Origin of the sequence: Saccharothrix xinjiangensis, assembly GCF_039527585.1 — a bacterium.
Lineage (GTDB): Bacteria > Actinomycetota > Actinomycetes > Mycobacteriales > Pseudonocardiaceae > Actinosynnema > Actinosynnema xinjiangensis.
On the sequence record NZ_BAAAKE010000004.1, the window covers coordinates 56,345 to 287,030 of the forward strand.

General features: G+C 72.8%; 206 protein-coding genes, 2 tRNA genes and 2 pseudogenes (1 of these 210 only partly in view). 72 read left to right on the forward strand and 138 right to left on the reverse strand.

The features are described from left to right. The 5 genes from ABD223_RS10880 to ABD223_RS10900 form a co-directional block, all read left to right on the forward strand. Positions 1–635 carry the 3' portion of a DUF1707 SHOCT-like domain-containing protein gene (locus tag ABD223_RS10880; RefSeq protein WP_344035945.1) on the forward strand. Its footprint begins 16 nt before the window's first position, so 635 of the gene's 651 nt are visible here — the last part of the coding sequence; its start codon lies off the left edge, out of view; it ends in the stop codon at positions 633–635. A gap of 56 nt (positions 636–691) precedes the next feature. Continuing rightward, positions 692–1,657 (forward strand): deoxyribose-phosphate aldolase, encoded by a 966-nt coding sequence (gene deoC, locus ABD223_RS10885; RefSeq protein WP_344035946.1) that lies wholly within the window; start codon positions 692–694, stop codon positions 1,655–1,657. Continuing rightward, entirely contained in the window at positions 1,654–3,087 is a 1,434-nt protein-coding gene (locus ABD223_RS10890) for an aldehyde dehydrogenase family protein (RefSeq protein ID WP_344036380.1), read from the forward strand. Before deoC ends, ABD223_RS10890 begins: the two co-directional genes overlap by 4 nt. Beyond that, on the forward strand, positions 3,080–3,943 hold the full coding sequence (locus ABD223_RS10895; RefSeq protein ID WP_344035947.1) for an aldehyde dehydrogenase family protein: 864 nt from the start codon (positions 3,080–3,082) through the stop codon (positions 3,941–3,943). Before ABD223_RS10890 ends, ABD223_RS10895 begins: the two co-directional genes overlap by 8 nt. A 262-nt stretch (positions 3,944–4,205) precedes the next feature. Beyond that, the gene (locus tag ABD223_RS10900; protein WP_344035948.1) at positions 4,206–5,072 is read left to right on the forward strand and encodes a hypothetical protein; all 867 of its coding nucleotides are present in this window, start codon (positions 4,206–4,208) and stop codon (positions 5,070–5,072) included. Between the two features lie 149 nt (positions 5,073–5,221). Here the strand turns inward: ABD223_RS10900 and ABD223_RS10905 are convergent, their stop codons facing one another. The 8 genes from ABD223_RS10905 to ABD223_RS10940 form a co-directional block, all read right to left on the reverse strand. Next, on the reverse strand, positions 5,222–5,647 hold the full coding sequence (locus ABD223_RS10905) for a transposase (protein ID WP_344035949.1): 426 nt from the start codon (positions 5,645–5,647) through the stop codon (positions 5,222–5,224). A 346-nt stretch (positions 5,648–5,993) separates the two neighbouring features. Further along, on the reverse strand, positions 5,994–6,560 hold the full coding sequence (locus tag ABD223_RS10910; RefSeq protein ID WP_344035950.1) for a hypothetical protein: 567 nt from the start codon (positions 6,558–6,560) through the stop codon (positions 5,994–5,996). After that, positions 6,557–7,891: a hypothetical protein gene (locus ABD223_RS10915; RefSeq protein WP_344035952.1), complete on the reverse strand. Its 1,335-nt coding sequence runs from the start codon at positions 7,889–7,891 to the stop codon at positions 6,557–6,559. The genes ABD223_RS10910 and ABD223_RS10915 overlap by 4 nt, the downstream gene beginning before the upstream one ends. Continuing rightward, positions 7,888–8,673 (reverse strand): ABC transporter ATP-binding protein, encoded by a 786-nt coding sequence (locus tag ABD223_RS10920; RefSeq protein ID WP_344036381.1) that lies wholly within the window; start codon positions 8,671–8,673, stop codon positions 7,888–7,890. The genes ABD223_RS10915 and ABD223_RS10920 overlap by 4 nt, the downstream gene beginning before the upstream one ends. A 14-nt stretch (positions 8,674–8,687) precedes the next feature. Then, a complete protein-coding gene (locus ABD223_RS10925) occupies positions 8,688–9,458 on the reverse strand; it encodes a zf-HC2 domain-containing protein (protein ID WP_344035953.1) in 771 nt (256 codons plus the stop codon). After that, a complete protein-coding gene (locus ABD223_RS10930) occupies positions 9,455–9,976 on the reverse strand; it encodes an RNA polymerase sigma factor (protein WP_344035954.1) in 522 nt (173 codons plus the stop codon). Before ABD223_RS10930 ends, ABD223_RS10925 begins: the two co-directional genes overlap by 4 nt. Positions 9,977–10,035: 59 nt before the next feature. Then, positions 10,036–10,380, reverse strand: a complete 345-nt coding sequence (locus ABD223_RS10935; protein WP_344035955.1) for an SRPBCC family protein — start codon at positions 10,378–10,380, stop codon at positions 10,036–10,038. A 117-nt stretch (positions 10,381–10,497) separates the two neighbouring features. Then, positions 10,498–11,064, reverse strand: coding sequence for an SMI1/KNR4 family protein (locus ABD223_RS10940; protein ID WP_344035956.1), 567 nt, complete (start codon positions 11,062–11,064; stop codon positions 10,498–10,500). A gap of 130 nt (positions 11,065–11,194) precedes the next feature. Between ABD223_RS10940 and ABD223_RS10945 the strand changes: the two genes are divergently transcribed. From ABD223_RS10945 to ABD223_RS10965, 5 genes are all read left to right on the forward strand, one after another. Continuing rightward, positions 11,195–11,518, forward strand: a complete 324-nt coding sequence (locus ABD223_RS10945) for a type VII secretion target (RefSeq protein WP_344035957.1) — start codon at positions 11,195–11,197, stop codon at positions 11,516–11,518. Between the two features lies 1 nt (position 11,519). Continuing rightward, on the forward strand, positions 11,520–12,680 hold the full coding sequence (locus tag ABD223_RS10950) for a C40 family peptidase (RefSeq protein ID WP_344035958.1): 1,161 nt from the start codon (positions 11,520–11,522) through the stop codon (positions 12,678–12,680). Between the two features lie 4 nt (positions 12,681–12,684). Next, complete coding sequence (locus ABD223_RS10955; RefSeq protein ID WP_344035959.1) at positions 12,685–13,059, forward strand: YbaB/EbfC family nucleoid-associated protein; 375 nt, start codon at positions 12,685–12,687, stop codon at positions 13,057–13,059. Beyond that, a complete protein-coding gene (locus ABD223_RS10960) occupies positions 13,056–13,535 on the forward strand; it encodes a hypothetical protein (protein ID WP_344035960.1) in 480 nt (159 codons plus the stop codon). The genes ABD223_RS10955 and ABD223_RS10960 overlap by 4 nt, the downstream gene beginning before the upstream one ends. A gap of 65 nt (positions 13,536–13,600) precedes the next feature. After that, positions 13,601–14,812, forward strand: a complete 1,212-nt coding sequence (locus ABD223_RS10965) for a primosomal protein (RefSeq protein ID WP_344035961.1) — start codon at positions 13,601–13,603, stop codon at positions 14,810–14,812. Positions 14,813–14,851: 39 nt separating this feature from the next. On the opposite strand, the gene ABD223_RS10970 is transcribed toward ABD223_RS10965, so the two are convergent. Next, positions 14,852–15,916, reverse strand: coding sequence for an adenosine deaminase (locus ABD223_RS10970; protein ID WP_344035962.1), 1,065 nt, complete (start codon positions 15,914–15,916; stop codon positions 14,852–14,854). 402 nt (positions 15,917–16,318) lie between these two features. Here ABD223_RS10970 and ABD223_RS10975 point away from each other — a divergent pair, with 402 nt between their 5' ends. Continuing rightward, positions 16,319–17,509 carry a hypothetical protein gene (locus ABD223_RS10975; RefSeq protein ID WP_344036382.1) on the forward strand — a complete coding sequence of 397 codons (1,191 nt, stop codon included), beginning with the start codon at positions 16,319–16,321 and terminating at the stop codon, positions 17,507–17,509. 457 nt (positions 17,510–17,966) lie between these two features. Here ABD223_RS10975 and ABD223_RS10980 read toward each other — a convergent pair whose 3' ends face one another. From ABD223_RS10980 to ABD223_RS11005, 6 genes are all read right to left on the reverse strand, one after another. Further along, on the reverse strand, positions 17,967–19,259 hold the full coding sequence (locus ABD223_RS10980; protein ID WP_344035963.1) for a thymidine phosphorylase: 1,293 nt from the start codon (positions 19,257–19,259) through the stop codon (positions 17,967–17,969). A 19-nt stretch (positions 19,260–19,278) separates the two neighbouring features. Beyond that, positions 19,279–19,695 carry a cytidine deaminase gene (locus ABD223_RS10985; protein ID WP_344035964.1) on the reverse strand — a complete coding sequence of 139 codons (417 nt, stop codon included), beginning with the start codon at positions 19,693–19,695 and terminating at the stop codon, positions 19,279–19,281. Then, positions 19,688–20,953: an ABC transporter permease gene (locus tag ABD223_RS10990; RefSeq protein ID WP_380647766.1), complete on the reverse strand. Its 1,266-nt coding sequence runs from the start codon at positions 20,951–20,953 to the stop codon at positions 19,688–19,690. Before ABD223_RS10990 ends, ABD223_RS10985 begins: the two co-directional genes overlap by 8 nt. After that, a complete protein-coding gene (locus ABD223_RS10995; protein WP_344035965.1) occupies positions 20,950–22,020 on the reverse strand; it encodes an ABC transporter permease in 1,071 nt (356 codons plus the stop codon). The genes ABD223_RS10990 and ABD223_RS10995 overlap by 4 nt, the downstream gene beginning before the upstream one ends. Further along, on the reverse strand, positions 22,020–23,597 hold the full coding sequence (locus ABD223_RS11000) for an ABC transporter ATP-binding protein (protein ID WP_344035967.1): 1,578 nt from the start codon (positions 23,595–23,597) through the stop codon (positions 22,020–22,022). The genes ABD223_RS10995 and ABD223_RS11000 overlap by 1 nt, the downstream gene beginning before the upstream one ends. A 101-nt stretch (positions 23,598–23,698) precedes the next feature. Further along, positions 23,699–24,832 carry a BMP family lipoprotein gene (locus ABD223_RS11005; RefSeq protein ID WP_344035969.1) on the reverse strand — a complete coding sequence of 378 codons (1,134 nt, stop codon included), beginning with the start codon at positions 24,830–24,832 and terminating at the stop codon, positions 23,699–23,701. A 416-nt stretch (positions 24,833–25,248) separates the two neighbouring features. Between ABD223_RS11005 and ABD223_RS11010 the strand changes: the two genes are divergently transcribed. Together ABD223_RS11010 and ABD223_RS11015 are read left to right on the forward strand one after the other, a co-directional pair. Next, the gene (locus tag ABD223_RS11010; RefSeq protein ID WP_344035970.1) at positions 25,249–25,752 is read left to right on the forward strand and encodes a YbaB/EbfC family nucleoid-associated protein; all 504 of its coding nucleotides are present in this window, start codon (positions 25,249–25,251) and stop codon (positions 25,750–25,752) included. Positions 25,753–25,770: 18 nt separating this feature from the next. After that, a complete protein-coding gene (locus tag ABD223_RS11015) occupies positions 25,771–27,432 on the forward strand; it encodes a hypothetical protein (protein ID WP_344035971.1) in 1,662 nt (553 codons plus the stop codon). On the opposite strand, the gene ABD223_RS11020 is transcribed toward ABD223_RS11015, so the two are convergent. Together ABD223_RS11020 and ABD223_RS11025 are read right to left on the reverse strand one after the other, a co-directional pair. Then, on the reverse strand, positions 27,422–27,934 hold the full coding sequence (locus ABD223_RS11020) for a hypothetical protein (RefSeq protein WP_344035972.1): 513 nt from the start codon (positions 27,932–27,934) through the stop codon (positions 27,422–27,424). The two genes, ABD223_RS11015 and ABD223_RS11020, sit on opposite strands and share 11 nt — an antisense overlap. Before the next feature lie 303 nt (positions 27,935–28,237). After that, positions 28,238–30,292, reverse strand: a complete 2,055-nt coding sequence (locus tag ABD223_RS11025; RefSeq protein ID WP_344035973.1) for a hypothetical protein — start codon at positions 30,290–30,292, stop codon at positions 28,238–28,240. Here ABD223_RS11025 and ABD223_RS11030 point away from each other — a divergent pair. From ABD223_RS11030 to ABD223_RS11050, 5 genes are all read left to right on the forward strand, one after another. After that, positions 30,240–42,254 (forward strand): glycosyltransferase, encoded by a 12,015-nt coding sequence (locus tag ABD223_RS11030; RefSeq protein ID WP_344035974.1) that lies wholly within the window; start codon positions 30,240–30,242, stop codon positions 42,252–42,254. The two genes, ABD223_RS11025 and ABD223_RS11030, sit on opposite strands and share 53 nt — an antisense overlap. Positions 42,255–42,485: 231 nt before the next feature. After that, positions 42,486–42,914 carry a succinate dehydrogenase, cytochrome b556 subunit gene (gene sdhC / locus ABD223_RS11035; protein WP_344035975.1) on the forward strand — a complete coding sequence of 143 codons (429 nt, stop codon included), beginning with the start codon at positions 42,486–42,488 and terminating at the stop codon, positions 42,912–42,914. 2 nt (positions 42,915–42,916) lie between these two features. Further along, complete coding sequence (locus ABD223_RS11040) at positions 42,917–43,327, forward strand: succinate dehydrogenase hydrophobic membrane anchor subunit (RefSeq protein ID WP_344035976.1); 411 nt, start codon at positions 42,917–42,919, stop codon at positions 43,325–43,327. 17 nt (positions 43,328–43,344) lie between these two features. Beyond that, positions 43,345–45,096: a succinate dehydrogenase flavoprotein subunit gene (gene sdhA / locus ABD223_RS11045; protein ID WP_344035977.1), complete on the forward strand. Its 1,752-nt coding sequence runs from the start codon at positions 43,345–43,347 to the stop codon at positions 45,094–45,096. Further along, complete coding sequence (locus tag ABD223_RS11050) at positions 45,096–45,878, forward strand: succinate dehydrogenase iron-sulfur subunit (protein WP_344035978.1); 783 nt, start codon at positions 45,096–45,098, stop codon at positions 45,876–45,878. The genes sdhA and ABD223_RS11050 overlap by 1 nt, the downstream gene beginning before the upstream one ends. 429 nt (positions 45,879–46,307) lie before the next feature. Here the strand turns inward: ABD223_RS11050 and ABD223_RS11055 are convergent, their stop codons facing one another. After that, positions 46,308–47,459: a D-alanyl-D-alanine carboxypeptidase family protein gene (locus ABD223_RS11055; RefSeq protein ID WP_344035980.1), complete on the reverse strand. Its 1,152-nt coding sequence runs from the start codon at positions 47,457–47,459 to the stop codon at positions 46,308–46,310. 327 nt (positions 47,460–47,786) lie between these two features. On the opposite strand from ABD223_RS11055, the gene ABD223_RS11060 reads away from it, so the two are divergent. Both ABD223_RS11060 and ABD223_RS11065 read left to right on the forward strand, forming a co-directional pair. Next, entirely contained in the window at positions 47,787–48,011 is a 225-nt protein-coding gene (locus ABD223_RS11060; protein WP_344035981.1) for an SCO4848 family membrane protein, read from the forward strand. 26 nt (positions 48,012–48,037) lie between these two features. Continuing rightward, on the forward strand, positions 48,038–48,385 hold the full coding sequence (locus tag ABD223_RS11065; protein WP_344035982.1) for a hypothetical protein: 348 nt from the start codon (positions 48,038–48,040) through the stop codon (positions 48,383–48,385). A 58-nt stretch (positions 48,386–48,443) separates the two neighbouring features. Here ABD223_RS11065 and yhjD read toward each other — a convergent pair whose 3' ends face one another. The 11 genes and pseudogenes from yhjD to ABD223_RS11120 all read right to left on the reverse strand — a co-directional run bounded on the left by yhjD (position 48,444) and on the right by ABD223_RS11120 (position 59,323). Beyond that, positions 48,444–49,454 (reverse strand): inner membrane protein YhjD, encoded by a 1,011-nt coding sequence (yhjD, locus tag ABD223_RS11070; protein ID WP_344035983.1) that lies wholly within the window; start codon positions 49,452–49,454, stop codon positions 48,444–48,446. 122 nt (positions 49,455–49,576) lie between these two features. Next, a complete protein-coding gene (gene trpS, locus ABD223_RS11075; protein WP_344035984.1) occupies positions 49,577–50,623 on the reverse strand; it encodes a tryptophan--tRNA ligase in 1,047 nt (348 codons plus the stop codon). Positions 50,624–50,731: 108 nt separating this feature from the next. Beyond that, positions 50,732–50,977, reverse strand: coding sequence for a hypothetical protein (locus ABD223_RS11080; protein ID WP_344035985.1), 246 nt, complete (start codon positions 50,975–50,977; stop codon positions 50,732–50,734). 328 nt (positions 50,978–51,305) lie between these two features. Next, on the reverse strand, positions 51,306–53,822 hold the full coding sequence (locus ABD223_RS11085) for a bifunctional FO biosynthesis protein CofGH (RefSeq protein ID WP_380647921.1): 2,517 nt from the start codon (positions 53,820–53,822) through the stop codon (positions 51,306–51,308). A 160-nt stretch (positions 53,823–53,982) separates the two neighbouring features. Continuing rightward, positions 53,983–55,680: a TIGR03767 family metallophosphoesterase gene (locus ABD223_RS11090; RefSeq protein WP_344035987.1), complete on the reverse strand. Its 1,698-nt coding sequence runs from the start codon at positions 55,678–55,680 to the stop codon at positions 53,983–53,985. A gap of 156 nt (positions 55,681–55,836) precedes the next feature. Further along, positions 55,837–55,962 (reverse strand): annotated as a pseudogene (locus ABD223_RS11095) (exodeoxyribonuclease III); the annotation flags it as partial. 26 nt (positions 55,963–55,988) lie between these two features. Next, on the reverse strand, positions 55,989–56,336 hold the full coding sequence (locus tag ABD223_RS11100; RefSeq protein WP_344035988.1) for a HepT-like ribonuclease domain-containing protein: 348 nt from the start codon (positions 56,334–56,336) through the stop codon (positions 55,989–55,991). Beyond that, entirely contained in the window at positions 56,326–56,634 is a 309-nt protein-coding gene (locus ABD223_RS11105) for a nucleotidyltransferase family protein (RefSeq protein WP_344035989.1), read from the reverse strand. Before ABD223_RS11105 ends, ABD223_RS11100 begins: the two co-directional genes overlap by 11 nt. A gap of 16 nt (positions 56,635–56,650) precedes the next feature. Continuing rightward, the gene (locus tag ABD223_RS11110) at positions 56,651–57,475 is read right to left on the reverse strand and encodes an exodeoxyribonuclease III (RefSeq protein WP_344035991.1); all 825 of its coding nucleotides are present in this window, start codon (positions 57,473–57,475) and stop codon (positions 56,651–56,653) included. 95 nt (positions 57,476–57,570) lie between these two features. Further along, complete coding sequence (locus ABD223_RS11115; RefSeq protein WP_344035992.1) at positions 57,571–57,885, reverse strand: SH3 domain-containing protein; 315 nt, start codon at positions 57,883–57,885, stop codon at positions 57,571–57,573. Between the two features lie 217 nt (positions 57,886–58,102). Further along, complete coding sequence (locus ABD223_RS11120; RefSeq protein WP_344035993.1) at positions 58,103–59,323, reverse strand: NADP-dependent isocitrate dehydrogenase; 1,221 nt, start codon at positions 59,321–59,323, stop codon at positions 58,103–58,105. A gap of 261 nt (positions 59,324–59,584) precedes the next feature. On the opposite strand from ABD223_RS11120, the gene ABD223_RS11125 reads away from it, so the two are divergent. Together ABD223_RS11125 and ABD223_RS11130 are read left to right on the forward strand one after the other, a co-directional pair. Beyond that, complete coding sequence (locus tag ABD223_RS11125; RefSeq protein ID WP_344035994.1) at positions 59,585–60,391, forward strand: metal-dependent hydrolase; 807 nt, start codon at positions 59,585–59,587, stop codon at positions 60,389–60,391. A gap of 201 nt (positions 60,392–60,592) precedes the next feature. Continuing rightward, positions 60,593–61,072: a hypothetical protein gene (locus tag ABD223_RS11130; RefSeq protein ID WP_344035995.1), complete on the forward strand. Its 480-nt coding sequence runs from the start codon at positions 60,593–60,595 to the stop codon at positions 61,070–61,072. Between the two features lie 54 nt (positions 61,073–61,126). Here ABD223_RS11130 and ABD223_RS11135 read toward each other — a convergent pair whose 3' ends face one another. The 3 genes from ABD223_RS11135 to ABD223_RS11145 form a co-directional block, all read right to left on the reverse strand. After that, positions 61,127–61,384 carry a Prokaryotic metallothionein gene (locus ABD223_RS11135; protein ID WP_344035996.1) on the reverse strand — a complete coding sequence of 86 codons (258 nt, stop codon included), beginning with the start codon at positions 61,382–61,384 and terminating at the stop codon, positions 61,127–61,129. A gap of 47 nt (positions 61,385–61,431) precedes the next feature. Next, positions 61,432–61,505: transfer RNA gene (locus tag ABD223_RS11140), tRNA-Pro, on the reverse strand. Then, positions 61,506–61,579 (reverse strand) — tRNA-Arg (locus ABD223_RS11145). Positions 61,580–61,638: 59 nt separating this feature from the next. Between ABD223_RS11145 and ABD223_RS11150 the strand changes: the two genes are divergently transcribed. Then, positions 61,639–62,748, forward strand: a complete 1,110-nt coding sequence (locus tag ABD223_RS11150; protein ID WP_344035997.1) for a J domain-containing protein — start codon at positions 61,639–61,641, stop codon at positions 62,746–62,748. On the opposite strand, the gene ABD223_RS11155 is transcribed toward ABD223_RS11150, so the two are convergent. Beyond that, positions 62,745–64,094, reverse strand: coding sequence for a glycosyl hydrolase (locus ABD223_RS11155; RefSeq protein ID WP_344035998.1), 1,350 nt, complete (start codon positions 64,092–64,094; stop codon positions 62,745–62,747). The two genes, ABD223_RS11150 and ABD223_RS11155, sit on opposite strands and share 4 nt — an antisense overlap. 1,027 nt (positions 64,095–65,121) lie before the next feature. Here ABD223_RS11155 and ABD223_RS11160 point away from each other — a divergent pair. Continuing rightward, on the forward strand, positions 65,122–66,003 hold the full coding sequence (locus ABD223_RS11160; RefSeq protein ID WP_344035999.1) for a hypothetical protein: 882 nt from the start codon (positions 65,122–65,124) through the stop codon (positions 66,001–66,003). Between the two features lie 422 nt (positions 66,004–66,425). Beyond that, on the forward strand, positions 66,426–67,895 hold the full coding sequence (locus ABD223_RS11165) for a serine/threonine-protein kinase (protein WP_344036000.1): 1,470 nt from the start codon (positions 66,426–66,428) through the stop codon (positions 67,893–67,895). Here the strand turns inward: ABD223_RS11165 and ABD223_RS43505 are convergent. After that, positions 67,865–68,749, reverse strand: coding sequence for an MFS transporter (locus tag ABD223_RS43505; protein ID WP_425563949.1), 885 nt, complete (start codon positions 68,747–68,749; stop codon positions 67,865–67,867). The genes ABD223_RS11165 and ABD223_RS43505 overlap by 31 nt on opposite strands. 296 nt (positions 68,750–69,045) lie before the next feature. Between ABD223_RS43505 and ABD223_RS11180 the strand changes: the two genes are divergently transcribed. The 6 genes from ABD223_RS11180 to ABD223_RS11205 all read left to right on the forward strand — a co-directional run bounded on the left by ABD223_RS11180 (position 69,046) and on the right by ABD223_RS11205 (position 72,704). Further along, positions 69,046–69,354 (forward strand): ArsR/SmtB family transcription factor, encoded by a 309-nt coding sequence (locus ABD223_RS11180; RefSeq protein WP_344036001.1) that lies wholly within the window; start codon positions 69,046–69,048, stop codon positions 69,352–69,354. Between the two features lie 118 nt (positions 69,355–69,472). Further along, positions 69,473–70,174, forward strand: coding sequence for an ABC transporter permease (locus tag ABD223_RS11185; protein ID WP_344036002.1), 702 nt, complete (start codon positions 69,473–69,475; stop codon positions 70,172–70,174). Next, a complete protein-coding gene (locus ABD223_RS11190; RefSeq protein ID WP_344036003.1) occupies positions 70,167–70,964 on the forward strand; it encodes an ABC transporter permease in 798 nt (265 codons plus the stop codon). Before ABD223_RS11185 ends, ABD223_RS11190 begins: the two co-directional genes overlap by 8 nt. Then, positions 70,961–71,917: an ABC transporter ATP-binding protein gene (locus tag ABD223_RS11195; protein ID WP_344036004.1), complete on the forward strand. Its 957-nt coding sequence runs from the start codon at positions 70,961–70,963 to the stop codon at positions 71,915–71,917. The genes ABD223_RS11190 and ABD223_RS11195 overlap by 4 nt, the downstream gene beginning before the upstream one ends. Positions 71,918–71,999: 82 nt before the next feature. After that, on the forward strand, positions 72,000–72,395 hold the full coding sequence (locus tag ABD223_RS11200; RefSeq protein ID WP_344036005.1) for a bacteriophage spanin2 family protein: 396 nt from the start codon (positions 72,000–72,002) through the stop codon (positions 72,393–72,395). Between the two features lie 84 nt (positions 72,396–72,479). Next, a complete protein-coding gene (locus ABD223_RS11205) occupies positions 72,480–72,704 on the forward strand; it encodes a DUF1918 domain-containing protein (RefSeq protein WP_344036006.1) in 225 nt (74 codons plus the stop codon). Here the strand turns inward: ABD223_RS11205 and ABD223_RS11210 are convergent. Beyond that, positions 72,626–73,321, reverse strand: a complete 696-nt coding sequence (locus tag ABD223_RS11210; protein WP_344036007.1) for a TetR/AcrR family transcriptional regulator — start codon at positions 73,319–73,321, stop codon at positions 72,626–72,628. The genes ABD223_RS11205 and ABD223_RS11210 overlap by 79 nt on opposite strands. Before the next feature lie 94 nt (positions 73,322–73,415). Here ABD223_RS11210 and ABD223_RS11215 point away from each other — a divergent pair, with 94 nt between their 5' ends. Beyond that, positions 73,416–74,324: an NAD-dependent epimerase/dehydratase family protein gene (locus ABD223_RS11215; protein ID WP_344036008.1), complete on the forward strand. Its 909-nt coding sequence runs from the start codon at positions 73,416–73,418 to the stop codon at positions 74,322–74,324. Between the two features lie 42 nt (positions 74,325–74,366). Here the strand turns inward: ABD223_RS11215 and ABD223_RS11220 are convergent, their stop codons facing one another. Both ABD223_RS11220 and ABD223_RS11225 read right to left on the reverse strand, forming a co-directional pair. After that, on the reverse strand, positions 74,367–75,176 hold the full coding sequence (locus ABD223_RS11220; protein WP_344036009.1) for an inositol monophosphatase family protein: 810 nt from the start codon (positions 75,174–75,176) through the stop codon (positions 74,367–74,369). A 59-nt stretch (positions 75,177–75,235) separates the two neighbouring features. After that, positions 75,236–76,225, reverse strand: a complete 990-nt coding sequence (locus ABD223_RS11225) for a malate dehydrogenase (protein WP_344036010.1) — start codon at positions 76,223–76,225, stop codon at positions 75,236–75,238. A 156-nt stretch (positions 76,226–76,381) separates the two neighbouring features. On the opposite strand from ABD223_RS11225, the gene ABD223_RS11230 reads away from it, so the two are divergent. Beyond that, positions 76,382–76,969, forward strand: a complete 588-nt coding sequence (locus ABD223_RS11230) for a pentapeptide repeat-containing protein (protein ID WP_344036011.1) — start codon at positions 76,382–76,384, stop codon at positions 76,967–76,969. 261 nt (positions 76,970–77,230) lie between these two features. Here the strand turns inward: ABD223_RS11230 and ABD223_RS11235 are convergent, their stop codons facing one another. The 7 genes and pseudogenes from ABD223_RS11235 to ABD223_RS11265 form a co-directional block, all read right to left on the reverse strand. Continuing rightward, positions 77,231–80,251: a glycohydrolase toxin TNT-related protein gene (locus tag ABD223_RS11235; RefSeq protein WP_344036013.1), complete on the reverse strand. Its 3,021-nt coding sequence runs from the start codon at positions 80,249–80,251 to the stop codon at positions 77,231–77,233. A gap of 72 nt (positions 80,252–80,323) precedes the next feature. Then, positions 80,324–81,859, reverse strand: coding sequence for a TNT domain-containing protein (locus tag ABD223_RS11240; protein ID WP_344036014.1), 1,536 nt, complete (start codon positions 81,857–81,859; stop codon positions 80,324–80,326). Continuing rightward, on the reverse strand, positions 81,856–82,326 hold the full coding sequence (locus ABD223_RS11245) for a hypothetical protein (protein ID WP_344036016.1): 471 nt from the start codon (positions 82,324–82,326) through the stop codon (positions 81,856–81,858). The genes ABD223_RS11240 and ABD223_RS11245 overlap by 4 nt, the downstream gene beginning before the upstream one ends. After that, positions 82,289–86,296 carry a glycohydrolase toxin TNT-related protein gene (locus ABD223_RS11250; protein ID WP_344036017.1) on the reverse strand — a complete coding sequence of 1,336 codons (4,008 nt, stop codon included), beginning with the start codon at positions 86,294–86,296 and terminating at the stop codon, positions 82,289–82,291. Before ABD223_RS11250 ends, ABD223_RS11245 begins: the two co-directional genes overlap by 38 nt. A 1,725-nt stretch (positions 86,297–88,021) precedes the next feature. Next, a pseudogene (locus ABD223_RS43840) lies at positions 88,022–88,411 on the reverse strand (WXG100 family type VII secretion target); the annotation flags it as partial. Positions 88,412–88,421: 10 nt separating this feature from the next. Beyond that, entirely contained in the window at positions 88,422–88,733 is a 312-nt protein-coding gene (locus tag ABD223_RS11260) for a WXG100 family type VII secretion target (protein WP_344036019.1), read from the reverse strand. Further along, positions 88,730–89,233, reverse strand: coding sequence for a YbaB/EbfC family nucleoid-associated protein (locus tag ABD223_RS11265; RefSeq protein WP_344036020.1), 504 nt, complete (start codon positions 89,231–89,233; stop codon positions 88,730–88,732). The genes ABD223_RS11260 and ABD223_RS11265 overlap by 4 nt, the downstream gene beginning before the upstream one ends. A 109-nt stretch (positions 89,234–89,342) precedes the next feature. Here ABD223_RS11265 and ABD223_RS11270 point away from each other — a divergent pair, with 109 nt between their 5' ends. The 4 genes from ABD223_RS11270 to ABD223_RS11285 are packed head-to-tail and all read left to right on the forward strand — an operon-like array spanning position 89,343 to position 92,663. After that, the gene (locus ABD223_RS11270) at positions 89,343–90,551 is read left to right on the forward strand and encodes an MFS transporter (protein WP_344036021.1); all 1,209 of its coding nucleotides are present in this window, start codon (positions 89,343–89,345) and stop codon (positions 90,549–90,551) included. Continuing rightward, positions 90,544–91,473 (forward strand): DMT family transporter, encoded by a 930-nt coding sequence (locus tag ABD223_RS11275; RefSeq protein ID WP_344036022.1) that lies wholly within the window; start codon positions 90,544–90,546, stop codon positions 91,471–91,473. The genes ABD223_RS11270 and ABD223_RS11275 overlap by 8 nt, the downstream gene beginning before the upstream one ends. A gap of 16 nt (positions 91,474–91,489) precedes the next feature. Continuing rightward, on the forward strand, positions 91,490–92,347 hold the full coding sequence (locus ABD223_RS11280) for a bifunctional methylenetetrahydrofolate dehydrogenase/methenyltetrahydrofolate cyclohydrolase (RefSeq protein WP_344036023.1): 858 nt from the start codon (positions 91,490–91,492) through the stop codon (positions 92,345–92,347). Between the two features lie 22 nt (positions 92,348–92,369). Beyond that, entirely contained in the window at positions 92,370–92,663 is a 294-nt protein-coding gene (locus ABD223_RS11285; RefSeq protein ID WP_344036385.1) for a DUF3017 domain-containing protein, read from the forward strand. A gap of 333 nt (positions 92,664–92,996) precedes the next feature. Here the strand turns inward: ABD223_RS11285 and ABD223_RS11290 are convergent, their stop codons facing one another. Next, positions 92,997–93,566: a TetR/AcrR family transcriptional regulator gene (locus ABD223_RS11290; protein ID WP_344036024.1), complete on the reverse strand. Its 570-nt coding sequence runs from the start codon at positions 93,564–93,566 to the stop codon at positions 92,997–92,999. Positions 93,567–93,657: 91 nt separating this feature from the next. Between ABD223_RS11290 and ABD223_RS11295 the strand changes: the two genes are divergently transcribed. Continuing rightward, complete coding sequence (locus ABD223_RS11295; RefSeq protein ID WP_344036025.1) at positions 93,658–94,224, forward strand: dihydrofolate reductase family protein; 567 nt, start codon at positions 93,658–93,660, stop codon at positions 94,222–94,224. A gap of 329 nt (positions 94,225–94,553) precedes the next feature. On the opposite strand, the gene ABD223_RS11300 is transcribed toward ABD223_RS11295, so the two are convergent. The 10 genes from ABD223_RS11300 to ABD223_RS11345 all read right to left on the reverse strand — a co-directional run bounded on the left by ABD223_RS11300 (position 94,554) and on the right by ABD223_RS11345 (position 110,194). Beyond that, positions 94,554–97,850, reverse strand: a complete 3,297-nt coding sequence (locus tag ABD223_RS11300) for an error-prone DNA polymerase (RefSeq protein WP_344036026.1) — start codon at positions 97,848–97,850, stop codon at positions 94,554–94,556. Next, positions 97,850–98,068 (reverse strand): hypothetical protein, encoded by a 219-nt coding sequence (locus ABD223_RS11305; protein WP_344036027.1) that lies wholly within the window; start codon positions 98,066–98,068, stop codon positions 97,850–97,852. Before ABD223_RS11305 ends, ABD223_RS11300 begins: the two co-directional genes overlap by 1 nt. Continuing rightward, on the reverse strand, positions 98,068–99,633 hold the full coding sequence (locus ABD223_RS11310) for a DNA polymerase Y family protein (protein ID WP_344036386.1): 1,566 nt from the start codon (positions 99,631–99,633) through the stop codon (positions 98,068–98,070). The genes ABD223_RS11305 and ABD223_RS11310 overlap by 1 nt, the downstream gene beginning before the upstream one ends. A gap of 1,641 nt (positions 99,634–101,274) precedes the next feature. Continuing rightward, positions 101,275–102,858 (reverse strand): bifunctional phosphoribosylaminoimidazolecarboxamide formyltransferase/IMP cyclohydrolase, encoded by a 1,584-nt coding sequence (gene purH, locus ABD223_RS11315; protein ID WP_344036028.1) that lies wholly within the window; start codon positions 102,856–102,858, stop codon positions 101,275–101,277. Then, the gene (purN, locus tag ABD223_RS11320) at positions 102,855–103,490 is read right to left on the reverse strand and encodes a phosphoribosylglycinamide formyltransferase (RefSeq protein WP_380647924.1); all 636 of its coding nucleotides are present in this window, start codon (positions 103,488–103,490) and stop codon (positions 102,855–102,857) included. The genes purH and purN overlap by 4 nt, the downstream gene beginning before the upstream one ends. A 55-nt stretch (positions 103,491–103,545) precedes the next feature. Then, the gene (locus ABD223_RS11325) at positions 103,546–105,174 is read right to left on the reverse strand and encodes a cell division protein PerM (protein ID WP_344036031.1); all 1,629 of its coding nucleotides are present in this window, start codon (positions 105,172–105,174) and stop codon (positions 103,546–103,548) included. A gap of 101 nt (positions 105,175–105,275) precedes the next feature. After that, positions 105,276–105,938: a DUF5336 domain-containing protein gene (locus tag ABD223_RS11330; RefSeq protein ID WP_344036032.1), complete on the reverse strand. Its 663-nt coding sequence runs from the start codon at positions 105,936–105,938 to the stop codon at positions 105,276–105,278. Positions 105,939–106,114: 176 nt separating this feature from the next. Continuing rightward, complete coding sequence (sucD, locus tag ABD223_RS11335) at positions 106,115–107,005, reverse strand: succinate--CoA ligase subunit alpha (RefSeq protein ID WP_344036033.1); 891 nt, start codon at positions 107,003–107,005, stop codon at positions 106,115–106,117. Between the two features lie 2 nt (positions 107,006–107,007). Then, on the reverse strand, positions 107,008–108,177 hold the full coding sequence (sucC, locus tag ABD223_RS11340) for an ADP-forming succinate--CoA ligase subunit beta (protein WP_344036034.1): 1,170 nt from the start codon (positions 108,175–108,177) through the stop codon (positions 107,008–107,010). 376 nt (positions 108,178–108,553) lie between these two features. Further along, positions 108,554–110,194, reverse strand: coding sequence for a hypothetical protein (locus ABD223_RS11345; protein WP_344036035.1), 1,641 nt, complete (start codon positions 110,192–110,194; stop codon positions 108,554–108,556). Between the two features lie 1,347 nt (positions 110,195–111,541). Between ABD223_RS11345 and ABD223_RS11350 the strand changes: the two genes are divergently transcribed. Beyond that, positions 111,542–112,111 carry a M23 family metallopeptidase gene (locus tag ABD223_RS11350; RefSeq protein WP_344036037.1) on the forward strand — a complete coding sequence of 190 codons (570 nt, stop codon included), beginning with the start codon at positions 111,542–111,544 and terminating at the stop codon, positions 112,109–112,111. Here the strand turns inward: ABD223_RS11350 and ABD223_RS11355 are convergent. Then, complete coding sequence (locus ABD223_RS11355; protein WP_344036039.1) at positions 112,101–112,430, reverse strand: hypothetical protein; 330 nt, start codon at positions 112,428–112,430, stop codon at positions 112,101–112,103. The genes ABD223_RS11350 and ABD223_RS11355 overlap by 11 nt on opposite strands. A gap of 576 nt (positions 112,431–113,006) precedes the next feature. Then, positions 113,007–115,319 carry a DNA helicase PcrA gene (gene pcrA, locus ABD223_RS11360; protein ID WP_344036040.1) on the reverse strand — a complete coding sequence of 771 codons (2,313 nt, stop codon included), beginning with the start codon at positions 115,317–115,319 and terminating at the stop codon, positions 113,007–113,009. 218 nt (positions 115,320–115,537) lie between these two features. On the opposite strand from pcrA, the gene ABD223_RS11365 reads away from it, so the two are divergent. Then, positions 115,538–115,798: a chorismate mutase gene (locus ABD223_RS11365; RefSeq protein ID WP_344036041.1), complete on the forward strand. Its 261-nt coding sequence runs from the start codon at positions 115,538–115,540 to the stop codon at positions 115,796–115,798. Here ABD223_RS11365 and ABD223_RS11370 read toward each other — a convergent pair. Then, positions 115,767–116,855, reverse strand: a complete 1,089-nt coding sequence (locus ABD223_RS11370; RefSeq protein ID WP_344036042.1) for an arginase family protein — start codon at positions 116,853–116,855, stop codon at positions 115,767–115,769. The genes ABD223_RS11365 and ABD223_RS11370 overlap by 32 nt on opposite strands. 64 nt (positions 116,856–116,919) lie before the next feature. On the opposite strand from ABD223_RS11370, the gene ABD223_RS11375 reads away from it, so the two are divergent. The 6 genes from ABD223_RS11375 (at position 116,920) to ABD223_RS11400 (ending at position 124,204) form a co-directional block, all read left to right on the forward strand. Continuing rightward, complete coding sequence (locus ABD223_RS11375) at positions 116,920–117,234, forward strand: hypothetical protein (RefSeq protein ID WP_344036043.1); 315 nt, start codon at positions 116,920–116,922, stop codon at positions 117,232–117,234. Between the two features lie 649 nt (positions 117,235–117,883). Beyond that, entirely contained in the window at positions 117,884–118,774 is an 891-nt protein-coding gene (locus ABD223_RS11380; RefSeq protein WP_344036044.1) for a hypothetical protein, read from the forward strand. Positions 118,775–118,903: 129 nt separating this feature from the next. Further along, the gene (locus ABD223_RS11385; protein ID WP_344036045.1) at positions 118,904–119,707 is read left to right on the forward strand and encodes a hypothetical protein; all 804 of its coding nucleotides are present in this window, start codon (positions 118,904–118,906) and stop codon (positions 119,705–119,707) included. 158 nt (positions 119,708–119,865) lie between these two features. Next, entirely contained in the window at positions 119,866–120,705 is an 840-nt protein-coding gene (locus ABD223_RS11390) for a hypothetical protein (RefSeq protein WP_344036046.1), read from the forward strand. 388 nt (positions 120,706–121,093) lie between these two features. Further along, complete coding sequence (locus tag ABD223_RS11395) at positions 121,094–122,476, forward strand: serine/threonine-protein kinase (protein WP_344036047.1); 1,383 nt, start codon at positions 121,094–121,096, stop codon at positions 122,474–122,476. Positions 122,477–122,584: 108 nt separating this feature from the next. After that, positions 122,585–124,204, forward strand: coding sequence for a serine/threonine-protein kinase (locus ABD223_RS11400; RefSeq protein WP_344036048.1), 1,620 nt, complete (start codon positions 122,585–122,587; stop codon positions 124,202–124,204). A gap of 4 nt (positions 124,205–124,208) precedes the next feature. Here ABD223_RS11400 and ABD223_RS11405 read toward each other — a convergent pair whose 3' ends face one another. Continuing rightward, entirely contained in the window at positions 124,209–125,105 is an 897-nt protein-coding gene (locus ABD223_RS11405) for a LysR family transcriptional regulator (protein WP_344036049.1), read from the reverse strand. A 75-nt stretch (positions 125,106–125,180) separates the two neighbouring features. Here ABD223_RS11405 and ABD223_RS11410 point away from each other — a divergent pair, with 75 nt between their 5' ends. The 3 genes from ABD223_RS11410 (at position 125,181) to ABD223_RS11420 (ending at position 128,106) form a co-directional block, all read left to right on the forward strand. Then, positions 125,181–126,104 carry a DMT family transporter gene (locus tag ABD223_RS11410; RefSeq protein WP_344036050.1) on the forward strand — a complete coding sequence of 308 codons (924 nt, stop codon included), beginning with the start codon at positions 125,181–125,183 and terminating at the stop codon, positions 126,102–126,104. 184 nt (positions 126,105–126,288) lie between these two features. Beyond that, on the forward strand, positions 126,289–126,699 hold the full coding sequence (locus ABD223_RS11415) for an SsgA family sporulation/cell division regulator (protein ID WP_344036051.1): 411 nt from the start codon (positions 126,289–126,291) through the stop codon (positions 126,697–126,699). Positions 126,700–126,738: 39 nt separating this feature from the next. Beyond that, on the forward strand, positions 126,739–128,106 hold the full coding sequence (locus ABD223_RS11420) for a serine/threonine-protein kinase (protein WP_344036053.1): 1,368 nt from the start codon (positions 126,739–126,741) through the stop codon (positions 128,104–128,106). Positions 128,107–128,108: 2 nt separating this feature from the next. On the opposite strand, the gene ABD223_RS11425 is transcribed toward ABD223_RS11420, so the two are convergent. Next, positions 128,109–128,759, reverse strand: coding sequence for a response regulator (locus tag ABD223_RS11425; protein ID WP_344036054.1), 651 nt, complete (start codon positions 128,757–128,759; stop codon positions 128,109–128,111). Positions 128,760–128,776: 17 nt separating this feature from the next. Further along, entirely contained in the window at positions 128,777–130,018 is a 1,242-nt protein-coding gene (locus tag ABD223_RS11430; RefSeq protein WP_344036387.1) for an ATP-binding protein, read from the reverse strand. A gap of 117 nt (positions 130,019–130,135) precedes the next feature. Between ABD223_RS11430 and ABD223_RS11435 the strand changes: the two genes are divergently transcribed. Continuing rightward, positions 130,136–131,407, forward strand: a complete 1,272-nt coding sequence (locus tag ABD223_RS11435) for a PspC domain-containing protein (protein ID WP_344036055.1) — start codon at positions 130,136–130,138, stop codon at positions 131,405–131,407. Continuing rightward, entirely contained in the window at positions 131,400–131,609 is a 210-nt protein-coding gene (locus tag ABD223_RS11440) for a hypothetical protein (RefSeq protein WP_344036056.1), read from the forward strand. Before ABD223_RS11435 ends, ABD223_RS11440 begins: the two co-directional genes overlap by 8 nt. A gap of 63 nt (positions 131,610–131,672) precedes the next feature. On the opposite strand, the gene guaA is transcribed toward ABD223_RS11440, so the two are convergent. Continuing rightward, positions 131,673–133,232 carry a glutamine-hydrolyzing GMP synthase gene (guaA, locus tag ABD223_RS11445; RefSeq protein WP_344036057.1) on the reverse strand — a complete coding sequence of 520 codons (1,560 nt, stop codon included), beginning with the start codon at positions 133,230–133,232 and terminating at the stop codon, positions 131,673–131,675. Positions 133,233–133,283: 51 nt separating this feature from the next. On the opposite strand from guaA, the gene ABD223_RS11450 reads away from it, so the two are divergent. After that, positions 133,284–133,994, forward strand: coding sequence for an aminoglycoside phosphotransferase family protein (locus tag ABD223_RS11450; protein WP_344036058.1), 711 nt, complete (start codon positions 133,284–133,286; stop codon positions 133,992–133,994). Positions 133,995–134,029: 35 nt separating this feature from the next. Then, positions 134,030–135,475 (forward strand): aldehyde dehydrogenase family protein, encoded by a 1,446-nt coding sequence (locus ABD223_RS11455; protein WP_344036059.1) that lies wholly within the window; start codon positions 134,030–134,032, stop codon positions 135,473–135,475. Here the strand turns inward: ABD223_RS11455 and ABD223_RS11460 are convergent. Further along, on the reverse strand, positions 135,472–137,199 hold the full coding sequence (locus tag ABD223_RS11460) for an FAD-dependent oxidoreductase (protein ID WP_344036061.1): 1,728 nt from the start codon (positions 137,197–137,199) through the stop codon (positions 135,472–135,474). The two genes, ABD223_RS11455 and ABD223_RS11460, sit on opposite strands and share 4 nt — an antisense overlap. Positions 137,200–137,466: 267 nt before the next feature. Between ABD223_RS11460 and ABD223_RS11465 the strand changes: the two genes are divergently transcribed. Then, positions 137,467–139,221: a hypothetical protein gene (locus tag ABD223_RS11465; RefSeq protein ID WP_344036063.1), complete on the forward strand. Its 1,755-nt coding sequence runs from the start codon at positions 137,467–137,469 to the stop codon at positions 139,219–139,221. A 69-nt stretch (positions 139,222–139,290) separates the two neighbouring features. Here ABD223_RS11465 and ABD223_RS11470 read toward each other — a convergent pair whose 3' ends face one another. Both ABD223_RS11470 and guaB read right to left on the reverse strand, forming a co-directional pair. After that, the gene (locus ABD223_RS11470; protein ID WP_344036064.1) at positions 139,291–140,424 is read right to left on the reverse strand and encodes a GuaB3 family IMP dehydrogenase-related protein; all 1,134 of its coding nucleotides are present in this window, start codon (positions 140,422–140,424) and stop codon (positions 139,291–139,293) included. A 47-nt stretch (positions 140,425–140,471) separates the two neighbouring features. Further along, entirely contained in the window at positions 140,472–141,986 is a 1,515-nt protein-coding gene (gene guaB, locus ABD223_RS11475) for an IMP dehydrogenase (RefSeq protein WP_344036065.1), read from the reverse strand. Positions 141,987–142,050: 64 nt separating this feature from the next. Here guaB and ABD223_RS11480 point away from each other — a divergent pair, with 64 nt between their 5' ends. Beyond that, positions 142,051–142,497, forward strand: a complete 447-nt coding sequence (locus ABD223_RS11480; protein ID WP_344036067.1) for a DUF5319 domain-containing protein — start codon at positions 142,051–142,053, stop codon at positions 142,495–142,497. Between the two features lie 54 nt (positions 142,498–142,551). On the opposite strand, the gene ABD223_RS11485 is transcribed toward ABD223_RS11480, so the two are convergent. From ABD223_RS11485 to ABD223_RS11505, 5 genes are all read right to left on the reverse strand, one after another. Further along, entirely contained in the window at positions 142,552–143,475 is a 924-nt protein-coding gene (locus tag ABD223_RS11485) for an anti-sigma-D factor RsdA (RefSeq protein ID WP_344036068.1), read from the reverse strand. After that, positions 143,476–144,048, reverse strand: coding sequence for a sigma-70 family RNA polymerase sigma factor (locus ABD223_RS11490; protein WP_344036069.1), 573 nt, complete (start codon positions 144,046–144,048; stop codon positions 143,476–143,478). A 257-nt stretch (positions 144,049–144,305) separates the two neighbouring features. Further along, positions 144,306–144,902, reverse strand: a complete 597-nt coding sequence (locus tag ABD223_RS11495; RefSeq protein WP_015805222.1) for a response regulator transcription factor — start codon at positions 144,900–144,902, stop codon at positions 144,306–144,308. 80 nt (positions 144,903–144,982) lie between these two features. Continuing rightward, a complete protein-coding gene (locus tag ABD223_RS11500; RefSeq protein ID WP_344036070.1) occupies positions 144,983–145,810 on the reverse strand; it encodes a hypothetical protein in 828 nt (275 codons plus the stop codon). 222 nt (positions 145,811–146,032) lie between these two features. Next, complete coding sequence (locus tag ABD223_RS11505; protein ID WP_344036071.1) at positions 146,033–146,941, reverse strand: MerR family transcriptional regulator; 909 nt, start codon at positions 146,939–146,941, stop codon at positions 146,033–146,035. Between the two features lie 274 nt (positions 146,942–147,215). Here ABD223_RS11505 and ABD223_RS11510 point away from each other — a divergent pair, with 274 nt between their 5' ends. After that, positions 147,216–147,512, forward strand: a complete 297-nt coding sequence (locus ABD223_RS11510) for a WhiB family transcriptional regulator (protein ID WP_344036072.1) — start codon at positions 147,216–147,218, stop codon at positions 147,510–147,512. Between the two features lie 75 nt (positions 147,513–147,587). On the opposite strand, the gene groL is transcribed toward ABD223_RS11510, so the two are convergent. Together groL and groES are read right to left on the reverse strand one after the other, a co-directional pair. Further along, positions 147,588–149,210, reverse strand: a complete 1,623-nt coding sequence (gene groL, locus ABD223_RS11515; RefSeq protein ID WP_344036073.1) for a chaperonin GroEL — start codon at positions 149,208–149,210, stop codon at positions 147,588–147,590. Positions 149,211–149,296: 86 nt separating this feature from the next. After that, the gene (gene groES, locus ABD223_RS11520; RefSeq protein WP_015105192.1) at positions 149,297–149,590 is read right to left on the reverse strand and encodes a co-chaperone GroES; all 294 of its coding nucleotides are present in this window, start codon (positions 149,588–149,590) and stop codon (positions 149,297–149,299) included. Positions 149,591–149,817: 227 nt separating this feature from the next. Between groES and ABD223_RS11525 the strand changes: the two genes are divergently transcribed. Then, positions 149,818–151,344, forward strand: coding sequence for an alkaline phosphatase D family protein (locus tag ABD223_RS11525; RefSeq protein WP_344036074.1), 1,527 nt, complete (start codon positions 149,818–149,820; stop codon positions 151,342–151,344). 54 nt (positions 151,345–151,398) lie between these two features. Here ABD223_RS11525 and ABD223_RS11530 read toward each other — a convergent pair whose 3' ends face one another. Further along, positions 151,399–152,262 (reverse strand): NAD(P)-dependent oxidoreductase, encoded by an 864-nt coding sequence (locus tag ABD223_RS11530; protein ID WP_344036075.1) that lies wholly within the window; start codon positions 152,260–152,262, stop codon positions 151,399–151,401. Between ABD223_RS11530 and ABD223_RS11535 the strand changes: the two genes are divergently transcribed. Next, positions 152,263–155,499 (forward strand): AfsR/SARP family transcriptional regulator, encoded by a 3,237-nt coding sequence (locus tag ABD223_RS11535; RefSeq protein WP_344036076.1) that lies wholly within the window; start codon positions 152,263–152,265, stop codon positions 155,497–155,499. It begins immediately after the preceding gene. 8 nt (positions 155,500–155,507) lie between these two features. On the opposite strand, the gene tsaD is transcribed toward ABD223_RS11535, so the two are convergent. The 3 genes from tsaD to tsaB are packed head-to-tail and all read right to left on the reverse strand — an operon-like array spanning position 155,508 to position 157,697. Then, positions 155,508–156,560, reverse strand: coding sequence for a tRNA (adenosine(37)-N6)-threonylcarbamoyltransferase complex transferase subunit TsaD (gene tsaD / locus ABD223_RS11540; RefSeq protein WP_344036077.1), 1,053 nt, complete (start codon positions 156,558–156,560; stop codon positions 155,508–155,510). After that, on the reverse strand, positions 156,553–157,011 hold the full coding sequence (gene rimI / locus ABD223_RS11545) for a ribosomal protein S18-alanine N-acetyltransferase (protein ID WP_344036078.1): 459 nt from the start codon (positions 157,009–157,011) through the stop codon (positions 156,553–156,555). The genes tsaD and rimI overlap by 8 nt, the downstream gene beginning before the upstream one ends. Further along, positions 157,008–157,697: a tRNA (adenosine(37)-N6)-threonylcarbamoyltransferase complex dimerization subunit type 1 TsaB gene (tsaB, locus tag ABD223_RS11550; protein ID WP_344036079.1), complete on the reverse strand. Its 690-nt coding sequence runs from the start codon at positions 157,695–157,697 to the stop codon at positions 157,008–157,010. The genes rimI and tsaB overlap by 4 nt, the downstream gene beginning before the upstream one ends. A 295-nt stretch (positions 157,698–157,992) precedes the next feature. Here tsaB and ABD223_RS11555 point away from each other — a divergent pair, with 295 nt between their 5' ends. Genes ABD223_RS11555 through ABD223_RS11565 form a run of 3 tightly spaced genes read left to right on the forward strand, consistent with a single transcriptional unit; the run spans position 157,993 to position 160,023 of the window. Then, a complete protein-coding gene (locus tag ABD223_RS11555) occupies positions 157,993–158,364 on the forward strand; it encodes a MerR family transcriptional regulator (protein ID WP_344036080.1) in 372 nt (123 codons plus the stop codon). Beyond that, complete coding sequence (locus ABD223_RS11560; protein ID WP_344036081.1) at positions 158,352–158,657, forward strand: thioredoxin family protein; 306 nt, start codon at positions 158,352–158,354, stop codon at positions 158,655–158,657. Before ABD223_RS11555 ends, ABD223_RS11560 begins: the two co-directional genes overlap by 13 nt. A gap of 34 nt (positions 158,658–158,691) precedes the next feature. Continuing rightward, on the forward strand, positions 158,692–160,023 hold the full coding sequence (locus ABD223_RS11565; protein WP_344036082.1) for an acyl-CoA synthetase: 1,332 nt from the start codon (positions 158,692–158,694) through the stop codon (positions 160,021–160,023). A 186-nt stretch (positions 160,024–160,209) separates the two neighbouring features. Here the strand turns inward: ABD223_RS11565 and tsaE are convergent, their stop codons facing one another. The 5 genes from tsaE to glmS are packed head-to-tail and all read right to left on the reverse strand — an operon-like array spanning position 160,210 to position 166,157. Next, the gene (tsaE, locus tag ABD223_RS11570; protein WP_344036083.1) at positions 160,210–160,662 is read right to left on the reverse strand and encodes a tRNA (adenosine(37)-N6)-threonylcarbamoyltransferase complex ATPase subunit type 1 TsaE; all 453 of its coding nucleotides are present in this window, start codon (positions 160,660–160,662) and stop codon (positions 160,210–160,212) included. After that, positions 160,659–161,762, reverse strand: a complete 1,104-nt coding sequence (locus ABD223_RS11575; protein WP_344036084.1) for an alpha/beta fold hydrolase — start codon at positions 161,760–161,762, stop codon at positions 160,659–160,661. Before ABD223_RS11575 ends, tsaE begins: the two co-directional genes overlap by 4 nt. Beyond that, positions 161,759–162,868, reverse strand: a complete 1,110-nt coding sequence (gene alr / locus ABD223_RS11580; protein ID WP_344036085.1) for an alanine racemase — start codon at positions 162,866–162,868, stop codon at positions 161,759–161,761. Before alr ends, ABD223_RS11575 begins: the two co-directional genes overlap by 4 nt. Before the next feature lie 16 nt (positions 162,869–162,884). Beyond that, positions 162,885–164,279: an NAD(P)H-hydrate dehydratase gene (locus ABD223_RS11585; protein WP_344036086.1), complete on the reverse strand. Its 1,395-nt coding sequence runs from the start codon at positions 164,277–164,279 to the stop codon at positions 162,885–162,887. A 15-nt stretch (positions 164,280–164,294) separates the two neighbouring features. Further along, a complete protein-coding gene (glmS, locus tag ABD223_RS11590; protein WP_344036087.1) occupies positions 164,295–166,157 on the reverse strand; it encodes a glutamine--fructose-6-phosphate transaminase (isomerizing) in 1,863 nt (620 codons plus the stop codon). Positions 166,158–166,281: 124 nt separating this feature from the next. Between glmS and ABD223_RS11595 the strand changes: the two genes are divergently transcribed. Next, positions 166,282–167,097 carry a dienelactone hydrolase family protein gene (locus ABD223_RS11595; protein ID WP_344036088.1) on the forward strand — a complete coding sequence of 272 codons (816 nt, stop codon included), beginning with the start codon at positions 166,282–166,284 and terminating at the stop codon, positions 167,095–167,097. Between the two features lie 411 nt (positions 167,098–167,508). Here ABD223_RS11595 and ABD223_RS11600 read toward each other — a convergent pair whose 3' ends face one another. The 15 genes from ABD223_RS11600 to eccCa all read right to left on the reverse strand — a co-directional run bounded on the left by ABD223_RS11600 (position 167,509) and on the right by eccCa (position 191,458). Beyond that, the gene (locus ABD223_RS11600) at positions 167,509–167,949 is read right to left on the reverse strand and encodes a hypothetical protein (RefSeq protein WP_344036089.1); all 441 of its coding nucleotides are present in this window, start codon (positions 167,947–167,949) and stop codon (positions 167,509–167,511) included. Between the two features lie 2 nt (positions 167,950–167,951). Beyond that, positions 167,952–170,783 (reverse strand): hypothetical protein, encoded by a 2,832-nt coding sequence (locus tag ABD223_RS11605; RefSeq protein WP_344036090.1) that lies wholly within the window; start codon positions 170,781–170,783, stop codon positions 167,952–167,954. A gap of 5 nt (positions 170,784–170,788) precedes the next feature. Further along, a complete protein-coding gene (locus ABD223_RS11610; RefSeq protein WP_344036091.1) occupies positions 170,789–171,082 on the reverse strand; it encodes a WXG100 family type VII secretion target in 294 nt (97 codons plus the stop codon). Between the two features lie 172 nt (positions 171,083–171,254). Further along, positions 171,255–172,589 (reverse strand): phosphoglucosamine mutase, encoded by a 1,335-nt coding sequence (gene glmM / locus ABD223_RS11615; RefSeq protein WP_344036388.1) that lies wholly within the window; start codon positions 172,587–172,589, stop codon positions 171,255–171,257. Positions 172,590–172,702: 113 nt separating this feature from the next. Further along, entirely contained in the window at positions 172,703–173,332 is a 630-nt protein-coding gene (gene rpsI / locus ABD223_RS11620; protein WP_344036093.1) for a 30S ribosomal protein S9, read from the reverse strand. Further along, positions 173,329–173,772, reverse strand: a complete 444-nt coding sequence (rplM, locus tag ABD223_RS11625) for a 50S ribosomal protein L13 (protein WP_344036094.1) — start codon at positions 173,770–173,772, stop codon at positions 173,329–173,331. Before rplM ends, rpsI begins: the two co-directional genes overlap by 4 nt. Before the next feature lie 631 nt (positions 173,773–174,403). After that, the gene (locus ABD223_RS11630) at positions 174,404–174,703 is read right to left on the reverse strand and encodes a WXG100 family type VII secretion target (protein ID WP_344036095.1); all 300 of its coding nucleotides are present in this window, start codon (positions 174,701–174,703) and stop codon (positions 174,404–174,406) included. Between the two features lie 76 nt (positions 174,704–174,779). Further along, a complete protein-coding gene (locus tag ABD223_RS11635) occupies positions 174,780–175,091 on the reverse strand; it encodes a WXG100 family type VII secretion target (protein ID WP_344036097.1) in 312 nt (103 codons plus the stop codon). A gap of 145 nt (positions 175,092–175,236) precedes the next feature. After that, positions 175,237–175,665, reverse strand: a complete 429-nt coding sequence (locus tag ABD223_RS11640) for a hypothetical protein (protein WP_344036098.1) — start codon at positions 175,663–175,665, stop codon at positions 175,237–175,239. A gap of 15 nt (positions 175,666–175,680) precedes the next feature. Further along, positions 175,681–177,459: a type VII secretion-associated protein gene (locus tag ABD223_RS11645; RefSeq protein WP_344036099.1), complete on the reverse strand. Its 1,779-nt coding sequence runs from the start codon at positions 177,457–177,459 to the stop codon at positions 175,681–175,683. A gap of 147 nt (positions 177,460–177,606) precedes the next feature. After that, positions 177,607–180,558 (reverse strand): AfsR/SARP family transcriptional regulator, encoded by a 2,952-nt coding sequence (locus ABD223_RS11650; RefSeq protein ID WP_344036100.1) that lies wholly within the window; start codon positions 180,556–180,558, stop codon positions 177,607–177,609. Between the two features lie 109 nt (positions 180,559–180,667). Beyond that, positions 180,668–181,060: a hypothetical protein gene (locus tag ABD223_RS11655; protein ID WP_344036101.1), complete on the reverse strand. Its 393-nt coding sequence runs from the start codon at positions 181,058–181,060 to the stop codon at positions 180,668–180,670. Between the two features lie 26 nt (positions 181,061–181,086). Then, a complete protein-coding gene (locus ABD223_RS11660) occupies positions 181,087–183,822 on the reverse strand; it encodes an AfsR/SARP family transcriptional regulator (protein ID WP_344036103.1) in 2,736 nt (911 codons plus the stop codon). Between the two features lie 220 nt (positions 183,823–184,042). After that, entirely contained in the window at positions 184,043–186,796 is a 2,754-nt protein-coding gene (locus tag ABD223_RS11665; protein ID WP_344036104.1) for an AfsR/SARP family transcriptional regulator, read from the reverse strand. Between the two features lie 657 nt (positions 186,797–187,453). Next, entirely contained in the window at positions 187,454–191,458 is a 4,005-nt protein-coding gene (eccCa, locus tag ABD223_RS11670; RefSeq protein WP_344036105.1) for a type VII secretion protein EccCa, read from the reverse strand. A gap of 271 nt (positions 191,459–191,729) precedes the next feature. Between eccCa and eccD the strand changes: the two genes are divergently transcribed. Further along, positions 191,730–193,124, forward strand: coding sequence for a type VII secretion integral membrane protein EccD (gene eccD, locus ABD223_RS11675; protein ID WP_344036106.1), 1,395 nt, complete (start codon positions 191,730–191,732; stop codon positions 193,122–193,124). A gap of 7 nt (positions 193,125–193,131) precedes the next feature. Further along, positions 193,132–194,562, forward strand: coding sequence for a type VII secretion-associated serine protease mycosin (gene mycP, locus ABD223_RS11680; protein WP_344036107.1), 1,431 nt, complete (start codon positions 193,132–193,134; stop codon positions 194,560–194,562). Positions 194,563–194,632: 70 nt separating this feature from the next. Here the strand turns inward: mycP and ABD223_RS11685 are convergent, their stop codons facing one another. The 3 genes from ABD223_RS11685 to eccB form a co-directional block, all read right to left on the reverse strand. Continuing rightward, positions 194,633–195,745 (reverse strand): WXG100 family type VII secretion target, encoded by a 1,113-nt coding sequence (locus tag ABD223_RS11685; RefSeq protein ID WP_344036108.1) that lies wholly within the window; start codon positions 195,743–195,745, stop codon positions 194,633–194,635. Further along, a complete protein-coding gene (locus ABD223_RS11690) occupies positions 195,745–196,104 on the reverse strand; it encodes a hypothetical protein (protein WP_344036109.1) in 360 nt (119 codons plus the stop codon). The genes ABD223_RS11685 and ABD223_RS11690 overlap by 1 nt, the downstream gene beginning before the upstream one ends. A gap of 103 nt (positions 196,105–196,207) precedes the next feature. After that, positions 196,208–197,845: a type VII secretion protein EccB gene (gene eccB, locus ABD223_RS11695; protein WP_344036110.1), complete on the reverse strand. Its 1,638-nt coding sequence runs from the start codon at positions 197,843–197,845 to the stop codon at positions 196,208–196,210. Between the two features lie 130 nt (positions 197,846–197,975). Between eccB and eccE the strand changes: the two genes are divergently transcribed. From eccE to ABD223_RS11720, 5 genes are all read left to right on the forward strand, one after another. After that, on the forward strand, positions 197,976–199,337 hold the full coding sequence (eccE, locus tag ABD223_RS11700; protein ID WP_344036111.1) for a type VII secretion protein EccE: 1,362 nt from the start codon (positions 197,976–197,978) through the stop codon (positions 199,335–199,337). After that, a complete protein-coding gene (locus tag ABD223_RS11705) occupies positions 199,334–200,056 on the forward strand; it encodes a hypothetical protein (protein ID WP_344036112.1) in 723 nt (240 codons plus the stop codon). The genes eccE and ABD223_RS11705 overlap by 4 nt, the downstream gene beginning before the upstream one ends. A gap of 246 nt (positions 200,057–200,302) precedes the next feature. Next, positions 200,303–201,862 carry a S8 family peptidase gene (locus tag ABD223_RS11710; RefSeq protein ID WP_344036113.1) on the forward strand — a complete coding sequence of 520 codons (1,560 nt, stop codon included), beginning with the start codon at positions 200,303–200,305 and terminating at the stop codon, positions 201,860–201,862. 127 nt (positions 201,863–201,989) lie between these two features. Then, the gene (locus ABD223_RS11715) at positions 201,990–202,583 is read left to right on the forward strand and encodes a Uma2 family endonuclease (protein WP_344036114.1); all 594 of its coding nucleotides are present in this window, start codon (positions 201,990–201,992) and stop codon (positions 202,581–202,583) included. A 139-nt stretch (positions 202,584–202,722) separates the two neighbouring features. Next, positions 202,723–203,085: a hypothetical protein gene (locus ABD223_RS11720; RefSeq protein WP_344036115.1), complete on the forward strand. Its 363-nt coding sequence runs from the start codon at positions 202,723–202,725 to the stop codon at positions 203,083–203,085. Positions 203,086–203,088: 3 nt separating this feature from the next. Here ABD223_RS11720 and truA read toward each other — a convergent pair whose 3' ends face one another. The 38 genes from truA to rpsL form a co-directional block, all read right to left on the reverse strand. Then, positions 203,089–203,877: a tRNA pseudouridine(38-40) synthase TruA gene (truA, locus tag ABD223_RS11725; protein WP_344036116.1), complete on the reverse strand. Its 789-nt coding sequence runs from the start codon at positions 203,875–203,877 to the stop codon at positions 203,089–203,091. Between the two features lie 59 nt (positions 203,878–203,936). Continuing rightward, positions 203,937–204,515 (reverse strand): 50S ribosomal protein L17, encoded by a 579-nt coding sequence (gene rplQ, locus ABD223_RS11730; protein WP_344036117.1) that lies wholly within the window; start codon positions 204,513–204,515, stop codon positions 203,937–203,939. 58 nt (positions 204,516–204,573) lie between these two features. Beyond that, positions 204,574–205,632, reverse strand: a complete 1,059-nt coding sequence (locus ABD223_RS11735; protein ID WP_344036118.1) for a DNA-directed RNA polymerase subunit alpha — start codon at positions 205,630–205,632, stop codon at positions 204,574–204,576. Positions 205,633–205,777: 145 nt separating this feature from the next. Next, on the reverse strand, positions 205,778–206,383 hold the full coding sequence (rpsD, locus tag ABD223_RS11740; RefSeq protein WP_344036119.1) for a 30S ribosomal protein S4: 606 nt from the start codon (positions 206,381–206,383) through the stop codon (positions 205,778–205,780). Positions 206,384–206,406: 23 nt separating this feature from the next. Then, positions 206,407–206,814: a 30S ribosomal protein S11 gene (gene rpsK, locus ABD223_RS11745; protein ID WP_015105236.1), complete on the reverse strand. Its 408-nt coding sequence runs from the start codon at positions 206,812–206,814 to the stop codon at positions 206,407–206,409. 34 nt (positions 206,815–206,848) lie between these two features. Then, positions 206,849–207,229 carry a 30S ribosomal protein S13 gene (rpsM, locus tag ABD223_RS11750; protein WP_344036120.1) on the reverse strand — a complete coding sequence of 127 codons (381 nt, stop codon included), beginning with the start codon at positions 207,227–207,229 and terminating at the stop codon, positions 206,849–206,851. A gap of 216 nt (positions 207,230–207,445) precedes the next feature. Beyond that, positions 207,446–207,559 carry a 50S ribosomal protein L36 gene (gene rpmJ / locus ABD223_RS11755; protein ID WP_010148647.1) on the reverse strand — a complete coding sequence of 38 codons (114 nt, stop codon included), beginning with the start codon at positions 207,557–207,559 and terminating at the stop codon, positions 207,446–207,448. Positions 207,560–207,609: 50 nt separating this feature from the next. Further along, complete coding sequence (infA, locus tag ABD223_RS11760) at positions 207,610–207,831, reverse strand: translation initiation factor IF-1 (protein WP_005166804.1); 222 nt, start codon at positions 207,829–207,831, stop codon at positions 207,610–207,612. Between the two features lie 166 nt (positions 207,832–207,997). Next, entirely contained in the window at positions 207,998–208,921 is a 924-nt protein-coding gene (locus ABD223_RS11765) for a DUF1707 domain-containing protein (protein ID WP_344036121.1), read from the reverse strand. 183 nt (positions 208,922–209,104) lie between these two features. Further along, positions 209,105–209,878 (reverse strand): type I methionyl aminopeptidase, encoded by a 774-nt coding sequence (map, locus tag ABD223_RS11770; RefSeq protein WP_344036122.1) that lies wholly within the window; start codon positions 209,876–209,878, stop codon positions 209,105–209,107. Positions 209,879–209,925: 47 nt separating this feature from the next. Continuing rightward, positions 209,926–210,477: an adenylate kinase gene (locus ABD223_RS11775; protein WP_344036123.1), complete on the reverse strand. Its 552-nt coding sequence runs from the start codon at positions 210,475–210,477 to the stop codon at positions 209,926–209,928. Next, positions 210,477–211,787, reverse strand: a complete 1,311-nt coding sequence (gene secY, locus ABD223_RS11780) for a preprotein translocase subunit SecY (protein WP_344036125.1) — start codon at positions 211,785–211,787, stop codon at positions 210,477–210,479. Before secY ends, ABD223_RS11775 begins: the two co-directional genes overlap by 1 nt. Positions 211,788–212,094: 307 nt before the next feature. After that, a complete protein-coding gene (locus tag ABD223_RS11785) occupies positions 212,095–212,691 on the reverse strand; it encodes a LysE family translocator (protein WP_344036126.1) in 597 nt (198 codons plus the stop codon). A 313-nt stretch (positions 212,692–213,004) separates the two neighbouring features. After that, positions 213,005–213,448, reverse strand: a complete 444-nt coding sequence (rplO, locus tag ABD223_RS11790; RefSeq protein ID WP_344036127.1) for a 50S ribosomal protein L15 — start codon at positions 213,446–213,448, stop codon at positions 213,005–213,007. Next, positions 213,445–213,630, reverse strand: coding sequence for a 50S ribosomal protein L30 (rpmD, locus tag ABD223_RS11795; protein WP_033428588.1), 186 nt, complete (start codon positions 213,628–213,630; stop codon positions 213,445–213,447). Before rpmD ends, rplO begins: the two co-directional genes overlap by 4 nt. 1 nt (position 213,631) lies before the next feature. Further along, a complete protein-coding gene (rpsE, locus tag ABD223_RS11800) occupies positions 213,632–214,240 on the reverse strand; it encodes a 30S ribosomal protein S5 (protein ID WP_037330379.1) in 609 nt (202 codons plus the stop codon). 34 nt (positions 214,241–214,274) lie between these two features. Then, positions 214,275–214,673, reverse strand: a complete 399-nt coding sequence (rplR, locus tag ABD223_RS11805; RefSeq protein ID WP_344036129.1) for a 50S ribosomal protein L18 — start codon at positions 214,671–214,673, stop codon at positions 214,275–214,277. A 1-nt stretch (position 214,674) separates the two neighbouring features. Beyond that, positions 214,675–215,214 (reverse strand): 50S ribosomal protein L6, encoded by a 540-nt coding sequence (gene rplF, locus ABD223_RS11810; RefSeq protein WP_344036130.1) that lies wholly within the window; start codon positions 215,212–215,214, stop codon positions 214,675–214,677. A 16-nt stretch (positions 215,215–215,230) separates the two neighbouring features. After that, a complete protein-coding gene (rpsH, locus tag ABD223_RS11815) occupies positions 215,231–215,629 on the reverse strand; it encodes a 30S ribosomal protein S8 (protein ID WP_344036131.1) in 399 nt (132 codons plus the stop codon). Positions 215,630–215,765: 136 nt separating this feature from the next. Further along, a complete protein-coding gene (locus tag ABD223_RS11820; RefSeq protein ID WP_053715226.1) occupies positions 215,766–215,951 on the reverse strand; it encodes a type Z 30S ribosomal protein S14 in 186 nt (61 codons plus the stop codon). Position 215,952: 1 nt separating this feature from the next. Beyond that, entirely contained in the window at positions 215,953–216,516 is a 564-nt protein-coding gene (gene rplE / locus ABD223_RS11825; protein WP_344036134.1) for a 50S ribosomal protein L5, read from the reverse strand. Continuing rightward, a complete protein-coding gene (gene rplX / locus ABD223_RS11830; RefSeq protein ID WP_344036135.1) occupies positions 216,516–216,830 on the reverse strand; it encodes a 50S ribosomal protein L24 in 315 nt (104 codons plus the stop codon). Before rplX ends, rplE begins: the two co-directional genes overlap by 1 nt. A 2-nt stretch (positions 216,831–216,832) precedes the next feature. Next, complete coding sequence (gene rplN / locus ABD223_RS11835) at positions 216,833–217,201, reverse strand: 50S ribosomal protein L14 (RefSeq protein ID WP_015805282.1); 369 nt, start codon at positions 217,199–217,201, stop codon at positions 216,833–216,835. Between the two features lie 63 nt (positions 217,202–217,264). Further along, positions 217,265–217,555 (reverse strand): 30S ribosomal protein S17, encoded by a 291-nt coding sequence (rpsQ, locus tag ABD223_RS11840; RefSeq protein ID WP_344036137.1) that lies wholly within the window; start codon positions 217,553–217,555, stop codon positions 217,265–217,267. Continuing rightward, a complete protein-coding gene (rpmC, locus tag ABD223_RS11845) occupies positions 217,552–217,800 on the reverse strand; it encodes a 50S ribosomal protein L29 (RefSeq protein ID WP_344036138.1) in 249 nt (82 codons plus the stop codon). The genes rpsQ and rpmC overlap by 4 nt, the downstream gene beginning before the upstream one ends. After that, positions 217,800–218,219 (reverse strand): 50S ribosomal protein L16, encoded by a 420-nt coding sequence (gene rplP / locus ABD223_RS11850; RefSeq protein ID WP_033436719.1) that lies wholly within the window; start codon positions 218,217–218,219, stop codon positions 217,800–217,802. The genes rpmC and rplP overlap by 1 nt, the downstream gene beginning before the upstream one ends. Before the next feature lie 3 nt (positions 218,220–218,222). After that, entirely contained in the window at positions 218,223–219,065 is an 843-nt protein-coding gene (gene rpsC / locus ABD223_RS11855; protein ID WP_344036139.1) for a 30S ribosomal protein S3, read from the reverse strand. Next, entirely contained in the window at positions 219,065–219,463 is a 399-nt protein-coding gene (gene rplV, locus ABD223_RS11860) for a 50S ribosomal protein L22 (protein WP_344036140.1), read from the reverse strand. Before rplV ends, rpsC begins: the two co-directional genes overlap by 1 nt. A 36-nt stretch (positions 219,464–219,499) precedes the next feature. After that, positions 219,500–219,781 carry a 30S ribosomal protein S19 gene (gene rpsS, locus ABD223_RS11865; RefSeq protein WP_015105260.1) on the reverse strand — a complete coding sequence of 94 codons (282 nt, stop codon included), beginning with the start codon at positions 219,779–219,781 and terminating at the stop codon, positions 219,500–219,502. Between the two features lie 18 nt (positions 219,782–219,799). After that, positions 219,800–220,636 (reverse strand): 50S ribosomal protein L2, encoded by an 837-nt coding sequence (gene rplB, locus ABD223_RS11870; protein ID WP_344036141.1) that lies wholly within the window; start codon positions 220,634–220,636, stop codon positions 219,800–219,802. Between the two features lie 22 nt (positions 220,637–220,658). After that, positions 220,659–220,958, reverse strand: a complete 300-nt coding sequence (gene rplW / locus ABD223_RS11875; protein WP_073885918.1) for a 50S ribosomal protein L23 — start codon at positions 220,956–220,958, stop codon at positions 220,659–220,661. Further along, positions 220,955–221,647, reverse strand: a complete 693-nt coding sequence (rplD, locus tag ABD223_RS11880; protein WP_344036142.1) for a 50S ribosomal protein L4 — start codon at positions 221,645–221,647, stop codon at positions 220,955–220,957. The genes rplW and rplD overlap by 4 nt, the downstream gene beginning before the upstream one ends. 2 nt (positions 221,648–221,649) lie before the next feature. Next, positions 221,650–222,300 (reverse strand): 50S ribosomal protein L3, encoded by a 651-nt coding sequence (gene rplC / locus ABD223_RS11885; RefSeq protein ID WP_344036143.1) that lies wholly within the window; start codon positions 222,298–222,300, stop codon positions 221,650–221,652. Between the two features lie 52 nt (positions 222,301–222,352). Further along, entirely contained in the window at positions 222,353–222,658 is a 306-nt protein-coding gene (gene rpsJ, locus ABD223_RS11890) for a 30S ribosomal protein S10 (protein ID WP_003938093.1), read from the reverse strand. Positions 222,659–222,987: 329 nt separating this feature from the next. Then, complete coding sequence (tuf, locus tag ABD223_RS11895) at positions 222,988–224,181, reverse strand: elongation factor Tu (RefSeq protein ID WP_123745270.1); 1,194 nt, start codon at positions 224,179–224,181, stop codon at positions 222,988–222,990. 144 nt (positions 224,182–224,325) lie between these two features. Continuing rightward, positions 224,326–226,428 carry an elongation factor G gene (fusA, locus tag ABD223_RS11900; protein ID WP_344036145.1) on the reverse strand — a complete coding sequence of 701 codons (2,103 nt, stop codon included), beginning with the start codon at positions 226,426–226,428 and terminating at the stop codon, positions 224,326–224,328. Between the two features lie 98 nt (positions 226,429–226,526). After that, on the reverse strand, positions 226,527–226,997 hold the full coding sequence (rpsG, locus tag ABD223_RS11905) for a 30S ribosomal protein S7 (RefSeq protein WP_344036147.1): 471 nt from the start codon (positions 226,995–226,997) through the stop codon (positions 226,527–226,529). Further along, positions 226,997–227,371, reverse strand: a complete 375-nt coding sequence (rpsL, locus tag ABD223_RS11910; protein ID WP_030473471.1) for a 30S ribosomal protein S12 — start codon at positions 227,369–227,371, stop codon at positions 226,997–226,999. Before rpsL ends, rpsG begins: the two co-directional genes overlap by 1 nt. A gap of 438 nt (positions 227,372–227,809) precedes the next feature. Between rpsL and ABD223_RS11915 the strand changes: the two genes are divergently transcribed. The 3 genes from ABD223_RS11915 (at position 227,810) to ABD223_RS11925 (ending at position 229,664) form a co-directional block, all read left to right on the forward strand. Continuing rightward, positions 227,810–228,703: a phosphotransferase gene (locus tag ABD223_RS11915; protein ID WP_344036148.1), complete on the forward strand. Its 894-nt coding sequence runs from the start codon at positions 227,810–227,812 to the stop codon at positions 228,701–228,703. A 38-nt stretch (positions 228,704–228,741) separates the two neighbouring features. Further along, positions 228,742–229,032, forward strand: coding sequence for a TFIIB-type zinc ribbon-containing protein (locus ABD223_RS11920; RefSeq protein WP_344036149.1), 291 nt, complete (start codon positions 228,742–228,744; stop codon positions 229,030–229,032). 98 nt (positions 229,033–229,130) lie between these two features. Beyond that, a complete protein-coding gene (locus ABD223_RS11925; protein WP_344036150.1) occupies positions 229,131–229,664 on the forward strand; it encodes a hypothetical protein in 534 nt (177 codons plus the stop codon). On the opposite strand, the gene ABD223_RS11930 is transcribed toward ABD223_RS11925, so the two are convergent. After that, positions 229,661–230,587, reverse strand: coding sequence for an NmrA/HSCARG family protein (locus ABD223_RS11930; RefSeq protein ID WP_344036151.1), 927 nt, complete (start codon positions 230,585–230,587; stop codon positions 229,661–229,663). The two genes, ABD223_RS11925 and ABD223_RS11930, sit on opposite strands and share 4 nt — an antisense overlap. Between the last annotated feature and the right edge of the window lie 99 nt (positions 230,588–230,686).

A 230,686-nucleotide genomic window follows, 5' to 3' on the forward strand; every position in this document is an offset into this window, starting at 1 on the left:
TGCCGGACCCCCGTCAGATGCGCGCCTCGGACGCCGACCGGGAGACGGTCGCGCAGGTGCTCCAGCAGGCCCACGGGGAGGGCCGCCTCGACCTCCACGAGCTGGACGAGCGCCTGGCCGCCACCTACGCCGCCAGGACCTACGGCGAGCTGGTGCCGCTGACCGCCGACCTCGGCATGCCCTCGCCCGCGCTGACGCCGATGGCGCTGCCGGCGGACGGCAGGCGGAACCTGCCCGCGTCCCGGGTCGGCGGCACGCCGGGCTCGGCGGTGTCGATCGCGTTCTGGTCCGGGGTCGAGCGGCGGGGCGAGTGGGTCGTGCCGGCCACCCACAACGCGGCCGCGATCATGGGCGGCGTGGTGATCGACCTGACCAGGGCGCGGTTCGCGCAGCAGGAGACGACCATCAACGCCTACGCGATCATGGGCGGCATCGAGGTGATCGTGCCGCCGGAGGTGACCGTGCGGGTCGACGGCGTCGGGCTCATGGGCGCGTTCGAGGACACCACCCACAAGGGCGACCCGCCCATCCCCGGCGGCCCGTCCGTGCGGATCACCGGGCTCGCGCTGATGGGCGCGGTCGAGGTGAAGCGGCCGAAGAAGAAAAAGCAGAAGAACCGCGAGATCACGGACTGACCTGCGGGAACGTCGTCGCTTAGGACGCCCGTCCCACTCCGCCTAGACTCGGCGGCATGGCTGCTCCATCCACTTCGCCGTCGCTGTCGCCGGCGTTCGCGGACGCCGTCCGCGACGACGCGTCACTGCGCCGGTTCCTCCACGGGCTGCCCGGCGTGGACCAGGTCGGCGTGGAACAGCGCGCGGCCGGGTTGGGCACGCGCAGCATCAAGAAGGCCTCGAAGCTGTGGGCCATCGACACCGCGATCGGCATGGTCGACCTGACCACGCTGGAGGGCGCGGACACCCCCGGCAAGGTGCGGTCGCTGGCCGCGAAGGCGCGCCGGCCCGACCCGGACAACCCGGACGTGCCGAAGGTCGCCGCGGTCTGCGTGTACCCCGACATGGTCGCCACGGCGGCCGGTGAGCTGCGCGGTACCGGGATCGACGTCGCCAGCGTGGCCACCGCCTTCCCCTCCGGCCGCTCCAGCCTCAAGGTGAAGCTGGAGGACACCGCCTTCGCCGTGGACGCGGGCGCGACCGAGATCGACATGGTGATCGACCGGGGCGCGTTCCTCTCCGGCCGCTACGGGCAGGTGTTCGACGAGATCGTGCAGGTCAAGCACGCCTGCGGCGACGCGCACCTCAAGGTCATCCTGGAGACCGGCGAGCTGGCCACCTACGACAACGTGCGCCGCGCGTCGTGGCTCGCGCTGCTCGCGGGCGGCGACTTCATCAAGACCTCCACCGGCAAGGTGTCGCCCGCGGCGACGCTGCCGGTGACCCACGTGATGCTCCAGGCCGTGCGCGACTGGCACACCCGGACCGGGCAGCTGCGCGGCGTGAAGCCCGCCGGCGGCATCCGCACCACGAAGGACGCGATCAAGTACCTGGTGGCCGTGCACGAGGTGGCGGGTCCGGAGTGGCTGACCGCCGACCTGTTCCGGTTCGGCGCCTCCACGCTGCTCAACGACCTGCTGATGCAGCGGCGCACCCAGTTGGCGGGCCACTACAGCGGCCCCGATTACGTGACGGTGGACTGACCATGTGGGAATACGCGCCCGCGCCCGAGTCGCGGGACATCGCGAACCTCAAGCCGACCTACCGGATGTTCGTGGACGGGCAGTTCGTCGAGGGCGGCGGCGAGCCGCTGAAGACGATCAACCCGGCTACCGAGGAGGTGCTGGCCGAGGTCTCCACGGCCACCTCCGACGACGTGGACAGGGCCGTGCAGGCCGCGCGCCGCGCCTACGACCGCGTGTGGGGCCGGATGCCGGGCTCCGAGCGGGCCAAGTACATCTTCCGCATCGCCCGGCTGGTGCAGGAACGCGCGCGCGAGCTGGCCGTGCTGGAGTCGCTGGACAACGGCAAGCCGATCAAGGAGTCGCGGGACGTGGACGTGCCCACGGCCGCCGCGCACTTCTTCTACCACGCGGGCTGGGCGGACAAGCTGGCCTACGCGGGCCACGGCCCGGACCCGCGCCCGCTGGGCGTGGCCGGCCAGGTGATCCCGTGGAACTTCCCGCTGCTGATGGCGGCGTGGAAGATCGCGCCCGCGCTGGCCTGCGGCAACACCGTGGTGCTCAAGCCCGCCGAGACCACGCCGCTGACCGCGCTGGTGCTCGCGGAGATCATCCAGCAGGCCGACCTGCCACCCGGTGTGGTGAACATCCTCCCCGGAGCGGGTGACGTCGGCGCCGCGGTGGTCTCCCACGCGGACGTGGACAAGGTCGCGTTCACCGGTTCGACGGACGTCGGCAAGCTCATCCAGCGGCAACTGGCGGGCACCGGCCGCAAGCTCACCCTGGAGCTGGGCGGCAAGGCCGCGAACATCGTGTTCGACGACGCGCCGCTGGACCAGGCCGTCGAGGGCATCGTCAACGGCATCTTCTTCAACCAGGGCCACGTGTGCTGCGCGGGCTCGCGGCTGCTGGTGCAGGAGTCGGTGGCCGACGAGCTGCTGGAGAAGCTGCACGCCCGGGTGTCCACGCTGCGCGTCGGCGACCCGCTGGACAAGAACACCGACGTCGGCGCGATCAACTCGCGCGAGCAGCTGACCAGGATCCAGGAGCTGGCGTCGTCGGGCGAGGCCGAGGGCGCCGAGCGCTGGACGTCGTCGTGCCCGCTGCCGGACAAGGGGTTCTTCTTCGCGCCGACCGTGTTCTCCAACGTGTCGCAGGCGATGCGCATCGCGCGCGAGGAGATCTTCGGCCCGGTGCTGTCGGTGCTGACGTTCCGCACGCCCGACGAGGCGGTGGCCAAGGCGAACAACACGCCGTACGGGCTGTCCGCGGGCATCTGGACGGAGAAGGGCTCGCGCATCCTGTGGGCCGCGCAGAAGATGCGCGCCGGCGTGGTGTGGGCCAACACGTTCAACCGCTTCGACCCGACCGCCCCGTTCGGCGGCTACCAGGAGTCGGGCTTCGGCCGCGAGGGCGGTCGCACGGGGCTGGAGGCGTACCTCGATGTCTGATCGGATCGCGGTGGCGAAGACGTACAAGCTCTACATCGGCGGCGCGTTCCCGCGTTCCGAGTCGGGCCGGTCCTACCCGGTGGCCGACGCCAAGGGCGCGTTCCTCGCCAACGCCGCGCAGGGCTCGCGCAAGGACGCCCGGGACGCGGTGACGGCGGCGCGCAAGGCGTTCCCCGGCTGGTCCGGCGCGACCGCGTACAACCGCGGGCAGGTGCTGTACCGGGTGGCCGAGGTGCTGGAGGGCCGCCGGGAGCAGTTCACGGCCGAGGTGGCCGCCGCCGAGGGCGTGGCGGCGAAGAAGGCGCAGGCGCTGGTCGACGCGGCGATCGACCGCTGGGTCTGGTACGCGGGGTGGACCGACAAGGTGGCCACCGTGCTGGGCGCGGCGAACCCGGTGGCCGGGCCGTACTTCTCGTTCTCGGTGCCGGAGCCGACGGGCGTGGTGGCGGTGCTCGCGCCGCAGGAGTCGTCGCTGCTGGGGCTGGTCAGCGTGGTGGCGCCGGTGATCGCGACCGGCAACGCGGCGGTGGTGGTGTCCTCGCAGGACCGGCCGCTGCCCGCGGTCACGCTGGCGGAGGTGCTGGCGACCTCCGACCTGCCGGGCGGGGTGGTGAACGTGCTGACCGGCCGGACCGCGGAGATCGCGCCGTGGCTGGCGTCGCACGCGGACGTGAACGCGGTGGACCTGACCGGCGCGCCGGGGCCGGCCAGGGCGGACCTGGAGCGGGCGGCGGCGGGCACGGTGAAGCGGGTGCTCCGGGTCCGGGCGGACGAGGACTTCGGCCGCGAGCCGGACCTGTCCCGGCTGCGGTCGTTCCTGGAGGTGAAGACGGTCTGGCACCCGACCGGGGTGTAGGACGTCCGCGAAGGCCCCGCGCCACCGGTCCGGCCGGTGTGGGCGGGGCCTTCGCCGTTCCGGGCGGAGGGCGGCGGGGGCCCGCGGCGGGAGCGGGTTCAGGGGGTCCACGCCGGTCGGTCGGCCTTCGTCGGCATTCGGACGTGCATGGATTTCATGCGGTGCTCGGATGGACCCCCTCGTCGCCCCTCGGGCACGATCGCCTTGGCCACGCGTGCGGCCCGGCGACCCCGTGAGCGACGCGGCGGCGGGGGAGGAACTGATGCGCGGTTTCGTCTCGTCCTTCGAACGACAGGTGCTCAGGCTGGGCTTGGCGGGCCTGTTCGACGCCGGTCTCTCGATCCTGTCGCTCGGCGCGGTGCTCAGCGCCGTGCTGGGTGGCCCGGCGGTCAGGTCGGCCGCGGTCGTGGTCGCCGTGCTCGCCGTCCTGGCGACCTTCGCGACGCTGATCTCGCGGCGCAACCACGGGGAGGCCGAGCGGGAGCTCCACCGCAGGCTCATCGCCCGCTACTGCGGGGTCATCCAGGACATGACGGGTGGGCCGCTGCACATCGTGAAGTGGGACGACGTCACGGTGATCGACGGCGCCGGCGGAGCGCGGGAGACCGTGCGGGTGCGGGCACGGGTGGAGTCCACGCCCGCGCACTTCTTCCGCTTCCGCATCGGCCCGGGGTGGGCGCAGCCGGGGAAGCAGCGGGCCGCGGTGGCCTGCGACGTCCGGACCGAGCTGGTCAACGGCGACCCCGGACCGCGGTGCGACGTGACCAAGTCCTGGCGATCCGACGGCAGGTTGGAGCTCCTGGTGCACCTGCCCTCGCCCGCCCGGCTGGGCGCGGAGGCCCGGTTCAGGATCGACATCCGCTGGCCGGGCATGTGCGAGCCGCTGGTGGTCAGGAGGCAGCCGGACGACTACGTGCTCCACTTCGCCCGGGTCGCGGACGAGGTCCACTACGAGATCGTCCTGCCGGAGGGCGAGGAGGCGTACCTGGAGCCGATCGGCTTCGACGAGGGCGACGACGGCTACCGGGTGGAGGTGGTCGCGGAGCGGGCCGGCCGGGTCCACGTGGTGCTGACCGCGCACTCGGTGCCCGCCAAGCACCGCTTCGGCGTGCGGCTCGACCTGAAGTGAGCGACGCCCTCATCCAGGGGGTTCGGGCGCCGCTCCGCGGTGTTCAGTCGTCGTCGGTCTTGTCCCCGCCCGGCACGGCGCCTCCCTCGGTTCTCCGGTGTCACACGTCGAGCGCCGGTCCGGGACGGACCCGCGCGCCTGGGATTCGATCACCTTCGGCGGCTGTCTCCCGTGGTGTCGCGCGGACGACTCGTGATCGTCTTCATGCCGGGCCGATCGCGCCCGGCCGCGTCGGCGCGGAGGGCCGCCGCGTGGAGGATCGTGCGGAACCACTCGAACTCGCGCTCCCCGCCCAGGTCCGCGGCGGCGACGTCGGTGAACGACTTCCACAGGCCGACAGACGTCCAGTGCGTGAACCGGCGGTGGGCCGTCGCTTTCGAGACGCCGAAGACCGGGGGCAGACGCCTCCACGCACATCCCGTGACCAGGACGAACACCACGGCGGCGAGAGAGGCGCGGTCGTCGCGCGGGCTCGTGCCGCCGCCCTGCTCCCGCGCCTTCCACCTCGGGATCCTCGGCTCGACCACCCTCCACAGAGGAGGCGGGACCAACCGCTCGACGAGATCGTCTTCCACGGCCGGGCATTCTGCTGCACGCGACGTGAGACAGCTCACGGCGACCCCGACCGCCGTGCTGTCGGTGAACGGCGGGCTGTCGGCGTCGAGCGGTAGCGCCGGTTCGCCCGGACCTATGGGCGCCCGCACGTCCACGGTGGACACCCGTCGAGGGCGACCCCGGACCGCGGCAGCACCCGACGTCGGTGGAGCCGGCCTCGGCGAGGGCCCGCTCCAGGGTCCCCCGGCTCCGGTGGCGGGCCGTGATCACCTGGTCGTGCGGGCCGAACGCCGACTGCGACGCGACCTCCGAGCCGGCCGCGGGGACGCGGGTGCCGGCGACCGGCCGGGAACGACGCCGGGCGGTCTAGCGGCGGCAGCCGAACGCGCCGTAGGCCGCCAGGCCGGCGCAGCCGAGGACGACCGCGATCACCGTGGCCGAGGGCGTGCCCGCGGGCTGCGCCGGCCAGGCGAGCAGGCGCTCCTGCCACTCGTCGCCGGGCGGCACGACGAGCGTGACGCCCGCCCAGCCGACGGGCAGCGACCAGGCGGCGAGCGAGCCGAACAGGCACGCGCCGAGCGCCGCCAGCCCGCCCAGCCCGACCACGGCGCGGAGCACGACCGCGTCCGGCGCCACGGGGTCGGCCACCCGGCCGACGGCCAGCAGCAGGAGGGCGACCACCGCCGCGCCGAGCAGCAGGTGCCCGGCCCGGCGCGGCGGCCAGCCGAACGCGGCGGTGCGGTCGAGGTCGCGGTCGTGCCCGCCGAAGCCGACCGCGACGGCGGCCACCCCGATGGCGGCGGCGAGCACGGCGAGCCTCGGGTTGCCGCCCGGCTGGGCGAGCAGGCCGATCAGCCCCACCCCGGCGACCGCGGTGGCCAGCGAGGCGGGCGCCTGGCGCGAGCGGGCGTGGAGGACGAGCCAGCGGGTCATGCCGGCGTCCCCGTCAGCGCGGTCAGCGGGTCACCGGAGCACGCCGCCTGCACCTCGCGGGCCGCCTGCACGCGCGCCGCCTGCTCGGCCTCCGGCAGGGCCCGCAGGACCTCCCAGGCCGTGGCCGCCACGGCGTCGGTCTCCCTCCCGATCCACATCCGGTACACCGGCAGCGGCCGCAGCTCGCCGGTCACCCAGGCCGCGGCGACGGTGCGGAACGCGACCTCCCGCGTGATGTCCTCCGTCACGTACTCGCCGACGCAGGACCGCGTCCCGGCGCCCGCGACCAGCCACTCGACCACCTTCTCGGGCGCCACCTCACCGGAGGCCCGGAAGTACGTGAACTCGTCCAGGCGCACCCACACCGCCTCCGGCGCGTCGGGTCCGCGCTCGTCGGCGAGCACCGCGCCCGCCGCCTCGCGCACCTCCACCGGCGGCGACGGCAGCTTCGCCAGCTGCCGCAGCGCCTCGCGCGCCGGGCCCGCCAGCGCCGCCCGCTCGCCCTCGTGCGCCCGCGTCAGGCACAGCCCGTCCGCGCACACCAGCTCGGCGGCCACCGGGTCGGGCGACAGCGCGCCCGCCGGCGTCGCGGGCATCAGCGGCACCGCCACCGCGCCCGCCACCAGCGCCGGCAGCGCCGCGGGCCACCACCGCCGCAGCGCGACCAGCAGGAACCCGGTCAGCGCCAGCCCGGCGAACCACACCGCCTGCCCGGTCGTGACCACGCCCGCGACGTGCTCGAACACGCTGTCCGGCGACCGCACGACCGGCGTCAGCAGCGCGAACCGGTACCCACCGCCCTCGGCCGACTGCGCGAGCGCCATCAGCGCGAAGGTGGCCACCGCCGCCACCGGCGGGGTGAGCGGCCACGGCGCCAGCCGCCCCAGGCCGACCCCCACCCAGGACGCCGCCACCAGGGAGAGGACGCCGACCAGCACGACCGGCAGCCAGCCCCAGTGGAAGTAGTCGGACCGCATCCGCACCGCGCCGACGACGACCACCACGGCGTACGCGGCGACCAGCGCAGCGGCCGACGCGCCCAGCGTCCGCAGCACCCGCTGCGCGCGCGGCCTGGGCGTGGACGCGAACAGCTCCTCCACGCCGGACCGCCGGTCCCGCATCCCCAGCAGCGCGCCGCCGCCGATCACCAGCGGCCACGCCAAGAGCAGCATGAACCGGCTCCACTCGGCCAGCGACGACCACTGGCCGGTCCACGCGGTGCTGTTCTTCGCCGCCGGCCCCCAGTCGAGCATGAACAGCAGGACCGCGACCGTGACCAGGCCCATGACCGGCGCCGAGGTGCGGCGCAGCTCGATGCCCAGGATCCTCACCAGGCACCGCCCAGCAGCGCCGAGTACCCGCGCTCGATCGGGCTGTCGCCGACGTGGTCCGGTCCGCCCGCGGCGGCCAGCTCGGCGGGCGTGCCCTGGAACACGAGCTTGCCCCCGGCCACCAGCACGACGTCCGAGCAGGCCGCCGCCACGTCCTCCACCAGGTGCGTCGACACGACCACGCACGAGTCCGCGCCCAGTTCCTGCACCAGCTCCCGGAACCGCACCCGCTGGCCGGGGTCCAGCCCGGCCGTCGGCTCGTCGAGCAGCAGCAGCTCCGGGTCGTTGACGATCGCCTGCGCGATGCCCGCCCGCCGGACCATGCCGCCGGACAGCGACTTGAGCCGGTCGTCGGCCCGGTCGGCGAGGCCGACGCGCTCGACGGCCCGCTGCACCGCGCCGGGCACGTCCCGCGCGGGCACCTCCTTGAGCCACGCCACGTACTCGACGAACTCGCGGACGGTGAACCGCTTGTAGTAGCCGAAGTCCTGCGGCAGGTAGCCCAGGGAACGCCGCAGCGCCCGCAGGTCCACCTGCCCGGACACCGGTCGGCCGAACACCTCCAGCGTCCCCGACGCGGGCCGCAGCACCGTCGCCAGCGCCCTGATCAGCGTGGTCTTGCCCGCGCCGTTCGGCCCGAGCAGCCCGTGGACGCCGCGACCCAACCGCAGGTCGAGCCCGTCCACGGCGACCCGGCGGCCCGCGCGCACGCGCAAGCCCTCCGCCCGGACCTGCCAGGCGTACCCCGTTGGCGCGACCTCCGCCGCACCCACCGCACGCACCATCTTCCCCTCCATCACAACCGCGCGTAGGACGCGGACCTGAAGACCACGGCGGCGGCGCCCCCGACCAGCACCGCCGCCCAGACCGGCGCCGCGCCGGGCGCGAGCGCCCCGGGCACGTCGCCGAGCGACACCGCCGGGCCGACCACCAGCACCGCCCACGCGGCGGTGGTGGCGACCGCGGCCCGGCGCACCCCGAGGACGCTGCCGAGCGCGAGCGTCACCGAGGTGACGGCCAGGCTCGGCAGCAGCCAGTACGCGGGCGACGCGCCGGTCAGCCACCCGCCGACGAGCAGCGGGGGCAGCACCGCGAGGAGCACGGCCAGCGTCCGCCGCAGCACCAGCTCCAACCCGGCCCGCGCGGTCGACGCCACCAGCTCGTGGGCGGGGTCGACCGCCCGCGTCCACGCGCCCGCGACGCCCAGCACCGGCAGGACCGGCGCGATGAGCAGCAGCGCGGACGGCACCTCGCCGGGGGGCGCGATGAAGTCGACGAACAGGACGGCGAACACCACGAACGCGGTCATCGCGAGCCACGGCAGCAGCGACGGGGCCGCCCACGGCGCCCGGTTCCGGCGCACGGGCGCGGGCGTCCCGGCGGGTTCCAGCCCCGCCCACACCGCCGCGGTCAGCGCCGTGACCGGCGGCGGGGCCACGTCGGCCAGCCGCAGCCGGCACAGCTCGCACCCCTCCAGGTGCGCCTCGACCGCCCACACCTGGTCGACGGGCAGGTCCTCGCCCGCCGCGTAGCGGGTGATCAGCTCGACGGACGCGTGCTCGTTCACGACAGCGCCTCCCGCATGGCGATCCGCGCCCGCCTGGCGCGGGTCTTGACGGTGCCCTCGGGGACCCCGAGCAGCACGGCGGTCTCGCGGACGGTCAGCCCGTCGAGCACCATCGCCTGGAGCACCTGCCGCAGCTCGGGCGCGAGGTCGCGCAGCGCGCCGCCGACGTGGTCGCTCAACGCGCCGGCCAGCGCCTCCTCCTCGGCGGCGGGCGCGGGTTCCGGCTCGGGCAGCGCCCGGGTGTGGTGCGCGCGGCGGCGGAAGGCGTCGACCAGCCTGCGGGCGGCGATCGTCCACAGCCAGCCGACCGCGGTGCCGTCGACCGCGGCGCCCGCGAACGACCCGGCCGCCCGCCACACCGCGAGGTAGGTCTCCTGCATCACCTCGGCGACGACCTGCTCGTCGGCGCACCGGCGGCGCAGGCGCACGGCGAGCCACGGCGACGTGCGGCGGTAGAGCTCCTCGAAGGCCGCGCGGTCGCCGCGGGCGACCGCGCGGACCAACTGCTCCTCGTTCACACCCGGCAAGACGCCCGCTCGCCCGGAACGGTTCTCAGGAGAGGGTGACGCGCGTCACATCAGTACCAGTTGTTCTCGTCGGCCGTGGAACTCGACTCGGCCTCGCCGGTGGCCCGGTGGGTCAGCGCGGCCACCGCCTCCTCCAGCTCGCGCCGGACGTCGCCCTCCCGGTCGGTCTTCACCGCGATCGCGACCTGGCAGCGCCCGGGGCCGTCGTCGATCACGACCACCTCGCCCCGGTAGCCGTCCTCCTCCCAGGAGATCCGGCGGCCCCCGCTGTCCACGCCCGGCGTCGTGTCCGCCAGGCCGGGCAGGTGCTGGGGCAGGCTCTCCGGGCGCGCCATGAACTGGAACAGCTCGTCGGCGGCCATGTCCACCGTCGCCCGGTACTCGTAGCTGGTCATGGCCGCCGGGTACCCCCGATCCGCCGGAACGCACGGCCGCGCCGCCGGGACCTCGCGGGCAACGCCTCGTCCCCGGCACGTCGAGGTCACCCCGCCGGGTGAACCAGGCCGGGTGAGCTAGTCGGTGCGCCACCCCAGCCGGCCGTCCGAGCCGACCAGCGGCTCGCAGTGGCCGAGGCGGCAGCGGTGCTCCAGGGCCGTGGCGATCCGGTCCAGCATCTCGCCCAGCCCGGTCCACTCGGGCTTGACCATGCCGCCCGCCTCGCGGTCCCACTCGACCACGCACCCCGACAGCACGCCCGGCCGCAGGTCGAGCGCGAGCGCGTCACCGCACCCGTCGAACGCGATCGGCAGCCACCGCGGGTGGAAGCCGACGGTCGGGGCGCCGGCCTCGCTGGCCGGGTCGGCGGGCCAGAAGCGCTCCTTCAGCCGCCACGAGCGCAGCGCGTCGGACGGGCCCAGCGGCGTGTAGAAGGGCGGCAGCACCTCGGCGAACGCCAGGTCGGCCGTGCCGCCGCAGACCGACCACCACGCGCGCAGGTCGTCGGGCGGGGTCAGCCCGGTCGCGGCCTCCAGCGCCTCGACGGCGGACTCGTCCTCCGGTGGCACGAAGGCTCGCGCGGTCGAGGGGGCGTGCTCGTCGAGCCACGCCACTATCCGCTCCCAATGGCGCAGGACACCCACGTGCCCATGATCACCTGGTACGGGCGTGCCAGGTACCGCCCATCGGGGCACTATCTGCCGGAACGCCGCACGCGGCCCCAACGGATGGGGCAGGATCCGGCGCGAGGAGAGCGCAACGAGGGGGCAGGGGTTGGAACGGGGTTTCGACGTCGACACCGCCGCGCTGTCGGCGTACGGCGGCACGGCGGCCGGGTTGTCGGACGAGGTGGCCGCGGTCGGCACGTCGACCTTGGCGGGCACGACCTCGCTGCCGGCGGGCAGCTTCGGCAGGATCGGCGACCAGGTCGGGCTCGGCGCGGCGTTCCAGCGCGCGGCCCAGGCCCAGGTGGACGGGGTGGCGGCCGCCGCGGCGGCGCTGTCCGGCCTCGCCGGGGCGGCCCGGGGCGCGAGCCTCGCCTACGCCGAGCAGGAGTCGCGGAACGCCACCGACCTCAACCGCGCGTACCGGGCCTGACGTGGACGTCGGCGGATTCCTGGCGGCGCTGGTCAAGCCGATGAAGGACCACCTGGCCGAGCTGGAGGGCGACACCGGCGGCGCCACGCGCGCCGCGGACGCGTTCGGGCGGGCCTCGACGACCCTGACCGAGCTCGACGGCAGGCACACCGGCGCCGCGAACTCGGCCCTGGCGACCTGGTACGGCGACCGGGCGAACGCGTTCCAGCAGCGGGTGAGCGCGTTCTCCGGCGGTGTGGGCGCGTTGGCGCGCAACGCCACGACCGCCCAGCAGGCGGCCACCGACGCGGTGGCCGCGGTGGACTCCGGCAAGGCCGCGATCCAGGGCCTCGTCGACGAGTTCACCGGCTGGGCGTGGCCCCGGCTGGCGGCGGCCGTGGCCGCGTCGCTGTTCGGCGGCGCGGGCGCGGTGCTCGCGGTCGCGGCGGAGGTGACCGCCAAGGCCCGCGAGTACGAGGGCAGGACCGGGCGGGAGCTGGACCGGGTCCGCTCCGAGCTGACCGACGCGGTCACCCGGCTCCAGGGCCTCGCCCGGCCCTCGTTCGACGGGCTGGGCGACCCGCTGGGCGCGGAACCGGGCGGCGGCACGACGTCGACCTCGTCCGCGAACGGCAACTCCAACGGCTCGGGCGGCGCCTCCGGAGGCGGCTCAGGCGGCGGAGGCGGCAGCAGCGGCGGGGGCGGCAGCAGCGGGGGAAGCGGCGGAGGCGGCGGCGGCGATCCGGTCGGCCCGCGCCTCCCGGTGGCCGTCCCACCGCAGCCGGGCACCGGCGTGGGCGTGAACCTGCCGGACGGCAGCAGCGCCGAGGCGCCCAACGAGACCGCCGCGCGGGCCGTGCGCAACGCGCTGTCCGCGCTCGGCACCCCGTACGTGTGGGGCGGCGCGAACCCTCCCCGAGGCACGGATTGCAGCGGCCTGACCCAGTGGGCGTACGGGGGCGCGGGGTTCGACATCCCGAGGCCCGCGTCGTCGCAGGCCATGGGCGCCTCCGTGCCGCCGGGCCAGCTGCTGCCCGGCGACCTGGTGGTGTGGGACGGGCACGTGGCGATGGTGATCGGCAACGGGCAGATGGTGGAGGCGGGCGACCCGGTCCAGGTGAACCCGATCCGCACCGACAACACCGGCATGGCCTTCATGGGCTTCTACCGACCGACGGGCTGAGGACGTGGACGAGGTGGAACGGGCGGCCCGGCGGGTCGCGGACACCGGGCGGCGGGTCGGCGAGCACCTGGCGCGCACCGGGCCGGTGCGCGGGCGGGCGTCGTCACCGGACGGCGCGGTCACGGTCGTGGCGGCGCCCGGCGGCGCGCCCCAGGACGTCAGGGTGTCGCCGGCGGCGCTCGCCATGGGCCCGCGGGCGCTGGCGGACGAGATCGTGCGCGTGGCCGCGGCGGCGTCCCGCGACGCGGCCGCCCGGGCGCACCGCTCGCTGGAGCGCGTCGTCGACCCGGCGACGCTGCGGGCGCTGACCGAGATCGGGTTCGAGCGCGGACCGGACGACGACGACTTCGGCAGCACGTACCCGCTGGGCCCGCGGTGAGCCGCGAGGAGCGGCTCACCGCCGCCGAGGAGCTGACCGACGTGCTGGCCCGCGTGGTCGGCGCGGCCGAGCACCCCACCGGCCTGGCCCGCGCCACCGCGACCGCCACCGGTGAGCTGACGTCGCTCGACCTGCACCCCGACGCGCTGGCGCGGGGACCGGACGCGATCGGCCGGCTGGCCGTGGAGACCGCCCGGCTCGCGGCCGGGGTGGCGGTGCAGCGCGGCTACAACGAGCTGGCCAAGGCGCTGGGCGACGGCATGGCCATGGCGGTCGAGGCGTTCGCCGGCCCACCACCGCTGCGCGTCCCGCACGAGGCCCCGCCACCTGCTCCCACCACCCCGCCACCGCCGCCCGGCACCCCGCCGTGGGCGTCCCGGCAGCCCGCGCGACGCCCCGCGCAGCGCCCCGCGCCGACCGATTTCGACGATGACGACGACTACTTCGCCGACCCGTTCCGTGGTCAACGGCGGTAGCCCGTGATCGACCCCGTACTCTTGCCCCCGCATCGCAAAGGGGCATGGCGTGACCGGGAGGTCGGATGGCACAGGACATCGTCCCGATCGAGCTGGGGCTCACCCAGGGGGATGTCGTCACCCTGTGGGCACCGCGCTGGCGGGAAGAGGGCGAGGAGTGGGAGGCATTCCTCGGTCACGAGGAGGACCTGTACGCCTTCCCCGACGCCGCGCACCTCGCGGCGTTCGTGCGCAAGGCCGAGGAGCACGACCTGACCGACCACCCGGCGTGGCACGTGGTGCCCGCGCTGGCGGTCGGTGAGCTGTCGCCCGACGACAACCACCAGTTCGACCTGGTCGGCGTGCCGGAGCTGGTCGCCGAGGAGCCCGACACCTGGGTGATCGGCGAGCTGGCCGACGTGGTCTCGATCGTGCGGTCGCTGGCGGACGTGTGCGACCTGGAGAAGGTGCACGAGGTCCTGGACTCGGCGGAGGGCTTCGCCCTGCTGCCGCAGGGCACGCTGCCGTTCACCGGGCGCGAGGGCCAGGCGCTGTGGACCGAGCTGGCGCGGGTCGTGGCGGAGAAGTGGGACGAGGTGCTGGACGCGATCGACGAGGTCGTGACCGCGCCCGAGGTCGACGAGGCCGCGCTGGCGGCGGCGCAGGAGGAGCTGGCCGCGTTCGAGGAGGCCAACGCCGCCGCGGTGAGCGCCGCCGACGACGACGAGGAGGCCGACGGCGAGGAGCCGATCGGGTTCTGGGGCGAGATCGGCATCGACCCGATCAAGATCATCACCGGTGCGGGCGAGTACTACACGCTCCGCTGCTACCTGGACGACCAGCCGGTGTTCCTCGGCCGCAAGGGCAAGATCGACGTGTTCGGCTCGCCGCGCGCGCTGGCCCGGTTCATCGTCGAGGCCGACGAGAACGACCTCGTCGAGGTGTCGACGTGGGGCGAGCTGGTCACCAAGGCCACCGGCGGCGACCTGGAGGTCGAGGTCGACCCGGACAACGTCTACGTGTTCGCGGGCCTGGACGAGGACATCTCCGAGGGGCCGGACGCCGTGGACCCGACGCAGCTCGACCTCGCGGTGGAGCTGCTGGAGGACGCGGGCGAGTGGTCCGGTGACGACGAGGTGAAGGTGCGGCTCAACGGCTCCGAGCGGCTCGGGTGGCTGGTGAACTACGTGCTCAAGCCGGACCCGACGCGGCTGGCGCCGAGCGCGCCGTTCGACGACGAGGTCGTCGCCTGGCGCACCCTCGTGGCGCAGTTCGAGGACCGGCTCAGGATCCACTGACCCGGGAAGGGGGCGGTCCGGTCGGGCCGCCCCCTTCTTTCACTTCTCCAGGGCCGCGTACGCGGGCTCGACCACGTCCTGGATCAGGGCGCGGCGCTCGTCGTGCGTCAGGAACGCGGCCTTCGCGGCGTTGGCGGTGAACGTGCGCAGGTCGCCCCAGTCGAAGCCGAAGTGCTCGACGGCGGTGGCGAACTCGCTGGTCATCGAGACGCCGCTCATCAGCCGGTTGTCGGTGTTGAGGGTGACCCGGAAGCCCAGCTCGTGCATCCGCTTGACCGGGTGCTCGGCCAGCGAGGCGACCGCGCCGGTCTGCACGTTCGACGTGGGGCACATCTCCAGCGCGATCCGGCGGTCCCGCACGTACGCGGCCAGCGGGCCCACCCGGTCGCCGTCGATGTCCTCGGCCAGCCGCACGCCGTGACCGAGGCGTTCCGCGCCCGCCAGCTGCACGGCCTCCCACGCCGACTCGACGCCCGCCGCCTCGGCCGCGTGGATGGTGAAGTGGGCGTTCTGCTGCCGCAGGTACTCGAACGCGGACAGCTCGCGGCTCGGCGGGAAGCCGGCCTCGGGACCGGCGATGTCGAAGCCGACCACGCCCGCGTCCCGGTAGCGCACGACCAGGTCGGCGATGCGCTGCCAGCCGTCGTTCTGGCGCATGGCGCACAGCAGCGCGCCGACCCGGATCCGGTCGCCCGAGGCGGCCACGCCCTGCCGGAACCCCTCCTGCACCGCCTCCACGGCCTGCTCCAGGGCGAGGCCGCGCTCGGTGAACAGCTCGGGGGCGTAGCGGATCTCGGCGTACACGACGCCGTCGGCCGCCAGGTCCTGGACGGCCTCGGAGGCCACCCGCACCAGCGCCGCCTCGTCCTGCATGACGCCGCAGGTGTGGGCGAAGCCCTCCAGGTAGCGGACCAGCGAGCCGGAGTCGGCGTTGTCGCGGAACCAGTTGCCCAGGGTGACGGGGTCGGTCGTGGGCAGCCCCTGGTGGCCGCAGGCTTCGGCGAGCTCGATCACCGTCTGGGGTCGGAGGCCACCGTCGAGGTGGTCGTGCAGCAGCACCTTGGGCGCGCCGCGCAGGGCCTCCTGGGAAAGCGGGGTCGGCATGGCCGCCACCGTATACCGCCGACACGCCGGGCCGGTCGACGCAGGAACGATCATGTTCCGCTAGACTGCGCGGAACGTTCGTCGAGTGTGCGCAGAACCACTCGTTCGGGCCTTCCGCTCGCCGTTGTGCAGTCGTGATTCAGAACTTTGCGCTACCACGACTCCGACTCAGGTCACTCACACGGTGGATGATCACCATCGGCCACCCCGGGCCCGTTCACGGTTACCCTGGAACAGGGTCACCCAAAGTAACTCGAACGGAGTACACCCGAGGCGGTGCCCCGCAGGGGCTGGTACAAACCGCCGGCCCAACCTGGTTAGGCTCCCGGAGGTCTCCCCTCCCCTGGACGAAGGCACCGAGCCGTGAACGAGAACAACAACTCCACGATGTCCTTCGATCGGATGCGCAACATGCTCACGCGCGCCGCGGAGATCCGTGAGAGCGAACAGCAGCAGATCTTCGACGCACTGGACGAGATCCACGCACGGATGTCCCCGCTCGAATCGCTGGGTTCCGTTCGCAAGCGCCTGTCCGAGCTGCCCGACCGGACCGAGGTCAGCGTGCTGGCCGAGCGGCTGGACGAGGCGCTGGCCAGGCTGGAGGCCCAGGACAACGCGGTGCAGGGCATCGGCAGGGCGGTCGACGGCCTGGTCGACAAGCTCGCCAAGCCGTTCGCCCAGCTCGACGGCCGGCTCGACGGCGTGACCGGCCGCTTCGAGGGCGTGGCGGGCCGCATGGACGGCCTGGAGGACAAGCTCTCCCACATCCACAAGCGCATCGACGACCTGGAAGTTCACCTCGACAAGCAGGACAACAAGGTCGACCAGGTCCCCGGCGCGGTCACCGCGCCCCTGCGCGAGCGCATGGAGGTCCTGGAGGCGGCCCTCCGCAGCCGCCTCGACGAGGTGGACGAGGGCGTGCACGAGCACCTCGACGGCACCCGCGAAGCGCTCCAGCGCTCCGTCACCGACTCGACCAACGCCCTCCACGGCCGCCTCGACGAGTCCAGGGACAACCTCAACACCACCCGCGACGGCCTGCACGCCCAGCTCACCGAAACGCGCGACAGCCTCCACGGCGCCCTCGCCGACACCCGCAGCACCATCACCGGCAAGGTCGACGAGACCCGCGAGTCGCTGCACACCGCCCTCGACGAGACCCGCGACCAGGTCGACGCCACCGACCGCCTCGAAGCCCTGGCCCAGCGCCTGGAGCAGGTCACCTCGCGCCTCGACACCATGACCACGCGCCTGGACTCCGTGGAGGACGACTTCGCCTCCCGCCTGGCCGAACTCTCCGGCGTGGTCGAGCAGGGCATCAACAAGGTCGACAACACCCTGTCCTCCCGCCCGGACGCCGACACCCTGGCCTCCCTGGTCCGCAAGAGCAACCAGGAATCCGAACTCCGCATCGGCGGCCAACTGGACGAGGCCATGGCAACCTTCGCCGAACTCATCCTCGGCGGCGGCAGCCCCACCCCGCCCCCGCCGCCCACGGCCCTCCCGCGCCCCCAGCGCCGCACCCGCAAGAACGGCCCGAAGACGGACAACCGCAACGTGGACGACGACGACCTGGCCGCCGAAGGCGCCTGAGCACCAACCAAAGAGGCCCGACCGCACATCGCGGTCGGGTCTTCCTGCTGAACAGCACCTGAACGTAGAACTCACCGGTCCTGAGCGTTCGACACGGTGGACCCGAACGTACGACACGCCCGACCGGAACGTACGACTCGCGGTGTCCGACCGGAGGACTCGCGATGTCTGAGTGGACGACACGCGGTGTCTGAGTGGAGGACACGCCGACGGGAAGGGACCGGCTACGCGAGGCGGGCGGCTTGTCAAAGCTGGAGCCGCTCGTGGTTTCCCGTATGGCCTGGGCGCAGCCCTACCGCGCTTGTCAAGGGGTGTCGCACGCCCTTCGCGACACCCCTTGACAAGGGTGGTCGCCTCCGGCAGGCCATGCGGGAGACCACGAGCCCCACGCACTTCCCCCGGAGGCCTGCCCAGCGGCGAGCGACCGCCCGTGAACCCCGCGAACACCCGAAAAGGATCAGGGTCGCACGGTGTCGATCACCAGAGGGCCGCGACCGGCCGAAGCCGCAGACGCAGCCTCAGCACCCCCCACCGAGTAGCCGCCCTCAAGAGCCGCCAAGGCCCCAGCCACCGCCTCCGGCGTCTCCGTGTACAACTCCAGCAACGGCTGACCCGCGACAACCGGCTCCCCGGGCTTCACCAGGCAGATCACCCCGGCCCCGCCCTGCACCGGGTCCTCCTTGCGAGCCCGCCCGGCACCCAACCGCCAAGCCGCGACCCCCACCGCGTAAGCGTCCAGCGAGACCAGGTACCCGGACTCCGGAGCACTCACCACGTGCTTGTGCGCGCCGCGCCGAAGAGGGGCCTCGGGGTCACCGCCCTGCGCCCGGATCATCCGGGCCCAGACCTCGTACGCCCCTCCCGAGGCCAGCACCCGGGCGGGGTCGGCGTCGATCCCCACCGCCGACAGCATCTCCCGCGCCAGGGCCACGGTCAGCTCGACCACGTCGGCGGGACCGCCGCCGCGCAGGACCTCGACCGACTCCTCGACCTCCACCGCGTTGCCGACCGCTCGCCCCAGCGGCACGGACATGTCGGTCAGCAGCGCCGACACCCGCACCCCGTGGTCCACGCCGATCGACACCAGCGCCGACGCCAGCTCCCGCGCCCGCTCCACCGTCTTCATGAAGGCGCCGGACCCGACCTTCACGTCCAGCACCAGCGCCGAAGCGCCCTCGGCGATCTTCTTCGACATGATCGACGAGGCGATCAGCGGGATGGACTCGACCGTCCCCGTCACGTCCCGCAGCGCGTAGAGCTTCCGGTCGGCGGGCGCCAAACCCTCCGTGGCCGCGCACACCACCGCGCCCACCGACCTCAGCTGCTCCACGACCTCGTCCACGGACAGCTGCGCCCGCCACCCCGGGATGGACTCCAGCTTGTCCAGCGTCCCCCCGGTGTGCCCGAGCCCGCGCCCGGACAGCTGCGGCACGGCCGCGCCGCACGCCGCCACCAGCGGCGCCAGCGGCAGGGTGATCTTGTCGCCCACCCCGCCCGTCGAGTGCTTGTCCACGGTCGGCCGCCCGACGTCGAGCGCCAGCCGCTCGCCGGAGCGCACCATGGCCCGGGTCCAGCGCGCCGTCTCCCGGGCGTCCATCCCGTTGAGGAACACGGCCATGGCCAGCGCCGACATCTGCTCGTCCGCGACCAGCCCGCGCGTGTAGGCGTCGATCACCCAGTCGATCTGGGCGTCCGACAGCGCCTCCCCGTCCCTCTTGGCCCGGATGACGTCCACCGCCGAGTAGCTCACGGCAGGTCCTCCACACAGCTCACGGCAGGTCCTCCGGCCCGAACGCGTCGGGCAGCACGGCGCTCATCGGCAGCACTCCCGAAGGCGTGTCCACCAGGCACCCGGCCCCGCCCAACTCGTAGATCACCTGACGGCACCGGCCGCACGGCATCAGCAGCTCACCCGCGCCGCTCCGGCAGGCCAGCGCCACCAGCCGCCCGCCACCGGTCAGGAAGAACTGCCCGGCCAGCGTGCACTCGGCGCACAACCCCACCCCGTACGCGGCGTTCTCGACGTTGCACCCGACCACGACGCGCCCGTCCGAGCACACCGCCGCCGCACCGACCCGCAGCCCGGAGTACGGGCAATAAGCAGCCTGAGCAGCCTCGACGGCCCGCTCCCGAAGCGAGTCCCAATCAACCTCAACAGCACCAACAACAGCGCCCACGTCACCCACGGCGATACACCACGCCATCGGCCGCCGGCATCCGCAACCGCTGCGACGCCGCCGCCAGCACCACCAGCGTCACCAGGTGCGGCGCGTAGGTCGTCAGCTCGGACGGCACCTCGTCGACCGAGTAGTACACCGCGTACAGCGCCGCGGCCGCCACCACGCTCCCGGCCGCCGCGAACCACCGCCGCCGCACCAGCTGCCACACCACGATCACGGCCAGCAGCAGCACCGCGCCGTACACCAGCGCGAGGAACGTCGCCCCGCCGGACCGCAGCTGCAACCCGTCCGCGTACCCGAACAGCGCCGAACCGCCCAGCAGCCCGCCGGGCCGCCAGTTGCCGAAGATCAGCGCCGCCAGGCCGATGTACCCGCGCCCGTTGGTCTGGCCCTCCAGGTACCCGGGCTGACCGGGGTTGAGCACGAGCGCCGCGCCGCCGATGCCGGCCAGCGCGCCCGACCCGATCACCGCGACGTACTTGTAGAGGTACACGTTCACGCCCAGCGACTCGGCCGCCACCGGGTTCTCGCCGCACGACCGGAGCCGCAGCCCGAACCGCGTGCGCCACAGCACGAGGTAGCTGCCGACGACCAGCACCACGGCCAGCATGGTCAGCGGCGACACCCCGGTCACCAGGCCGCGCAGGATGCCCGCGACGTCGGACAGCCCGACCCGCTGCTCCGCTTCCAGCCGGCCCAGCCAGTCCGACAGCCCGGCCGCCGAGTAGGTGTCGAACTTCGGCACCGCGGGCGACTCGCGCGGGTTGTTCGACAGCGGGAAGAAGATCAGGGTCGACAGGTACTTGGTCAACCCCGCCCCGACCAGGTTGATCGCCACACCGGACACGATGTGGTTCACCCCGAAGGTCACGGTCGCGACGGCGTGCAGCAGCCCGCCCAGCGCGCCGAACGCGGCGGCCGACACCAGCGCGGCCCACGGCCCCCACTGGTAGCCGCCCCACGCCGCGCCCCACGTGCCCATGATCATCATGCCTTCGAGGCCGATGTTCACCACGCCCGCGCGCTCGGCCCACAGCCCGCCCAGCGCGGCCAGCAGGATGGGCAGGGCCAGCCGGACGGCGGTCTGGATGGTCCCCGTGGACGTCAGCTGCGGCACGCCCGTCAGGTACGACGTCGTCGACAGCAGCACCACCGCGCCGGCGACGCCGAGCGCGCCGACGGCCCACCCGGGGATCTTCCGGCTCTTCCGCGGCGGCGGCAGGGTCGCGGGCGCCTCCGACGGGTTCATCAACGAAGCACTCACGCCGCACCCACCGTCCCGAGCTCCCGACCGACCCGTCGCTGTTCCGCGGCCAGCTCGACGCGCCGCACCACCTCGTACGCGACCACGACCGACAGCACGATCGCGCCCTGCATGATCGTCACGATCTCCCGCGGCACGCCCACGTTGTCCAGCGCGAGGCCGGACTTGTCCAGGAACGCCCACAGCAGCGCGCCGAGCGCGATGCCGCCGGGGTGGTTGCGCCCCAGCAGCGCGATCGCGATGCCGGAGAAGCCGATGCCCGCCGGGAAGTTCAGGTTGTAGGTGTGGTCGCGCCCGAGGATCTCGGGCATCGACACCAGGCCCGCGATGCCGCCCGACAGCAGCATCGCGATCATGATCATCTTCTTGGCGCTCACACCGCCGGCGGCCGCCGCCGTGCTGGACTCGCCGGACGCGCGCAGCTCGAAGCCGAACCGGGTCCGGTTCATCATCACCCAGTACCCGATGCCCAGCGCCGCGGCCAGGAAGACCAGGCCGAACACCGTCCCGGACGACCCGAGCGGGATGCCGGGCACCCACCCGCTCTCCGGGATCTCCGGGGTGCGGATGTTGTTGCCGCGCAGCTCGCCGAACACGTCGTCGCCGATCAGGTAGGCCGCGAGCCCCAGCGCCAGCCCGTTCATCATGATCGTCGAGATGACCTCGTTGACGCCCCGCGTCACCTTCAGGACCGCCGGGATCGCGGCCCACAGGGCGCCGACCACCGCGGCCGTCAGGATGATCACCAGGGTGTGGATGCCGGGCGGCAGCACGATCGACCCGCCGACCACGGCCGCGACGACCGCCGCGACCCGGTACTGGCCCTCGACGCCGATGTTGAACAGGTTCATCTGGAACCCGATCGCCACCGCCAGCGCCGCGATGTAGTAGGTCCCGGTGCTGTTGACGATGTCCACGGCGGTGGTGCCCTGGCCGACCTGCGACACCATCGCGCCGAACGCCCGCAGCGGGTTCGCGCCCGACACGAGCAGCGCGACGCCGCACAGCAGGGCGGAGAACAGGATCGCCAGCACGGGCGGCAGCAGTTTGCCGCGCAAGATTCCCATCAGTCGCCTTCCACTTCCACGGCCGCCGGCGCGTCGGCGGCGGTGGCCCCACCCGGGCCGACCCCACCGGCGCCCGCGCCGGTCATCGCGCTGCCGAGGTCCTCGGGCGTCACCGTCGCCGGGTCCGCGTCGGCCACCAGCCGACCGCGCAGCATCACCTTGATGGTGTCCGACAGGCCGATCAGCTCGTCCAGGTCCGCCGAGATCAGCAGCACCGCCAGGCCGCGCGCCCGAGCCTTCTTGATCTCGTCCCAGATCAGCGCCTGCGCGCCGACGTCCACGCCGCGCGTCGGGTGCGAGGCGATGAGCAGCGCCGGATCGCCGGACAGCTCGCGCCCCACCACCAGCTTCTGCTGGTTGCCGCCGGACAGCGCGGCCGCGGCCACGTCGATGCCCGGCGTGCGGACGTCGAACTCCGCGACGATCCGCTCGGTGTCCTCCTTCGCGCCCGGCAGGTCCAGCCACGCGCCCCTCGCCGTCGGCTTGCGCGTCTGGTAGCCCAGGATCCGGTTCGCCCACAGCGGCTGGGTCAGCAGCAGCCCCTGGCGGTGGCGGTCCTCCGGCACGTAGCCGATGCCCGCCTCGCGCCGGGCCAGCGTGCCCGCGCGGGTCAGGTCGCGGTCGCCGAGCAGCACCCGGCCGTGGTGGGCCCGGCGCATGCCCATGATCGTCTCGACCAGCTCGGTCTGCCCGTTGCCCTCGACGCCCGCGATGCCGACGACCTCGCCCGCGCGCACCACCAGGTCGATGTGGTCGAGGACGGGCCTGGTGCCCTCCTCGGCCACGAGCCCCAGGTCCTCCACCCGCAGCACCACCCGGTCGGTCACGGTCGACTCGCGGGTCTCCGGGCTGGGCAGCTCGCTGCCGACCATCATCTCGGCCAGCTCGCGCGAGCTGACCGCCTTCGGGTCGGCCGTGCCCACGGTCGTGCCGCGGCGGATCACCGTGACCGAGTCGGCGATCGAGCGCACCTCGTCGAGCTTGTGCGAGATGAACAGGAACGTGAAGCCCTGCTCCCGCATGGCGCGCAGGGTGGCGAACAGCTCGTCCACCTCCTGCGGCACGAGCACCGCGGTCGGCTCGTCCAGGATGATCACCCGCGCGCCTCGGTAGAGGACCTTGAGGATCTCCACCCGCTGCCGGTCCGCCACGCCGAGCCGCTCGACCAGGACGTCCGGGTCGACGGTCAGGCCGGTCGACTTCGCCAGCTCCTGGATGCGCCTGCGCGCCTTGCCGCCGATGCCGTGCAGCGACTCCGCGCCCAGCACGACGTTCTCCTGCACGGTGAGGTTGTCGGCCAGCATGAAGTGCTGGTGGACCATGCCGATGCCCGCCTTGATGGCGTCGGCGGGGGTGCGGAACCGGACCTGCCTGCCACCCACCTCGATGGCGCCCTCGTCGGGCTGCTGCATCCCGTACAGGATCTTCATCAGGGTGGACTTGCCCGCGCCGTTCTCTCCGCACAGCGCGTGCACCTCGCCGACCTGGACGCTCAGGTGGACGTCGCTGTTGGCGACGACCCCCGGGAAGCGCTTGGTGATGCCCGACAGGACGACGGCGGGGGTGGTAGTGCTCATGGAAGCTCCGTCTTGTCTCCGGCTTCGCCGGGGCTGACCACGCACTGGGCCCCGCGAGTGTGCTCGCAGGGCCCAGTGCGCCGGAGGCCGGGTGCGGGTGGTTACAGGCTGTCCTTGACGTCGATCTCGCCCTTGATGATCTGGGCCTTGTAACCCTCCAGGACCGCCTGGAGGTCGGCGTCGATCTTGCCGCCGGTGGTGGAGTAGCCCACGCCGTCGACGGACAGGTCGAAGACCTCCGGCAGGCTCGCCAGGTCGTCCTTGGCGACGGCGCCGACGAAGTCGTACACCGCGACGTCGACCCGCTTGAGCATGGACGAGATGATCACGTCCTTGGACTCGGCGACCGTCGTCTGGTTGTACTGGTCGGAGTCCACGCCGATGGCCAGGGCGTTGCCCGCCTTGGCCGCGGAGAACACGCCCTTGCCGGACGCGCCCGCCGCGTGGTAGAGCACGTCGGCGCCCGACTCGATCTGGCCGGTCGCGGCCTCCTGGCCCTTGGCCGGGTCCTGGAAGCCGGTGAAGTCGCCGGCCGGGGTCAGGTACTTGCGCTCGATCTTGATGTCCGGCGCGGCGGTCTTGGCGCCCTGCTCGAAGCCCGCGTCGAACTTCTTGATCAGCGGGATCTCGACGCCGCCGACGAAGCCGACGTGGCACGACTTGGACTGGTAGGCGGCGATGACGCCGGCCAGGAAGGAGCCCTGCTCCTCGGCGAACAGCAGCGGGGTGACGTTGGCCGCGCCCTCGACCGCGCCGTCCACGATCGCGAACTCGACGTCCGGGAACTCCGGCGCGACGACGCCCAGCGACTCGGCGTAGGCGAAGCCGACACCGATGATCGGGTTGTAGCCCTCGCTCGCCAGCTGGCGCAGGCGCGTCTGCTTGGCGTCCTCGGGCTCGTTCGGGGCGGCGGTCAGCTCCTTGAGGTTCTCCGGCTTGATGCCGAAGTCGGCCTGGGCCTTGTCGAGGCCGGCGGCGGCGGAGTCGTTGAACGACGCGTCACCCCGACCGCCGATGTCGTAGGCGAGGCCGACCTTGAGGGCGCTGCCGTCGACCTTCTCACCGGAGGCGGCGGCGCTGGAGGTCGCCGCGGCGGCGGGCGGTTTGGCCGCCAGCTTGCACCCCTCGGCGTTGTCGGTCCCGGAACCGGTGTTGTTGCCACCGGTGTCCTTGGCGCACGCGGCCATCGACAGAACGCTGGTCAGCGCGATCGCGGCCACCGCGAGGCCACGCATTCGACGACGCACAGCTCGTCTCCCTCCCTGCTCATCGAGCAGACTTCCCCGACGGCGTAGTCGGGTTCCGAGTGGCGAACCGTACCCCTTGGTAATGACACCCGCGCACGTACCGGTCCGCACGTGACCTAATCGTTGGTGCCCCCGCCCCGGACCGCCACTCGGGGTGATCCCGCGACTTCCAAGTGTCGTAACCGGTAACGCTGAGTGAACAAGCGAACCGGTGAGAGCACCCGTCCGTATCCCTTGAAGGAGGTCGGGACCAACGGCGGAGTCCCGACCTCCTTCTTTTCCGCCTCCTGCTCAGCGTGACTGCGGGCCTCCGCAGGTTTAGCCCGTTGGTGGCACGTTGGGCCCGCGTTGGCGGCTCCGGGTGAACTCCAGGCTGCACCGGTATCCACCCCAGGAGGTTGACCTTGGACCCCCAGCAGTGGCTCGACAACTTCGAGGCCAAGCTGGCCGACCTCCAGCGCAAGTCGGCGGACCTCCAGGACAACCTGGCGAACTCCCAGGCCACGGCCTCCAGCCCGGACGGCGCGGTGACCGTCACGGTCGGCCCCAACGGCGGCCTGCTGAACATCCAGCTCGGCCACCGCGCCACGGAGCTGGGCCCGTCCCGCCTCACCGCGCTGATCATGCAGACCTCCCGCGCCGCGCAGAAGCAGGCCTCGCAGAAGGTGCTGGCCGCGTTCGAGCCGCTCGGCGAGGGCACGGAGGCGCTGGAGATGGTGAGCGACGCCATCCCCGACGACGAGGCCCCCGTCGACGAGGAGCGCGCGTACGAGGAGACCGAACCCGAGCCGGAGCCGGAGCCGGTGCGCGCCACCCCGGCGTTCCACGCCCAGCAGTCGCGGCCGCCGTCGCGGCCGCGCGGTCCGCGTCCCGCGGACGACGAGGACGACGACAACCAGCCCTGGTGACCAGGAAGGCCGAGGACCATGACCGCCCCCGAGACCCCCATCGACTCGCCTCCCGGGATGGAGATCACCGAGGAGAACAAGTTCAAGGGCTCGCTGTTCATCTCGGCGTGGGACGAGATGATCACCACCATCGGCAAGGACGCCGAGACCGAGACCGAGAAGGCGCTCGACATCACCTTCGCCGCGATCGGCACGGCGTCGTCGATGGCCATGCTGGCGGTGGACCCGTTCGGCACGATCCTCGGCGCGGGCATCGGCTGGCTGATCGAGCACGTGACCTTCCTCAAAGAGCCGCTCGACATGTTGATGGGTGACCCCGACGACATCAACGCGAACGTCGAGGCCACCAAGGCGCGGGCCGCCGAGCTGCGCGTGCTCGCCGAGGACCACCGCAGCGGCCTGGCCACGTTCGACGGCTGGAGCGGCGCCTCGTCGGAGGCGTTCAAGACCAACATGGACTCCATGGGCCAGGAGCTGGACTCGCTGGCCAACGCGGTCGAGCAGAAGGCGAAGATCGTCGCCATCTGCGGCGTGCTGGTGCAGGTGCTGCGCGACATCGTCCGCGACCTCATCGCCCAGCTGCTCGGGTCGCTGCTGGCGGGCGCGATCGCGGCGGCCGCGGCGGCGTTCTTCACCTTCGGCGCCTCGATCGTGGCGTTCATCGGCTTCGCGGTCGGCAAGGCGGTGGCCCTGGGCGTGAACATCGCGTCCCGCATCGCCCGCCTCACCGCCGCGCTGGCCAGGCAGATGGGCCGGATCAAGAACCTCGACGACATCACCGAGAAGATCGGCAAGGGCTGGAACCGGTTCGAGAACGTCGCCGACGTCGCCGAGGTCAGCTACGAGTCCTGGAAGGCGCAGAAGGGCGTCGACCGCAAGATCGAGGACGCGCTGGCCGAGGACGCGCAGAACGACAAGGTCACCGAGGCCAACACCAGGGCGAACGAGGCGAACGAGAAGTACAACCAGGCCAAGGAGGCCGAGAACAAGGCCGCCGAGGAGGCCTCGAAGGCCAACGAGGAGCTGAACACCGCCTCGCAGAAGGCCGGTGACGCCAACAACCGGGCCAGTGCCGCCGTCGAGGAGGCCAACGCCGCCGCCGCGCGCGGCGACCAGGCCGCCTACGACGCCGCGATGGCCAAGTACGAGACGGCCAAGTCCGAGGCGGACTCGGCCCGCTCCGACGCCGCCAAGGCCGCGGAGGCCGCCGCGAAGGAGAGCCGCGAGCTCGCCGACGCGGCCAAGTCCAGCCAGGACGCGCTGAACGCGGCCAAGCCCGCCGACGAGGACGCCAAGGCCGCGTACGAGGAGTACAAGCGCAACAACCCCGGCCAGGACGACCCGGGGCGCACCGCCGCCGAGAACGACATGTCGAGCAAGAACGACGCGGCCAAGGAGGCGAACGCCCGCTACGAGCAGGCGAACGTCGAAGCGGCGGCGGCCAACGCGGCGGCGGCCGAGGCCAACGCCAAGGCGTTCGCGTCCGGCAGCGACGCCGACATCAAGGCCGCCGAGGAGGCGTCGCGCAGGGCCGAGGAGGCCGGGCGCAAGGCCGAGCAGGCGGTGAACGACTCCAAGGCCGCCGGCGAGGCGGCGAAGTCGAGCTACGAGGACTACGAGTCGAAGTACTCGCAGCCCTCGTCGTCGTCCGGCTCGCAGAGCCCCTCGGTCAACGTCTAAGTCCAGAGTTTCGGAGTACACGCATGGCACGCGGTGGCGCAGATGTGAACCCCGGGGGCAACCCCTCCACGTCGACGCCACCGCCGTCGCCGCCGCCGCCCTCGGTCGGCGGGCCGACCGGCAACTCCGGGTTCGGCATCAGCGAGTCGTCCATGCAGGGCCTCCAGAACAAGGCGGGCGACCTCCAGTCGCGACTGGCGGCGATCTCCAGCGGGTTGCAGGGGCTGAAGCTCGGCCCGAACGCGCTCGGCCCGATCGGCATCGTCGCGGTGCCCGCGCTGAACAGCTCCAACGACGCGTCGGTGCAGCAGGCGAGCAACGCCGCCAACGCCATGGGGAACGTGCAGCAGGGCATCAAGGCCACCGCCCAGACGCACGTCAACAACGACCAGTTCAGCCGGGACCAGTTCAAGAAGATCGACCCGAACTGGGACGCCCAGAAGGTGCCCGGCGCACCCGGCACCGGTCCGGGAGCCGCGCCGTCGGGCGGCCCGAAGGTCACGCAGGGCCCGAACCTGCCCGGCGCGACCGGCCCGACGCCGACCGGCGGATCGCGCGGACCGGGCGGGCCGCAGGTCACGCAGGGGCCCAACCTGCCCGGGTCGACCGGACCGAACACCACCGGCGGGTCACGCGGCCCCGGCGGGCCGAGGGTCACGCAGGGCCCGAACCTGTCCGGCGCGGCCGGGCCCACGCCGACCGGCGGATCACGCGGACCGGGCGGGCCGCAGGTCACGCAGGGGCCCAACCTGCCCGGCGCAACCGGACCGAACTCCACCGGCGGATCACGCGGACCGGGCGGACCTCAGGTCACGCAAGGGCCCAACCTGCCCGGCGCGACCGGACCGAACACCACCGGCGGCGCCAAGGCCCCCGGCGGGCCGGGCGTCGGCCCGATCACCAACCTCCCCGGTGCGACCGGCCCGAACACGACCGGCGGCGCCAAGGCCCCCGGCGGGCCGGGCGTGGGGCCGATCACCACCGTGCCGGGCGCGTCCGGGCCCGGCACGACCGGCGGGTCGCGCGGACCGGGCGGATCCGCGGTCGGGCCGATCACCGGCCTGCCCGGTGGAGGCGTCAACGCCCCCTCCGGCGGGGGCAAGGCGCCCGGCGGACCCTCGGTCAACCCCGTCACCGGCCTGCCCGGCGGAGGCGTCAACGCCCCCTCCGGCGGGGCCAAGGCGCCCGGCGGACCCTCGGTCGGCGGGGTCCCGAACTTCGCGGGCGCGTCGCCGGACGGCCCCACGGCCAAGGGCGGTCCCACGCCGGGCACGGCCCCGGTGTCGGCGGTGAGCACCCCGCCGGGCGCGAGCACGGCGTCGTCCAAGACGTCCCCCGTCCCGACCGGCCTGCCCGGCGCCACCACCCCGCCGCCGATGGCGGGCGGCCCCATGGGCGCGGGCGCGCCCGGTGGCGCCGGGCCCACGGACAGGTCGAGCAGGTTCACCGGCGGTCCGGGCAAGGGCACGTTCGACGCGCCCAAGTCCCCGACCGGCGACGGCACGATCACCAAGGCCCCGACCACGTCGCCCTCGACGCCGCCACCGGCCCCGAAGCCGACCATCAGCGCACCCGTCAGCACGCCTCCCACCAGCGCGCCTTCACCCGGTGTTCCCTCGACCGGCGCGCCCTCGACCGGCGTTCCCTCCGCCGGCACGCCCTCGACCACCACACCCCCGACCAGCACCCCGCCGGCCGGCACCCCGCCGTCGACCACGACGGCTCCGCCGTCGACCGCCAAGCCGATCCCCGGCGCGTCCCCGATCGCGCCACCGGCGGCAGCGGGCGTGCCCCCGGTCGCCGCCCCTCCGCCCGCTGCGGGCCCGATGGGGGCGAACACCGGCACGGACCGTTCGAGCAGGTTCACGACGGGCCCCGGCAAGGGCGTCTTCGACGCGCCCAAGCCCCCCGTGGCCGACGCCACCATCACCAAGGCCCCGCCGACGTCGCCCTCCACCCCGCCACCGGCTCCCAAGCCGACCACGAGCGCGCCGACGACCAGCACGCCTCCCACCGCCGACACCAGGCCGGCCACGCCACCTGCCGACACGACCCCCGCACCCCCGAAGACCACGCCGCCGGCGACGCCGACCGCCGCCACCCCTCCGGCGCCGGTCGCCCCTCCCACGCCCGCCCCGGCGACCACCCCGCCGCCCACCCGACCGGCACCGCCCACCATCACCACCCCACCGGTCACCGCGCCACCGGTCACCGCGCCACCGAGCACCACCCCACCGGCCGGCACCCCGCCCACCACACGCCCAGCACCGCCTGCCAACTTCACACCGCCGGTCACCACGGCACCACCGGTGATCAGCGCACCACCTGTCACCACGGCACCGCCGGCCACCCCACCGGTCGTCCCACCCACCACCACGGCACCGCCGGCCACCACCCCGCCGGCCAGCACTCCGCCGAGCACCACCCCGCCGGCCACCACCCCGAAGGTCACCACGTCGCCGGCACCCCCGGCCACGCCCGACACCGCCACGCCCCCGCCGGCCGCACCGCCCGCCGCACCGCCCGCCCCACCGGCGGCCAACACCACCCCACCGCCGGCACCCCCGGCGCCCACCGCCGCACCCCCGGCGCCACCCACCACCGCACCGCCCACCACCCCCGTGGTCGTGGCCGTGACCCACCCCGCCGCGCGCCCGTTCCAGTTCGGCACCCGCGCACCCGGCACGCGTCCCGCACCGAACTTCCGGATCCCGAGGTGGCTCGGCGGCAGCCTGATCCACTCCACCCCGCCCGCCTCGGCGAACCCGACACCCCCGCCGATGCCGACGGTCACCACGCCGAGCCCCATGGCACCGGTGCTGCGCCCCAACGCGGACCTGGCGGCGGTGGACGTCGACACCCTCAAGCAGCACATCACCCAGGCCGTGGCGGACGGGAAGCCGTACCGGGCCCGCGTGCTGCTCAACCGGTTGGCCGGCTCGGACCGGCACGCCGAGCTGTCCGCCCACTTCGACCAGGAGGTGGCCGCCAACCCCGGTCCGCCGGCGGTCGACGTGCCCAAGCAGGTCAACTTCGTCTGGTTCGGCGCCACGCCGAAGGACGGCGCGGTCCAGAACATGGTCGACTGGGCCGCCAAGGCGCAGGAGACCAACGGCGACTGGCAGATCACCCTGTGGACCGACAAGGGCGCCGGCAAGTGGGACCCGGCGGTGGTCAAGCAGCTGCGCGACGCCGGCGTCCGGATCAACACCGACACCAAGGGGATGGTGAAGCAGCTCTCGCGGGACGTCGAGAGCCGCTCCGACACCCCGAACCCGACGCTCTACGACATCTACAAGAAGGCGCAGTCGGACAAGGTCGGGGCCTACAACCTCGCCTCCGACATCGCCCGCTACTCGGTCCTCGTGCAGCAGGGCGGCGTGTACGCGGACGTGGACATCCGCCCCGGCACGGTCTCCCTCGCCGACATGGGCGACGTGCGGATGAACCAGGGCGACGTCCCGCTGTTCGCCCCGCGCCTGCGCGACGAGAAGAGCATCCGCGACGAGCTGGGGCTCGACGCCGACACCGAGATCACCCCGCAGCACGTCACGGACGCGGCCAACGGCCGTTACGGCAAGGGCTCGCTCAACAACAACTTCGTGGTCGCCCCGCCGAACTCGGACTTCCTCCGGGCGTTCGCGGACACCATCCCGCAGAAGTACTCGTCGCTGAAGGCCACCCTGCCGCCGGCCAACTTCAACGCGGAGCTGAAGAACTACGCGGCCGACATCTCCGGCCCGACCGTGCTGAACGACTCGCCGGTGGCGTTCATGAGGCCCACCGACGGGCTCATGGGCCGGTACTCGATGCACGCGTTCGACATGGGTTTCCAGCCCTCGGGCACGGGTCCGCTGCGGCCGCTGGTGCAGCCCGCGGACTTCTCCGCCCTGTTCGACCCGGAGATCAAGGACCAGTGGTCCGGCCTGGAGTGGGTCACCGAGCTGAGCAGCGACCAGCTCGACACGCCGAACCAGCCTTCCTCGTCCCGCCCCGGCCCGCCGCCGCCCGACGGCGGCCACCCCGGTCCGGGCGCCGACCCGGCGCCGCGCGGCGGGACCGACCCCTCGGGCGCGCCGCCGGCGCAGGACCCCTGGACACCTCCCGGCACGGCCCCCGGGACCCCGCCCGGCAGGGCCGGGGACGTCGCCGCCGACGAGTCCTGGCGGCACAGCACGGCGAGCACCGCGCCCTGGTTCGACCCGAAGGGCCCGCAGCCCTCGACGGCGTGGGACGAGGCGCGGGACAAGGCGTTCGTGCGCACGGTGGACACCGAGGTCGCCGACGTGCAGCGGTCGAGCACGCCGGGCAAGATCGACTCCCTGACCGGCATCATCCGGCACGACGTGCGCAGGATGGAGGTGGCGCCCGGGACGTGGGTCAAGGAGTACACCCTCAACGTCCACCTCAAGCCCGGCGACGGCATCTCGCAGTCCGATGTGGACGCGGTGCGGCAGAGGGCCGCCGCCGGCGTCGACGACCTGATGAACAAGGGCTACCGGCTGCCCTCCGGGGACCAGTTCCACGCGCGGGTGCACTTCGTCACCGACCCCGCGCAGGCGCACACCACGGTCAACGTGACGAAGTCCCCCGAGGCGGACCAGCTCAACTGGAGCAAGGACAGCTCGGCGAACGTGCTCGCCCACGAGGTGGGGCACTACTTCGGCCTGCCGGACGAGTACAAGGAAGCCCCCGGCCCGGACGCCCGCATCTTCAACAGCGACGGCAAGCCGCTGCCGGCCGGCCACACCCGGTCCAACCTGGTGGTGGACGACGACGGGCTGATGGGCTTCGAGGTGTACGGCGACCCGTCGATCAAGCCCCGGCACCTGTGGCAGATCGAGCGCACGACCGACAGCCAGGTGATGGTGCCCGACACCGACCACACCACGCTGAGCGACCCGGCCTCACCGCACCAGGCCCCGCCGCCGCGACCGCCCGAGTACGGCGCCAACCCGAACGTCCGGCCGACCGGTCCCCCCGCGCCGCCGCCCCCGCCTCCGCTGCCCACGACCACGCAGCCGACGACCACGCAGGCGACCCAGGCGCCGCCCCCGCCGCCACCCCCGCAGGGGGTCGCCGCGCAGCCTGGGACGCCCGCGCCGCCACCGCCCCCGGGGCTGCCCGGCTTCGGGACCCCGGCGCCGTCCGGTCCCCCGGCGCCGCCGCCCCCCGGTGGACTCCTGCCCCCGTCGAGCGCGGCCCCGGCGGCCCCGTTCTCGACGCAGCGGGACACCGACCTCAAGGACGGCGTCCTCGGCAAGCTGCCCGAGCACATCACCCCCGCGCCGCTGGACATCGCGGGCGTGCGGGTCGACATCGGCCAGGTCCAGGCGGGCTTCGACGCCCTGTTCGGCACGCTGCGCGACAACTACGGCATCACCACCGCGCCGGTCGTGAACCCCGACCTGGTGGTCCGCCTGGACCAGCAGACGTTCGCCAAGCACTTCGCCGTGCAGCAGGAGCTGGACGCGGCGCTCAAGACGCAAGACCGGGGCGACTCCGACATCACCGTCGACCAGCTCAACGGCCAGGGCATCGACCCGCAGCAGGTCCGGGACGAAATCCTCGCCCCGGAGTTCCTGACCGGCCTCAACAACAACGACCCCGCCACGGTCGCAAGGCTCGACACCCTGCTCGACCAGGTCGTCCAGGCGAAGGTCGGCCCCAACGGCAGCGTCGACACCCAACGCGCCAACCTGGTCCAGAGCACCCTGACCAACCCCGCGAGGGCGATCAACGGTCACGTCCTGCTCAACACCGACCACTTGAACGACCTCGCCACCGACCCCGCGCGCAAGGCCGATGCCATCAGGCACCTGCTCACGCACGAGTTCATGCACGTCCACTCCGTCGGCAGCGACCAGACCTTCGCCCACCAGGCCGGCAAGGGCGGCGTCTACAACCAGAACATCAACCCCGACGAAGCCACGACGGAGTTGCTGGCCCGCCGCATCACCGACGCCCTGTCCGAACGTGAAGGACGACCGCCCCAGTACAACGACTTCCCCGACGGCACGCAGCGCTACCAGAGCAACATCGACGCCCTGAACAGGGAGTTCGACAAGAAGCGCGGCAAATGGGACCCGTTCAACGCCCCCAACACCTTCCAGGGGATGCTGAACGACTACTTCGGCGCCAACGACCCCGCCGGCCCGTCCAGGACGCGTTCCGCCCCGACGCCCCCACCGCCACCGCCGGCCCCGCCCGGTTTCCAGGCGCCGCCCCCGCCGCCCCCGGGCCTGCCCGGCTTCCAGGCGCCCCCGCCGCCCGGCGCGCCTCCCGCCCCCGGCGGGCCCCCCGCGCCGCCGCCCGCCCCCGGCGCGCAGACGACCGCGCCCGCCACCCCGGCGGGCCCGTTCTCGGCGCGACGGGACGAAGCCCTGACGAACGGCGTCCTCAGCAGGCTGCCCGACCCCCTCACCCCGACCTCGACGCGCCTGACCATCGCGGACGTCCAGGTCGACGTCGGGCACGTCCAGGCGGGCTTCGACGCCCTGTTCAGCACCCTGGGCGACCTCCACGGCGTCACCAAGGTCCCCACCGTGGACCCCGACCTGGTCGTGCAGCTCGACCAGCAGACGTTCGCCAAGCACTTCGCCGTGCAGCAGGAACTGGACGCGGCGCTGAAGACCAGCGACCGCAGCGACTCCGACATCACGGTCGACCAGCTCAGCACCCGGGGCATCGACCCGCGGCAGGTCCGGGACGAGATCCTCGCGCCCGACTTCCTGCGCCGGCTCAACGACAACGACCCCGACACGGTCGCGAGGCTCGACACCCTGCTCGACCAGGTCGTCCAGGCGAAGGTCGGCCCCAACGGAGACGTCGACGCCCAGCGCGCCGGCCTCGTCCAGAGCACCCTGACCAACCCCGCGAGGGCGATCAACGGTCACATCCTGCTCAACACCGACCACCTCAACGACCTCACCACCGACCCGACGCGCAAGGCCGACGCCATCCGGCACCTGCTCACCCACGAGTTCATGCACCTCAACTCGGTGGGCAGCGAGCAGACCTTCGCGCACCAGGCCGGCAAGGGCGGCGTCTACAACGAGTACCTCAACCCCGACGAGGCCACGACCGAGTTGCTGGCCCGCCGCGTCACCGACGCCCTGTCCGAACGCCTCGGCCAGGCGCCGCAGTACAACCAGTTCCCGGACGGCGCCCAGCGCTACCAGCCCAACGTCGACGCGCTGAACAACGAGTTCGACAAGACCCGCTCCAGGTGGGACCCGTTCAACGCGCCGAGCACGTTCCAGACGATGATCGACGAGTACTTCGGGGGCGCCGAGCGCACCGCGCCGGCCGGCGAGCCCGGCTCGGCCAGGTCGCGTCCCGCACCCACGCCCCCGCCGCCGCCACCCGGCCCGCCCGGCTTCCAGGCGCCGCCCCCGCCCCCGCCTGGCCTGCCCGGCTTCCAGGCGCCCCCGCCTGGCCTGCCCGGCTTCCAGGCGCCCCCGCCTGGCCTGCCCGGCTTCCAGGCGCCCCCGCCTGGCCTGCCCGGCTTCCAGGCGCCCCCGCCGCCCGGCGCGCCTCCCGCGCCGCCGCCCGCTCCCGGCGCGCAGACGACCGCAGGCCCGGCGGTCCCGTTCTCGACCCAGCGGGACACCGACCTCAAGGACGGCGTCCTCACCAGGCTGCCGCAGGACATCACCCCCGCGCCGCTGACCATCGCGGGCGTGCGGGTCGACATCGGCCAGGTCAAGGCGGGCTTCGACGCGCTGTCCGGCGCCCTGCGCGACAGCCACGGCGTCAGCGTCACCCCCAACGTCGACCCCGACCTGGTCGTGCAGCTCGACCAGCAGACGTTCGCCAAGCACTTCGCCGTGCAGCAGGAACTGGACGCGGCGCTCAAGACGCACGACCGGGGCGACGGCGACATCACCGTCGACCAGCTCAACACCCAGAACATCGACCCGCGGCAGGTCCGGGACGAAATCCTCGCCCCGGAGTTCCTGACCGGCCTCAACAACAACGACCCCGCCACCGTCGCCCGCCTGGACACCCTGCTCGACCAGGTCGTCCAGGCCAAGGTCGGCCCCAACGGAGACGTCGACACCCAGCGCGCCGGCCTCGTCCAGAGCACCCTGACCAACCCGGCACGCGCCATCAACGGTCACGTCCTGCTCAACACCGACCACCTCAACGACCTCACCACCGACCCCGCCCGCAAAGCCGACGCCATCAGGCACCTGCTCACGCACGAGTTCATGCACGTCCACTCCGTCGGCAGCGACCAGACCTTCGCCCACCAAGCGGGCAAGGGCGGCGTCTACAACCAGAACCTCAACCCCGACGAAGCCACCACCGAACTCCTGGCCCGCCGCATCACCGACGCCCTCTCCGAACGCCTCGGACAAACACCCCAGTACAACCAGTTCCCCGACGGCACGCAGCGCTACCAGAGCAACATCGACGCCCTGAACAGGGAGTTCGACAAGAAGCGCGGCAAATGGGACCCGTTCAACGCCCACAACACCTTCCAGGGGATGCTGAACGACTACTTCGGCGCCGACAACTCCGCCGGCCCGTCCAGGACCCGCCCCGCGCCGCCCGCGCCGGACACCACCACGCGGGGTCCGGACAGCGGCATCCGGACGCGGCCCGCGCCGCGCCTGCCGTTCAGCCGCCCCACGCCGAACCCGGTCATCCCGTTGGCCACGATCGCGCCGGCGGCCCCGCCGCAGGTGCTGCCGACCAGGGCCCTGCCGGACTTCTTCCAGCGGAACCAGGCCCTCGGCTCGATCTCCCCGGTCGACGTGCGGGGCGCGGCCAAGGTCGCCGGCGCGGTCAACGGCATCGCGCCCGCCGACGCGGCCCGCGTCGAGGCGGCGATCACCTCCGACTTCGAGTCGTTCCTCGGCCACGGCCGGAACTTCCAGGTCAAGGTCGGCGGCCAGTGGTTCGAGGCCAACGTGCGCGCCACGATGCTGCCGCCCGCCGACCCGGGCGCGGCGATCACCACGCCGACCACCAACACCAAGGTGGACATGACCGCCCAGGGCGGCACGAGCACGTCCACCACGAACACGCTGGCCACCGCCAACGACATCGGGGCCGCGGCCACGGCGGGCACGGCGGTCGGCCCGTACGGCTCGCTCGGCGGCAAGGCGCAGCTCGCCACCCCGGCGACCGCCGTCACCAGCTCGACGTCAGGGGTCGACCAGCGGATCATCCGCTCGGGCGAGCACTCCACGCGGGCCGAGGTCCCGGTCAGCTACCAGGTCACGCTCACCGACGCCCACGGCAACGCCCGGCCGCCGATCACCGTGGCGGGCGACGCCGCCGGCCCGGTCGGCGTCACGCTCCAGGTCCCGGACGACCTGTCCACCATCGTGGGGTCGAACCCGGCCCTCGCCGCCAACCCGAACCCGCCCCCCGGCGACTGGGGCGCGCGGATCGAGCACCCGGTGCCGGAGGCGGTCGCGGTCACCGACCCCGCCAAGGCGTTCACCGACGTGGCGGCCAAGCTGCACCCGTCCATCACCAAGGTCGGCGCGCCCGGCCGCACCGCGCTCCAGACGTTCCTCAGCCCGTCCGCGATCCGCGACAACCTCGGCGCGATGCTCACCGGTTGGGTGACGTCGCCGGACCTGGTCAGCCCGCACGCGAGCAAGGGCGCGGCGGTCCGGATGCACGCCACCCTGCGCACCGCCGAGCTGGTCGGCGTGCACGAGTCCGCGCAGCTGCGCCTGCACGAGGCCACGTCGAGCAGCACGGGCATCACCGCGACCACCAAGAGCGGGTTCGACGTCACCGGCGGGTTCGGCGGCAACGTCGGCGTGCCGGGCGCGGTCGCCGGCCAGGTCGGCGCCACCGCGAGCTACTCGGCGCGCACCGCGCAGTCGTCGAACGCGGGCACGAACACCGCCAACCGCACCGGCATCCAGCTCAAGGGCCAGACCGGCCTCTACAAGGTGACCGCCGACGTCCAGGTCCGCACGCCCAGCGGCGACGACGTCACCATCCCGGTGACCACGTACGTGCGGCTGGGCACGCCCGAAGCGGCGGCGCTGAACCTGCCGGTGCCGGAGGGCACGCCCGTCGGCGTCGCCCGGCCGACGGCGCAGCCGCGGTGGGCGCCGCCCTACCTGGACGGCGCGATCGCTGCGGGCAACGTGAAGGTCGGCGACTTCGAGCCGGCGAGCCGGGTGCAGCCGCAGGTCGAGGCGGCGCTGCGGAACGTCAAGGGCTTCGCGGACTTCCTGCCGAACTGGAACGACCCGGGCGCGAACCCGCGCAGCAGCCGGGGCAAGGGCTTCGCGGACGTGTCGCGGCAGCTGGCCAACCAGCGCAAGCTGAACCAGCTCTCGCCCACGTCGCTCAAGTCCAACATGGACAGCCTGATGGGTCCGGGTGTCAGCGTCCAGCTGAAGAACTCCGACGCCACCACCAACACCTACGTCAACATCACGGTCAAGGCGAAGGTCCGCAACCCCGTGCACCTCGGGCAGGCGGACGCGCGCAACGTGCGCGGCTCGTCGTCCAGCGGTCCGAAGCTGGACAGCGCCACCGCCACCACGAAGGGCTGGAGCGCCGGCGTCGAGGGCAAGGTCGTCATCCCGACCAAGACCGGCGTGGCGGCGGTGACCCCGGCGCCCCAGGTCGGCGTGAAGTACAACCAGGCGCGGACGACGAAGAACGTCGGCGGCCCCGCGGTGAACAGCACCGCGCTGAACGTCGGCAGCCCGAACGCGCAGGTGTTCGCGGGCGACGTGGAGTTCGAGGTGGAGATCACCACGTTCACCCGGCCCCGGTCCTGGGTGCAGCGGGTGACGCCGGGCAAACCCGGTCAGCACGCCCCCGCGCCGCGCGTGGTGGCCCGCACCGTCGGCGCGCCCGTCGACCCGGCCGCCCGGAACAACCCGGAGGTCCTGCCGCTGGTCCACGGCAAGGTGAACCTGTGGGTGTCGGACGGCTCGGCGATGAAGACCGACCCGTCCGGGTTCCGGCCCGGCGACCCGGTCGTCACCAGGCTGACCGGCGCGCCGACCGTCAAGGACCTGCTCACCACCCGGTCCGGCACGCCATCGCCGGAGTTCCTGCACGTCGAGGCGGTGGCGAACACCGGGGCCCTGCTCGACGAGGCGATCAACGTGATCAACCGGGCGGCGAACGGCGACTCCGCGCTCACCGTGCCGGGCACCGAGGCGCGCAACCAGGTCGACCGCATGTTCAGCCCCGAGAGCATCAAGGCCAACCTGCGCAAGCTGGTCGAGACCGGCATGCAGGAGCAGGGCCTCCGGTACGACCGGCGGATCACCGACCGCACCGGCTCGGTCGGCATGACGGTGGAGCTGGGCAACGCCAAGCTGGTGTCGATCTCCGACGACACCGGCACCGAGAACGCCGTCACCGGCGGCTACAAGGCCGGTGACGCCAAGTCGGTGAGCCGGTCGGTCGACGTCACCGGCGGCGTCAACGTGTCGATCAAGCCGCTCGCCACCCCGCCGCCCGCGGGCGAGCCGACGCCGGCGAGCGGCGCCGGCGGCGTGGCCGTGGTCGGCAAGTACACCCCGTGGTCGGCCTCGAAGACCGAGGCCCGCGAGATCAGCGGCAGCGTGGACCGCAACGTCGTCACGCCGCCCGCCGCGCGGACCGTGCTGGTGCAGCTGGACGCGAACGTCACGATCGTCTCCGAGAGCCGCGCGGGCAACGTGCTCCACGGCGGCACGCCGCGCGCCGAGGGCTCGACCGTGGCGCTGCCGAAGTCGGTGTTCGTGCGGGTCAGCGAGGACGTGGCGCGCGAGCTGGGCGTGCTGCCGGACGTCAAGCCGGACGTGCCGCCGCCGGCGTTCCCGACCCTGGCCCCGCCGAGGACCCTGGCCGTCGGCGAGCCCGGTTCGCTCGGGCTGTCCGCCGTCGAGCGGGTGCCCGACCTGGGCGGCGTGGTGAACGACCTGGTCGCGGACGTGAACCGGAAGACGGGCAAGCGCTTCGGCGACCCGCTGGTGCCGGACTCGGTGCTCAAGGACTCGATGAACAACCTCCAGCGCCTGGTCGACTTCAGCTCGCCGACGAGCGTCAAGGCGATGATCGACAGCGCGCTGGACGGCGGCGTGCCGCTGCTGGTGCACCAGCCCGGCACGTTCGGCAAGGACTCGTTCCAGGTCACGCTGCGGGCGAAGACGGGAGCGCCGCGGTTCGACCGGGTCGTCAACGACGGCGTCGACCTGGAGCACACCGTCGCGGGCGCGGAGAAGGTCACCGCCGGCCAGGGCCGCGACAAGGGGTGGGGCGTCGGGGTCAAGGCGCCCGGCCTGGCCCAGCCGGGCAGCGCGAACCCGAACGTGACCGGCACGGCGGGCGTGATCGCCGCCGCGAACTTCAACCACGTGCAGAGCAGCTCGCTCACCGACGCCACCACCCGGCAGTTCGGCCACCTGCGCGCGGGCAGCGGCCCGGCGGCGAAGTACACCGTGCCGGTCGAGTTCGAGCTCGTGGTGGAGAAGGGCTCCGAGGTCGTCGCCACGAGGACCAGCCCACCGCAGGACATGGTCGTCCGGCTGCACGCCGACAACCAGAAGGTCGACGGCGGCGGCACGCCGAACCAGCCGTACATGGCGGCCGCCATCAAGCGCGGAGCGGAGCACGGCACGCCGGAGGCCGCGCGGGCGTGGCAGGCGGCGGGCGACCCGGTGGCGCTGCCGCCGAGCGCCTCGGTGGAGAGCCTGCGCGGCGCGAAGGACCTGCGGGACGCGGCGCTGCGCGCGCTGGCCGAGGCCGGCGCGAACCCGGGCCTCACGGGCAAGGGCTCGGGGCCGCTGAACACGCTGCTGTCCACGTTGAGCTCGGAGAACCTCCAGGCGAGCCTGCCCGGCATGCTGGACGGCCCGCTGGACGTGCCCGGCCTGCACGAGGCCGCGCTGGCGTTCGGGCAGCACGCCGACGTCAAGGTCTACGCCAAGCTGGTGAACCCGCGGCTGGGCGCGCTGAGCGACGGCGTGAACCTGGAGAACCCGCGGTCCACCGTGAGCACCACCAGCGGTGAGGCGAAGATCAGCGAGAACGCCGACGTGTCGGTCGGCTTCGCGACCGGCAGCGCCGCCGTGAAGCAGCACGACGACCCCAAGGACACGATCAACTTCACCACCGGCGGCGTCGAGGCGCGGCACGCGTCCGAGGACTCCCAGGTCGTCGCCGGCGGCGCGACCGACAACAAGGTCAACAACCTCAAGCCGCAGGGCCGGACCGGCCTGGTCGGGGTCGACGTCGAGTACCGGGTGGTCGTCACCATCGGCGGCAGGACCGGCGTGGTGGACCTGGCGGTGCCCGGTTCGGCCTCGGTGCGGCTGCCCGGCCCGGAGGCGGAGACCGTGCTCGGCCGCGAGTTCGACCCGGAGCTCACCACCGCCCAGGACGGCGTGAAGGCCGCCGCGAAGGCGTGGCGCGACGCGGAGGTCGCGGTCGACGCGGCCCGCCACGACGCGCAGGACACCATCAACGAGGTGGCGCCCGAGGTCGCCAAGGCCGACGACGCCATCACCGGCGCCCGGACCGCGCTGGAGGACGCGATCGGGGTCCACGTCGCCGAGACGGGCAAGGTCGACGGCCTGGGCGCCGACGTCGCGGGCGCGCGCGACGCCGTGGCGGAGGCGGAGGGCCGCGTGCGGGACCTGAGCGGCAGGACCCCCGACCTGGAGGTCGCGGCGCTGGCCGCGAACAACGCCCTGCGCGACCGGTCCAACGACGTCGCCGACAGCGCCGACGCCGTCGCCGACGTCGAGGACCGGCTGTGGACCGCCCGCGACCGGCTGGCCGCGGCGGACGACGCCCTGCTGTCCGCGCGGGACGCCGAGGTCGACGGCGCCCGCAAGGCCCGCGACGGCGTCCGGTCCGAGGTCGACGCGCTGGCCCTGGAGCTGGCGGAGGCGAAGGAGCGGCACGAGGCGAACCTGGAGGCCCGGCAGGACGCCGCGAAGACCGCCGACGAGGCCGACAAGGCGCTGACCGCGACGAACGACGCCCTGCGCCGGGCCCGGGAGGACTACACCGCCGCGAACGACCGCCTCACCGCCGCCGACGGCGACCTCCGCGACCAGAAGAAGGCCGTCCGGGACGCCACCAACGCGCGCAACGAGGCGCAGAAGCAGCACGACGCGCTGATCACCTCCCGCGACGCGCAGAGGGACCGCATCCGGGCGGCCGAGGTGGAGCTGAACGCCAGGCGGGGCGAGGCGGACGCCCGGCAGCAGGCCTGGTGGGACGCCAAGCGCGTGGTGGACCAGCGGATCGAGACCTTCAACACCCCGCCACCCCCGCCCGCACCCGTCGTCGCACCGCCCGTCCCGGACACCGCACCGCCGCCCCCCGCGCCTCAACCGCAGGAGCACGGGACGCACGCGCCGGCGCCGCCCGCCCACGTCGAGGAGGCCCTGCGCCACCTGAGGCTGACCGCCAACGACATGCTGCCGACGGCGCCGCCACCCACCCCGGGCAGCCTGTACGCGGCGGTCGCGCAGGTCGCCGACATCCCGCCCGCGACCCTGCGGCGCGACGTGGTGACCGCGTCGATCGGCCACGCCGAGCAGGTGGCGACCTTCTCCGCGACCCACCCCATGCGCAAGTCCCACCTGTACGGCGCGCTGCTGGAGAACCTGAACTGGGCGCTCCAGGACCCGGCGGAGAACGCCATGGCGGGCAACGCCCGCGACCTCGCCGGGCGGCTCGTCGCGACCCACCTGGGGGCGAACGTGGTGATCCACCTGCCCGGTGTGCCGCAGCCGCTGCGGTTGCCGCCGTTCACCGGCCCGGTGCGGCCCGAGGTGCACGTCGACCTCGTCGTGGTGAACGGGGTGGCCACCTACCGGGCGCGGTGACCGGGCGGCGCAGTCCGCAGTGGAGGGTGCCGGTCACCCGATCAGGGGTGACCGGCGCCGCACACCCGAAGACCAGGCACGGTGAGGCTGAACCGATCCAGCGGCCACCTGGTGTCTAGTCGCTCACAGACGGGTCATGCTGTTGGGTCGGGCGGCGCGAGCGGGTCTAGCATCCGAGGGTCAAGGTCCTAGTAAAGACCAGTCCACCACTGACGCTGGAGGCCGTTGCGCATGGCCGGCACCACCGCACCCGAGAGGGCGGGCAGCAGCTCCAAAGGGGGCGGAACGCTCTACCGCGGGGACCTGGGCATGTGGTCCTGGGTCGCCCACCGCATCACCGGTGTTTTGACGTTCTTCTTCCTGTTCGCGCACGTCCTGGACACCGCGTTGGTCCGGGTGTCGCCGGACGCGTACGACAAGGTCATCGAGACCTACAAGAACCCGGTCGTCAACCTCTTCGAGGTCGGCCTGGTCGGCGCGGTGCTCTACCACGCGTTGAACGGCATCCGGGTGATGCTGGTCGACTTCTGGGAGAAGGGCGCGCGCTACCAGAAGCAGATGCTGTGGGCGGTGCTCGGCGTCTGGGTGCTGGTGATGATCCCCGGCACCTACTACATGATGGTCCGCACGGTTACCGACCTGTTCGGCGGGGGTCACTGATCATGAGCGAACTCATCCTCGACAAGCCCCGCTCCCCCCGTCGCCCCGCCGCCCGCCGCAGCAACTTCGAGCTGTACAGCTGGCTGTTCATGCGCATCTCGGGCGTGGCGCTGGTGGTCCTCGTGCTCGGCCACCTGTTCATCATGAACATCCTCGACGGTGGTGTGCACCGCATCAACTTCGGCTTCGTCGCGGGCCGCTGGGCGTCCCCGTTCTGGCAGTTCTGGGACCTGGCGATGCTGTGGCTGGCCCAGATCCACGGCGGCAACGGCCTGCGCACCGTGATCAACGACTACGCCCGCAAGGACGCGACCCGGTTCTGGCTCAAGGTGCTGCTGTACGTGTCGATGGTGCTGATCATCGGCATGGGCACGTACGTGATCTTCACCTTCGACCCGAACATCACCGACTGACCCGCCGCGGAGAGCACATGCAGTACCACAAGTACGACGTCGTCATCATCGGCGCCGGCGGCGCCGGCATGCGCGCGGCGATCGAGGCAGGTCAACGCGCCCGCACCGCGGTCCTCACCAAGCTCTACCCCACCCGGTCCCACACGGGCGCCGCGCAGGGCGGCATGTGCGCCGCGCTGGCGAACGTGGAGGAGGACAACTGGGAGTGGCACACCTTCGACACGATCAAGGGCGGCGACTACCTGGTCGACCAGGACGCCGCCGAGATCATGGCGAAGGAGGCCATCGACGCGGTCCTCGACCTGGAGAAGATGGGCCTGCCGTTCAACCGCACGCCCGAGGGCAAGATCGACCAGCGCCGGTTCGGCGGCCACACCCGCAACCACGGCGAGGCCGCCGTGCGCCGGGCGTGCTACGCGGCCGACCGCACCGGTCACATGATCCTCCAGACGCTGTACCAGAACTGCGTCAAGCACGGGATCGAGTTCTTCAACGAGTTCTACGTCCTCGACATCTGCCTGACCGAGACCGACAACGGCCCGGTCTGCACCGGCGCCGTGGCGTACGAGCTGGCCACCGGCGAGATCCACGTCTTCCAGGCCAAGTCGGTCGTCTTCGCCACCGGCGGCTTCGGCAAGGTCTTCAAGACCACGTCCAACGCGCACACCCTCACCGGCGACGGCATGGGCATCGTCTTCCGCAAGGGCCTGCCGCTGGAGGACATGGAGTTCTACCAGTTCCACCCGACCGGCCTGGCCGGCCTCGGCATCCTCCTCACCGAGGGCGCCCGCGGCGAGGGCGCGATCCTCCGCAACGCCTCCGGCGAGCGGTTCATGGAGCGCTACGCCCCCACCATCAAGGACCTGGCGCCGCGCGACATCGTGGCCCGGTCCATGGCGCTGGAGGTCCTCGAAGGCCGCGGCGCGGGCCCGAACAAGGACTACGTCCTCCTCGACTGCACCCACCTGGGCGCCGAGGTCCTGGAGTCCAAGCTCCCCGACATCACCGAGTTCGCCCGCACCTACCTCGCGGTCGACCCGGTGAAGGAACCCGTCCCGGTCTACCCGACCGCGCACTACGCGATGGGCGGCATCCCCACCAACGTGCACGGCGAGGTGCTGCGGGACAACGACAACATCGTCCCCGGCCTCTACGCCGCGGGCGAGTGCGCCTGCGTCTCCGTGCACGGCGCCAACCGCCTGGGCACCAACAGCCTCCTGGACATCAACGTCTTCGGCCGGCGCGCGGGCATCGCCGCCGCCGAGTACGCCAACAACCACGAGCACCTCGACCTGCCGGAGAACCCGGCGGCGAACGTCGAGGAGCAGGTGACCCACGTCCTGTCCGAGCACGGCCACGAGCGGGTGGCGGACATCCGCACCGAGCTCCAGGCCACCATGGACGCCAACGCGTCGGTCTACCGCACCGAGGACACCCTCAAGCAGGCGCTGCACGACGTGCAGGCCCTCAAGGAGCGGTACGAGCGGATCACCGTCCAGGACAAGGGCAAGCGGTTCAACACCGACCTCCTCGAAGCGGTCGAGCTGGGCTTCCTCCTCGAACTGGCGGAGGTCCTCGTCGTGGGCGCCCTGGCGCGCAAGGAATCGCGCGGCGGCCACGCCCGCGAGGACTACCCCAACCGCGACGACACGAACTTCATGCGCCACAGCATGTACTACAAGCAGGGTGAAGGCCTCCAGACCGACATCCGCCTGGACTACAAGCCCGTGACGTTCACCCGGTACCAGCCGATGGAGCGCAAGTACTGATGACCGCTACCGCTGAAGCACCGACCGGCTCCCGCGGCAACCAGCCACCCGTACCGGACGGCGCGATCACCGTCACCCTCAGGATCCGGCGCTTCAACCCGGAGTTCGACGACGAGCCCCGCTGGGACGACTTCGAGATCCCGGCGCTCCCCTCGGACCGGGTCCTGAACCTCCTCCACTACGTCAAGTGGTACCTGGACGGCACCCTGACGTTCCGCCGCTCGTGCGCCCACGGCATCTGCGGCTCGGACGCCATGCGCATCAACGGCGTCAACCGCCTGGCGTGCAAGGTCCTGCTCAAGGACCTCCTGGCCGCCAACGGCAAGCAGACGACCATCACCATCGAGCCGATCAAGGGCCTCCCCGTCCACAAGGACCTCCTGGTGGACATGGAGCCGTTCTTCGAGGCCTACCGGGCGGTCAAGCCGTACCTCATCACGTACGGCAACGAACCCACGCGCGAACGCGTCCAGTCCATCGCCGACCGCGAGCGCTTCGACGACACCACGAAGTGCATCCTGTGCGCCGCCTGCACCACCTCGTGCCCCGTGTACTGGACCGAGGGCAGCTACTTCGGCCCCGCCGCCATCGTCAACGCGCACCGCTTCATCTTCGACAGCCGCGACGAGGGCTCGGAAGAACGCCTGGACATCCTCAACGACGTGGACGGCGTCTGGCGCTGCCGCACCACCTTCAACTGCACCGACGCCTGCCCGCGAGGCATCCAGGTGACGAAGGCGATCCAAGAGGTCAAGCGCGCCCTGCTCTTCAAGCGCGTCTAGGACAAAACCCCGCAGTTCAGGCCCCTCCGAGCCCAGCCCGGAGGGGCCTGAACGTGGAACTCACCCAACCTGAACGTACGACACGCCCGACCGGAACGTACGACTCGCGATGCCTGACCGGATGACACGCGATGTCCGACCGGACGACACGCCGACGAAAAGGAACCGGCTACCCGACCCGGGCGGCTTGGCAAAGCTGGAGCCGCTCGTGGTTTCCCGTATGGCCTGGGCGCAGCCCAACCGCGCTTGTCAAGGGTCCCGCACGCCCTTCGCGGGACCCTTGACGAGTGTGGTTGCCTCAGGCAGGCCATACGGGAGACCACGAGCCCCACGCACTTCCCCCGGAGGCCTGCCCAGCGGCGAGCGACCGCTTTTAAAGCCTTCAAGCTCTCAAGCCTTCAAGCTCTCAAGCCCGTGAACCAAAAGACCCTACGAAGGCTGCGTACCCGAAGCCCGCGCCGCCCGCGCCGCCTTCGCCCGCCGACTCCGCAAGTACATCCCCAGCACCAGCAGCAACCCGATCCCGGCCACCGCCGTGATCGGCCCGCCCACGTTCCCGAACGCCTTCTCCATGGCCGTGTTCCGCGGCCCGTCAGCCGTGTTCGCGACCCCTCCCACCGCCGCGGACGTGCTGGTGGGCCGGGGCTCCGTGGTCTTCTTCCGCGCCTGCGGCGCGCCCTCGACCAACCGCCCGACCGGGTCCGCCGACGCCGACGGGGGCAACGAGAACCCGTAGTCCAGCAGCCGCGCCGCCTGCTCGGTCATCCTCACCGGCGACTGCTGCCCGCGCAGCAGCACCACCACCAGCCGCTTCCCGTTCCGCTCCGCGGCCCCGACGAACGTGTGCTGCGCATCGTCCGTGAACCCGGACTTGCCGCCCAGCGCGCCCTGGTACGTCGTCAGCATCCGGTTGTCGTTGACGACCTGCACGGTCCCGTTGCCGTTGGCGGCCGGGAAGTTGATCCGCTGCATCTGCACGGCCTTGACGAAGTCCGGGTACTTCATCGCCTCCCGGAAGATGAGCGCCACGTCGTACGCGGACGTCGAGGTGCCCGGCCCGTCCAGCCCTGAGGGGGTCACGGCCCGCGTGTCCAGCGCGCCCAGCTCAGCCGCCAGCGCGTTCATCTTCCGGATCGCCGACGGGATGCCGCCCAACCTGCGCGCCAGCGCGTGGGCGACGTCGTTCCCCGAGGCCATCACCAGCGCCTGGAGCAGCTGCTCCACCGTGTACGTGGCCCCGTTGCGCAACCCGACGCAGGTGCACTCCTGCGCGACGTCCTCGGCCGTGGCGACCACGGTCGAGTCCGGCGCCAGCTCCTTGGCGGCCACCGTCGCGAGCAGCACCTTGATCACCGAGGCGGGCCGCTGCCGCCCGTGGGGGTCCAGCCCGGCCAGCACGGCCCCGCTGTCGAGGTCGGCCAGCAGCCAGTTCGCGGCCGAGATGTCGTCGGGCAGCACGGGCGCGTTCGACGGCAGCACGAGGCCGCACTCGCCGAGCCGGTCGCCGCCGACCGGGTTCTCCGGCACCTCCAGCGGCCGGGGCGGCTGCTCACCGGGCGGCACCTGCTCGGAGGTGTCCACCGGGGGCGGCGGTGACACCTTGTTCTCGCAGGCCGGCTGAGCCCGAGCGGCCAACCCGGGACCAGCCCCGGGAGCCACCCCGGCAGCAGCCCCGGGCGCCGGCTCACCCGCCGCCCCGGGAACCAGCTCATGAACCGCCACACCAGGCGCAACAGCCGACGCCGAGGCCGGCGCGGCAGCGAGCACCGCGGTGGCCGTCAGCGCACAGGCAGCCGTGCAGGCGGCCAGCACCGGGGCAACGGACCGTCGGAACGCGGAGGGTCGCACCTGTCCAGGCTAACCACCCCGGATGAGTGACCTGCACCCGCCACGTCGGATACTGCTCAGGTGAAGCTCTCCCGCGGCATGTCCGTCTTCCTGCTTGCCTTCGGGGTGTGGTCCTGGGTGATCTGGCCGACCTTCCTGCGCAACATCTGGAAGGACCCCCGCTCGTGGGACGACGGGCCGACCGCGTTCTTCACCGTCCACCTGCTGCTCGTCGTCGCGTCGCTCACGTTCGGCACGGTCATCGGCCTGCTCGGCGTGCGCGGCCTGCGGGCGGGCCGGCAGTAGAACCCACCACACCTGGAGGCTCCGCCGTGGAGTTCGTGCGCCTGTTGCTGGTGTTCCTGCACCTGCTCGGCATGGGCATGCTCGTCGCGATGTTCTTCGTCCAGCGCCGGGCAGGCGCCGACGCCCCGCTGAACAAGGGCTGGCTGCACGGCAGCGCGCTCCAGCTGCTCACCGGCGTCGCCCTGGTCGGCCTCGCGCCGCTCACCGACCAGGAGTACGACCACATCAAGATCGGTATCAAGACGCTGGTCCTGGTGGCGATCGCGGCGCTGGTCGCGGTGAACCTGAACAAGCCCAGGCCCGCGACCTGGCTCACCCCGGCCCTGGCCGGCCTGGTCGTCCTCAACGTCGGCATCGCGGTCTTCTGGGTCTGAACGAACCAGGGGCCGACCACGGGGACGCCACCGACAGCGGGACGCCAACAGGAGAACGTCACCGACGGCGGAACAGGGCCCCCAGCAGCACCCCCGCGCCCACCAACCCGGCCGCGGCGCGGGGGCTGGGCCCGGACCGCACCTCGACCACCGGCCTGATCACCGCCGGCGCCGGCGCCGCGGGCGGTTCCTTCAGCAGGTTCTCCCGGGCCGTCGCCGTCCAGGCCGTGATGAACAGCAGGAACTGCGCCACCAGGTTGGCGAAGAACAGCACGCCGATCACCGGCCCGAACGCGACGCCGGCCGGTGACGTGGTGATGGTGCTCAGGTACAGCGTCCCGGCCTGCTTGAGCACCTCGAACCCGACCGCGGCCGCCAGCGCGCCCTTGACCGCGCTCCGCCAGCCCACCGGCTTGCGCGGCAGCTTCGCCAGCACCCACAGGAACACGAGCCAGTTCGCCGCCAGCGCCAGCACGATCGTGCCGGCCTTCAGCAGCGCCTGCGCCCAGCCGACGCCGTCCAGGCCGATCCAGCGCAGCACCAGCTCGGCGAACCCGCTGCCCAACGCCGTCAACCCGAACGACACCACCAGCGCCAGACCGAGGCTGACCAGCGCCAACAGGTCCTTCAGCGTCGTCTTCAGGAACGGCCGGTCCTCCTTGGCGTGGCCCCACTGGGCGGTCAGCGCGTCCCGCAGGTTGCTCATCCACCCCAGGCCCGAGTAGGCCGCGGTCAGCAGGCCCAGCACGCCCACCGTGCCCTTGGACTTGACGGCCTGCTCGACCACGTCGTTGATCGTGGTGCCCAGCGCGCCGGGCACCGCCTCCGCGATGCTCACCTTCATCTCGTCCAGCAGACCGGGCTGCGAGGCGAGCACGAAACCGGCGACCGCGAACCCGATCATCAGCATGGGCACCAGCGACAGCACGCTGAAGTACGTCACGGCCGCCGCGTAGTGCGCCCCGTACTGCTCCTGGTAGCGCTGGAGGGCGCGGAACAGGTGGTCAAGCCACGGCTTCTCCCGGCGCAGCCGATCGACCTTCGACTCGCCCCCAGCGTTGTCCGCCACACGGAAAAGCTAAGGCCCGCCTTGATCACGCGCCACTCGAACGGGTCATCCTCACCGGCTCGCCCGCCACTCCGACAGGATCAGCCACCCGCGGTGGATCCCGGCGACTCAGGCCCGGCGGCTCAGGCCCCGGCCAGGAACCCGATCCGCTCGTAGGTCCGGGCCAACGTCCTGGCCGCCACCGACCGGGCCCGCTCAGCGCCCCGCGCCAGGACCTTGTCCAGCTCGGCCCGGTCCGCCAGGTACTCCGCGACCCGCGCCTGCACCGGCGTCACGAACTCGACCAGCACCTCGCCGAGGTCCTTCTTGAGGTCCCCGTAGCCCTTGCCCTCGTACCTCGCCACCAGCGACTCGACCGACTCGCCGCTCAGCGCCGAGTAGATCACCAGCAGGTTGCTCACCCCGGCCTTGTGCTCGGGGTCGTAGGCGATCTCGCGCCCGGTGTCGGTGACCGCCGACCGGATCTTCTTGGCGGACCGCTTCGGGTCCTCCAGCAGCTCCACCACGCCCGCCGGCACGGACTTCGACATCTTCGACGTCGGGTCCTGGAGGTCGTAGATCTTGGCGGTGTCCTTGACGATGTGGGGCTCGGGAACCCGGAACGTCTTGCCGTACCGGCTGTTGAACCGCTGCGCCAGGTCGCGGGTCAGCTCCAGGTGCTGCCGCTGGTCCTCGCCGACCGGCACGTGGTGCGCCTGGTACAGCAGGATGTCCGCGGCCTGGAGGATCGGGTAGGTGAACAGGCCGACGCCGACCCCGGCCTCCTGCCGCGCGGACTTGTCCTTGAACTGGGTCATGCGGCTGGCCTCGCCGAACCCGGTCAGGCACTGGAGGACCCAGCTCAGCTGGGCGTGCTCGGGCACGTGGGACTGCACGAACAGCGCGGAGCGCTCCGGGTCGATGCCGAGCGCGAGCAGCTGCGCCGCGGACACCAGCGTGTTCTGCCGCAGCACCTTGGGGTCCTGCTCGACGGTAATCGCGTGCAGGTCGACCACGGCGTAGAACGCCTCGTGCGTCTCCTGGAGGGCGACCCACTGCCTCAACGCGCCGAGGTAGTTGCCGAGGTGGAACGAGCCGGCGGTCGGCTGGATGCCGGACAGGACGCGGGGCCGGCTCACCGGAGCGGCGGCACTCTCGCCGGCGTTGTCAGCGGGGGTCTCAGGGGCCACGGGAACGATTCTCCCAGGCCGACCACCGGTCGCGGGTAGCGGGTCGACGACACCTCGAACCGCCCCGGACCCGGCCGGTCGGTCCCGGCCGAACGACCGCCCGGGCGCTCAGACCCCGGTGGCGGCCCGGACGTCGGGCTCCTGGGCGGCCGCGCGCACCAGCGCGGCCTTGCGCCTGCGGAGCAGCCCGGCGACCAGCCCGACCACGCCGAAGCCCACAGCCGCGATGCCGACCGGCGCGTCCAGGGAGATCGGCGGAGCGGCGACCACGCCCCCGGCCGCCGCCGCGCTGTCGGCAGCCACCGCGACACCGTCGACGACCAGCGAAGACGCCGCGCCCAGGACCAATCCCAAGACCGCACCGCGACCGCGCACTGCCCAGCTCCTCACCAACACCGCGCCACCCACCAAGGGGGTGAACCTCTGTTGACGGACGGCCGCGAACCTGCCGAAGGTGTGACACTGGCGTGTTCCGTTCGGCCGACGCGACCGCAGCAGGGTATCCACAGCGATGTTTCGGTCACACCACAGGGGGTACGGCACCCGCCACCCGGCCGAACGACACCGCCGAACGGCCGCACCTCTCGGCCTGCCGCACCACCCGCACCGCGCACCCCGGCCGCACCGCACCCCTTCCCCGCCGCGCAGCCCTCCCCGGCCACACCCCCAGCCCTCCCCGGCCCTACCGCACTTCCTCCACCCGCCCGTACGTGGTGGTCCGCTGCCGAGCAGGCCGCCCGGCCAGCGCCGCCGTGGCCTCCAACTGCCGCACCGTCCGCGCCGACCCGTGCTCGGACCCGGCCATGCGGCTGATGGTCTCCTCCATCAACGTCCCGCCCAGGTCGTTGGCCCCGCCGCGCAGCACCTCCGCGGTCCCCTCGTCCCCGAGCTTCACCCACGAGCACTGGACGTTGTCCACGCGCCCGTGCAGCGCGAGCCGGGCGAAGGCGTGCACCGCGCGGTTGTCCCGCCGCGAGGGGCCGGGCCGCGCCACGCCCGCCAGGTAGATGGGCGCGTTGCGGTGCACGAACGGCAGCCCGACGAACTCGGTCAGCCCACCGGTCCGGTCCTGCAACGAGGCGAGCACCCGGAAGTGCCCGAGCCAGTGCCCGGGGTGGTCGACGTGCCCGTACATCATCGTGCTGGACGACCTGATGCCGACCTCGTGCGCGGTGGCGACCACGTCCACCCAGGTCGCGGCGGGCAGCTTGCCCTTGGTCAGCACCCAGCGCACGTCGTCGTCCAGGATCTCCGCGGCGGTGCCCGGGATGCTGTCCAGGCCGGCGGCGCGCAGCTCGGTCAGCCACTCCCGCACGCCCACGCCCGCCTTGGCCGCCGCGCTGACGACCTCCATCGGGCTGAACGCGTGGACGTGCATCCCCGGCAGCGCCGCCTTGATCGCCCGCACCACGTCGGCGTAGTAGGTGACGGGCAGCTTCGGGTCGATGCCGCCCTGCATGCAGACCTCGGTGGCGCCGGCGTCCCACGCCTCCCGCGCCCGCTGCACGACCTCCTCCACGGACAGCCGGAACGCGTCGGCGTCGCGCTCGCGCTGCGCGAAGGCGCAGAACCGGCAGCCGACGTAGCAGACGTTCGAGAAGTTGATGTTGCGGTTGACCACGTAGGTGACGTCGTCGCCGACCACCGAGGCGCGCAGCTCGTCGGCGAGCCGGGCCATGGTCTCCAGGGCCTCGCCCTCCGCGGTCAGCAGCGCCAGCGCCGCGTCGGTGTCCTCCAGCAACCGGGCGGGGTCGTCCGCGGCGATCGACAGCGCCCGCTTGGCGTCCCCGGGCAACCGCGGCACGACCGCCCCACCCGCAGCGCCGACACCCGCAGCGCCGACACCCGCAGCGCCACCCACCGGCACGCGCAACGACGCCCAGTCGCCGTAAACGCTGTCGAAGTCGCCCCGCCGGTCCCCCGTGCGCCCCTCGGTGTCGATCGCGGTGTTCAGGTCGGCCCGCCCGTACGTGTCGAGCCCGCCGTCCGGCTCCTGCCACTCCCGCCCGACCACCGGCGCGCCGGGGTCGGCCAACCCGTCGGGCCCGGCCAGCGCGGCGACGTGCCCGGCGAGCCGGGTGTCGATCCACTGCCCGGCGGGCGCGGTCACGTACCGGGGGTAGGCGGCCAGCCGCTCCCGCAGCTCGAACCCGGCCTCGCGGGTGTGCCCGGCCAGCGCGTCCACCCGCGGCCACGGCCGCTCCGGGTTGACGTGGTCGGGCGTCACCGGGGACACGCCGCCCCAGTCGTCGACACCGGCGCGCAGCATCAGCCCGAACTCCTCGCCGACCAGGTTCGGCGGCGCCTGCACGCTCGTCGACGACGGCATGACCAGCCGCGCCACCGCGATCGTGGCGGCCAGTTCGCGCAGGTCGGCGTCCGGCATCCCGCGCATCGCGGTGTCCGGCTTGGCCCGGAAGTTCTGGATGATCACCTCCTGCACGTGCCCGTACTGCCGCGCCACGCCGCGCATGGCGAGCAGCGACTCGGCGCGCTCGGTGACCGTCTCGCCGATGCCGATCAGGATGCCGGTGGTGAACGGGACGTTGACCCGGCCCGCGTCGGTCAGGACCCGCAGCCGCACCGCGGGCTCCTTGTCCGGGCTGCCGTAGTGGGGACCGCCCTTGTCCCGCCAGAGCCGCTCGGAGGTGGTCTCCAGCATCATGCCCATGCTCGCCGCGACCGGCCGCAACCGCTGGAGGTCCTCCCAGCCCAGCACGCCGGGGTTGAGGTGGGGCAGCAGCCCGGTCTCCTCCAGCACCGCGATGGCGCAGGCCCGGACGTAGTCGAGCGTCGACGAGTAGCCGCGCGCCTCCAGCCACTCCCGCGCCTGCGGCCAGCGGTCCTCGGGCCGGTCACCCAGCGTGAAGAGGGCTTCCTTGCACCCCTGCGCCGCGGCCCGCCGCGCGATGTCCAGCACCTCGTCGCGCTCCAGGAACGCGGCGGGCAGCCGGTGCGGGACGGTGGCGAACGTGCAGTAGTGGCAGCGGTCCCGGCACAGGCGCGTCAACGGGATGAAGGCGTTGCGGCTGTAGGTGACGACCCCGGGCCGATCCTCGGCCAGCAGGTGGGCGTCGCGCACCCGACCCGCGGCGTCGAGCAGCGCGTCCAGGTCTTCACCGCGGGCGTGCAGCAGCACGGCGGCCTCGGTGACGTCGAGTACCGCGCCGTCGGCGGCACGGCGCAGCGCGCGCCGCATCGCCGACGGGCTGGGCGTCGGTTCGGGCGGGGTGATCGAGATGTCCACGGCCACGACAACGACCTTAGGTGCCGGGAATTCCCGATCGCCTCCGGAGTGACTTCCGGCACGGCCGCCCAACGCACCCCGCCCACCGGACCGCGGCTCACCGCTCCACCGCTCAGCGCACCGGACTACGCCCGGCCACCACCAACTCCGTGTTCCGGTCCACCACCGCCCCCACCGCCGCCGGATCGGCGTGCGGGTCGTTGAACGCGAACTCCCGGGCCAGCGAGGCCAGCCCGCGCGGCGACTGGTCGCCGTAATCGGCCTGGTAGGGCGCGTCCCCTTCGACCAACGTGGTGAACAGCGACAGCGTCCCGTCGGCGTTGTCGACCAGCTCGATGATCCGGGCGTGCTGCGGGTGGTCGACGTGAGCGGCGGTGTTGATCTCCCAGAACGCGCGCTCACCGCTGCCGTGCGGCACGATCCGGTTCTCGTGGGTGTGGCCGTTGACCCAGGCCACCACGTTGGGGAAGCGCTGGAGCAGGTCCACCAGCGCGTCACCGCCCAGGCGCGGGTCGAGCGGGCGGCGGCGGTCCGGCAGGAGGTTGTCCATGGTCCAGCTGCTGTGGTGGCTGAACAGGATGAACAGCTCGTCGGTGACGCCCTGCCGGCGCTCGAACCCGAACGCGTCGTAGTAGCGGGAGCTGCCGCGCTTGAGGACCTTCTCCAGCCACAGGTACTGGTGCAGGCCGATGGAGCCCTCCGAGAGCCCGGCCGTGGTCGTGGTGTCGAGGCTGATCCCGGTCACGCCGGGCGCGACGCGGAAGGTGTAGAAGACGTCCACGCCGTCCGCGTTGTCCTGGGTGAACCCGTGCCCGTGCGGTCCGGGCCCGGTGTGGCGCGGGTCGAGGTGGGCCCGGACGAACTCGGCCGTGGTGAACGGCCTGCGCCGGGCGTCCGGCGTGACGGCGCGGACCACGCCCGAGCCCCCCGCCGCCGACACCAGCGCGGCCAGCGCGTCGGGGATCGCCGCCGGGTCGGTGAAGGCCCTGGCCACCCGGTTCGCCGTGGTCGCGTCGACGCCCACGAGCTTGCGGTCGGAGGTGTAGAGGGCGTCGATGAACGGGATGCCGTCCGGGAGGGTGCCGACCACGCTGTCGTCGTGGTTGCCGAACGTGCAGTACCAGGGGATGCGCAGCCCCGGGCTGTCGAACGGCCGGATCGCGGCGTCGAGCAGGCCGGGCACGACCGGGAAGCCCTTGGCCTTGTAGTCGTCGACGAGGGCGGAGTGCGGGTTCCAGTAGGCGGCGACGCCGGAGTCCTGCACCCCCTCGTACCGGGTCGGGTCGCCGGTGTTGGCGGTGATCCGGCCGCCGTTGAGCACGGTGAGGAACCAGTCCAGCTCGACCAGCTCGTGGTTGTCGGTGTTGTCGCCGGTGGTCACCACGAAGTCGATCGGGCGTCCGGTGAACGGCCCGGTGCGCACCTCGCCGACCTTCCGCACGAGCGCGGCGGAGGTGTGCTGGGCGAGGGTCTCGTGCGCCCGGAACGCCCCGCCGCCCAGCAGCGGGTGGGTGTACTCGAAGCGGGCGGGGCTCTGGGTGTCCACTACGTGCATGTCGGTGAACTGGGCGAAGCAGGCGAGCGGCACGCGCCGGTCGGCCCGCCCGGCCCCGGGCGGCGCCAGCTCGGACCGCACCACCACGGGCCACCCCGGCCCGGCCTGCAACCGGCGGTACCCCTGGCCGCCCGAGGGCAGCGCCGCCACGTCGAGGGTCGTGCCGGTGGTGGCGGCCCAGGCGGGCCCGCCCCACAGCAGCACCGCCCCCGCCCCGCCCGTCGCCTGCAAGAACCGCCGCCGGCTGATCCCCATCGACCGCTCCCCACGTCTCGGCTGTCGTGAAAACTTCTCACGATCCGGTGGGCAGGTCACGAACTCGGGGCGAAGTGCGGCCGAACGAGCGAAGGCGATCGTCGGGTGAACCGTTCCGGGACGCGGGTCGACCACGCACCCCTCGACCGCAGGGCCTCAGCCGTACACGACGGTCACGGGCGCGTGGTCCGACCACCGCTCACCGTAGGTGGCCGCCCGCTCCACCACGGCCGACGAGGCGCGGGCCGCCAACCCCGGCGTCGCCACCTGGTAGTCGATCCGCCGGCGGATGCGCGTTGTCGAACCCGTCAGTCACCCGCCTGATCGAGCAGTCGGCGAAGCACCTGGTCCAACGCGGGCACCTTGTCGATGAGCGTCTGCCACACCAGAGCGTCATCAACCGAGGCGTACCCGTGGATCAGGATGTTGCGAAACGCGATGATCCGGTTGACGTCCGGGATGGCCGACGCGAGTTCGGCGTCAACCTTGCGGAGCTGGTTCAGGGCCTCGCCGATGATCTCGAACTGCCGCTCGACCGCCGACCTCAGCATGGCGTGCGCCTCGTAGTCCGCGAACGACTTGCCGGCGCTGAACTGGCGCAGCAGGTCAACGGCTTGCGACGCGTCCCAGAGGTAGGCGCGGGGATCAGGCCGCATACAACTGTTCCCGGGTCTCCATCACGCGCTGCCGGAAGTACGGGTTGCGGATGCTGGAACCGCTCACGAGATCAACCGGCCGGCCGAAAATCCGCTCCAGCCCTTCTTTCAGGGCGAAGTAACTGCCGAAGTAGTCGAAGCCCGGACCCGCGTCGAACTCCACGAGGACGTCCACGTCGCTGGTCACCACGTCGAACGAGTCACCGACAGCGGACCCGAACACGTCGAGACGGCGAACACCCAGCGCGCGGCACAGGTCCTCGACCTCGGACCGCTTGGCCGCGATGACCTCGTGCACGGACGCCACCTCCCGCTCACGATTGTGCCTGATCCCCGGTCCTGGGCCAGTCAAAGCTCACGGTCACGGGCGCGTGGTCCGACCACCGCTCACCGTAGGTGGCCGCCCGCTCCACCACGGCCGACGAGGCGCGGGCCGCCAACCCCGGCGTCGCCACCTGGTAGTCGATCCGCCAGCCGGAGTCGTTGTCGAACGCCTTGCCCCGGTACGACCACCACGTGTACGGCCCCGCCACGTCCGGGTGCAGGGAGCGCACCACGTCCACGTACCGCGCCTCGCCGAACACCCGGTCCAGCCAGGCCCGCTCCTCGGGCAGGAACCCGGACGACTTCTGGTTGGTCTTCCACGCCTTCAGGTCCTCGGGCCGGTGCGCGATGTTCCAGTCGCCGCACACCAGCACCTCCCGCCCGCCGGCGGCGGCCTTGTCCCGCAGCTCCACGAGGTGGGGCAGGAACGCGGCCATGAACCGGTCCTTCTCGTCCTGCCGGGGCGTGCCGACGTCACCGCTGGGCAGGTAGAGCGACGCCACCACCACGTCCGGCAGCTCGACCTCCACGTACCGCCCGGAGTGCTCGAACTCCGGCGCGCCGAACCCGACCCGGACCGCCTCGGGCGCGACCCGCGTCAGCACCGCGACCCCGTTGCGACCCTTCGCCTCGGAGTGCGCGTGCGCGACGTGCCACCCCTCGGGCGACCGCACCTCCTCCGGCAACTGCCCCGGCTCGGCGCGCACCTCCTGGAGGCACACCACGTCCGCCGCCGTGGCGGCGAGCCACTCGCGGTAGCCCTTCTTCGCCGCCGCGCGCAGCCCGTTGACGTTGACGGTCGAGACAGTCAGCACGTCCGCAGCCTAGCCACGCTCCGCGACCACCCACCCGCGCGGGTGCGCCGGCGCCGCGCCCGGCCCCGGCCACCCGCCACCGGCCGCCCACGAAGTCACGAGCAGCCGCTGTCCTCGGTCGGCACCACGAACTCCTCCTTCGCCCAGCGCCCCTCGGAGAGCAACCGGAACCCGTTCTCCACCCGCGGCTCGGCCGCCACCACGAAGTCGCGCCGCAGGGTCGACACGATCGGCTGGGTGTCGGCGGGCCCGGACCGGACGTTGAGGATGTCCGCGACCACCGTCACCCTGCACTCCCCCGTGCCCTCCCCCTCCGCACCCAACCTCTCGCCGCCGTTGGCGACGTACATCAACCCGGCCGCGCCCAGCACGCCGAGCACGACCATGCCCCGTACGGGAACACCCAACATCACGCCTCCAGGCACCTCTCCCGAAGTGCAGGTATAGCGCCGGAGGTCCCGCGAAAACCGGCAGCGCGCCGGATCCACCCGGCCGGCGAACCGACCGGGTGAGGCGGTCACCGAGCGATCACGGAGGAGCCACCCCGGTCACCCGGAGGTCACCCGAGAAGCCGGAGGGCCCGACCGCGCGAACGCGGTCGGGCCCTCCGGGGTGGGGCGATCGGCGTCAGCCGGCCATCTTCTTCTGGAGGTTCTCGTCCAGGGTGCCGAGGAAGTCCTCGGTGGTCAGCCACTCCTGGTCCGGGCCGACCAGCAGCGCCAGGTCCTTGGTCATCCTGCCGCTCTCGACGGTGGAGATGATGACCTGCTCCAGGGTCTCGGCGAAGCCGGTGACCTCGGGGGTGCCGTCGAGCTTGCCGCGGTGCTTCAGGCCGCCCGTCCACGCGAAGATCGACGCGATCGGGTTGGTGGAGGTCGGCTTGCCGGCCTGGTGCTGCCGGTAGTGCCGGGTCACCGTGCCGTGCGCGGCCTCGGCCTCGACGGTCTTGCCGTCCGGCGTCATCAGCACCGACGTCATGAGGCCCAGCGAGCCGAAGCCCTGCGCGACCGTGTCGGACTGCACGTCGCCGTCGTAGTTCTTGCACGCCCAGACGTAGCCGCCCTCCCACTTCATCGCGGCGGCCACCATGTCGTCGATCAGGCGGTGCTCGTACGTCAGGCCCCTGGCGTCGAACTCGGCCTTGAACTCCTCCTCGAACACCTTCTGGAAGATGTCCTTGAAGGCGCCGTCGTACGCCTTGAGGATGGTGTTCTTGGTGGACATGTACACCGGGTAGTTGCGCTGCAACCCGTAGGAGAGCGAGGCGCGCGCGAAGTCCTCGATGGACTTGTTGAAGTTGTACATGCCGAGCGCCACGCCGCCGTCGGGGCCGAAGTTGGCCACCACGTGCTTGATCGGCTCGCTGCCGTCCTCGGGCGTGAAGGTGATGGTCAGCTCACCCGCGCCGGGGACGCGGAAGTTCTGCGTCTTGTACTGGTCGCCGTGGGCGTGGCGGCCGATGATGATCGGCTTGGTCCAGCCCGGCACGAGCCGCGGGATGTTGTTGATGATGATCGGCTCGCGGAACACCACGCCGCCGAGGATGTTGCGGATCGTGCCGTTCGGCGAGACCCACATCTTCTTCAGGCCGAACTCCTCGACCCGGGCCTCGTCCGGCGTGATGGTGGCGCACTTGACGCCGACGCCGTGCTCCTTGATGGCGTGCGCGGCGTCGACCGTGACCTGGTCCTCGGTGGCGTCCCGGTGCTCGATGCCCAGGTCGTAGTACTCGAGGTTGACGTCCAGGTACGGGTGGATCAGCTTGTCCTTGATGAACTGCCAGATGATCCGGGTCATCTCGTCGCCATCGAGCTCGACGACGGTCCCCTGAACCTTGATCTTGCCCATACTCCGGGCGCTCCTCTCGCAACAGTGCAAGCAAGACAAGCGTACTGCTATGTCGGGCTGCTTGCGTCACCTCGGGCCGAAAAAGGGAACGGCGTCACACCGCCGGGCCGGGTGGTGGCTGTGTTTCCTGTGCCAATACAACCAGCCCGCCGGCCGGGCCGCGCCCCGGGGCGACACTCGAACACTCGTTCGCCGTTCGGCGGCGCTCCGGGCGTCCGGCCCGCTAACCTCGACCCCAGTCGAGTGATCAAGGGGGCAGCGTTGTCGACGGGTCCGACCCACGCCATGAGCGGTCTGCTGGCCTGGGCGGCGGTGACCGCGTTCGCCGATGACCACCCCATCGGGCAGCTCACCCCGCAGAGCTGGGCGGTCGGCGCGGTGCTGGCCACCGGCGCCGCCCTGCTGCCCGACCTCGACCACCCGTCGTCCACCATCTCCCGGACGTTCGGGCCGGTCAGCCAGGGCGCGTCGGCCCTGATCAACACCACCAGCAAGTTCGTCTACCGCACCACGCGCACCCGCAAGGACTCCAAGCGCGACGGCGGGCACCGCGGCCTCACCCACACCCTGGCGTTCGCCATGGTCGCCGCCGTGTTCACGACGGCGGTGGTGCAGCAGTCGCAGAAGTGGGCGCTGCCCGCGCTGATGTTCGTGTTCGCGGGCCTGGCCGTGCGCGGCATCATGAACGACTGGTGCCCGCAGAGGGACGCCCTGCTCATCACGGGCGTGTCGGCCGGCATCACGATCCTCTGCCTGGCGTGGACCACGCAGACGCCGGCCAGCGCGGCGGCGTGCGGGCTGGCCGTGGGGATCGGGTGCGTGGCGCACTTCCTGGGCGACGCGATCACCGAGCAGGGCTGCCCGATCCTGTGGCCGATCCCGCTCGCGGGCAAGACGTGGTTCCCGGTCGCGCCGCCGAAGGTCATGCGGATGCAGACCGGCGGCAAGGTCGAGATGGCCGTGATCGGCCCGCTGATCACCATCCTCAGCGTCTGGCTGTCCGCCGCGGCGCTCCAGCGGGCGGGCGCGCTGCCGTTCCTGGACTCGTTCGACCTGCTGCCGATCTGACGACCGGCCGCCTCGGCCGGCTGTCCCGACCGGCTGCCGAGCCCTGCCCGGATCGCGAGGGCGATTCAGACAACGGCCATTCGGCGGCTACCAGGACATCACCCGATCGGAGTAGCCTCCTCGCACCCCGTCCCGCGTTGACCCGCGTCGAGGAGAACTCGTGCCCGAACACACGCACGACAACGTTGTCGAGGCCGCCGGATGACCACCTGGCTCGGCTTGGACGCCGGTCACGCCGACACCGCCACCGCGGACGCCGTGGCGGTGTCGCTGTACGAGACGCTGCTGTTCCACGCGCACGTCGTGTGCGTGCACGCGGTGGAGGAGCACCACGCCCTGTCGTTCCGGCTCGCCGACGAGCCGTCGGAGAACACGATCTCGACCCTCATCGAACGCGGCTACGGGGTGGCCGTGCACAACGGCGACCTGCAACACCTGGCCGGCCCGGCGCAGCTGACGCGCGGCGCCCTGAGAGCCGCCCTGGCCCACCGCGACCGGCGGGAGGGCCGGGCGCTGCGGTTCCCGGGCCAGCGCACGCTGCGCGGCCGCTACGGGGTGTCGGACATCATCGCGTTCAGCGCGATCGAGGAGGTCCTGCCGCACGGCATCAAGAGCGTCGACGCGCGAGGCGACCTCCAGCCGTTCTTCGCCAACGGCCGGCTGGTGCTCCAGGCCCGCTGAAGGGGCGTCGGGCGACCGACCTCACCGGGCGACCAAACCGGCCGCACGACCACCTCAGCCTGGGTGGGCGCCCACCGTGTCCTTGATCTGGGCGCCCATGTCCTCCGCGCTGCGCGCGCAGTGGGCGCAGCAGAAGAACCGCCCCTCCACCTCGACCCCGTGCCCGAGGATCCGGCAGTCGCAGTGCTCGCAGCGCGGCGCGAGGCGCTGGATCGCGCACTCGAAGCTGTCGAACGTGTGCACCCCGCCGCCGACGGTCCGCACCTCGAAGGCCATCCAGTAGTCGTTGCCGCAGACGTCACAAGTCGCCATGGGCGCAGCGTGCGGCACCCCCGGCGGTGCGGCAACTCGAAGCCTCGCGGACCAGGCCGGACTCGAACCGGCGTCCTCCCTCCCAGGGGGAGGGCGCGTCAACCACTGCGCTACATGGTCCCGAGCCGGGCCGGATTCGAACCGACGTCCTCCCTCTTCGGCAGAGGGCGCGTCAACCACTGCGCTACCGGGCTCCAGGCGACAACCCTAACCATTCGGACCGCTTTTCAGACAGTGCCGCTAAGGTCTGCCGCGTGCGCGGGGTCGACTACTACGAGCTCCTCGGTGTCGGTCGCAACGCGTCCGAAGCGGAGATCAAGTCCGCCTACCGCTCCCTGGCCAAGGTCATGCACCCGGACGCGGGCGGGTCCTCCGGCACCTTCCGCATGCTGCAAGAGGCATATGACACCCTGCGGGACCCGGCCCGCCGGCGTGACTACGACCGGGGCTGGTCGCACACCCGACCGGGCGCGCGACCGACCTCGCCGACCAGGCCGCCGCGCTCGGCCCGGACCGGGCGGGCGCGCAACCTCGGCGAGGACCCCGACTTCGTACCCCCGAAGCCCGTGGTGGACCTCGGCGGCATCCCGTGGTGGCACCTGGTCGACCTGGGGCAGCGCGTGCGGTACGCGCCGATCTCGGGCCCCGGGCACGCGCCCGCGCTGGCCGCCGTGTGCGGTTGGGTCCTCCTGCTGCTGCCGGTGGTCGTGATCGACTTCTCGCCGCTGGCGCTGGGCGTGTGGCTGCTCGTGGCGGCCGCCGCGGCGACGACCGTGTTCCGGCTGGTCCGGCGGTACCTGCGGGCGGTGCGCGCGGACCAGGCGTTCGCGCGCGACCACGACACCGACGTGACCCACGGGACCACGGACGACCGGGTCTGCGAGCGCCTCACCGCCGAGCTGCTCAACCGCTACCTGACCCGCCTGCCGGGCGTCCGCGTCTTCCACGGCCTGGCGTGGCCGGGCTCGGTGTTCGCCGACGTCGACCACGCCGTGCTGTGCGGGCGGCGGCTGGTGCTGATCGAGTCGAAGTCGTGGCTGCCCGGCCACTACGAGGCCGAGGACGACGGCACGCTGTGGCGCAACGGCCACCCGTTCCGGGGCGGCGGCACGCGGCTGCCGCGCAGCCTGGCGGTGTACCGGAAGCTGCTGCCGTGGCTGGAGGTCCGCTGCGCCCTGCTGGTGCACCCGAGCCGGGCGGGCGCGGTGACGACGGAACAGCCGGCCGACGCCGTCGTGCCGCCGATGACGCCCGCCCAGTTCGTCGAGGAGGTCGGCGACTGGCTGGCCGAGGACCCGGCCACGGTGGACCGGGAGGCGTTGCGCCTGCTCCTCGACCAGGTCGTGCCGATCACGCGGGCCTAGTAGACGCCCATCTCCCACAGCGAGTAGCCGTAGGGCGTGGCGCGCTGGAACGCGTACAGCTTCACGTACCGGGCGGTGACGCCGACCGCGACCTCGTCGGTGCCGCCGTCGGCCGCGTAGTTCTCGTGGACCGTCGTCCACGAGACGCCGTCGAGGGAGGTCTGGAGCTGGTACCGGCGCGCGTGCGCGGCCTCCCAGTCGAGCCTGACCCGGCTGATCGCCCTGGCCGCCCCGAGGTCGACCCACAGCGAGTGCTGGTCGGTGTGCGCGCTGCTCCAGCGGGTGGCCGGGTCGCCGTCGAACGCGTGGGCGGCGGGGAGCGCGGCGCTCTCGGTGGCCGTCGAGTACGCGGGCCGGCCCAGCGCCAGGTTGGCGCCCGAGGTCAGTTGGCCCTGGTTGACCGCGCGGGGAGAGGCGTAGGTGGCGCGGACGGCGCTGTCCGGGTTGATCGCCTTGTCGTCGAAGAACTCGGGCCAGGCCATGAAGTAGGTCCAGTCGGGCTGGGACGCCAGCTCCTGCGGCGACGGCACCCGACCGACCTCCGCGAGCGCCAGCGGCTTGCCGTTCGCGATGGCCTTGAGGGTGTCGTAGTAGGTGGCGGAGGGCCAGAAGCTGTTCCACGCGTCGAGCGACACGACGTCCACGTAGCCCGCGCCGGGGTAGTAGTCGGCGATGCCGGCGGGATCGAGGTCCTTGACGTTCCAGACCCACGCCATGCCGGCCAGCCCGCGCGTGCGGACCAGGTGGTCGTAGGTGATCTGGTAGAGCTTGCGGCTGCCGCTCGCACCCGGCCGGCCACCCCACCAGGCCCACGGGTCGTTCATCTCGTGCAGCGGCCGGAACAGCGGCTGCACCCCCGCGTCCAGCAGCTGCCGCAAGAACGGCACGACCTCGTCCAACCGCGCCTTCCAAGCGTTGTTCAGCGACGTGCCGCCGGTGACCAACTGGGTCCACTGGGCATCGGTGAGCCGGTCCTGCACCCCCGCGTCCCAACCGCAGCTGCTGCCGCGCGTGGGCGGGCAGACGTGCCAGGTCAGGGTGACCAGCGAGCCGTTGCGCCACTCGGTCTTCGCCTGGTCGACCATGCGCTGGCGGTGGTTCACGTCGTCCTGCGCGAACAGGAAGTCACCGCCCCACAGACCGGGGTAGACGCCGGTGATCGCGTGGACCTTGGCGGTGTGGCGGGCGGGGTCGGAGTTCGGCTCCTTGTTGTGCATCCCGGTCACGGTGCGGGTGCCACTTATACGGTTCAGATAGTCGACCACGGGCACGGGCGGTGGCGCCGCCGAAACCGGCGGGGCGATCGTGACCAGCAGCAAGGCTGCCAGCATCATTGCTGTGCGCACTGCTTCCTACCTTCCTCAAGGTGGCGGCCTCAGGAGGTACGGCGACGAAGTTCGCACGGTAGTGGTTAACCGGTTAAGCAGTCAACCGTTTGGCGCATGTCCTTCCCAGTCACCGGGAGACCGACCAAGCCCTCCGCCCCAGGCGTCGACTGTTCAACATCGACCCTGGCGACTTGCAGGCAGTCGCGGCGGACGTTCGAGCTGATCTCCGAGCTCGAACGGCGACCTCGCATGTCACCCTGCCCCTGGAGCGTCCGGCATAGAACCCCGAGGCCGGCGAACTACCGGTCGACAACATGTTCGCTTTGCCGACCGGCATGTTGCCCGAGCAGCACACTGCTCGACTTGTGGCACGGGCCGTCCAGCAAGCGAGCAATCACCAGGATCCCGCTCCCGGATCAACAGACCTGACGTGCCCATGATTCAAAGGGCCAGCGGCGAGTCGCGTAGCGGAGTTGATCGAACGCCCGCGATGAGCGGTAACACCGGTTTGTGTCACCACAGTGGCACAAACCGATGGCCACCAGATTGCCCAGCGTCGACCGCCGTCGACCCCCTCCCCCGACGAGCAGGGCATCGACAACGGGACCGGCACGCCGGATCTGCCTGACACACCCATCGTCTCCTTGATCAGTTCCGGACCACTCATCCGGCTCGCGGCGGCGACTCGACATACCGCACATTCCGACAGCAGGAGCAGCTGAACCGTTGCCAGGACGCTTGCCAAGAGGTTCCGCTAGAGGAACATGAAACGTAGTGCCGAGCTGCAGTTTTCCCACTCCCGAACCCAACGGTGCACAGACTTCGATCCTTGGCACCCGCACCGCCTCCCGCATGCACTGAGGCTTCGCTAGAGACGACCTGAACACATCCCCCGAATCCGCAAAATTGGGGAGATCAAACTTTCGCTCGACGAGAGGTGGCACCGTGACCGGATCTAGCTGTGGTAGCGTTCTTGACGCCAACAGGCAGCCAAACCTACGACTCATCAGACGCGAAAGCGTCCACCTCTAACTAGGAAAGATGGATGCCCGTAAATTTTCCGTCCCTCGAGGGGCGTGAACTCAAGTTCCCCTCAGGGAACGAAGAAATCTTGTCCGGCATATACATCCTGACCCCCGAGGTCGCCACCGAGATCCTGGGTCGCAACATCGACAACCGCCCTCTCGACCGCCACACGGTCGAGATGTACGCGAGCGCCATGGTGCGAGGGGAATGGAAGCTCTCCCACCAAGGCATCGCCGTGGACCACCAAGGGGTGCTCCTGGACGGCCAGCACCGACTGGCCGCAGTGGTGAAGTCCGGAAAGTCCGTACCGATGCTGGTGATCAGGGGCGTACAGCGCGACACGTTCAGCGTGGTGGACACGGGAAAGAGGAGGAGCGCAGGTGACACGCTCCGACTCACGGGAGCGCAGGACACCAATCACCTGGCAGCAGCACTGCGCTACCTGTACATGTACGAAACCCTCCCCAAAGACATCGGCAGCTGGAGCGGGGGGCGAACGAGGACGACGAACGATCAGATCCTCGAACTGAGCAAGACCCATCCAGGCATGCTCGACTGCGTCCGACGGGCACGCCCCCTGGCCGCGAACACCGGGATTATCGCCTCAGCGTGCGCGACCGGAATCTACTTGACCGAACGTGCCGCACCGAAGATCAACTCCGAAGAGTGGTTCTCGGGGATCCTGACCGGCGCCAATCTTGATCTTGGCGACCCCCGGTTGGCGTTCAGGAACTTCTTCGTGAACGGACGCGCCCAAGCAGGTAGGCGCCGCATGAACGCACGCGAACACCTGGCGATCTACATCAAAGGCTGGAACGACTGGGTAAACGGTGAGTCAAGGAAGCTGATCGCCTTCCGCAAGGGAGAGACGATGCCCACCCCGGTAGAGCGCAACAACTAACAGTCGTGAGGTGGGACGAGTTGGCGCTCGTCCCACCCCACAGGAGTCGCAATCGCCGAACAGGCAGCCATTCCGATTCGACCTCACGCCTCCGGGCAGGACTGTACCACCGTTTCCGGCGAAAATAAAATCGACGCACGCCTTACCTGCACAATAAATTTATTTCACTTGTCTAGGGCAAGACTCCTGACGTCGGTTCTGGTCCCACTCGAAACTTCCACGGAGACACAAAGATCCGTCAGCTCCTCCCGGACCAATCGAAGGCCTGGTGCCGCCTTCGAGGGCGGGTGGTCGTATTGAGCGGCTCAAGGCGCTGCGAGGTCAGGCGAGCTGAGGACTGTCCAGGCCGGGTGACCTGGAGTTGCACAGAGCCGATGATGACAACGTGCCCGCGCCCCGACCCCGCCGGTTAGAGTCCTGACGTGCAGTTGCCCGGGCTCTCCGACCTCACCCCCCTGGGCCAGGGCGGGTTCGCGACCGTTTACCGGGCCCGTCAGGTCCAGTTGAACCGCGAGGTCGCCGTCAAGATCGACAATCGCGTGCTGCGGACCGAGCGCGACCGGCGGCGGTTCCTGCGCGAGGCGCACGCTGCGGCGCGGTTGTCCGGTCACCCGCACGTGGTGTCGGTGCATGATGCCGCCTTCACGCCCGACGGGACGCCTTACCTGGTCATGGAGCTGTGCACGAGTGGGTCGTTGGCCGACCTGGTCAAGCGTGAGGGGCCTCAACAACCGGAACGGGTGAGGCAGTTCGGGATCCAGCTCGCGGACGCGTTGGCGGTCGCCCACGCGGAAGGCGTGCTGCACCGGGACATCAAGCCCGGGAACATCCTGCTCGACCGGTACGGCACGGCCAAGCTCGCGGATTTCGGGCTGGCCGCCCTGCTGGACGCCGAGGGCTCCAGCACTGTCACGCGCGATTCGCTGAGCCCCAGCTACGCCCCGCCCGAGGCGTTCGCGATGGCCCACCCGACGCCCGCTGCGGACGTGTACTCGCTCGCCGCCACCCTGTACGACCTGCTCGCGGGCAAGCCTCCTCGGCCCGTGCCCTGGCCCGTGGAGTCGTTCGACCACCTCGGTGAGGTGCTGCGCTCACCCGTGCCGCCGGTACCTGGTGTGCCTCGCGACCTGCACGAGGCGTTGGTGCGGGCGCTAGAGCCCGACACCGCCAACCGGACTCCGAGCGCAGCCCTCCTGCAGCGGGAGTTGGATGGGCGGTCGGGGGCGGTCACGCCGCCACAGGTCGGGCCGCAAGCGCCGTGGGGCGCCCCGAGCGGGCCGCCGCAAATCCCGAGCGGGCCGCCGCAGACCCCGCAGTACGTCGCGCCAGCTTTCGCCACCTCACCGCCCACCCCCAAGAAAAGCCTGCCGGTCGTCCTCGGCGCGGCGGCGCTGGCCGCAGTGGTCGCGGTCGGCGCGTGGTGGTGGACCAACCGCGACACCGACGCTCAGGCGGGTGACGGCGCACCGAGCAGCACCACCGACGTCACTCGGGCCGCCGCCGGCGAGCCTCCCCCGTTCCTCGACGCTTGCGGCACGGGCTTCTGCGTCGCCGAACCCACCTGCTACCACGGCATCAACAACTTCGGCGGCCAGCCCGCCGTCGCGCGCCGAGCCGCGGACTGCTCGGTCGAGCACTTCTGGGAGGCCTTCGCGGGCGGCTGGCTGTCCGGTCCGGTGCCCAGGGTGAGCAGCGACGACCTGGCCAAGGCGCCCGAGGTCGTCGGCGTGTGCACGGCCGGGGCGATGAAGGCCAACACTCGCCCCACCGTGGACACCTCGACGTGGCAGATCACCGCCGTGGGATTCACCGAGGGCAACCGCTCGTACTTCCACTGCCTGGCCTCCGAACCCGGCGCCGGTCAGGTCACCACGAGCGCCTTCGGCTCCTGAACCGGCCTCAGCGCGAACAGCAGCAGCACCAGCCCGCCGACCGCGCCTGACAGGCCCACGCCCAGGTAGATCGCGGAGGCATTGATCGAGAGCAGCAGGCCGCCGTTGGCGGGGCCAGGTCGATCAGCATGCCCTGGATCGGCGGGTTGACCGACCAGGTCAGCGCGCCCCAGGCGAACAGCGCGACCGCCGCCGTCACCGGGGTGGTCGTGGTCAGCGGCAGCGTGGCCAGCACGACCACGAAGATGCCGAACTGCGCCGGCAGCAGCTTCCGGGTGTCGAACCGGTCGGTGAGCCGGCCCGCCGCCCAGTTGCCGAGCACTCCGCCCAGGCCGCAGGCGACGAGCAGCGCGCTCACCGCGCCCCCCCGTCACGCCCGCGGTCTCGGTCAGTAGCGGCGCGATGGAGTTGAAGACGCTGAACGCGGCCAGGCACGCCAGCACGGTCAGCGCCAGCGCCAGCAGCACGCGGCGGTCCGCAGCGGGCGCGAACCGGTCGCGCAGGCTCACCGGCGGCGGCGCGTCGACGCGTGGCAGCCACCGCCACAGTGCGAGCGCGGCCAGCGTCGAGGCCAGGGCGATCAGCGCGAAAACGCCGCGGTAGCCGAGGGAGGCGCCCAGCAGGTTGCCCAGAGGCACGCCCAGGAGCAGCGAGAACGTCAGACCGCCGAACACCAGGGCGACCGCGTGACCGCGCTGTTCCGGCGGGCTCAGCACGGTCGCGACGAGCGTGGCGCCCGGCGTGTAGACGGCCGCTCCGAGGACGCTGACGACCCGTCCGACCAGCAGCAGCGGGTAGTCCTGCGCGAGCGCGGCGACCAGGTTGCCCAGCGCCGCGGTGCCCAGGGCGGCCACCACAGTGCGCGCCGCTCCCACCGGCCGGTGAGGGCGGCGAGCACGGGTGACGAGAGCGCGTAGGCGATCGCGAACGTGGTGAGGAGCTGACCTGCGGTGGCGTGCAAGACGTGCAATTCCTCGCTCACGGAGGGCAGCACACCGGCGACGATGTAGCCGCTCGTGCCGACGGCGAACGCGCCGGCGGCGAGCAGGTGGGTGCGCGCGGGCATGGCGGTTCCCCCATTGGGTGTTGTTTCGACAGCCACCGTAATACGCCATCCATCAAAGTTCGACGGATCTCGTACCATGGGCGCATGGCGAGCCCGATCCCCCACCCCGAGCGCGAGGAGATCCGCGTCGAAGCGGTGCTCCACGCGCTGGCCGACCCCGTGCGGCTGCGCATCGTGCGGGAACTGGCCGCGCACGAGGAGGGGCTCTCCTGCGGGGTGCTCGACCTGGGGATCACCGCGTCCACGCTCACCCACCACGTGCGCACGCTGCGCGAGGCGGGCGTGGTGCGGGTCCGGCCGCGCGGCACCTCGCGGATCAGCACGTTGCGGCGCGCGGACCTCGACGCGCTCTACCCCGGCCTGCTGGACGGGGTGCTGGCCGCGCGCCGGTGAGCGCCCGGTAATCCGTTTGCCGCCCTTCCTAGGGTTGACAGACGTGCGCGCCTACGCCCGTTTAGCGCTGGCAGGATTCCGCAGGTACTCCACCTACCGACAGGCGATGCTCGCCGGCATGGCGACCAACGTCGTCTTCGGCATGCTCAGGCTGGCCGTGCTGACCGCGGCCGTCTCGCAGGGCCCGATCGCCGGCTACGACCTCGCCGCCGCCTCCACCTACACCTGGTTGGGCCAGGGCCTGATGGCGTTCGTCGTGCTCTGGGGCGACAAGCAGCTCGCCGAGCGCATCCGCAGCGGCGACGTCGTGGTCGACCTCTACCGGCCCTGGCACCTCCAACTGGCCCTGTTCGCCGAGGACGTCGGCCGCGGCGCGCACGCGCTGGCGGTGCGGTTCCTCCCGCCGGTCGCGTTCGGCGCCCTGTTCTTCCCCTTCCGCTGGCCCGAACCCGCCGCGCTCCCCGCGTTCGCGGTCAGCCTGGTCCTGGCCCTGACCACCAGCTTCGGCATGCGGTTCCTGCTCAACGCCACCACGTTCTGGCTGCTGGACAACCGCGGCCTGCACGCCCTCTACACGCTGAGCACCTGGCTGCTGTGCGGCCTGACCGTGCCGCTGGCGTTCTTCCCGGACCGGGCGCGCGCGGTCCTGTGGCTCACGCCCTTCCCCGCCATGCTCCAGGCCCCGGTCGACGTCTTCCTGTCCCTCGCTCCACAGTGGACCACCCTGGCGCACCAGGCGTTCTGGGCGGTCGCCGTGATGGCGGCGGGCCACCTGGTGCTGCACCGCGCCGTGCGCAAGGTGGTGGTGCAGGGTGGCTGAGCGCGTCTACCCCAGGCTCGTCGCCGCGCGGCTGCGGGGCCAGGCGTCCTACCGGGCCTCGTTCGCGCTCCTGTGCGTCGTGTCCGCGCTGAGCCAACTGGTGGAGCTGGCGGTCATCCTGATCGTGTTCACCCGGGTGAGCGCGCTCGGCGGTTTCTCCGTCGACGAGGTGATCCTGATGTACGCGCTGGCGGGCGTCGCGTTCGGCATCGCCGACATGGTCGCGGGCCAGCTGGACGAGCTGCCCACCTACATCCGCACCGGCACGTTCGACGTCCTGCTGCTGCGCCCCCTGAGCACGCTCGCCCAGGTCATGACCTCGGACCTGCACCTGCGCAAGGTCGGCCGGACCGTGGCGAGCGCCGCCGCCCTGGTCTACGCGCTGGCCCACAACGACATCGCGTGGTCGCCGCTCACCGCCCCGCTCGTGGTGGTCGCGCCGCTCAGCGGCGCGGTCATCTTCTCCGCCGTCTGGGTGATCTCCTGCGCGGTCTGCTTCTGGCTGGTCGACGGCCAGGAGCTGGCCAACTCCGTGACCTACGGCAGCGGCGCGTTCACCTCCTACCCCGCCACCGTCTACGGCCCGTGGCTGCGGCGCTTCTTCGCGTTCGTCGTGCCCGGCGCTTTCGTCGCCTACTACCCCGCCCTGGCCCTGCTCGGCCGACCGGACCCGCTCGGCGGCCACGCGCTGCTCGGCTGGGCGTCACCGCTGGTGGCGGCGGTCACGGCGGTCGTGGCGGGCCTGGTGTGGCGGTTCGCCGTCCGGCACTACCGAGGGACTGGATCATGATCGAGGTGCGCGACCTGCGCCGCGAGTTCACGCTCACCACCAAGACCGGCCGGTTCCGGCGAGAGAAGCGCGCGGTGCTCGCGGTCGACGCGGTCAGCTTCGACGTCGCCGCGGGCGAGGCGGTCGGCTACGTCGGGCCCAACGGCGCGGGCAAGTCCACCACGATCAAGGTGCTCACCGGCGTCCTGGCGCCGACCTCCGGGCACGTCCGGGTGTCCGGTGTGGACCCGTCGCGGTCGCGCCGCGAGCTGGCCCGGCGCATCGGCGTGGTGTTCGGCCAGCGCAGCCAGCTCTGGTGGGACCTGCCCCTGCGGGACAGCTTCGACCTGCTGCGGGCCATCTACCGGGTGCCCGCGCCCGACCACGCGCGACGCCTGCGGGAGTGCGCCGACCTGCTCGACCTCGGCCCGTTCCTGGACACGCCGGTCCGCCAGCTGTCCCTCGGTCAGCGGATGCGCGGCGAGATCACCGCCGCCCTGCTGCACGCCCCCGAGCTGCTGGTGCTCGACGAGCCGACGATCGGCCTGGACCTGGAGTCCAAGGAGCGCCTGCGCGAGTTCCTCGCCGACCTCAACACCCGGCGCGGCACCACCCTGCTGCTCACCACGCACGACCTGGACGACATCGAGCGCCTGTGCCCGCGGCTGGTCGTCATCGACCGGGGCACCGTGCTGGCCGACGGACCGCTGGAGGCGCTGCGCGCCGAGGTTGCACCCGAACGGGTGCTCGTGGTGGACCTGGAGGAGCCGGTGCCCGCGCTGGCCGGGCTGCCCGGCGTCACCTCGGCCAGGTCCGAGCTGAACGGATTGCGCCACCACCTGGTGTTCCGCCGCGCGGAGACCACGGCGGCGGCGCTCATCGCGGCCGTCGCGGCGCGCGCCGCGGTGCACGACATCTCCGTCGGGGAGCCGGAGATCGACGACGTGGTTCGACGCCTGTACGCGCGTCGGTAGAAGCGATCTCGGCCCCGTCGGTAGAGTCGGGCGAAACGGTCACCGCTCAAGACGGTCACCACCTAACCAACGGGAGCCACTCATGCGCGCAGGTCGTCCGATCGCCACCCTCGTGCTGGCGCTGGGCCTCGCCGGCGCGGTCTCCGGGTGCGAGGCCGTGCAGGAGGCGCAGAACACCGCCAACCAGGTCGGCCAGGCCGCGGACAAGGCGCAGCTGTGCATCGACGCCCTCAAGCTGGCCGGCTTCACCCCCGACGCGACCGACCCGCAGAAGGCGCTGGAGGAGACCCAGCAGAAGGCCCAGGAGCTGAACGACCTGGCCGCCAAGGCGGGCGACACCACGCTCCAGGACGCCATCACCGGCGTGGCGGGCACCATGGACCAGGTGACCCTGGACGACCTGAGCCCGGCCAACATCGCGGCGTGGTCCCAGGAGAAGCTGGACCACGTGGCGAAGCTGTCCAGCGCCTGCGCCTGAGCCGACAAGCCCGGCGAGCGGGAAGACCACCCTGTCGGTACCTTCGGAACAGTCCTACGCTGTGACGCACCGGAGGTGTTGCAGATGTACGCGACAGTAGGCGACCGGTTGCACGTCCACAGCCGCGCGGTGGGTTTCGACGAGACGATCGGCGAGATCCTCGAAGTGCGCGGTTCCCGGGGCGCGCCGCCGTACCTGATCCGCTTCTCCGACGGCCACGAAGGGCTGGTCTACCCCGGCCCGGACAGCCTGGTGGAGCCCCGGGTCCCCGAATCACCCAGGATCAAGGACTCGACCTCGGCGCGGTAGAGCAGCGCCGGGTCGATCCCCATCGGCCCGAACTGGCCGGACACCTCAAGGCTCAGCACCCCGTGGAGCCTGGTGAACGCGCGCACGCCGGTGAGCAGCACGGCGGGGGGCAGGTCCCCCTCGCCGCGCGAGCGCGCCCACGCCCGGAGCTGGCCGTCCAGTGTGGACTCGACGGGCCCGTCCCCGTTCGGGGGAAGCACGCGCAGCAGCGCGCTCATCGTGCGGTGCGCGGCGGCGATGGTGTCGGTGGGCGCGTGATAACCCGGTAGTGGCGTTCCCAGCAACAGCAAGTAGCGGTGTGGCTGCGTGATTGCCCACGTTCGGAACGCTTCCCCCAAAGCACGCGTCCGATCGGCTGATTCCAGGCCCTCACTCGCGGCCACCGACGCCTCGGCGGCGTCCGCCAGGTCGTGCCACGCGTCGCGGACCAGCTCGGTGAGCAGGTCGTCGCGCCCCTTGAAGTAGCGGTAGAGCGCGGGCCCCGTCACGCCCATGCGCTTGGCGATGGCGTTGACCGAGACCCCCTCCGGGCCGTGCTCGGCCAACTGCGCCAGCGCGATGCGCTTGGCCTCGTCCCTCGTCTCCTCGCGGTACCGCTCGCGGCGCGCGTTGACCACCGTTCCGCCCTCCTTGACAAAGGCACTCTAACTTGTGTTAGAACTTCTAACAGAAGTTAGAGATTGATACGGCATGGGAAGCGGGGGAGCCGTCGTGACGGTGGTCGTGCTGGGCGCGGGGCGGGGCATCGGTCGGGAGGTCGCCAGGCAGCTGGCGGAGGCGGGCCGGGAGGTCCGTGCGGTCACCCGTTCAGGTGGAATTCCGGAGGGGACGCAGGACGTGCGGGCCGACCTGCTGGACCGGGAGGCGACCATGCGGGCGGTCGAGGGGGCCACGGTCGTCCACCTGACCGCGGGCGTGCCCTACCCCGACTGGTCCGCCGTGCTGCCGACCGTGGTCGACAACGCCGTCGCGGCGGCCGAGGCGGCGGGCGCGAAGATCGTCTACGCGGACAACCTGTACGCCTACGGACCGGTCGCCGGTCCGCTGACCGAGAGCACGCCGGAACGCCCGGCCGGCCCGAAGGAAGAGCTGCGCAGCGCGTTGGGCAAACGTTTGCGCCGTGCGAACGTGCCGGTCGCGATCGGTCGGTCCACCGACTACTACGGTCCGGGCGGCGTCGGCTCGCTCAACGGGGAGCTGATCATCAAGCCCATGGCGCGGGGCCGGGGCGCGGTGTGGTTCGGCCCTCTCGACGTGCCGCACGCGTTCGCCTTCCTCGCCGACACGGCCAAGGCGCAGGTCGTGCTGGGCGACGACGAGCGCGCCGACGGGAAGGTCTGGCACACGCCCGCGGCGGGGGCGCTGACCGTGCGGGAGTTCATCGCGCTGACCGGCCGGGTGCTCGGCAACCACCGCAAGCCGCTGCGGCTGCCGCGGAAGGCGGTCGCCGCGCTCGGGCTGTTCGACCGGCGGCTGCGCGGCGCGACCGAGCTGGACCACCAGCGGTCCAGGCCGTGGGTGGTGGACCACTCCGCGTTCGAGGCGACCTTCGGCCCGCTGCCCGCCACGCCCCACGACGAGGCGATCGCGCGGACCGCCCGGTGGTACCGGGAGTCCTGAGCGGCGGGCGATCCGCCCCCACCCGCCGCTCGCGGTCCCGGTTCAGCCGCGGATGACGGCGATCAGCTCGTCGGCCAGCTCGGGCGTCGCCGCGGCGATCCCCGACCACCGGCGGGTCAGGTCCAGGTCGAAGGTCAGCGGCCGGCCGTGCAGGTCCAGCAGCACGCCACCGGCCGCGGGCACCGTCACCAGCGCGGCGATCAGGTCCATCAGCCGGTGCGTGTCCGAGCCGGGGTCGGCGAACGCGTCCACCGCGCCCTCCGCGACCAGCATGGTCTCCAGGCACGTCGTGCACAGCACCCGCACCCGGTCGGCCTGGTCCGCCACGCGCAGCCAAGCCTCCTCGGTGCCGCGCTTGGGGCGCAGCAGGCACACGTTCGCGCCCTTGAGGACCTTGCGGCCGGTGGTGCGGAACGGCGTCGGCTCGCCCGCCCTGGCGTGCCAGGCGCGACCGGTGTCGAACCACACCGTCAACGCCTCGACCGGCTGGTCGTCCACCACGAGGGCGCCCGCGAAGCACGACAGCGGCACGCCCGTGGCGGCGTTGGCGGACCCGTCCACCGGGTCGATCACCAGGGTGGCGGCGGAGCCGTGGTCGAGGAAACCGGCCTCCTCGGACAGCAGGTTCGCGCCCGCCGCCCGCGCCGCCTCCGCGATGGCGGCCTCCACGATCGCGTCCACGCGCATGGTGGGCGTGCCGTCCGCGCCGTCGGCGACCTCCTCGCGCAGCTGGGCGCGCGTGAACTCGGCGCGGGCGCCGCCGTAGGCGCGGGCGGCGGCCTCGGCGGTCGCGGCGAGCGCCGGGTGGACGTCGGCGGGCAGGTCGGGCGCTGGAACGGGCCAGGTGTTCATGCCCTCAACATGCCACGGGAGGGCCACCCGCGGGCGGCCCTCCCGTGCGGTGCCCACCCTCAGATGAGGCCCAGGGCCTGCACCGCGTCGCGCTCCTCGACCAGCTCGGCCACGGAGGCGTCGATGCGGGCGCGGGAGAACTCGTCGATCTCCAGGCCCTGCACGATCGAGTACTTGCCGTCCTCCACCGTCACCGGGAAGGACGAGATCAGGCCCTCCGGCACGCCGTAGGAGCCGTCGGACGGGACGGCCATGGACACCCAGTCGCCCTCGGCGGTGCCGTTGACCCAGTCGTAGACGTGGTCGATCGCCGCGTTGGCCGCCGACGCCGCCGAGGACGCGCCGCGCGCCTCGATGATCGCCGCGCCGCGCTTGGCGACGGTCGGGATGAAGTCGTCCTCCAGCCACCGCTGGTCGTTCACGGCCTCGGCCGCGACCCGGCCGTTGACCTCGGCGCGGAACAGGTCGGGGTACTGGGTGGCCGAGTGGTTGCCCCAGATCGTCATCTTCCTGATCCCGGTCACCGGCACGCCGAGCTTCTTGGCCAGCTGCGACAGGGCGCGGTTGTGGTCGAGGCGGGTCATCGCGGTGAACCGCTCGGCCGGCACGTCCGGCGCGTGGCGCTGGGCGATCAGGGCGTTGGTGTTGGCCGGGTTGCCGACCACCAGCACGCGCACGTCGTCCGCCGCGCCCGCGTTGATCGCCTCGCCCTGGGGCTTGAAGATGCCGCCGTTGGCCTCCAGCAGGTCGCCGCGCTCCATGCCCTTCGAGCGCGGGCGGGCGCCGACCAGCAGCGCCACGCTCACGCCGTCGAAGGCGGTCTTGGCGTCGTCGGTGATGTCGATGCCGGACAGCAGCGGGAACGCGCAGTCGTCCAGCTCCATCGCGGTGCCCTCGGCGGCCTTGACGGCCTGCGGGATCTCCAGCAGGCGCAGGCGCACCGGTACGTCGGCGCCCAGCAGCTGGCCGGAGGCGATGCGGAACAGCAGTGCGTAGCCGATCTGGCCGGCCGCACCGGTGACGGTCACGTTCACGGGCGTGCGGGTCATGAGCCTTCCCGAATGTCGTGGCTTGGAGTCCTCGGGCATGACCACTAGGCAGGCTGACGACCTGTCAGCGGCGGTCTCTACACCGGGACCGCGGCGCCGGGCGGTTGCCCGGCAGGTCGGAGGTTACCAACTGGCGAACGATGACAAGGTGTGACAGTGGACATCATCGGCGAGGACTACTCGGACGCGGTCTTGTACGAGCAGCGGTGGGAGGGCCGGGCGTTCGTCCGGTGCGACTTCACCGAGGCGGACATGCGCGGCCTCGTGACGTCGGGCTGCACGTTCACCGAGTGCACCTTCGACCGCACCGACCTGGGCGAGTCGTCGCACCGGGCCTCGGCGTTCCGCTCGTGCCGGTTCACGCGGGCCGTGCTGACGTCGGCCGCGTTCACCTCGTGCACGTGGCTGGGCTCGACGTTCGCGGACTGCGCGATGCGGCCGATCACCCTGGAGGAGACGGATCTCACCCTCGCCGGCCTGACCGGCGTCGTGCTCCGCAAGGCCTCGCTGCGCGGCCTGCGCCTGCGCGAGACCAACCTGGAGGACGCCGACCTGCGCGAGGCGGACCTGCGCGACGCCGACCTGACCGGCGCGCGCCTGCTCAACTGCCGCCTGGAGGGCGCCGACCTGCGCGGCGCGCGGCTGGACGCCAACGGCCTGGTCCAGGCCTCCCTGCGCGGCGCCCAAGTCGACGTGGACACGGCCCTGGCCTTCGCCGCCGCCCACGGCCTCCAACTGACCTGACCGCACAACCCACCGGTCCCGACCGTACGACACGCGCGACCTGAACGTACGACTCGCCGGTCCTGAACGTACGACTCGCGCGTTCTGAACGTACGACTCGCGATGCCCCAGTGGACGACACGCGATGCCCGACTGGACGACACGCCGGGTTTTGCGCGTGTCCTCCGGTCAGGCATCGCGTGTCCTCCGGTCAGGCATCGCGAGTCGTACGTTCCGGTCGACCGTGTCGTACGTTCCGGTTGACCGAGTTCTGCGTTCGGGTCAGTGGAGGGGAGCCTCCTGGTTGGCCACCTCGACCAGGACGCCGTCGGCGATCAGGTCGTCGACCGCCTTGGGCAGGAGGTACGCGGTGCCGCCGCCCGGCTGCTCGAACCACGGCACGGCCACGCCGGTCAGCACCTCGACCGGGCGGCGCAGGCGGTACACCCGGTACGGGCGGTTCACCCACGACGGCACGAGCGAGCGCTGCGGGAACGGGGTGCCGGCCGCGTAGACCAGGTTGCCCGCGCCGTCGCCGAAGCGGTCGATCTCCATGCCCGCGGGCAGCTCGACCATCTTCTTGTGCCGGAACAGGGTGAGCGGCGGTTCGCCGTTCATCGGGTTGATCGGCCACGAGCGCGCCGACTTGCCCTCCGGCTGCTGCGCGGCGGCGGGCTGGGCCGGCGGCTCGACCTGCGGGCGCGGCACGGGCGGCGGCCCGGGACGACGTGGCGGCTCCTCCCGGAACCCGTTGTTCATCGGCGGCCGCGGGCGCTGCTGGGGCGGCATCGGCGGCGGGGGCGGCGGCAGCGGGTTCGGGCGCGGCGCGCGGCGGTGCGTGAGGACCAGCTTGCCGACCAGGTAGGCGGCGGCGTCCTCGACGCGGTCGAAGCGGACCGGGTTGGTGGGGCCGTGGTCGAACCACGACACCTCCCAGTCCTGGCCCTCGGTGCGCAGGAGCCACGTGCGGTCGGTGGGCTCGCCGCCGAACCGGTAGGCGGCGGGCGGCACGTCCAGCTCGTCGAGCGCGCGGCGGATGCCGGCCAGCTCCCGCTCCTCCTCCGGCGTGACCTGGCGGGGCTCGACCGCGACGGGAGGCGGGGGTGGGGTGGGCGTCGCCTCGCGGAACGGCTGCGCGGGGGTGGGCGCGGGGGCGGGGGTGGACGTGGGTTCGGGCGCGACCTCGGCGAAACGGTCAGGGGACTGCGTCGCGAACTGGTCCGACGCCGGACCGGTGAACTGGTCCGGCGCCGTGGTCGAGAACTGGTCGGATGCCGGGGCCGCGAACTGGTCCGATGCCGAACCGGTGAACTGGTCCGGCGCAGGGGCCGCGAACTGGTCCCGGTCCGCGAACTGGTCGGGTGACCGGGTGGCGAAGCGGTCCGGCTCCTGCGCGGCGAACTGGTCCGGCACCGGAGCGGCGAAGCGGTCCGGCTCCTGCGCGGCGAACTGGTCCGGCACCGGAGCGGCGAAGCGGTCCGAGTCCTGCGCGGCGAACTGGTCCGACGCCGGAGCGGCGAAGCGGTCCGGGTCCTCGGTGGTGAACTGGTCCTGCCGGTCCCGGTCCGCGAACGGCGGGTCCTGCGCCGCGAACCGGCTCGGCGCCGGGTCGGGTGCCTGGTCCGCGAACCTGTCCTGCTCCTGCGCGGCGAAGCGGTCCGGTTCGTCGGCGAAGCGGTCGCGGGACTGGTCGGCGAACTCGTCCGCCTCCTGCGCCGCGAAGCGGTCCGGCTCCGGCTCCGGGTCCGTGAACTGGTCCTGGTCGGCGAACCGGTCGGCCTCCTCGGCCGCGAACCGGTCCGCGTCCTGCTCCGCGTGCGGTGCGGGCGGGGCCTCGACGAACTGGGTCGGCGGCTCCTCGGCGCGCTCCTCGAAGTCGTGCCGGTCGTGCCGGTCGTGCAGTTCGCGCAGGTCGTGCCGGTCGCGCTCGTCGGCGGGCGGGGCGACCGGCCCGCCGAACGGCTCGTCGTCGTGCTCGGCGCGACCCCGGTCGTACAGCTCCTGGTCGACCTCGAACTCGGCGGTCACCTCGTCGGGAGCCGGGGAGGGCACGTCGGCCACCGGCTCCGCCGGGTCCTCGCGCACGGGCTCCCCGGCGGGCGCCGCCTCGACCTCGGCGGCCTCCCCGGTCCGCGCGGGCTCCGGCTCCTCCTCCGAGAACGGGCTCCACGCCTGGGTGTCGTTCGCCTCCCGCTCGTACGAGGCGGGCGCGAACAGGTCCATGCCCTCGACGTAGGACTCGCGGCGGTACCGGTCGTCGATGACCGGGCCGTCCTCCTCGAACCGCACCCGGTAGGGCGGCCCTTCCTGGCCGTACTCGACCGGCTCCGACTGCCCGTCGCCCAAGTCCGCCGTCTCCTCGACACCCGCTCGCCCGCCCGGCTCCGGCTCGTCCGGCAACGCCACCGCCACCGTCGCGCCCACCTCGGCCGGCGTCTCGGCGATCGGCTCCGGCGGCTCGGCCACCGGCAGCGCGGTGCCCTGCGGCGCGGCCGGCGCGCCCAGGTTGGCCGCGGCGGCGACGCGAGACTCCTCGGTCACCTCCGGCAGCACGAAGTCCTGCGCCTTGGCCCGCTCCACCAGCTCCGGCTCCGGCGGCACGCCGTAGGCGCGCAGGTAGTAGCCGACCGCGGCGGGCCAGATCCAGTGCCCGTCGGTCTGGAACGCCACCGGCACCACCTGCGGCGCGTCCGGGTTCAGCACGTCCGCGTCGAACCCGCGCCCCACCACCGCGACCGGCGCCCGGTCCAGGTAGCTCAGCAGCAGGTCGCGGTCGTCGTCGGCCACCGGCGGGCGGTTCACCGACGGCCGGCCGCCGGGTCCCGCGCCGTCGAACACGCGGGCCGTGCGGAACGCGCGCGGCGGCTGCGGGGCCTGCTGGAGCCTGCGGCGCAGCCAGTCGGGCACGTTCTCGTCCGTGCGCGGGAAGAACCGCATCTCGTCCAGGTACGCCTGGGGCGGCGGCGGGGTCTGCCACGCCGGCTCGTTGCGGTCGAAGTCCAGGTTGTAGCTGGACGGGTGGTCGAGCTGGTAGCGGGCGTTGGACCAGCTGCCACGACCCTCCCGGTACATGCCCGCGCGCAGCCGCGCGAACAGGTTCGCCACCTCCTGAGGCGGTGACCACGTGCGCAGGTTGCCGTCGGTCGACCGGACCTCGGCGATCAGCTCCGAGTACCGGCCGGTGGCGCGGTACTCCGCCGTCACGTGGCGCCACTCCTCGGGAGCGGCCCGCATCAGCGTGAGGCCGATCTGCTTGACCAGCGCATCCTGCTCGGTCGGGTTCAGCGGCTTCAGCTCGGACACGTACTACATCTTCCCCCGCGACCCACCGTGCCCGCACGGCACCCCGCTGGGCCGAACGGACCAATGCTCCCGCTAGGCCTTCGGCGGCGGTGGCTGGGTGGTGACCTCCGGCACCTCGACCAGGCTCCCGTCGGCCAGCAGGTCGGCCACCGACGTGGCGAGGAAGTACCCCGTGCCGCCGCCCGCCTGCCCGAACCACGGCACCGCCACGCCCATCAGCGCGGGCACCGGCTTCTGCACCCGGTACACGTGGTAGCGGCGGTTCAGCCAATCCGGTGGCAACGACCGGTTGCCGAACATGGTGCCCGCCGCGTAGACGAGGTTGCCGGACTCCGGGCCGAACCGGTCCAGCTCCGCGCCCGCCGTCAGCACCACGGGCTCGCGGTCGCGGAACAGCGACAGCGGCGGCTCGTCCGGCAGCGGCTGGATGTCCGGCACCGGCCGCACCGCCTCGGGCCGGGCGGCCTGGCCGGCGGTCCGCGCCTGGTCCAGGTCCGGGCGCCACAGCAGCTCGGCGAGCAGCACCTTCGCCGCGTCCACGGCGTGCTCGTGCACGCGCGGCCTGCCGCTCGGACCGCGGCTGCCGTCCCAGAACTGCACCTGCCAGCCCGACCCGCCGGGCGCGGGCTCGATCACCAGCGCGTCCGGTTTCGGTTCGACGATGCCGTACTCCTGCTCGCCGACCCCGAAGTGGTCGAGCCGGGCCTTGAGCTGCTCCAACGCCCGCCGGTCGGCCTCGGAGACCTCCCGCGGCCGGTACTCGGGCAGCTCCGCGCCCGGTCGCTGCCCGGTCGCCACCGCGGTCGCGGCGCGCTCGGCCTCCGGCGACACCTCGGGCACGGTGAAGCCGTTGTCGCGGAGGTGCTGCACCAGCTGCGGCGCCGGCGGCACGTGGTGGTGCCGCAGGTAGTACGCCACCGCGCCCGGCCACACCCACCTGCCGTCGGTGTGGAAGGACAGCGGCACGGCGGGCGTCGCGTCCGGCCGGAACACGTCCTGGCCGTAGGAGCGGGCGGCCAGCACGACCGGCGCGCCCTCCAGGTACGCCAGCACGTCGTCCAGCTCCTGCGGGTGCACGGCGGGCCGCTCGCGCACCACGCCCTCGGTCCCGTCGAACACCGGCGCGGCGAAGATCAGCCCGGGGTCGATCTGCGCGACGTCCACCCGGTCGGGTGAAGCCAGGCCCGCGCGTTCCCGCAGCCACCCGGGCAGCGCGTCGTCGTCGCGCGGGTAGGTCTTCAGCTCCTCCAGGTGCTGCTCACGGGAGGGCGGCCGGGTCCAGCCCGGCTCGTCGTCCCGGTCGAACTCCGCCGAGTACGTGTCCGGGTGCACGAGGTGGAACTTCATCGAGAACCACGTGCCCCGCCCCGGCCGCGCCATGCCGTCGCGCAGCTGCACGAAGAACGGCAGCGCCTCCGCGGGCAGCTCCCACTCGAACGACGAGCCGTACATGGTCAGCCCGGAGACCTCGGCCTCCAGGTGGCCGCCGACCATCCGGAAGTCCACCCACAGCTGCTCCCAGTCCCCCGGCAGGCGCTGCACGAGCAGGGTGGTGACCGAGCCGAGGATCGCGTTCTGGTCCTCGACGTCCAACTGCGGGGCGGTCATGCGTTCTGCTCCTCGGTGCTCGCCTCGACGAGCTTGGCGCGCAGCCAGTCGGGCGTGTAGGCGTCGTCGCGGGGGAAGACCTGGAGGTCCCGGGCGAAGTCGGCGGCCGGGACCGGCGGGTCGAACAGCGGGTCGTGGTCGAAGTTGTAGGTGATGTCGATGCGGACCGGCGCGTTGACCACGCACCGGGCCGAGAACCACGTGCCGCGACCCGGCTGGTGCAGCACCTGGCGCATCTCCTGGAACGCCGCGGTCAGGCCCTCCGGCGGGAACACCTCGGGGGTGGTCCGGTCCGGCATGTGCACCATCATCGCCACGTCCTGCACGGCCACCGTCATCCGCACCAGCACGTCGATCCGCCGGAACCCCTCCGGAGCAGCGTCCAGCAGCAGGCCGCCGATGTGCTGGAGCAGCTCGTCGTGGCGCTGCTCAGAAGTCGGCCGGCCAGAGGGCTGCGTTGTGCTCATTCGGGTAGCTCCTGACGTAGATCTCGGTCGTGCCGTCGTCGAGCGTCACGCGCCAGCGGGTCTGGTACGTGTGCGGGTGCCTCTGGAGGGGGTCCCGCAGCGCGAAGGTGTCGATGATCTCGACCGTACCGCCGGACTTCATGAACGCCGCGCGGTCCCGCTCCATGCGGTGCCAGGTCTCCTCCGTGACGAACGCCGGGCGCTCGTTGCCCTGGTTCTGGTCGCGCTGCTGGCTCGACTGGTTGGCCGCCTCGCCCGGCCCGCCGGTCTCGTTGCCCTGGTGGTGGCCGCCGTCGGACAGCTTGCGGCCGTTCGAGTCCACCTCGCCGTGGGTGCCGACCTCCAGCTGCGCGGCGCTGTCGCGGCGGATCGCCCCGCCCGAGGACAGGTCCGGTCTGCCGGTCGTGGCGACCGTCTCGCCGTCGCCGTTGGTGCGGCCGCGCCACGAGTCGTTGTCCGCGACCAGCACCGCGTTGGGCAGCGGGTTGTTCAGGTCGGGGCTGAACGGCCGGAACGTGTGGATGTGCGAGGCGGCGCCGTCGTCGCCGGTCTGGAACGTGCCGTAGCCCTGGCCCTTGTGGTCGTCCAGCACGAACCGGGTGTTCGGCGGCAGGTCCGTGCGCGCCGAGAACGGGTTCTTGTTGTCGTACGGGCGCAGCACGGCGTCGCGCTGCTGCTGCGTCCAGCCGCTGGTGTCGCCGCTGACCACCGCCACCGAGTACTGCCACTCGCCGTTCACCCTGGTGCGCTCCACGGCGAGGGTGACCTCGCCGTTGGCCGGGGCGGGCCAGGTGCGGGCCGGCTGCTCGGCCTTGCCCAGGCCGTAGAAGCCGTCGGAGGTGATCTGCGCGTGCGCCGGGGCCTGCGTGATCTCGTTGTTCACCCGGCTGCGCTGGCCGGAGTGGGTGTCCTCGAACACGACGTGGCCGGACTCGTCGGTGAGGAACCGACCGCGGTGCTGGCCGTGCTCGTCGGACACGACGTACTCGGTGCTCGGGTCGTGCAGCCGGCCGGGCCTGCTGAACGGCTCGCCCTGCTCCAGGCCGGTGACCGGGGTCTGCCTGGTCGTGGTCGGCTCGGTGCGCTCGACGGCGGCCTGCGGGTGGCCGTCCGCGTTGGTGGTGAACTCCTGGTGCAGCGGGCCGCGGTCGACGTTGTAGTTCACGCCGCGCCCGTCGCCCGTGACCTCGGGGTTGCGGGTGCCGTCGGCCAGGTGGTCCGGCACCTCGACCCACCGGGGCAGGCCCGTGGCGTCGGTCTGGACCGTGCCCCGGTAGGTGCCGTCGGTGTCGTAGACCTCCATGCGCGTGTCCGGCGGGAGGTCGGTGCGGGCGGTGAACGCCTCGCCCGGCTTCGGCGACAGCGGGTGGTTCGCGTCGACGACCTGGCGGCCGTTGGCGGGCGCGGGTACCGGCTCGACCGGCACGGCGCGCTCGATCGGGACGACCCGGTCGCCGATCCTGACGCTGTCCTGGGTGGTGGCCCGCGTGCCGTCCGGGTCGGCCACGAACACGTCGTGCCGGTGGCCGACCTCGACGCGGTAGTGGGCGTTCGGCGCGGGGTGCCTGACCTCGGGGTTGTCGCCGTGGCGGGTGTTGGGCGCGACGGCGTCCACGTAGACCCTGCCGTCCGCGTCCACGTGGATCGTGGTGCGCGGGGCGCCGTCCTCGCCCAGGACGGTGATCCTGGTGTTCGGCGGCAGGTCCTGGCCGCTGCGGAAGTACGACTCGTCGTCGCGCAGGCGGACCTCGCGCTCGTGCGCGGTCTGCGGCGCCTCCCACGGCTGCTGGACCTGCGGCTCGATGTCCTGGCGGCCGCGGTGGGCCTGGTCGTCGCCCGCGGCCAGGTCGCCCTTGGGCTCGTGGCCCGGCGGCATCCCGTGCTCGCCGACCGGGGTGGAGGCGCCGTCGGGCTCGAACGCGTGCCAGCCGCCGTCCGGCGGGATCTTCGGTCCGCCGGTCTCGGTCGGCGAGCTGGCGTAGACGTTGCCGTGCTGGTCGGACCAGGCGAGGGTGTCCGGCGCGATGACGCGCTGGCCGGTCTCGCGGGCGACGTGCGCGGCGAGGCTGCCGTCACCGCCCGCGGCCGCGTCGCAGCCGACGAGCACGAGCGGCCGGCCCGCCAGGTCCGGGTGGTTGTTGATCAGCTCGACCAGCTCGGCGCGGGTGTAGTGCGTGTCGCCGATGCGGACGCCGTCGCCGTCGGTGTGGATGTCGAGGACCACGTGGTCGTCGCTGCCCGGGATGCGGCCGGACAGGTCGCGCAGCCGGTCCTCGGTGTGCAGGGCGACGCCCGCGTCGGTGACCTGGCTGTTGCGGATGGCCTGGTCGACGCGCTGCGACACCTCGCCCAGCGGGATCGGGCCCCGGTGGGCGACCGGGCCCAGGTCCGGGTTCGGCACGCCGGTCGACGGGTCGGCCGGGGCGCGCTCGGTCGGGGTGTGGTCGTCGAAGGCCCCGTCCCGCGCGTCCGCGACCGTGGCGGTGTCGGGCCGGGCGACGTTGCCGTCACCGTCGAACGTGCCGAAGTCCGGGGCGAGCACGCGCCCGTCCGCGGGCGGCACGTCCACCTCGTGCAGGACGCCCAGGTCGATCAGGCGCTGGACGCTCATCCTGCCCGTGTTCGGGTCGACGAGGTCCGGGGCGGCGACGGGCTGGAGCTGGCGCGCGCCGCCGTCCTGGTCGAACGCCGGGGCGACCCGGGACAGCTCGACGGTGAGCGGGGCGTCCAGGACGTAGACGTGGTAGCCCTTGCCGAGGCTGTCCGGCATGATCGCGCGCTCGCCGAAGCCGTACGCCTGGCCGTCCGGGCGCAGCGGCGAGAGGAAGTCGCCGCCGGGGTGGCCGAACCGGTCGAGCACGGTGCCCGCGGGCAGCTCGACGACCACGCGCGGGCCGTCAGCGCCCTGGTTGGGCGGCCAGTTGATGCTGCCGTCCGGCTTCGAGTGCGCCTGCGTGAAGTCGGCGTGGTTCCCGTGGGGGCCGTAGGGCTGGTAGTCGGGTTCCACGAGGGCGGCGGCGCGCTGGTCGTAGGTGCCGACGGACTGGTCCGTGGGGCCCGTGCTGTCGTGGACCGAGTGGTAGGGGCCGTCGTGGGAGAAGCCCGGGACGACGCCCGCCGGTTGACCCCAGGTGTTCTTGTTGGGGAACGGGTCGGTGGTGCTCGTGCCCGGGTCTGCGGGCGTGGTGTCGGTGGGCGTGGTGTCGGCTGGCGTGGTGTCGGCGGGCCACTCGTGGCTGGAGGCCGGGGAGTGCTCGTCACCGGGGCCGCCGATGAGGTCGGCGGGCCCGTCGGGCGCGGTGCCGTCGGGGCTCGGGCCATCGGGGGTCGGCCCGTCGGCCGGCGCGGGGCCATCGGCCGGCGCGGGGCCATCGGCCGGCGCGGGACCGTCAACAGGCGGAGTGGGTCCGTCCGTGCCCCGGGAGGCGGGCGCCGGACCGTCCGAGACCGGCGCGGGAACAGGGGCGTCCGCGCCTCGGGGCGCGGGACCGTCGACACGCGGCGGAGCGACCGGACCGGCGTCGGCACGCGGCGTGACCGGGCGCGGCGCGGGTTCCGGGGTGCGGGCCGGCGAAGTGCCGTCAGGGCGGACCGGAGCGGCAGGTTGCTGACCGGTCGGCCCGAAGCCGCCCGGTTGCTGCGCTCCGTAGCCGGGCTGAGGCCCAAAACCGCCGGGTTGAGGCCCGAAACCCCCCGGTTGGGGCGTGATCGGGGGCTGGGCGGCCGGCGGCTGGACCGGACCGCGCTGCTCGGGCAGGGATGCGGGCGCGACGTCCCGGAACGGCTGGGCGGGCGCGCCGGTCAGCGAACTGGCGCTGACCGCGTCGGTCCCGCCGACGTCGTGGCTGCCGGAGCCGGAGTCGTCGAAGTACCCGCCGGAGGACGGCGCGACAGGACCACGCCCGCCACCGCCACCACCCGCGGGACCCCCACCGGGCGGCGGCGCGAACCCACCCGCGCCACCGGTCATCGGCGCGCCGGAACCGGGCGCGGCGCCCGGTGCGGAACCGGTTGAAGGAGCAGGCCCGCCGGTCGCGGGAGCCACGCTCCCGGCCGGAGGCGCTGCCGGAGCGGCACCGGCGACAGGAGCGGCACCGGCGACAGGTCCGGCACCGGGCGTGGGACCACCGGTCGGCGCCGGGCCGGCGGAGGGCACTCCACCGGGCACGGCCCCACCAGGCACAGGACCGCCCGCGCCCGGAGCCGAACCAGCCGGAGCCGATCCACCGGGAGTCGAGCCGCCGGGCACAGAACCGGGGGTAGAGCCGCCGGGGGTGGAGCCACCTGGCGTGGAGCCGACCGGCGTGGAGCCAGCCGGAGCCGGGCTACCGGGGGTGGCGCCGCCAGGAGTCGAACCGTTCGCCGTCGAGCCACCAGGAGTCGGACCGCTTGCCGCAGGTCCACCGGGCGTCGACCCGCCAGGCGTAGAGCCGGCAGGCATCGCCCCACCAGGCGTCGAACCGCCAGGCGTTGACCCAGCAGGCGTTGACCCAGCAGGCGTAGAGCCAGCAGGCGTAGAGCCAGCAGGCGTCGAACCGCCAGGCGTCGAACCACCGGCCGTCGACCCGCCAGGAGCGGGCCCACCGAGCGCCGTTCCCCCGGCCGGAGAAGGCCCGCCAAGCGGAACCCCACCAGCCGCAGGCCCACCGATCACCGGCCCACCAGGCCGCGCCCCGGACGCCCCGGGCGTCCCGGCCCCACCCTGACCAGGCGTGAAAGCCGACCCGCCGGGCACCGACCCACCGGCCGGCACCCCACCGGGCGTCCGCCCCGGGGTCCCACCAGGAGCAGGCGCGGCACCACCGGGCACTCCGCCACCGGGCATCCCACCGCCGGGAACCGCACCACCCGCAGGCGCCCCGCCACCGAGCCGACTGCCGATGGAAGAAGGTCCGCTCCCACTGGGCGAGGTCGGCACCGAAGCCCCACCGGGCCGCCCACCGGGAGCCCCGGTGAACGCCGAGGGCGAAGCCGGGGCGCCCCCGCCGGGCGAGGAGTCGCCGATCGAGGGCGGCGCGCCCACCACCGGACCGGGCGCGGGCGGCGCGGCGACCGAGGAGGACGTCGTGGTCCCACCGGGCAACCGGTCCAACCCGTCCCGGCTCACCGAGGGCCCACCGGGCGCCGCGGCGGGCGACCCGGGCGTCGGCCCACCGGCCGCGGGACCGCCCACCGAGGGCGGCGGCGGCACCGGTCCCAGGTTCGGCGGCCCGCCGTCCGGCCCACCCGCGGCCACCCGCGGCGGCTCGACCGACAGCCCGTCCTTGGCCCCGCCGATCCCGCCGGACACGGCTCCGGCGGACGCGCCCATCAGCACGTCCCGCGCCGAGATGTCCTGCCCGAGCACGGCGGCCGTGCCGACCGTGGACACCATGCCCTCGACCGCGCCGCGACCGGCGCCGGCGGCGATCTGCCCGGGCAGCCCGCCACCCTCGAACTTCAGGCCACCGGACACGCCGCCGACCAGGCCGGACACCACGCCGGAGACGGCCGCCTCGGTCGTCTTGCCCCAGTCCCACGACGTCCGGTCGCCGCGCGCCACCTGCACGAGCTGGATCGCCGCGTCGATGCCGACCGAGATCGCGACCTCCCGCAGGATCGCGATGACCAGCTGCCGGAACGTGAACTGCACGATCAGCCGGGTGGCCTGCTGCGCGATGGGGATGCCCGCGGTCGTCGCGCCGAACGTGCCGAACGCCGCGGCGATCAGCGCGGCGATCTCGATCGCCAGCGCGATCAGCGACGCGATGATCGACAGCTTGGTGTACTCCACCTCCAGCGCGGTGTTGTCGCAGCTCTCCGCCAGCTGCTCGCAGATCTTCGCCAGCTTCGGCAGGTAGGAGTCGTCCCCGTCGGAGAACTTCTTCCAGTACTCCTCGAACCGCTGGACCGCCTCGCCGGTCTGGCTGGCGTACACCGTCGACGCGGCGCCGTTGCCCTCGTCGATGACGCCCTTCACGCCCTGCGCGGCGGTTCGGTAGGCATCGGCCATGCGCCTCAGCGCATCCTCGTCGCCCTCCGGCCAGCTCTGCCCGACCACGATCGGGAAGAGCCAGGTGACCTCGCTCGGGATCTCGATGCCCACCCAGTCCCCCTCAGTAGACCCGGGAAATCCCGGTCGCGTTGCCCTGGTCGGAACCCTCGTACGCGTCGGCGGACTGGCCCACGCCCGTGCCGATGTCGCCCAGGGCCTGCGCGAGCGCCCCGAACGCCTCCAGCGTCGCCTGCGAGTTGGGCACGTACTTCTGCGCGAACGCCTGCCCGGACTCGTCACCGCCCCAGCACTGCCCCTCGGCCCGCAGCGCCGAGTCCAGCGCCTGGAGCACGTCGTTCAGCGAATCTCCCGCCCCGCCGAACTGGGCGGCCCCGCGACGCAACCCGGGGACATCGACGTCGTACCCGCTCACCAGCCACTCCTGTCCATGACGCTGTTGCCGTCGTCCTCGTCGGGCGCGGGCGAGGGCCGGCGCTTCGGCTCCTGGCCCCGCGGCACGACGGGCGGCTGGGGGATGAGGTCCGAGAGCGACGGCACGCCGGGCAGCATCTCGGACAGGTCGATGCCGGGGCCCTCCTGCGCGGGGGCCAGCACCTCGTTCAGCTCGGTCCGCGCCTTGGCGACGGCCTGCGTCACGGTTTCGGTGGTGAGCCGGGCCAGCCGGTCCGGGGTGGTGCGGTCGAACGCGTTCGGCGAGAACTCCAGCTTGGTCAGCGCGCCCGCCGAGTCGACCGAGGCGCGCACCGAGCCGTCCGGGGACACCGCGGTCGCCGTGATCGCCATGGCCCGCTCCTGCGTCTCGCGCAGCTCGGAGGTCTTCTTGCGCAACTCGCCCAGGAGGGAGTCCACCTGCTCGCGCATGGCGGCGTTGCGCGCCTCCAGCTCAGCTCGTCGCCCGGTCGGATCGGTCACAGCTGTCCCCTCATGTGCGGCGTGCAGAGGTGCTGACGCTAACGGAGCCCTGCGGGTTCCACGGATATTCCGTCCGTGTTGTCGGAGGGAGGAGGCAGAGTGTGTCACCGTGCTGCGTCCGTACCGAGAACTCGCCGGGATACCGCACCTGCCGTGGCTGCTGGTGTGGTCGCTGGTGGGTCGCCTCCACCTGACGGCAACGCCGCTGGCCGTGTCCTTCCTGATAGCCGGGTGGACCGGGTCGTACGCGCTCGCGGGCGTGGTCGGCGGCGCCATGACGCTCGGCGTCGGGGTCGCCGGGCCGTTGCGCGGACGTGCGGCAGACCGAAGTCCGGCCGGCCGGCTGCTGCTGGTGACCGCCTCCGGTTACGGCGTCGGCACCGCGGCGCTCGGCCTGCTGCCGGGGGTGCTGCCCGGCGCGGCGTGGCCGGTGGCCGCGGCTGTCGCGTTCCTGTCCGGCCTGTTCACCCCGCCGGTGACGGCGATAACCCGGGCGGCCTTCCCGCGCCTGGCCACCGGTGGCGCGCGGCAGGCGGTGTTCACGGTCGAGGCGTCCGCGCAGGAGCTCATGTACATCGTGGGCCCGGCGCTGGCCGCGATCGTGGTGGCGGTGTGGGACCCGCGGGCCGCGCTGTGGCTGTGCGGCGCGCTGGCGGTGCTGGGCGCGCTCGGGTTCGGTGCGGCGGTGCGCCGGGCGGGTCTGGACGAGCCGGTGGCGCGGGAGGCGGGGCACGGCGGCCGGACGCTGCTCGTGAACACCCCGCTGGTGCTGGCGCTGGCGAGTGCGATGTTCCTGGTCGCGTCGATGGTGGCGATCGACTTGGTGATCATCGCCTGGGCCCGTGACCAGGGCTCGCCGGGGCTGGCCGGGGTGCTCGCCGCGGTGTGGGGCGTCGGCTCGGTGGCCGGCGGGCTCATCGCGGGCGGGCTGCGCGGGCAGGTCCGGTACGCGCGGCGGATGCTGCTGCTGGCGCTGGGCGTGGCGCCCCTGGCGCTGGTGCTGCCGCCGGTGCTGGAGCCGTCGTCGCCGTGGTTGATCGGCCTGGTGCTGGGTGTGGGCGGGATGGCGATCGCCCCGGCCATCGCGGCGGGCAACGAGCGGATCAGCGACCTCGCGCCGGACGAGCGCAGGACCGAGGCGTTCGGCTGGATGACCACGTTCACCACGGCCGGCGCGGCGCTGGCGCTGCCGCTGGCGGGGACGCTGCTCGACCACTCCGGACCGGCCGCGGCGGCCGGTGCGAGCACGGTGGCGGCGCTGCTGGGCGCGGCGCTGGCGAGCCGGGTGCGAGAGCGGAGCGCTGTTCCGGTTGGGTGAGCGGGTTCGGCTGGTGGGCGCGCTGGTCTCGTTCGTCGGCGGGGCGTTCCTGGCCGTGCAGGGCCGGTTGAACGGCGAGCTGGGGCACGTGTTCGAGGACGGGTTCCTGGCCGCGCTGGTGTCGTTCGGGGGCGGGCTGGCGCTGTTGCTGCTGTTCGTGCCGACGACGGCCGCCGGGCGGGCCGGGCTGGTCCGGCTGCGGGACGCGCTGCGCGGCGGGCGGATCCGCTGGTGGCAGTGCCTCGGCGGGGCGTGCGGCGCGTTCTTCGTGTCCACGCAAGGGCTGACGGTCGCGGCGCTGGGCGTGGCCGTGTTCACCGTGGCCGCGGTCGCCGCGCAGGCGGTGAGCAGCCTGCTGGTGGACCGGGCCGGGATGGGTCCGGCCGGTCGCGTGCCGCTGACCGGGCCGCGCGTGCTGGGCGCCGCGTTGGCCGTGGTGGCGGTCGGGGTGGCGGTGGCGGACGAGCTCGGCGACCCGGCGGCGCTCTGGCTGGCCCTGCTGCCCGCGGTGGCCGGGATCGGCCTGGGCTGGCAGAGCGCGGTGAACGGGCTGGTCCGCGAGGCGGCGGGCAGCACCCGGGTGACCACGCTGGTCAACTTCGGCACCGGCACGGCGGTGCTGCTGGTGGTGTGCGCGGTGGACGTGGCGGTGCGCGGGCTGCCCGACGCGGCGCCCGCCGGGCCCTGGTTCTACGCGGGCGGCGCGCTGGGCATCTTCACCATCGGCTCGGCCGTGCTCGCGGTGCGGTGGCTGGGCGTGCTGCTGGTCGGGCTGTGCCAGGTGGCGGGCCAGCTCGTCGGCGCGCTCGCGGTCGACCTGATCGCCCCGGCCGCGGGCGAGCGGCTGTCCGCCCTGACCGTGGCCGGCACGGTGTTGACGCTGCTGGCGGTGGTGGTCGCCGCGCTGCCCGGCCGGCGGTGATGAGAGGATGAGGCACGTGACTGCGACGATCCTCAACGGCAGGGCCACCCGGGACGCGATCTTCGAGGACCTGCGCGCGCGGGTCGCCGCGCTGGGCGAGCGCGGTGTCCCGGTCGGGCTGGCCACCGTGCTGGTCGGCGACGACCCGGGCTCGCACTCGTACGTGCGCGGCAAGCACAAGGCGTGCGATCAGGTCGGCATCACCTCGATCCGCCGCGACCTGCCCGCGGACACGACGCAGGAACAGCTCGAACAGGTCATCGACGAGCTCAACGCCGACCCGGCGTGCACCGCGTACATCGTGCAGCTGCCGCTGCCGAAGCACCTGGACGCGAACGCGATCCTGGAGCGCATCGACCCGCGCAAGGACGGCGACGGCCTGCACCCCGTCAACCTGGGCAAGCTCGTGCTCGGCGACGAGGCGCCGCTGCCCGCCACGCCGCGCGGCGTGGTGGAGCTGCTGCGCCGCTACGACGTGCCGCTGGCGGGCGCGAACGTGACCGTGGTCGGTCGCGGCGTGACGGTCGGCCGGCCCATCGGACTGCTGCTGACCCGCCGTTCCGAGAACGCCACGGTGACGCTGTGCCACACCGGCACCAAGGACCTGGCCGCCGAGGTGCGGCGGGCGGACATCGTGGTCGCGGGCGCGGGCAGCCCGGGTCTGATCACGGCGGACATGGTCAAGCCGGGCGCGGCCGTGGTGGACGTCGGCATCACCCGCACGGACGCCGGCCTGGTCGGCGATGTTCACCCGGACGTGGCCGAAGTGGCCGGGTTCCTCGCCCCGATCCCGGGTGGCGCGGGCCCGATGACCATCGCCATGCTGTTGAGCAACACGGTCGAGGCGGCCGAGCGCGACCTCGCGACGGCCTAGGGGCGGAGAAGCGGTGGAGCTGTTGCCGGAGCAGCGCTGGCGGTCGGCGGCGGGCAGGCACCTGCCGTTCGCGCTGGTGCTGGGTGTGGCCGCGTTGGGTTTCCTGCGGATCGTGCAGTACCACTGGCGGCAGGGCGCGGTGCTGATCGGCGTCGCGCTGCTGGTCGCCGCGCTGCTGCGGGTGCTGGTGACCGACGAGCAGGCAGGTCTGATCGCGATCCGGGGGCGCAGCGTGGACGCGCTGCTGTACTCCGGGCTGGGCTTCGCGGTCATCGCGGTGGCGATGACGATCATCGGCGGCCCACTGGACCGCTAGCAGCACCCGCCTACCGACACCTGTTCACCGGCACCCGCCTGCGGGCACCCGCCTAGCGACACCCGCCTGCCAGCATCTGTCTGCCAGCATCTGTCTGCCGGCACCCGTCTACGGGCACCTGTCCGCTGATGCCCGTCCACTGGCGCCCACTGCGCACCGCCCAGCGCTCGCTCCTATCCCCACGCTCGCTCCTGTTCCCAGCATCACGCCGTTCCGGCACACCTCCGTTCCCGCGCCCATTCCCGCGTCTCCCAGCACCCCGCCCACGACGCCGTGCCCTGTCCGCAGCACCGTCACACCCGCCCACAGCGCTGTCGCCCACCCGCAGTGCCGTCACCTGCCGGTGCGCTCGACCAGCGCGGTGATCAGCTCGGTCATCTGCTCCTCCGGGAGCACCTCCGGCAGGGTCAGGTGCTCCACCATCAGGCCGGTCATCGCCAGGTACAGCGACACCACCGTGGTCCGGTCGCCGGGTAGACCCGCGTCCAGGTGGAACTGGACGTCCCGCTCCAGGTTCTCGCTGATCGTCCTGGTCAGCGCGGCTTGCAGCTCCGGGCGCCTGGTCGCCTCCAGCCGCAGCTCCAGCAGCGCGAGGTAACCGGTCCGGTCGGCCTGGAGCCGACCCAGCAACTCCTGGAGCAGGCGGACCACCAGGCTCTTGTCCGGCGGACCCGCCATCGTTTCGGCCAACTTGACCGCGTTCGGGGTCAGCCGAACGTGGATGTGCTCGCCGACCTGCCGCAACAGGTCGTCGCGATTCGCGAAGTAGTTCGAGGCGGTGCCGTTCGGGACGCCCGCCTCGGCATCCACCGCCCGGAACGTCAGCCCCCTCGCCCCTTCGCGCGCCAGCACCTCGATGGCCGCGTTCACCAGCGCTGTTCGCCTGGTCGGGTTACTCGACATCATCCTCCCTTGACAACCACTGCGCCCAGAGTACTACAGTCGGAGCACTACAGCCAGAGTGGTTCGACCACCAATTCACTGGAGAAGCACCATGCGAACCCTGACCTACTTCGTCGCCACCTCCCTCGACGGCTTCATCGCCGACCAGGCCGGGGGCTTCGACGACTTCCTGTTCGAGGGCGACCACATGACCGCGATCTTCGAGGAGCACCCCGACACGCTGCCCATCCAGGCGCGGGAGGCACTGGGCATCGACACGCCGAACAAGACCTTCGACACGGTCTTGATGGGCCGCGCCACCTACCAGGTACCGGGAGGGCTACCGAGCCCGTACCCACACCTGAGGCAATACGTGGCGTCGAGCCGGCTCGTCTCGACCCCACCCGACGTAGAGGTGGTGGCAGACCCCTTGACAACGGTGCGCGACCTGAAGTCGGAGCCAGGCCTGGGCATCTGGCTGTGCGGTGGAGGAAGGCTGGCCGCCACCCTGCTGCCGGAGATCGACGAACTGGTGCTGAAGATCCACCCGATCGTGTTGGGCAAGGGCATCCCGCTCTTCGCCGGCGACTCCCCCACGGCCCGCTTCACCAAGGCGTCGACGAGAACCTTCGACACGGGCGTCGTGTTCACCACGTACACCAGGGAAGAGGCCGTATGAGCCAGGTGATCACACCCGCCTGACCAAAGCCGCACCGCCCGCCATCCACCGCAACCCGGCGTCCACAACCCGGCCGTCGCTCAAGCTGACCAGTTCCAGCCTGACCAGGCGGGCCGGATCAGGCAGCCCCGAGCGATCCGAACTGCCCGGTCAACCTGACCTGGCCCAACCTGACCTGACCCAGCCCAGCCCGGTCTTTCCTGCCCATCCAATCCGACCTGACCGTCCGCCCTGTCACCGCCCACGCCACCACCGACCAGTTACTGGCCACTACCCACCAACCGACAACCACCACCTCCGATCACCAACCACTGACCACCAACCACCAGTCACCGGAAGTCACGAGAGCGGGAGGGGATGCGCAAATCCAGCTGTTGCAAGCGTTCGGCGCGGATGCTGATGACGCCTTCCGCCGACTCCACCACACCCCTGACGAGCAGCGCGGGGCTCATCCGGGCGATGCGGCGGTAGCGGGCCCACAGGCCCGGCGTGCACACGACGTTGACCATGCCGGTCTCGTCCTCGATGTTGAGGAACGTGACGCCGCCCGCGGTGCCTGGACGCTGGCGGTGCGTCACGGCACCGCCGATCAGCACCCTGGTGCCGTTCGGCACCTCGGACAGGGCGGCGGTGGTCAGGGCGCCGAGGCCGGTCAGGCGGTCGCGCACGAACTCGGTCGGGAAGCTGTTCGGGGACAGGCCCGTCGCCCAGACGTCGGCGACGGCCAGTTCCACCTCGTCCATGCCGGGCAGGGGCGGGGCTTCGGTGCCGACCGCGGTGCCGGGCAGTCGGTCGGGGCGGATCTTCGCGACGGCTCCCGCCGCCCACAGGGCCGCTCGCCGGTCCAGGCCGAAGCAGCCGAACGCGCCCGCGGTGGCCAGGGCCTCCACCTGGGCGGTGGTCAGGTGGACGCGGGCGCCGAAGTCCGCCATGTCCTGGAACGGGCCCGCGTCCCGTTCCGCGACAACGGCTTCGGCGACCTCGGGACCGATGGTCCGGATGCCGGCGAGGCCGATGCGCACCGCCTGCTTGCCGTCCACCGGTTCGAGGGTGGCGCGCGCGAGGCTCGCGTTGACGTCCGGGCCGAGCACCCGCACGCCGTGGCGGCGGGCGTCGGCGACCAGTGATTGAGGGGAGTAGAAGCCCATGGGCTGAGCACGCAGCAGGGCCGCGCAGAAGGCGGCCGGGTGGTAGAGCTTGAACCAGGAGCTGACGAACACGAGGTGCGCGAAGCTGAGCGCGTGGCTCTCCGGGAAGCCGAAGTTGGCGAAGGCCAACAGCTTCGCGTAGATCCGTTCAGCCGACTCCGCGCCGACACCGTTGGCCTTGGCGCCCTGGTAGAAGCGCTCGCGGAGGCGTTCCATGCGGTACGTGGAGCGCTTGGCGCCCATGGCGCGCCGCAGTTCGTCGGCCTCGGCGGGGCTGAAGTCGGCCACGTCGACGGCGATCTGCATGAGCTGTTCCTGGAACAGCGGCACGCCGAGGGTCTTCTTGAGCGCCCCTTCCAGCAGCGGGTGGTCGTAGTCCCACTCCTCCTGCCCGTTGCGGCGGCGGATGTAGGGGTGCACCGACCCGCCCTGGATGGGGCCGGGGCGGATCAGGGCGACCTCGACCACCAGGTCGTAGAACTCCCTCGGCTTGAGCCGGGGCAGGGTGGCCATCTGGGCGCGGCTCTCCACCTGGAACACGCCGACGGAGTCGGCGCGCCGCAGCATCTCGTAGACACGTCCGTCCCGCAGGTCGAGGCCGCCGATGTCCACTTCCACGCCCTCGTGCTCGCGCACCAGGTCGATGGCGTGGTGCAGGGCCGACAGCATGCCGAGGCCGAGCAGGTCGAACTTCACCAACCCGATGGAGGCGCAATCGTCCTTGTCCCACTGGAGCACCGTGCGGTCGGCCATCCGGCCCCGCTCGACCGGGCACACCTCGCTGACCGGCCGGTCGCAGATGACCATGCCGCCGGAGTGGATGCCCAGGTGGCGCGGGGATCCCTCCAGCTGCGCGGCCAGCTCCAGCACCGGGCGCGGAATGCCGCCCTCCTCCACCGCGGACCGCAACGGGCCCCAGCGGTCGATCTGCTTGCTCCACGCGTCCTGCTGGCCGGCGGAGTAGCCGAGCGCCCGCGCCACGTCGCGGATCGCCGACCGGGCCCGGTAGGTGATGACGTTCGCGACCTGGGCGGCGTGGCGGCGGCCGTACTTGCGGTAGACGTACTGGATGGCCTCCTCGCGGCGGTCCGACTCGATGTCGAGGTCGATGTCGGGCGGTCCGTCGCGGGCGGGGGCCAGGAAGCGCTCGAAGAGGAGGTCGAAGCGGACGGCGTCGACGTTGGTGATGCCCAGCGCGTAGCAGACGGCGGAGTTGGCGGCCGAGCCCCGGCCCTGGCAGAGGATGCCGTTTCGGCGGCAGAAGTCGACGATGTCGTGCACGACGAGGAAGTAGCCGGGGAAGCCCAGCTCCTCGATGGTCTTCAACTCGTGCTCGATCTGCCGGTACGCCCTGGGGTTCTCGCCGATCGACCGGTAGCGGCGGGCGGCGCCCGCGTAGGTCAGCTCGCGCAGGTGGCTGTTCTCGTCGTGGCCGGCCGGCACGTCGAACGACGGTAGTCGCGGTGCGATGAGCCGCAGGTCGAACTGGCACTGCAAGCCGAGCACGGCCGCGCGGTGCACCGCGCCGGGGAACCGGGCGAACCGGCGGGACATCTCCTGCCCCGACCGCAGGTAGGCGGTGCGGCCGGGTGGCAGCCGGCCGGTCAGCTCGTCCAGGCTGCGCCGTGCCCGCACGGCCGCCGTGGTCGCGGCCAGCCGACCGCGCGCGGGCACGGCGTAGTGGACGGCGTTCGTCGCGATGGTCGGCAGTCCCAGGTCGTGGGCCATCGCCCACAGCAGGTCGTTGCGCGGGCCGTCCTCGGGGTGGCCGTGGTCGGTCAGCTCGACGAACACCCGGTCCGCGCCGTACCGGTCGACCAGGTCGTGCAGCCGCGCGAACGCGGCCTCGGGGCCCTCCCGCGCCAACGCCCGGCGCACCGCGCCCTTGCGGCAGCCGGTGAGCACGACGCAGTTGTCGCGGGTGTCGGCGACGACCTGCTCCGGGTCGTAGACCGGCCGGCCCTTCTCGCCGCCGTCCGCGAGCTGGCCGGTGGTGATCGTGCGGCACAGCGCGTGGTAGCCGTCGCGGTTGGCGGCCAGCAGCAACAGGTGCTCGCCCTCCGGGTCGGGTTGGCCGCTCCGCGGCGCGGACAGCCCGACGCCCAGTTCGGTGCCGAACACCGTGCGCACGCCCAGCTCCTTCGCGGCCTCGGCGAAGCGCACCACGCCGTACACGCCGTCGTGGTCGGTCAGCGCCAGGCCGTCGAGGTCGAGCTGGTGCGCCGTCTCCACCAGCTCCTCCGGGTGGCTCGCGCCGTCGAGGAAGCTGAAGTTGGAGTGGCAGTGCAGCTCGACGTAGGGCACGCGCGAGCGGGTCGCGCCCAGCTCGTCGACCTTGACCGCCAGGTCGGGCGGCGCCTCGTAGCGCTCACGCCGACGCGTCCACGCGGGGCTGTCACCGCCGTCGGGCGGTCGGGGTTCGCCGGACAGCGCGCGTTCCAGCTCCGCCCACCGGACCGGCGGGTTGTTCCACCCCATCAGACGAGGTCGTCCAGCGCCCGCCGGGGCAGGGGCACCAGCGGGAACACCGGTTCGGCCGACGACCTCGCGGACCGGGGCGGGACGTGCGGCGGCGTCCAGCCGAAGTTCGCCGGGTACGCCGGTCCGCCGCGCTGCTCGGGCACGTCGAACCCCGCCAACCAGTCGGCCAGCCCCCGGTCCACCCGACCGTCCGGTTCGGGAGAGTCAGCGCCCATCAGTCGTACACCCCTTCCACCGCCCACTTCCCGCCGGTGCGGATCAGCAGGAACGCCAGCTCTTCACCGTCCGGCGCGGCGCCGAGGACCTGGAGGCGCGCCGCGCGCAGCGCCGTCGCCTCGTCCCACCAGCGCTCGTCGACCGGCCAGGGCCCGGACCACGCCACGACCTGCCGGGCCCGCCCGGCGTGCACGATCCGGTGCGGCTCGACGACCAGCTCGGCATAGCCGGTGACCACGACGTCCGCGCCCGCGGAGTCCAGCAGCGCCACCGGTTCGGGCTCGGTGAACACCGTCGCCGGCGACGGCGCGGGCAGCTGCCCCGGCCACGGCTGGTCCGGGTCGAACGCGGGCGTGCGCTCATCGCCCCAGGGCACCAACCGCACCCGCTCAACCGGTCCGCGCCCACCACCGAGCACCGGCGTGAGCACGGCGCCCGGCCCGAGCAAACCCTGGACGTGCACCATCGCCCGCGCCGCGCGTTCAGCGGCCTCACCCCGGTCCCGACCAGCACCCGGCCACAGCCCGAGCTGGAGGGCTGCGCCGGCGACGACCTCCTCCGGGTCGAGCTGGAGCAGGCGAACACCGGACTCGAACCGGTTGCGCGTGAGCCAGCCGTCGAGCTGCCAGCGGACCCGGTCCGCGATGCCCTGCGGGGTCAGCGGGTCGGCGCAGCGCCACACCCGGCACAGCTCCTCGCCGTCCTCCGTGGTGGCCCGGATGGCAAGGCGCGTGCAGGCCAAACCACGATCCACGAGTCGGGCGTGCATGCTCTCAGCGAGCCCCCTGGCCGCGAACGCCGCCACGTCGACCCGGTCGACAGGCGGGTCGAGCACCCGGGCGACCGCCAACTCGGGCAACGGCCGCCGCCGCGACGGCGGCCGCTCCACCCGCCCCGCGGCCAACCGGTGCGCCAGCACGGCCCGCCGACCGAAGCGGTTGGCCACATCGCGCTCGGGCACGGCGGCGAACGCACCCAACGTGCGCAACCCGAGCCGGCGCAACAGGTCCACCAACTCCGCACGGTCCTCACGGTGCTCGGCAGGCTGGTCGAGCTCGTGGATGCCGAGCGGCGCGAGGAACTCCCGGCTCCCACCGGGCGGGACGATCACGCCGCGGTGCGCCGCGAGGGTGGCCGCGAACAACCCGTCCGCGAACCCGACCTGAGCCTCAACCCCGGCACGCCCGGCAACCTGGTCGACGATCCGCTCAGCAGCCCGTCCCGCGGAACCGCAATGACCAACAGGCCCCCGCGCCGCAACAACGACCAGCCCCGGCCGCACCACCTCGATACCGGGCGCCAACTCCTCCACCGCCTCCGCGACCGGTTCGAAGAGACGGGCATCGCGCGCCTCGTCGTGATCGAAGACGACCAACTCGGGACACCGCCCCTGAGCCGCGCGCATGCGCAACCCCCGGCGCACCCCCTCGGCCCGAGCGACCGCGGAACAGGCGACGACCTCACCCGACCGGACAACAGCGGCGGGCACGTGGGGCAGCAGGTCGGCTTCGGCGGAAGCAGCCACCACCGGCCAATCAGGACACCAGACGGCGAGCGTGTACAGCGGTTCACCCCTGACGGTCGGTTCAAAGGGATGGGGAGGGGGGAGAGAGGGATCGCGCGGGCGGAGGAGGGAGGAACTGGTGGAAGGAGGGAGGAGCCTGTCGGCAGCGTGCGCATCAAGCCCGAGGTTGGGGGCGGTGTTGTAGGTCGAGGTCGCCTCGGGGGTGGGGTTGGTGGCGGGGCTTGGGTGGGGTGTGGTGCCGAGGCCGTGGTGGAGTTGGGCTCGTCGAGGCCGGAAGCGCGGGAGCTGGGAGCGCGGGAGCTGGGAGCGCGGGAGCTGGGAGCGCGGGTACGAGGAGCGCTGAGGCCCGGAGTAGCGGAGCTGGAAATGCCGGAACTGAGAGCGCTGGAGCTGGGGGCGCTGGAGCCGAGACCGCCGGAGTCTGGAGCGCCGGCGCTGGAAGTGCCGGGGCTGGAAGTGCCGGGGCTTGGGAAGCCGGCATTGAAGGTGCCGGGGGTAGGTGTGCCGGAAACAGGTGCGCCGGGGCCGGGTGTGCCGGGGATGGGGGTGCCTGAGAGGAGCAGGCGGGTTTTTCTTGGTTGGGCGGCTGCGCCTCGGCCTTTCGTGCGCACGGTGGCGGTTCGGCTGGTCAGCACGCCGTGGCCTTGTGCCAGACCCTTCCAGCGGTCCGGGGTGGCGCTCAGCTCCACGTCCGCGCCCGGCCACTGGGTGGCGAACGGCAGCAGCACCGCTTTGCGGTTCCTGGCCCTCGCCGAGAGCTTGCGGGCCGTGGCGTCGGTGACCGGGGTGGCCACCGAGACCAGGTCGAAGCCGTCCAGCAGGGCGGCTACGGTCTTCTCGACCTCGCTCCGATCCCTCCCAGGACGAGGGACCAGAGCGAGTCGGTGAACAGCCACCCCCAACTCGGCCGCCGCGAGCACCCCGCATCCCGGCAGGCCGACCACGGCCGCCCAACAACCTTCTGCTGTCGCCTCAGCTACCAGCGTGAGCAGCAACGATGTCGATCCGCTTACCGACACCGTGCTGCCCCGCCGCAGGCCGCCCCACGGGAGGAGCTCTGCCAGTTCCCCGCGAACTGGCAGAGCCTGGACCGATGCCGCGGTCAGCTCGCTCGCCGCACCTACCCCGAGCGCGGACAGCGTCGCCGTTGCCGACCTGGACACCCGCCCCTCCTCCCACTGATCCGCGCGCACCCCTGTGCGCGGATCGCCGTGGGAAGTTCGGCGACCTGTCTGTCGAACATGTGTTCGAACGACGTTGTGATCATATCGCGGGGTGACCAGTCGGTGTCAATGCCCACGATCGAGTGGGGGTGGGAAAAGCGACCAGCCGGCCCTGCCCAGACCCAACACGGCAACTTGAGCCAAGGGCAACTTGACGCAGGACAAGCTTGAGGCGAGGCGAGGCGAGGGCAGGGCAGGGCGAGGCGAGAGCAGGGCGAGGCGAGAGCAGGGGGCAGGGCAAGGGGCAGGAGCTGTCAACTGCGCCCTTGAAGAGCGAGATGGCCTGGGCGACAGGACACTGCCCCTCGTCGAGACGACGTCGCAGCGCCTCCGGTGCGAAACCGCGTGCCCGTAAGGAAAACCCGCCCCGAACATCACACGTTCGGGGCGGGGCAAGGGTTTTCAGCTGTGCAAAAGGCGGTGGGGCTCCCCTGTCCGGGAAGCCCCACCGCAACGATCAGTGCGCGAAGTGCCGCGTACCGGTCAGGTACACCGTCACACCGGCCGCCTCGGCCGCCGCGATGACCTCGGCGTCCCGGACCGAGCCGCCGGGCTGCACGACGGCTCGCACGCCGGCCTCCAGGAGCACCTCCAGGCCGTCCGGGAACGGGAAGAACGCGTCGGACGCGCCCATTGCGCCGCGGACCCGGTCACCCGCGCGGGCGACCGCCAACCGGGCCGCGTCGACGCGGTTGACCTGCCCCATGCCCACGCCGACCGTCGCGCCGCCGGACGCCAGCAGGATCGCGTTGGACTTCACCGCGCGGCACGACCGCCAGGCGAACGCCAGGTCGGCCAGGCCCTGCTCGTCCAGCGGCGCGCCGCACGCCAGCGTCCACTTGGCCGGGTCGTCGCCCTCGGCCTCGATGGTGTCGGAGGTCTGGAGCAGCAGCCCACCGGACACCGCGCGCATCTCCGCGCCGCCGCGCACCGGCTCCGGCGCGACCAGGATGCGGATGTTCTTCTTGCGCGTCAGCACGTCCACCGCGCCGTCGGCGTAGGCCGGGGCGATGATCACCTCGGTGAAGATCTCCGCGACCTGCTCGGCCAGCTCGACGGTGACCTCGCGGTTGGCCGCGATCACGCCGCCGAACGCGCTCACCGGGTCGCACGCGTGGGCCTTGCGGTGCGCTTCGGCGACCGCGCCCGCACCGTCCAGGGCGGACACGGCGATGCCGCACGGGTTGGCGTGCTTGATGATCGCCACGCACGGCAGCTCGTGGTCCCACGCCGCCCGCCACGCGGCGTCCGCGTCGACGAAGTTGTTGTAGGACATCTCCTTGCCGTGCAGCTGCTCGGCGGTGGCCAGGCCGGGGCGGCCGTCGCCACCGGTGTAGAGCGCGGCGCGCTGGTGCGGGTTCTCGCCGTAGCGCAGCACCTGCTTGCGCTGCCACGTCGCGCCGACCCAGCCGGGGAAGCCGGAGCCCTCGTCGTCCGGCGCCACGACGCTGCCCAGGTACGACGCCACGGCCACGTCGTAGGACGCGGTGTGCCGGAACGCGTCCACGGCCAGCCCCTGCCGGTCGGCGAGCGTGAAGCCGCCCGCCCCGACCTGCTCCAGCACCCACTCGTACCGGGTCGGGTCGACCACGACCGCCACGCTCGCGTGGTTCTTCGCCGACGCGCGCACCATGGCGGGCCCGCCGATGTCGATCTGCTCCACGCACTCGTCGGGTGACGCGCCGGAGGCGACGGTCTGCGCGAACGGGTAGAGGTTCACCACCAGCAGGTCAAACGGCGCGATGCCCAGCTCACGCAGGGTTTCCAGGTGCGCCTCGCGCCGGGTGTCGGCGAGCAGACCCGCGTGCACACCGGGGTGCAGCGTCTTGACCCGGCCGTCGAGCACCTCGGGGAACCCGGTCACGCTCTCCACCGGCGTCACCGGGATGCCCGCGTCGGCGAGGGCGCGCGCCGTGCCGCCGGTGGAGACGATCTCGACCCCGGCCGCGTTCAGGCCGGTGGCCAGTTCCAGCAGCCCCGACTTGTCGGACACCCCGATCAGGGCCCGACGAACCGGTCGCCTCTCGGCAGGAGTGGTCACGGGATGCTCACCTTTCGTCCGTCCACGGTGCAGCCCTCGCGGGCCAGGCGGGCGACCACGTCGACGAGCAGCCGCCGCTCCACCACCTTGATGCGCTCGTGCAGGCTTTCGACGTCGTCGTCATCGGTGACGACCACCGCCTCCTGGGCCAGGATCGGCCCGGTGTCCACGCCGCTGTCCACCAGGTGCACGGTCGCGCCGGTCACCTTCACGCCGTAGGCGAGGGCGTCGCGGACGCCGTGCGCGCCGGGGAAGGCCGGCAGCAGCGCGGGGTGCGTGTTGACCATCCGGCCGCCGAAGCGGGCCAGGAAGGCGGGTCCGAGGATCTTCATGAACCCGGCCGACACGACCAGGTCGGGCTCGTGCGCCTCGACGGCGTCGGCCAGCGCGACGTCCCAGGCGGCGCGGTCGACGTGGTCGCGCAGCTTCACCGAGAAGGTCGGGACGCCGGCGCGCTCGGCGCGGTCCAGGCCGGCGATGCCATCGCGGTCCGCGCCGACGGCGACCACCTCGACCGGGTAACCGGGGTCGGCCGCCGCGTCCAGCAACGCCTGCATCAGGGTGCCGGAACCGGAGACGAGGACGACGACCCTGGCGGGGACGGGAAGCCGGAGTGTGGTCGCGGCGCTCAGCGTGCTCTCCTTGCTGGGGACTGTCACAGCAGCTCAAGAGCAGCCTAGGCGGTGCTCACCGGGGCTCGGCGGGCAGGTCCGGGTCGCGGTCGTCCGAGTCGCGGTCGTCCGAGTCGCGGTCGTCCGGGTCACGGCCGTCCGACTCGTCGGAGTCGGCAGCGGAGCCGGGGTCCGGTTCCGGGTCGGCATCGAGGTCGGCATCGAGGTCGGGGTCGGGAACGGGTTCGGCACGATCCTCGTCCTCGTCGGCAGGGACCTCGTCTTCAGTCTCGTCGTCGGCCTCTTCTTCGGCTTCTTCTCCGGCCTCGTCGTCGAAGTCGTCCTCGTCGACGTACTCAAGGTCCTCGTCGGCGTACTCGTCTTCATACTCGTCGTCGTCGTATTCGTCGTCGACGTAGTCCTCGTCGTCAGCGACATCCTCAGCGGCGTCTTCGGCGGCGTCTTCAGCAGCGTCCTCGACGTCCTCGACCGCGGGCTCCAGCACCGGCGCCGGCTCCACCACGCGCGGCGGGCGTGGCCCGGCGAACCAGGCGACGACCCCGCCCGGCACCGCGACCCACGCCACCGTCAGCACGGCCAGCAACCCGGCCGGCACGGTCACCGGGTCGAACGCACCACCACCCAGCGGACCGCCCGCGACCGCGGCCAGCACCAGCGCGCCCACGCCCGCCGTGATCGCCGCGACCAGCACCGCGCGCACCCGCGACCGGGGCGTCGGTGCGGCGTCGCGCAGGGTGAACCCGGCCAGCACGCCGACCGCGCCGGGCAGCACGAGCACCAGCGGCAGCCAGGCCACCTGCTGCTCGGGCAGCGCGGCCAGCAGCGGCACGGCGGGCACCGCGCCGCCGGTGAACTCCAGCGGCGTCACCACGACCGGGCCGAGGGAGAACCCGGCGCCCACGACGTACGACAGGGCGCCCACCACGGCGTTCGGCAGGTAGGCCAGGCACAGCAGCCAGATCCCCAGGCCCGTGCCGATGGTGCCGCCGCTCTGGTCGAACAGCGACGCGGTGGTCGACCAGGACAGCGCCAGGCCGAGCGCCAGCACCAGGGCACCCGCCGCGGCCAGCGCGAACAGCACCACCGCGCCCGTGCGCAATCCGCGCCGGGCCACCGGGTCGACGCGCTCGAACACGACCTCCACCAGGCCGCAGCGCTGCGCCACGCCCGCCACCGCCGCCAGCCCGGACACCGCCGCGCAGCCGAAGAACGCCACCGCGGGCGTGGCGCGCACCGGGCCCTCGTCGCCCATCAGGAACGAGATCACCCCGCCGACCGCGGCGTGCGCGCCGGCGATGCTGAACACCACCGACCGCGCCTGGAGCGGCTCGAACAGGCCCAACCGGTCGGCCGTGCCCGCCGCCGCCCGGTACACGAGCAGCATCACCAGCGCGGTCGGCAGCAGCGGCAGCAGGCCGAGCTGGCCGCCGTCGAACCGGAGCGGCACGTGGTGCGCGGCCAGCCAGCCCGGCGCGGCGGCGGTCAGCACACCGGTGGTGGAGAACGACGCGTGCGCGGCCGTGGAGGAGATCAGCGCGAGCAGCGCCGCCACCGCGGCGTAGCCGACGACCACGGAGCCCGCGGCGGTCGTGGCGAGCACCCGCACCCGTTCCGCGCGGGAGAACTCGGGCGGGCGCACGGAGTCGGTCACCGCGCCGTGAGAAGTCGTCTGGAGCACCGGCACCTGTCCACTGTCTCAGTCGCGATGAGCCGTTCGGGTGAGGCACGCCGGACATGCGAAGAGGGGCGGCCCCGGTGTCCCGGTGCCACCCCTCCCACGCCTGCTCAGCCCTGCTGCTGGGGACCGCCGAACCCGCTGGGCGGGGTGCCCTGGCCGCTGCCGGGCTGCGGCTGGTTGAACTGGCCGGGCTGCGGCATGTACGAGGTCGGCTGCGGCTGGTTGGGCTGCTGGCCCTGCTGCTGCTGCGGGGGCCCCTGCTGGCCGAACTGGCCGGACGGCGGGCCGTACTGCTGCGGGTGCTGGCCCTGCTGCGGGAACGCGCCGGACTGCGGGTTCCAGCCGCCCTGCTGGCCGTACGGGTTCGCGGGCTTGGGCTGGAGCTTCACCACACCCGCGTCCAGCAGGACCGCGACGACGAGGGCGGCGGTCTGGAGCAGCGCCACGATCAGCAGCACGATCTGCATGCCCTCGACGTCGGCCTCGGTCTTCACGATGTCCTGGAGCAGGAGCAGCGTGGTGACCGCGGCGAGCACGGCGGCCGCGGGCAGCAGCCTCGGCGCCTTCGGCAGCACGGACAGGCCCGCCAGCACCGCGGCGGCCAGCAGGAACTGGATCTGCACCGACGCGACGTCGTCCGCGAACGCCAGCAGGTAGGCGATCAGGCCCAGACCCGCGGCGACCAGCGGGAGGATGAGGTTCAGGTTGACGCCCACCGCCGGCTGCGCCGGTCCCGGCTGCTGCTGAGGGGCGCCGTACGGCTGGGACATGGTGGTGTCTCCTCCAACTGCTGGACTGATCAGGTCGTCGACAGAACGCTAGCCGATGCGCACTCTCCGACGACGACCGGAGTCCTGTGGTTCCCCCCGAACGCGCCCTGTGAACGTGCCGGAGGCCACCTCCCCGCGGGAGGTGGCCTCCAGTGTCTGCCACGGACGAGCGAATGTCAGCCGATCGACTGCATGATCTCGCGCATCAGGGCGGCGGTCTCGGACGGCGTCTTGCCGACCTTCACGCCGGCGGCCTCCAGGGCCTCCTTCTTCGCCTGCGCGGTGCCGGCCGAACCGGACACGATCGCGCCCGCGTGGCCCATGGTCTTGCCCTCGGGGGCGGTGAAGCCCGCCACGTAGCCGACGACCGGCTTGGTGACGTTCTCCTTGACGTAGGCCGCGGCCCGCTCCTCGGCGTCGCCGCCGATCTCGCCGATCATCACGATCGCCGCGGTGTCCGGGTCGGCCTCGAAGGCCGCCAGCGCGTCGATGTGGGTGGTGCCGATGATCGGGTCGCCGCCGATGCCGATGGCGGTGGAGAAGCCGAAGTCCCGCAGCTCGTACATCATCTGGTAGGTCAGCGTGCCGGACTTCGACACCAGGCCGATCTTGCCGGCGCCCGAGATGTTGGCCGGGATGATGCCCGCGTTGGACTGGCCGGGGCTGATCAGACCCGGGCAGTTCGGGCCGATGATCCGGGTCTTGTTGCCGGTGGCCACGGCGTGGGCCCAGAACGCGGCGGTGTCGTGCACCGGGATGCCCTCGGTGATCACGACGGCCAGGCCGATGCCGGCGTCGATCGCCTCGATCGCGGCGGCCTTGGCGAACGCCGGCGGCACGAAGATCACGGTCACGTCGGCGCCGGTGGCCTCCATGGCCTCGGACACGGTGCCGAACACCGGCAGCACGTGGCCGTCGAAGTCGACCTTCTGGCCCGCCTTGCGCGGGTTGACGCCGCCGACGATGTTCGTGCCGGAGGCCAGCATGCGCTTGGTGTGCTTGGTGCCCTCGGCGCCGGTCATGCCCTGGACGATGACCTTGCTGTCCTTGTTGATGAAGATAGCCATCGTCAGACCCCCGCAGCCGCGAGCTCGGCGGCCTTGTCGGCCGCGTTGTCCATAGTGTCCACCACGGTCACCAGCGGGTGGTTGGCCTCGGCCAGGATCCGGCGACCCTCCTCCACGTTGTTGCCGTCGAGGCGGACGACCAGCGGCTTGGTGGCCTCGTCGCCCAGGATCTCCAGGGCCTTGACGATGCCGTTGGCGACCGCGTCGCAGGCGGTGATGCCGCCGAAGACGTTCACGAACACGGACCGGACGTCCGGGTCGTTCAGGATGATCTCCAGGCCGTTGGCCATGACCTCGGCGGACGCGCCGCCACCGATGTCGAGGAAGTTCGCGGGCTTGACCCCGCTGTGCTTCTCGCCCGCGTAGGCGACCACGTCGAGGGTGGACATCACGAGGCCGGCGCCGTTGCCGATGATGCCGACCTGGCCGTCCAGCTTGACGTAGTTGAGGCCCTTGGCCTTGGCCTTGGCCTCCAGCGGGTCCTCGGCCTGCTTGTCGACCAGCGCCTCGTGCTCCGGGTGGCGGAAGCCGGCGTTCTCGTCGAGCGTGACCTTGCCGTCGAGCGCGACGACCTTGCCCTCGGGGTCGCGGACCAGCGGGTTGACCTCGACCAGCGTGGCGTCCTCGGACACGAAGGTGTCCCACAGCTTGACGATCACGTCGGCGACCTGGTCGGCCACCTCGGCGGGGAACTTCGCCGCCGCCACGATCTCGTCGGCCTTGGCGCGGTCCACGCCCTTGATCGCGTCGACGGGCACCTTGGCCAGGGCCTCGGGCTTGGTCGCCGCGACCTCTTCGATGTCCATGCCGCCCTCGACGGAGGCCATCGCGAGGAACGTCCGGTTCGCCCGGTCCAACAGGAAGGAGAAGTAGTACTCCTCCGCGATGTCGGAGGCGGGGGTCACGAGCACGCGGTGCACCACGTGACCCTTGATGTCCAGACCGAGGATCGCCTCGGCCTTGGTCGCGGTCTCGTCGGGGTTCTCAGCGAGCTTGACGCCACCCGCCTTGCCCCGACCACCCGTCTTGACCTGGGCCTTGACCACGACGGTCTGGCCGAAGCGCTCGGCGATCGCCTTCGCTTCGGCGGGGGTGCTGGCCACGTCGCCCGGCAGTACCGGGACATCGTGGGCGGCGAAGAGGTCCTTCGCCTGGTACTCGTACAGGTCCACTCGGGTCTCCTGCGACGTCGGTGTCGGACACCGCGTCCTCGCTGGTGCGGTCCTCGAAGGTCCGGCGCTCCAGGCTGGTGCCTGGTGCACCACGTACCAGGCATCACCTGGAACGCCGGCATAGCCGTGGAGGACCGGCTCGACGCGGCTGCGCAGAACACTATCGACCTGCCAGGACTACTCCGCACCCCACGCCCGTGAAGTCGGTCATAGAGGTGGTGAGGTCGATCACCACACCGATTCAGCAGCAACGCGCGCAGCGCGAACCCCGAGCAGAGCTCGTGTCCTCCCCGGAGGCCTGCCCAGCGGCGAGCGACCGCTTTTGCCTTTCCGCCCGTGAACCAAGAACGCCCGTGAACCACTACTGCTCAAAGGTTCACCGAGCGGTGCGAAGCGCAGCCGACACCAGGAACGCCGCCGCACCCGCAGCGGCCAACCAGAGCCCGGGCCCAGGCGCGGCCTCGACGGCCCGCCCCGCCGTCAGCGGGTACTCCAGCGCCCGCACGGCCATGACCGAAGACGCGCCCAGCAACAGCCCGGCGCCCTGGTCGTGCCGGGCCTTCAAGGCGATCCCGGCCGCGACCACCACCCACACCAGCGCGAGCAGCAACCCCCAGGAGCCGGACTGGAAGCCGAACGCCCCGGTCGGCACGTAATCAGGGGCCCTCAGCACCGGCAGGCCGAACGCGCCCAGCGCCAGCAGGACGGCGATCAGCGTCCCGGCGATCAGCGGCAACGGCGGTTCGCCCACGGCCACCCCCGCCTCGTCCCGCTCGACCGAACCCGCCAAGGCGGCCGTGAGGCCCGCGGCCCCGGCCGCGACCACCGCGAGGACCGTGAACCACACCCCCGGCCCCGGCTCGACGGTCTCGACCTGCGTGGCGGCGAAAACCGCGTCGAGCGCGCTCGCGGCCGCCAACGGGACGGTGACCAGCGCGACGGCGAGCGTCGGCCGGACCGGGGCCCTGCCCAGCAGGGCCACCGCCAGGCCACCGGTGACGACCGCGGCCGGCCAGAGGAGACGGGTGGCGTAGTCCGTCGGCGCCGTCAGGCCCTCGGGCAGCACGAGCTGGTCGGTCATGACGCCCGCGAGGGCCGCGACCGCGGCGACCAGGGCCAGGCAGCCGGTGATGACGTGCAGGCGACGCGGACCGGGCAGCTCGGGCTCGTGGGGGCCCTCCGTCCCCTCCTCCGCCTTGGCGGACTGCGGCCAGGCCAGCGCCACGGCGGCGGCCAGCACCAGGAACGGGCCGGGCGCGAACCCCACCTGCTCCACGGCGAAGCCCGTGACCACGGGCGGGAGCGCCACCGCGACCAGGACCGCGGCGAGGCCGAGCAAGCCGCCCCGGCGGACCTCCTGCGTCGTGGCGCTCGCCGCCAGGACCGCCAGGACGGGCGCCGCGACCGTGAGCAGGAGGCCCCCGACCATCGGCAGGGCCGCCGACTCGAACGGGCCGCGCGCCGGGATGAAGGCGTCGGTGGAGGTGAACGGAGCCGTGAACAGCCCGACCGCCGCGACCAGACCCGCCGTGGCGGGCAGGACGAACCCCGCGCGCTCGCTGCGCACGTCCGGTTCGACCAGGGTGGTCGCGGCCACCGCGCCGCCCGCGACCACCAGCACGTGGCCGGCGACGAGGAGCCACGCACCGACCGCCGGGGTCAACGGCCCGAGGTCGGTCGGGAGGAACAGCTCGGGGCGCGAGGTGTCGACGGCGTCGACCACGACCTGGAGGTCGTTGAGCAGGCGACCGACCGCGAACGCGGCGGGCGCGACGAGCACCGCCGCCGAGGTCGCCTCCTGGCCGCGCGCCAGCAGGGCGGCGGACAGGCCGACGGGCAGCAGGGCGAGGAGCGCCAGCAGCGGCCAGGCGGTGAACGCGGGCGGCGCGGAGTCCTCGACCACCCCCACGACCGGGGCCACCGCCGCGAGCACCGAGCCCAGCGCGGCGAGCCCGACCGCCGCCCGCAGCCTCGTGAGCGTCGGCGTGACCGGTTCAGCGGTTCCGGTTCGGATCACCGGTCGGACGCTAGCAAAGGCCGGACGGGACCGTCGCGCGCCTTCCAGCGGGCCCCTCCCGTCGCGCGGGACCGGCTCCACCGGGGCGCGGCCCGGTCACAGCTCCTCCGGCGCCCCGCCCGGCGCGCCACGGGGGAATAGACCTCATACCCGCGGCAGTTGGACCGGCTGCCACCTCATTCACCCGTACGGGTGGATCCGGCTCAGCGACTGGTTGGGGCAGGAGCGGGCCGGGTGGCGGCGCTCGGGGGAGCGCTCGACGACACGGGGGGGGTGTTGGCTCGGACCGCCGTTCCGCCTGGTGAAGCGCAAGGCGCCGCCTCGGGACCACCCGCTCGACAGCGCACGCCCACCGGCTGTTGTTGATCAGCAATTGCAGGTCAGGGGGCATCCGGACGCCCGCCGACCCCGCGCCTCGGCGGCGCCCGCCCGTTTCGGCCGTGAACCGGTGGGCACCCCAACTGTGCCGGGGCGAGGCATTCGGGGACAGCGCATCCGCCTTCGCAGTGCCGTCGGGAGTGCTGCGGAGGCGGGACATCGGGGAAAGACGCCTCCAGGCGCCACAGGGGCCCGCACGCCTCCAGGCGCCGCACACCACGGGGCTCACGTGCCTCAGGCATCACGTGCCTCAGGAATCACGCGCCTAGGCATCACGCGCCTCAGGACACCGCCCACCACAAGGCGTCGCACGTCCCTTTCACGGAACGTACGCAGCGCGACACCCGGTTGGAGCACCCGGCGTTGGTCGCCACGGAGCACCGGATACGTGATTCAGGTCACCTTTACCTCACGATCCGAGCACGCCCACTCACCAGAATGTGATCGCCGTCACGCATTCGTGTGACAAGCAGGATCACCCCATCGTGCCTGGACCCTCGGGGTTTCCGTAGCGCTGCTGTGACCGAACGTCACCCTCTGTATGTCGAGTAGTCCACCTGACCGCTAATAGGCAGACATCGAGACCAGGGATTGCCCTTAAGGGCTCCGCGCCGTTACTGTCCCCGGGTCCGTTGTCACGGTCTGGTCACAACCAGGACAACGAGTCGGTACCCCGACCGGCTCAACCGGGATCCCCCGCCCGGTGTCCGACCGGACTCCCCGAAGACGGAAGGTCAGGTTTTGTCTCGACACCGCTCCCCCGGCGGCCATACGAGCTCGACCGCGCTCGAAGAGGCAGTGGAACACGCCTCGACGCGTGCGGTGGCCACGCACCGGCTCCCCCCGCCGCCTTCTGCGCTGCGCGGACGGATCATGGTCGCCGCGGTCGCCGTCGGCGCTTTCGCAGCCGCAGGCGCCGGACAGACGCTCCACGCGCTGGGTTCCGACTCGCCGAGCAGCTCGGACGAGGTGACACCCCTCGCGAACGCCGCCGAGGGCGCCGCCGCGTTCGGCGTCGGCGGCACAGGTCCCGCCGCTCCTCAGGTCCTCCCCGTCGCCAAGACGGTCGACGCGGCCGCCGAGGCGCAGAAGCTCGTCAAGAGCCAGCAGATCACCCAGGACCGCGAGGCCGCCGCCGCCGAGGCCGCGCGCCCCAAGTTCTCCCGCCCCGCCAACGGCCAGTTCAGCTCCAGCTTCGGCGGTCGCTGGGGCACGATGCACTACGGCATCGACATCGCGGGTCCCATCGGCACGCCGATCCTCGCCGCTGCGGATGGTGTCGTGATCGAGGCCGGTCAGGCAAGCGGTTTTGGCCTCTGGGTCAGGGTCGAGCACGCCGACGGCACGGTCACCGTCTACGGGCACGTGGACACCTACTCGGTCCAGGAGGGCCAGCGGGTCCGGGCGGGCGAGCAGATCGCCCGGATGGGCAACCGCGGCTTCTCCACCGGCCCGCACCTCCACTTCGAGGTCTGGGACGCGGACAGCCGCAAGATCAACCCGTTGCAGTGGCTGAACTCCAAGGGCATCAGCGTCTGACCTCGCGGTCGGGCGCTCGGGCACCGCGGTCGACATCGTGGTCGACGCGGTCGGGCGCTCCGACCCCGCGGTCGAACGGGAGCCGGTGCACGAAGTAGGCACAGGCCACCCGCCACACCGCGCACATGCGCCCGCGCTCAGCGCACCGCCGGCACCGTCCGGCGGGCGTGCGCCGGTGCACGCGCAACAGCGCCCGCCACGCCGCGGCCAACCGCCGGGCTTCCACGCCCAGCGCACCACCGCGCGCACCCAGCCGGTCAACCGCGTCCAGGTAGCCCTCCACGCGCTCGTCCAAGAGCCGGGCCAGGATTTCGTCCACACCGCGCACCCTCCGTGTCGTCCGCTCCGGTGTGGATCAAACACCCGGGCACCGACAATTCCCGGCCACCACCGGGCGGAGCTGCGAGAACAGGGGCCCGAGGGGCCGCCCCAACGCCGGACAGCCGGGCCACGAGAAGCCCGGCCCTCGAACACGAGGAAACCGGGCGCAGAACACGACGAGCCGGGCCCTGAACGCGAGACGCCAGGCGCAGAACGCGGCAAGCCCGGTCCCGAACACGAGGAAGCCGGGCCGCCGAAGCGACCCGGCCCTACCCCTCGTGGAACCGCCCCCGCCGTGCTCCCCACCGTCGCCGGTGATCACCACCGCCGGTCCCACCCGTGATCCCCACCGTGATCCCACCGCGGTCACCGCCCCGACACGGGCCCGCGTCCCCCTCGCCACGACACGGCTCCCCGATCACCGGCACTCCCCGAACGCCCGGTCATCCCGCTTGTGGCACCCCTAAAGACGCGCACGGTCGATTCGGGTTGCCCCGGAATCCGGAACATCCCGAACAAGTGAAAAACCGACCCGAACGAGCGAGGACCAGTGCTGGGAGGCCCGTCGAGCCCCTCAGAGCTTCACGAGCGGCACCCCGCCGATCAGCATCAGCCGGACCGTCCCGGACCCGCCGAAGTCGATCGTGGCGGTGGCGCGCGGCCCGGAGCCGTCCACGGCCACCACGCGCCCCAGCCCGTACTTGTCGTGGGTGACCCGGTCGCCCACGTCCAGCTTGATCGCGGGCGTGTCCTTCCACTGCGAGTTCGACGGCGACGGCCGCGACGAGGTCGACGAGCGGCCCCACGACGTGGGCGCGGACGGCGCCGAGCGCTTCGGCTCCAGCCGCCGCCACTCGACCAGGTCGGCCGGGATCTCGTCCAGGAACCGCGACGCCGGGTTCGCCGCCGGCTGCCCCCACGCCGAGCGCACCAGCGCCCGCGACAGGTACAGCCGCTGCCGGGCCCGCGTGATGCCCACGTACGCCAGCCGGCGCTCCTCGGACAGCTCCGCCGGGTCGCCCAGCGCCCGCATGTGCGGGAAGACGCCGTCCTCCCAGCCCGTGCAGAACACCACCGGGTACTCCAGGCCCTTCGCGGTGTGCAGGGTCATCAGCGTGACCACGCCGTCGGACTCCGCGTCCGGCACCGAGTCCGCGTCGGCGACCAGCGACACCCGCTCCAGGAACGCCGCCAGCGAGCCCTCCGCGGGCAGCCCCTCGTCCTCCTCCGGCACGGGCACCGCCGCGCCCAGGTCGGTGAACTCGCGGGCCACCGTGACCAGCTCGTTCAGGTTCTCCACCCGCGAGTGGTCCTGGGGGTCGTCGCTGGCCTCCAGCTCGGCCCGGTAGGCGGTCTTCTCCAGCACCGCCTCCAGCACGTCCGCCACGTCGTCGCCGCGCTCGACCAGCTGCCCCAGCTCGTCCATCAGCTCGACGAACCCGGCGATCGCGTTGCGCGACCGCGGGTTGAGCAGCGGCACCTTGCCCGCCACCGCGTCGCGCAGCGCCACCGCGAAGCCGACCCGCTCCCGCTCGGCGTGGGCGGCCACGCACGCCTCCGCGCGGTCGCCGATGCCGCGCTTGGGCACGTTGAGGATGCGCCGCAGCGAGACCGTGTCGTCGGGGTTGGCCAGCGCCCGCAGGTACGCCAGCGCGTCCCGCACCTCGCGCCGCTCGTAGAACCGCACGCCGCCGACGACCCGGTAGGGCAGGCCGAGGCGGATGAAGATCTCCTCGAACACGCGCGACTGGTTGTTGGTCCGGTAGAACACGGCGATCTCGCCGTTGTTCGCCTCGCCGGAGTCGACCAGCCGGTCGATCTCGTTGGCGACGAACTGCGCCTCGTCGTGCTCGTTGTCCGCGACGTAGCCGACGATCTTCTCGCCGTCGCCCAGGTCGCTCCACAGCCGCTTGTCGCGCCGGTCCGGGTTGCGCGAGATGACCGCGTTCGCGGCGCTCAGGATGGTCTGCGTGGACCGGTAGTTCTGCTCCAGCAGGATCGTGGTGGCCTGCGGGTAGTCCCGCTCGAACTCCACGATGTTGCGGATGGTCGCGCCGCGGAAGGCGTAGATCGACTGGTCGGCGTCGCCGACCACGCACAGCTCGCCGGCCGGGACGCCGTCCGCGCCGGTGCCGACCAGTTCCCGGACCAGCGTGTACTGGGCGTGGTTGGTGTCCTGGTACTCGTCGACCAGCACGTGCCGGAACCGGCGGTGGTAGTGCTCGGCCACGTCCGGGTGGTCCTGGAGCAGCTCGACCGTCCTCATGATGAGGTCGTCGAAGTCCAGCGAGTTCGACTCGACGAGCCTGCGCTGGTAGCTCTCGTAGACCTCGGCGACGCGGCGCTCCAGGTCGTTGGCCGCCCGGTCCTTCGCGGTCGCGGCGTCCACCAGCTCGTTCTTCAGGTTCGAGATGTGGACGGCCAGCGTGCGGGCCGGGTAGCGCTTGGGGTCGAGGTCCAGGTCGCGGGCCACCAGCGTGATGAGCCGGCGCGTGTCGTCCGAGTCGTAGATCGAGAAGTTGGACGACATGCCGAGGGTCTTGGCCTCGCGGCGCATGAGCCGCACGCACATCGAGTGGAACGTGGACACCCACATCGAGCGGGCGCGCGGGCCCACCAGGTCGGCCACGCGCTCCTTCATCTCGGCGGCGGCCTTGTTGGTGAACGTGATCGCCATGACCTCGCCGGGGTGCACCCCCCGCTCGGCGAGGAGGTGGGCGATGCGGCGGGTGAGCACGCGGGTCTTGCCGGACCCCGCACCGGCGACGACCAGCAGCGGCGCACCCGCGTGCTCGACGGCCCGGCGCTGTGACGGGTTGAGGTCGTCGAGCAGCCGCGCGGTCCGGGGGGCGGGGGGACTTGAGGGCAAGTCGAACAAGGCGCTCATCGCCTGTCCACGTTACCCGCTGCCCCCGACAGCCCGGGAGCTGTGGCATGATGTGGTCGTGCTCGCGGCGAACTTCCACTTTTTCTACGGGAACCGGACTCCGGCTCCCGTGGACCGCTAGCGCGACCAAGCCACCACGAAGCCCCGGAGTCCTCGGACCCGGGGCTTCGTCGCTGCCGGGGCCGGAACTCCACAGACCACCCCGAGAGGTCTTCACGATGAACAGCACCGAGACCGACCAGGACATCGACGCGCTGCGCCAGGAGATCGACCACCTGGACGCCGAGCTGCTGCGGCTGGTCAAGCGGCGCGTCGAGGTCTCCAAGATCATCGGCGCGGCGCGGATGGCCGCCGGCGGCACGAAGATCGTGCACAACCGCGAGCTGGACGTGCTCAACCGCTACCGCGAGCTGGGCCCGGAGGGCCGGGACCTGGCCCTGATCCTGCTCAAGCTCGGTCGCGGCGCGCTGGGTCGCTAGTCGCGAACGCCCAGGCGGTGAGCGCGGACCTGGCGCGCGCCAGGTCCGCGTCCACCAGCTGGGTGTCGTCGGGCACGTAGGCGAGCGGGTCCTCCAGCAGCTCCAGCCCGAGCAGGCCCTCCACCAGGGCGTGCAGGCACAGGGCCGAGTAGCCGCGCAGGTAGCCGCCCTCCTGCGTGAGCACGGTCGGCAGGCCGAGCCCCGACACCGCGCCGCCGATCCACCGGTAGCCGCCGGCGGTCAGGTTGTGCCTGCCGTTCGGGTCGAACGCCGAGCCGTCGAAGCCGGAGGCGCACACCAGGAAGTCCGCGCCGAACTCGGCCAGGGCCGGGAGCGCGACCTCCTCCAGCGCCCGCCGGTAGGCGAGGTCGCCCGCGCCGAGGGACAGCTCGACGTTGACGTTGGCCCGGTCGCCCTCGTCGGGCGCGCCGGTCTGCCGGTGGTTGGCGCCCCACGGGCCGTGGCGCATGTGCACGGACACGGTGAGCACGTCCGGGTCGGCGCGGAATATCTCCTGGGTGCCGTTGCCGTGGTGCACGTCCCAGTCCAGGACGGCGACCCGCCGGCCCGCGCGCCGGGCGGTCTCGGCGACCAGCGCGGCGTTGTTGACCAGGCAGTACCCGTCCGGCAGGTCCGGCTGGGCGTGGTGGCCGGGCGGGCGGACCAGGGCGTAGGCCAGGCGGGTGCGGCCGGCGGCGACCGCCTCCCAGGCCGCCAGGGCGGTGCCCGCGGCGGCGCGGATCGCGTCCCACGAGCCGGGGCCCACGACCGTGTTGACCTCGACTTCGGTGCGCTCCCGGCACGCCTCGCGCAGGCGGGCCAGGTAGCCGGGGGTGTGGACGCGGGTCAGCTCCTCGTCGTCCGCGAACCGGCCGGCCGACCAGGTCAGGTGCGGCGCGACCGGGCCGTGCCGCAGGGCGTGCCGGAACGTGCGCAGCCGGGCCGCGTTCTCCGGGTGCGGTTCGGCGACGTCGAGCCAGTCCCACCGGCCGGGCAGCTCCCACAGCCCCGTGCCGGTGTCGTGCTCCAGGCAGGCGTCGTGCCAGAAGACCTCCACCAGGGGTGGATATCAGGGCGATCACCCATGGTCCAGCGGGTTTGGGCCTGGGCACACTGTTGCCATGGTCATCGGTCTCATCACGAGCCTGATCGCGATCGTGGGTGTGCTGGCCACGCTGGCGCACGACGGCTACCTCGCGATGCTCGGCTCGGCTGCCAAGTCCAAGCGCGCCGCGGGCGCGCCCATCGCCCAGTACGTGCGCGGCCGGTGGACCCTCGCCGGGGTGACGACGATCATCGCGCTCGTGGGCCTGCTGATCACGTCGGGCGGCGCGCTGTCCGGCGACATCATCGGCGCGCTGATCGCGGGTGGCGCCGGCCTGGCCGCGACCAGCTCGCTCCAGGGCACGCGCAAGCGGCTGGACAGCGGCAGCTGAAGATTCACTCTTCCGAGTGCTGCTTGTCCTCGTGAGGCTGATTTGAGCGGTCCACCGTGGACCCTGCGCCTACTCTGAGGTAGCCGCGGGGCCCCTCGACCACCCACCCCCACCCCGCGCCACTTGAAGCAAACAGGTGCGGAGTCGCGAGGGCCGTGAGGGCGGGGTGGAGGGGTCCACACGCATGCAGATCGGAGAACCGGAGCGCTCGGAAGGGCATCGGCGGGAGTGCGGGGCGGCGACCCGGCTGCCCGGGGGTGGCGAGCCAGACCGCTCGCCGGCGTCGTCGGCGCCGCGGCCGTTGTTGCCGCCGCCGCTGCCGTCGCAGCCGCTACCGCAACAGTCGCGCTCGCTACCGCCACCGGCTCGGTCACAGCCACCGCCGCAACCGCAGCCACGACCACAGCCGCCGTCCTCGCAGCCGCCGCCACGACCGTCGTGGCCACCGCCACCACCGGCGCAGCCGTCGCAGGCGCGATCACTGCCGCCCGAGCAGCCGCCGCCCGCGCACCAACCGCCGCCACCACCGGCGCAGCCACCGCGGCCACAGCCGCTGTCGCCCCAACCGTCGTCACCCCAACCGTCGTCGCACCAGCCGCTGCCGCCACCGGCGGTCCCCGCGCAGCGCGCGCGCAGTTCGCCGCCGCTCGTGCGGCACCCCTCGCCGCCACCCGCGCCGCGAGCGCTCGACCCGTTCGCGGACAGCGACGCGGTGGGGTTGCGCAAGTTCAACATCGGCCTGGTACCCGCCTCGGCGACGCCGCCCGGGACGTGGAAGCGGGCCGCCTGGTTCGCGGTCCTCTCCTCGGCGGGCGTGCTGGTCGGACTGGCCCTGGCGGCGTCCAAGCTGGTCGGCGCGGGCTACCCGGCGGAGCGCGTCGGGCTGCCGGGCTACCCGACCGGCGTGCCGCTGCTGCCCGGGTCCACCACCGCGACCACCCCGCAGCCGGGCACCCCCGCGCCGGACGAGCCCGCGCCGAACACCGGTGCACCGGACGCCGAGTCGCCCGATCGCGTGAACGAGCCGGAGGAGCTGCGGGCGCCCGGGGAGGAGCGCAGGGCCGCCGGCGGCAACTCGCCCGAGGAGCCGGCCGGTCCCGCCACCCCCGGTCCCGCCACCCCCGGTTCGACCGCGCCGACCGGGTCGCCCGAGGTCGTCACCGTCCCGCACGGCGACGAGCCGCCGCTGGTGGACGGGGTGGCGATCGCCGCGCGCACGGAGAAGTTCTACGAGGAGGCGGTGCGCGACAGCAGCGCCGCGATGGCGATGGTCGCGGACTCCTTCCGACCCGAGGCCGAGGAGCTGGTGGCGCGGCAGTTCGCGGACGTGTCGCGGATCGAGGTGACCGCCATCCGGGTGGACGAGACGAAGGGCGCCACGTTCAGCACGTTGCAGGTGACGCGGAAGGACGGGGCCACGGTCACCGAGGAGCGGCAGCTGGAGTTCACCACCACGGGCGAACCGCTGATCCATGCCGAACGGCCCGCGGCAGCCGTCGAGCAGTCGTCCTCGGACGCGGAGCAGCACGTCATTCCGTAGTCGTTCACCCGATCGCCTGGCGTGGTTGACCACTGGTCGCCACGAAAGGGTGAACTCCTGCCTGGAGCTGGCTTTCCGCTGGTCGGAGACGGTACGAGTGCTGGCGACGAGACAGCGAGGGAGTCGCCAGTGCAGCGCCCTACGACGAGCGGCCACCGGCACGACCGCGCGGGCTCGGTGAGCGTGGCCGAGTTGATCAGGCAGCAGCCGACCCCGTTGCGCCTCCGGTCCCGGGAGCGGACCGCCGCGCACCAGTTGGTGCGCGACCTGCTCGCGGAGCAGGCGCCGACGCCACCGGAGCGGCGGCCGCCCAGGCGGGCGGCGAAGCTCGCGGGCGTGACCACCGGGGTGGTGGTGCTGCTGGCGACCGTGGTGGCGGCGTCGGTCCTGGCGGGCCGGCGCGACGCCGGTCCCCCGCCGCCGTCGGTGGAGGCGCCGCCGCGGCTCGACGGGGTGTCGGCGCTGCGCCCGGACCTGCTGTCCGCCGAACTGGGCGGCGAGCCGGGCGCCCAGCCGGGCGGCGGCCTGGTCGACCCGCCCGCGGTGGAGCAGGCGATCGCGCCGCCCGCCGCCGACGTGCGGGTCGGCGACGGCGTGGTGGTGCCCGTCGAGCCCCGCCACGGGCCGAGGCCGCGGGTGGACGTGGTGCGGCGGTTCTACGAGCTGCTGCCCTCCAGGCCCGCCGAGGCCGCGCGGCTGCTGTCACCGGAGCCCGCGGGCGAGGAGGCCCGGGAGTTCGCGGCGGCGTGGGGCCGGGTGCAGGCGATCACCATCGAGTCGACCACGCTCCAGGCGGGCGGCGCGGTGCTCGCGGTGGTGTCGATGCAGGAGCGCACCGGCGGGTGGATGCGGGTCGAGCAGCTGTTCCGGCTGTCCGACACGACCGTCCCGCGCATCGTCGGCACGGAGGTGCTGTCCGCCCAGCGGAGCTGACGATGCGTAACCTTGCGCGTCTTTCCCCTGACAGAGCGTCGATGTCAACTGTGTTTCTGTGCCAAACTTCCCCCGAAGGGGTTACAAACTCGGTCACGATTCGGTATCCATGATCCCGGTCAGTAGCGCAACGCACTCCCCGGGAAAGGTGTCCACCGGTGTCGAACGACGACAAACGCCGTCGACGGGATGGCTCGACGGAGCAGCTGTCGGTCGCCGACCTGATCGCCCGGCGCGAAACGGAGACGCAGCCGATCCCGAGGATCACCGAGGTGGAGCCGGAGACGGTGCGGTTCAAGCCGACCACCAGCCTCTCCGGCCGGGAACTGCACATCACCGAGCTGCTGCGCCGCGAGGGGCGCGCCGGCGAGGAGGAGCGCGGCGGCGGGCTGCCCGTGCCGAAGCTCGTCGCGATGGCCGGTGGTGGCGTGGTGCTCGCCGGCGCGGTCGCGTTCACCGCGTCGAGCCTGGTGTCCTCCCCGGACGAGCGGCCGCTCGCCGAGGTGCGCTTCGACGCCCGGCAGGCCGCGCGGGCCACGAACACGCTGACCAAGGACCTCACCGCCGCGACCAAGCAGCAGGAGGTCAAGCAGGCGGAGGCGGAGACGACGACCGCCGCGCCGGAGCGGACCACCACGCAGCGCGCTCCGCGCGTCAACCAGCCGCAGCAGCGGCAGGCCCCCGCCCCGCAGGCCCCGAGCACCACCACGCAGGCCCCGGGCACCACGACGGACCAGACCACGACGACCGCGCCGAGCACGAGCACCACGACGCCGCCGCCCGGCAACACCAGCACCCCGCCCCCGCCGCCGCCGCCGTCGTCCTCGTCGACCGCGCCGTCTGTGCCGTCCTCGCCGTCCTCGCCGTCCTCCACGGACCCGAGCACGCCGCCACCCTCGTCGTCCGAGCAGCCCGCCCCGGGCCTCGGGATCGGCCTGGACCTCGGCGGGATCCTGGAGCCGATCGGCGGGTTCGACTTCTTCGCCCCGTCGAGCTGAACGCCCCGACCGGACGACACGCCCGGCCGGAGCGGAGGACTCGCGATGCCGGAGCGGAGGACACGCGGTGTCCGGGCGGAGGACACGCCGGGGGTTTGAGGGTGGTGCGGGCGCGCGGCCCGCTCGGGGTTGGGCCATTCGGCCGCAATACCCGCGATCTTCACTCGAACGGGTGCCGTTCCCGGCCGGTATCGGGTATCCCTTCCAGGTCACCCCTCGGCTCACGTGACCTGCACAACGGTGCCCGAGCGGCAGTGCGGGCCGGGGTAGGCTCTGCGGGCGAGCGGTGGCCTAGCCTGTTCCGCGCACCGACCCGCACGACGAGGAGCCCGAGCGTGAGACCAGCTGCCCTTGCCGCGGTCACGCAGCGCCCCAGCGAGGTGGCCCGGTGAGCAACGACGGTCGCGTCATCGCCGACCGCTACCGGTTCCTGGACCGGATCGGCAGCGGCGCGATGGGCGTCGTGTGGCGCGCCCAGGACGAGCGCCTGGGCCGCATCGTCGCCATCAAGCAGCTGCTGCTCCAGCCCAGCCTGGACGAGCGCGAGCAGGACGAGGCGATCCAGCGCGCCATGCGCGAGGGTCGCATCGCCGCCAAGCTGCACCACCCGAACGCCATCGCGGTCTACGACGTGGTGGAGGAGAACGGCGCTCCGTGCCTGGTCATGGAGTACCTGCCGTCCTACAGCCTGGCCGACACGATGGCCGAGCACGGCCCGCTCGACCCGGTGGAGGTGGCGCAGATCGGCGCGCAGGCCGCCGCCGCGCTGGCCGCCGCCCACACCGCCGGGATCGTGCACCGGGACGTCAAGCCCGGCAACGTGCTGCTCGCCGACAACGGCCTGGTCAAGATCACCGACTTCGGCATCTCGCGCGCCAGCGACGACGTCACGGTCACCAAGACCGGGCTGATCGCGGGCACGCCCGCCTACCTGGCGCCGGAGATCGCCCGCGGCCAGGACCCGACACCCGCCTCGGACGTGTTCTCGCTCGGCTCGACGCTGTACGCGGCGGCCGAGGGCGAACCGCCGTTCGGGCTGTCGGAGAACACGCTGGGCGTGCTGCACGCGGTCGCCGCCGGCCGGATCAACCCGCCGACGCTCGACCACCCGCTGACCGACGTGCTGCTCCGCCTGCTGAACTACGACCCGGCCGACCGGCCGACCATGGCCCAGGCCCGGGACCTGCTCAACGCGGTGGCGCAGGGCCGGAACCCCAGCCTCACCGGCATGCCGGCGAGCACCGCGACCGCCATCGCGCCGGTCGTCGGCGCGGGCGCCACGACCGTGGTGGACCCCGACCGCACCCGCGTGGTGCGGCCCGGACCCCGCACGGTCGGACCGCGTCCCGCGGGACCGCGCACGGGCTCCATGCCCGCGGTCGCGCCCGCGCCCGACCGGAGCGGCACCAAGCCGCTGGTGATCACCGCCGTGGTCCTGGGCGTGATCCTGCTGCTCGGCGTGCTGCTGGTGGCGCTGGACGTGTTCGACAACCGGAACCCGTCGGCGCCGGCCACGGACCCGAGCAGCTCGTCGAAGCCCGCGCCGACCACGACGACCACCCCGCCCCAGGTGACCACCACCGTCCAGACGGAGACGGTCACCGTCGAGGTGACGACCACCGAGCCGGAGCCCGAGCCCACCACCACGACCGAGCCGCCGGAACCCACCACCACGACCACGCGGCCGGCGCCCTCGACGACGACGCCGACCACGACGACGGCACCACCGACCACAACAGCAACGAGCACCCCTCCACAGGAGGGGCAGTGAACCTCGTAAGGTGGGCGTTGAACCCGATCGGGTGATGCAACGTCTTTGTCCTAGTGGCGTCCTGCACTTCGCCACTGAAAATCCCTAGCAGCTAACTGGGAGCACGCCGTGACCGACGATGGCCGCCTGGTCGCCGGCCGCTACCGCCTCGGCCGGCGGATCGGCAGCGGAGCGATGGGCATCGTCTGGCAGGCGCACGACGAGCGCCTGCACCGGACGGTCGCCGTGAAGCAGCTGCTGCTTCAGCCCGGCCTCGCCGAGGCCGACACCGACGAGGCGAAGCGCCGGGCGATGCGGGAGGGCCGGATCGCGGCCCGCCTCCAGCACCCGCACGCGATCGCGGTGTACGACGTGGCGGAGGACGACGGCCAGCCCTGGCTGGTGATGGAGTACCTGCCGTCCAAGAGCCTGTCCACGGTGCTCTCGGAGCGCGGCACGCTGCCGCCCCGCGACGTCGCCTCGGTCGGCTCGCAGGTGGCCTCGGCGCTGGCCGCCGCCCACAACGCGGGCATCGTGCACCGCGACATCAAGCCGGGCAACATCCTGCTCGGCAACGACGGCACGGTGAAGATCACCGACTTCGGCATCTCCCGGGCCACCGGCGACGTCACGGTCACCGCGACCGGGATGCTCGCGGGCACGCCCGCCTACCTGGCGCCCGAGGTGGCCAAGGGCTACGACCCGGGCCCGCCGTCGGACGTGTTCTCGCTGGGCTCGACGCTGTACGCGGCGGTCGAGGGCGCGCCGCCGTTCGGCCTCAACGAGAACACCATCGCGCTGCTGCACCAGGTCGCGTCGGGCAAGGTGGTGCCGCCGAAGCAGGCGGGTCCGCTGACCGCGCTGCTGATGCGCCTGCTGCGCGCCGAGCCGGAGGACCGGCCGACCATGGCGGAGGCGCGCGAGGCGCTGGCCGCGGTGGCCGCGGGCCGGGCCGCGCCGGACTTCCCGGTGCCGATGCCGCAGACGCACCCGCCGTCGTGGCAGGGCGCGCCGGTGCAGGTGCCCGCGCAGACCAGGGCGATGCCCCCGGTCGCCCCGAAGAACCAGCAGGCGCACAACCAGGCGGGGCACAACCAGCAGGCCCACCACCCGGCGACGCGCGTGGCCCCGGTGCCGCCGCAGCAGCACCCGGCCGCCGCCCAGGACCGGCCCCGCAGACCGGTGGGCTCGTCCCGCCCCGGCGGGTCGGGCCAGCCGAGGAGCAAGCGGTCGACCGTGCTCACGGCGCTGGCGATCGCGGGCGCGGCCGTGGTGGGCATCATGCTCGCCAGCGTGTTCTCCAACCAGGAGGACCCGAACGACCGGGCCTCGGACGTCACCGCCACCACCACGGCGCAGGCCGCGGGCGGCGAGCCGTCGACGTCGCAGACGAAGAAGTCGGCCGGGCCGCCCGCCACCTACACCTCCTCGCCGACGCGCCAGCAGCAGGAGCAGGCCGTCCGCGACTACTACGCGCTCGTGCCGGGCAACCTGGAGGACGGCTGGGCGCGCCTGGCCCCGTCCATGCAGGGCGCCCAGGGCGGGTTCGACAGCTACAAGAGCTGGTGGGACCAGGTCGAGTCGGTCGAGCTCGACGAGATCGAGTACAACGAGGACTTCGCCTACGTGATCGAGGTCACCTTCCGCATGAAGGACGGCACGACCAGCGAGGAGAAGAAGCTCATCGTGCTCCAGTGGGCGCAGCAGAGCCTCTACATCTCCAACGAGCAGAACCTGGGCAAGCCCTAGCCCGTCAGCGGTTCGCGGCGTCCCGCAGCGCGGCCAGCAGGCCGGCCGCCGCGGGGCCGCCGGTCCCGTCCTCGCGCACCGCGGCGCCGATGGTCCTGGTCGGCTCCGGGTGGCGCAGCTTGCGCACGACCACGCCGGGGTGCACCACGTCCAGGCTGAGCTTGGGCACGATGGTGACGCCGAGCCCGGCGGCGACGAACCCCTGCGCGGTCGGGTGGTCGTCGGCCTCGACGACGGCGTTCGGCGCGAACCCGGCCGCCGCGCAGGCGTCGAGCACGACGTCCCGGCACGCGCCGGGCGCGACCACCGCGTCCACCCACGGCTGCCCGGCCAGGTCGGCGAGGTCCAGCACGCGCTTGCGGGCCAGTTCGTGGCCGCGCGGCAGCACCGCCACGTAAGGGTCGTCGAGCAGGTGCACGACGCGCACGCCGCGCGGTGGCGGGGTGTCCCGCGCGCGAACGACGATGGCCACGTCGGCGCGGCCCGCCTGGAGCTCGACCATCGGATCGTCGGGCTCGGTGAGCTTGAGGTCGAGCCGCACGTCGGCGTGCCGCTCGCGGAACGCGGCCACGGCGGGCGGCACGAGCGCCGCGCCCGCGGTGGCGAAGTAGCGCACGCGCAGCCGCCCGGTGCGGCCCGCGCGCAGGTCGGCCAGCGCCGCCTCGGCCTCGGCCAGCCGGTCGGTGATGCGGGCGGCGTGCTCGGTGAGCAGCCTGCCCGCGGCGGTGGGCCGGACGCCGCGGCCGACGCGGTCGAGCAGCGGCAGGCCCGCCTGCTTCTCCAGGGCCGCGACCTGCTGGCTCACCGCGGAGGGCGTGTAGCCCAGGTTGACCGCCGCGGCGGTGATGGAGCCGGTGGTCACCACGGCCCGGAGCACCTGCATGCGTCGCACGTCCAACATGGCCGGACCTTACAGCTCTGCTTAAAGGTCGTGCAGTTCTATTCACTTGTCCTGATACTTCGCCTGGCTCAGTGTATGCCCGTGAACAGTTCAGGCACGCTGGTCAGGATGGGTGTGCTCGCCCTGCTGTGGGGTTCGAGCTTCCTGTGGATCAAGATCGCGCTCACCGGCCTCTCCCCCGTGCAGATCGCCTTTGCGCGGAGCGCCCTGGGCGCGCTGGTGCTCGTGGTGGTGCTGCGGGTCAGCGGGCAGCGGCTGCCGCGCGACCGCCGCTCCTGGCGCCACCTGCTGGTCGCCGCCGTGTTCGGCAGCGCCGTGCCCTTCGCCCTGTTCGCGGTGGGCGAGCAGACCGTCGACTCCGGCGTCGCCGGTGTGCTCAACGCCACCACGCCCCTGTGGGCGCTGGGCCTGGGCCTGGCGCTGGGCACCGAGCGGCAGCGCAACCCGGCCCGGCTGGTCGGCCTGGCGCTCGGGTTCGCGGGCGTGCTGCTGATCTTCGCGCCGTGGGGGCGCGCCGGCCTGGCGAGCTGGGGCGCGCTGGCGTGCCTGCTCGCCGCCGCGTCCTACGCGGTCTGCTACACCTACATCGGCCGCACGGTCTCCGGGCGCGGCCTGACCCCCGTCCAGCTCTCCTCGACGCAGCTGGTCGGCGCGACGGGCCTGACCGCGCTCGCGGTGCCCGCGGGCGGCCTCCAACCGGTGCACCTGTCCTGGGGGCCGCTCGTGGCCGTGTCGGTCCTGGGCGTGCTCGGGACGGGCGTCGCGTTCGTGCTGAACTACCGGATCATCGAGGACGAGGGCCCGACCAACGCCACGACCGTCGGCTACCTGCTGCCCGTGGTCTCCGTCCTGCTCGGCGCGGCGTTCCTCGGCGAGGAGATCGGCGTCCGGGTGGTGATCGGCATGGCGGTGGTGCTCGCGGGCGTCGCGCTGACCCGCCGGCGGCCCGCTCCGGTCGTCCTGCCAGTGACCCGGGTCACCCTGACTACGCTCAAGTGACCTGCGATAACAATGGGTTACCCGTCGGTACAGTCCTGTTGAGACACGGCTCCTGGGCAAATGGGTGGTATTGCGACGCAGGTCTCCCCCGATCGCGTGGTGTTCAGGCGAACCGCGTCCTGGAACGCACTTTCGGACGTCTCCTCAGATGAAAGGACTCGCACCAGGAGGGAACCCCACGACCATGAGCAACGAGAGCATCACCACCACGACGACGTTCCACCTCCTCGTGCCCGGCGTGGCCCCGGCGCCCGTCGAGGCCGAGTTGCACTACGAGCCGGAGGACCCGTACGCGGTCGCCGTGCTGTTCCACACCGGACAGGGCAAGGTGGAGTGGATCTTCGCGCGCGACCTGCTGGCCGACGGCCTGCTGACGCCGTCCGGCGAGGGCGACATCCTCATCCGCCCGGCGGCCGACGACCCGGAGCGGGTCCTGCTGGAGCTGAACGCGCCGACGGGTTTCGCCATCCTCTCCGCCGAGGCCGAGCACATCGCCGAGTTCCTGGACCTGACCTATGACGTGGTCCAGCCGGGAGAGGAGGACCTGTGGATCGACTTCGACCGCGAGCTGGCCAAGCTCGTCTCGACCAACTGACGGGCTCGCCCGCCCGCCCGTCGCCTACCCTCTGAAGCTGTGACGGGGGCCGGGGGGACGGTGGGCGGTCGGTACGCGCTGGTCGAGCGGATCGGCAGCGGCGCCATGGGCGTCGTCTGGCTGGCCCGGGACGAGCTCCTGGACCGCGAGGTGGCCGTGAAGCAGCTGCGCCTGCCCGACCTGACGCCCGAGCAGGCCGCGACGGCCAGGGCGCGGGCCATGCGCGAGGCGCGCAACGCCGCCCGGCTGCACCACCCGGGCGCGATCTCGGTCTTCGACGTGGTGGTGGAGGACGACCGGCCCTGGCTGGTCATGGAGCACCTGCCCTCGCGGAGCCTGTCCGCCCTGCTGGCGGAGCGGGGCAGGGTGGAACCGGACGAGGCGGCCCGGATCGGGGGCCAGGTCGCCGCAGCGCTCGCCGCGGCCCACGCGGCGGGCATCGTGCACCGGGACGTGAAACCGTCGAACGTGCTCATCGGCCACGACGGCGCGGTGAAGCTCACCGATTTCGGCATCTCGCGCGCCGCGGGGGACGGCACGCTCACCGACAGCGGCATGATCACCGGCACCCCGGCGTACCTCGCGCCCGAGGTCGCGCGCGGCGAGCAGCCGAGCAGCGCCTCCGACGTGTTCTCCCTCGGCGCGACGCTGTACGCGGCGACCGAGGGCCGGTCGCCGTACGGCACCTCCGACAACAGCTTCGGCCTGCTGTACCGGGCCGCCGCGGGCAAGGTCGAGCCGCCCACCCGGTCGGGCCCGCTCACCGACCTGCTGACCAGGATGCTCGACACCGGCCCGGACCGCCGCCCCACGGTCGAGGAGGTCGTGGCGCTGCTCGCCGAGCACCGGGCGGACCAGCCGGAGCCGCCCGGGGAGCAGCCCGAGGAGCGATCCGGGGAGCGGCCCGCCGCGGAGGGGGACCCGGTCGCGCGCCGTCGCCGGTGGCTCGCCCCGGTGGTGGCGGCGGTCGTGCTGGTGGCGGTCGCGGGATCGGTCGCGGCCGTGTCCCTGATGCCCGAGGGGCCCGGGAACGGCCGCCACGCCACCGATCCACCGCGGACCACCGTCGCGCCCCCGGTCACCGCCGAGGAGGCGGAGGCGCTCGTCAGGGGGCACTACGACCTGCTGCCGGAGAACCCGCGGGTCGCCTACGACAACCTCACCCCGACCTACAGCCAGTCGCTGGAGGAGTACCTGGCGTTCTGGGGCCAGTACGACGACGTGCTGGCGACGCCGGTCCAGACCCGGGCCGAGGGCTCGCGGGTCTGGGTGCACGTCGCGGTGGCGTTCGTGCGCGGCGGCGTCACGAGCAACGGGAACTACCTGCTGCGGGTCGAGTCCTACGAGGGGCGGCCGCGGATCGTGGCGGCCGACGAGCTGCCCGGCGCGGCCACCTCGGCGGGCTGACCTCAGACGAGCCTGCGGTCCGACGCCCAGCGGGACAGCTCGTACCGGTTGGACAGCTGCGTCTTGCGCAGCACGCTCGACACGTGCGTCTCGACCGTCTTCACCGAGATGAACAGCTCGGACGCGATCTCCTTGTACGCGTAGCCGCGGGCCAGCAGCCGCAGCACGTCCCGCTCGCGCGGCGTCAGCAGGTCCAGCTCCGGGTCGCTGATCGGGGCCGCGCCGGGCCGGTCGGCGAACGCGTCCAGCACGAACCCGGCCAGGCGCGGGCTGAACACCGCGTCGCCCTCCGCGACCCGCACGACCGCCTTCACCAGCTCCTGGCTGGAGATGGTCTTCGTCACGTACCCCCGCGCGCCCGCGCGGATGACCGCGATGACGTCCTCGGCCGCGTCCGACACCGACAGCGCCAGGAACACCACCTCGGGCAGCGTCGTGCGGACCTGCCGCAGCACCTCCGCGCCGCCGCCGTCGGGCATGTGCACGTCCAGCAGCACCACGTCCGGGCGGTGGTGGGCGATGCCCGCGACGGCCTCGCCGACCGAGCCCGCCTCGCCGACCACCTCGATCTCGTCGGTGATCGACTCCAGCTCCGCCCGGACCCCCGCGCGGAACAGCGCGTGGTCGTCGACCAGGAACACCCGTACGGCCACGGTTCGGCCCCCGTCCCTCACTTGTCCGCTGTCTTCCTCGGCATCATCAGCTGCACCTCCGTGCCCTCACCCGGCGCGGTGCGGACGCGGACCTCGCCGCCGTGCCGGTCCATCCTCCCCCGGATCGAGTCCGCGAGGCCATGCCGGTCCTCCGGCACGGTCCCCGGGTCGAAGCCCTTGCCCCGGTCGCGCACGAACACCGTCACCCGATCGGGCTCGACCTCGCCGTAGACGCTGATCTCCGCGACGCCCGCGTGCTTGGCCGCGTTGACCATCGCCTCGCGGGACGCCTGCACCAGCGCGTGCAGGTTGGGGTCCAGCTCGCAGTCGCCGACCACCACCTGCTGCACGGCCAGCGCGAACGCGTCCTCCACCTCGCCGGAGGCCTTGGCGATCGAGGCGGACAGGGTGGTGGGCAGGTTGTTCTCCTCCACGACCTTGCCGTACAGCCACTCGCGCAGCTGCCGCTCCTGGCCGCGCGCCAGCCGCTTGACCTCGCGCGGCCGCTCGGCCTGCTTCTGGATCAGCGCGAGCGTCTGGAGCACGGAGTCGTGCAGGTGGGCGGCGATCTCGGCGCGCTCCTCGGTGCGGATGCGGGCCCGCCGCTCCTCGCCCAGGTCGTTGATCAGCTTCACCCACAGCGGCACGGTGAGCACCGCCACGCCGCCGAGCGTGGCCACCACGGCCAGCAGCGCGAACCGCAGCTGGTCGATGCCGTAGCTGTTGACCAGCAGCACGCCGATGCCGATGGCGACCAGCGCCACGCCCGCGAGCACGCGCACCGCGGTGGTGCGCCCGTTGCCGATGAACCCGGACCGGGCGCCGTCCCGCCAGCGGCGGCGCTGCGCCTCGTCCGCCTCGCGCCACACCACGGCCGCGCCCACCAGGGCCACCGCGAGCGGCCCGGCGATCCAGCCGTTCACCGGGCCGGAGAACAGGCCCGCCAGCACGGCCGCGGCGATGCCCAGGGCGACCAGGCCCAGCGCCTGCTGCCGCTCCCGGGGGTTCGGCGGCGCCTCCGGCTCGCCGGCCGTGCGCTGCGGCACGAACAGCCACAGCAGGCCGTAGGCGATCACGCCGACGCCGTTGAGCGCGGTCAGCGCGGCGAACACCGCCCGCACCCAGAACACCTCGACGCCGAGGTGGTCCGCGACCCCGCCCGCCACGCCCGCGACCACCCGGCCGGTCCGCCTGCGGCGCACGGGCTCGACGGCCTTGGCCGTCTTGGCGGCGACCGCCTTGGCGGCCTTCGTCTCCACGCTCACCGCTCAAGGGTCACACGCGGGTGGGGGGCGGTCATCAGGGTTCCACCCCATGTCGGGTTCAGGGTGGGTCCCGGATGTGCGGGGGCGCCGCCGTCGAGCAAGCTCCTCACCGTGAGCGGGAACATCAGCGCGGCCAACGTCGAGGAGACGTTGAAGGACTTCTGGGTCAGCCGGCCCAGGCGGCCCCACGACGGTCGCAAGATCGCCGGCGTGGCCGTCGGCATCGCGCGGCGGTACCAGGTCGACCCGGTGATCGCCCGGGTCGCGTTCGTGGCCATGGCGCTGTGCAACGGCGCCGGGATCCTCATCTACCTGCTGGGCTGGCTGCTGCTCGCGCAGGAGGACGACGAGGTGTCGCCCGCGGAGGCGCTGCTCGGGCAGGGCCGCAGCTCGACCCCGACCCCGCTGACCGTGCTGCTGGGCCTGGCCGTGGTGCCGGCGACCGGCGTGTTCGTCGACGGCGGGTTCACCATGGTCGGCGGCGTGCTGCTGTCCGTGGGCTCGATCTACCTGCTGCACCGCGCCCGCGGGCAGTTCAACCGGCCGGAGGTGGCCACCGCGCCCGCGCCGGCCTTCGACGGGGTGGGGGTGTGCCCGGTGGCGACGAGCACGGGCGGGGTGGACCCGATCGAGGTGCCGGCCTACCAGGAGCACCCGACCGGGCCGGTGACGCCGCCCGCGTGGGACCCGCTGGGCGCGGCGCCGTTCGCGTGGGACCTGCCGGAGCCGGCGTCGGGGGTCGAGCCGGTGGCCCCGGTCTCGCGGCCGGCGCGGCGGCGGTCGCGGGTGGGGACGGTGACGTTCGGGCTGGCGCTGATCGTGCTGGCCGGCGCGGCGGCCCTGTCGCAGGAGCTGGCGTGGCTCGACGAGGCGCACACCATCGGGCTGGTGGTGGCCGTGCTGGGCGCGGGCATGGTGGTCGGCGCGCTGCGCGGCGGCGGGGGTCGCGGCCTGGCCTGGCTGGCCGTGCCGCTGTCGGTGGTCGGCGTGGCCGCGACCGCGGTCGACTTCGACGGCGTCAGGTCGGGCGAGGTCGGCAGCACCCGGCTCGCGCCGACGTCGATCGAGCAGGTGGAGGACCGGTACGACTGGGGCGTCGGCGAGGTCGACCTGGACCTGACCGGGCTGCCCTCGACCGGCTCGGTGCGCACCGAGGTCGAGATCGGGCTGGGCAGCGCCAGGGTGCGGGTGCCGCGCGACGCGGACGTGTCCGTGACCTGCTCGACCGAGGTGGGGAACGTGAAGTGCCTCGGCCGGGAGAGCGACGGCAAGGACGCGCACCAGCGGGTCGAGGACGACGAGGGCGCGGACGGGCCCGGCGGGCTGAGGGTCGAGCTGGACGTGCGGAGCGAGATCGGAGAGGTGGAGGTGAGCCGTGGCTGACCAGGAGCACGGGGGCGTGGAGAAGCGGGGCGTGGACGTGGTCGGCCTGGTGTTCGGGGTCGCGGCCCTGGTCGCCGCCGCCTACACGCTCTCCGACGGCGCGGCGTGGCCGGACTTCCTCGACCTGAGGTGGGCGCTGGCCGGTGGCGCGATGGTCATCGGGATCGGGTTGCTGGCGGGGTCGATGCGCCGGCGGGGGTAGCCCGGTCCCCGGGGGAGGCGGGGAGGCGAAGGGCCCGTCCTGCGGGACGGGCCCTTCGCCCGCTCACTCCCACTCGATGGTGCCCGGCGGCTTGCTCGTCACGTCCAGCACGACCCGGTTGACCTCGTTGACCTCGTTGGTGATGCGGGTGGAGATGCGCTCCAGCACGTCGTAGGGCAGGCGGGTCCAGTCGGCGGTCATGGCGTCCTCGCTGGACACCGGCCGCAGCACCACCGGGTGGCCGTAGGTGCGGCCGTCGCCCTGGACGCCCACGCTGCGCACGTCCGCGAGCAGGACCACCGGGCACTGCCAGATCTGCCGGTCCAGGCCCGCGCTGGTCAGCTCCTCGCGCGCGATGGCGTCGGCCCTGCGGAGGATGTCCAGGCGCTCCTGGGTGACCTCGCCGATGATCCGGATGCCCAGGCCGGGGCCGGGGAACGGCTGCCGCTGGACGATGGTCTCGGGCAGGCCCAGCTCCGCGCCGACGCGGCGCACCTCGTCCTTGAACAGCGCGCGCAGCGGCTCCACCAGGGTGAACTGGAGGTCGTCGGGCAGGCCGCCCACGTTGTGGTGGCTCTTGATGTTCGCCGCGCCCGTGCCGCCGCCGGACTCGACCACGTCCGGGTACAGGGTGCCCTGCACGAGGAACCGGTAGTCGCCCTCGGCCTTGAGGTCGCGCTCGGCCTGCTCGAAGACCCGGATGAACTCGCGGCCGATGATCTTGCGCTTCCGCTCGGGGTCCGTGACGCCCCTGAGGGCGTCGAGGAAGCGCTCGCGGGCGTCGACGGTGACCAGGTTGACGCCGGTCGCGGCCACGAAGTCGCGCTCGACCTGCGCCCGCTCGCCCGCGCGCAGCAGGCCGTGGTCGACGAAGACGCAGGTGAGGCGGTCGCCGATGGCGCGCTGCACGAGGGCCGCCGCGACCGCCGAGTCCACGCCGCCGGACAGGCCGCAGATGGCCTTGCCGTCGCCGACCTGCTCCCGGATGCGGGCCACCTGCTCGTCGACGATCGAGGACGTCGTCCACCGGGGGCGGATGCCCGCGATCTCGTGCAGGAACCGGCGCAGGACCTCCTGGCCGTGGGGCGAGTGCCCCACCTCCGGGTGGTACTGGACGCCCGCGAACCGGCGCCGCCGGTCCTCGAAGGCGGCCACGGGCGCGCCCTCGCTGGTCGCGGTGACGGTGAAGCCCTCGGGCGCCTTGGTCACGCAGTCGCCGTGGCTCATCCACACCGGGTGCCTGGCGGGCAGCTCGTCGTGCAGCAGGCCGCCCGCCTCCTCGACGCCCAGCTCGGTGCGGCCGAACTCGCGGGTGCCGGTGTGCTCCACCGTGCCGCCGAGGGCGCCGGCCATGGCCTGGAAGCCGTAGCAGATGCCGAACACCGGCACGCCCGCGTCGAACAGCTCCGGGTCGACCTGCGGCGCGCCGGGCTCGTAGACGCTGGACGGGCCGCCGGACAGCACGATGGCGGCCGGGTCGCGACCGACCAGCTCGGACACCGGCGTGGTGTGCGGCACGACTTCCGAGTAGACCTGCGCCTCCCGGACTCGCCGGGCGATCAGCTGCGCGTACTGCGCGCCGAAGTCGACTACCAGCACAGGGCGGTTGCTGCTCTCGGGCACTGGGTGAAAACCTCTCGTCCGGCGGGTCCGCGCAGGTGAAGGATGTCATGCGTGGAGGAGGAACTGCTCACCGGAGGCGGGCTGAACGAGGTCGTGCGGATCGGCGCCACGGTGCGCCGGCCGACCGGCCCGTGGACGCCCAACGTGCACCGGCTGCTGGAACACCTTGCACCGCTTGGCCTTTCGCCGGCGCCGCACGGGATCGACGAGCGGGGCCGCGAGGTGCTGTCCTACCTGGAGGGTGAGGTGGGCCACCCGCCGCTGCCCGAGGAGCTGCGCTCGGACCGGGTGCTGGTCGAGGTGGCGCGGCTGGCGCGGCGGCTGCACGACGCGAGCGCGGGGCTGGCGCACCTGCGGGAGGGCTGGCGGTTCCCGCCGGTCGAGCCGGTCGAGGTGATCTGCCACAACGACCTCGCGCCGTACAACGTGGTGTTCCGGGAAGGATCACCCGTTGGTGTGATCGACTTCGACACCGCGCGACCGGGGCCGCGGTGGTGGGACCTGGCCTACACGGCGTACTGCCTGGTGCCGTTCTCACCGGAGTTCGGCACGCCCGACGAGCAGCGGCGGCGGGCCGGGCTGTTCTGCGCGGCCTACGGCACGTCCGCCGAGGGGCTGGGCGGGCGGGTGCTGGCCCGGCTGGACGACATGGTGGCGATGATCCGGGAGCTGCCCGAGTTCCACCGGCAGCGGGAGGAGGGGCACGACACCTATTACCTCGCCCATGCGGAGTACGTCCGGGCGCACTTCCAAGATCGGTAGCGCCAAGCACGCCGTACGGGCATACGGTGACTCCCATGGACGCGACCACTCCCGAGCCACGGCCCTGCTGGATCGCCGGACACGCCGAGCAGGGCGTGCAGGCCATCACCGTTCACCACCCGTTCGACGGCACGGAGGTCGCCTCGGTCGCCGTGCCGGGCCCGGAGCAGGTGGAGCGCGCGATCGCCGCCGCCGCGGCGGTGGCCAAGGAGTTCCGCCGCACGCCCGCGCACGTCCGGGCCGAGGCCCTGCTCCAGGTCTCGCGGGCGCTGGCCGAACGGGCCGAGGAGATCGCCGAGACCATCACCGCCGAGAACGGCAAGCCGCTGAAGTGGGCGAACGTCGAGGTGCAGCGCGCGGTGAACACGTTCCGGTTCGCCGCCGAGGAGGCCCGCCGGTTCACCGGCGACCTCCAGCGGCTCGACACCGACGTCAGCGGCGAGGGCCGGTTGGCGGTGGTGCGGCGGGTGCCGCGCGGACCGGTGCTGGCCGTGGCCCCGTTCAACTTCCCGCTGAACCTGGTGGCGCACAAGGTGGCGCCCGCGCTGGCGGTCGGCGCGCCGGTGATCGTCAAGCCCGCGTCGGCGACGCCGCTGTCCGCGTTGATGCTGGGCGAGCTGCTGGCCGAGGCGGACCTGCCCGAGGGCGCGTTCTCGGTGCTGCCGGTGCGCGGCGGCGACATGAAGGCCCTGGTCACCGACGAGCGGCTGCCGGTCATCTCGTTCACCGGGTCGACCTCGGTCGGGTGGTCGCTGATGGACGACGCGCCGCGCAAGCACGTCGTCATGGAGCTGGGCTCCAACTCGGCGGCCATCGTGTGCCCGGACTGGCCCGACCTCGACCTCGCGGCCTCGCGCATCGCCACGTTCGGCAACTACCAGGCCGGGCAGTCGTGCATCGCGGTGCAGCGGGTGCTGGTGCACCGGGACGTCGCCGGGGAGTTCGTGCCGAAGCTGGTCGCGGCGGTGCGGTCGCTCAAGACCGGCGACCCGCACGACCCGGAGGTCGAGGTCGGTCCGCTGATCGACGAGGACAACGCGCGGCGGGTCGAGGAGTGGGTGGCCGAGGCCGTGTCCGGCGGCGCGGTGCTGCACCTCGGCGGCGGCCGGTCGGGCACGACCGTGGAGCCGACCGTGGTCCAGGACGTGCCGCCCTCGGCCCGGCTGTGGCGCGAGGAGGTGTTCGGCCCGGTGCTCGCGGTGTCCGTGGTGGACTCCGTGGCCGAGGCGTTCGAGCAGGCCAACGCCACCGACTACGGGTTGCAGGCGGGCGTGTTCACCCGGGACGTGACCGTGGCCTTCGAGGCGGCGGCCGAGCTGGAGGTCGGTGGCGTGATCGTCGGCGACGTGCCGTCGTACCGGGCCGACCAGATGCCGTACGGCGGGGTCAAGGGCTCGGGCACCGGGCGCGAGGGCGTGCGGTCGGCCATGGAGGACTTCACCGAGGAGCGCACCCTGGTGCTCACCGGCATCAGCCTCTAGGCGCGGCCGCCAGGGCGCACCTCCACCACCGGCAGCCGCAGGGCGCCGGGGGCGTGGGCGGGCACGGCGGGGTCCTTCGGCGCCACGGGTGCGAGGCGCCGGTACCCCGCCGCCTGGTCGGGCCGCCGGTCCGGCTCGCCCTTGTTCGGCCACAGCGCGAACGCCCGCTCGGCCTGGGCGGTGATGGTCAGCGACGGGTTCACGCCCAGGTTGGCCGAGATCGCCGAGCCGTCGACGACCGACAGGGTCGGGTAGTCGTGGACCCGGTGGTAGGCGTCGATGACGCCGGAGGCCGGGTCCGAGCCGATCGGGCAGCCGCCGATGAAGTGGGCGGTGAGCGGGATGTTGAACAGCTCGCCCCACGTGCCGCCGGGGATGCCGTCGATGTGCTTCGCCGCGAGCAGGTTGGCCCGGTGGCCGGCCGGGATGAACGCCGGGTTCGGCTCGCCGTGGCCCTGCTTCGAGGTCAGCTTGCGCCCGAACAGGCCCTTCTTGGTGTAGGTGGTGATGGAGTTGTCCAGGCTCTGCATCACCAGCAGGATCACGGTCCGCTCGCTCCAGCGGTGCACCGACAGCAGCCGGGCCAGGCGGATCGGGTGCCGGACCGCCTGGGTGAGGAACTGGAGCAGGCGGGGCGTCGACTTCGCGCCGTCGGTGGCCAGGGTCTGGAGCAGGCCCATGACGTTGCTGCCCTTGCCGTAGCGGACGGGCTCGATGTGCGTCTGCTCGTCCGGGTGGATGGACGAGGTGATGGCCACGCCCTGGCTGAAGTTGCGCTCCTCGTCCACGGTGAAGCGGCCCGCGCCGATGATCGCCTCGGAGTTCGTCCTGGTCAGCTCGCCGAGCTTGGCCGAGAGGCGCGGCAGCGCGCCGGTCGCCCGCATCCGGTGCAGGAGCTGCTGGGTGCCCCACGTGCCCGCGGCGAGCACGACCTGGTTCGCGGTGATGGTGCGGCGGCGGCCGCGCGGCTTGCCGCCGGTGCGGCGGGTGCCGACCGACCAGGCGCCGTCGGGCGACTGGCGCAGGTCGGTGACCGTGGTCAGCGGCAGCACCTCGGCGCCGTTGCGCTCGGCCAGGTACAGGTAGTTCTTGACCAGGGTGTTCTTCGCGCCGACGCGGCAGCCGGACATGCACGCGCCGCACTCCGTGCAGCCGGTGCGGTCCGGGCCCGCGCCGCCGAAGTACGGGTCCTCGGCGGTCTTGCCGGGCTCGCCGAAGAACACGCCCACGGGGGTCGGGTGGAAGCTGTCGGCCACGCCCATCTCCTCCGCGACCTGCCGCATGACCCGGTCGCTGGGGGTGGTGGACGGGTTCTGCACCACGCCCAGCATCCGGCTCGCCTGGTCGTAGAACGGGGCGAGCTCGGCCTCCCAGTCGGTGATGTGCGCCCACTGGCGGTCGGTGTAGAACGGCTTGAGCGGCCGGTACAGGGTGTTGGCGTACACCAGCGACCCGCCGCCGACGCCGGAGCCCGCGAGGACCATGACGTTGCGCAGGGCGTGGATGCGCTGGATGCCGTAGCAGCCGAGGAAGGGCGCCCACAGGTAGCGGCGCAGGTCCCACGACGTCTTGGCGAACTCGTCGTCGGCGAACCGGCGACCCGCCTCGACGACGGCGACCCGGTAGCCCTTCTCGGTGAGCCGGAGCGCGGCCACGCTGCCGCCGAAGCCCGAGCCCACCACGACGACGTCGTAGTCGGTGTTGTTACCGGCGAGTTCACCCATGCCCGGAAGATTAGGGGTTACCTCGGGTAACAGCTAGTTCTTCATCGGTTCAGCCCTGAGGAGGACGTAGTTTCCCCTGATCGGGGCTATACGTACGTCGAGGTGGGACCGGGCGGTACCCCTCCCGGAACGCCAGTGTCGAAGGGGGACGGCGGTGGACGGAGCGGCAGGCGCCGGCGCCACGCGGAGCGCGGTGGCCGGGACCTCGGCGGACCCGGTCGCGCGGACCGGTCGGAGCGACCCGGCGGCCCGCCCCGGGCGCTCGCGGTGATCGCCGGGCGCGGGCTCGCCGCCGCCGTCGCGGTGCTCGCGGCCGTGGCCTCGCCGGCCGGCGCGCCCGCGACCGACGACGGCGCCTACGCCTACGCGACCGCGGGCGAGGTCGTGGTCATGCGCGGCGAGCGGGTCGTCACCCGGTGGGCGGGCCGGGCCGGTCCCGTCGCGTGGACCGGCGACGGGCGTCATGCGGCCTTCCTGACCTCGGACGACGCCGCAGCCCGCCGGGTGGTCGTCGTGGACGCCCGGTCGGGGGACACCCGTTCCGCGCCGTGCGACGGGTGCGCGCACGTCGCGGCCGCCGGCGGGGGCGCGCTGGTGATCAGCACCGGCCCGTCCACCCGGCTCCTCGCGCTCGACGCGGGCGGCGGTGAGCCGGCGGAGCTCGCCGCGGAACTGCCCGTGCTCGACGACGCGGAGCTGTTCTCCGGCACGGGCGGCGAGGTGCTGCTCAGCGGGGTGGGGCGGACCGGGGCCGAGAGCTGGTTCCGCGTGCGGCTCGACGGCGGGGTCACCCCGGTCGGCTCCGTCACGGCCACCCGGCGGGACCGGTCCGGGCAGCCCTACCTGCGAGGACGCGGACCCGTCGCCGCCACCGCCGACGCGGCGGGCAACACCGTCTACGCGGTCGCCGGGTCCTTCCGGGGGCGCGATGACCCGTGCGAGGGCGCGGCGGAGGTGTTCGCGGCCCTGCCCTCGAACGGGTCGACCGTGCCGACGGACCTCAGCGCCGCCTCACCGGCGGGCGCCGGCGCGACCGCCACCGAGGTCCTGTCGCTGTGGTGGGACCCGGCGCACCGCCTGCGCGCCGCCGTGCTCGCCGGGGCGTGCGACGGGACCCCCGCCGGCCCCGCGACCGGTGAGTGGGTGCTGGAGCGCAACAGGTGGGTCCGGGTGTCGTCCGAGCCGACGCTCGGCTCGCTCCACCTGCGCAGCGGGTCGAAGCTGGTCACGCGCCTGCCCGGGGCGCCGCGGAACGGCGCGTCCCTGGTCCTCGAACGCGGCGGGCGCGGCGCCGCGATCGCCGGCGGCGTGCTGTCGATCTCCGCGCCCGGGTTCCGGCCGCCCGGCTCCGACGAGGTCCTCGCCCAGTGGTGCGACCCGGCGGACCCGGTGTGCCTGTCCCGCACGGGCGGCTCCTACGAGATCGGCTCGACCAGCGGCGACCTCGACGGGGACGGGGCGGCCGACCGGATCGCGGCCGTCCAGTCGTGGCGCCGCGGCACGGCCTCGGCCCACCTGGAGGTCGCCTTCGCGGACGGTCGGACCTCGCGGCTCGACCTGCCCGCGACCGTCGAGGTGGGCGTGCCCCGCTGGGTGGGCGCCACCGACCTCACCGGCGACGGCCGGGCCGAGGTGCTGGTCCCGACCGGCGCGGGCGCGCACGGCGTGGTGATCGGCTTGTTCGAGCACGTCGACGGCCGGGTCGCGCGGGTCGACGGCGACCTGCCCGAGGTGCTGGTGGGCGGCGGGGCGCACGGGGCCGCCGGGGTCGAGTGCCTGGTGGACGGCGACCGCGCCCTGGTGCGCACCAGCGTCGTCACGGCCGGGCCGGCCACCCCGCCCGGCGGTCCGACCGAGTACGTGCTCACCGAGGTCACCCACGTCGCCGACCCGGCGTCCGGACGGCTGGTCCGGATCGCGGAGGACCGGACGACCTCCCCCGCGGGCGAGGGCGGCGCGCTGCCGCCGCGGCTCGCCGGGGTGGTGGGGGTCCACTGCCCCGGCGTGCCCGCCGTCTCCTGACCGCCGTGCTGCGACCGCGCCGTGCTGCGAATGCTCGTGCTGCGACCGCGCCGTCCTGCGACCGCCCGCTCAGCCGCGGACGGTCAGGCCGACCTTCTGGAACTCCTTGAGGTCGGAGTAGCCGGTCTTCGCCATCGCCCGCCGCAGCGAGCCGAACAGGTTCGTCACGCCCCGCGGGTCCACCGACGGGCCGAACAACAGGCTCCGCAGGTCGACCACCTGGTCGACGCCGCTGGACACGTGGCTGCGCGGCACCGACGGGTGCGCCGACGACGCCGTCCAGTACAGGCCCTGGCCCGGCGCCTCCGCCGCGGCCGCCAGCGGCTCGCCCAGCATCACCGCGTCCGCGCCGCAGGCGATCGACTTGGCGATGTCGCCGCTGGTCAGCGCGCCGCCGTCGGCGATCACGTGCACGTACCGGCCACCGGTCTCGTCCAGGTAGTCCCGGCGCGCCGCGGCCGCGTCCGAGATCGCGGTGGCCATCGGCACGCCGATGCCCAGCACCGCGTCCGTGGTCGTGACGCCCGGCGTGTAGCCGTAGCCCACGACCACGCCCGCCGCGCCCGTGCGCATCAGGTGCATCGCCGTCCGGTAGTCGCCGACGCCGCCCGCGATGACCGGGACGTCCAGGTCCGCGATGAACGACTTCAGGTTCAGCGGCTCGCCGTCGCGCGAGACGTGCTCGGCGGAGATGATCGTGCCCTGCACGACCAGGATCTCCACGCCCGCGGCCAGCAGGTCCGGGGTCAGCTCGGCGGCCCGCTGCGGGCTCACCCGCACGGCCACCGTCACGCCCGACTCGCGGACCTGCTTGATCGCCTCCGCGATGAGGTCCATGCGGACCGGCGCGGCGTGCAGCTCCTGGAGCACCTTCACCGGCGCGGCCGGGTCGTCGGTGTCCTCCAGCGCCCGCACCAGGCGGAACAGGGCCTCCTCGACGTCGCCGTGCCGGGCCCACAGGCCCTCCGCGTTGAGGACGCCGAGGCCGCCCAGCTCGCCGATCGCGACCGCCGTGCCCGGCGACACGATCGCGTCGGTCGGGTGGGTGATCAGCGGGATCTCGAACCGGTAGGCGTCGATCTGCCACGCCGTCGAGACGTCCTTCGAGGACCGCGTCCTGCGGGAGGGGATGATCTCGACGTCGTCCAGCTCGTAGGCCCGCCTCGCGGTCCGGCCCATGCCGATCTCGACCAGGTCGCGCACCTTGAGTAGTCCTTCCGTGGTGCCGGTTCGAACCAGAGGACCTTAGCTCACCGGCTGGTGTAGTTCGGCGCCTCGACGGTCATCGTGATGTCGTGCGGGTGGCTCTCCTTGAGCCCCGCCGCCGTGATCCGCACCAGCTGCTTGCCCTGGAGCTCCGGGATGCTCTTCGAGCCGGTGTAGCCCATGGCCATCCGCAGGCCGCCGACCAGCTGGTACGCCACCTGCTGGAGCGGGCCGCGGAACGGCGTGCGGCCCTCGATGCCCTCGGGCACCAGCTTGTCCTCGGACAGCACGTCGTCCTGGAAGTAGCGGTCCTTGGAGTAGGACTTGCTGTTGTCGCCGCGCCCGCGCAGCGCCGCCAGCGACCCCATGCCGCGGTAGGTCTTGAACTGCTTGCCGTTGACCAGGACCACGTCGCCCGGCGCCTCGGCGGTGCCCGCGAGCAGGCTGCCCAGCATGACCACGCTCGCGCCGGCCGCGATGGCCTTGGCGATGTCGCCCGAGTACTGGATGCCGCCGTCGCCGATCACCGGCACGCCGGCCGGCGCGCACGCGAGGTTCGCCTCGTAGATCGCGCTGATCTGCGGCACGCCCACGCCCGCGACCACGCGCGTGGTGCAGATCGAGCCGGGGCCGACACCGACCTTCACGCCGTCCGCGCCCGCGTCCACCAGGGCCTGCGCGCCGGCGCGGGTGGCGATGTTGCCGCCCACCACGTCCACCTCGTCGCCCAGCTCCTTCTTGACCCGGGCGACCATCTCCAGCACGTTGCGCTGGTGGCCGTGCGCGGTGTCCACCATCAGCACGTCCACGCCCGCCTCGGCCAGGGCCATCGCGCGGCTGAAGCTGTCCTCGCCGACGCCGATCGCGGCGGCGCACAGCAGCCGGCCGTCCGGGTCCTTCGAGGCGTTCGGGTACTGCTCGGTCTTGACGAAGTCCTTGACCGTGATCAGGCCGCGGATCTTGCCCTCGCCGTCCACGATCGGCAGCTTCTCGACCTTGTGGCGGCGCAGCAGGCCCAGCGCGGCCTCCGCGGACACGCCCACCTGGGCGGTCACCAGCGGACCCTTCGTCATCACCTCGCTGACCCGGCGCGAGTGGTCCACCTCGAAGCGCATGTCGCGGTTGGTGATGATGCCGACGAGCTTGTCGTTCCCGTCGGTCACGGGCACGCCCGAGATCCGGTAGCGGGCGCACAGCTCGTCCACGTGGCCGATGGTGTCGTCCGGCGAGCACGTCACCGGGTCGCTCACCATGCCCGCCTCGGAGCGCTTCACCGTCTCCACCTGGCGGGCCTGGTCCTCGACCGACAGGTTGCGGTGGAGCACCCCGATGCCGCCCTGGCGGGCCATCGAGATCGCCATGCGCGCCTCGGTCACCGTGTCCATCGCGGCCGAGGCCAGCGGGATGCGCAGGGAGACGTTGCGCGAGAGGCGGGTGGTGGTGTCGACCGCACTCGGGATGATCTCCGATTCGGCGGGCAGCAGCAGTACGTCGTCGAAGGTCAGTCCCAGCATGGCGAACTTGGGCGGGACTCCGTCAGCGTTGAGCTCGCTGGTCATGGCGGCTGGTGCCTTCCGTGGTGCGGTGATCCCGCCGCCGCGGATCGGGTTTCCACAGGCGGCGATGGGTTCAGCCCATGGTATCTGGACGTGGTCGGGGGTCCGCCCGGTACCGTGCGGGGTCGTGCCGCACGACGCGTTGCCACCAGACCCGTTCGCGGGCGACCCGGACGACCCCGCTCGGGCGCTCGGCGAACCCGAGCACGACCACGAGCACCCGCCGATGGACGACGCCGAACGCGCCGAACTGGTGGGCGACCTCAGCGACCTCGCCGTGTACCAGGCACTGCTGGAACCCCGCGGGATCAGGGGCATCGTGGTGGACTGCGGCGAGTGCCAGGAACCGCACTACCACGACTGGGCGCTGCTGAGGTCCAGCCTGGAGCAGCTGCTGTCCGACGGCCGGATGCGACCGCACGAGCCCGCGTACGACCCGGACCCCTCGGCCTACGTGAGCTGGGAGTACTGCCGCGGTTACGCGGACGGCGTCACCGCGGAGAACGCCCGTTGACGGTGTGACGAAGCCCGCCCCGGTTCCCCGGCGCGGGCTTGGTCACAGGTGCGGTCACTCCTGGGCGGCCGGCGTGTCGGCCGGGACCTCGTCGCCCGAGTTCTGGGTCTCGCCGCGGGACTGGCCCGGCGACTCTCCCGAGCTGGGCGGCGGCGGTGGCGGTGGCGGCGGTTCCTCGCCGTCCGTGGTCGGCACCGGTTCCGTGGTGCTGACCGGCGGCTGGGTCGTCGTGGTCGTGGTGGTCGTCGTGGTCGTCGAGAGCGGGTCGCTCGTCGTCCGCGACGGCGTCGACGACGTGGAGGGCTCGACCGGCGACGGCGTGTCCGTCGGCGTCGGGGTGGTGCTCTCCAGCTTCTGCTTGAGCGTCTCGTGCTGCTGGGTCAGGTCGTCGCGGCCGTCGTCGTCGGAGACCGACCGGAGGTACTCGCCCGCCTTGTCCAGGGCGACCTTGGCCTCGCGGTAGCGGCCCTCGCGCAGCGCTGCGCCCGCGTTGTCGAGGTCGGTGCGGACCGCGACGGCGGCCTCGACCGACCGCGCGTGGTCGGAGTAGAGGACCCTGGTCAGGCCCCAGAGCGCGTCACCCGGCTCGGCGTCGCGGGCGACCAGGCTGACCCCGGTGAACGCGATGGCCAGCACGGCCGCGGCGCTCGCGAGGGGGATGAGGTAGCGGTGCCTGCTGCGCGGCTGGGGACGGGCCGCGGCGATCGTCGCCACGGCGGTGTCGGTGTCGACCAGCTCGCCGACCGGGCGGCTGTCCACCTCGCGCCGCCAGGCCAGCAGCAGCGCGTTCAGCTCGTCGTCGACGAGGGAATCCGCCTGCTCGGGGTTCCGCCCGCCCAGCGCGTCAAGCAGCGCGTCGTCAGCCCGGATGCCCGCGAGGTCGTCATCAGGTTCGACCAGGGCGTCATCAGGCTGCGGCGGTCTTTCATCTCGTCCGCGCACGATTTTTCCGTTGCCCTTCTCGTGCTGATCAGCCACTCAGACCACCTCCTCCGCCGCCAACGTCTTCCGGAGGCGGGCCAAAGCCCGGTGCTGCGCCACCCGTACCGCGCCCGGCGTCGAGCCCACCGCGTCGGCGGTCTCCTCGGCCGACAGGCCGACGACCACCCTCAGCAGCAGGATCTCCCGCTGCTTCTCCGGGAGGACTTTCAGGAGCGTGGCCATCCGGCCCGACAGCTCACCCTGCATGGCCCGCTGCTCCGGACCCGCCTCCGTCTCGGGGGCGTCCGGGACTTCCGGGACCGGTTCGGACCGGTTCCGGGCAGCTGAGCGATGCGCGTCGGCCACCTTGTGCGCGGCGATCCCGTAGACGAACGCCAAGAACGGCCGACCCTGGTCGCGATAGCTGGGCAGGGCCGTCAGCACCGCGAGACACACCTCCTGGGCCACGTCGTCCGCCGAAGCGAAAGACCTCTCCTGCCTTCCGACTCGGGCGCGGCAGTACCGCACCACCAGAGGGCGGATGGATGCCAGGAGCCGCTCGATCGCGTGGCGGTCGCCATCGACGGCCGCGCCCACTTCGGCGTCCAGTCCGTCCCCCAAGTTGGTCATCGCAGACAGCAGCCCTGGTGTTACGCATAGGCGTATCGACAAAGAACAGCACGGAACGGCGAACGTCGCCCGTACCGGTGACCCTTACGTTACCGGTTCTCCGGCACCGCGTTGTGCAATGGGCAACAAGAGGTCCCTGACCTGCCGACACGCCGCGAAGGGCGCAGACGGCGAGCCGGCCCGGCGACGGTGACGTCGGCCGGGCCGGCAAGAGGCAAGGGGCGGCGGAGTGAACCGCCTCACCCGTCTCAGCGAGTTCAGGAGACGAGGCCGCGCCGGAAGCCGTGCGCGACGGCCTGCGCGCGGTCGCGCACGCCGAGCTTGCGGAACAGCCGGCGGGCGTGCGTCTTCACCGTGTCCTCGGAGAGGTACAGCTCACGCCCGATCTGCCCGTTGCTCTTGCCCTGGCTCATGCCTCGCAGCACCTGCAACTCGCGTTCGGTGAGCTGCACGCCCGGGTCGGACGGCTGGCGCGGCGCGGGCACGCTGGTGCTCGCGAGCGTGTGCGCCAACGCGGCGACCAGCTCGGGGCGCGAGGCGTCCCAGCGGAGGTAGCCGCGGGCGCCGCCGGCGATCGCGGCGGCGATGCTGCCCGCGTCGTCCGGTGCGCCGAAGACGATGACGTTGGCCTGCGGGTTGGCCGAGACGAGTCGCCGGGTCGCTTCGACCCCGGTCGGGACGGCGCGCTGGGTACCAACCAGTACGACGTCGACCGGCTGCCGAGAGAACCGAGCCAACAACTCGTCACCGTGCGCTACGCAGTCGATGCGGCTAACCCCGGGGACAGCCGACATCACACGGGTGAGACCCTCCCGCACACTGCGCCGGTCGTCGCAAATAAGGACCGTGGTCACGGGGACTCCTTCCTGCAGCCGAGTGACGTTCCACATCCCCTATCGGACGCCAGGGGCCGGACCTTGACACGATCCGGTGCTTAATCCGTCAAGAAGTTCGTCTCAGGGTCTGCGTTCGGGGGTTCCCCGGAACGGAGCAGCGCAGTCGGGATCCACGGCGATTGCCGGGCCAGTCGTCGGCTGATCGGATCAGCTCTCCGCAACACGCAGCTCAGAGCGTTTTGAGTTCGTTCCTTCATGTTCTGGCTGACCGCAAAAGTGCGGTTTTCCTGCACGTTTGCGAGCACGAGCGCCGTCGGCCAGACCAACGACAGGAGGCCCCGCCGGTCAGTGTGATTTAGATCACACTGGAGCAGATCGAGCCCCCGGTCAAGGTCAACCGGGGTCCCGAGCACCACCAGGACGGTCCCCAGCACGAGGTCGGACTTGAGGACGTGCCGCGTCGCGCCGGCCTCCCGGGCGAGCGCCGCGGCCCGTTCGGCGGGCTCCACCGCGCGCTCCGCGTGACCGTCCGCCAACTCGATCTCGGCGGCCACCCACTGGTGGCGCACCCGGCTCCGCCAACCGAGCGCCTCGACCCTCCCGTGCACCCTCCTGGCCTCACCCACCCGTCCGGCGCCCACCGCGTCGGCCGCGAGCCCCAGCAGGGCGTCCGCGAACGCCCCGGCGACGTCCACCCCGTCGGGATCCGCCGCCTCCCCCTCGCCCCGCCCCTCCCGTCGCCGGACCTCCCCGGCCAACCCCAACGCCACCGCGTCCCACTTCCGGGCCGCCGCGTGGCCACCCAGTTGGCGGCGGTGCGAGGCGAGCGTCGAGGCCGCCAGCGACCCGAACAGCCCACCACCCCCGATCAGCTCGCCGAGCACGGCAGCCGCCGCCGCGTAGTGCCCCTGCCCGCCCAGCGCCACCGCCGCCAGCCACCGCTCCTCGACCCCACCGGCCCGGGCAGCCGCCCACACCTCGACCTCGGGCCGGTCCCCGAACGCAGCACGCCGAACATCCACACCCCCATCCTCCGCCACCCCGCGCGTCCTCCACCCGGACACCGCGTGTCCTCCGGTCCGGCACCGCGTGTCCTCCACTGCGGCACCGCATGTCCCCCACTGCGGCACCGCGAACCGACCGCCGGGTCAGCAGACGGCGCGTTCCACGGCGTCGGCGGCCGAGGCGAGGTCGTCGATCCGCTCCGACGGCTGCGGCACGACGCCGCGCTCCCACCCCGGACCGCCGACGAAGACGCGGACCTGCTGGCGCGTCCGGGGCAACGCGACCACGACACCCGGATCGGCGTACCGCGGCAGCTGGGCCCAGAGCACGACGGCGGCGGGCGCCGTGCGCCGAACCGCGGCGACCAGGGCGTCCAGCGGCAGGTCGGCACCCAGCTGACGTGCGCCGATCCCGCGCTGGGCCAGCACCGCCGCCAGCGGGTGGAGGGGCAGGTCGTGGCGCTCACCCGGTGTGCAGGCCAGCAGCACCGGGCGGTGGTTGCGCGGCTCGGTCACGACCGGCGCCGCCCGGACCATCGCGGCCCGCACGCACTCCTCCAGCAGGCGCGACACCTCCAGCCCGGCGCCCGACTGCTCCCAGCGCCCGGTGACGGCGGCCAGCACCGGGCGGACCACCTCGTCCCACGTCGCCACCACGCCGTCCGCCCCGACCGCGTCCGCGAGCAGCGACTGCACCGCCGCCGAGTCCATCGCCAACGCCGCCCGCCCGACGCCCCGGGCCCGCCGGTTGGCCGCGTGGAGCCCGAGGCCGCGGCCGCCACCGGGCGACAGCGGCGCGTCCGGTGGCCGGGACGGCGCGGAGCCCGGGTCGGGCACCGGGGCGGAGAGGGCGTACTTGGCGGCTTCGGCGGACGACGCGCCGCGCAGCAGCGCCTGCTGCATCAGCTCCAGGCGGGCCACGTCGAGCGGCCCGTACTTGCGGTGTCGCCCGGTCGTGCGATCACCGGGTCCGAGGCCGTAGCGGCGGTCCCAAGTGCGGAGAGTAGCCGGCGCGACCCCGAGCCGACGGGCCGCGGCGGCCACCGTGAGCATCACGGGAAGTGCGGGATCACCCTTCGCCGCAACGGTTTCCCGTTCGCCTCCGGGTGGCGTTCCGTCGTGATCGGCGGGCGTCGTCACGGTGACATGGTCCGTTCACCTGTTGTCACGGGCAACTCGTGGTTTGAACCACATCCGATCACCCATCGAATGAATTGCCCGCTGTATGCCCCGCAGCCCCTTGAACAAGCATTGAAGCGGTTCTACGGTGGATCATCGTTAAGCCGAATGGAGCAGTGCACGTCAATGGGCCAAGGAGGCGGTCTCGATGGCGGACACCCGAAGGCTTCCCGGTCCCAACGCCGATCTGTGGGACTGGCAGATGCGCGGCTCGTGCCGCGGGATGGACAGCGCGTTCTTCTTCCACCCGGACGGTGAACGCGGACCGGCACGGGCCCGGCGGGAGGCGCGAGCCAAGGCGGTGTGCCTGTCGTGCCCCGTGCTGGAGATGTGCCGGCGCCACGCCCTGGCGGTCCAGGAACCGTACGGGATATGGGGCGGGCTCTCGGAGTCGGAGCGGGACAGCATCATCAAAGCCCGCAAACGGCAGTTGACACCCGTGTGAGGCACGGCGCGCAAGCAGGGGCGGCACCCCGAGGGTGCCGCCCCTGCTGCTGCTCAGAGCTGCCGGTCGGGCTGCTCAGTGGCCGTGACCGTGGCCGTGGCCGTGACCCGCCGAGGCGGGCTCCTCTTCCTTCTTCTCCACGACGGCGCTCTCCGTGGTGAGCACCATGCGGGCGATGGAAGCGGCGTTGGAGACCGCGGAGCGGGTGACCTTGACCGGGTCGATGATCCCGGCCTCCAGCAGGTCGCCGTAGACCAGGCTGGCGGCGTTGAGGCCGAAGCCCCAGTCCTGCTCGCGCACCTTGTTCACCACGACCGCGCCCTCCAGGCCCGCGTTCGCGGCGATCCAGAACAGGGCCGAGCCGAGCGCCTCGCGCACGATGCCGACGCCCGTGGCCTCGTCACCGGTCAGGTCGAGGTCGCCGTCGAGCACCTTGGAGGCGTGCACCAGCGCGGAACCGCCGCCGGGCACGATGCCCTCCTCCACCGCCGCCTTGGTCGCCGCGACGGCGTCCTCGATGCGGTGCTTGCGCTCCTTCAGCTCGGTCTCGGTGGCCGCGCCGACCTTGATCACCGCGATGCCGCCGGACAGCTTCGCCAGCCGCTCCTGGAGCTTCTCGCGGTCCCAGTCGGAGTCCGTGGCCTCGATCTCGCGGCGCAGCTGCTCGGAGCGCGCCGCCACGTCGGCCTTGGCGCCGCCGCCGTCGACGATCGTGGTGTCGTCCTTGGAGACCACGACGCGGCGGGCGGAGCCCAGCACGTCGAGGCCGGACTCGGACAGCTTCAGGCCCACCTCGGACGAGACGACCGTGGCGCCGGTGACGACCGCGAGGTCGTCCAGGAACGCCTTGCGGCGGTCGCCGAAGTACGGCGCCTTGACCGCGACCACGCGCAGCGTCTTGCGCAGGGCGTTGACCACCAGGGTGGACAGCGCCTCGCCCTCGACGTCCTCGGCGATGACGACCAGCGGCTTGCCCGCCTCGGCCACCTTCTCCAGGATCGGCAGCAGGTCGGCCAGGGCCGAGATCTTCTCGCGGTGCAGCAGGATGCGGGCGTCCTCGAACACCGCCTCCTGCGCCTCCAGGTCGGTGGCGAAGTGCGCCGAGACGTAGCCCTTGTCGAACTGGACGCCCTCGGTGATCTGGAGCTCGGTGGCCAGCGTCGAGGACTCCTCGACGGTGATCACGCCGTCCTCGCCGACCTTCTCGATCGCCTCGCCGAGCAGGGCGCCGATGGACTCGTCGCGGGACGACACGGTGCCGACCTGCGCGATGTTGTCCCGGCCCTTGACGGGCGTGGCCTTCGCCTTGAGCGCGTCCACCACGGCGTCGGCGGCGGCCTGGATGCCGCGGCCGAGCGAGGTCGGGTTGGCGCCCGCGGCGACGTTGCGCAGACCGACCCGCACCATGGCCTGGGCCAGCACGGTCGCGGTCGTCGTGCCGTCGCCGGCCACGTCGTTGGTCTTGGTCGCCACGCTCTTGGCCAGCTGCGCGCCGAGGTTCTCGAACGCGTCCTCCAGCTCGATCTCGCGGGCGATGGTCACGCCGTCGTTGGTGACCGTCGGCCCGCCGAACTTCTTGTCGAGCACCACGTGCCGGCCGCGCGGACCGAGGGTCACCTTGACCGTGTCCGCCAGCTTGTTCACGCCGCGCTCAAGGGCCCGACGAGCGTCCTCGTCGAAGCTGATCTGCTTGGCCATACCTTCTACGCCTCTCTCAAGTGCGAAAACGCCCCGGGAAGCCCCGGTGATGGGGTCGCCGGGGCGCTTTGCGTGTCAGCCGAGCGTCAGTTGATGACGGCCAGCACGTCGCGGGCGGAGAGGATCAGGTACTCCTCGCCGTTGTACTTGACCTCGGTGCCGCCGTACTTCGAGTAGATGACGACGTCGCCGACAGCCACGTCCACGGGAACGCGGTTGCCCTTGTCGTCGATCCGGCCGGGGCCGACCGCGATGACCTTGCCCTCCTGGGGCTTCTCCTTCGCGGTGTCCGGGATCACGAGGCCGGAAGCGGTCGTGGTCTCGGCCTCGCTGGCCTGGACGACGATCTTGTCCTCGAGCGGCTTGATGTTCACGCTCACCGGGCTGACCTCCACGGTCGTCGAAAGCGTTGGCAGGTTGCGTTTACGGCTCCTGCCACCCCGCCGTCGCGGGGGTCGGGGCGGTTGCTGGTGCCGTGCATCTAGCACTCTACCCACGCGAGTGCCAACGCTTCAACGACCCCCCGGAACGTCCCGCGCGAAGTCGTCCACTCGTGTCACACCGGCGTTCACCCGACCGCCAACATCGTCGGGAACGGTGTCCAGCCATGACCTCGGTGACCCGACGTTCCCTGCTCATCGGCGGCGCGGCCCTCGCGACAGCGGGGACGGGCCTCGTGACCTCGGGTGCGGGCTTCGCGAAGCTCGACGACCCCTTCACCCTCGGCGTCGCCTCCGGCGACCCCGGCTCCGACGGCATGGTGCTCTGGACGCGGCTGGCGCCCACCCCCCTCGACGAGGACGGGCTCGGCGGCATGCCCAACCGGGTCGTCCCGGTGCACTGGGAGCTGGCCGAGGACGAGCGCTTCCGGCGCGTGGTGCGGCGCGGCGTCGAACTGGCCCGCCCGCAGACCGCGCACAGCGTGCACGTGGAGACCTTCGGCCTGCGGCCCGGCCGCGAGTACTTCTACCGGTTCAGGGCCGACCGGCACCTCTCCCCCGTCGGCCGCACCCGCACCACCCCCGAGCCGTGGGTGGTCGGGCAGGACCTGACCATGTGCTTCGCGTCGTGCTCGCACTACGGCGAGGGCTACTTCACCGCGTACCGGCGGCTCGCCGAGGACCACCCCGACGTGGTCCTCCACCTGGGCGACTACCAGTACGAGTACGCGGCCAAGGCGGCGGACGTGCGCACCGTGGTCGGCCCGGAGACCCGCACGCTGGCCGACTACCGGCTGCGCCACGCCCAGTACAAGACCGACGAGGACCTCCAGCTGGCGCACTCGGTGGCGCCGTGGGTGGTCGTGTGGGACGACCACGAGGTCGAGAACAACTGGGCCGACGAGGTCCCCGAGCAGGCCGACCCGAACTTCCCCGACCGGCGCGCGGCGGCGTTCCAGGCCTACTACGAGAACATGCCGCTGCGGCGCGGCGCCAAGCCCAACGGCATCGACATGCAGCTCTACCGGCGGATCCGGTGGGGCAACCTGGTCAACTTCCACATGCTGGACACCCGCCAGTACCGCGACGACCAGGCGTGCGGCGACGGCTGGAAGACCTGCGCCGAGGCGGGCACCCCCACCCGGACCATCACCGGCGCCGACCAGGAGCAGTGGCTGCTCGACGGTTTCCGCCGGTCGAGGGCCCGCTGGGACGTGCTCGGCCAGCAGGTGTTCTTCGCCGAGCGCGACCGCAAGGACGGCCCGGAGAAGGAAGTCTCCATGGACGGCTGGGACGGCTACCTCGCGTCCCGCGATCGGGTGACGCGCGGTTGGGTGGACGCGAAGGTCCGCAACGCGGTCGTGCTCACCGGTGACGTGCACGCCGCCTACGCCGCCGACATCAAGGCGGACTGGGACGACCCGGCGTCGCGCACCGTCGGCACCGAGCTGGTGTGCACCTCGGTGACCTCCGGCGGCGACGGCAACGACACCTCCGACCAGGTGCAGCTGCGCAACAACCCGCACATCAAGCTGCACAGCAGGCGGCGCGGCTACGTGCGGACCAAGTTCACCGCGCGCGAGCTGCGGGCCGACTTCCGCTCGCTGCCGCAGGTCCGCACGGCCGGGGCGCAGGCCACGACGCTGAAGTCGTTCGTCGTCGAGGACCGCAACCCCGGCCTGAACGAGGTATAGCGGGGCAGCGACCGGCCGGCCCCGGGTCAGCCGGTCGGTCGGCCCGCGGGTCGGTCAGCCGGCCCGGATCACGTTGATCAGGGCGGTCCAGCCGTCTCGACCGTGCCCCGCCTCCACGGCGCGGCGGTAGAGCGACTGGACCGCCCCGGGCAGCGCGGCGTCCAGGCCGGCGGCCTCGGTGGCGCCCGCGATGTGGTCGGCCGTGGCGCCCATCATGGTGACGTTGGCCTGGTCACCGGCGTGCTCGCCCGAGTCGACGCTCCGCACGACCTCGTCCAGGTACAGGCCCAGCGAGCCGACCAGGTCCTTCAGGTAGGGCGCGAACCGCTCGGCGGTCACGCCGGCCGAGCCGACCAGGGCGACGCCGTGCAGGATGCCCGCCAGCGCGGTCAGGAAGACGTCCAGCTGCGCCTGGTAGAACAGCTGGGCCAGGGTGTGGTCCTCGCCGAGGTGGTCCGGCCTGCCGATGACCGCCAGGGTGTCCCGGTGGCGGTCGAACACCTCGCGCGGGCCGCTGTAGAACACGTACGCGCCCGGCTCGCCGACCAGCTCCGCCGGCACCATCACACCGCCGACGACCAGCTCGGCGCCCCGCTCGGCCAGCCACGCGGCGGCCTTGAGGGTCTTGTCCGGCGTGTCGGAGCTGAGGTTGACCACGACGCGGCCGGCCAGGTCCGCGCCGTCCAGCACGGCGTGCATCGCCGCGTAGTCGGTCAGGCTCAGGACCACGAGCCGGTTGGCCGCGACGGCCTCGGCGGCGGTCGCGGCGCGGGTCGCGCCCCTGGCCGCCACGCCGTCGGCGCGGCTCGCGGTGCGGTTCCACACGGTGACCGGGTGGCCCGCGTCCAGGAACCGGTCGACCATCGCCCGCCCCATGGGGCCGAGGCCGATGAAGGTCAACGGGGTCTTGCTGCTCATGTGCGCTCACTCCTCGTCCGGGTGATCACCACGGTGCTCGACCGCGCGCACGAAACCCTGCGGGTCCGCTGGGGGTCGTTGGCTACGGTGCCCCTCGTGCGGTTCGGGGTGTTGGGGGCGCTGGCGGTGTGGACGCCGGCGGGTGAGCCGGTGCGGGTGCCGGAGGCCAAGGTGCGGCTGCTGCTGGCCGACCTGCTGGCGCACGAGGGGCGGCCGGTGTCGGTGGACCGGCTCGTCTTCGACCTGTGGGGCGACCGGCCGCCGGGCAGCCCGGTGAACACGCTCCAGACGAAGGTCTCCCAGCTGCGGCGGCTGCTGGGGCCGCTGGTCGTGCGCGAGCCGACCGGGTACGCGGTGCGGGTGGGCGCCGGTTCGCTGGACCTGCTGCGGTTCCGGGAGCTGGCGGCGGCCGGGCGGCTCGCGGAGGCGCTGGGGCTGTGGCGCGGCGAGCCGCTGGCCGAGTTCGCGGACGCGCCGTTCCTGTCGGGGTTGGCGGGCCGGTGGGCGGAGGAGCGGCTGGCGGTGGTGGAGCGGCTCGCCGAGGTCGGTGCGACGGGGGTCGGCGCGGCGGGGGCTGGTGCGGCGGGGGCTGGTGCGGCGATCGGGTCGGGGCCGGTGGCGGGGGTCGACCTGGCGGCGGAGGTGGCGCGGCACCCGCTGCGGGAGCGGTTGCGCGGTGCGCACATGCGGGCGCTGTACCGGGCCGGGCGGCAGGCGGAGGCGCTGGAGAGCTACGCCGAGCTGCGGAGGTCGTTGGCCGAGGAGCGCGGGTTGGAGCCGGGGCCCGAGCTGGCCGCGCTGCACCTGGCGATCCTGAACCAGGACCCGGCCCTGGTCGCCGACCTGCCCGGGTTCGGGCGCGGGGCACCGGGAGCCGGGCGCGGCGAGGCGGCAGGCGGGCGCGGCGAGGTGGTCGCCGGGCGGCCCGCGACCAACCTGCCGGTGGCGGTGACCGGCCTGGTCGGGCGGGACGAGGCGGTTCGGGAGTTACGGGGCCTGGTCGACCGGGTGCGGCTGCTCACCCTCACCGGGCCCGGCGGGGTGGGCAAGACGAGCCTGGCCGTCGAGGTGGCGCGCGGGGTCGTGGCGGACGGGGTCTGGCTGGTCGAGCTGGCCGGCGCCGGTGGCGGTGACCAGGCCGTCGCGGCGATCGCCGCCGTGCTGGGGGTCCGGGACGACGGCGGCGGCCGGTTCGGCGACCCGGCCGACCCGGTCGACCGGGTCGTGGACGCGCTGCGGAACCGGGACGCGCTGCTCGTGCTCGACAACTGCGAGCGGCTGGTCGAGCCGGTGGCCGGGCTGGTGTCGCGGCTGCTGCGGACCGCGCCCCGGCTGCGGGTGCTGGTCACCAGCCAGGAGCCGCTGAACCTGGCCTTCGAGACGGTCCGGGCGGTCCCGCCGCTGGACGTGCCGAGCGCGGTCGAGCTGTTCGCGGCTCGGGCCGCCGCCGCCGCGCCCGGGTTCGCCCTCACCGCCGGGAACGCGCCGGTCGTGGCGGCCCTCTGCCGCCGGCTCGACGGGCTGCCGCTGGCGCTGGAGCTGGCCGCCACGCGGGTGCGCGGACTGGGCGTCACCACCCTGCTCGACCGGCTGCGCGACCGGTTCCGCGTCCTGGCGGCCGGCCACCGCGACGCGCCCGCCAGGCACCGCACCCTGCGCGCCGTGATCGACTGGAGCTGGGACCTGCTCGACGACGCGGAGCGGGCGGTGCTGCGCCGGCTGTCCGTGCACGTCGACGGGTGCGCGTTGGACGCCGCCGAGGCGGTGTGCGCCGGTGACGGGGTCCCGGACGTGCCGGCCGCGGTGACCCGCCTGGTCGACCGGTCGCTGGTGGTCGCGCCCGAGCACACCGGCGTCCCCCGGTTCCGGCTGCTGGAGTCGGTGGCCGACTACGGGCGGGAGCGGCTGCGCGACGCGGGCGAGCTGGACGCCGTGCGCCGGCGGCACGCCGAGTTCTACCTGGACCTCGCCGAACGGGCCGAGCCCGAGCTGCGCGGACCCGACCAGCTCGCGTGGCTGGACCGGCTCGACGCCGACGCGGCGAACCTGCGGGCCGCGTTCGACGTGCTGGACGACGCGGGCGCGGCCCGGCTGGCGCGGGCGCTGACCTGGTACTGGTTCCTGCGCGGGCACCTGCGGGAGGCGCGCGGGCTGCTGACCGGCGACGACCCCGAGGCGGTCGCCTGGCGCTCCGGGCTCGGGGTGCTCGCCGGCGAGGCGGTCGAGCCGGGCTCGGTGGAGGGCGCCGCGCGGATCGGGGACCCGCTGCGGCGAGCGCGGGCGCGGTGGTTCCTCGGGTACGTGCTGAGCACGGCCGGGGACATGCGCGGTGCCGAGCCGCTGACCGGGCAGGCCCTGGCGGCGTTCGAGGAGCTGGGCGACCGGTGGGGCGTGGCCGCCGCGCACGCCGACCTGGTGAGCCAGTCGCTGGCGCGCGGGCTGGTCGAGCCGGCCCGGGAGTCGGCCGAGCGGTCCGCCGCGCTGTTCTCCGAACTGGGTGACCGGTGGGGTCGGCTGAAGTCGTCGTTCGCGCTGGGGACGCTCGCGGGGATGCGCGGCGACTACCCGCGCGCCACCGCCCTGCACCAGGAGGGCCTGCGGGTGGCCGAGGAGCTGCGGTCGTGGCCGGAGGTGTCGTACAAGCTGTCCTGGCTGGGGCGGGTCGCGCTGCTGGAGGGCGACCTCGCGGCGGCGCGCGACCTGCACGAGCGGGCGCGGCGGATCGCGGCGGAGCAGGGTTTCTCAGCGGGCGAGGCGTACGCGGAGACCGGGTTGGCGCTGGGCGCGCGGCGGGAGGGCCTGCTGGACGAGGCCGAGGAGCGCCTGCGGCGCGTCCTGGCGTGGCACGAGCGGGTCGGCGGCGACCTGTCCGCGACGCTGGTGCTGGCCGAGCTGGGGTTCGTGGCCGAGCTGCGCGGGGACGCGGCGCGGGCGCTGGAGCTCCAGTCCGAGGGCCTGGAGGTGGCCAGGCGGTCCGGCGACCCGCGGGCGGTCGCGCTGGGCCTGGAGGGCCTGGCCGGTGCGCGGGCGGCGGGCGGCGAACCGGCGGAGGCCGCCGGGCTGCTGGGCGCGGCGGCCGCGGCGGGCGACTCGGTCGGCGTGCCGCTGCCCGCGGCCGGGCGCGGCGACGTGGACCGGGTCACCGCCGCCGTGCGGGCCGCGCTGGGTCCGGACGGGTTCGCGGCGGCGTTCGACGCGGGGTACGCCGGCTACCCCGACGAAGCCCCGGCCCCCTGAACGGCCGCTCAGAGGACCTGGATCGTGCCGACGGGCAGGCCGGGCGTGGTGGACAGGTCCATCGGCGACGGCTGGGCGCCCGCCGCGACCAGGTGCGCGCCCAGCGCCGCGATCATCGCGCCGTTGTCCGTGCACAGCCGGGGCCGCGGCACGCGCAGCTCGATGCCCGCCTCGGCGCACCGCTCGGCGGCCAGGCCGGACAGCCGCGAGTTGGCCGCCACGCCGCCGGAGATCACCAGGGTGTCCACGCCGAGGTCCTTGCACGCCCGGATCGCCTTGGCGGTCAGCACGTCCGCCACGGCCTCCTGGAACGACGCGGCCACGTCGGCCAGCGGGATCTCCTCGCCCGCCCGCTCCTGCCGCTCCACCCACCGGGCGACCGAGGTCTTCAGGCCGGAGAACGAGAAGTCGTACTTGGCGTCCCGGGGCCCGGTCAGGCCGCGCGGGAACGCGATCGCGCACCCGTTGCCCTGCTTGGCGAGCTTGTCGATGGGCGGACCGCCCGGGTAGGGCAGGTCGAGCAGCCGGGCGACCTTGTCGTAGGCCTCGCCCGCCGCGTCGTCCACGGTGGACCCCAGCTCGGTGATCCGCTCGGCCAGGCCCTCGACCATCAGCAGCTGCGAGTGGCCGCCGGACACCAGCAGCGCCAGGCACCGCTTCGGCAGCGGGCCGTGCTGGAGGGTGTCCGCGGCGACGTGCCCGGCCAGGTGGTTGACGCCGTAGAGGGGCTTGTCCAGCGCCGCCGCGTAGGCCTTGGCCGCCGACACGCCCACCAGCAGCGCGCCCGCGAGGCCGGGACCCGCGGTGACCGCGATCGAGTGCACGTCGCGCAGCTCGACGCCCGCCTTCTCCACGGCCCGGCGCATGGTCGGGACCATGGCCTCCAGGTGGGCGCGCGAGGCGACCTCGGGCACGACGCCGCCGAAGCGGGCGTGCTCCTCGACGCTGGAGGCGACCTCGTCGGCGAGCAGTTCCACCGCCCCGTCGGGCCCGAGCCGGACGATGCCGACGCCGGTCTCGTCGCACGAGCTCTCGATACCGAGGATGAGCCGGTCAGTCACGGTTGGCGGGCCTTCCCATCGTGTACGCGTCGGCGCCCGACGGCTGGTAGTAGCGGCGGCGCATGCCCAGGTGCTCGAAGCCGTGCGCCAGGTAGAGGTTGATCGCGGGCACGTTGTCCGTGCGGACCTCCAGGAACACCGGCAACCCGGCCTCGTCGGCCTTGGCCAGCAGGGCGCGCAGCAGGGTCTTGCCGACGCCGCCGCCCTGGAAGTCCTCGTCCACGGCGAGGGTGTGCACGCTGGACTCGAAGTCGTTCAGGCCCAGCCCCGCGTAGCCGATCAGCTGCCCGTCGGAGTACGCGCCGACGTAGAAGTTGCCGTTGTCCAGCTCGCTGCGGAAGGCCTGCTCGCTCCACGGGTCGTCACCGGGGAACAGCTCCCGCTCGATCTCCGCGCACCGGGCGGCGTCCTCGTGCCGCAGCGGCGCGGTGGTGACGGTGCGGGCGCTCACGCCTTCGTCACCCGCTTGCGGCCGACCGGCTCGACCGCGTCGGGTCGACGCAGGTAGAGCGGGGTGAGCGCGGCCGGGCGGGCGCCCGCGAGGAGCTCACCGGCCGCCGCGGCGACCAGGGACGCGGGCGACGGGTAGCGGGCCCCGACCACCGGCAGCCCCAGCACGTCGGCGTACAGCTCGGCGCCCTCACCCGCCGCGACCACCACCGCGGGCAGCTTCGGCGGCAGGTCGGCGGGCCGGTCCACGTGCGGGCCGTCGGTGCGGCGGCCGGCGGCGTCGTAGGCGGCCCAGTAGACCTCCTTGCGACGCGCGTCCGTGGCCACCAGCAGCGGTTTGCCGGCCGCGGCGTCCAGGGCGAGGGCGTCCAGGGCGATGGCGTCCGGGGTCGGCACCGGGTAGACGGGCCGGTTGAGGGCCTGGCCGAGGGCGGCGGCGGTGACCAGGCCGACGCGCAGGCCGGTGAACGGGCCGGGGCCCGAGCCGCACACGATCGCGTCGAGGTCGGCCGGCGACCTGCCCGCCTCCGCCAGCGCCTCCTGGAGGTGCGGGGTCAGCAGCTCGCCGTGCGCCTTCGGGTTCACCGTCACCCGCTGGGCGAGCAGGCGCGGGGAGCTGTCGGCGGTCAGTTCCACCACACCGGCGGTGACGGCGGGGGTGGCGGTATCCAAGGCGAGCACGAGCACAACGAAGAAGGATAGAGGTGGGGCTCTGTCTGATTGCGCCGCCTCCGGCGTCGCGGGCTCGGCCGCCTGAAGTCGGCCGCTCGCGACCTCTCCCACGACGATCGAAAAGCGTGATCGCCGTGGGAGGGGTCACGAACGACCGACGCGGCCTCGCGGGGGGGTGAGGCGCAGGGCGCGGGGTGAAGCGCGGGGGTGTGGGTGTGGGTGTGGAGTGGGGGTCGGGGGGTGGGGGTCGGAGTATCGGGTTGGTTTGGGGGTTGCGTTGACGTTCGCGTCAAGGCGGAGGATCGGCTTCGTGCGCATCGGTGAACTGGCGCGGCGAGGTGGCACGACCACCCGGGCGCTGCGCTACTACGAGTCCCTCGGCCTGCTGTCCGCGCGGCGCGACGCCAACGGGCAGCGGGAGTACGACGAGGCCGACCTGCGGCTGGTGCGGGAGATCCGCTCGCTCACCGGCATCGGGTTCGCCCTGGAGGACACCCGCCCGTTCGTGCAGTGCCTGCGCGACGGCCACGAGAGCGGTGACGCCTGCCCGGCGTCGGTGGCCGTCTACCGGCGCAAGCTGGCCGAGCTGGACGAGTGCCTCGCCCGGCTGGGCGCGGCGCGGGAGCGGGTGCGCGCGCAACTGGAGGAAGCCGAGCAGAGGAGCAGGCCGTGCGGGCGTTGACCGACGAGACGTTCACCGAGGCGGTGAGCACCGGGACGGTGCTGGTGGAGTTCCGGGCCGACTGGTGCCCACCGTGCCGGATGCTGGAGCCGGTGCTGGCCGAGATCGACCGCGAGCTGGACGGGCTGGTGGTGGCGAAGCTCGACACGGACGAGAACCCGAGGACCGCTCGGGACCAGCGGATCATGTCCGCGCCGACGCTCCAGCTCTACAAGGACGGCGAGCTGGTGGCGCAGGCGGTGGGGGCGCGGCCGAAGATGCAGCTCATGGCGTGGCTCGAACCACATCTGTGATGCGCGCTACGGCGCGGGCCGACAGGGTGTGGGGATGCTGCTGCCGGCGTTGGCCTCACCACCCGACAAAGTCGCCCTGCGCTTCCCCGAGCGGGAGCTGACCTACGAGCAGTTGGCCGCCGAGGCCCGTGAGGTCGCTCACGGGCTCCGGGGCAGGCGCCGGGTCGCGGTGTGGGCCCGGTCCACGCCCGAGACCTGCGTGGCGATCGTGGGCGCGCTGCTGGCCGGGGTGCCCGTCGTGCCGCTCAACCCGAAGATCGGCGAGCGGGAGCTCGCCCACGTGCTGGGCGACAGCGAGCCCGACCTCGTGATCGACGACGAGCTGCCGTCCGGGCCGGGGGGCGACCTGCCCGAGCCGGACGGCGAGGCGCCCGCCCTGATCATCTACACCAGCGGCACCACCGGGCCGCCCAAGGGCGTCGTCCTGCCCCGCCGCGCCCTGGCGTCCAACCTGGACGCGGTGGCCGAGGCGTGGGCCTGGACCGGGGACGACGTGGTGGTGCACGGCCTGCCGCTGTTCCACGTGCACGGGCTGGGCCTGGGCGTGCTCGGCGTGCTGCGGCGCGGCGGGACCGTGCACCACCTGGGGACGTTCACGGTGGCGAAGGCCGCGGCGGCGGTGGAGGGCGGCGGCACGGTCGTGTTCGGCGTGCCCACCATGTACCACCGGCTCGTGAACGAGCCCGAGCACGCGGGCGCGTTCCGGCGCGCCCGGCTGCTGGTGTCCGGCTCGGCCCCGCTGCCCGCGGCGGTGCACGAGCGGGTCGAGGCGCTGACCGGCCAGCGCGTGGTCGAGCGCTACGGGATGACCGAGACGCTGATGAACACCAGCGTCCGCGCGGACGGCGACCGGCGGCCCGGCACGGTCGGCCTGCCGCTGCCCGGCGTGGAGGTGCGGGTCGTCGGCGACGAGCCGGGCGAGGTGGAGGTGCGCGGCCCGAACCTGTTCCTGGAGTACCTGAACCGCCCGGACGCCACCCGGGACGCCTTCCGCGACGGCTGGTTCCGCACCGGCGACCTGGCCGTGGTCGAGCCGGACGGCTACCTGCGGCTCGTCGGCCGCCGCGCCACCGACCTGATCAAGAGCGGCGGCTACAAGATCGGCGCGGGCGAGATCGAGAACGCGCTGCTGGAACACCCGTCCGTGGCCGAGGTCGCGGTGACCGGCGAGCCCGACGAGGACCTGGGCGAGCGGGTCGTGGCGTGGGTGGTGGCCCAGGGCGAGCCGCCCGCCCCGGACGAGCTGGGCGACCACGTGGCGCGCCTGCTGGCACCGCACAAGCGCCCGCGCGCGGTCCGCTACCTGGACGCCCTGCCGCGCAACGACATGGGCAAGGTGCTCAAGCGGGAACTCCGACCGCAGTGACCGAACGTCGGCGACCCGGTCACCCCGCGAGCCCGCGAGCCCGCGACCTCCAAGCCGCCACCATGCGAGGCCGCGTCGGTCGTTCGGGGCCCCTCCCACGGCGATCACGCTTTTCGATCGTCGTGGGAGAGGTCGCGAGCGACCGACTTCAGGCGGCCGAGCCCGCGACGCCGGAGGCGGCGCAATTCAACAGGGCAGTTGCCTGTCCGCCCACGCGCCGTGCGGGTGGAGGTTCGCCACCCGCACGTCGTCGTCCCGCCGCTCCAGCGTGATCAGCAGGTGGTCGGCGCTGAGCCGCTCGGCGACGCCCTCCCCCCACTCCACGGCCACCACCGCGTCCACCAGGTCGGTGTCGAGGTCCAGGTCGTCCAGCTCGTCGAGGTGGCCGTCGAGCCGGTAGGCGTCGACGTGCACCAGCGGCACGCCCCGGCCCCCCGGCGCGGGGTCGTGCACCCGCGCGATCACGAACGTCGGCGAGCTGACCCTGCCGGTCACGCCCAGGCCCGCGGCCAGGCCGCGCACCAGCGCCGTCTTGCCCGCGCCCAGCGGCCCCGACAGCAGCACGAGGTCACCGCCCCGCACCAGGCCACCCAGTTTGCGCCCGAACTCCTCGGTGTCCGCCACCTCGGGGAGGGTCACGCTCGTCGCCACCACGACCGCCTGCTTTCCGACCGTTCGGCGGCACTGCGCCGAACCAGACCGACCAGGTGCCCGGTGACGAGGTCGGCCTGTTCCAACATGAGCATGTGACCCGCGCCGGGCACGCGGACCAGTTCTCCGTGCGGCATCTCCTCGGCCATCCGCTCGGCGTGCGAGAACGGCGTCAGCTTGTCCGCGTCGCCGCTGATCACGAGCACCTCGCAGTGCCGCAGACCGGCCAGCGCCTTGTAGCGGTTGTGCGTGCCCAGGGTCTCCAGGAACTCCGTGAGCACCCGCACCGGGACGCCGTTGATCATCTTCGCCATCAGGTCGACCAGCGACGGGCTGACGTGGTGGTCGCCGAACGCCAGCAACCGGATGCCGCTCCAGGTCAGCGTCGACGCCCGGTCCCGGACCCACTCGACCAGACCGGGCTGGAGGCCGGCGAGCCTGCCGACGCCCATCGTCACCGGGTTGTACCGGGACAGCACCGACTTGGTCAGCCCCACGCCGCCGACCGCGCCCGCCGCCGTGCCGACCAGGGCGACGCCGCGCACCCGGTCGGCGAACAGCTCGGGCCGCTGCTCGGCCAGCGCCATGATCGTCATGCCGCCCATGGAGTGCCCGACGAGCACCAGCGGGCCGTCGGGCGCGGTCACCCGGATCACCGCGTCGAGGTCGCGGGCGCACTGGTCGATGGTGCTGGAACCGGTGGGCGCGCGGCCCGAGCGGCCGTGGCTGCGCTGGTCGTAGAGGACCTGGCGGACGCGCGGCCCGGTCAGCGCCGCGAGGTCCCGGCGCTGGAAGTGCCAGCAGCGGCGGTCCAGGGCGAAGCCGTGCACGAGGACGGTGGTCAGCTCCGGCGCGCCGCCGTCGTCCGGGTCGACCTCCTGCACCGACAGCGGCACGCCGTCGTCGGCGTCGATCGTGGACTCGCGGCTCGCGGGCAGCTCGCCCAGCGGCTCTTCGGCCAGCGGGTCGAGGGCGAGCCGGTCGTGCGAGACCTTCTTCTGGTTCGCGGCCACGCCCACCGCCACGCCGGTCGCCGCGGCCCCGAGCACGCCGCCCGCCCACCCGACGGCCTTCCACAGCGTGTTCACCGCCGCCCCCGGTAGGCGCGGGCGACGCGGGGCCGGTACATGCCGGTGACGATCTCGTAGTCGATGGTGCCGGTGGTGTCGGCCCACTCGCGGGCGGTCGGCTCGCCGTCCGCGCCGGACCCGAACAGCACCACCTCGTCGCCCTCGGCCACCGGGTGGTCGCCGCAGTCGACCATGACCTGGTCCATGCAGACGCGGCCGACGAGCGGGTGCCTGCGGCCGTTGAGCCACACGTGCATCCGGTTGGACAGGCCGCGCGGCACGCCGTCGGCGTACCCGACGGGCACCAGGGCCAGGGTGGTGTCGTCCTTCGCGGTCCAGGTCAGGCCGTAGGACACCGCTTCGCCGGCCGGGATGCGCTTGGTGAGCGCGACCACCGAGCGGAACGTCATCACCGGGCGCAGGTCGGCCGGGACCGGCACCGGGTTGAGGCCGTAGATCGCGATGCCCGGCCGGACCAGGTCGAAGCGCAGGTCGGGTCGGGTGAGCACGGCGGCGGAGTTGGCCAGGTGCCGCCTCGGGTCGAGCCCGGCGGCCCGCGCCGCGCGGAAGGCGTCGTCGAAGCGCTCGACCTGGGCGTCCGTGCCGGGGTGGCCCGGCTCGTCGGCCACGGCCAGGTGCGACCAGATGGCGTGGACCTCGACGTTCGGGGTGCGCGCGGCCCGCTCGACCAGCTCGGGCCAGTCGGCGGGCGGGCAGCCGTTGCGGGACAGCCCGGTGTCGACCTTCAGGTGGACGCGGGCGGTGCGGCCGGCCCGGCGCGCGGCGGCGGCGATCCCGTCCAGCTGCCGCACCGAGGACGCGGACAGGTCGACGCCCTGCTCGACGCCCGGCGCGTAGTCCGTGCCGGGCGGGTCGAGCCAGGCCAGGACCGGCGCGGTCAGGCCGTTCGCGCGCAGGTGGAGCGCCTCGGCGAGCGAGCACGAGCCGAGCCAGGTGGCGCCCGCCTCCAGCGCGGCCCGAGCGACCTCCACGGCGCCGTGGCCGTACCCGTCGGCCTTCACCACCGCCATGGTGTCGGCGTCGGCCGCGAGGGCGTCGAGGTGGGCGACGTTGTGCCGGAGGTGGTCGAGGTCGATCACGACCTCAGCGCGGGGAGCAGCCATGACGCCGTTCATGGTGTCACAGCGGCCGGACGGCGCGGATCGCGTCCGGCAGCGCGTCGAGGAGCGCGGACGCGGGGATCGGCGCGCCGTCCGCGGCCAGCTCGGCCGCGAGGACGTGCACCCTGGCCGCGCAGCCCGCCGCGAGCACCGGGTCGAGGCCCGCCGCCAGCAGCGCGCCCAGGATCCCCGACAGCACGTCGCCGGAGCCCGCGGTCGCCGCCCACGACGTGCGGGCGCGGTTGACCAGGGTCCGGCCGTCGGGTCCGGCGACCACCGTGGTGTGGCCCTTGAGCAGCACGACGGCGTTGAACTCCTCGGCGGCGCGCCGCGCGGCGGCCACCCGGTCGGGGCCCACCGGGCCCGCCAGGCGCTCGTACTCGCGGTCGTGCGGGGTCAGCACCAGCGGCGCGTCGGGGTCGCGGGCGTCCCACATGTCGGTGTTGTTGGCGAGCATGGTGATGGCGTCGGCGTCCGCGCACACCGGGACGCCCGCCTCCAGCACGCCGCGCAGCACCCCCTCCGCGGACAGGCCGGTGCCCAGTCCGGGGCCCACCACCCAGGACTGCACGCGGCCCGCGTCGGTGATCGAGCCCGTGCAGATGGCCTCGGGCCGGCGCGCCCGCACGTGGTCGGCCGCGGCGCCGGCGTAGCGGACCATGCCGGAGGTGGCCAGCACGGCCGCGCCGGTCGCCAGCACGGCCGCGCCCGGGTAGGTGGCCGAGCCGGCGGCCACGCCCGTGACGCCCTGGGTGTACTTGTCGTCCTCGGGGCCGGGCGCGGGCCAGGCCGCGCCGACGTCGTCGAGTTCGAGTTCGAGCAGGTCGGGGCCGCCCAGCTCGGGGTCGAGGCCGAGGTCCACCAGCCGCACGTCGCCGCAGTCGGCCAGCGCGTGCACCGGTTTGAGGCAGCCGAACGTGACGGTGGTGTGCGCGCGCACGTGCGGCCCGTCGACCGCGCCGGTGTCGGGGTCGACGCCGCTGGGCAGGTCGACGGCCAGCACGGGCGCGTCCAGGCCCGCGACGTGCTCGGCGGCGTCCGGGCGCAGCGGACCGCGGGCGGACAGGCCGACGATGCCGTCCACCGCGAGGTCCACCGGCGGCAGCCGCGCCACCAGGCGGCCGCCGGCGCGCCGGAACGCGGCCAGGCCCTCGGCGTGCGCCCGCTCCGGCGACAGCAGCACGGCGAACACGGCCACCCCGCGCTTGCGCAGGTAGTAGCCCGCCCACAGGGCGTCGCCGCCGTTGTTGCCCGCGCCGACCAGCAGGCCGACGCGCCGCCTGCCGCCGAGCAGCTCCAGCGCGACCGTCGCCACGCCGAACGCCGCCCGGCGCATCAGCGCGCCCGGCGGCGTCGCCGCCAGCACCCGTTCCTCCGCCGACCTGACCCGAGCTGTCGTCCACAGACCGCGCACGCCGACCAGCCTGCCCTACTCGACCGTGACGGACTTCGCGAGGTTCCGCGGCTTGTCGACGTCGTAGCCACGGCTGCGGGCGATCTCCGCGGCCAGCACCTGGAGCGGCACCGTGGAGACCAGCGGCTGGAGCAGCGTCGGCACCGCGGGCACCTCGATCAGGTGATCCGCGAACGGGCGAACCGTCTCGTCGCCCTCCTCGGCGATCACGATGGTGCGCGCGCCGCGGGCCTGGATCTCCGAGATGTTCGACACGAGCTTCGAGTGCAGCACCGCGCGCCCCTTGGGCGAGGGCATGACCACGACGACTGGCAGGCCCTCCTCGATCAGCGCGATCGGGCCGTGCTTCAGCTCGCCCGCCGCGAAGCCCTCGGCGTGCATGTACGCCAGCTCCTTGAGCTTGAGCGCGCCCTCCAGGGCCACCGGGTAGCCGACGTGGCGGCCGAGGAACAGCACCGCCTTGGAGTCGGCCAGCTCGCGGCCGAGCGCGCGGACCCGCTCGACGGTGCCCAGCACCTCCTGCACGGCCGACGCGGCGCTCTCCAGCTCGTGGAACTCGCGGGCCACCTCGTCCGGGTACTTGGTGCCGCGCGCCTGCGCCAGGGCCAGGCCGACCAGGTAGTTCGCCGCGATCTGGGCGAGGAACGCCTTGGTGGACGCGACACCGATCTCCGGGCCCGCGTGCGTGTAGAGCACGGCGTCGGACTCGCGGGGGATCTGCGCGCCGTTGGTGTTGCACACCGCCAGCACGCGGGCCTTCTGCGCGCGGGCGTGCCGGACGGCCTCCAGCGTGTCGGCGGTCTCGCCGGACTGGGAGACGGCGACCACGAGGGTGTCGCGGTCGAGCACCGGGTCGCGGTAGCGGAACTCGCTGGCCAGCTCGACCTCGACGGGCAGCCGCGTCCAGTGCTCGATGGCGTACTTGGCGACCAGGCCGGAGTGGTAGGCCGAGCCGCAGGCGACCACGAACACCTTGTCCACGTCGCGCAGGTCCTGGTCGGACAGCCGCTGCTCGTCCAGCACGATCCGGCCGTCGACGAAGTGCCCGCGCAGCGTGTTGGCCAGCGCCTCGGGCTGCTCCTCGATCTCCTTGAGCATGAAGTACTCGTGGCCGCCCTTCTCGGCGGCCGACAGGTCCCAGTTGACCGTGAACGGCTTGGCCACGGCCTCCTCGCCGTCGAAGTCGGTCACGGAGTAGCCGTCGCGGTCGATCACCACGACCTGGTCCTGGCCCAGCTCGACGGCCTCGCGGGTGTGCTCGATGAACGCCGACACGTCGCTGGCCACGAACGTCTCGCCCTCGCCGACGCCGACGACCAGCGGCGAGGAGCGGCGGGCGGCGACGACCAGGTCCGGCTGCTCGGCGTGCGTGACGACGAGGGTGAACGCGCCCTCCAGGCGGCGGACCACGGCGCGCACGCTGGCCACCAGGTCGCCCCGGGTGTCGCCCCGGTCGTAGGCGCGGGCGATCAGGTGCGCGGTGGTCTCGCTGTCGGTGTCGCTGGTCATCTCCACGCCGTCGGCCTCCAGCTCGGCGCGGAGGGCGGCGAAGTTCTCGATGATGCCGTTGTGGACGACCGCGACCCGGCCCGTCGCGTCGCGGTGGGGGTGGGAGTTGCGGTCGACCGGCGCGCCGTGGGTGGCCCAGCGGGTGTGGCCCATGCCCGCCGTGCCCGCGAAGGCCTCGCGGCCGACCTCGTCCAGCCGGGTCTCCAGGTTGCTCAGGCGACCGGCCCGCCGTTCGACGGCCAGGCCGCCCTCGCCGTCCAGCACGGCGACGCCCGCCGAGTCGTACCCCCGGTACTCCAGGCGCCGCAGGCCGTCGAGCACGACGTCCAGCGCCGGGCGGTGTCCCACATATCCCACGATTCCGCACACGCCGCACAGCGTAACCAGACCAGCGGGGCGATCTTCGAGGCCCACTCGCGACCGTTTCCGCAGGTCGACCCCCTATTTGGTTTAGACCAATCGCGATGGGCGGCGATCGACTACCGTTCACGCGGTGAGCGGCTACTCGGCGAAGCAGGTGCTCGACCAGCTCAGCAGGCCAGGCGGGCACGCCGTGCTGCGCGGCGACCTCGCCCTCGTGGGCCTGCCCGGCCTCGTCTACACCCCGGCCTCCGGCCTGGGGCTGCCCGCCGTGGCGTTCGCCCACGGCTGGTTGCAGCCCGTCGAGCGGTACCGGGCGCTGCTGCGGCACCTGGCGTCGTGGGGCTTCGTGGCCGCCGCGCCGGGCACCCAGCGCGGACCGCTGATGTCGGCGCGCCTGCTCGCCGGCAACCTGCGCACGACCCTCGACATCTGCACCGGCGTGCGCCTCGGCGACGGCGACATCAGCGTCGACCCGGAGCGGCTGGCCGTGGCGGGCCACTCGATGGGCGGCGGCGCGGCGGTGCTGGCGGCCGCCGACGACGAACGGGTGCGGGCGGTGGTGACGTTCGCCGCATCCGAGACCCGCCCGTCCGCCCTCGACGCGGCGCGCCGGGTCTCGGTCCCCGGCCTGCACGTGGCGGCCGGCGCAGACCGCATCGCACCGCCCGTCGGGCACGCGGAGGCGATCGCCGAGGCGTGGCTGGGGCCGGTGCAGCTGAGGACGCTGCCCAAGGCGAGCCACCTCGGGTTCGCCGAGGGGCGGCACTGGAGCGAGCTGCTGCTGGACGGGAAGGGCGAGCGGGCGGCGCAGAAGCTGGCCAGGGCGCTGATCACGGCGTTCCTGCTGCGGGTGGTCAAGGGCGAGAGGCAGTGGGACGCGCTGCTGGACAGTGACGTGAAGGGCGCCGTGCTGGCCTACCAGCGGGGGCCGCTGGCGCGCAGCTGAGGTGCCGGCCGGGGCCTGTTGCCCGGTTGCCTGCTGGGCCCCTGCCCGGTTGCCTGCTGAACCCCCTGCCCGGTTGCCTGCTGGGCTCCTTGCCCGGTTGCCGGTCGAGCCCGCTCACCCGGTTGCCTGCCGAGCCCCCTGCCCGGTTGCCTGCTGAACCCCCTGCCCGGTTGCCTGCTGGGCTCCTTGCCCGGTTGCCGGTCGAGCCCGCTCACCCGGTTGCCTGCCGAGCCCCCTGCCCGGTTGCCGGCCGGGACGCTGGTCGGGCCGCACCGCCAACACCGCCGGCCGCGCTCGCGCAGGGGTCCCCGCCTGGGGTCCCCTGTTCTCATTCTGCCGGCCATGACCGACGAAACCGGTCGCCGAGGAGTCGCCTGTGGACAACTCGTCCACAGGCGACAGCTGATCAGGTCAGGTCAGCCAGCTCTGGCCGCTCAGGTCGTCGTCATCGTCGGCCGGGGTCGGGCGGCGGTGCCTGGCGGCCGGTGGCGGGGGCGGCGGCTGGTGGACCGCCGGGGGCGGGGGCGCGAGCCGGCGCAGCGGTGCCGTCTGCGGCGCCGCCTCGTCCTCCTCCTCGGGACCGAAGGCCAGTTCGCCCGCGCCTCGCTGCGGGCCCGAGGCCCACTGGGGCTGGCGCTGCGGCTTGTCGCCCTTCGCCGCGACCTGCTCGGCCTGGTCGCGCAACCGGTCGCGGTCGGCGGCGGCGCGGGCCTCGCGCTCCCGGGCCTCGGCGGCCAGGCGCTCCTGGTCCGCCTTGAGCGCGCCGGTGACCTCGGCGTTGGCCCGCCGGGCCGCGGCGACCTGCTCGTCGAACGCCGCCTGGACCTTCGGGTCCACCTCGATGACGCCCACCGCTACCGGCCTCCCTCGTCACCCAGCACGCCCTGCACCCGGCTGAGGTTCAGGTCGTCGTCGAACAGCGAGCCGGTGGTCCGCCACTGGCCGGGGCTGCGCTCGGTGTCGCCGCTCTGCTGCTGGCCGCCGCCCGCCATGCCGCCGCCCATCATCCCGCCGCCCATCATGCCGCCGGCGGTGGGCTGGCCACCGGGCTGGCCACCGTCCTGCATGGACGGCAGGCTCGCCGAGCCCGGCTGGCCCGCCTGGGAGGCGTTCGTGTCGGCCAGGCCCTGGTCGGCCGGGTCCGCGGTCGGGCCGCTCCACGGGTTGTCCCCCGTGCCCGAGCCGCCGAGGACCGAGTCCGCGGCGTTGAACGAGCTGTCGCCGAACATCGAGACGCCCGAGGCGCTGGTCGTGTCCGCGGACGACGACGGCGACGACGACGACGCGAACCCACCGTCGAAACCGGACTGGACGGGCTGGTTGAACGACTGCCCGTAGCCCGCCGACGGCGGTTCGGCGAAGCCGGCGGGGGCCGTGAAGCCGCCGGACGCGTTGTGGGCCGGGGTCGGGTTGGTCGGGGCCTGCTCCACGAAGGTCGGGGCGGGGCTCGCGAAGGCCTGGGCGGCAGCGGGTTCCGTGAAGGCCGGGGCGGGTTCCGTGAAGGCCGGGGCGGCAGCGGGCTCCGTGAAGGCCGGAGCGGCGCCCGGCTCGGTGAAGCCGATCGCGGGCTCCGGCTGGAAGCCGCCGGTGTCGGGCGCGGGCATGGTGGTGATCGGCTCCGCGCCGCCCCTGACGCCGACGCCGACCTCGGGCATTGTGCGCACGTCACCCGGCCCGCCGGCCTCGCCCGGCACCGGGATCGCGCCGTCCAGGCCGGGGATGCCCGGTGTGCCCTCGGGCTCGTCCTCGCCGAACGCCACGCCGTACTCGTCGGGCGTGCCGTCGCCGTTGTCCACCGACAGGTTGACCTCGCCGGTCAGCGGGTCGACCTCGGCGGTGATCGACAGGCCGTCCACCTCGATCAGCGCCTTGCCGTCCTCGCCCGCCCGGATCGGGGTGGCGCCGTCCGCGCCGCCGGCGATCGGGCCGCCCTGCGCGCCGCCCGGCGTCGCGCCGGGCGCGGCTCCGGACGTGACCGGCGTCGCACCGGCGAGCGCGGCGGCCCCGTTCTGGCCCAGCAGGGCGTTCACCGCGTCGGGGTTCTCGCTGAAGTCGACGTCGAAGGTCTTCGGCTCGCTGGTCGGCGTGTCGACGGTGATCTGCACGTGGCCGTTGGCGTCCGGCTCGGTGACCTTGATCTCGTTGTCGCCGCTGCGGATCGTGACGACCTCGGGCTCCTCCTCGCCCTTGAGGCCGTCCGGCTTCACGCCCGGGTCGTCGGGCTTGCCGTCGCCGTCGAGGTCGTCGGGCTTGCCGTCGCCGTCGGTGTCGCCCGGCACGTCCGGCTTGCCGTCGCCGTCCTTGTCGAGCGGGTTCTCCGGCGGCTTGGGCATCTCCGCCGGCGAGCCGCCACCGCCACCGGGCGTGCCACCGCCGCCGCCCCCGGGGGTGCCGCCACCGCCACCGGGCGTGCCGCCGCCACCGCCGCCGGGGCTGTCACCGCCACCGCCGGGCTGCTGGACCTTGTCCCGGCCGCCCTGGTCGCCCGTGAACGACGGCGGGTCGCCGACCTGGCCGAACGGCTGGTCCTTGAGCTGGGCGTCGAGCTGGCCGAATATCGTGTCGTAGGCGCCCTGGACGCCGGTCTGCACGGTCTGGCAGTACCCGTCGAACGCCTGCTTCTTGCTGTCGAACTCCTCGCAGAGGGCCTTCAGCTTCTGCTTGGCCTCGTTGATGATCGAGTTGCGGGCGTCGCTGATCCAGCTGCCCCAGCCCAGGCCGGCGAGCATCCCCAGCGGGCCGCCGCAGAGGGCGCCGAGCACCGCGCCGGTCAACGGGCCGGGCACGCCCGAGAGCCAGTCGAGGATGCCGGCGTCGTTCTCGAAGATGTCGCCCTTGGCCTGCCGGATGGCTTCCTTGGCCGCGTCGACGGTCAACCCGCCGCACTGCTCGGAGTACAGGTCGTGGACGTGCTGCGCGTACTCCTTGACCTGCTGCTGGATCGTGCTCGCGGCGGCCGTGATCGTGCCCGGGGCGCCCTTCGCGTCCTGGATGAACGTGCCCGCGGTGTTGAGGAACTTGCCGTTGTAGGCGTTGGCGGCGTTGGCCGCGTCGCCCTCCCAGGAGGCCAGCCCGTTCCACGCCGTGCCGAGGCCGTTCTCGTGGTTGTCCAGCTCGGCGACGGTCTTGTTGATCTTGTCGGCGTCTTCGCGGAACTTGCCGAGGTCGATCTCGCGGACCTCGTCGTAGTTCCGGTAGACGTAGGTCTTGAGGTCGGGCGCCTGGCCGCCGTGCCCGGCGAGCGGCGCGGCCTCCTGGTAGATCGGGATGAACTTCTCGAAGAACCGCAGGCCCGGCGCGCCGGCGTCGAGCAGCTCGTCGGACGTGCGGAAGTCGCCGGTCTCGTTCAGCACCTTCTGCGTGCTGCCGAGCTCGCGCTCCTCCTTGGCCTTGCCGACCAGGTCGTCGGCTTCGCCGCCCTCCATGGTCCAGTCGCCGTGCCGCACCTCCTGGCCGGCGTTGTAGGCGACGCTCGCGCCGCCGGTGACGGGGGCGAGCAGGATGCCGGCGCCGTGCTGGAGCAGACCGGGGTCGTTCGGGACGTCGACGCCGTTCGCCTCGGCGTAGCGGCGGACGTCGTCCTCGCTCGCGCCCGAGCCGGCGAGCGCGCGGACCAGTTCCTTCTTGGTCTCCGGCGTGACGTTCGGGTCGTCGAGGAGCTGCTTGATCTCGTTCTGGTCGGCCACCGCCGCTACCCCCTGAACTGGTCGGACGTGGCGGACTCGTTGCTCTCGTACGCCTTGGCCACGTCCTTCAGGCGCAGCGCGACGTTGGTCGCCTCACGCCCGAACGTCTCCATGCTCGCCTGGAGGCGGTCGAAGTACGACTTGTACTTCGTCTCGGTGCCCCGGAACTTCCGACCCACCTGGCCCGCGCCGACGGACGGGGTCACGGCGCCCTTCAACTGCGTGATGTCCGCACCGTGGTCCTCGTACTGCTTGGCAACGCCCTGGAGCTCACCCGGCCCGACGCCGAAGCCTGCCATGCCTCCGCCTCCCCTCGTCCCCGGTCAGACGCGACCGCGCCCCTCCGGGTTCCGGGGACGAGGGTCCCAGGACCGGCGGGCGGACAAGGGCCGTTCGGCCCAGCCGGTTGCCTTCGCGAAGCGGAACTCACCCCTGGCGGGGAGGGTCGGCGGGCGCACCCGGCCCCGGGGTTCAGCGCACCGCGGAAACCACGCCCGCCAGCCGCTGGGCGGCGGACTCCGCCAGCTCGTGGGTGGCGGCCTCCACCATCACCCGCACCAGCTGCTCGGTGCCCGACGGGCGCAGCAGGACCCGGCCGGTGTCGCCGAGCTCGGCCTCGACGTCGGCCACGGCGTCCTTCACCGCGGTGTCCTCGGCCACCGCCGCCTTGTCCGTCACCACGACGTTGACCAGCACCTGCGGCAGCCGGCGCATCACGCCCACCAGCTCGGCCAGCGGCTTGCCGGTCTCGGCCACGCGCGCCATCAGGCGCAGGGCGGTCAGCAGGCCGTCGCCGGTGGTGGCGTGCGCGGGCAGCACCACGTGCCCGGACTGCTCGCCGCCCAGCGCGTACCCGCCCGCGCGCAGCTCCTCCAGCACGTACCGGTCGCCGACCGCGGTGGTCTTCAGCTCGATGCCCGCCTCGCGCATCGCGATGTGCAGGCCCAGGTTGCTCATGACGGTGGCGACCAGGGTGTTGTCGGTCAGCTCGCCCGAGTCCTTCATGGCCAGCGCGAGCACGGCCATGATCTGGTCGCCGTCCACGTCGTCGCCGTTCGCGTCCACGGCCAGGCAGCGGTCCGCGTCGCCGTCGTGCGCGATGCCCAGGTCCGCGCCGTGCTCCAGCACGGCCGCGCGCACCTGGTCCAGGTGGGTGGAGCCGCAGCCGTCGTTGATGTTCAGGCCGTCCGGGCTCGCGTGGATCTCGACCACCTCGGCGCCCGCGCGGCGGTAGGCGTCCGGCGCGGCCACCGACGCCGCGCCGTTGGCGCAGTCCACCACGACCTTCAGGCCCTCCAGGCGGTGCGGCGTCACCTTCAGCAGGTGCTGCACGTACTGGCCCTCGGCGTCCTCGACGTCGCGCACCCGGCCGACGCCCGCGCCGGTCGGGCGGTGGGACCGCTCGCCCATCTTCTGCTCGATCTCGTCCTCCACGGCGTCGGGCAGCTTGTGCCCGCCCGCGGCGAAGAGCTTGATGCCGTTGTCGGGCATCGGGTTGTGCGAGGCGGAGATCATCACGCCGACGTCGGCGCCCAGCGAGGACACCAGGTGCGCGACGGCCGGCGTGGGCAGCACACCCGCCCGCAGGACGTCGGCGCCCGCCGAGGTGAGGCCCGCCACCACGGCCGCCTCCAGCATCTCGCCACTGGCCCGCGGGTCGCGGCCGACCACCGCGACCGGGCGGTGCGACCGGTCGTGCTCGGCCAGTACGCGCGCCGCCGCGGCGGCGATGGACAGCGCGAGTTCGGGGGTCAGCTCCCCGTTGGCGAGTCCGCGGACGCCGTCGGTGCCGAACAGCCGAGCCATGATCGCCGTGACCTCCGGTGACGTGAACAACAAGGGGCGAAATGCACTGCGGGAGCAGCAGTTCGACGAAGAACTGACTGCTCCCGCAGGATGGTGCTCGCTGGACCCGGAGGTCAGCGCTTGCTGTACTGAGGCGCCTTGCGGGCCTTCTTCAGACCGTACTTCTTCCGCTCCTTGACCCGGGGGTCGCGGGTGAGGAAGCCGGCCTTCTTCAGCACCGGGCGGTCCTCGGAGTCGACGGCGATCAGCGCGCGGGCGATCGCGAGGCGCAGCGCACCGGCCTGGCCGGTGGTGCCGCCGCCGCGCAGGTTCGCCACGACGTCGAAGGTCTCGGGCTTCTCGGTGGTCACCAGGGGCTCGCGGATGAGCTGCTGGTGCACCTTGTTCGGGAAGTACTGCTCCAGCGTCTTCCCGTTCAGGGTGAACTTGCCGGTGCCCGGGATGAGCCGGACGCGGACGATGGCCTCCTTGCGGCGGCCAACGGTCTGCGCCAGGTGGTGCGCACCCGCGTTCAGGGTGTGGCGGACGGGCGCCGGCGCGTCCTCGGCCTCGGCGGCCTCGTCGCCCTCGGCGGCGTCGCCCTCAACGGCGTCGGCGTCGGCCTCGACGGCCTCGGTCTCAGCGGTCTCGGCCTCGGCGGCGTCGGCCTCCACGGCCTCGTCGACGTCGGTCGTCTCGACGGCGTCGAGGTCGGCCTCAGGGGTGGTCACGTCGGTGTCCTCGGTCTGCTGCGGCTCGGTCACTGGGCGACCTTCTTGATCTCGAACGGCTGCGGCTGCTGCGCAGCGTGCGGGTGGTTCGGGCCCGTGTAGACCTTGAGCTTGCCCGCCATGGCGCGGCCGAGGCGGTTCTTGGGCAGCATGCCCTTGATCGCCTTCTCGACCAGGCGGTCGGCACGGGTGTCGAGCACATCGCCGAAGGACTGCTGACGCAGGCCGCCCGGGAAGCCGGAGTGCCGGTACACGAACTCCTGGTCACGCTTCTTGCCGGTCAACGCGACCTTGTCCGCGTTGATGACGATGACGAAGTCACCGGTGTCAACGTGGGGTGCGTAAGTCGGCTTGTGCTTGCCGCGCAGCAGCGTCGCGGCCTGGGTGGCGAGCCGACCGAGCACCAGGTCCTGGGCGTCGATCACGTGCCAGGCTCGGGTCACCTCGCCGGGCTTCGGGCTGTACGTGCGCACGGGTCTACCTCGTCGTCACTTGCGTCTGGGGTCATCGCGGCGGTTGCTCAGGCCAGAGACCCCAGGTGGGCAGAGGACCAGAACACAGGCACGCTACTGCGCACCGAGTACCGCACAACAACGTAAGAAGATACCGGGTGGGGTTGGGCCGGTCAAAACGGGCCCCTCCAAGGGGGTCCTACCTGCCCTTGCAGGTCGGCCGTGTGGCCCCGGTCATAGCTCTTGCACGGCCCCGGGAGGGCTCGCGCCGCGCGGTTCGAGGCGGTTGAGCGGGCGACAGCCGGACAGGCCGCGGCGGGCGGGCGAGCGGCGGGCCGGGACGCGGCGGGCCGAACGGCGATGGGCCGAACGGCGGCGGGCGGGCAGGTGGCGGGCCGAGCGGGCGGCGGGCGGGCAGGTGGCGGGCCGAGCGGGCGGCGGGCGGGCAGGTGGCGGGCCGAGCGGGCGGCGGGCGGCAAGCAGCGGGCCGGACAGGCGGTGAGCCGGACAGGCGGCCGGCCCGGCAGGCGGCGGCCGCATGAGCGGCGGGCCGACGAGCAGCGGGGCAGTACGAGCAGGGGGCGAACAGACGCGGGCCCCGGAACCGACGTCGAGTTCCGGGGCCCGCGGTGGCGCTGTGCGCCGAGGGCGATCAGCCGCCCCAGCGCTGGGCGTTCTGCTGCTCAGCGGCCTGGTAGGCCTCGCCGGCCTGGAGGACGGCGGTCGCGATGCTGGCCAGCACCTGCTGGATGCCGGCGGCGGCCTCGTCCCACTCCTTCTGGCGGGCCTGGTACTCGGTGGACGCGCCACCGTCCCACTGGGCGATGAGCGGCGCGAGGCGGGACTTCAGGCTGTCCAGCTCGGACTGGACCTGGTTCGCCTGGCTCTGGATCGCGGAGCCCGAGCTCGACATTTCGCCGAAGCTGACCTTGATGCGGTTGGTGTCGACCATGATTCCCCTCTTAAAGGCAAGTCAGGAAGAAGCGAAAAGCAGGTGGAGCGGAAGAGAACAGGAGTTGCCCGGCGAATCAGCCGTTGAGGCGGTTGGCGATGCTCGACATCACCTGGTCCTGGTCCTGGTCCTGGTTGAGGTAGGTGGCGGCGGTGCCGCTCATCTGCTCGGCGATCTCCACCAGCGCGGTGTGCAGCTTCTGGGCGTCCGCGTTGAAGCGCTCCATCAGGTTGGTGAACGCCAGGGCGGCGCTACCGGACCAAGCGCTGGACAGGCCGTCGACGGTGCCGGCGAGCTGCTTCAGGATGCCCTGAACCGACTCGTCGACGTTGAGGATGTCCTCGGCGCCCTTGACCAGTTCGGAATGTCCAGTCTGAAAGCCACTCATTGGGTGCGACCCCCTAGGTCTTCGCGTTCAGGCGTTCTTGGTTCGTACGCCTCTTCCGACGCAGACCTTGCCACGGCCGGTTCCGCCCTGGCGCGTTTTTCCTCGAAGTAGTTGCTCTAGTAAACGTTTGAGGGAGCAAACGCGGTCAGTAGAGGATTCGCGCTTGCGAAAAGTCCTCGTCATCGCCGGTGTCCTGCGGTAGCCGGCCACTCGGGCCGGCTACCGCGCGAGAACCCAGCGGAGTGACGGGCGGCACTGGATTTGCATTCGCGTCCGTTTGCTCTCGCGATTTCTCCCCCGCGGGGGCGAGCAGTTCGGCCGCGGGCGGCAACTGCTCCACCGGCAGGCCCCGGTGCTCGCGGAACCCGGTGGCGACGCGCTGGACGTCCGCCGACGTGGCCGCGTGCGCCCCGGGCCGCACCTCGCGCCCCCGGGCCCGCTCGGCCAGCTCCCGGTTCCGCTCGCGCTGGGCCGCCGTCCTCGCGCCGGCCGCGGCCGCGGCCCGGCCGGCCCTGGTGACGGCGGCGTCGAGGTCCGCGCGGAACCTGGTCATGGCGTCCGGGATGCCGGTCATCGTCTTCCCCACGGTTCAGCTGGTCACGGTCAGCGTGCGGACGACCTGCTCGCAGGCGGGGCGGACCCGTTCCCGCCCGTCCGCCGGGTACTGGCAGCCGACGCTGACCTGGAACGAGCCCTGGAACAGCACGTACCAGTCGATGGTCGTCGCGCCCGCCGTCTCCCGGTAGTAAACGACATCCTTGCCCGCGAAGGTGGCTGAAGCGTCGAAATCGGACAGGTTGGCGCCCTGGTCGTAGAGGGCGCGCAGCTCGTCACGGGCGCGCCGCGGCTCCGTGGAGGAGTCGTAGGCGAGCTTCTGCTCCTGCACCGCGATGGCCTCCGGGCCCGACCCGCCGGGCGCGGGTTCCAGCAGCACCTTGCGGGTCTCGACCTGCCCGCCGGTCTGCTCCCAGCCCGCCGGCGCGGTGAAGCTGTAGTCGTACTGGGCGATCGCCTTGCCGCCCGCCGAGGTGGACGCGGGCGTGGTCGGTCCGGGCGTGCCGCCCTCGCCCCTGGTCAGCCCGTAGGCCACGGAACCGCCGACCGCGGCCAGCACGGCCAGCGCCCCGACCACCGCCAGCGGCGCCCGGCTCCCGCGCGGCGCGGGCGGTGGCGGTGGCGCTGGCGGGAAGTTCGCGGGGAACGCGGACGGCGGCGGGGTGATCCGCCGGGTGAGCTTGCGGGTGCTGTCGTCGGTGATCCGCTGGGTGACGTCGTCGCGCGGCGGCAGGGCCCCGGTGCGCAGCGGGTCCACGCCCACCGCCCGCAGCGCGCCCCGCGCCACCACGGTCTCCGGCTGGTCGATGCTCGTCGGCACCACCCCGGACTGCTCCAGCACCAGCCGGGCCACCAGCGGTATCCGGCTCGACCCTCCGACCAGGAACACGCCCGCCAGCTCGCGCGGGTCGAGCCCGGCGTCGCGCACCGCGCCGACCACCAGCGCGGCGGCCCTGGTCAGCGGCGCGGCGACCAGGCGCTCCAGGTCCGCGCGGGTGACGTGCGCGTCGGGGAACGGCGGCGGCATCGGCACGTCGGTGTAGGAGTGCCGGGACAGCGTCTCCTTGGCGCCGCGCACGTCCTGCCGCAGCACCCGGCGCTTGCGGCGGTCGGCCAGCTCGCGGCCCTCGACCAGCCCGCGCCACGCCTCCGGGTCGCCCGGCGCGACCAGCGAGCCGATGTGGTCCAGCAGCGCCTGGTCGACGTCCGCGCCGCCGAACCCGGGGTCGCCCTTGGCGGCCAGCACCCGGAACGCGCCGCCCCGCCGCACCACGACGCTCGCGTCCACCGTGCCGCCGCCGAGGTCGAGCACGGCGAGCGCCGCGCCGTCCGGCACGGCGTGGGCCGCGGAGTGGAACACGGCCGCCGCGACCGGCTCGGGCACCAGCCGCGTCTCCTGGGCCAGGCCCCGGGCCGCCTGGAGCAGCACGCGGGTGCGCATCGCGCCCCAGTCGGCGGGGTGCGTGAGCACCAGCACGTCGACCGGCGCGTTGCCGGCCACCCGCCGAGCCTCGCCCACCGCCCGCGCCAGCACGGCCCGCACCACGTCCGCCACCGGCAGCACGCTGGTGCCCAGCAGCAGTTCGCCCTCGTCGACCCGGCGCTTCGGGTGCGGCTCGTAGCGGGACGGGTCCACGGCCGCCTGGCGCTCGGCCTCCTGGCCGACGAACAGCGTGCCGTCCGCCGCGGCGAACACCGCCGACGACACGATCGGCTGACCGTCGACCACCACGACCTGCGGTTCCCGCCCGTTCCGGGACAGGGCGACGCAGGTGCTGGACGTGCCGAAGTCCACCGCCACGTGCAAGCTCATGCGCCATCCCCTCGTCCCGACGCCCGCGGGCACGCACATGCATACCCGATGCGGGAACGATCCGTCCCGACAGCACGGACGCGCGGTGGTCCCGGTTCGCGGCGCGGGGCCGCCCGCCACCGGCGAACCGGCGGGCGGCCGACGCCGTCACGGCGTCGAGCGCGACCCGGCCTCCCCCTCGGCCGCCTCCCCCACCGCCGCCCGCACCACCCCGTCCACCGCCCCGTCCACCGCGGCAGTGGCCGCCGCGAAGGCCTTGCGCATCCGCTCCACCTCCAGCGCCGTCCCCACCTCGCCGTACTCGCGCAGGGCCGGTTCCAGCACCGCCAGCGCGTCCGCCGGCCTGCCCAGCGCCAGGTACCCCTCGCCGATGGAGGCCGCCGCGTTCGCCGCGCCGATGCCCTCGCCCACCTCGACGAAGATCCGGTACGCCCGCGTCGCGAGCCGCACGCCCTCCGCCGGGCGACCGGTGACCACCGCCACCCGGCCCGCGAGGCTCGTCACGTAGCCCATGCCCCTCAGGTCGTTCACGAGGTCGATCCGCTCCACGGCGCGGGCCGCCGCCTCGGCCGCCCGCTCCAGGTCGCCGTGCTGGAGGGCGCACCTCGCCACGCTGTGGTGGACCTGCACCTCCGCCAGCCCGCTCCCCAGCTCGCGGCAGAGGGCCAGGGTCTCGTCGAAGTGCGGCAGCGCCTCCTCGTAGCGCCCGGCGTGGGCCAGCATCAAGGCCAGCTCGCGCCGCGTCGAGCAGGCCACGCTCCGGACGCCGCTGCGCTCCGACGCCTCCACCGCGCGGCGGGCCACCTCCACGTCCGCCACGCCCGTGCGCAGATGGTCGTAGTGCGCGAGCGACGCCAGGGCGAGCGCCTCCGCGGCGTGGTCGCCGTCCCGGCCGAAGCCGCGGGCGCACTCCGCCAGCGCGCCCACCACCTCGTCGTCGAGCGACTCCTTGAGGTTCTGGGTGGTCAGGTGGTACCTGGCGCGCCTGGCCAGCCGGTGCTCACCCGCCGCCCGGAGGGACCGCTCGACCACCTCGGCCAGCTCGACCACGCGCTCGTTGGGCACGAACACGTCGAGGTACCGCATGGCGCGCTCGTAGAGCCACAGGGCCTCGACCGCCCAGCCCCGGCGGGCCGCCGCCTCGATCGCGCGCTCCAGCGCGACCTGCTCGGCCAGCAGCCACGGCCCGCCGTCCGCGGTCAGCCGCTCGACCTCCCGCGCGGGCAGCACGTCCGTGGTCGGCGCGGGGCTGAACGGCACCTCGTCCACGCTCTGGGTGGTCCGCAGGGACGCCACCTCGGCCAGCGTCGTCAGCACGCCCAGGTAGGTGCGCAACGCCGCGTCGTTGCCCACCGGGTCGGCCGCGGCGGCCACCTCGGCCGCGTAGACCGCCAGGACGTCGTGCAGGCGGTAGCGCGGCTCGCCGGTCGCGTCCGCGCCCGTCTCCTCCAGCAGGTTCGCCTCGACCAGCTCCTCCACGGCGGGCTCCGGGTCGTCGAGGCCGGTGAGCGCCTTGACCACCCACGACGCCACGTCGACCGCGCCGAGCAGGCCCAGCCTGCGGAACGCCAGCGCCGCGTCCGGCCGCAGCGCCTCGTAGCTCGGCTCCAGGCTCGCCCGGACCTCCAGGTCGCCCGCCGCCATCTCGTCCAGCCTGCGCCGCTCGTCGGCGAGCCGGGCGGCGAGCTTCGCCAGCGGCAGGGACGGCCGGGCGGCCAGTCGGGCGCCCACGATCCGCAGGGCCAGCGGCAGCCCGCCGCACGCCTCGACGAGCGCGTCGGCCGCCCGCCGCTCGGCGGCCACCCGGTCCGCGCCGATCATCAGCGACAGCAGGTCCAGCGCCAGCCCGGTGGGCAGCGGCGGCACCCGCAGCACCCGGACGCCCGGCAGGCCGGCGAGCCACCTCCTGCTGCTGACCAGCACCGCGCTGCCGGGCGTGCCCGGCAGCAGGTGCCGCACCTGCGCCACGCCCGCCGCGTCGTCCAGGACCAGCAGCACCGCGCGGTCGGCCACCTGCGCGCGGAAGGCGGCGGCCCTGGCCTCCAGCCGGTCCGGGATGGCCGAGGGGGCGACGCCGACCGCGGTGAGCAGCTCGGCCAGCACCTCACCCGGGTCGCGGGGCGCGCGACCGGCACCGTCGAGCCGGACGAACAGCTGGCCGTCGGGGAACCGGTCGCGCAGCGCGTGCGCGACCCGGACCGTCCACGCGCTCTTGCCGCCGCCGGGCGGGCCGGTGATGGCGACCACCGGCACCCCGGTGCCGCCGGGGCCGCCGGTCAGCAGCCGGGTCGCCTCGTCGCACAGGTCCTCGCGCCCGACGAAGTCGACGGTGTCCGGCGGCAGCTGGCACAGCGCGGTCCACGCGGTGGACGACGGCTCCGGGGCCGGGACGTCCTCGGGTTCGCCGACGAGCACGGTGTGGTGGACCGCGCGCAGGTACTGGCTCGGGTCGACGCCCAGCTCCTCGACCAGCCGCTCGCTGATCGCCCGGTACTCGGCCAGCGCCTCGGCCTGCCGGTCGCCGCGGTGCAGGGCGAGCACCAGCTGGCCCCAGAACCGCTCCCGCAGCGGGTACGCCTTCGTCAGCCCGCGCAGCTCGGGCACCAGCTCGACGGCGCGCCCGGCCGCCAGGTCGGCTTCGATCCGCCGCTCCAGCACCACCAGCCGCTCCTCCCGCAGCGGCTCGACGTCCTCCTGGTGCAGCGCGTCGGACCGCACGTCCGACAGCGGTTCGCCCCGCCACAGCGACAGCGCCTCGGCGAACCTGCCCTCCTCGGCCAGCACCCGGAACCGGTGCAGGTCCAGCGCGTCCGGCCCCACCTCGGCGAGGTAGCCGTTGGTCGCGGTGCGCACGACGTTGGCCTCGCCGAGCGCCTGCCGCAGGCGGGTCACGACCATGTGCAGCGTCGAGCGGGTCCGCGCCGGGTTCACCGCGCGGCCGTCCCACAGCCGCTCGACCAGCGCGTCCATCGTGACGGTCTGGTTCGCGCGCAGCAGCAGGGTCGCCAGCAGCACCCGCGCCAGGCCGGCGGGCACGTCGACCCGCTCGCCGCCGTGCCGGACCTCCAGCGGGCCGAGCACCTTGAACGTGGTCGTCATCCGCCTACCTCCAGCCGAGCCCGGACCCGCACCCGACCGGGTGGCGCCGGCGCCACCCGGTCGTCGACCCGCGCCTCCGGCGGGCCCGGCGCGGTGAAGCGCGCCTCCGTCACCGCAGTCCCCCCAGTTCCGCGCGCACCGGGTGGTGCAGCTCCTCGAACGCGGCCAGGGCGTTGCGCCGCGCCCGGGTCGCCCAGCCGCCGGTAGGTCTCGCCCGGCTCGCGCCACCCGCCCGGCGCGCCTCGGCGAGCGGCAGCCCGGCGAGGCGCGCGGCGGCGGGCAGCGAGACGCCGGGGCACGTGCGCAGGCCCAGCAGCCGGAACACCCGCGCCGCCCGGTCGCCCAGGTGCTGGCACGACCACACCGTCAGCCGGTCCGCCGGCACCACCTCGCCCGCGTGCAGCAGCGACGCCGCCGGCAGCACCCGCCCCCGCCCGGCAGGCACCGGCCGGTCGTCGACCCGCACGCGCAGGGGACCCAGGACCCCGAACTCCACCGCCACGAGCAACCCTCCCCGCGGGTTCGCGCTCAGCCGAGCCGCGCCAGGCCGGCCCGGATGTCGTCCACGTCCGGGTAGCCGGTGGCGACGGCGATGTCCAGCGCGTGACCCAGGTGGACCCGGGCGGCGGCCAGGTCGCCCAGGTCCAGCAGCAGGTCGCTGTAGTGCGTGTGGGTGTGGAGCGCGGCCAGCCTGCTCATGTCGCCCACGCCGGTCGCGAAGATCGACTCGTAGGTGGCGGCGGCCTCGGCCCACCGGCCCATGCGGTGGAGGATCTGCGCCACGGTCTCCTGCGCGTGCTTGACCGACCACATGCCGCTCGACCGCCGGTACAGGTCGACGGCCCGCTCGCCCACCGCCAGCGCCTGCTCGTGGTGGCCCGCCAGGCTCAGCGTCCCGGCGAGGTTGTTCAACGCCACCGCCAGCCCCTCCTGGTTGCCCTGCGCCGTCCACAGCTCGACGACCCGCTCGCCGTGCGCGACGGCCTCGGCGTAGCGCCCGAGCGACTCGTAGGCGCCCGAGAGTTCGAGGCAGGTCGCCGCCGTGCCGTGCTCGTGCCGGATCTCCTCGCGGATCTCCAGCGCCAGGCTCAGCTCCACCAGGGAGTCCTCGGGCCGGACTCGGCGGGTCATGCTGCCGAGCGTGTGCAGGGCGATCGCCTCGGCGAACCGGTTGCCGAGGTGGCGCGCCGAGGCCAGCGCGATCTCGGTCAGCGCACGCCACTCCGCCCAGACGTAGTGGGTGTGCAGGTAGCTCCACATGGCGGCGGGGATCTGCCACGCGTGCTCGTGCCACCCCCGCTCCGCGGCGAACGGGATCAGCACGCGCAGGTTCGGCATCTCCGAGCCGACCCACCCCATGGCCCGCCGCCGGTCCTCGAAGGACAGCAGCGGCACGGTGTCCGCGACCGGGGTGAGCGGCAGCTGCGTGCGGCTGCGGCGCGACACCCGGTCCGCGCGGTCCACGTTGTGCAGGTAGAAGTCCAGCAGCCGGGCGGCGGCCAGCCTCCGGTCCTCTTCGGACTCCTCGGTCGTCGCGCACGCCTCCGCGTGCAGCCGCAGCAGGTCGTGCATGACGAACCGGCCCGGCTGCGGCTGCTCCAGCAGGTGCGCGCGCAGCAGCTCGGCCAGCGCGCGGCGGGCGCCGTCGAGCCCCGCGCCGGTCAGCGCCGCCGCGGTCTCGGCGGTGAAGTCCCGGCACGGGACCACGCCGAGCAGGCGGAACAGCTGCCGCGCCGACGGGGTCAGCGCCCGGTAGGACAGGTGGAACGTGACGCGCACCGCGGACGCCGGGTCGCCGGGGATCTCCAGGCCGGACAGCCGGTCGCCCGACTTCAGCGCCGCCACGTAGTCGGCCGCCGCGCAGCCCTCCGCGGCCATGGTCGCGGCGGCCACCCGCAGCGCCAGCGGCAGGCCGCCGCACACCTCCACCAGCTCGGCGGACGCGCCGGTCTCGGCGTCCACGCGCTCGGGCCCGAGGATGCGGCGCAGCAGGTCCAGGCCCTCGACCGGGGCCAGCACGTCGAGGCGGACCAGCACGGCGTCGTTGAGCGCGAGCAGCCCGCGCAGGTCGTTGCGACCGGTCACCAGGACGAAGTTCCCCGGCCCGGACGGCAGCAGCGGGCGCACCTGCGCCACGTCGGCCGCGTTGTCCAGCACGACCAGGGCCCGCCGGTCGGCGAGCAGCGACCGGTACAGCGCGACCTGCTGGTCCAGCGCGGCGGGGATGCGCTCCGGCGAGGTGCCCAGCGCGCCGAGCAGGTGGGTCAGCGCCTGCTCCGGCGCCAGCGGCGGGGTGTCGTGGTCGAAGCCGCGGAGGTTGGCGAACAGCCTGCCGTCGGGGAAGTCCGCGGCCCGGCTGTGCGCCCAGTGCACGGCCAGCGCGGTCTTGCCGAGCCCGCCCATGCCGGTGATCGCGACCACGGTGGCCGCGCGGGTGTCCGCGACGAGCCGGTCCAGCGCGGCCAGCTCCGCCTGCCGCCCGGTGAAGCTGCGCACGTCCGCGGGGAGCTGCTGCGCCGCGGCCGCCACCTGCCGCGGCGGCGCGACGGGCCGCGCGGCGCGCGGCGGGCTCGCGCCCAGCACCACCTGGTGCAGCGACCGCAGCTCCTCGCTCGGGTCGATGCCCAGCTCCTCGGCCAGCAGCCCGCGCACCTCCTGGTAGGCGGCGAGCGCCTCGGCGGTGCGGCCCGAGCGGTGCAGCGCCAGCACCAGCGCGCCCCAGAACCGCTCCCGCAGCGGGTGCCGCGCGGTGAGCGACCGCAGCTCGGGCACCAGCTCGGCGGACCGCCCCGCGCCGAGGTCCGCCGCGACCCGGCGCTCCAGCACCGCCAACCGCTCCTCCAGCAGCGGCGCCACGTCGTCGCGGTGCAGCACGTCCGACGCCACGTCCGCCAGCGGCGCGCCCCGCCACAGCGCCAGGGCCTCGGCGAGCCGGTCGCGGGCCACCAGCTCGCGGAAGCGGTGCAGGTCCAGCGCACCCGGCGGCACGTCGGCGAAGTACCCGCCCACGACGGTGCGCACGACGTTCGCCTCGCCCAGCGCCTGCCGCAGCCGGCGCACCACCATCTGCAACGTGGCCTTGGCCCGCTCCGGTTTCGACGCGCCGCCGTCCCACAGCCGGTCCACCAGCTCGTCGACCGTCACCTGCTCGTTCGCCCGCAGCAGCAGCGTGGCCAGCAGCACCCGCCCGCGGCCCGAGGGCACCGCGACCCGCTCGGCGCCGTGCCACACCTCCAGCGGGCCCAGCACGTTGAACCTGATCACGCCGCGGCCACCCGCCGTCGCGCGCGCGGTGGCCCCGGAGGACGTGAGCACCGGGCCGGGACCGAACCCGGCGCCGTCATCCGCACCACCATGCCCCTCCCCCCGGACCCCTACCAGCTTACGACTCGTGGCGGCTCGTGCGCCCACCGTTGAACGCGCCGGGCGTCACCGTCCACACAGGCCGGTCACGACGTGGCGGCGCGGCCGGGGCGCCACCGGGTCACCGGACCGCGCCGACGGCGCGCTCCAACCCCGCCAGCCGGGCCCGCACCTCCTCGGCCCGCGGGTTGGCGTCGCGCTCCAGCACCTCCAGCGCCCGCCGCAGGGCGTCGACGGCGCCGTCCAGGTCACCGGTGACCTCCAGCGCCGTGGCCAGGTTGCCGAGCGTCAACTCCTCCTGCCGGCTGGTCAGCAGGCCCCTCGGCGACGCGAGGATCTCGGTGAACTCCCGGATCGCCTGCTCGTACCGGCCCAGCCCCAGGTAGATCACGCCCAGCGTGTCCCGGATCGAGGCCAGCATGTGCCGGTCGGACGGCCCGACCAGCGCCATGGCCTCCCGGTGCGGCTCCAGGGCCCGTGCGTACGCGCCCATGCGCGCGAGCGTGTCGGCGTAGTTGTTCAGCGTGATGAGCAGGATGCTCGCCTCGGGCGCGGCGCGGGCCAGCTCGATGGCCCGCAGGTGCAGGGCGACGGCCTCGTCGAACCGGCCGGCCAGCGCGCAGGTGCTCGCGGCCTGGGTGTGGCTCGACGCGACGCCCCGGACGTCGCCGACCTCCTCGCGCAATCGCAGCGCGGCCTTGAACAGGGACAGCGCGCTGTCGTGCTCGGAGCGGCTCTTGGCGATGCAGCCCAGCGTGTGCAGCGCGAGCGCTTCCGCGTACTTGTCGCCCAGGGAGCGGGCCGCGGCGAGCCCGATCTCGGTCAGGTCGGTCCACTGGGCGGAGTTCTGGCGGAGGTCGAGCAGGGGCCACAGGGTGGCGGGCAGCTGCCAGGCGTGCTCCGGGAACCCGTGCCGACCCGCCAGCCGGACCGCCTCGACCAGGTTCTGGTGCTCCTTCCGGTACCACTCGACGGCGGCCTCCCGGTCGGCGAACTCCACCGGGCGCACGACCGGGTCGGCGGCGGTCAGCGGCAGCGGGGCCTGGCTCCGCGTCATCAGGGCCGTGGCCCGGTGGGCGGAGTGCAGGTAGAAGTCGAGCAGCCGGCGCACCGCGACCCGCTGCTCCTCCTCGGTCTCGTGCTCGCACACCAGCTCCGTCGCGTACGCGCGCAGCAGGTCGTGCCAGTGGTACCGGCCGGGCTCGCGCGCCGCCAGCAGGTGCGCGCCGGTCAGCCGGCCGAGCAGCCTGCGCGCGACGCCGACCGGCACGCCCGCGAGGCTCGCCGCGGCCGGGGCGGTCAGGTCCGGCCCGTTCGCGAGGGAGAGCAGGCGGAACAGCCGGGCCGTGTCCGGGTCCAGGTGGCGGTAGGACCAGGACAGCGTCGTGCGGACGCTGGTCGCGTGGTCGCCCGTCTCCAGCGCGTCGAGCCCGGTGCACTCGTCGATCAGCTCGTCGGCCAGGGCGCGCAGCGACAGCCCCGGGTGCACCGCGGCGCGCGCCGCGACGACGTTGAGCGCGAGCGGCAGGCCGGCGCACCGGGCCACCAGCTCGTCGATGGCGCCCGCCTCCGCCGCGACGCGCCGGCCGCCGAGCCGCAGCTCCAGCAGGGCGATCGACTCGGCGTTGCCGAGCAGGCTGAGGGAGAGCGGCGCGGCGCCCTCGGCGGCGACCAGGCCGGTCAGGTTGTCGCGGCTGGTGACCAGCACGGCGCAGCGCGGGCTGGCGGGCAGCAGGGGCCGCACCTGGTCTGCGTCGCGGGCGTTGTCCAGCAGCACCAGGACCCGGCGGTCGGCCAGCAGGCTGCGGTACATCGCCGCCATCTCGTCCACGCCCGACGGGATGCTCGCCGGTGACACCCCGAGCGCTTCGAGGAAGCCGCGCAACGCCGTGTCGGGTCCCACGGGTTCGCTGTTGACGTCGTAGCCGCGCAGGTTGACGTGCAGCTGCCCGTCGGGGAACCGGTGCGCCACCCGGTGCGCCCAGTGCACCGCCAGGGCGGTCTTGCCGACCCCGGCCGTGCCGTTGATCGCCGAGATCACCACGCTCCCGCCGGCCGCGGCCTCGTCCAACGCGCGCAGCGCGTCCTCCCGACCGGTGAAGAACGGCGGCGGCGCGGGCAGCTGCCGCGGGACCACCGGGGTGCGCGGCGGCGGCTCGGCGGGCTCCGCGGGCTCGGCGCCCAGCACCTGGCGGTGCGCCTCCCGCAGCGCCGGCCCCGGCTCGACGCCCAGCTCCTCGGCCAGGTGCGCGCGCACCTCCCGGTAGGCGGCCAGCGCCTCGGCCTGCCGGTCCGACCGGTGCAGCGCGGTCATCAGCTGCGCCCAGAACCGCTCCCGCAGCGGGTGCGCGGTGGTGAGCGAGCGCAGCTCGGCCACCAGCTCGCGGGTCCGGCCGGTGGCGAGGTCGGCGTCGACGCGCCGCTCCAGCACGGACAGCCGCTCCTCCAACAGCGGCGCGACCCCCTCGCGGTGCAGCAGGTCCGACCGCACGTCCGACAGCGGCTCGCCGCGCCACAGCGCCAGCGCCTCGGCGAACCGCCCGACCCGCACCAGGTCCCGGAACCGGTGCAGGTCCAGGCTCCCCGGCGGCACGTCCGCCAGGTAGCCCTCGGTCACCGTGCGCACCACGTTCGCCGGGCCGAGCGCCCGCCGCAGCCGCGTCACCACCATCTGCAACGTCGCCCTGGCCCGGGATGCGGTGGGCGGCGAGCCGTCCCACAGGCGGTCCACCAGCAGGTCGGTGGGCACCACCTCGTTGGCGCGCAGCAGCAACGACGCGAGCAGGACCCGCGCGGCGCCGGCGGGTACGGGCACCACGCGGTCGTCGAACCGCACCTCCAGCGGTCCCAGCACACCGAAGCGCAGGTCGTTCACCCGACCAGCTCCCCCGGTCGGCCCGGCGCCCCTGCCGCACGCGGGACGGGGCGCGCGCCGCCCCGGGCGCCGGCGCCCGCGCGCACCACGTGGAGCCGATCGGATTCGCCCTGTAACCGCATCATCACCACGAGCAGCGTAACCCGAGCTCGCGGCGACGTGGGGATGGTGACGGCCCGCGGCGACGGCGACGTGCGCGAGGCAGGGGCACGACCTGCGGGAACGAGCACGGGGTGGCCGTTCCACCGCACCGCCGGCGGTCCGAGGACGCACAGCTCGACCGACACCGCTCCCCCCACACGTCACCGCCGCTGGAGCATAGGGGAGTCCGGATCGCCGTGACAGCGCCGCGTGAGTCAACTGTGAGCCCCACCGGGCACAGTGGTGCCAGTTCACCGCGGTTCGCGAACCCGGTGGGCGGGCGGCCGATCAGGAGGGGGTCCGCCGCCCGCGCGCCGGACGGGTTCGGGGGGCGGCCCCAGGGGGGACACCGGGGGCCGGGAACCGTGGTGGGCGCCACGACCCGCGGTCGTCGGTGCGCTCTCCCGCACCGGCTTCCGCGGGTCGCGCCACACCCCGTGAACGCGGAGGGCCCCACCGTTGCCCGGTGGGGCCCTCCGCACGTCCACGCGCCCGCGCCGCCAGCGCGGGTCGGGGCTAATCCGGGTCGATCCAGGCCACCTGGATGCGCTGCTGCCCGTACTTGCGGGTGACCAGCGTGCCCCGGCCCGGGGGCTGCGGCGAGGGCTTGAGGTTGCCCACGATGTTGCCCTCCTCCTTGGAGCCCGAGCCGACCATGATCGGCGCCGAGATCTCCTTGAGCTTGCCCAGGATCGGGTCGAACAGCGCCCGCGACGCGCCACCCATGCGGCGCACCACGATGATGTGCAGGCCGACGTCCTTGGCCTGCGGGATGAACTCCGCCAGCGGCTGGAGCGGGTTCATCCCGCCCTGCGGCGCGACCAGGTCGTAGTCGTCGACCACCACGAACAGCTCCGGCCCCTTCCACCAGGACCGGTTGCGCAGCTCCTCCTGCGTGACGTTCGGACCGGGCAGCCGGCCCTGCATCGAGCCGCGCACGTCCTTGATCATGTCCGTCAGCTGGTTGCCCGACACCGCGTAGGACAGCAGGTGGTCGGTCTCGATGTAGCCCAGCATGGTGCGCCGGTAGTCGACCAGCAGGATCAGCGCTTCGCTGGAGGTGTAGCTGTTCATGATCCCGCGCACGATCGTGCGCAGCATGTTCGTCTTGCCCGCCTCGCCGTCGGCCAGCGCCATGAAGTGCGGGTCCGCGTCGAAGTCCAGGTAGACCGGCGCCAACGCGTCCTCGTTGACGCCCAGCGGCACCAGGTGGCCCCGGTTGGGGTTGACCTGGAGCACCTGGTTCATCAGCTCGGCGTGCGGCAGCACGTCGGGCAGCAGCCGGACCTGCGGCGCGCGCCTGCCGCGCCAGCCGCCGTTGACCTTGGCGATCATGTCCTGCACGCCCGCCGCCACGTTGATCGCGTCCGACGAGGCGTCGACGCGCGGCAGCGCGGTGAGGAAGTGCAGCTTCTGCGGCGACAGGCCGCGACCGGGCCGGCCGGCGGGCACGTTGACCGCGACCTTCCGGTCCACCTCGGACTCGCTCGGGTCACCGAGCCGCAGCTCGAACCGGGTGCCCAGCAGGTCCTTCATCGCGGGCCGGATCTCCGCCCACCGGTTGGCCGCGACGACCACGTGCACGCCGAACGACAGGCCCTGCGCGGCGAGCGCCTGGACCATCGGCTCCAGCGTCTCGAACTCCTGCCGGAAGTTCATCCAGCCGTCGACGAGCAGGAACGCGTCGCCGAAGTCGTCGTCCCGGATCTCGCCGCGCCGCTTGCGGTTGCGGAACTCGACCATCGAGTCGATGCCCTGGGCGCGGAACCGCTGCTCGCGCTCGGAGATCAGGCCGGTCAGCTCGGCCACCATGCGGCGCGCCTTGTCCACGTCCAACCGGCTGGCGAAACCACCGACGTGCGGCAGCTTCTCCAGCGCGGCGAGCGTGCCGCCACCGAGGTCGAGGCAGTAGAACTGCACCTCCTCGGGCGTGTGCGTCAACGCCATGGACGTGACCAGCGTGCGCAGCATCATCGACTTGCCCGACTGCGGGCCGCCGACGATCGCGCCGTGGCCGGCGGCGCCGGAGAAGTCCGCCCACAGCAGGTCGCGGCGCTGCTCGAACGGCTTGTCGACCACGCCCAGCGGCACCTGGAGCTTGCCGTTGGAGAAGAAGCCGGGCGCGGTCAGGCCGCGGTCCTCGGTCGCCTGGAGCGGCGGCAGCAGGGTGTCCAGCGACGGCGGCTCGTTCAGCGGCGGCAGCCACACCTCGTGCGCCGGCGGGCCCTGGCCCACCAGGCGCTCGACGATGACCTCCAGCTCGCTGGGCTCGTTGGAGTCCTCTTCCTTCTTCTGCTGGACCACCGGATCGGCCGGCCGGATCGGCTCCTTGGGCACCTCGATGTAGTCCGGCACGAAGAACCGCGGCCGCTTGTCGCTGGTCACCGGCGCGGACGGGCCGCCGACCTGGAGGCCCGCGGGCCGGTACGGCCCGGACACGTACAGCGCCTTGAACCGGGTCAGCGGCGAGCCCTGCACGCCCAGGTAGCCCGAGCCCGGGATGGGCGGCAGCTCGTAGGCGTCCGGCACGCCGATCGCGGCGCGCGACTCCGCGGCGGAGAACGTCTTCAGGCCGATCCGGTAGGACAGGAACGTGTCCAGGCCGCGCAGCTTGCCCTCCTCCAGGCGCTGCGAGGCCAGCAGCATGTGCATCTGGAGCGACCGGCCGACGCGGCCGATCTGGAGGAAGATGTCGATGAAGTCCGGCTTCGCGGTCAGCATCTCGGAGAACTCGTCGATGCAGATGAACAGCGCGGGCAGCGGGTCGAGGTCGGCGCCGTTCTCGCGCGCCTTCTCGTAGTCCCACACGTTCTTGTAGTTGCCCTTGGCCAGGACCTCCTGGCGGCGGGCCACCTCGCCCGCGATGGCGTCCTTCATGCGGTCGACCAGGGTCAGGTCGCCCGCCAGGTTGGTGATCGTCGCGGCGACGTGCGGCGCCTTGTCCAGGCCGAGGAACGTCGCGCCGCCCTTGAAGTCGACGAGGATCATGTTCAGCGTCGTCGACGAGTGCGTGGCCAGCATGCCGAGCACGAGCGTGCGCAGGAACTCGGACTTGCCGGAACCGGTCGCGCCGATGCACAGGCCGTGCGGGCCCATGCCCTCCATCGCCGCTTCCTTGATGTCCAGCTCCACCTGCTGGCCGAACTCGCCGATGCCGAACGGCACCCGGTAGCGGTCGCGCACCGGCCGGGGGCGCCACGCCGACTGCACGTCGAACGTCATCGGGTCGCCGGGGACGCCCAGGAACTCCAGCAGCGGCGGGTTGTTGTTCATGGACAGCGGGTCCTCGTCGAGGCCGCCCGAGTCCACGCCGCCGATCCGGTACGGCGACAGCCGCCGGGCCAGCGCCTCGGCCTCTACCACGCTCAGCCAGTCCGGCGCGCCGAACCACTCCACGCCGCTGGCGCTGCGCGCGCCGAGCTTGCCGTCCTCGATCACCAGCCGCAGGCCGCGGCGGGCGGTCAGGTTGCCCAGGGACTCGGACAGGTCGAGCAGGGTGACGCCGACCAGGCCCTCCTCCAGGACGATCTGCTCCTCGCGGGTCACGTCGCCGTCGTCGATGAGGATCACCACGTGCGGCTGGTCCGCGGGCGGCGGCGCGTTGCGGGTGAACCGCTGCCGGTCGCGGAGCTGCTCGTCGAGCATCTGCTCGACCTCGGCCAGCGAGCCGGCCATCATCCGCATCTGCCCGATGCCGTCGATGATCGACGGGTGCTGCACGTGCGGCAGCCACTTCATCCACTCCCACTCGGCCTTGGTGCGGCCGGTGGTGACCACGGCGATGAGCAGGTCGTCCGGCGAGTGGAAGGTCGCCATCTGGGCGAGCAGGGCGCGGGCCAGGCCGCGCTTGACCTCGGTCTCGCCGAGCAGGCCGACGGCGGCGAAGCCGCGCAGCGCGATCGAGATCGGCAGGTCGGGCACCAGCGAGTGGGCGCGCACGAAGCGGCGCAGCGCCAGCGTCGCGATGGGCTCCAGCTCCTCGACCGGGCCGGTCTGCGGCGGCACCAGGCGGGTGGCCAGGCGCTGCGAGCCGCGGCCCGCGCGCAGGTGGCAGAAGTCGGGGTCGTTCTGCCGGCGCTCCCACATGCGCCGGGTGGTGGCGAGCGACCAGAGCACCTGCGGGTCGGGGTGCACCCACTCGCGCTCGGCGCGCTGCTCGTTGGCCGCCTCGCGGGCGCGGTCGCGCATCTGGCCGAGGTACCGCAGGTAGTCCTTGCGGTCCTCGTTCATCTCGGCCTTCTTCTGGCCCCGGCCGCCGCCCATGCCGCCGGCCATCATGCCGATGGTCGACACCAGCATCATGCCCGGCATGATCATGGCCGCCGGGCTGCGATTGCTGTAGGTGAACATCAGGAGCATCATCCCGACGGACGACACGATCATGACGACGGGCAGCGCCTTCATCATGATGTTGCCGGGGATGACGCGGGGCACCTCGGGCGGCGGTTCGAGGTGGACCTCGCCGCCCGGCGGGCGGGGCGCGGCGAGGCGTGCCGTGCGCTTGAACTGCAGCGTGCTCACCTGACGGGCACCTCTTCAAACTCGTTCCAAGACCGCTTGGCGCGCGTGTGGGCGCGGCCGGTCGCACCCGACACTATGGCCCATCGGAGCACCTCCCGGCGGTGGGTCCGGGAAATAGGCGGTCAAGATGTGTTGCGCACGTGTTGTGCGGAACGGCACTGTCGAGCCGCCCCGTGCGGCCATACTTGGGTCCGCCGGAGGGACCGCCGTCCGGACCAATACAGTCGGGGCGACCCGCAGCACGACTCATCCAGGACTTTAGGGGGCGCTGGTGGCGACCGGTACGACGGTGTTCAGCCGGGTGACGGTGGTGGCGCCGCGGACGCGCATCGACGTCGCGCTGCCCGCCGACGTGGCCGTGGCCGACCTGTTGCCGATGCTGCTGGACATGGCCAAGGAGGCCACTCCGGACGGCGGCGTGCGGCACGGCGGTTGGGCCCTGGCCAAGCTCGGGGACGGCCCGCTCGACCCCAGCCGCACGCTGGCCTCGCTCGGCGTGGTCGACGGCGAGCTGCTCCAGCTGCGCAAGCGCAACGAGAACCCGCCGCCGCCGCTGTACGACGACGTCGTCGACGCGATCGCGGAGTCCGACCCGGACAGCTTCCGGCCGTGGACGAAGGACACCGCCCGCCGCTACGGCCACCTCGCCGGCGCGCTGGCGCTGATCACCGCCGCGATCGCGGTGCTGATGTCCGGCCCGCTGGGCGGCGGCGGCAACCTGGCGCCCGCCATCAGCGCGGGCGTGGTGGCGATCGTGGCGCTGGCCGCGGGCGCGGTCATCTCCCGCTCGTACAACGCGACCGGCACCGGCGTGCTGATCGCCGCGGCGGGCGGCCTGCCGATGGCGTACGTGGCGGGCCTCTACACCGTGCCCGGCGAGGTCGGCCGGCCGAGCCTGCTGCTGGCCAGCGCGCTGGTGCTGATCTTCGCCTCGGCGGCGATCCTGCTGATCGGGCGCGGCATCACGGTGTTCATCGCGGCGGCCACCGCGGGCGCGCTCAGCGGCCTGGCGTTCCTGGTCGGGATCTTCGTCGACCACCCGGTCGTCGGCATCGCGGCGGCCACCGCGGCGGTCTCGCTGGCGGCGCTGTCCGCGCTGCCGCGGCTGACCATCCAGCTGGCCAAGCTGCCGCTGCCGACCGTCCCGGGCAGCGCCGAGGACCTCAAGGAGGACACCGGCTTCCCGGAGTACTCGGTCATCGAGCGGCGCACCGCCAACGCGCACGAGTACCTGACCGGCATGATCATCGGCTGCGGCGGCATCGCCGCGGTGTTCGGCGTGATCGCCGCCACCGACGACAGCATCTGGGGCACGCTGCTGGCGATCGCGGTGACCCTGGTGCTGCTGCTGCGCGGCCGCTCCTACGCCAACGGCGCGCAGGCGGTGGCGCTGCTGGTCAGCGGCATGGTGGCGGGCGCGGGCGTGCTGGTCGGCTGGCTGGTGCAGTCCCCGCCCGGCGACCGGCTGCTGTACGTGTTCGGCTCGCTGGTGGTCGTGGGCGCGGCGGCGCTGGTGCTCGGCGTGATCTTCCCGAACCAGAAGTTCTCGCCGGTGCTGCGGCGCACGGTGGACGTCCTGGAGGCGATCCTGATCGCCTCCGTGCTGCCGCTGGCGCTGGCCGTGATGGACCTGTACGTCGCCATGCGCCAGCTCATCCCCGCGTGAGGTCGTGATGCGGACCCGCAAGCTCGCAGCCCTGCTCGCCGCGGCGGTCACCCTGGTGACCGCCGCGCCCGGCGCGCACGCCCAGCCGGCCACGAGCACGCCGCCGACCAGGCCGAACTCGCAGCCGCCACCGGTCGACCCGGGGTTGCGCCCGCCGAACGCCCCGGCGCAGGAAGACGTCAACTACGCCAAGAGCGTCGAGTGCATCCGGTCGGGCACGAACAACCGGCGCATCGAGAACCGGCCGTGGGGCCAGATGCAGCTGCGCCTGGAGGAGGCGCACCGCTTCGCCACCGGCCGCGACGTGAAGCTGGCGATCATCGACACCGGCGTCAACGCCGACCACCCGCGGCTGCGGGGCCGGGTCAGCCCCGGCGGCGACTACGTGGAGACGGGCGAGAAGGGCATCAGGGACTGCGACGGCCACGGCACCGGGGTGGCGGGCGTCGCCGCGGCCAGCCGGGACGACGCGACCGGCTTCGTCGGCGCCGCGCCCGAGGCGCAGGTCATCGCGATCCGGCAGACCAGCAAGCACTACGAGTACAAGGACCCGGCGAAGGTCGACAACCGGCCCACCGCGGGCAAGGTCGGCACGCTGGCGCAGGCCATCGTGGTCGCGGTCGAGCAGGGCGCGCAGGTCATCAACATCTCGCTGACCGCCTGCGCCGCGCCGCACGAGCCGAGCAGGCAGGAGCGCGAGCTCCAGGCCGCCATCCACTGGGCGGTCAACGACCGCGACGTGGTCGTGGTCACCGCGGCGGGCAACATCGACCCGGCCAACGGCTGCGAGGGGCAGAACGACCACGAGGACGTCAACGACGTGCGCGTCGTCGCGTCGCCGCCGTGGTACGCGGACGACGTGCTGTCCGTGGCCTCGATCAACCAGATCGGCGACGTGTCGTCGTTCTCGGTGTGGGGCCCGTGGGTCAGCGTGGCCGCGCCCGGCGAGGGCATCGTCACCCTCGACCCGGCGGGCGAGGGCCTGACCGACGCGAACGTCGACCCGAGCGGGAAGGTCACCGCGATCCAGGGCACCAGCTTCGCGGCGCCGTACGTGGCGGGCGTGGCGACGCTGGTGCGCGAGCGGTTCCCCGACCTGGACGCGCGGCAGGTGATGGACCGCATCAAGGCCACCGCGCAGCACCCCGGCAACCCGGACGGGCGGGACCGCAAGGTCGGCTACGGGATGATCAACCCGGTGGCCGCGCTGACCGCGGAGCTGCCCTCGGAGCGGCCGGGCGCGAAGCCGGTGGCGCCGGAGCAGGTGATGACCACCCTCGACCCGCTGAACCCGCCGGACCGGACGCCGATGATCGTGGCGCTGTCGGGCACGGGCGCGGGCGTCGGCCTGCTGCTGCTGACGCTGTTCATCGTGCACACGGTGAACCGGAACAGGGCGCGCCGTGCGGCGGTGCCCGTGAAGAGGTCCCTGATCTGACGTCGGGAACGACGAAGGGGCCGCCCGGTCGTCCGGGCGGCCCCTTTCTTGTTTCCGTCGGTGGTTTCCGTCAGTCGTCGCCGAGCACGGGCGGCGCGGACTTCCCGGGCTTGCCGAACAGCTCCTCGGTGGAGCCCGCGATCCGGACCTTCGACTTGTGGTCCTGGTCACCGCCCTGCTGACCGCCGGCGCCGGCCACGGGCGGCGCCATCATGCCGCCCATCATGCCCATGCCCGCCGGTGCCGCAGCGCCCGCCGGGCCGGCCGCGACCGCTGCCGCCGCCGGTCGGGGCGCGGGCTCGGCCGAGGGCCCGGCGACCGTCGTCGAACCGCCCTGCTGCACCTGCTCGGGCGCGCCACCGCCGAGGCCACCACCACCGAGGCCTCCGCCGCCGGGCACACCACCACCGGGCACGCCACCGCCTCCGCCGCCTGGCACGCCACCGCCTCCACCGCCGGCACCGCCACCACCGGCGGCAGCGGGCTTCGGGTCGGCCGGCCCCTCCGCGCCGGGCCGGCCCGGCGCGGGCTCGCCGGGCCGGTCGACCGAGGGCCCCCGCGGCGCGTCGAACGCCCAGTTCCGCTCGGGGTACCGGTGCTCCACCTCCACGTCCCCGAACTCCTCCGAGCCGGACACGCCCTCGCAGAGCCGGGCGAACGCCTCCAGCACGTCGCGCGCCGCCTCGTGCAGCTCCCGCGCCGGGTCGTGCAGCTCGTCCAGCACCTCCACCACGCGCCGGTCGCCGTCCAGCGGCAGGGCCGCCGCGCCCGACACCGCGTCGGCCGCCTCGGCGTACACGCGCGCCATGTCCCGCACGATGCCCCGGACGCCCTCGGCGGTCTGGTCCAACGCCTCGCCCATGGCGTGCATCGCGTCGGACATGTCGTGCCCGGCCAGGCCGACCTGCCGCATGTGGTCGACGAACGAGTCGGCGTCCCGGCCCTGCCAGGCCGAGTCGAGCTTGCCCAGGGGCCCGGTCAGGTCGCGCGTCACGCGCTCGACCACGACACCGGCCGCGCGCCACCGCTCGGCCTCGTCCTGGAGCTCGCCCCACTCCCCCAGCACCGGCGCGAAGTACTCGGCGACCAGGTCGCGCACGCCGAGCCGGCGGCTGATGCCGGACAGGTAGTCCAGCTCCGGCCCCACCGCGGCGGCGAGCTGCCCGCCGTCCTCGGCCCGCATCAGCGCACACCGTCCCAACGCCTGCCGGCGGCGCGGATCAGCGCGACCGCCTCGTCGTCCTGGCTGCCGTAGTGCTCGGACACGCGGTGCAGCCCGTCGGCGGCCGCCGCCAGCACCTCGCACGCCCGGTCGAGCTGCCCGTGCAGCACGCCGGCGGCCCGCTGGTAGGCCGCGCCGCTGCGCAGCACGCGCCCCAGCTCGCCGAAGCCGCTCGGCGGCACGGGCGCCCGGCGCAGGTCGTCCCGCGCCCGGGACAGCTCGTCCGCGGCGTCCTCGACGCGCTCGGCGTACAGCTCGATCCAGCGCGGGTCGACCGACACACCCGTCGTCGCCGCGGACCTGAGTGGGACCTCGTTCACCCCGACACCTCCGCACCTGTGACGGGTGCCGGCGCGCCCCGGTTCCGCCGTCCGGGCCGGCCGGCCGACTGACCGGGCCGACCGACCGGGCCGGCCAACCGGGTCAGCCGCCCTGCCGCGCCTGCTGCTGCTCGGGCAGCAGCCCGTTCTCCTTGGGCACCGGGATGGAGTCCCAGCTCCGGGAGGCGTCGGTGCGGTTGAGCTGGGGCCCGCCGGGCAGCAGCCGCAGGATCGACTCGGGGCCGGGCGTGAACCCGTCCGCGCCGAGGCCGAGCGCGCCCGCGGTGACGGTGTCCGGGACGCCGTACTTCACGCCGCGGCCGGTGACCAGGTGGATCGGGCCGGTGGCGAAGTCCTGCGTGGACGTCGCGCTGCGCACCACGGCCGCCTTGCCCGGCGCCATCACGAACTGGCTGACCACCTCACCGGTCGCGCCGACCTGGTTGATGTCGACCGGCGCCACGTCGGACGGGATCGGCAGCGACGGCGAGATGGTGACCTTGGTGTGCTGCGACTTGTTGGCGGAGGTCATGTCCTTCGCCTGCCAGCCCAGGCAGATGACCCGGTTGTTCTGGTTGGCCTGGAGCACTTCCGGGACCTCGGTCGGGTAGTCGTCGAAGTCCAGCTCGGTGACCTTCTGCGCGGTGTTGGTCCGGGCGATGTCCACCTGGCGCGGTCGCGCGCCCTGCGCGTACTTCGCGCGGATCAGGTCGCCCGCGGCCCGGCTGATCTCCTGGAGCCCCTCGCGCAGCGCCACGTAGAACACCGGGTCCGCGCCGGTGCGAGCCACCTCGATGACGTCGCCGACCTTCAGGCGCTCGCCCGAGACGTAGCCGACGGCCTGGTCGCGGCCCTCGATCTCGGGCGCCACCAGCGGCTTGGCCTCGGGGATCGCGTTGAGCAGGCCCGAGCTGATCGCCCGCGGCCGCTGGTTGTTCAGGTTCAGCGCGGTGAGCACCTCGGGCTGGGTCAGGTCGACCTTGGCGCGCACCGTGGAGGTGGAGGTGACCTTGGAGTTCACCGGCGCCTTGTAGATCAGGTACGCCTGCTTGTCGTCGGTGCCCGCGCGCACCAGCAGGGCCTGGTTGCCGTCCAGCACCTGGTCGCCGCCGCTGTAGCCGGCGAGCACGGTGGTGGTGAAGCGGCCCGGGGACGCCGGGTCGTTCAGCGACTCGTCGAGGGTCAGCGCGTCGCACACCGACCAGTCGGCGCCGATCCGGTCCGCCGGGCCGGGCAGCACGTCCGGGCCGTCCGGGATGCCGGTCAGCCGGCCCTTGGGCAGCTTCGCCAGCGCCTTCTCCGTGACCAGCTTCGGCTCGCCGCCCGCGGCCTGCGTCGCGGCCTGCGCGGAGCCCGCCGGCGCGTCCGAGCCGCCCACCGAGGCCTGGCTCTTGTCGGGTTGCTGCTGGGCCAGCAGCAACAACCGGGCGGACGCCAGGTTCGTCATCGGGACGAGCGTCCGGGGGCTGCCCTGGCGCACCACGTAGACCTGGCCGGTCTCCTTGGAGATGGCGATCTGCGTGTTGCCGTCCACCTGCGGGTCCGGGGAGAAGAACCCGAAGATCAGGAACCCGAGGAGGATCACGATGCCCAGCAGGACGCCGACCCCGGTCGCGCGCGAGTGCGTGCGCATCGGGTCGTGCAGCATCACCGCGTCCCGGCGGACCAGGGCGGACTGCATCCGGCGCAGCACGAATCGGTACGCCTGGACCTGTGACTTGGTGGTGGGTGTTGATGCCATTCTCGGCTCGCTGCTCTCCCAGTCGCGGTACGGTCTTGCACGATAGCCGGACGGCGGGTGGTCCGTGTGCGGGTTGGCCAGACCCGCCCGGTCCGCCCGGCGCACGCCGACGGAAAGAGAACCAGACCGGATGTCCGTCACCACTCCTCGACCGGGACCCGCCCCGCAGCAGCCGCCGGGGCCGCCCAACCCCGCCGCGTCCCGCCCGCAGTCCGCCGGGAACGCCGTGCGCGCCGCCCTGCTCCGCGCCCGCCGCCGCACCGCCGGCGCGAGCCTGGGCTCGCTGCCGGTCGCCAACCTGGTGGTGCTGGAGGTCGGCGTCGCCATCGGCCTGGTGCTGATCGCGGTCGGCGCGACCGGCGACGGCGTCGCGCCCGTGCCCCTGTACGTCGCCGGCGGCGTGGTGCTGATCGCGCTGGTCCTCGCGTTCACGAAGTCCCGGGGCCGCTGGCTGACCCAGTGGATCTCGCTCGTCGTGCGCTACAGCTCCCGCTCGCACGGCCGCACCGCCAAGCGCACCGGCCCGGTGGAGATGAAGCCGCCGTCGGAGGAGGAGAACTCGGTCATCGGCCCGGACGACCCGCGGGTGGCGCTGCTGCGCCTCGCCGTGCCGGACCTGGTGGTGGCCAAGGGCATCGACCACGAGCGCAACCCGCTGGGCATGGCGTGGCACCAGGGCGCGTGGACGGCCGTGCTGCTGGTCGACCCGGCGCCGAACCTGATCACCGCGGTGGGCAGCGCGCCGTCGCTGCCGCTGGGCGCGCTGGCGCCGACGCTGGAGGACCGCGGCGTGGTGCTGGACGCGATCTCGGTGATCTGGCACTGCTACCCCGGCAGCGCGGCGCTGCCCGCGAACTCGCCGGCGCTGAACTCCTACCTGGAGGTGCTGGGCCCGCTGCCCGCGGCGGCGCGGCGCACCACGTGGATCGCGGTGCGGCTGGACCCGAGGCGGTGCCAGGCGGCGATCAAGGAGCGCGGGGGCGGCGTCGTGGGCGCGCACCGCGCGCTGATCGGCGCGCTGTCCCGGGTGCGCAACGCGCTGGAGTCGACCGGCGTGTCGATCCGGCCCCTGGACCCCGACGAGCTGATCCGGGCGGGCATCTCGGCCGCCGAGCTGACCGCGGTGGCCGGGTCGAACAACTCGGTGTCGCTGCGGGAGAAGTGGTCCGGCGTGACCGCGGGTGGCGTCGGCCACTCCAGCTACGCGATCACCGGCTGGCCGCCGAAGGGCGTGCGCAACAACCTCAACGCGCTGACCGGCGTGCGGGCCCTGTCGTCCACGCTGTCGCTGACCATCTCGCCGAGCACCGAGGAGGGCCAGGTCGGCCTGCGCGGCATGGTGCGGGTCAGCGCGCGGACCCCGTCCGAGCTGGACCGCGCCGACGACCGGCTGAAGGTGCTGGCGAACAAGCTGGACGTCACCCTGACCCCGTTGAACGGCCTCCAGGTCTCGGGCCTGGCGGCGACCCTGCCGCTGGGGGGTGTGGCATGACCAACCCCCGGCTGCTGAACTCGCGCGGCGCGGGCGTGGCCCCGGAGTTCCTGGTGTCGCCGCAGATGCTGGACGTGGTGAGCCCGTCGGGCGACCGCGGCGGCATGGTGCTCGGCTCGGGCCTCCAGGGCGAGCCGCTGACGATCTCGGTGCTGCGGCCGACGCCCACCCGCATGGTGGTCGTCGGCGGGCTGTACCTGGCGCGGCAGATCGCGCTGCGGGCCATGGCGACGGGCGCGTGGATCACCATCGCGACCGGCCGCCCGGCGGCCTGGCAGCCGGTGGTGCGCGCGGCGGGCGCGGGCCAGGACGGCCGCCCCTCGCCGCTGGTGCAGCTGCGCCGGCTGAGCCCGGTCGAGCTGCCGCGGCCGTCGGAGGACAGCCCGCTGCTGGTCGTGCACGACGGCGGGCACGTGCCGCAGGAGCTGTTCCCGCCGCGGTCGCCGTGGCAGACCACCATGTACGTCCTGCCCTATTTGCACCCGCAGGCGGCGACCACCGCGAATACCGCGGACCTGGTGCTGCTCCAGCGTTTGCCGGTCGGGCAGGCCCAGTTGGCGTCCCAGATCTGGCGACTGCCGCCGCAGATGGCGCACCAGCTGACCACTTTGAAGGACGACCAGGTGATCGCGCTGGGCACGAACCTGTGGCGGCCGTTGCGGCTCGTCACCACGCCCGGTGAGCAGCAGATCCTGGGCGCCGTGCGCCGCGGCGACTGACCGGCGACCCCAGGGCGCCCCCGGACCGCGAGGTTCGGGGGCATATTTTTTGCGCTCGGTCCAGGCACTCTCCGCAGCAATTCATTAACAGCCGCAGAAAAAGTGTTGAATGACCGATCGTCCTTTACTTCGGACGAATTCTTGCGCGTGCACCGCAGGGCGAACTAGGAACGAATCACCGTGTTCGGACGGTATCGGGGCAGACACCGTGCGAACACACACCCTGCGAAGAGGAGACGCCGCAACATGGGAGATGTTCGCACGTCCTGGACGAGGAGGCTCGGCGCGGCCGGCCTCGCCACCGGCACGGCGTTCGCGGTGACGGCGGCGCTGACCACCTCCACCGCCTCGGCGGAGGGCGACATCCGCGGGCTCGGCGCGCCGAACGCGGTGCAGGACAGCTACATCGTCGTGCTCAAGGACATGGGCGCGAGCAGCGTGAACGCGCTGAGCGGCAAGTACGGGGCCGCCGTCAAGCACACCTACACCCGCGCGCTGCGCGGTTTCTCGGCCACCATGACCGAGGCGCAGGCCCGCCGGCTGGCCGCCGACCCGGCCGTGTCGTACGTGCAGCAGGACGGCGAGGTCACGATCTCCGGCACCCAGGCGCCGACCCCGTCGTGGGGCCTGGACCGGGTCGACCAGGCCGCGCTGCCGCTGGACAACTCCTACACCTACCCGAACGAGGGCGCGGGCGTCACGGCGTACATCATCGACACCGGCATCCGGAACTCGCACGGCGACTTCGGCGGGCGCGCGACGTCCGGCCGCGACACCGTCGACAACGACAACGACACCTCCGACTGCAACGGCCACGGCACGCACGTGGCGGGCACCGTAGGCGGCACCGCGCACGGCGTGGCGAAGCAGGCCAAGCTGGTCGGCGTGCGGGTGCTGAACTGCGCGGGCTCCGGCACCTACGCGGGCGTCATCGCCGGCATCGACTGGGTCACCGCCAACGCGGTCAAGCCGGCCGTGGCGAACATGTCGCTGGGCGGCGGCGCGGACGACACCGTCGACCAGGCCGTGCGCAACTCCATCGCCTCCGGCGTGACCTACGCCATCGCGGCGGGCAACAGCAACGGCGCGAACGCGTGCAACTACTCGCCCGCGCGCACGGCGGAGGCCATCACGGTCGGCTCCACCACCAACACCGACGCCCGCTCCTCGTTCTCCAACGTCGGCACCTGCGTGGACATCTTCGCGCCGGGCTCGTCGATCACCTCGGCCTGGCACACCGGCGACACGGCCACCAACACCATCAGCGGCACGTCCATGGCGTCACCGCACGTGGCCGGCGCGGCGGCGGTCTACCTGGCCTCCAACCCCACCGCCACCCCGCAGCAGGTGCGGGACGCCCTGGTGAACGGCGCCACGGACGGCGTGGTCGGCAGCCCGGGCACCGGTTCGCCGAACAAGCTGCTGCGCGTGGTCGGCGACGTCACCCAGCCGCCCACCGGCTGCGACGCCCAGACCAACGACACGGACGTGGCGGTGCCGGACCAGGGCACGGCGACCAGCTCGATCACCGTGTCGGGCTGCGCGGGCAAGGCCGGCGCGGCGGCGCGGGTCGAGGTGCACGTCAAGCACACCTACCGCGGCGACCTGGCGGTCGACCTGATCACGTCGAGCGGCGCGGTGAAGAGGCTGAAGGTGGAGTCCGGCTCGGACAGCGCGGACAACCTCGACGCGACCTACACGGTGAACCTGTCGGCCGACGACGCGAACGGCACGTGGCAGCTGCGGGTGCGCGACGCGTACCGGCAGGACACCGGCCACATCGACTCGTGGACGCTCGACCTGTGAGCCCCCGCTAACCGGGCGCACACCGCTCGCGGCCCCCTCACCACCTTCCGCCGGTGAGGGGGCCGCTGCGCGTTTCACCTGGTCAGGCGAGTTGTCGGACCACCGGGACGACGACAGGCTCATACTCATGTCGATCCAGGAGGTGGAGATGCCCGCAGCTCTGCAACACCCGATCGGCCCCCACACCGTCGAGGAATGGCTGACCCTGCCCGCAGCAGAGGACGGGTCGCGCACCGAGCTGATCTTTGGACACTTCTACGTGAGCCCTTCCCCTTCCGCCGAGCACCAGATCGCCATGGCCAACCTCTGGCTCATGACCCGGGAGGCCTTGCGCGCCGCAGGGTGCCGGGACCTGCACGTCGTCCCCGGCGTGCACCTGAAGATCCCCTCGGCCTGGCGCACCGCGCTGATCCCGGACGTCGTGGTCCTGGACCGCCCACCGGCAGGGACCAGCTTCCCCCCGGACGCGGTGGTCATCGCGATCGAGATCTGGTCACCCGGCAACAGGCGTGCCGAGCGCGAGGCGAAGATGAGGGCCTTCGCCGTGGCCGGTGTGCCGTTCGTGTGGACGGTCGAGGGGTGGGACGAGCCGGAGCTGACCGCTCACCGCTGGGAGCAGGGCCGCTACGTCGAGGAGAACACCGCCCGGGGAGGTCGGACCACCATCACCGCCGCACCGATCCCCATCACCGTGGACCTCGACAGCCTGCTCGACTCGTAAGCCCCAGGCAGGCCCCCGCGCACGTTCCGCACGACCGCCACCTTCCGCCGGTGAGGGGGCCGCTGCGCGTTTCACCTGGTCAGGCGAGTTGGCGGGCCGGTGGGACAACGACAGGCTCGTACTCATGTCGATGCCGGAGATGCCCGCGGCTCCACAGCACCCGATCGGCCCCCACACCGTCGAGGAATGGCTGACCCTGCCCGCAGCAGAGGACGGGTCACGCGCCGAACTGCTCTACGGGTACCTGCACGCGTCTCCCCATCCAGTCGGCAAGCACCAGCGAGTGCTGGGCCGGCTCTGCCGGCTCAAGATGGCCGCCTACGCCTCGGCCGGAGTGCCCTTCGCGTGGGCGATCGACCACCGGGGAGAGCTGGAGCTGACTGCGTACCGCCTCGTCGAAGGGGAATACCCGGCTCAAGACGTCGTGCGCCAGGGCAGCCGGGCGACCACCCAGGCGGCGCCGCTCCCGATCCCGGACCTGAACAGCCTCGTCGGCTGGTAGCCCTCAGGCAGGCGCCCCGCGCACGTTCCGCGTCACCGCCGCCCGCGCCGCCAACTCCTCGTCCGCCGGGTAGTCCACCCGCACCAGCGACAACCCGTGCGCCGGCGCCACCGTCACCCCGCTCGACCGCCCGCTCAGCGACAGCAGCGACGCGGGCCACCCGGCGGGCTTGCGACCCTCACCCACCGCCAGCAGCGCCCCCACCAGGCTGCGCACCATGGAGTGGCAGAACGCGTCGGCCGACACGAACGCGGTCAGCAGCCCGCCCTCCCGCACCCACTCCAACCGCTGCAACTCGCGGATCGTCGTCGCGCCCTCGCGGCGGCGGCAGAAAGCGCAGAAGTCGTGCTCGCCCAGCAGCAGGCGGGACGCCTCGTTCAGCGCGTCCACGTCCAGGGGCCGGGGCCACGCCAGGGTGTCCAGCCGCCGCAGGGGGTGGGCCCCGAACGCCGCGTCCGTGACCCGGTACTCGTAGTGCCGCCGCAGCGCCGCGAACCGCGCGTCGAACTCCGCGGGCGCCACCCGCGCCGAGAACACCCGCACGTCCGCCGGCAGGGCCCGCGCCAGCCTCCTCGGCAGCCCGGCGACGTCCACCGCCGCCGGCAGGTCGACGTGCGCGACCTGACCCGACGCGTGCACCCCCGCGTCCGTGCGCCCCGCCACCGTCAGGTTCACGTCGAGCCGCAGCACCGTGGACAGGGTGTCCTCCAGCACGCCGCACACCGTGCGCCGCCCCGGCTGGCGGGCCCACCCCGAGAACCCCGTGCCGTCGTAGGCCAGGTCCAGGCGCACGCGAACGAGCCCGTCACCCCGCGTGGGGGCGACGGGCTCGTCGGCGAAGTGGGAGTCCGTCAGGACTCGTCCTTCTTCTCGGCCTTCTCGGCCTTGGCGGACTCGTCGTCGGCGCCCTCGGCGGGCTCCTCGGCGGCGTCCTTCGTGGCGGACTCGGGCGCCTCGGCGTCCTGGTCCTCCACCTCGTCGGCCTTGGTCTCCTCGGCGGCCGGAGCCGCCGCGGGGGCCTCGTCCTTGGCGAACCGGGTCTTGCGAGCCCGCTCCGCCTCGGAGGTGACGGTCTGCTCCGCGACCAGCTCGATCACGGCCATGGGGGCGTTGTCGCCCTTGCGCGGCAGCGTCTTGGTGATGCGGGTGTAGCCGCCGCTGCGCTCGGCGAACTGCGGGCCGATCTCGGCGAACAGCTTGTGCACGACGTCCTTGTCGCGGATGACCTTGAGGATCTCGCGACGGTTGTGCAGGTCGCCGACCTTCGCCTTGGTGATCAGCTTCTCGGCGTAGGGCCGGAGCCGCTTCGCCTTCGCCTCCGTGGTCGTGATCCGACCGTGGGTGAACAGGGACGTGGCCAGGTTGGCCAGCATCAGCCGCTCGTGGGCCGGCGAGCCCCCGAGACGGGGTCCCTTAGTCGGGGTGGGCATCGAATTGCTCCTCGGATTTCTTCCTGATCCTCTGCTCCGGCCCGGCCGCTAAGCGGCCTCAGAGCTGCTCGGTCTCCGCGTAGTCCTGGCCGTCGTCGTGGGTGTCCACGGAGGTGTCCGCGGCACCCCAACCACCGTCGGTCGGGTAGTCCGACGCGGCGGCCGAGGGGTCGAACCCGGGAGGGCTGTCCTTCAGCGCGAGGCCGAGGCCGACGAGCTTCATCTTGACCTCGTCGATCGACTTCGCGCCGAAGTTGCGGATGTCCAGCAGGTCCGCCTCGCTGCGCGAGACCAGCTCGCCCACGGTGTGGATGCCCTCGCGCTTGAGGCAGTTGTAGGACCGGACGGTGAGGTCCAGGTCCTCGATCGGCATCGCGAACGCCGCGATGGTGTCCGCCTCGGCGGGCGAGGGGCCGATCTCGATGCCCTCGGCGTCGACGTTCAGCTCGCGCGCGAGACCGAACAGCTCCACCAGCGTCTTGCCCGCGGACGCGACGGCGTCGCGCGGCGTGATGGAGGGCTTGGTCTCGACGTCGAGGATCAGCTTGTCGAAGTCGGTCCGCTGCTCGACACGGGTGGCCTCGACCTTGTAGGTCACCTTCATGACGGGCGAGTAGATCGAGTCGACCGGGATGCGGCCGATCTCGGCGCCGGCCTGCTTGTTCTGGACGGCGGGGACGTAGCCGCGACCGCGCTCGACCACGAGCTCGATCTCCAGCTTGCCCTTGCCGTTCAGGGTGGCGATGTGCAGGTCGGGGTTGTGCACGGTGACACCGGCCGGGGGCACGATGTCGCCTGCGGTCACCGCACCAGGCCCCTGCTTGCGCAGGTACATGGTCACCGGCTCGTCCTCCTCGGAGCTGACGACCAGCTCCTTGAGGTTGAGGATGATGTCGGTGACGTCTTCCTTCACACCGGGGACGGTCGTGAACTCGTGCAGCACACCGTCGATGCGGATGCTGGTCACGGCCGCGCCGGGGATGGACGACAGCAGGGTGCGGCGAATGGAGTTGCCGAGGGTGTAGCCGAAACCCGGCTCCAGCGGCTCGATGACGAACCGGGAGCGGGTCTCGTTGACCGCTTCCTCGCTGAGCGAGGGGCGCTGGGAAATCAGCACTGGGTTCTTCCTCTCTTGCCCCGGCGACCGCCATATGACGCCGTGGGATGCCAGTCGCGGAGACCGGCGAACGCGCGCGGCACACCATTCCGTGCCGCCGCGGGACCCGACCGGGGGAACGACCGGAGCCGCTCCCCCGGGAGGATCACTTCGAGTAGAGCTCGACGATGAGCTGCTCGGTGACGGGCGTGTCGATCTGCGCCCGCTCCGGGAGCTGGTGGACCAGGATGCGCAGGTTCGACTGCACGACCTGGAGCCACGCCGGCACCGGGCGGTCGCCGAACGAGGCGCGAGCGGCCTCGAACGGGAGCGTCGGCAGCGACTTCGGCTTCACGTCGATGATGTCGAACTTCGACACCCGGTAGCTCGGGATGTTCACCTTCTGGCCGTTCACGATGAAGTGACCGTGGCTGACCAGCTGGCGGGCCTGGCGCCGGGTGCGCGCGAGACCCGCGCGGTACACGACGTTGTCCAGGCGGGACTCCAGGATCTGGAGCAGGTTCTCACCGGTCTTGCCGGTGCGGCGGACCGCTTCCTCGTAGTAGCGGCGGAACTGCTTCTCCAGCACGCCGTACGTGTAACGGGCCTTCTGCTTCTCCTGGAGCTGGAGCAGGTACTCCGACTCCTTGATGCGACCGCGGCCGTGCTGGCCGGGCGGGTAGGGACGGCGCTCGAACGCCTGGTCCCCGCCGACGAGGTCGACCTTGAGGCGACGCGAGATGCGCGTGGCCGGTCCGGTATAGCGAGCCATGGTGTCTTACTCCTCCCCGTGCCTCAGACCCGGCGCCGCTTGGGCGGGCGGCAGCCGTTGTGGGGCTGCGGGGTCACGTCCTGGATCGTGCCGACCTCCAGGCCGGCGGCCTGCAAGGAACGGATCGCGGTCTCCCGGCCGGAGCCGGGACCCTTCACGAACACGTCGACCTTGCGCATGCCGTGCTCGGCGGCCTTGCGGGCGGCGTTCTCGGCGGCCATCTGCGCGGCGAACGGCGTGGACTTGCGAGAGCCCTTGAAGCCGACGTGGCCGGCGGAAGCCCAGCTGATCACGTTCCCCAGCGGGTCCGTGATGGACACGATGGTGTTGTTGAACGTGCTCTTGATGTGGGCCTGGCCGTGGGAGACGTTCTTCTTCTCCTTGCGCCGGACTTTCTTGACCCCGGCGCCCGTGCGGGACTTGGGTGGCATATCTGGGTGATCTCCTGGTTAGACGCGCGAGGTCTTACTTCTTGCCGGCCTTCTTCTTGCCCGCAACGGTCTTCTTCGGACCCTTGCGAGTGCGCGCGTTGGTCTTCGTGCGCTGGCCGCGGACGGGGAGGTTGCGACGGTGGCGGAGGCCCTCGTAGCAGCCGATCTCCATCTTGCGGCGGATGTCGGCCTGAACCTCGCGGCGGAGGTCACCCTCGACCTTGAAGTTGTTCTCGATGTAGTCCCGCAGCTTCGTCAGGTCGTCGTCGCCGAGGTCCTTCACCCGGAGGTCCGGGGAGATCTCGGTGGCGGTCAGCAGCTCCTTCGAGCGCGTGCGACCGATGCCGAAGATGTAGGTGAGCGCGATCTCCAACCGCTTTTCGCGGGGGAGGTCGACGCCAGCGAGTCGTGCCATGCGGCGCTTGCTCCTGTCGTTTCGTCTCCAGGTCTGCTCCTCGCCCGGTTCCGGGACTGACTCGCTGCGCCATTCCGGTCGCTCTCACGACCGGTGTCCCGGCCCCGGCCTGGAGTCCGGGGGTGTGCCTCACCGGTGCTACCGGTGGGCAGGTGCGAAGAGGCTTGCTTCATTGTCGCGTCCGTGAAGACTCGACCCGTGCTGGTTCGGTGCTGGTCAGCCCTGGCGCTGCTTGTGGCGCAGGTTCTCGCAGATCACCATGACCCGGCCGTGGCGGCGGATCACCTTGCACTTGTCGCAGATCTTCTTGACGCTCGGCTGGACCTTCACGCCTGAGCTTCTCCTGCGTCAGCCGGCGCGCCGTAGGAGCGCGCCGGAGGTCACTTGTAGCGGTAGACGATGCGCCCGCGGGACAGGTCGTAGGGCGAGAGCTCCACGACTACCCGGTCCTCCGGGAGGATGCGGATGTAGTGCTGACGCATCTTGCCGCTGATGTGTGCCAGGACCTTGTGCCCGTTCTCCAACTCGACGCGGAACATCGCGTTGGGGAGCGGCTCGACTACGCGGCCCTCGACCTCAATGGCCCCGTCCTTCTTGCCCATGTCCTCCGCGTTTCGTGACGGTGGGTGCTTGCTGGATATCTTGCGCGGGGCACGCGGCACCCCGACTCCGGACAAGGCCCTTGCGAACCCTTGTCACCCACCAGGGAGATCCCCGGGCATGACGGAACCGGCGCGACGTGTGCGCCACCCGTCCATAGTACGCGCGTTACCGCCGCATCCCAAATCGGACCAGGTGGGCGGTGAGGACCACGACGCCGAGGGGGCCGGCCACCCACAGCCACCACGGGTAGATCGAGGTGTCGGACGTGCCGTTGATGATGCCCCAGATGAGGAGGTTGATGCCGCTGGCGAAGAACCAGACGGCGGTCAGGACCGTGAGGAAGACGGTCGCCCTGCTGCGCTTCTGCGGCACGGGCGGGGGCTCGCGCCGCTGGCGCTGGGGGGCGTAGCCGGTGTCGGGACCGTAGCCGGTGTCGGCGCCGTGGTCGTAGTCCGAGTCGGCGTGGGCGTCCGGGCCGATCCGGGCGCCCGCGGAGGCGTTGTGGGAGCGGGCGTTGCCGGGGTGGGCGCCGCGGGGGGCGCCAGAGGAAGAAGCGCCAGAGGAAGAGGCGCCGTAAGAAGAGGAGTTGCGGGAGGGGGCGCCGTGGGAAGGGGCGCTCGCCTGCGAGGCGTCCTGCCAGACGGGGGCGGGCTCGTCCACCGGCTCGTTCCGGCCGCCGTTCCCCGAGGCGTCCTGCCACTCCGGGGCGGGGTGGGCGTCCGCGGCACGCCGGTCGCCGTTCGCCTGGCGGTCGCCCGGGGCCGGCTCGCCCACGGGGGTGCTGCGCCACACCGGGCCGGCGGCCGTCTCGCCCCGGACCGGGAGCGGTCGGCTCTGCCACTCGGGCTCCGGGCGGCCGGGGGGCGGGGTGGGGGCGGAAGACTGGGAGGGCGCCGAGGTGCGACCCCCCGACCCCGGCAGGTCGGCGGTGAGCTGGTGCAGCTCGGCGTAGCTGCGGGCCTCCCGCGCGGCGCGGCTGCGCTCGTCGAACTCGGCCTGGGAGAGCCTGCCCTCCGCGTGGGCCTTGGCCAACTTGTCGACCACTGCTCCGCGATCGTCGTCCGCGGCCTTGAAGTGTGACTCGTTCATGGGCTGCGCACTTCCTCCGGGCGACAGGGCGGACGGGCCGTTGCTGTCCGTACGCGGCACAGACTACGCCCGTAGCCGCCCCCGTGGGGGCGGATGATCCACAGCGCACAACGGTTTCACGAAGCCGTCACCCGGACGGCGGATTACTGTCACCCTTTGGGATGACCTGCCGCCCCTCGGCCCCTACTCCTCAGGAGCGGTCAGCACCCACGGGCCGTCGGCGGTGATGGCCACCGAGTGCTCCCAGTGCGCGGCGCGCGAGCCGTCGGCGGTGACGACCGTCCAGCCGTCGTCCAGCTCGACCGTCTGCTCGCTGCCCAGGGTCAGCATCGGCTCGATGGCGATCGCCATGCCGACCTTCAACCTGGGGCCCTTGCCCGGCTTGCCGTAGTTCGGCAGGAACGGGTCCATGTGCATCTTCGTGCCGATGCCGTGGCCGCCGTAGCCGTCGACGATGCCGTACTCCACGCCGTGCTCGTCGCCCGCCTCGATGGTGGCCGACTCGATGGCGAAGGAGATGTCGCTCAGCTTGTTGCCCGGCACGGCCGCCGCGATGCCCGCGAGCATCGAGCGGCGGGTGGCCTCGGACAGCTTCAGCTCGGCCTCGGTCACCGCGCCGACGGGCAGGGTGACGGCCGAGTCGCCGTGCCAGCCGTCGAGGATGGCGCCGCAGTCGATCGAGATCAGGTCGCCCTCGGCGAGGACCTGCGCGCGGCTCGGGATGCCGTGGACGACCTGCTCGTTCACCGACGCGCAGATCGACGCCGGGAAGCCGTGGTAGCCCTTGAACGACGGGATCGCCCCGGCGTCCCGGATCGTCTGCTCGGCCAGCTCGTCCAGCTCGGCGGTGCTGACCCCGGCCTTGGTGTGCGAGGCCAGCAGCCCGAGCGTGCGCGCCACGACCAGCCCGGCGGCCCTCATGGCCTCCAGCTGGCCGCGGCTCTTGATCTCGATCATGCGGTCACGGCCGGGTACCACGCGCCGTAGTGCATCGACAACACCGTTCACTTCACGTCGCGCAGCGCGCGGAGGGCCCGCTCGCTGATCTCTTCCACGTCGCCGACCGCGTCGATCGGCACGACGATGGCGGCGTAGTGGTCGAGCAGCGGGGCGGTTTCCGTCCGGTACACCTGCTGGCGGTGCCGGATCACGTCTTCCTTGTCGTCCGTGCGGCCGCGGGCGAGCAGGCGCTCGACCACGACGTCCTCGTCGACCCGGAACTCCAGCACCGCGTCCAGCGAGTGGCCCGCCGCCGCCAGCATCTCGCCGAGGACGTCCGCCTGGGAGACGTTGCGCGGGAAGCCGTCGAGCAGGAACCCGCCGGTGGCGTCGGCCTGCGCGAGCCGCCCGCGGACCATCTCGTTGGTCACCTCGTCCGGGACGAGCTCACCGGAGTCCAGGTACTCCTGGACCTCCTTGCCGAGGTCGGTCTGCTGGCTGATGTGAGCGCGGAAGAGGTCCCCGGTGGAGATGTGCGGCACGCCGAGCTTGCTGCTGAGGAGCTGGGCCTGCGTGCCCTTGCCCGCTCCGGGCGGGCCGACGAGAACGATTCGCACTAGCGGAGGAACCCTTCGTAGTTGCGCTGCATGAGCTGGCTCTCGATCTGCTTCACGGTGTCGAGACCGACACCGACCATGATCAGCACCGCGGTGCCGCCGAACGGGAAGTTCTGGTTCTGGCCCTGACCGGTGAGGTCGAGGAACAGGTTCGGCAGGATGGCCACGATGCCCAGGTAGAGCGAGCCGGGCAACGTGATCCGCCCCAGGACGAAGCGGAGGTACTCGGCGGTGGGTCGACCCGGTCGGATGCCCGGGATGAACCCACCGAACTTCTTCATCTCGTCGGCGCGCTCGTCCGGGTTGAACGTGATGCCGACGTAGAAGTAGGTGAAGAAGACGATCAGCAGGAAGTAGAGGGCGATGTGCACCGGGCTCGACTGGCTCACCAGGTGCGTCTGCACGAAGGTCTCCCACCAGCTCGGCGCGGAACCGTCGGTGGAGGCGGTCAGGCGCGCGATGAGGTCCGGGAGGTACAGCAGGGAGGAGGCGAAGATGACCGGGATGACACCGGCCTGGTTCACCTTCAGCGGCAGGTAGGTCGAGGTGCCGCCGTACATCCGGCGGCCGATCATGCGCTTCGCGTACTGGACCGGGATGCGGCGCTGGGCCTGCTCCACGTAGACGACGCTGGCGATGATGAGCAGGGCGGCCACGCAGACCAGGAAGAAGGTCAGGCCGCCGCGGTCCCAGATGATCTTGCCCTCGATCGGGATGCGGGCCGCGATGCCGCAGAAGATCAGCAGCGACATGCCGTTGCCGATGCCCTTCTCGGTGATGATCTCACCGAGCCACATGATCACGCTGGTGCCGGCGGTCATCACGACCACCAGGACGACCAGGTTGAAGATGCTCTCGTCCGGGATGACCGGCACGGGGCAGTTGGCGAACAGCTGGTCGCGCACCGCCAGGGCGATGATGCCCGTGGACTGGAGGACCGCCAGCGCGATCGTCAGGTAGCGGGTGTACTGGGTCAGCTTGCCCTGACCCGCCTGCCCTTCCTTCTTCAGCTGCTCGAACCGCGGAATCACCACGGTGAGGAGCTGGACGATGATGCTCGCGGTGATGTAGGGCATGATGCCCAGCGCGAAGATCGACAGGTTGAGCAGCGCGCCGCCGCTGAAGAGGTTGATCAGCGAGTACACGCCCTGCTGGTCGACCTCTTCGATGCACTGTTTGACGTTCTTGAAGGAGACGCCCGGCGCGGGCATGGTCGCACCCAACCGGAACACCACGACGATCCCCAGGGTGAAGAGGATCTTCTTGCGTAGGTCCGGCGTCGCGAGAGCCGAGCGGAATGCGCCGAGCACGCGAACCTCCATCAGCGTTGCCGCCCCACCTGGGTCGACATCCGTGCGGTACCGGCTGTGTTGCCGGCACAGTCTTGCGGGCATACCGCCGACCAACGCCGACGGTGGCGGAAGCGACGGGTAGCCGCGACCGACCCGGAGGACATCCGGGTTCAGCCCGCGACTCTAACAGCCGCGAGGCCGATCGCCGTAGCCAGTCGTCCCACACAGTTCGTACCTGATCGACTACACGGGCTCGCAAGCCCCCGAATGGATCAAGTTCGGTGGCCGATGGATCCGGCCTCGGCGGCCGGTGGGGCCGGCGAGGTCAGACCTTGGAAGTGGCCAGCGCGCCGGCCATGCCGAGGAGGACCGCCCCGGTGGCCCGGTCGAGGTGGGCCTTCGCCCGCCCGGTCAGACCCGCCTTGCGGATCACCGCGCCGATGGTCACGTAGGCCGTTCCGGCCAGCAGTTCGGCCGCCAGGTAGACCACGCCCAGGACGGCCAACTGGAGGGGGATCGGGCCCCGGGAGGGGTCCACGAACTGCGGGAGGAAGGCGGTGAAGATCAGGACGGCCTTCGGGTTGGAGATCGCCACCAGGAACTCCTTGCGGAGCGGATGACCCCTGCCGACAGGGCTTTCGGCGGTCGGGGTGGAGGTGAGCGCCCTGATCGCGAGGTACACCAGGTAGGCGACGCCGGCCCACTTGATGATCGTCAGCGCCAGGTGGCTCGCGGCCAGGACCGGGCCCAGGCCGGCCACCACCGCGGTGATCATGACGGCGAAGGCGGCCAGTCTGCCCAGGAGGGCGGTGACGGCTTTGGCCGGGCCGTGGTGGACCGCGTGGTGCATGCCGAGGAGGTTGTTCGCGCCCGGGGTCAGGGCGACCAGGACCGACGCCCCGAAGAAGATGGCCAGCCACATGGGCGCACGGTAGCTCGGGGCGGCAAGGGGTTTTCTGCTGTGCGCGAACGGTCCTGGAGCGTCTTGGTTGGTGGGGCGAGGTAAGAGTTAACGGGCGGGGTTCACGGGCTTGAAAGATAAAGCGGCGCTCGCCGCTGGGCAGGCCGCCAGGAGGGGAAGGGCGTGGGCTCGTGTCCTCCCGTATGGCCTGGGCGCAGCCCAGGCCATACGGGAGGACACGAGCTGGGGGTGGTGTGTGCGTGCTGGCGCACGTAGCGGAACGGCCCCCGGGAGCGTGTGCTCCCGGGGGCCGTTCTTGGTGCTTGGTGCCTGGTTAGAGCACTACGTGCGTGCCGCCGGCTGCGGCGATCTTCTCCACCGCGCTGCCGGAGAACTTGTTGGCGACGACATCGACCTTGACGCCGTTGAGGTCGCCGTCGCCGAGGACCTTCACCAGCTGGTTCTTGCGCACCAGGCCGGCGTTGATCAGGGCGTCCACGTCCACCCGGCCACCGTCGGGGAACAGGCGCGCGATGTCGCCCACGTTCACCACCTGGTACTCGGTGCGGAACGGGTTGCGGAAGCCCTTCAGCTTCGGCAGCCGCATGTGCAGCGGCATCTGGCCACCCTCGAAGCGCGGCGAGACGTTCTTCCGCGCGCCGGTGCCCTTGGTGCCTCGGCCGGCGGTCTTGCCCTTGGAGCCCTCACCGCGACCCACGCGGGTCTTCGCGGTCTTGGCACCGGGGGCCGGACGCAGGTCGTGGATCTTGATGGTCACGACTGGACCTCCTCGACGACCACCAGGTGGCGCACGGCGTGGATCAGGCCGCGGACCTGCGGCGTGTCCTCGCGGACCACCGACTGGCGGATCTTGCGCAACCCCAGGGTCCGGAGGGACTCACGGTGGTTGTGCTTGGTACCGATGCTGCTCTTGACCTGGGTGACCTTGAGCTGAGCCACGTCAGACCCCCGCCCCTGCACGAGCGCGCAGCATGCCGGCGGGCGCCACGTCCTCCAGGGGCAGACCGCGACGGGCGGCCACCTCCTCGGGACGCTGGAGGCCCTTCAGGGCCGCCACGGTGGCGTGCACGATGTTGATGGCGTTGTCGGAGCCCAGCGACTTGCTCAGCACGTCGTGGACGCCGGCGCACTCCAGCACCGCGCGGACGGCGCCACCGGCGATGACGCCGGTACCGGCCGAGGCCGGGCGCAGCAGGACGACGCCGGCCGCCTTCTCGCCCTGGACCGGGTGAGGGATCGTGCCCGCGATGCGGGGGACGCGGAAGAAGTTCTTCTTCGCCTCCTCCACACCCTTGGCGATCGCCGCCGGCACTTCCTTGGCCTTGCCGTAGCCGACACCGACCATGCCGTCGCCGTCGCCGACGACGACCAGGGCGGTGAAGCTGAACCGACGACCACCCTTGACGACCTTGGAGACGCGGTTGATCGCAACCACGCGCTCCAGGTGCGGGGTCTTCTCCTGGGCCGCGCCGCCGCGGCCGCCGTCACGACGGTCGCGACGCTCTCCGCGCTCGCCCCCGCCGCCTTCGCGACGCGTGCGTCCTGGCATCAGGCGTCCCTCTCAATTCCAGTGATGTGCATTGTCAGAACTCCAGCCCCGCCTCGCGGGCGGCGTCGGCCAGGGCCGCGATCCGACCGTGGTAGGCGTTGCCGCCGCGGTCGAACACGACCTTGGAGACACCGGCCTCCTTGGCGCGGGCGGCGACCAGCTCGCCGACCTTCGCGGCCCGGGCCTTCTTGTCGCCCTCCAGCGCCCGGACGTCCGCCTCCACGGAGGAAGCAGCGGCCAGGGTGTGGCCGGACAGGTCGTCGATCAGCTGCACGGAGATGTGCTTCGACGACCGGTGCACCGCCAGGCGCGGGCGCTCCGCGGTGCCGCTGACCCTCTTGCGGAGGCGGAAGTGACGGCGGGTCTTGGCGATGCGGCGAGTGGTCGAGATGTCCTTGCCCACCGGCTTGCGCTTCGTTGCAGTCTCGCTCATGTCACTTACCCGTCTTTCCGACCTTGCGGCGGATCTTCTCGCCCGCGTAGCGCACGCCCTTGCCCTTGTACGGGTCGGGCTTGCGCAGCTTGCGGATGTTGGCGGCGACTTCGCCCACGAGCTGCTTGTCGATGCCGGACACGGAGAAGCGGGTGGGGGTCTCCACCGCGAAGGTGATGCCCGCGGGGGCCTCGACCTTCACCGGGTGGCTGTAGCCCAGCGCGAACTCCAGGTCGGAGCCCTTGAGCGCCACGCGGTAGCCGACGCCGTGGATCTCCATCTTCTTCTCGTAGCCCTGCGTCACGCCGACGACCATGTTCTGCACCAGCGTGCGGGACAGGCCGTGGAGCGAGCGGCTGCGGCGCTCGTCGTTCGGGCGCTTGACCTCGAGGGTGCCGTCCTCGGCCTTCTCGATGATGATCGGCTCGGCGATGGTCAGCGACAGGGTGCCCTTCGGCCCCTTGACGTTGACCTCCCGGCCCGCGATGTTCACGTCGACCCCGGAGGGGACGGTGATCGGCAACTTCCCGATGCGCGACATGCCTGGTCCCCCTCCCTTACCAGACGTAGGCGAGGACTTCGCCGCCCACGCCGGACTTGTTGGCCTGGCGGTCGGTCATGAGACCGCCAGAGGTCGAGATGATCGCGACGCCCAGACCACCGAGGACCTTCGGCAGGTTGGTCGACTTCGCGTAGACGCGCAGACCGGGCTTCGACACGCGGCGGAGGCCGGCGATGCTGCGCTCCCGGTTCGGGCCGTACTTCAGCTCGATCACCAGGTTCTTGGCAACCTCGCCCTGCTCATCGCCGTAGCTCGCGATGTAGCCCTCGCGCTTGAGGATCTCGGCGATGTTGGCCTTCAACTTCGAGTGCGGCATCACGACCTTGTCGTGGTAAGCCGAGTTCGCGTTCCGCAGACGCGTCAACATGTCTGCGATCGGGTCGGTCATCGTCATGGTGACCTGGTCAACCTTTCTCGCTGCGGTTCCCCAGTCAGGGTCCGCGGCTCGGTGCGGGTGTCCCGCGGGAGCCGGGTCGTGAGCGGGCCTACAGCGAAGTGGAGTGAGAAAAAAACCTGCCGCCGCGCTGGGACTACCAGCTGGACTTGCTCACACCGGGCAGCTCGCCCCGGTGGGCCATCTCGCGGAGGCAGATCCGGCACAGGCCGAACTTGCGGAACACCGAGTGCGGGCGCCCGCAGCGCTGGCAGCGGGTGTAGCCCCGCACCTTGAACTTCGGCTTGGCCGCGGCCTTGTTGATCAGCGCCTTCTTGGCCATGTCAGTTCTCCCTGAACGGGAAGCCCAGGAGCTTCAGCAGCGCCCGGCCCTCCTCGTCGTTCGTGGCGGTGGTGACGACCGTGATGTCCATGCCGCGGGGGCGGTCGATGGCGTCCGGGTCGATCTCGTGGAACATCGACTGCTCGTTGAGACCGAACGTGTAGTTGCCGTTGCCGTCGAACTGCTTGCCCGAGAGGCCGCGGAAGTCGCGGATGCGCGGGAGGGCGATGGTCAGCAGGCGGTCCAGGAACTCCCACATGCGGTCGCCGCGCAGCGTGACGCGCGCGCCGATCGGCATGCCCTCGCGCAGCTTGAACTGCGCGATCGACTTGCGGGCCCGACGGACCTCGGGGCGCTGGCCGGTGATGATCGACAGGTCCTTGACGGCGCCCTCGATCAGCTTGCCGTCGCGGGCGGCGTCGCCGACACCCATGTTGACGACGACCTTCACCACGCCGGGGGTCTGCATGACGTTGGCGTACTCGAACTGCTTGCGCAGCTCGGCCGCGATCTCCTCGCGGTACCGCGTCTTGAGGCGCGGCGTGGTCTTCTCTGCGGTGGTCATCAGATGTCCTTCCCGTTACGACGGGAAATGCGCACCCGCTTGCCCTCGTCGTTCGTCCGGTAACCAACGCGGGTCGGCTTGCCGTCCGAGTCGACCACCATCACGTTGGACACGTGGATGGGGGCCTCCTGGGTCACGATGCCGCCCGACTGCGCGCCGCGCTGGGTCTGCGTGATCCGGGTGTGCTTCTTGATGCGGTTGACGCCCTCGACCAGGACGCGGTTGTCGGCGGGGTAGGCCTGGATGACCTTGCCGCGCGCGCCCTTGTCCTTGCCGGCGATGACCACGACGGTGTCGCCCTTCTTGACCTTCATGGTCAGAGCACCTCCGGCGCCAACGAGATGATCTTCATGAACTTCTTGTCGCGCAGCTCTCGGCCGACCGGGCCGAAGATGCGGGTGCCGCGCGGCTCGTTGTCGTTCTTGATCAGCACCGCGGCGTTCTCGTCGAACCGGATGTAAGAGCCGTCGGGACGGCGCTTCTCCTTGACGGTGCGGACGACGACGGCCTTGACGACGTCACCCTTCTTCACGCCGGCGCCGGGGATGGCCTGCTTCACCGTGGCGACGATGATGTCCCCGATGCCCGCGTAGCGGCGGCCGGAGCCACCGAGAACACGGATGCAAAGGATTTCCTTCGCACCGGTGTTGTCGGCGACGCGCAGCCGCGACTCCTGCTGGATCACTGACTTCTCCTGACCATTCCTGGCCCGCCAGATTTCCGACCTGACGGGCTCGGTCTTACAGCTTTACTTGGCCTTCTCGAGGATCTCGACGAGGCGCCAGCGCTTGGTGGCCGACAGCGGCCGGGTCTCCATCAGCAGGACGCGGTCGCCGACGCCGGCCGAGTTCTGCTCGTCGTGCGCCTTCACCTTGGTGGTGGAGCGCAGCACCTTGGAGTAGCGGCGGTGCTTCTTGCGGTCCTCCAGCGCCACCACGACCGTCTTGTCCATCTTGTCGGACACGACGTAGCCCTCGCGGACCTTGCGGTAGTTGCGGGCCTCGGTCTCGGTCTCGGTCACTTCGTTGTTCTCGCTCATGCCGCACCCTCACCAGTGGAAACCGCGTCGGGAGAGGACGACAGGCCCAGCTCCCGCTCCCGCATCACGGTGTAGATCCGGGCGATCTCGTGCCGGACCGTCCGCAGGCGGCGGTTGTTGTCGAGCTGCCCGGTGGCCATCTGGAAGCGGAGGTTGAACAGCTCCTCCTTCGCCTCCCTCAGGCGCAGCACGAGCTCTTCCTCGGTGAGCTCACGCAGCTCGGAAGCGGTGGTACCCGCTGCCATCAGAACTCACCACCCTCACGCGTGACGATGCGGCACTTCATCGGGAGCTTGTGGATCGCGCGGCGGAGCGCCTCGCGGGCCACGGCCTCGTTCGGGAAGCTCATCTCGAAGAGCACCCGACCCGGCTTGACGTTGGCCACCCACCACTCGGGGGAGCCCTTGCCGGAACCCATGCGGGTCTCGGCGGGCTTCTTCGTCAGCGGGCGGTCCGGGAAGATGTTGATCCAGACCTTGCCACCACGGCGGATGTGCCGGGTGATGGCGATACGAGCCGACTCGATCTGCCGGTTGGTCACGTAGGCCGGCTCCAGTGCCTGGATGCCGAACTCACCGAAGGTGACCCTCGTGCCGCCCTTGGCAGCACCGGACCGACCGGGGTGGTGCTGCTTGCGGTGCTTGACCCTGCGCGGGATGAGCACTACTCAGCCCTCCGTCTTCGCGACGTCGGGGGCGTTGCTCGCGGCAACGTCACCGGTCGTCTGATCACTTGCCTGCGCTGCGCGCCCCGCCTCGGTGCTGGTCGCGGTGGTGCCGCTGGCACCGGAGCGACGGGCCCGGTTCGGGCGCTCACCGCGGTCGCGGCGCGGCGCGCGCTCGGCCGACGGTGCGGCGTCGCGCTCGCGCTTGGCGGAGATGCCGCCGACCACGTCACCCTTGTAGATCCACACCTTCACGCCGATGCGGCCGAACGTGGTGCGGGCCTCGAAGAAGCCGTAGTCGATGTCCGCGCGCAGCGTGTGCAGCGGCACGCGACCGTCGCGGTAGTGCTCCGAGCGGGACATCTCGGCGCCGCCGAGACGGCCACCGCACTGCACGCGGATGCCCTTGACCTGCGGCGAGCGCATGGCCGACTGGATGGCCTTGCGCATCGCGCGGCGGAACGCCACGCGGTTGGACAGCTGCTCCGCCACGCCCTGCGCGACGAGCTGCGCGTCCGACTCCGGGCTCTTCACCTCGAGGATGTTGAGCTGCACCTGCTTCTTGGTGAGCTTCTCCAGCTCACCGCGGATGCGGTCGGCCTCGGCGCCGCGGCGGCCGATGACGATGCCCGGCCGGGCGGTGTGGATGTCGACGCGGACCCGGTCACGGGTGCGCTCGATCTCCACCTTGGAAATGCCGGCACGCTCCATGCCCTTCGAGAGCAGCTTCCGGATCTTGACATCCTCGGCCACGTACTCGGCGTACTGCTTGTCGGCGTACCAGCGGGACTTCCAGTCGGTGGTGATCCCCAGCCGGAAGCCGTGCGGGTTGATCTTCTGGCCCACTACCGGTTCCCCTTCGCGCTGGTCTTCTTGGGACGGCTCTCCACCTCGACGGTGATGTGGCTCGTCCGCTTGCGGATCCGGTAGGCGCGGCCCTGGGCGCGCGGGCGGAACCGCTTGAGGGTCGGACCCTCGTCCACGTAGACCTTCGACACCCACAGGGTGTCGGGGTCGAGGGACAGGTTGTTCTCGGCGTTGGCCACGGCGCTCGCGAGCACCTTGCGGACCGGCTCAGATGCCGCCTGCGGCGCGAACTGGAGCACGGCCAGGGCCTCGCTGGCGCTACGACCCCTGATGAGCTCGACGACGCGACGCACCTTCATCGGCGTGTCGCGGACGTAGCGAGCCCGAGCCACGGCGCGCGGGAGCTCCGGCGCTTCGGCTTCGTTGCGGGCGTTCATCGCTGCTTCCCCTTGCTCTTCCTCTAGTTCGTCGCCTTAGCGGCGGCGCGACTTCCGGTCGTCCTTGATGTGACCCTTGAACGTGCGGGTCGGGGCGAACTCGCCGAGCTTGTGCCCGACCATCGCCTCCGTGACGAACACCGGCACGTGCTTGCGGCCGTCGTGCACCGCGATCGTGTGGCCCAGCATGTCGGGGATGATCGTCGACCGGCGGGACCAGGTCTTGATGACGGTCTTCTTGCCCGACTCGTTGAGGACGTCCACCTTCTTGAGCAGGTGGTCGTCCACGAAGGGGCCCTTCTTAAGGCTGCGAGGCATCCTTCACTCCCTCCCTGCTCAGCGCTTCTTACCGGTGCGACGACGCCGGACGATGAGCTTGTCGCTTGGCTTGTTGCGGCGGCGCGTGCGGCCCTCGGGCTTGCCGGCCGGGTTCACCGGGTGGCGACCACCGGAGGTCTTGCCCTCACCACCACCGTGCGGGTGGTCGACCGGGTTCATGGCGACACCGCGGACGGTGGGCTTCTTGCCCTTCCACCGCATGCGGCCGGCCTTGCCCCAGTTGATGTTCTGGTGCTCGGCGTTGCCGACCTCGCCGACCGTGGCGCGGCACCGGACGTCCACGTTGCGGATCTCGCCCGAGGGCATCCGCAGCTGGGCGTAGGGGCCGTCCTTGGCGACGAGCTGCACGCTGGCGCCCGCCGAGCGGGCGATCTTCGCGCCGCCGCCGGGGCGGAGCTCGATCGCGTGGATCACCGTGCCGACCGGGATGTTGCGCAGCGGCAGGTTGTTCCCCGGCTTGATGTCGGCCTTGGGGCCGTTCTCGATCCGGTCGCCCTGCTGGAGCTTGGACGGCGCGATGATGTACCGCTTCTCGCCGTCGGCGTAGTGCAGCAGCGCGATGCGCGCGGTGCGGTTGGGGTCGTACTCGATGTGCGCGACCTTGGCCGGCACGCCGTCCTTGTCGGTGCGGCGGAAGTCGATCAGGCGGTAGGCCCGCTTGTGACCGCCGCCCTTGTGGCGAGTGGTGATCTTGCCCGACGCGTTGCGGCCACCACGGCCGTGCAGCGGGCGGACCAGCGACTTCTCCGGCGTCGACCGAGTGATCTCGGCGAAGTCGGAGACGCTCGCACCGCGACGACCCGGAGTCGTCGGCTTGTACTTGCGAATGCCCATCTCTACGCAGTCCTCGTCGTCATCAGGCGGCCGGGCCGCCGAAGATCTCGATCGGCTTGCTCTCGGCGGACAGCGTCACGATGGCGCGCTTGGTGTCCTTGCGCTTGCCGTAGCCCGTCCGGGTGCGCTTGCGCTTGCCCTGGCGGTTGATCGTGTTGACGCTGACGACCTTGACGCCGAAGACCTTCTCCACGGCGATCTTGATCTGGGTCTTGTTCGAGCCGGGAGCCACCACGAAGGTGTACTTGTTCTCCTCCAGGAGCCCGTAGGACTTCTCGGAGATGACCGGCGCGAGCAGGATGTCCCTGTGGTCGGGGATCACTTCGCGGCCTCCTCGTCCACGTCGGACGCGGTGGCGGTCGCCTCGGCGGAGCCCTTGCCCTGCTGGGCCTTGCTCGCCAGGAAGACGTCGAGCGCGTCCTTGGTGAACACCACGTCGTCGTTGACCAGCACGTCGTAGGTGTTCAGCTGGTCGGGGGCGATGATGTGCACGTGCGGCAGGTTCCGCAGGCTCACCCACGAGACCTCGTCGGTGCGCAGCAGCACCGCCAGCACGCGGCGGGCCTCGGTGACCGTCCCCAGCACCTTGCGGGCCGACTTGGTCGACGGGGTGTCGCCGGTGACGAAACCGCTCACCACGTGCACCTGGCCGGCGCGCGCCCGGTCGGAGAGGGCGCCGCGCAGGGCGGCGGCCTTCATCTTCTTGGGGGTGCGCTGGCTGTAGTCGCGCGGCTGCGGGCCGTGGACGACGCCACCGCCGGCGAACTGCGGCGCGCGGGTCGAGCCCTGGCGGGCGCGACCGGTGCCCTTCTGCCGGTACGGCTTCTTGCCACCGCCGGACACCTCGCCGCGGGTCTTCGTGGAGTGCGTGCCCTGGCGGGCCGCGGCCAGCTGGGCCACGACGACCTGGTGCAGCAGCGCCACGTTGGCCTGCGCGTCGAAGACGGCCGCGGGCAGCTCGACGGAGCCGTCGGCCTTGCCGTCCGGGGTGCGGACCTCAACGGACGTCATGATCAGGCACCACCCTTCGCAGCGGTCTTGATGAACACGGTGCCGCCCTTGGGACCGGGAACCGCGCCCTTGATGAGCAGCAGGCCGGACTCGGCGTCAACCCTGTGCACCTTGAGGTTCTGGGTCGTCACGCGCACGTGGCCCATGCGACCCGCCATGCGCAGGCCCTTGAACACGCGGCCGGGCGTGGCGCAGCCGCCGATCGAGCCGGGCGAGCGGTGCTTGCGCTGGGTGCCGTGGCTCGCGCCGAGGCCGGCGAAGCCGTGGCGCTTCATGACACCCGCGGTGCCCTTGCCCTTGCTGGTGCCGACCACGTCGACCACCGCGCCGGCCTCGAACACCTCTGCGGTGATCTCCTGGCCGACCGTGTACTCGGACGCGTCCGTGGTGCGCAGCTCCGCCAGGTGGCGGCGCGGCGTCACGCCGGCCTTCGCGTAGTGCCCCGCGACGGGCTTGTTCACCTTGCGCGGGTCGATGGCGCCGAAGGCCAACTGCACGGCCGAGTAGCCGTCGTTCTCCTGGGTCCGAACCTGGGTGACCACGTTCGGCTCGGCCTTGACGACGGTCACCGGGACGACCCGGTTGTTCTCGTCGAAGACCTGAGTCATGCCGAGCTTGGTGCCCAGGAGGCCCTTAACCTGCCTGTCAGACATGAGTCTCTTTGCTCTCCGCCCCAAAAGGGATCAACACTGCCGCGTCCAACGCTTACTGGATGTTGACGTCGACGCTCGCCGGCAGGTCGATGCGCATGAGCGCGTCCACCGTCTTCGGCGTCGGGTCGAGGATGTCGATCAGACGCTTGTGCGTGCGCATCTCGAAGTGCTCGCGCGAGTCCTTGTACTTGTGCGGCGAGCGGATGACGCAGTAAACGTTCTTCTCGGTGGGCAGCGGCACAGGCCCGACGACCCGAGCGCCGGTGCGCGTCACGGTCTCGACGATCTTGCGCGCGGACGCGTCGATCGCCTCGTGGTCGTAGGCCTTGAGCCGGATGCGGATCTTCTGTCCCGCCATGATGGCTTGCCGTTCCTCTGCTTCTAGTACCGCCGCGGTGCGGGCACCTTTCGCGAGGTCACGGGACCTCCGGCGCGCTCCGCCCCCTATTCAGGACTGACACCGAGCGGTGTCACGGTGCCCGGTCCACGCGGTCGGGCGTGTCGCCCGCCCGGCCATGGCCCGGTCCCACTGATGCAACCCGTGGGATTTTTTCTTGCCCGATCAAACCCCGCTCGTGACGGGGCGGCCGAGTCCAGAACTCGAACCGGCCGCCCCGACGAGCAACCCGTCAATAGTTGCACACAGACGTGCGCGAACCAAATCCGGGGGTGAGATGTGGAGCTAGATCACTTGATGATCTTGGTGACCGAGCCCGCGCCGACGGTCCGGCCACCCTCGCGGATGGCGAACCGCAGACCCTCGTCCATGGCGATCGGCTGGATCAGCTTCACGGCCATCGACGTGGTGTCGCCCGGCATGACCATCTCGGTGCCCTCGGGGAGGGTCACGACGCCGGTCACATCGGTGGTGCGGAAGTAGAACTGCGGGCGGTAGTTGTTGAAGAACGGCGTGTGGCGACCGCCCTCGTCCTTCGACAGGATGTAGACCTGCGCGTCGAACTCGGTGTGCGGGGTGGTGGTGCCCGGCTTCACGATCACCATGCCGCGCTCCACCTCCTCGCGCTTGATGCCGCGGAGCAGCAGGGCGGCGTTGTCGCCCGCGCGGCCCTCGTCGAGGAACTTCTTGAACATCTCGATCGAGGTGACCGTCGTCTTCTTCGAGGTCTCCTTGATGCCGACGATCTCGACCTCTTCGTTGACCTTGATGATGCCGCGCTCGATGCGGCCGGTCACCACGGTGCCACGACCGGTGATGGTGAACACGTCCTCGACCGGCATCAGGAACGGCCGGTCGACCTCGCGCTCGGGCTCCGGGATGTTCTCGTCCACGGCGTCCATCAGGCCGATGAGCTTCTCGCCCCACTCGGCGTCGCCCTCCAGCGCCTTCAGCGCGGAGACGCGGACCACCGGCAGGTCGTCACCCGGGAACTCGTACTCGGAGAGCAGCTCGCGGACCTCGAGCTCGACGAGCTCCAGGATCTCCTCGTCGTCCACCATGTCGGCCTTGTTCAGGGCCACCACGATGTAGGGCACACCGACCTGGCGGGCCAGGAGCACGTGCTCCTTGGTCTGCGGCATCGGGCCGTCGGTCGCCGCGACCACCAGGATGGCGCCGTCCATCTGCGCCGCACCGGTGATCATGTTCTTGATGTAGTCGGCGTGACCGGGGCAGTCGACGTGCGCGTAGTGGCGCTTGTCGGTCTGGTACTCGATGTGCGCGATCGAGATGGTGATGCCGCGCTGCTTCTCCTCCGGCGCCTTGTCGATCTGGTCGAACGGCGTGAAGGGGTTGAGGTCCGGGTACTTGTCGTGCAGGACCTTGGAGATCGCCGCGGTCAGCGTCGTCTTGCCGTGGTCGATGTGACCGATGGTGCCGATGTTGACGTGCGGCTTCGTCCGCTCGAACTTCGCCTTCGCCACTGGATTGTCCTCCTGGACTTCTGGTGCTGTACCCGGCGGGCCGGAGTTGTCCCGACCCGCCGGGCGTCACGTCAAGGGTTGTGCGGACCCCAGGGACTTTTCACCCCGGAGAGCCCGCGTGGTGCTGCGGTGCTCCGGTTGGGGTTACTCGCCCGTCGCCTTCGCGATGATCTCCTTCGAGACGTTCGCGGGAACCTCTGCGTAGGAGTCGAACGTCATCGAGTAGTTCGCGCGACCCTGGGTCTTGGACCGCAGGTCGCCGACGTACCCGAACATCTCCGACAGCGGGACCAGCGCCTTGACGACGCGGGTGCCGCTGCGCTCCTCCATGGCCTGGATCTGGCCGCGGCGGGAGTTCAAGTCGCCGATCACGTCGCCCATGTAGTCCTCGGGCGTGGTGACCTCGACGGCCATCAGCGGCTCCAGCAGGACGGGGCTGGCCTGGCGAGCGGCCTCCTTGAGCGCCATGGAGCCGGCGATCTTGAAGGCCATTTCCGAGGAGTCGACCTCGTGGTAGGCGCCGTCGAGCAGGGTCAGCTTGACGCCCACCAGCGGGTAGCCCGCGAGCACGCCGTACTGCATCGCGTCCTGCGCGCCGGCGTCCACCGACGGGATGTACTCCCGGGGGATGCGGCCACCGGTGACGGAGTTGACGAACTCGTAGAGCGCGCCGTCCTCCTGCTTCTCCAGCGGCTCCAGGTCGATGAGGACCTTCGCGAACTGGCCGGAGCCACCGGTCTGCTTCTTGTGGGTGTAGGAGTACTTCTCCACCTTGCGGCGGATGGTCTCCCGGTACGCCACCTGCGGCTTGCCGATGTTGGCCTCGACCTTGAACTCGCGGCGCATGCGGTCCACCAGGATGTCCAGGTGGAGCTCGCCCATGCCGGCGATGATGGTCTGGCCGGTCTCCTGGTCCAGGTTGACCCGGAAGGTCGGGTCCTCCTCGGCCAGCTTCTGGATCGCGGTGCCCAGCTTCTCCTGGTCGGCCTTCGTCTTGGGCTCGATCGCCACCTGGATGACCGGCTCGGGGAAGGTCATGGACTCCAGCACGATGGGCGACTGCGGGTCGCTGAGCGTCTCACCGGTGGTGGTGTCCTTCAGGCCGATCACGGCGTAGATGTGGCCCGCGATGGCCTCGTCGACCGGGTTCTCCTTGTTGGCGTGCATCTGGAAGATCTTCCCGATGCGCTCCTTGCGGTCCTTGGTCGAGTTGATGACCTGGGTGCCGGAGGAGACCCGACCCGAGTAGACCCGGATGTAGGTGAGCTTGCCGAAGAACGGGTGCACGGCGATCTTGAACGCCAGCGCGGAGAACGGCTCGGTGCTCTCGGACTTGCGGAACGCCGGCGTCTCACCGTCCTGGAGCGTGCCCTCGACCGGCGGCAGGTCCATCGGCGACGGCAGGAAGTCGATGACCGCGTCGAGCATGGGCTGGACGCCCTTGTTCTTGAACGCGGAGCCGCACAGCACCGGGTACGCGGAACCGTCGGTGACGATCTTGCGGATGCCCGACTTGATCTGCTCGACGGTCAGTTCCTCGCCACCGAGGTACTGCTCCATCAGCGCGTCGTCGGTCTCCGCGACGGCCTCGATGAGCTGCTCGCGGTACTCGTTGGCCCGGTCGACGAGGTCGGCCGGGATCTCCTCGACCGTGTAGTCCTCGCCCTTCTGGACCTCGCCGCGCCAGGTCAGCGCCCGCATCTCGACCAGGTCGACGACGCCGATGAAGTCGCTCTCGGCGCCGATCGGGATCTGGATCGGCAGGGGCTTGGCGCCCAGGCGCTCGGAGATGGTGCGGATGGTGAAGTAGAAGTCCGCGCCGAGCTTGTCCATCTTGTTGACGAAGCAGATGCGCGGGACGTCGTACTTGGTCGCCTGGCGCCAGACCTGCTCGGACTGGGGCTCGACGCCCTCCTTGCCGTCGAACACGGCAACGGCGCCGTCGAGGACGCGGAGGTTGCGCTCCACCTCGACGGTGAAGTCCACGTGGCCCGGCGTGTCGATCAGGTTGATCTGGTGGTTCTTCCAGAAGCAGGTCGTCGCGGCGGACGTGATGGTGATGCCGCGCTCCTGCTCCTGCTCCATCCAGTCCATCACCGCGGCGCCGTCGTGGACCTCGCCGATCTTGTAGCTGATCCCCGTGTAGAAGAGGATCCGCTCGGTCGTCGTGGTCTTGCCCGCGTCGATGTGGGCCATGATCCCGATGTTGCGGACCTTGGCCAGGTCGGTGAGCACATCCTGTGCCACGGGTGTTTCCCCTGTCTTGAGCTAGCTGGTCAGCAGGCTCACTAGGGCCGGGAGGCGCCAGGCGGGGGGCACTCGGGGTTCCCCCGCCTGGCGGCACGTCACCAGCGGTAGTGGGCGAAGGCCTTGTTCGACTCGGCCATCTTGTGGGTGTCCTCGCGGCGCTTGACGCTCGCGCCCAGGCCGTTGCTCGCGTCGAGCAGCTCGTTCATCAGGCGCTCGATCATGGTCTTCTCGCGGCGCTGCCGGGAGAAGGTGATCAGCCAGCGCAGCGCGAGGGTGGTCGAGCGGCCCGGCTTGACCTCGATGGGCACCTGGTAGGTGGCGCCACCGACGCGGCGGGACTTCACCTCCAGCGAGGGCTTGACGTTGTCGAGGGCGCGCTTCAGCGTCACGACCGGGTCGGTGCCGGTCTTGTCGCGGGCGCCTTCGAGGGCGCCGTACACGATCCGCTCGGCCACGGAGCGCTTGCCGTCGACCAGCACCTTGTTGATGAGCTGGGTCACCAGCGGAGAGCTGTAGACCGGGTCGGAGATCAGCGGCCGCTTCGGGGCCGGTCCCTTGCGGGGCATCAGCTCTTCTCCTTCTTCGCGCCGTACCGGCTGCGAGCCTGCTTGCGGTTCTTCACGCCCTGCGTGTCGAGGGAACCACGGATGATCTTGTAGCGGACGCCCGGGAGGTCCTTCACACGACCACCGCGGACGAGCACCATCGAGTGCTCCTGGAGGTTGTGACCCTCACCCGGGATGTAGGCCGTGACCTCGATGCCGCTCGTCAGCTTCACGCGGGCGACCTTGCGCAGCGCCGAGTTCGGCTTCTTGGGCGTGGTGGTGTAGACGCGGGTGCACACACCGCGCCGCTGCGGGCTGCCCTTGAGCGCCGCGGTCTTCTGCTTGGCGACCTTGTCCTGCCGGCCCTTGCGGACCAGCTGCTGGATCGTTGGCATACGCCGGCTGCTTCTTCCGTTCGCGTGCTCGTCGCATGGGCGGCGAGCTCTGTTTACCTGGTCCCTCTCTGCACCCGAGGTCGGGCGTGTCGCGCCCCTGCCGGTGAAGCCGGGCGGATCAAGCACCACACCTCAGGTCCGCAGGCAACATCCCAGGATGCCCCTGCGCGTGGAGGTCACCGCGGCCGGCTTTCCAGCACCACTGGCGCGTAGGCACGCGGAGCGGCCCGACATGGGTCGGGCACGAGTACCAAAGATACCCCGGCCGGTTCCCAGGGGTCAAAACGGATACCGCTCACCCTTGACACCCGCGTCCCGTTCAACGCCGCACCCGTCCCGCTCATTCCCGATCAGGTGGTGACGTGCCGCGCTCCCCGCAGGTCAGCACCGGTGGGGTGATCGCCAGTCCCGACCCGGTGAACGGGGCACACTGAACGGGTGAACTCCGATCTGGTCGCGGGCATGGCCGCGCTCGTGGGACCCGACGCCGCCCTCGCGAGGCCCGCCGCCGCGCCCGAGGTGCTCGCGGTGCGCGGCGACGTCGTGGTGGTCCGGGTCGGCGACGTGGTGCTCAAGGCCCACGAGGGCGGCACGGACCCCGTCGAGCTGGCCGGGCGGCTGCGGTTGGCCGCCGACCCCCGCCTGGGCGGCCTCCTGCTGCCGCCGCTGCTGGGGCCGGAGGTGGTGGCGGGGCGCGTGGTGACGGCGTGGCCGCTGGGCGACCCGGTGCCGCAGGCCGAGCCGGAGGAGCTGCCGATGGAGGCCGCCGGGCGGATGCTGGCCGAGCTGCACCGGTTCGCGGCGACCGACTTCGCGCCGCCCGTGCCGGCGGCGGGCGCGTGGCCCCGGATGCGGCGCGCGGTGCGGGACCTGACCCTCGACACCGGGGCGGCCGACCTGGTGCGGCGGGCGGCGGCGACGCTGCCCGACGTCCCCGCGGCCGGCACGGCGCTGATCCACGGCGACTGGCACCTGGGCCAGCTCGTGCGGCGGGACGGCGCGCTCCGGCTGATCGACCTGGACGACCTCGGCGTCGGCGACCCGGCGTGGGACCTGGCCCGGCCCGCCGCGCTGCACCTGGCGGGCGTGCTCGACGCCGCGGCGTGGGGCCGGTTGCTCGGGGCCTACCACCGGGCGGGCGGCACGGGCGTGCCGCGGGACGACCCGTGGTCGGCGCTGGAGGTGCCGGCGCGGGCGCTGGTGGTGCAGATGGCCGCGCGGGCACTGTGCGCGGCGGAGCGTGACGGCACGGAGTTGAACGGTGCTCAGGATGCGCTGTTGGAGGCTTGCGCTCGCATCGTGTCCACGCGCGCACCGATGCGGCGCGGCTAATATCGGGCACATCGCTCGGAGAGCAGGAGGCTCACACGATGCAGTGCCCCAAGTGTCACGGGAATATGCGCACGTTCGACCGCATGGGCGTGCACATCGAGCAGTGCGACGGCTGCCGCGGGGTCTTCCTCGACTACGGCGAGCTGGAGGCCATCACCCGGCTGGAGCAGCAGGTGGCCCCGCCGCCCCCGCCGCCGCCCGCCGCGCACGCGCCGCAGCAGGTGCACTACGTGCAGCAGCCGCCCCCGCCTGCCTGGGGCTACGGCGGTGGCGGCCACTACGGTCACCGCAAGCACCGCGGCCTGGGCGGGCTCTTCTTCTCGTCCTGATCGCGCCCGGTGGTGGTCCCGCGCCCGGGACCACCACCACCGCGGTTACCACTGCCGACAACGGGTCGACGATCGGCAGTGCCCAGAGGAGGTCCACCATGTCCGTCGCCACTGAAGCCGCTCGGATACGGGACCTGTTCCAGCAGGTCGAGGAGATCGAAGAGGTCGCGTCCAGCCTGTCGGAGGACGACGAGCGCCGCCGCAAGCTGCACGGCGTGGTGGCCAAGGCCCTGCGCGGCGCGCCGCCGGTGCGGCCCGTGGTCGCCGGCGAGCTGCTGGCGCTGACCGAGAAGACCGTGAAGGCGTGGGCGCGCGAGGGCGTGCTCGCGATCCACAGCCAGGAGCCGCGGATGCTCCTGGACGCCGCCCGGCTGCACGAGGTGCTGCACGTCGTGCTGGAGCTGCGCCGGGCCGGCCGGACGCGCGGCCTGCTGGACGAGGTGCACCGCAAGCTGAGCGGCACGGCGCCGCCGGAGCGCGCCGGCCTGGCCCCGGATGAGCCGCGTCGAAGGGCGCGCGATGTGCTGATCGCGGTCGCCGGGACCCCGGTGGCGGGCGTTCCGGCCGTCGGTCCGCGCGGCGCCGACCGGCTGGTCGCCGAGTCCCGCGCCCTCGCCGAGTCCCGCCCCTAGGACCGCACCGCCGCGAGGTGCTCCCGGGCCCACGCGTCGAAGCCCGTGAGGGGGATGCCGAGGTCCCGCGCGTATTGCGGGCGGCCGGGCATGTCCACGCCGTTCATCCACTCGTGCGAGACGCCCATGGCCGGCATCCCGGCGGCGAGGGCCTCCTCCTCGGTCAGGTCCGGCGCGGACAGGGGCGTGCCCAGGGCGCGGGAGAGGACCTCGGCGATCTCCGCCATCGACAGGCGGTCGCTCGCCAGCTCCAGCTCCACCCCGTGGAACCGCTCCGGCGCGGCGACGGCCGCGGCGGCCGCCCGACCGATGTCGTCCACCGCGGCCAGGGCCAGCCGGGTGTCGGGCCTGAGCACGCTGACGAGGCCCCCTTCGACGCCGCGCGGGAACAGGAACGCCGCTTCGGGCAGGAAGTTCTCCATGAAGAAGCCCGGCTTGAGGATCGTCCAGCGGGGGAAGCCGGCCGCCCGGACCCGGTCCTGGATCGCGCTCTTGGCGCCCAGGGTGGCCTCCATCGACGCCCACCGGCCCTCGGCCCAGCCGGGCGCCTCGGTGTGCTGACCCGCGCCGCAGACGGACGTGTGCACGAACTGCGGCACCCCGGCGGCCCTCGCGCCCTCGACGAGGTTGACCCCCTGCGCCACCTCGCCCTCGAAGTCGAACCCGGCCTCGGTCAAGGGGGGCATCTGGACGGAGAAGACGGCGCGAACGCCCTCGGCGGCCCGGACCACGGAGTCGCGGTCGCGCAGGTCGCCGGTGACCAGTTCGGCGCCGAGCGCCTCGACGGCCCTGGCCCGGTCACCGTCCGGTTCGCGCACCAGGGCTCGGACGGGAACACCCGCCGCGAGCAGGGCGCGGGCGGTCGCGCCGCCCTGCTTGCCGGTGGCGCCGGTGACCAGGACGGGCGCGTGAGCTGCGGACATGACTCTCCTCAGGGCTCGGAAGATAAATGGCGGGGTCCGCCGTTTACCTTCCGGTACGATACGGCGGGGTCCGCCACTTAGCAAGCTCGGAGATCACGC

Coding starts and splice junctions, on each gene's coding strand:
- deoC (WP_344035946.1), top strand. CDS start 692: ATGGCTGCTCCATCCACTTCGCCGTCGCTGTCGCCGGCGTTCGCGGAC.
- ABD223_RS10895 (WP_344035947.1), top strand. CDS start 3,080: ATGTCTGATCGGATCGCGGTGGCGAAGACGTACAAGCTCTACATCGGC.
- ABD223_RS10900 (WP_344035948.1), top strand. CDS start 4,206: ATGCGCGGTTTCGTCTCGTCCTTCGAACGACAGGTGCTCAGGCTGGGC.
- ABD223_RS10910 (WP_344035950.1), bottom strand. CDS start 6,560: ATGACCCGCTGGCTCGTCCTCCACGCCCGCTCGCGCCAGGCGCCCGCC.
- ABD223_RS10935 (WP_344035955.1), bottom strand. CDS start 10,380: ATGACCAGCTACGAGTACCGGGCGACGGTGGACATGGCCGCCGACGAG.
- ABD223_RS10965 (WP_344035961.1), top strand. CDS start 13,601: ATGGCACAGGACATCGTCCCGATCGAGCTGGGGCTCACCCAGGGGGAT.
- ABD223_RS10970 (WP_344035962.1), bottom strand. CDS start 15,916: ATGCCGACCCCGCTTTCCCAGGAGGCCCTGCGCGGCGCGCCCAAGGTG.
- ABD223_RS10975 (WP_344036382.1), top strand. CDS start 16,319: ATGCGCAACATGCTCACGCGCGCCGCGGAGATCCGTGAGAGCGAACAG.
- ABD223_RS10995 (WP_344035965.1), bottom strand. CDS start 22,020: ATGGGAATCTTGCGCGGCAAACTGCTGCCGCCCGTGCTGGCGATCCTG.
- ABD223_RS11000 (WP_344035967.1), bottom strand. CDS start 23,597: ATGAGCACTACCACCCCCGCCGTCGTCCTGTCGGGCATCACCAAGCGC.
- ABD223_RS11005 (WP_344035969.1), bottom strand. CDS start 24,832: ATGCGTGGCCTCGCGGTGGCCGCGATCGCGCTGACCAGCGTTCTGTCG.
- ABD223_RS11015 (WP_344035971.1), top strand. CDS start 25,771: ATGACCGCCCCCGAGACCCCCATCGACTCGCCTCCCGGGATGGAGATC.
- ABD223_RS11030 (WP_344035974.1), top strand. CDS start 30,240: ATGGCACCGGTGCTGCGCCCCAACGCGGACCTGGCGGCGGTGGACGTC.
- sdhC (WP_344035975.1), top strand. CDS start 42,486: ATGGCCGGCACCACCGCACCCGAGAGGGCGGGCAGCAGCTCCAAAGGG.
- ABD223_RS11040 (WP_344035976.1), top strand. CDS start 42,917: ATGAGCGAACTCATCCTCGACAAGCCCCGCTCCCCCCGTCGCCCCGCC.
- sdhA (WP_344035977.1), top strand. CDS start 43,345: ATGCAGTACCACAAGTACGACGTCGTCATCATCGGCGCCGGCGGCGCC.
- ABD223_RS11050 (WP_344035978.1), top strand. CDS start 45,096: ATGACCGCTACCGCTGAAGCACCGACCGGCTCCCGCGGCAACCAGCCA.
- ABD223_RS11085 (WP_380647921.1), bottom strand. CDS start 53,822: ATGCGGCGCGCGCTGCGCCGTGCCGCCGACGGCGCGGTACTCGACGTC.
- ABD223_RS11090 (WP_344035987.1), bottom strand. CDS start 55,680: ATGGGGATCAGCCGGCGGCGGTTCTTGCAGGCGACGGGCGGGGCGGGG.
- ABD223_RS11100 (WP_344035988.1), bottom strand. CDS start 56,336: ATGCGGCCTGATCCCCGCGCCTACCTCTGGGACGCGTCGCAAGCCGTT.
- ABD223_RS11115 (WP_344035992.1), bottom strand. CDS start 57,885: ATGTTGGGTGTTCCCGTACGGGGCATGGTCGTGCTCGGCGTGCTGGGC.
- ABD223_RS11120 (WP_344035993.1), bottom strand. CDS start 59,323: ATGGGCAAGATCAAGGTTCAGGGGACCGTCGTCGAGCTCGATGGCGAC.
- ABD223_RS11130 (WP_344035995.1), top strand. CDS start 60,593: ATGACCACCTGGCTCGGCTTGGACGCCGGTCACGCCGACACCGCCACC.
- ABD223_RS11135 (WP_344035996.1), bottom strand. CDS start 61,384: ATGGCGACTTGTGACGTCTGCGGCAACGACTACTGGATGGCCTTCGAG.
- ABD223_RS11160 (WP_344035999.1), top strand. CDS start 65,122: ATGCCCGTAAATTTTCCGTCCCTCGAGGGGCGTGAACTCAAGTTCCCC.
- ABD223_RS11180 (WP_344036001.1), top strand. CDS start 69,046: ATGGCGAGCCCGATCCCCCACCCCGAGCGCGAGGAGATCCGCGTCGAA.
- ABD223_RS11185 (WP_344036002.1), top strand. CDS start 69,473: ATGGCGACCAACGTCGTCTTCGGCATGCTCAGGCTGGCCGTGCTGACC.
- ABD223_RS11195 (WP_344036004.1), top strand. CDS start 70,961: ATGATCGAGGTGCGCGACCTGCGCCGCGAGTTCACGCTCACCACCAAG.
- ABD223_RS11200 (WP_344036005.1), top strand. CDS start 72,000: ATGCGCGCAGGTCGTCCGATCGCCACCCTCGTGCTGGCGCTGGGCCTC.
- ABD223_RS11205 (WP_344036006.1), top strand. CDS start 72,480: ATGTACGCGACAGTAGGCGACCGGTTGCACGTCCACAGCCGCGCGGTG.
- ABD223_RS11220 (WP_344036009.1), bottom strand. CDS start 75,176: ATGAACACCTGGCCCGTTCCAGCGCCCGACCTGCCCGCCGACGTCCAC.
- ABD223_RS11225 (WP_344036010.1), bottom strand. CDS start 76,225: ATGACCCGCACGCCCGTGAACGTGACCGTCACCGGTGCGGCCGGCCAG.
- ABD223_RS11240 (WP_344036014.1), bottom strand. CDS start 81,859: ATGACCGCCCCGCAGTTGGACGTCGAGGACCAGAACGCGATCCTCGGC.
- ABD223_RS11245 (WP_344036016.1), bottom strand. CDS start 82,326: ATGAGCACAACGCAGCCCTCTGGCCGGCCGACTTCTGAGCAGCGCCAC.
- ABD223_RS11250 (WP_344036017.1), bottom strand. CDS start 86,296: ATGACCGGTGGCGCGGGTGGGTTCGCGCCGCCGCCCGGTGGGGGTCCC.
- ABD223_RS11290 (WP_344036024.1), bottom strand. CDS start 93,566: ATGTCGAGTAACCCGACCAGGCGAACAGCGCTGGTGAACGCGGCCATC.
- ABD223_RS11295 (WP_344036025.1), top strand. CDS start 93,658: ATGCGAACCCTGACCTACTTCGTCGCCACCTCCCTCGACGGCTTCATC.
- ABD223_RS11300 (WP_344036026.1), bottom strand. CDS start 97,850: ATGGGGTGGAACAACCCGCCGGTCCGGTGGGCGGAGCTGGAACGCGCG.
- ABD223_RS11305 (WP_344036027.1), bottom strand. CDS start 98,068: ATGGGCGCTGACTCTCCCGAACCGGACGGTCGGGTGGACCGGGGGCTG.
- ABD223_RS11330 (WP_344036032.1), bottom strand. CDS start 105,938: ATGTCCCAGCCGTACGGCGCCCCTCAGCAGCAGCCGGGACCGGCGCAG.
- sucD (WP_344036033.1), bottom strand. CDS start 107,005: ATGGCTATCTTCATCAACAAGGACAGCAAGGTCATCGTCCAGGGCATG.
- pcrA (WP_344036040.1), bottom strand. CDS start 115,319: ATGAGCGCCTTGTTCGACTTGCCCTCAAGTCCCCCCGCCCCCCGGACC.
- ABD223_RS11365 (WP_344036041.1), top strand. CDS start 115,538: ATGAACAGCACCGAGACCGACCAGGACATCGACGCGCTGCGCCAGGAG.
- ABD223_RS11375 (WP_344036043.1), top strand. CDS start 116,920: ATGGTCATCGGTCTCATCACGAGCCTGATCGCGATCGTGGGTGTGCTG.
- ABD223_RS11405 (WP_344036049.1), bottom strand. CDS start 125,105: ATGTTGGACGTGCGACGCATGCAGGTGCTCCGGGCCGTGGTGACCACC.
- ABD223_RS11410 (WP_344036050.1), top strand. CDS start 125,181: ATGCCCGTGAACAGTTCAGGCACGCTGGTCAGGATGGGTGTGCTCGCC.
- ABD223_RS11415 (WP_344036051.1), top strand. CDS start 126,289: ATGAGCAACGAGAGCATCACCACCACGACGACGTTCCACCTCCTCGTG.
- ABD223_RS11455 (WP_344036059.1), top strand. CDS start 134,030: ATGGACGCGACCACTCCCGAGCCACGGCCCTGCTGGATCGCCGGACAC.
- ABD223_RS11460 (WP_344036061.1), bottom strand. CDS start 137,199: ATGGGTGAACTCGCCGGTAACAACACCGACTACGACGTCGTCGTGGTG.
- guaB (WP_344036065.1), bottom strand. CDS start 141,986: ATGACCAGCGAGCTCAACGCTGACGGAGTCCCGCCCAAGTTCGCCATG.
- ABD223_RS11480 (WP_344036067.1), top strand. CDS start 142,051: ATGGGTTCAGCCCATGGTATCTGGACGTGGTCGGGGGTCCGCCCGGTA.
- ABD223_RS11490 (WP_344036069.1), bottom strand. CDS start 144,048: ATGACCAACTTGGGGGACGGACTGGACGCCGAAGTGGGCGCGGCCGTC.
- ABD223_RS11505 (WP_344036071.1), bottom strand. CDS start 146,941: ATGCTCACGGTGGCCGCCGCGGCCCGTCGGCTCGGGGTCGCGCCGGCT.
- ABD223_RS11510 (WP_344036072.1), top strand. CDS start 147,216: ATGGCGGACACCCGAAGGCTTCCCGGTCCCAACGCCGATCTGTGGGAC.
- groL (WP_344036073.1), bottom strand. CDS start 149,210: ATGGCCAAGCAGATCAGCTTCGACGAGGACGCTCGTCGGGCCCTTGAG.
- ABD223_RS11525 (WP_344036074.1), top strand. CDS start 149,818: ATGACCTCGGTGACCCGACGTTCCCTGCTCATCGGCGGCGCGGCCCTC.
- ABD223_RS11530 (WP_344036075.1), bottom strand. CDS start 152,262: ATGAGCAGCAAGACCCCGTTGACCTTCATCGGCCTCGGCCCCATGGGG.
- ABD223_RS11565 (WP_344036082.1), top strand. CDS start 158,692: ATGCTGCTGCCGGCGTTGGCCTCACCACCCGACAAAGTCGCCCTGCGC.
- alr (WP_344036085.1), bottom strand. CDS start 162,868: ATGGCTGCTCCCCGCGCTGAGGTCGTGATCGACCTCGACCACCTCCGG.
- ABD223_RS11610 (WP_344036091.1), bottom strand. CDS start 171,082: ATGGCAGGCTTCGGCGTCGGGCCGGGTGAGCTCCAGGGCGTTGCCAAG.
- glmM (WP_344036388.1), bottom strand. CDS start 172,589: ATGGCTCGGCTGTTCGGCACCGACGGCGTCCGCGGACTCGCCAACGGG.
- ABD223_RS11630 (WP_344036095.1), bottom strand. CDS start 174,703: ATGGTCGACACCAACCGCATCAAGGTCAGCTTCGGCGAAATGTCGAGC.
- ABD223_RS11635 (WP_344036097.1), bottom strand. CDS start 175,091: ATGAGTGGCTTTCAGACTGGACATTCCGAACTGGTCAAGGGCGCCGAG.
- ABD223_RS11640 (WP_344036098.1), bottom strand. CDS start 175,665: ATGACCGGCATCCCGGACGCCATGACCAGGTTCCGCGCGGACCTCGAC.
- ABD223_RS11645 (WP_344036099.1), bottom strand. CDS start 177,459: ATGAGCTTGCACGTGGCGGTGGACTTCGGCACGTCCAGCACCTGCGTC.
- ABD223_RS11650 (WP_344036100.1), bottom strand. CDS start 180,558: ATGACGACCACGTTCAAGGTGCTCGGCCCGCTGGAGGTCCGGCACGGC.
- mycP (WP_344036107.1), top strand. CDS start 193,132: ATGCGGACCCGCAAGCTCGCAGCCCTGCTCGCCGCGGCGGTCACCCTG.
- ABD223_RS11685 (WP_344036108.1), bottom strand. CDS start 195,745: ATGCGGGCCGAGGACGGCGGGCAGCTCGCCGCCGCGGTGGGGCCGGAG.
- eccB (WP_344036110.1), bottom strand. CDS start 197,845: ATGGCATCAACACCCACCACCAAGTCACAGGTCCAGGCGTACCGATTC.
- eccE (WP_344036111.1), top strand. CDS start 197,976: ATGTCCGTCACCACTCCTCGACCGGGACCCGCCCCGCAGCAGCCGCCG.
- ABD223_RS11705 (WP_344036112.1), top strand. CDS start 199,334: ATGACCAACCCCCGGCTGCTGAACTCGCGCGGCGCGGGCGTGGCCCCG.
- ABD223_RS11710 (WP_344036113.1), top strand. CDS start 200,303: ATGGGAGATGTTCGCACGTCCTGGACGAGGAGGCTCGGCGCGGCCGGC.
- ABD223_RS11715 (WP_344036114.1), top strand. CDS start 201,990: ATGTCGATCCAGGAGGTGGAGATGCCCGCAGCTCTGCAACACCCGATC.
- ABD223_RS11720 (WP_344036115.1), top strand. CDS start 202,723: ATGCCCGCGGCTCCACAGCACCCGATCGGCCCCCACACCGTCGAGGAA.
- rplQ (WP_344036117.1), bottom strand. CDS start 204,515: ATGCCCACCCCGACTAAGGGACCCCGTCTCGGGGGCTCGCCGGCCCAC.
- rpsD (WP_344036119.1), bottom strand. CDS start 206,383: ATGGCTCGCTATACCGGACCGGCCACGCGCATCTCGCGTCGCCTCAAG.
- rpsK (WP_015105236.1), bottom strand. CDS start 206,814: ATGCCACCCAAGTCCCGCACGGGCGCCGGGGTCAAGAAAGTCCGGCGC.
- rpsM (WP_344036120.1), bottom strand. CDS start 207,229: ATGGCACGACTCGCTGGCGTCGACCTCCCCCGCGAAAAGCGGTTGGAG.
- infA (WP_005166804.1), bottom strand. CDS start 207,831: ATGGGCAAGAAGGACGGGGCCATTGAGGTCGAGGGCCGCGTAGTCGAG.
- ABD223_RS11765 (WP_344036121.1), bottom strand. CDS start 208,921: ATGAACGAGTCACACTTCAAGGCCGCGGACGACGATCGCGGAGCAGTG.
- map (WP_344036122.1), bottom strand. CDS start 209,878: ATGATCGAGATCAAGAGCCGCGGCCAGCTGGAGGCCATGAGGGCCGCC.
- ABD223_RS11785 (WP_344036126.1), bottom strand. CDS start 212,691: ATGTGGCTGGCCATCTTCTTCGGGGCGTCGGTCCTGGTCGCCCTGACC.
- rpsE (WP_037330379.1), bottom strand. CDS start 214,240: ATGCCAGGACGCACGCGTCGCGAAGGCGGCGGGGGCGAGCGCGGAGAG.
- rplR (WP_344036129.1), bottom strand. CDS start 214,673: ATGAGCGAGACTGCAACGAAGCGCAAGCCGGTGGGCAAGGACATCTCG.
- rplF (WP_344036130.1), bottom strand. CDS start 215,214: ATGTCGCGCATCGGGAAGTTGCCGATCACCGTCCCCTCCGGGGTCGAC.
- rpsH (WP_344036131.1), bottom strand. CDS start 215,629: ATGACGATGACCGACCCGATCGCAGACATGTTGACGCGTCTGCGGAAC.
- ABD223_RS11820 (WP_053715226.1), bottom strand. CDS start 215,951: ATGGCCAAGAAGGCGCTGATCAACAAGGCCGCGGCCAAGCCGAAGTTC.
- rplE (WP_344036134.1), bottom strand. CDS start 216,516: ATGACCACCGCAGAGAAGACCACGCCGCGCCTCAAGACGCGGTACCGC.
- rplX (WP_344036135.1), bottom strand. CDS start 216,830: ATGAAGGTCAAGAAGGGCGACACCGTCGTGGTCATCGCCGGCAAGGAC.
- rpsQ (WP_344036137.1), bottom strand. CDS start 217,555: ATGAGCGAGAACAACGAAGTGACCGAGACCGAGACCGAGGCCCGCAAC.
- rpmC (WP_344036138.1), bottom strand. CDS start 217,800: ATGGCAGCGGGTACCACCGCTTCCGAGCTGCGTGAGCTCACCGAGGAA.
- rplV (WP_344036140.1), bottom strand. CDS start 219,463: ATGAACGCCCGCAACGAAGCCGAAGCGCCGGAGCTCCCGCGCGCCGTG.
- rpsS (WP_015105260.1), bottom strand. CDS start 219,781: ATGCCTCGCAGCCTTAAGAAGGGCCCCTTCGTGGACGACCACCTGCTC.
- rplB (WP_344036141.1), bottom strand. CDS start 220,636: ATGGGCATTCGCAAGTACAAGCCGACGACTCCGGGTCGTCGCGGTGCG.
- rplD (WP_344036142.1), bottom strand. CDS start 221,647: ATGACGTCCGTTGAGGTCCGCACCCCGGACGGCAAGGCCGACGGCTCC.
- rplC (WP_344036143.1), bottom strand. CDS start 222,300: ATGTCTGACAGGCAGGTTAAGGGCCTCCTGGGCACCAAGCTCGGCATG.
- rpsJ (WP_003938093.1), bottom strand. CDS start 222,658: ATGGCGGGACAGAAGATCCGCATCCGGCTCAAGGCCTACGACCACGAG.
- rpsG (WP_344036147.1), bottom strand. CDS start 226,997: ATGCCCCGCAAGGGACCGGCCCCGAAGCGGCCGCTGATCTCCGACCCG.
- rpsL (WP_030473471.1), bottom strand. CDS start 227,371: ATGCCAACGATCCAGCAGCTGGTCCGCAAGGGCCGGCAGGACAAGGTC.
- ABD223_RS11920 (WP_344036149.1), top strand. CDS start 228,742: ATGCAGTGCCCCAAGTGTCACGGGAATATGCGCACGTTCGACCGCATG.
- ABD223_RS11925 (WP_344036150.1), top strand. CDS start 229,131: ATGTCCGTCGCCACTGAAGCCGCTCGGATACGGGACCTGTTCCAGCAG.
- ABD223_RS11930 (WP_344036151.1), bottom strand. CDS start 230,587: ATGTCCGCAGCTCACGCGCCCGTCCTGGTCACCGGCGCCACCGGCAAG.